Origin of the sequence: Streptomyces sp. NPDC056738, assembly GCF_042790435.1 — a bacterium.
Classification (GTDB): domain Bacteria; phylum Actinomycetota; class Actinomycetes; order Streptomycetales; family Streptomycetaceae; genus Streptomyces.
Window position 1 is genome coordinate 376,110 of the sequence record NZ_JBHTZF010000005.1, and the last position, 224,291, is coordinate 600,400.

Below are 224,291 nucleotides of genomic sequence, written 5' to 3' on the forward strand. Positions count from 1 at the left end.
ACGCGCCCCACCCCCTGGCTTGGCACCGGCGGGGTCCCGGCCCCACGGTCATCGCCACCCGGGTTTGGGGGGGGGGGGGGGGCGGCGCCCCCCTCCCCGGGGGACCCCACCCCGCGACCTGTGGTCAGAGGCCGGCGGGGGAGTGGGCTCAGCGCGCGAACGGACCGCTCAGCCGGTCGTACGAGAGCTTCAGCGACGTCACCGAGTACGACTTCGAGCCCGTCGTCGTGACGCCCGAGGCGGAGCCCTTCAGCAGGTGGACAAGGCCCCAGCGGTCCTCGTGACCGAGCTGTTCGTTGGTGTCGATCACCAGGTCGGCGCGGCCGTCGCGGGTGTAGTCGGTGAGCTTGAGGGAGCCGCCGAACTGATCCTGCGTCTCGGCGGTGCCGGTGATGCCGGAGGTGTCCTGGGTGTACGACTTGGCGCCGGTGCCCGACAGCCCGCCCGCGCGGCCGAAGAGGACGGTGACCGCGCCGGCGTCGCGCTTGGTGCCGAGGTCCTCGCCGCGTGCGCCGACGGCGAGGTCCGCGTAGCCGTCGCCGTTGATGTCGCCGGCGGCGACGGCCGAGCCGAAGTAGTCCTCGTTCTCGGACGAGCCGGGCACACCGGTGGTGTCCTGGGTGAACTTGACCGGCTTGCGCGTGGTGTCGGGGCCGTTCGCGCCGCCGTACTGGACGGTGACGTAGCCGCGCTCGTTGTCACCCGTCTCGTAGCCGCGGCCGATGGCCAGGTCGCCGTAGCCGTCCTTGTCGAAGTCGCCGACGGAGAGGATGTCACCGCCCTGGTGGCCACCGTCGTCGGGTACCCGTATCTCGCCCGCGCGCTGGGTGAACGTGGCGCCACCGCGGTGGAAGTAGGCCCGCAGATCCACGTCGCCGCCCTGGAGGTCGGAGCCGAGGATGTACAGGTCGGTCGCGGCGTCGGCGGTGACCTTCCCGGCGACCAGGTTGGGGGCCCACAGGTAGCCGTAGGAGCCGCCCAGGGAACTCCAGCCGCTCTTGCCGCCGGTACGGGTGAAGGGGCCCTTCAGGAGGACCACGCCCGCCCGGCTGTTGCTGGTGACGGCGAGGTCCTGGTCCCCGTCGCCGTCGAAGTCCCCGGACACGACGTCCTCGCCGAACGCGTCGCCCGAGCCCTCGTACTCCTGCGGGACCGGCGAGTTGAAGGCCGTGCCCGAGCCCAGGCCCTTGGCACCGCCCCAGACGACGGTCAGTCCGCCGCGCATCTGCACGTCGCCGACGTCCTCGCCCGGCGAGGACACGACGAGGTCGGCGTAGCCGTCGCGGTCGAGGTCGGCCGTCGTGGCGGCGGCCCCCCACTCGTCGTCTGTCTCCACCGCGCCCGGGATGCCCGCCGAGTCCTGGTGGATGATCTGGACCCGGGTGCCGGGACCGGACGACGTGCCGTAGACGACCGTGACCCGGCCGTCCTTGCCGTGCGAGCCGCCCAGCATGACCAGGTCGCGGTAGCCGTCGCCGTTGAAGTCGTCGGACAGCTTGGCGGGAGCCCCCGCCGCCGCGGGGGCCGTCAGGAGCGATGTGCCGACCGCTGCCGCGAGGGCCACGGCGGCAGCGAGGGCGGTGTGTCTGGCGTGCATGGGTCTCCGTTGTCGAGAACGTACGGTGGTCGACCGGTGAACTGATCGACTGCGCTCTACGACATCGCCGGCATCCGAATGGTTGTACGCGCGAGGGCGGTCGTTCGGGCAGGTCACGCACCCCAGGGGCGATCACGGCGGGCCTCAGGCGTCCTTGATCGCCGAGATCTCGAACTCGAGCTGGATCTTCTCGCTCACCAGGACGCCGCCGGTCTCCAGCGCCGCGTTCCAGATGACGCCGTAGTCCTTGCGGTTGATGGTGACCGAGCCCTCCAGGCCGACGCGAATGTTGCCGAACGGGTCGGTGGCGGTGCCCTCGTAGGTGAACGGGATGGTCACCGACTTGGTGACGTCCTTGATGGTGAGGTCTCCGGTGACGTCGAAACTGCTGTCGCCGCTGCGGTGGACGGCCGTGGAGACGAACGTGATCTGCGGGTACTCGTCCATGTTGAGGAAGTCGTTGCTGCGCAGGTGCTTGTCGCGATCGGCGTTGCGGGTGTCGATGCTCTTGGCCTGGATCGTCACCTTGCCCCACGACTTGGACGGGTCGGCGCCGTCGAAGTACGCGCTGCCCTCGAACTCGGTGAACGCGCCGCGGACCTTGGTGACCATCGCGTGTCGGGCGACGAAGCCGATCCGGCTGTGCGCGGGATCGATGGTGTAGTGGCCGGTCAGGGGGGACAGATCGGTCGGGAACGCGGTCATCGCGGGACTCCTCGAATCGGTACGCCGTGAAGGTATGGGGCCGGGAAGGCGCATAGCGGACATGTGAAACGTACCGATCATGCTGTGTGCGCGTCCGTCGGCACGGTGCGACGCGCCCGCCCGGACCGAAAACCGGCAGGGAACACCCTTGGGGGCGCCGCTTTCCGGGTGACCCGGCCCCGCAGAGCACGTGGGTGTCCCGGCTCGGCCGAAGTGGCGAAACCCCCTAGGCGCCGAGGGCCGCCTGAAATGATCGAACAGGCGTATGGCGACGTACCTGGCCGTTCGCTATCACCTGCCGGGAGGCTCCGATGGATGTAGTGCTGCGAGAGGTTCGAGACACCGACCTGCCGGTGTTCTTCACTCACACGAACGATGCCGAAGGGATCCGGATGGCGGCCTTCACCGCCAAGGACCCGACGGACCTCGACCATTTCCATTCGCACTGGGCGCGGATCCGCCAGGATCCCGCCGTCGTCCATCGCACCGTCGTCGGTGAGAACGGCGAGGTCGTCGGGCACGTGGCCGCGTACGGCCCACCCGAGGAGCGGGAGGTCACGTACTGGATCGGGCGAGAGTACTGGGGTCGGGGAGCGGCGACCGCCGCGTTGCGGGAGCTGCTCGCCATCGAGCCCACGCGCCCGCTGCACGCCCGCGCGGTCGCGGACAACGCCGGTTCCCTACGCGTGCTGGAGAAGTGCGGGTTCGTGGTCACCGGCCATGACCGGGGCTTCGCGAACGGGCGGGGCGAGGAAGTCGACGAGGTGCTCCTCACGTTGCTCGGCTGATCCCGGCCGGTTCGGGCTGCCAGGGGTGCCGGGACAGCGTCTGGAGCCGGTACTCCCTGGGGGAGAGCTCGTAGGCGGCGCGGAAGGCGCGGGTGAAGTCGGGGGCGCGGGGCAGCCCCCAGCGGGCGGCGACGGCGTGGATCGGCGTGCCGCGCAGTGCCGGTTCCGCCAGATCGCGGCGGGCGCCCTCCAGCCGTTGGCGGCGGATCCGGGCCGCGACCGTGTCGCCCTGGCACCCCTGCCGGAAGATCCGGTGGAGGTAGCTGACGGAGATGTGGTGCGTGGCGGCGATCGTGGGCGGAGTCAGGTCCGGGTCGTGCAGGGTCTGCCGGATGAACGCCCGGACGCGTTCCGCCATCGCCTGCTGCCGGGTCTCCGGTGTCAGGGCGGCCTCGGAGTCGAGCTCCTGGGCCCGCAGGGCCGAGACCAGGTCGAGTACGACCGCGCCCAGACGCGGCGCGTCGGAGGGCCGGAGGGTGTCGGCCTCCCGGCCGACTCCGACGAGGAAGTCCGCGAGGAGCGCGCCGGTGCCTTCCCGGTCGGACAGCGCCACGCCCAGCAACGCCCGCATGCGGTCCGGTGGCACAGGCTGGAGCGCCTTGGGGAAGTCGACCCCCACCCCGCCGACGGCCCGGCTCCGTCCGCCCTCGACCGACCTCAGGTCGTACGGACGTGAGCTGTCGACCACGTGCAGGTCGCCCGGCCCGAACGCGGTGCTCCGCCCGGCGTGCTCCAGTCCCATTCGGCCTTCGAGGAGCAGCGTGAGGTGGTAGGTCTCGGGATCGGACAGGCCGCACCTGCCGGGGGCTGCGCCGGAAGCGGGCGGGCAGGAACGCTGTCCGGCGGGGCAGCCGATGCCCGGACGCCGGGTACCCCCATCGGCCCTTTCCGGCCGACCGGGGCACCCGGGCGGGTTGAATGCTGGAGCGATCCAGCGGTGGAGCCGAGGGGTGGCTCAGCCGCGCGGCAGGACCAGTGACTGCACGTCGGGCAGTCCTCGCCAGTCGTTCGACGCGACTGTGGCGTGTGCCTTGGCCAGCAGGGCGACCCGGGCCGACGCGTCGGACGCCGACGGGTTGACGTCGTCGAGGGCCGGCGACACATTCTGCGAGTCCGTCATGAACAGCAGATAGTGGTTGGTGTCGTACCAACTCGTGTCGATGCCGTTGTTGATGTACGCGGCCGCGTCACCGTCGAAGGACACGAACCAAGGGCGCAGGGTCGTGTCGGAGTAGCGGGTGCGCGGGTCGCCCGAGGCGGCGTTGTGCACCGAGGGGAAGATGTTCGCCTGCGCGGTGGTGCCCGCGGTATGCAGGTTGCGCAGGTACGTCGCGTACTCCTTGTCCGTCCACAGGGTGTCGGTCGGATTGCCCTCCTCGACGGTGCCGGGAATGATTTCCAGCAGCACCTTGCCCGCCAACTGCGCCCGGGTCGGCCAGTTCCCGGCCCTGGCGGCCTCGTCCAGGGTGGCGTACTGGCCACCACCGGGCTTGTTCAGCAGGTCGTTCGGCTTGTAGACCAGGCTGCCCAGGTGCGCGGTGATCGACTGGTCCAGCTTGGCCGGACTCATCCCGAGGTTGGCCTGGAAACCGGCCTTCATCTCCAGCTTGATGATCAGCGGCCCGTGGCCGGGATGCGCGCCCAGCCACACCCGGACGTCGTCCAGGCAGGTCTCCAGGTCCTTGTTGCCGCTGCCGGTGTAGAGGTCGGCGGCCGAGGACGCGTTGACGCAGTTGTTGCCGTTGCTCGTCAGGCTGCTGTGACTGACCTTCCACTCCTGGGTGAAGAAGTCGTCCCAGACGTCCAGTTCGATCATCGAGGTACCGGTGTCGAGACCCTGGGCGAGGTAGGTGAACGAGCCGGGGTCGTACGTGTTGTGGATGCCGGACGTGGTGGTGCCGGACAACTGCAGCGAGTTCGTGTCGGCGGCCGAGGCGTCGGCGCCTCCGACGCCACCGGCTCCGAGCGCAAGGAACAGACTCAGCGTGCCGAGCAGTCCGGTGCGCAGTGCGAGCGGGCGAAGCGCTTGTCTACGGCGGTACTTCGAACCGGTCAAGGTTCCTCCATCGTGGGGGTGACTCTCCGTCTGGACGGTGACGGCCATGTGTGAATCGACGGAGACATGACACGTAACGCGATCGAGAATGCCGCTGTCAGCTACGAATCCGGCCGATCTTGGCTCGGAGCCGACCGGCCACCCACGGCGGGGCGTTCACGGTCCGGAGAGCGCGGCCGGGTACCGTCCGCCTCCCGCTCCGTCATGTCGGCGCAGGACGCCCCTCAGACGTCCGCCACGAGCATGATGTCGTCCCCGCGGATCTCGATCGGGCCGGCGGGCAGCCCAGTCGTGGCCGGGCCGCCGAGCACCGAGCCGTCCGCGATGTCGAAGCTGCTGCCGTGGCACGGACACCCGATCGCTCCGTCGCGGATCGTGGCGACCTGGCAGCCCGCGTGCGGGCAGCGCGCGCTGAACGCCCGGAACAAGCCCCGTTCGGACTGGGTGACCACGACGTTCTCCTGCGCGAAGATCCGGCCGCCGCCGACAGGGATGTCCGCCGTCCTGCCGATCGCCCTCCGGGCGGGGGTCTCCTTGCCGTGCGCCGCGGTGGCGCTCGGGCCGGACGTGAGGGTGCCGGCCGGCGTGGTGCCGTCCGTGCCGGACGTGGGGCTGCCGGCCGGCGTCGAGCCGCCCGTGTCGGCGGGCGGTGAACCGGGTGAAGTCCGGGCACCGGCACGACCGTCGGCCCTGTTCCCGCCCTGGTCCAGGGCGATCCACGTACCGATTCCGCCACCGACCCCGGTCACGGCGACCGCGGCCATGGACGCCAGCGTCCGACGCCGGGAGGACGCGGGCCCCGCGGGCACCTGATGATCTCTCAGACCCTGTGAAGACCCTGGCCTCACGGGGACCTGAGGAACCGTCGAGCCCGAGGCGGCGTTGCGGACCAGGGCCAGCAGGCCCGTGGTCCCACTGCCGCTGGACACGGGGCGTGGAAGCCCGCGTCGCACGGTCGCCTGAAGCAGCCTGCGGTAGATCTCGTCCAGGCTCAGCAACTCGGGCCCGTCGGGCACGCCGTTCCGCAGGAGCTCGATGAGCTTGCCGGTGAACGCGGTGTGCTCCGCTCCCTCGGGTGCGAGGGCGACCTCGTTCGGCGGGACCGAGGCGAGCACGTACGTCCCCTCGATCGCCGTCTGCCCGAGCACGGTCCCGAGGACGGGAGCGGCCCGCCCGCTGAAGCAGCAGTCGAGGATCACGACGCGATTGTGCGCGCCGCAGTCCGACACCACCTCCCGCACCACGTCGTAGTCCAGCCCGCTCACCCGCAGTTCCGCCGGGTCCGTGTCCGCCAACGCCAGGTACAGCTCGCCCCGCGCGCCGATCAGCCCGTGACCGGTGAAGTACACGAGGAGTGTGTCCTCGGCCGTGTCCGCCGCCTTCCGCAACGCGCGGCACGCCGTCCGCGCGTCGGCCGGATCGGGCATCACCGTGCACCGGTCGGCGGGGATCGAACCGAACCGGGGGTCGCTGAGGACCGCTGAGAGGTCGGTCAGGTTGCCCCGGACCGCGGACACGTCTTCGATGTCCGACGACCGGTAGGTGCCGGTATCGATGAGAACGGCGTTCGATCGCGTGGGGTCGGGCAGTCGCACGGTCAGGGGCTCCCGTTGCCGTCCATCGGTGCGGTGGCGGTGCTGTCCGGAGTCTGTGGGGGCTCGCCCAGCGCGGCCCGCAGGAACCGTTCGACGTCCGCGGGCTCCGACGGGGACCGGGCGTCCAGGGTCAGAGTGCGTCCGTCCTGCGTGGTGAGCGTCAGAGTCGCCCTGCGCGACGTCGCACCGCGGGCCCGACGCGACCTCAGCCAGTTCGTCAGCGACGTGGACAGCGTCGTGGCGAGCGACCCGGCGGCCCCCGAGACAAAGGCTCCGACGACCAGTTCGGGAAGGCCCCCCAGGGTGCCGGGCGTCATCGACCGCTCTCTGCGTACCCGCCCACGCAACCCGGTCTCCCGACGCAGCCAGTCGCCCAGCTCCTCCGTCAGGCTCTGGTCCTCGGACGTGATCCTCACGCTTCCCACCGGCACCCCCTAGTGTCGGGGGCCCAGTCTGGTGTCCGGCTCCGGGCGGGCACGGCTGTTGTCCTAAAGCTCTTGCCTTCTGACAGTTCCCGATCACAACGGGTGCGCGCAGGCGCCGATTGACGATGGCGGGGCGGGCGGCCCGGGCGCGTCGCGAGCGCAACGTGCTCACGGTGAACGCGGTGGGACGACCTTGTCCGGGCGAGTGTGTGCCCGGCGACGTCCATCCGGTACCGCGTACGTCCACCGCGCCGATCCAGTGCCGCAGGCCTCCTGTGACCTGGGCTGTTCCGCTGCCTTCGAGGCGGCAGGTGGCAGGTCTTCGACCTGCGAGGCCGTCAGTTGGCGTCAGAATGGGGTCCGATGGGGTTTTCAGGGGCGTCGGTCTTGAACGGGGGACAGAGGTATGGGCGAGGCGGAATGCGACAGTCTGCTGAGGTCGGCGGTTCGGGCGGGGGACGTCGCGGCGGTGCGGGACCTGTTGGAGAGGGGCGCGGATCCCGACGCGGTCGACGCGGACGGGCTGCCGGTGCTCTGCGTGGCCGTCGCGGCTTGCGACGAGCCGGTCGCCGAGGCGTTGGTGGAGGGCAGGGCGGACGTCGACCGGGTGTTGCCGGACGGGACCACGCCGCTGTGGCGCGCCGTCGACGGTGGCTCTTCGGCGGTCTTCTTGGCGGTGCTGGGCAAGGAGCCCCTGCTGCGGTTGTCGGAAACCGCCCGTGAACGGTTGCTCGCCCTGGCCCGGGACTGGTACGAGACGGGCGGGGTCGAGGTGCTGCGGCGCAGGACGGGCGCGTCAGGTCCTGCCACGACGGTCCGTGTTCAGGACGGCGAGTACGACTGGGTCGAGCTGGTCTCACTCGGCGACCTGAACGTACGAGCCGGACATGGAGCCATCCTGACGTCACTGGAGTGGGCCTTTCGCATCCTGAACCCCGTTGACGAACTGATCGCCCGTGCTGTCGACCAGTACGACGAGGACCATGTGAACTGGTCCACCGTCTGCTGGATCCTCAGCCAGCGCCGCAGCTTCGAGACGTGGTCGGCCGTGGTGGCCCATCGCCACCACCGTGACCTGGCGCATCGCCGGTTCGTGGTGGACTACCTGCGGGCGCGAGGGTTCTTCGACTCCAGCCCCTACTACGAGAAGAAGGAGAGCGAACTCCTGGCCGCCTGGGCGGCCGAGGAAACGGACGGTGAGATGCTCGCGAAGGTGCTCGACGCCTTCACCGGTCACGACCATCCGGGCCAGGAAGCCATCGGTCTGCGCTACTGTGACCATCCTGACCCGCGCGTACGCCGCGAAGTGCCCTACGCCCTCTCCACGGAGGACGTTCCCCGAAGCCCGGCGGCCAGGGCAGCCCTGCTGACTCTCATGCGCGATCCGGACGCCGAGGTGCGGCTCAGGGCGTGTACGGCGAGCACGCGCGACGACGACCTCCTCCCGGAGATCACCCGAGCACTGCTCCTGCTGACCGAGGACGCGGATGCCGACCCACGGGCTGCGGCCGCGGCGGCTCTGGCCGGCTCCCGGGACCGTACGCCGGAAGTCGCCGACGCCCTGGCAGTCCTGCTCGACGAGGACGACCAACTCCTGCGTCTGGAAGCCGCCTACGGTCTCGCCCTGCGCGACGACCCGCGCACCGCGGAGGCGATCGAGCGGGTGGGGCCTCTCGGTGAGGGGTTCGAACACGACCACCGATCCGACGCGCTCTGGAGGTGGCGGTGGCGGAAGGAGAAGGCGGCGGCCGAGTGACGGCCGGTCAGCGCGCACCTGCCTTGCCCGGTAGAGCCATCGCCCATGCCGCAGGGCAGCCGTCGCGCCGTTCGCCGATCAGCCTTGTTCGACTGCGGTCCGTAGCCCTCGGGAGCGGATCATTCCCCCCTGGGCGAGTGCGTGGTCCTCGAACGCCGGCTTGTCGCCGCGCGGCCGAACGGCGGCTCCCGACAATTGATCCGAGCGCCGACCGACCGGGCAATCGGACACCTGGTCGTCGGCGCGTACTCGACGGCACGTGGAGGCCTCCGTGAAGCTCGCGACCTCTTCGCCGCGGCCGGGGATGAACCGAACCGACCCGTCTCACGTCTTCCAATTCGTGCGGCGCATGGGGTTGTTGGGCTGAGGCGGGGACGGAGTGCACGGTGCCGGGTCGACCGGCGGCGTCGTATGTCTGACGTTCCCGTGGCCAGAAGTTGCCGTTCAACCGGAGTACACGCCGTTTCAAGATCGTCTGGCCAGAGTTCCCCCTCGTGCCTACCTCACCTTCGCGTGCCGGCGTCGCCTCCGTGGCCGCCGTGTCCCTGACACTCTCAGGACTCCTCGCCACCGGATTGCTGGCCGCTCAGCCCGCGGCCGCCGCCGACCCGGCCGGCTATCAGAACGTTCGGATCAACGAAGTCACCTCGTCGAGCAACGACACGGTGGAGCTGTACAACTCGGGCTCCACCGCGGTGAGCATCAGTGGCTGGAAGATGTCCGACGACAGCTTCTCGCAGCAGTCGTTCAGCCCGTCCGCCACGTCCATCCCGGCGGGTGGCTTCGTCACCTTCAACTCGCCCAAGGGGCTGGGTGATTCGGACAAGGTGGTCATCTACACGTCCGGCGGCACGGTCGTCGACCGCGTCGAGTGGGCGACCGACAAGGCGAAGCCGGCGATGGCGCGTTGCGGCGGCGACGGCACCGGAGCCTGGGTGACCGCGACCTCGGCGGCCACGTTCGGCGCCGCGAACGCCTCGGGCTGCCCCTCGTCGATCCCGGCGGCCGGCCGGGTACGGATCAACGAGGTCACCTCGGACGGCTCCGACACCGTGGAGCTGTACAACGGCGGAACGAGCGCCGTCAGCGTCGGCTCCTGGAAGTACGTCGACGCCGACACCACGCACTCCGCGGCGACGATCTCGTCCTCCGCGCCGAGCGCGAGCAGCATCCCCGCCGGCGGCTACATCACGTTCAACTCCACCCTCGGCCTGGGCGACAACGACTCCGTCTTCCTCGTCGACAGCAGCGGCAACACCATCGACTCGGTCACCTGGACGACCAACGCCGCCAAGCCGTCGGACGAGCGCTGCGCCAATGGCAGCGGCTGGTTCCAGACCGCCGCGACCGCGACGCCCGGCAGCGCGAACTCCTGCTCGGGCACCTCCGGCGGCGGCACCGGCGGCGGTACGGGGACCGGCCAACTGCTGGGCGGCGGCGGCTCGCTGACCAGCGGCTGCGCCCCCGAGGCGCCTTCCGGTTCCGGTTCGACCCCGTCGGGCACCACGGCGTGGCCGGGCGGCCTGGACGTCACGATCGTGGACAACGTCTGCGCGTTCACCACGTCCACCGGTCCGGAGGGCCGGGACGTGAGCGGCCTGGCGTTCGACCCGGCGAACCCGTCGGTCCTGTGGGCCGTGAAGAACAAGAACTGGCTGTACAAGCTGGTGAAGAGCAACGGCAAGTGGATCCCGGACACGACCTGGAGCGCGACCGGCAAGCAGATCCGCTTCGCGAGCGGCTCCGGCGAGCCCGACTCCGAGGGCCTGACCGTCGGCGCCAACGGCCACCTCTACGTGACGTCCGAGCGCGACAACACGAACAACACGGTTCCCAAGGACACGATCCTGGAGTTCGACCCGGCCGCGACCGGATCGACGCTCACGCCGGTCCACCAGTGGGACATGACCTCGCAGTTCCCGCAGCTCAACACCGGTAGCAAGGACGACGCCAACCTCGGCTTCGAGGGCGTCGGCTACGTGCCGGACAGTTGGCTCACCGCGAACGGCTGGATCAACCCGCTCACCGGCGCCGCCTACAACCCGGCGAACTACCCCCTGCACGGTTCGGGCCTGTTCTTCGCCGGCCTTGAGTGGGACGGCTCGCTGCACGTCTACGGTCTGAACTCCGACGGTACGTTCACCACGTTCGGCACGATCGCCACGGGCAAGGCCTCCGTGATGGACGTGACGTACGACGCCGGCACCCAGCGCATCGTCGCGACCTGCGACAACACCTGCGGTGAGACCCACACCTTCATGAAGGTCAACGCCTCCGGCGCGATCGTGCCGGACGTGACCTACACGAACCCGGCCGTCATGCCGGCCGACAACCTGGAGGGCTTCGCGCTCGCCCCGACGTCGACCTGCGTCAGCGGCTTCCGCGAGGCGGTCTGGAGCGACGACGGCATCTACGGCTTCGGCTCGGGAACGTCCTCGTACGGCCACGCCCTGTACAGCGGTACCTTCCCCTGCTGATCGTGCCGAACGCCGGGAGGCGGCTCCTTCACGGGGCCGCCTCCCGCACCCAGGTCCGGCTCCAGTCGGAACGATCGCAGTGGGCGGCCCCCATCGCAGGAGGCGGCCCCAGTGGCTCGTGGGGCCAAGCGACTCGTGCCGGTCCGCTCAGAGCACCTGCGGTTTGGCCGTGGGCTTGGGGGATCCCTGCGCGGGGGCCGCCGGTGGCTGAGTGTGCCCCGACTGCCCCGTGGTGGCGTTCGGAGAGGTGAGGCTCGCGGCACCGGCCACGAACTGCAGCCGGCCGGACTGCAGTTGCCTCGTGCCGTGCACGTTGCCGCCCTTGGCCGCCATTCCCGCTCCGACCAGGGCCGACCCGGCATGCTCCCAGGTGTAGTCCTTCAGCACGTTGTGCAGTTCACGGGCGCCGATCTTGCGGTCCGTCCAGTTGTCCGCGACCTTCTCGATGGCGTCCGCCCAGGCGATGTGCCGCTGCGAGGCATCCTCGGGTGTCATCACCACGCTGTCCTTGCCCAGGTGGGCCGCACCGCGGGCGGGGTCCTGGAGGAACTTGGCCGCGCCACTGTCCCGGTTCACCAGGATTGGGATGCAGTGCGCCGCGGCCTCGGTGGCGACCAGGCCGAACCCCTCGGTCTTGGACGGCATGATCACCACATGGTTGGCGTGCATGTCGTCGACCAGGTCCTGCTTCTCCTTGGTGAAGGGTTTGACGGTGACCCTTCCCGGTCCGCCGGCCCGGCTGTCCGCCTGGGCCTGCGTCTCCTGGAGCTTCTCCGGATTCGCGCCGCGGATGGTGAGATGCACCTTCCTGCCGTTGTCGTTCAGGTGCTTCACCGCTGCCAGGGCGTCGCCGCCGCCCTTCATGGGGTCATCCATGCGCCCCATCAGCAGAACGTTGAACTGTTCCTTCGGCGAGGGCGGACTGAAGGTCTTGACCGTTTCGCCACCGGGCATGAGATCGTGCCAACTCTTGGCCTCCGTGTTCATCGCCTGAATCCGCTGGACGTCCTCGGTCAGTGCTCCGCCGACACCGACACCGACGCGGGCCTTCCTGAGAATGTCCTTCTCGATCTTCACCTTGGCCTGGCCCGCGTCCGTCCGCATCTGAACCATGGCCGCGTCGTTCGGATCGGTGATCTTGGCCTGCTCCAGCTTCTCGGGCGAGGTGTGGAGAAAGTTCATGTGCACGGCGTCCGGATACCAGGCGGACTGCATGGCGGACGCCGCAGGTCCGGAGAACCGGCTGTGTCCGATCACGATGTCGTACTGGCCCTCACCCGCGGCCGGAAGGCCGAAATCCCGCGGATCCTGCTGGGCCGCTTTGAGGATCGTCTCCATCTTGTCCTCGCCCGCCACCGGGGGAACCGTGTGAACGGTCGCGGCTCCGTGGTCCTGCGGGTCGTTCGTCACATAGAGCAGGTCAACTTTGTGGGCCTGGTTTTCCGCGAGCCCCTCGGTGATGAGCTTGTTGAACACGGGCACTCCGCCGAGCCCCATGCCGCTCTCGTTGGAGACAACAAGGATGCGTGCCATGCCGGTTTCTCTTCTCTTCTGTACGCGGAAGGTAGGGGGTGGGGATCGGGACCTGGATCAGCCGTCGTACACGTCGACCCGTGGCGGATCCTTCGGCCGGTGGCTTCCGGGCTTGCAGCCCGAGAACGGTCCCGAGGGATCACGCAGAAACGTCATCGCCGGTACCAGGAAGTCCCGGTGCCACATGGCGGGCCCGTTCATGCCGGCCTTGACGGAGGCCATCTCCTGCCATGCCATCCACAGGCCGTAGAGGTGGGCCACCGCGTCGGGGTGCTCCCACCAGCGCGGGCACCACGGGGCGCGGGACGACTCCTCCCCGGCGTAGACCGGCAGCAGGAGGTTGTGCACCCAGAGGACGAGGCCGCGTTGAGCCGTCGTCAGATCGTCACCCTGCTGGTAGAGGATGAACGGGGGTGTGCCCTGCCCGGCTTCCGCTTCCTCGCCGCCGGTGTTGTCGTCGTTCATCCGGTCGGTTTCGGGCATGGACGTCCCTTCCCTCGGCCCCGTTGTAGTCCTTCGGGGTCGCGTGATGCCCCGCTGGTGCGGGGTGCCCTCGGAGGACTACAACGGGGCCGTGGTGCGGGGAGGTTCAACGCCCGGAGAGGATTTCATCGGCCCTCGCACAACCGGCGACCACCGCTGAGCCCCTCCCCGGGGGACCCGAACGGAGCGACGGGAACGGGAAAGCCTTCACGCGCTGTTCGCCACGGCTGCGAAGCCGGATCGCCCACGGCATTTGGGCCCGGGTGGTGCCCCGTGACGCGCTAACCGACGATCCTCGATTCCGGTCCCTCGCTCAGGCCGAGGCCCCGGCGGCCGGTTTCGTTGAGCTGTCCGAGGTCGAACCGGCCGTCCCAGGAGCGCTCGTAGTGTTCCTCGGGGAAGTCGCTCGGGCTGGAACCGGTGGTGAACGCGGCCCGGACGTCGGCCGCGTACCTCTCGTTGCGGGGGCACCAGGGCGCGGCGGGGATGTACATGACGTTGCCCCAGCCCTGCTGGTTCTCGACGGGCGCGACGCTGTGGATCATGTCGCAGTGCCACCACACGGAGTCGCCGGCCCGGACGTCGGGGATCGGTGTCAGGGCCCGGTGGAGGACCGGATGCCAGCGCTTGGTGACGGGGAAGACCTGGTTGGGCCGTACGCCGCACATGGAGTCCTCCGGGACGTCCGGCAGCAGCGGGCGCAGGAGGAGGTAGGCCATCACCTCCGGGATCGGGACGGTGTGCAGCACGCCCTGGTCGGCGTCCATGTCGGAGAGGGCGGTCCAGCCCTGGAAGGTGCGGAACGCGGAGCACATGGTGGAGCCGGGGTACTGGGGTCCGTCGGTGCGGTGGGCGGCGTCCCAGGGGTCGTACCGCTCGACATCGCCGCTGAAGAGGTGACGGAACGCCTTCTGGTACTCCTGGGTCATCCAGAGGTCCAGGGTGCCCGGGTCGCAATGGGCGCCCAGGCCGGAGGAGTCCGTGCCCGGCGGGCGGCGCCTGATGCGGTCGGGGTAGAGGGCGTCGCGGTCGGGGTCGAACCACTGGGTGCCGTCGTCGGCGGTGTGCTTCCAGAACGAGTTCAGGAAGGACTGGACCGTGGCCATCCGGTCGGACTGGCGGGCCCGCATCTGCGCCTGCGACCAGTAGATCGGGTAGATCTCGGGCTTGGAGCCGACGCTGCCGAAGAAGTCGTCACCGGGGCCGGTGTAGTTCTCGAAGAACTCGTTGCGCTCGACGTAGTCGACGATGTCCCGGTCCCAGGCCAGCGCCTGCTCCTGCGGGAAGAGTCCTCGTACGACGAGGCAGCCGCGCCGTTCGAGCTTGGCCCTCTGTGCGGGGGTGACGGTGCCGGCGGCGATGGCGTCGTAGTCCAGGACGGGCCAGACCTCCTCACCGCGCTCGCGGTCGGCCTCCATCTCCGCGACGCGCGCCTCGACGCGCCGTTCGACCGCGGCGAACACCTCCTCCACGGTGCGGCCGTGGGCTTCTATGCGGGCGCGCAGAGCGGGCTTGAGCTCACGGATGGCCGCGGCGATGTCCTCGGGGGTCTCGTTCCAGTGCGGCAGTGAGGGCACGGGGCGCTGCTCGGTGGTGAGCGTCATCTCAGCTCCTTTGGTCAGGACTCCTTACTAGATCAACGTAGACCCGCGTGCATGTTTAGGCAAGAGTCCTTACTAGAATGCTCGTATGACCGCGCCGAAACCGTCCCTGGAACTGCTGCGTGCCCTGACGGACGAGAACGTGCTGCGCGTCCTGATGGCCCACGACCGGCTCACCCGGGCGGAGATCGCCACCAGGACGGGCCTCTCCAAGCCGACCGTCTCCGAGAGCGTCCAGCGCCTCGAGCAGGCACGACTCCTCGTCGACACGGGGGAGCGCACCACGGGACGCGGCCGGGTCGGCTCGTACTACGCGCTGGCGCCGCACCTCGGCACCGCCCTCGTGGCGAGCATCACCCCGCACGGTGTCGTCGCCGAGGCCGTGGACGCCCTCGGGCGCACCCACGGACAGGTCCGCAGCGAATGGGACGCCGACGCGGGACAGGAGACGGTCGCCGAGGCACTCGGCGAGGCGGCCGCGCGTCTCGCCCGCGAGGCAGGTGGCCCGCTGCGGCTGGCGGTCGTGAGCGCCGCCGACCCCGTCGACCGGGAGACCGGGCGACTGGTCCACCTGCCGGACGCCCCGTTCCTGGTGGGCGCGCTCGATCCGCCCGCCGTCCTGGCCGGCACCGTCACCGGCCCGGTCCTGGTGGACAACGACGTCAACTGGGCCGCCCGCGCCGAGTACGAGCACGGCTGCGTGCGGGGCGTCGACGACTTCGTCTACCTCCACCTCGGCGAAGGCCTCGGCTGCGCCGTGGTCGGCGACGGCGTCGTGCGCCGCGGACATCGCGGACTCGTCGGAGAGATCGCCCACCTGTACACGGCCGGGCCGGACGGACGGGCCATGGCCTTCACCGAGGTGTTCGCCGCACTGGGCCTGCGCCGCGCCTCCTCCACCGCCGTCGACGTCCCGAAACTGCTGGACACCCTGGAAGCCGCCGACGCCGGCGCCGAGCGGGTACGCGTCGCGCTCGCCCACGCCATCGGCGGCGTCCTGTCCGCCGCACTCTCCTTCGCCGACCCCCGGACGGTCGTCGTGGGCGGACCCTGGGGCTCCCACCCCCGCCTGATCGCCGCGATCGAGGACCACCTCACCCGCTCACCTCGGCCCGTACCGGTCAGCGCGGCGGCCCTGACCCTGCCCGAGCTGACCGGAGCGCGCTCCCGCGCCGTCGAGGAGCTCGGTTCCCTGATCGTCCGCAGCGCCCACCCCACCACGCAGTGGTGACCCTCCTCAGCCCCCTTCCGCACCGACCCACCGGAACACGATGACCACGCAATCCGCCCCTGCCCCTGCCTCCGCCCCCGCTTCCTTCCCTGCCCCTGCTTCCCCGTCGACCAGCCGTCCCGACATCCGGCTCGTCGTCACCGACATGGACGGCACCCTGCTCGACACCGACGGGCGCGTCCCGCAGGGCCTGTGGCCCCTGCTCGCCGACCTGCGCCGCCGGGGCGTCGTCTTCAGCCCCGCCAGCGGACGCCAGTACGCCACGCTGGCGCACCTGTTCGCCGGCTCGGACGACGGCATGGTCTACATAGCGGAGAACGGCGCGTTCGTCGTCCGCGACGGTACGGAGGTGTCCTCGGACCCGCTCGACCCGGCCGTCGCCGCACGCCTGGTCAAGTCCGTCCGCCAACTCGTGGACGAGGGCGTGGACGTGGGCGTCGTCGTGTGCGGCAAGCGCGCGGCCTACACCGAACGCGGCGACCAGGCCTTCCTCGACGAAGTGGGCCGCTACTACCACGCCCACCGCCTGGTCGACGACGCCACCGCGGTGGACGACGAGATCGTCAAGGTAGCGATCTTCGACTTCGGACGGATCGAGCGCACCACGGCCCCCGCCCTGGCCTCCTTCGCCGACACCCACCAGGTGGTCGTCTCCAGCGAGCACTGGATCGACGTCATGAACCACAGCGCCGACAAGGGGATCGCCGTACGCCGACTCCAGGAACACCTGAACATCGGTCCGGCCCAGACGATGGTGTTCGGGGACTATCTGAACGACCTCGGCATGCTCGACGCCGCCGAGTGGTCGTACGCGATGGCCAACGCCCACCCCGCCGTCATCGCCCGAGCCCGCCACCTGGCCCCCGCGCACACGGAGGACGGCGTCATACGCACCATCAGAAGCGTCCTGGACATCTGACACCGTCCTCCTCGCCTGGTGCCGGTGCCGGTGCCGGTGCTGGTGCCGGTGCCGGTGCGTCGGCGAAGGCCGGCAGCCCGCGCCCCGAAGCAGCACCGGCAAGCCCGAGGACTGTTGGATCCCTGGCCTAAAGGGCCTTCCTGGCCACCTCGCGCCAGTCCTCTCGGCCGAGCAGCGCCAGACAGCGGTCCCGATGGACCGCCCACCGTTCGACGGGCCCGATCGACCCCGCGTCGCCCTGTTCCCCGAGGCTGTCGGCCAACCAACCGACAGTGGAGTACCTCCCGACGGAAGGCCCCAGCCGCTCGACGTGACGCAGGTACCCGGCCAGCACTGTCTCCGCGTGGCGGTAGCGGGAGAGGGTCATGCCCATGCCCTGGCCGTAGGCCAGTACGAGGAGCAGGGCGCCGGTGTTGTCCGCGATCGCGCCCTCCACGCGGGGTTCGCTCATGACGTCGTGGAGCCTCGTGGTCTCGGCGACCCGGCCGGCGAAGTACGCGTTGAGGCAGTCGCCGTCACATGACCTGCGGAGGAGCCAGAGCCGGACGGCGGCATCGTCGAGCCGACAGAGGGCTTCCACGACGTAGACCCGTCCCCAGCCGGTGACCCGGTCGGCGAGCCAGAGGAGGGCTTCGGTGCCACCTTCGGGGAGTCGCTCCAAGGCGCGCGCCGCCAGTGGACCGAAGTGGTCGGACAGAAGTCCGATCGTTTGGATCAGCGGGATGTCGTCGGGGGTTCCCACGGTCGCGAGGAGGGCGAGCCCCACGGTGACCGCGCACCGGTCGGTGCCGTGCCTGAGGAGCCACCGACCGGTTCGAAGAACGCGGTCTCTGTCAGCCCGTCGGGCCGCCGCCGCGATGTGCTCGTTCTCCTGAATGGGGACGTAGAGCTCGTGGAAGGCCTCGGCGAGGCTGTCGGGGTCGGCCGTCGAGGCGAGGTGGGCATCAAGCACAGACGCCACGTCCAACCCGATACGACGTCGGTCCCTCGGGACCTTGGGGCGGTGCCGTAGGCCATGCGCCCCGTCGTCCGGATAGGGCTCCCCGTCCCGCGGAAGAGGCGCATCCGGAGTCGCCTCGCACAGCGCCAGAACGTGGTCGTACAGGGATACCCGTGCTCCGGGGAACTCCATCCCGGTCGCCTCGCTCATCGGCGGACGGAGGGCTCGTTTCTCTTGATCATGACCAGGAGGATGCCACGGCGACACGGGTGCCACAAGACCCGCTGAGCCGGCCGCTCAGACCCGAACTGCTAGGGCCACGGATATCCCAACCGGCGGGCGAACTCGCGTGATCCGCCGCAGACCTCACCGGCCACCCGGGGGTCGGCTCCGAGGAGATCCCGCAGCATGAGGTCGGCCTGGCGCATGGGAATGTCACCTGTGACCGACAGGACCTGGCGGAACTGCAACCAAGGCTGATTGCCATCGCCGGTCGGCCGACCGGGATGGAAGTAGGACACGATGACGTGGTCGCGGTCCCCGGGCAGGGCGCTGACCCAGGCGAGCTCACACCTCCACCGATCAAGCCATTGAGTCTGCCGCCGAAGGCTCTCTTCCAGCAGCCGGGCGACGGTACGGGCGGGCCATTCCCAACTGTGGTCGGCGGCGGCACGCTCGACCTCGGCTTCGTATTGCCGCGCGTCGAACCGATACGGGGAAAGGTCCACGTCCCCGTCCGGGTTCCGCCAGTCGCGCCACACGACGGTGTCCGCCTCGCGCGTGATCGTCACATGGACGGCCCCGCAGCAGCCCTCCGTGCACTCGGCCTCAGCGAGCCGCACCTCCTTGGGCTCACTCGACGGCATCAGCGGGCGGGAGGGCGCGAGGAGCAGCCGAGGGTCTTCTCCCGGGCCCATGTCGAAGGCGGCGGCCAGGATGTCCTGACCGTCGACGATCGGCCGGACCTCGACCGCGCCCCCGCGCTGAGCCGGATCCGGTGCGACGACGCGGAGAGCAAGGTGATTGATTTCGGACGGCACGCCACGATGGTCGCTGCCCCACCCGTCGCCTGTCACGTCAATTCCTGCGGGTTCTTCCTGCCGCCGGCCTTGGTGCGCCCACTCAGCCCGGTTCAGCCGGAGGGCTGGGCGGCGCCGGCGTCGCTCTGCGACGGCAGGCCACCCCACTGAGGGGAGGGGTTCGGCGCCGGTGTGGTGATGGCCTGCCCCTTGGACCAGTCGCGGTACTCCACGGAGAAGGGGTCGGAGGAGTACCGGGACAGGTAGTCAGATGTGTCGTGCGGGAAAGGGACGGTCAACTCCAGAGACACCGGAAGGTAGTTACTGGTGGCCGCGATCCTGAAGCTGAGTTCCTTGCCGGGACTTGCCTTGGCGTAGGGGCGGTAGAAGAAGGCCCCGGCCGGGTCGGACGCCAGGGTCGCGAGGGGCACTTGACCGGTGAGGAGCCGTCCGGCGCGATCGGTCTCGCGGTAGTGATCGGCATGCGCGAGCAGGGCCGCGAGATGCTCCGGCGACGCCAGCCAGCGGGTCTGCAGGGCGTTGCTGACGTCGAGGTTGTCCGTCGCGGCGCCGGCGTCACCGACGTAGGTGGTCGGCCCGTAGGTGACCATGTCGGTGTTGGGAGAGTTGTCCGGGGTCACCCAGGCGTGGTTTCCGATCACCACGACGTCCGGGGGATACCAAGGGTCTTCGCCCGGCTCGTACAGGACATGGGTCGCGGCGGCCTTCGTTCCGTCGGGGGACATGCCGATACGACCCTGGCCATGGAATTGAGCGGGGTCGCTGAGGTTGCGCGCGTTGATGTCGAAGGCGGTCACGGCACGGCTGACCATGGCCTGCTCGACGGCGCGTGCGACTCGTTCCTGCGGGGTCAGGTTCGACGAGTCGGCTGTTCCACCCGCACTCGGAGCCGAGGCCGCGGCCGAGGAGACGCTCCCCTGTGCATCAGGCGCTCCCGCCGCGCACCCGGTGGCGGCGGTGGAGACAACCACGGCAAGGCCGATCCATAACCCTCGTACACGCACGCACATTCCCCCGTAGCCCCATGCCTCAACTGCCCACCGACGTACCGGACAATGCCGGTGATACGCGGTCGGTTCATGAATCTATAGCCCAGATCGCCGTTTGGCCCAGGTATCGCGAAATAGGCGATGTGACGCAGCCGGAAGTGCAAGAGACGGGCGACGCCCCGGTGCAGGAAAGCGCGGGCCGGCCTCGCGGCAACCCAGGGAACCTCCCCGATATCGTCAGTATGACGATATGATGAAAGCCGATCGGGCAGGCCCCTGCATGCGTCTCTTCGCGCTGCCCGGAAATCGTCCTTCGGAGGATCCTGTGACACTCGGCGAAGACACCCCCGGCACGGTGGACGTGCGCTGCGAACGGCTCGTACCGGGCGACCCCGCTTGGCTCTGGCACTTCCACCGGGCGCGGACGATGCTCCTGGCCCCCCTCGCCGCCGCGGCCGAGGAGGAGCCGGAGCAACTGCCGGACGGGTTCGACCCGGTGGCGGTCCTGGCGGCCTGGGAAGCGGTGTGCGCCACCCTCCCCGAAGCGCTCCGTACCCACGTCCCCGAGCCCGTCGAGTTCACCGAACCCGAAGAGCCCGCCGACCCGGCCGGACCGGTGGTCGACCGCGTGGTCCGGCAAGCCCAGGAGGAACGCGACCGGGTCGCTCGCGGCAGCGGCCTGTGGGGACCCGACGGACGCGAACACATACCCGTACACCTGGTGGAGATCGCCGAGCGCGACCTGGAGACGCTCGCAGCCGCCCTGGACCGCCTGACCCAGGTTGTGACCGGGCGACTGCGCGGGGCCGCGCTGCTGTACCGGATCGCCGCACTCCACCCGTACCCGCTCGGCCCGTCCACCGCCTTGAGCCTGTGCGGCAACCTGCGGATCCTGCTGGACACACTCCGGCCCGAGCCGGCGCCGGAGGACCTGGCACTGCTGCGACCGCTCCTCGGACCGCCCACGAGGGATCCGGCCCCGCGAGTGCTGACCCCCGAGCAGGAGGCCGCCTACCGGAACTTCGCGCACCGGATCGCCGACATCATCTGCCCGGGTGACATCCGCGAGAGCGCCGCCTTCGCCTGGCGGTACTGACGGAACGCCACGGGATGGACCACGCCCCCGCAGTCGGCGACGTACGGAAGGGGACGTGCCGGTACATCAAATGCCCGCAGGCCGGACGGATCAGAATCCACCCCCACTCCACAACCCCGCTGAGATCCGTTCGGATGCGGGCGGATGTACCGGCGCGGCCCCGACCCCCACCGCACCGAAGCCGCTCGGGCGGAGCCCCAGCCGCCGGACGCGCGGCTCAAATTGCGCCCCCGTAGCCGGACGCGCCGCTCAGTAGTGAGCCGCAGTGGTCATCCCCTCGGCTCGGTGGCGCGCCCGGTCGCCCCACGTCAACCGCGCCTGGCGCACCGGTACTGCCGAGCCAGCGCGTGGAAGGCCTCCTTGGGTTCCCAGTGAACGCCGGAAGCCGGGTGCCCCGGACGGTTCTCGATCGTCTTCACGATGCTGTAGCTCGCCATGTCGAGATCGTGGCGCGGATCGCGGGGCCGGTGCGGGGCGTCGCGGGTGACGAAGGTGTACGCCATCGCCGAGTACAGCCCCATCGCCTCGAACGCCGCCAGGACGTCGGTCAGATACGCGGCCTGCGCGCGCTCACTGCGTACCAGACCGGCCTTGATCTCCGGGGGTTCCTTCGTGTAGTCGACGGCGTCCCAGCCCATGCCGCCCCGCTCCGGCGCCCCCTTGTAGGTGCAGCAGCCGAACTCCATGACGGCGACGGGCTTCCCGAAACGGCGGTAGGGGGCGAGATCGCGGAGGTAGTCCGAGGGGCGTCGGAAGGACGAGTAGTAGTCGATGCCCACCAGGTCGAAGAGCGTCCAGTCGACGTCCTCGTCCTGCGCCGAGGCGTACGTCAGGCGCCCGTGGAAGACGGACCGGCCGACCTTCGCGGCCTTGGCGGTGAACCGGCGCAGCCGCCGGGCCATGAGGACCGGGTCGAAGTCGCCCTTGAGCAGGTTCTCGACGCGCTCCTGGACGTTCGCGCCGGGCACGATGCCGGGGACGTACAGCACGAACTCGCAGCCGACGCTCAGGTGCACCCCGGCGCCCTGCCGCCGCAGCCGCTCGGCATGACGCCCGGTCTCCGCCAGATGGTCCAGGATGTCCCGCTCGGGCACGTCTCCGAGGGTCGGTTCGAGCCAGACGTTCAGCCCGCGTTCCGCCGCCTCGGTCGCGGTCGCGGCGAGCCGTTCGACACCGTCCCCGGTGACCTTGACGGAATCGGCGTGCAGATCACGGGCGACGGCCCGCAGGTCCCCGCGCATGTCGCGGAGGTTCCACGCCGTCGCGGGCGTCTCCCCGTCGCCGACCTCGTACACCACACCCCGATAGGTCAGCCCGCGCCGGGATGGCGTCCCCCGCCCGTCCGAGGCCGACGCCCGCCCCGTGGCCCCGACGGGCAGCGCCACCGCTCCACCGGCAGCCGCGGCCATCCCCAGAAACCGCGCCCGACTGATTCCCGGCGTCCCCTGCATCGCGCCTCCCCACTCCCGCTCCGGCGTCCTTCGCCTCGAACCCAGTCTGGGAATCCACCGCCCCTCAAGCAGTCAGCCGAAGGTCTACGAAGCCGGTCCGAAGGTAGAGATCCGGGCGCACTTGGTGACCTGCGCCGGACGGAGCTGGAACGTGTCTCTGCGGTCTGCCAGAACGGCATCCGGTCGGGTCCTCGGTGTGCGGGGACCGCTTCGACGGTGGCCGACCTGGTCGGAGGGCCTGGCAGCGGCCGACGAAGACGACGGCATCGGCTGGTCCGTGTCGGTGGGCCTTCGACGTCGACGCATACAAACAACGCAACACAGTCGAACGATGCGTCAACCGGCTCAAGCAATGGCGTGGCCTGGCCAGGCGAGCGGACAAGCTCGCCATCGGCTACCAGGCCGCACTCCACCTCGCCGCCGTCCTCATCTGGGCCCGGCGATAGCCCACTGCCTCAGCGATCGACTACCCAGCGCGCGTCCGCAGGCCAGGATCCCGCGCTGACAATGTGCTCCACGATCCTGAACGCCTCACCGATGGGCACGGTGTCTTGGTCCGGATACTCGTCGTGCTGCCCGTTGGAAAGGACGAACCCCTCACTCGATCCCACGGCTCCTGGCTCCACGGCATGCTCGCCGGGATCACCGTCTGCTTCGAGCAACATCACCATCGCCCGCTCGGTGTTCGTCACGAAGGCCAGCGATCGCCCCGACGAACTGCTCAGCCATGTCTCCAGCTGACGTCTGTCGACCCTCGCCCGAAGTGTCTCCAGCATCACCTCGGACGACATGGGGACGGTGCTGTCGTCATTGATCACCCATGACTCGGTCACGAGCACGACGATCTCACGGACGGCTCTGAGAGACAGTCCCCAGACGTCCGGAAGTCGGTTCATCCGGAATGCGAACGCGTCTGACCGGATACTGCTCTTGACGCTCAGTCAGTCCCACCTTCACCATCCAGGCACCCCATTCACCGTGGAATCCCCGGACGCCCCACGCCCCCTCGTGGGAACTCCGCCCGGATTCCCTGGAATTCGGAGCCCCCCACATGAAGCTCTCCATTCCTGGGCGTGCCTCGGCGACCGCTGTCGTCACGGCCGCCGCGCTGCTCACCGGCGGTTCCATAGCCGGGGCGGCCCCCGCCCCGGTGGCCGCCGCCGCGCCGGACATCCCCGTGGCCAACGTCAAGGCACACCTCACCCAGCTCCAGTCCATCGCCACCGCCAACGGCGGCAACCGCGCGCACGGCCGCACCGGTTACAAGGCGTCCCTCGACTACGTGAAGGCCAAGCTGGACGCGGCCGGGTTCACCACGACCGTCCAGCAGTTCACCTCGGGCGGCCGCACGGGCTACAACCTGATCGCCGACTGGCCCGGCGGCGACACCGGCCAGGTCGTCATGGCCGGCTCCCACTTGGACAGTGTGACCGCGGGCCCCGGCATCAACGACAACGGATCCGGTTCCGCGGCCTTGCTGGAGACGGCACTCGCCGTGGCCCGTTCCAACTACCAGCCCACGAAGCACCTCCGGTTCGCCTGGTGGGGCGCCGAGGAACTGGGCATGGTGGGCTCGCGCTACTACGTCAACAGCCTCACCACCGCGAACCGTTCGAAGATCAGCGGCTACCTGAACTTCGACATGATCGGCTCGCCGAACCCGGGGTACTTCGTCTACGACGACGACCCCGCCATCGAGAAGACCTTCAAGGCGTACTTCACCGGGATCGGCGTCTCCACGGAGATCGAGACCGAGGGCGACGGACGCTCGGACCACGCGCCCTTCAAGAACGCGGGCATCGCCGTCGGCGGCTTGTTCAGCGGCGCCGACTACATCAAGACGGCCGCTCAGGCCGCCAAATGGGGTGGCACCGCGGGCAAGGCCTTCGACGCCTGCTACCACTCCTCGTGCGACACGTCGTCGAACATCAACGACACGGCGCTGAACCGGAACGCCGACGCGTTGGCGTACGCGGTGTGGGAACTGTCGGCGTAGCGCTCCGACCGCGGGCCATTCGTACGGTGGCCCCTCGGTCTCCGTGATGTGTCCGACGAGCGCGGGCAGGGTCCGACGGGCCGTGCCCGCGCTCTGCCCGCTGCTGGGCACCCCCGTCGTGGCGGCGCAACTGGACGTATATCAAGCGACAGTTGCCCGCCGCGCGCGGCATCATGGCGGCCATGAACGGACACACTTCCGACTGGGTGACCCTCTTCCGCTTCGAGAACATCCCCGGCTGCCCGCGCCCCGGCCGGCTGATGTCGGTTTGACTGCGTGACCGGGGGATCGACTGGTACCCCTTCGCCGAACGCGATGTTCTGATCGACCACATGTGCGGCGTGCGTGCCGACGGGCACTGGCACGGCACGATCGTCGTCCGCGTCCGCGCGGACGTCCTGCGACGGCTCGGACTCCATCCCGATCAGCCGACGTCAGGGCCGGCCGACCCGCTGCCGCCCAAATGGTGGGGCCCGTGGGCGCGTTGATCCACGAGACCGCATTCCGGCAAGGACGCAGTCGATCGCCCACGCCAGGGAACCCCCTCGCTCCGGAACCCGTCTCCCTCTCCGTCAGCTTGTATCGAGTGTTTGACACAAGATCCCGGCTGCGGCATCTTGTACTAGCAGATTGATACAAGATGACCTGAGGGGATCCCCCATGCTCGACGCCGCCCCGCTCCAGCGCCGCTTTCTCGAGCATGCCGACCACTACGCCCGCTGGTCAGGCCTGGCCATCGGCGTCATCGCCGCACAGGCGATGTCCACCCTGGGGCACGTGGAGTTCGAGCAGCGCGTCGTCTTCTGCATCACGGCCTTCGGCCTGTGCGCGGTGGCGGGTGTCCTGCTCGCCGACGCGCTGACACTGGTCCCGCAGGACGTGGTGCGCACCGCGAGTCTCGCCCCACGCCTCGTCAGAGAACACGTACCGCCGCGCATGGGCCCCCTGATCGCCCTTCAGGGGGTCTCGCTCGTCGTCCTGCTGGCCATCACGGCGGCCACCGCCTCGGTCGACCCCGACCACATCCTCAGTACGGGGAAGGTCGTCGCCGTCACCTGCAACGGGATGGGGACGACCCTGGGCCCCTGGCCCGGCCTGTACTACAGCCTCCCGATGTTCGGCGCGCTCGCCATAGCCACTCCCACCTGCGTCTGGGCCCTGCGCCGCATCGCCGACGGACCCGGCGGCGAACAGCAGCGCCGCGACCGCGCGTGGGCGGTCACCGGAGCCTGGGGGCTCCTGGTGTCGAGCCAGCAGTTGTACGCCGTACTGATGGTCTCCGTCTCACTGACGGACACGGGCTGCGCCGGAGCGATGGGCGCGCTCACCTTCTGGGTGTTCTACCCGCTGGCCCTGCTCAACCTGTTCACCCTCGGCTGGTCCCTGGTCACCCTGGTGGCCCCCCGAGCCGTCGACGACGACGCGGCCGAGGAGTCCTCCGACCATGAATGAGCCCGCCGTCCGCGTCGACACCACCAGCCAGGTCCCGCCGTACGCGCAGATCCGCGCCCAGCTCGGCGCGCTGATCCTCACCGGACGGCTGGTCGAGGGCGACCGGCTGCCGACCGTACGCCAGTTGGCCACGGACCTCGGCCTCGCCCCCGGCACCGTGGCCCGCGCCTACCGCGAACTGGAGGCGGCCGAACTGATCCGCACCCGCCGCGGAGCCGGCTCCCGGGTCGCGGCACCCCCGTACGGCCCGACCGGCACCCCCGCCCCCCAACTCGCGACACTCGCACGCGACTTCACCTCAGCCGCCCGCGCCCTGGGCGCCGACACGGAATCCATCCTGGCCGCAGTCCGCACAGCCCTGGACCCGGACCGCTCCTAGGGCTTGTCTGACAATTCCCGTCTGCCCGGCGACGTCGCGCACGTTCCTGGATCATCACGCCCCCGACGGGACGGAGAAATCAGCGTCGGCACTTGTGCCCCATTGTTCCGGTTCGGTGTCAGGCGGGCCAAGGTGCTGGCAGGGGGTGTGCGCAGCGGCGAGGATCATTTGCCATGAGAGACGGGGGTCGGCGGCTCGGGCAAGCCGTGGTTGCTTCGAGTGCGGCCGCCGGGGTGTGGCTGCTGGTGACGGCACTCCGCGGTGGCTGGGATGCCGCCGATCCCGTCGCAAGTGTCCTGGGCGGCGGTGCGGGCATCGTCGCTCTGATGGCGTCCTTGGGGTTCGGCCCTGGTGCCGCGGGGGCGATGGGAGATCCACCGCCCCCGCCGGCGCCCGCCGTTCCCGCCTGGGTCGTCGACCGGGACGAGATGGAGGAGGTCGTTGCCGCAGTCTGCGGACAGACCGGAAGAGGTGGGGCGTTCGGCAGTCGGCACGCGCGCCGGGGTCACAGGGCGCCGGTCGGCATCACGACCGGATTGCACGGCGCGGGCGGCTTCGGCAAGACGACACTGGCGCACATGGTGTGTGCCCATCCGAAGGTCCGCCGAGCCTTCCGCGGCCGCATCTACGTCGTCACGGTCGGACGTGATGTGCGCGGCCGGGCGGCGATCGCCGCGAAGGTCGCCGAGGCGACGCGTTTCATCACCGGCGACACCCTCGAATCCGGTGACGACCCGGGCCGCGCCGACGACCATCTCGGCCGCCTGTTGGCCAAGCGGCCGCGCACCCTCCTGGTGATCGACGACGTCTGGGAGCCGGAGCAGTTGGAGCCGTTCCTGCGCGGAGCTCAGGAGCGCTGTGTACGACTGGTGACGACCCGCAGACCTGCCGTCCTGCCGCCTGACGCGATACGGGCTGTCGTCGACCGGATGTCGTCCGCGCAGGCGAGAGCCGTCCTGACGTATGAACTGGCGCCTGCCCTGCCGGACCCCTTGGCGATCGACCTGGTCAAGGCGACGGGAAGTTGGGCCTTGTTGCTGCGGCTGGTCAACCAGTTGATCGCGGTTCAGGCCGCCACGGGTGTGCAGCCCGCCACGGCCGCGCGCGCGATCCTCGACCGGCTGCGGGCGCTCGGGCCGACCGGCGCCGATCCCGAAATGCCCTTGGACCTGGACGACCCCGTCCGACGCAACACCGCCGTGCGGGCGAGCATTCAAGCGGCCACCGAACTGCTGCCGGGAGACGGCGGCCGCAGATTCGCCGAGCTGGGGATCTTCGCCGAGGACGAGGCCGTTCCGTTGCCGCTGGTCGCCATGTTGTGGCGGGTCACCGCCGGCCTCGGCGAGCCCGCAGCGCGCCGGCTCTGCATGCAGATGGCCGATCTGTCGCTGCTCGCCATCGACCGGTCCGTCAGCGGCGGTGCCATCGCGCTGCACGACGTCGTTCGCGACTACCTGCGTGTCGAACTGGGGGCCGCTGTCTCCCAGGTGAACTCGGCGCTGCTCGACGCGGTTGCGGCGGAACTGCCGCCCAGCAATGGCAGCTCTCAGAGACCGTCGTGGTGGCGGACGACCGACGGCTACCTGCAGGACCACCTGGTCGAGCACCTGCTGGACGCGGGCCGCACGGCGGAAGCCGAGTCGGTGGCCGGCGATGTGCGGTGGATACAGGCCAGGCTTCGCCGACGCGGCCCCACAGCACCTTGGCGCGACCTCGACCGCATCGCCAGTCCGACGGCCCGGGCGCTGGCCGGTGACCTGGCCCGCGCCGCCCATCTCCTCTCGCCCACAGACCCGCCGCACGCCCTGGACTCGGTACTGAGCAGTCGGCTGGCCGCCCTGCGACTCGTCAACTCCCGGCCGCCCGCTGCCGCATACCCCGCCCTCATCAACCGGTGGCTTCCCCCTGACCTGCCCGATCGATCCCTGCTGCGTTCCCTCACCGGAAGCAGTGGCGAGGTCCGGGCGGCTGCCTTCAGCCCGGATGGGACGGCACTGGCCACGGTTGGCGACGACCGGTGCGTACGACTGTGGAACCCGGCGACCGGCGTCGCCCTGCGCACTCTCTCCGGGCACGAAGGCAGGATCAGGGCCGTGGCCTTCAGCCCAGATGGCTTGCTCCTCGCCACCGCCGACGACAGCCGTGTACGGGTGTGGAACTCCGCCACCGGCGCAGCCCTGCAGACACTGAAGGGCCACGAGGGCCACGCGAACGCGGTGGCCTTCAGTCCCGACGGGAGCTTGCTCACGGGCGTTGCCGAGGACGGTTGTGTGCAAGCCTGGGACCCGGCGACAGGACACGCGATGCGTCGTCTGAGCGACCGCGTCGGAGGAATCTGGGCCGTGGCCTTCCACCCGGATGGAACGCTGCTCGCCACCGCCGACGACGACGGGTGGGTCCGGATCTGGGACGCGGCCACCGGGACCTCAGTACGTTCCCTCGGCGACCAGATCGGCGGAAGGGCGGTGGCCTTCAGCCCCGACGGAAGGATCCTGGCGACCGCGGGAGAGGACCGGCGCGTACGGCTCTGGAATCCGTTCACCGGTGAAGCGATGCGGACCCTTCCAGCCCACGGGGGCTACGTGAATGTCGTGGCCTTCAGTCCCGATGGAGCGCTCCTGGCCACGGCGGGCTACGACCGAGCCGTACGGATGTGGAATCCGGTGACCGGTGACGTCCTACGGACCCTGACCGGTCACGAAGGGGGTGTGAACACCCTGGCGTTCAGTCCCGACGGGGCTCTGCTCGCCATCGCCGGTCATGATCGGGCCGTACGGCTCCGGGACCCGGCGACCAGTATTTCCTCGGGCAGTTCGGTGGGCATACGAGAGCTGGCCGTCGCGGCGGGCCCGCGGCTCGCCACGGCCGATGAGGACGGGTGCGTACGGCTCTGGGATTCGTCCACCGGAAGGTCCTCGCGCGTCCTCACCGAATACATCAGAGGTGTTCGAACCGTGGCGTTCAACCCGGACGGGACGCTGCTCGTCACCGTTGGGGAAGACGGTCAGATGTGGGTCTGGGACCCGGAAACGGGCATGACCGTCCGGACATTCGGCAACGACGGCATCCGGGGCGTCCGGGCCGCGGCCTTCAGCGCCGACGGCGGCATGCTCGCCACAGCCGATGACTACGGGAGGCTGCAGGTCTGGGACGTGGCCGAGGGCCGGGTCCGGGACACGATGACGAGTACCGCGTATGGCGTGCGCCTGCTGGCCTTCAACGCGGACCGGAGCGTACTCGCGGCCGTCGGCGATCGAGGTGCCGTCCACCTCTGGGAACCGGGCACGGGCCATGTGGGGCGTGTACTACGTCATGACGGGGCGCAGACCGTACGAGCCGTGGCGTTCAGCGCCGACGGGAACCTGGTCGCGGTCGCGGGTGACGACGGAACCGTACGCCAGTGGAACCCGATGTCCGGGGCCGCACGGCACACACTGAACGGGCACGAAGGCTCCGTCAACGCGTTGGCGTTCAGCGGCCCGCGGTTGGCGTCGGTCGGCGAGGACGGGACGATACAGGTGTGGGACCCCGCCACCGCGACCGTGGTGACCCAGATGCGCGCGGACAGTCCACTGCGGTGCTGCGCGTGGAGCCCGGACGGCCGCACGCTGTTCGCGGGCGGACGGGGTGGTCTGTTCGGTTACGACTTCGACCCCGGATTGAGCGGGTCATGAAACGGGCCGCGGTATCTGCCAAGGGCCGATGACCGGCAGCCGAACGTGGATCGGGGCGTCGGCATAGGACCCACTCCAGGGGCGCGGACGCCGAAGACGGACAGCGGGGTCGGTGACTGCGATGCCGAGAACGGCCGTCCCGCGTCACGACACCGCGGCATCCCGATAGTGCCCCAGGTACCGGAACGCCCCGTCGACGGCCTTGAACTCGAACATCGCGTCGTGGTTGTAGCCGTACCCCGACTCGTACTTGACCGTGCGGGTGATGCCGGCATACGTGATCTGGGGCAGTCGGCGGGCGACCGCGCCCCGATCCGTCAGTGGGGTGCCGTCCTTGTCGCACGCCTCGGCCAGGAACACGTCGCTCGCTGGCCCGATGCCGTCCCCGCCCCGCCCCTCGGCCTGCTCGGGAGACAGGTAGCCGGGTGTGCCGACCACCATCCCGGTCGCCCTGAGCGTGTGGTCCTCTGGTGCGCGGGCGATGCCGAAGTCGATGAGTTGAGGCCCGTCATGGGCGATCAGCAGGTGGACGGGGAGACGGACGTGGTGGCCGTTGGTGAGCCGGATGCGGCTCCGGCGGATGTCGGAGGTGCCGAGGATGAGCCTGGAGCCCCCTCACGACATGAGGTCGAGGGTCGTGGTCGCGCCCGACGCCTAGATCCAGTTCGCCCATCCGAAGGTGAAGTGGTAGGACAGCCGGCAGGCATCCACACCCCGGACGCCTCGGACGAACATGACCGCAAGAGTCGTCAAGAACGGCGCGCAGAAGGCCCCGACCAGGAGGCCTCCGAAAACGGGACCCATGGAGAGGCCCAGGACCACACCGGCGGCGAGATCGACGCCGACCCGAACTGCGCGGCGGGCAAGTGGGCGCGGGTGGCCTCCCTCATCTCCGCACGCATGGCCCTCATGTCGGACTCGCATCGCTCCCGCGCCGCTTCTGGATCGGCCGCGGATCCTTCAGGCCACTGCTGCACCGGGATTCCCCCGTTCGCCGGTCGGAGCTCAACTGTGCCTCGTATGGCCCGTACGAGCCATCAAAGGGGCGCTTGACGAGACGGCGATCCGAGGCTGGCCCGGCACCGCGTCGGGTCGTCGGCGAGGCCTGCCGGGCCCGACTCGGCGCATCCTTCTCCCAAACGACCGTGGGCCATGATCCAAGTCACTCTCGAGCCGCGTTTCACGGCGACTGGTTTGTGGGGTAAAACGTAGGTCGGGTGCCGTCCGGTGACGGTCGGCCCCGTCTCATGGACCAGCCGGGGGTGTTCCTCGGCGATATCGAAGGACAGCAGTATGGCCAGCGGCACCGTGAAGTGGTTCAACTCCGAAAAGGGCTTCGGTTTCATCGAGCAGGACGGTGGCGGCCCCGACGTGTTCGCCCACTACTCGAACATCTCCGGCAACGGCTACCGTGAACTGGTAGAGGGCGAGAAGGTCTCCTTCGACGTCACCCAGGGCCAGAAGGGCCCCCAGGCGGAGAACATCGTCCGCGGCTGACCCAGGTCACAGCGGAAGGCGGGGCCCGGCTTTGGCCGGGTCCCGCTGTTCTCAGAGGGCGGTCTGTTCCCACTCCCAGGGCTTGGCGTGGATCTCCCGCAGCAGTGCGGCGAAGGTGTCGCCGTCGAAGAGCGGGCCGTTGTAGTCCGCCGGGATCCTCTTGTCGTTGATCACGGCGGTGGGTGTCCCCGGCCCTCCGGGGTCCTTCGCACCCCTGCTCGTTCGTACGCCTTCTCCGAGGCGGTGACGAAGGAGCGGTATTTCATGCTCTTGACGGCCGCATTGAACCTCGGACCGCGCAGTCCCTCCACCTGGCCAGCCAATTCCAGCAGGCGGGCATCGGTGAACCCATCGACGCTCTCCTCGGGCTGGTTGGCGTAGAGCACCTCGTGGTACTCCACGAACTTGCCCTCCTCCAGCGCCGCCCGCAGCGCATTCACCGCCCTCTTGGAGCCGCTGCCGCCGAACCGGTCGTCCAGGAAGGACGCCAGGGTGTACTCGGTCGCCGCCCTGCGGGCGAGCATCTCCTCCCGCAGCCTCGGGGAACCGCCGATGGTCTCGAACTCCTCACACACCGGGCACCGCGGGTCCTCGTACAGGCGCACGGTCACCTTCGCGTCCGGATCACCCACCAGGATGCCGGTGCCGTCCTCGCCGAGCTCGTCGGGCAGTTTTCCGCGCTCTCGAACACGGGCTTGGCCTCGGCCTCGACCGCCCGGTGCCCGCACCCCGCCACCGCCAGCACCGTGGCCACGCACAGCACAGCCCACCGCCCCCCCCCCCCCCCACGCACCATGCGTCATCCCCTCCCGAAGAGATCAGCCAGACCTTGGATCATCTGTGCGGCAGGCTCACAGCTCATTTCCGCCAGGGGGCTGCAGGGTGCTCGCGACTTCGACACCGCAGGTCGGCGATACCAGCGAACCGTCGAGCGAGGCGCGGGATCGTCTGCCCATGCCCTTCCGTAACGCGTCCAGGCCCGCTTGCCGCTACCGGGATAAATCGCAGTGCTCCGGCCTTCCGGCCGGGGGTGAACGATCGACAACGGTGCTTCTTCGAGGCGCGTCAGGTGTCGGTCGGTGAATACCTTGTGCCGGTATTTCGTGACGAGGACCAAGCAGGCGTGAAGCGCGAAGGCGCAGCGCCTGCTTGTCAGAATGACTGCATGTCGGCTGTCACTCGGTATTGGTACGGTCTGTGAGATGCAGCTCCGGTACACCTTCCGTATCGAGCCGGGCCCCGGCCAACGCTCAGCGTTGGCAAGGGCGTTCGGCTGTGCGCGGGTGGTCTACAACGACGGCTTGCGGGCGAGGGAGACCGCCCGCTCGCGGGGTCTGCCTTTCCTGAAGACCGGCGACCTGTCCAAAGCGCTGATCACCGACGCCAAGCAGACGCCCGAGCGGGCGTGGCTGGGCGAGGTGTCCGCTGTGGTGTTGCAGCAGTCGCTGCGGGACCTGGACGCCGCGTACCGGAACTTCTTCGACGGGCTGGAGGGCAAGCGTCCGCGCGTGAGCGCACCGCGTTTCAAGTCGAAGCGGGACAACCGGCAGGCCGTCCGTTTCACGGCGAATGCTCGCTGGTCTCTGACGTCCGGCGGGAAACTGCGCCTGCCGAAGATCGGCGACGTCAAGGTCCGCTGGTCCCGTCCGCTGCCCTCGACGCCGTCCTCGGTGACTGTGGTCAAGGACGCAGCGGGCCGGTACTTTGCGTCCTTCGTCATATCGACCGACCCGTCCGAGATGCTGCCCGAGACGACGGGCGCAGTGGGTATCGATCTCGGCCTGACGTACTTCGCGGTCCTGTCCGACGGCCGCAAGATCTCCTCTCCGAAGTTCTTCCGCCGCGCGGAGAAGAAACTCCGTAAGGCCCAGCAGAACCTCGCCCGCAAGACGCGAGGGAGCGGGAACCGGAGGAAGGCGGTCGTGAGGGTCGCGCGGGCTCACGCCCGGGTTGCAGACGCACGACGGGACTTCCACCACAAGCTGTCCACGACGCTGATCCGCGAGAACCAAGCGGTGTACGTCGAGGACTTGCCGGTGAAGGGTCTGGCCCGCACACGTCTGGCTAAGTCCGTGCACGACGCGGGCTGGTCGGCGTTCGTGTCGATGCTGGAGTACAAGGCCGCTCGGTACGGGCGCACCTTCACCCGCGTGGACCGGTTCTTCCCGTCCTCGCAGCTCTGCTCTGCCTGCGGCGTCAAGGACGGTCCCAAACCCCTCGAAGTTCGGGAGTGGACGTGCCGGGCATGCGGGGCCGTCCACGACCGGGACGTGAACGCTGCCCGAAACGTCCGTAGGGAGGGATCCAAGGTCGCCGCCGGACAGGTGGAGACCCAAAACGCCTGTGGAGCGCAGGTAAGACCGGTACTCGTACCGGCGCAGCGCGCAATCCGCACCCGGGTGCGGAAGAAGCAGGAACCCACTCGAAGCTGCCAGCCGACCGGCTGGGTGCAGGCGGGAATACCCGGCCTTTAGGCCGGGGAGGGTGTCAAAGGCCGCGCAGTGCCTCGGGATCGGGACAGGTCGTCATAGGCCGACCAGCATTCGACGCTGCCGTCGTCATCCAAGTTGCCCATGTACCAGTCGTCGTCACTGACCGGCTTCACCAGGCACAGGCTGTGAAACCCGAGAACGATCTGCGGGTGAATCACCTCGTCGGAGGCCCCGGGTTCGGCCAGCCATTTCACCGCCCGGTTCGGATCCAGAGCGACAGCCTCTCGGTCCCCGGACACGTCGCGGATCTGCTGAAGGGACCATCCCGGGGTATCTGTGGGTCTGCCATCCCTCGATGCTCGCACCCATCGGTTGTGGGGCACCAAGTCTGGGATCCGAATGACGGGCCGCGCTGCTGTTGATTACGGCCGCTTCCGGTTGGGCCGACGACGAGCGCGCGGCGCTTAAGGTCATCACCATCGCGGCCAACGTCAACCACGTCACCCAGACCCTCGCCCCCGTCGACGGCCTCCCGCCCGTCGCAGGCCGCCCCGGCCGGCCACGCCGCCGACCCGAGGCACTGCTCGGGGACAAGGGCTACGACTCGAACCCCAACTGCGACGAGCTCCGCAAGCGCCGGATCCTGCCGGTCATCTCCCGCAAGGGCGCGCCCCGAACATCAAGGGCCTGGGCAAACTCCGCTACGTCGTCGAGCAGGCCTTCGCCCTGCTGCACCAGTTCAAGCGGCTCGCCGCGCGGTGGGAACGCCGAACCGATTCCACGACGCGTTCGTCTCCCTCGCCTGCAGCCTCATCTGCTGGAGGCGCCTCAAGAAGGCCGGATCATGATCGTGTCACGAGCTCTAGATGTCATCCCATTTGGTAAGTCTGTGCGACGATTCGTCGGCCAGTGGGACGTCATGAGCGGGGGCGACGGTCGATGGAGTACGTCAATCTCGATGCGCAGCTTGGCGACCTGTCAGGGGTCTTGGACCCGGCTCGCTACCTTAGCCACCTGCCTTCGATCTCCGGTGACCTGCCGCCAGGCGCCCAGTCCTTCGCTACGGACGCGGATCACTACGACTTCCGCAGCAGGCGATGTGTGAAGGACCTGACGCTCCGGGCCGTCCGGGGTGTCGGCGGCGAGGAGATGGAGGTCGAGTTCCAGCACAACTGCTGGAAGCACGACCAGGACTTGCTGATCCGCTACGCGGGGGTGTCCGGCTCCGCCATCCATCCCGTCGACGAGGACCGGGGAACGGACCTCGGGACGGTGATTCTCGACGAGATCTTGCCGCACAGGGATGGCTGCAGCCATGAGATTGCTTGCTGGGAGGGCACTCTCACCATTGTCTGCCGTGACCTCCAAGCGACCTGGACTGAGACCGTCTGCTCGAGCGAGTCGTAGACGCCTCAGGTCGTGGGGATTGTTGAACGGCTGGTGCCGGATGAGCTGTGGGAGCTGTTCCAGCGGGTGGTGCCGGAGGCCCCGTCTCGGCCTCAGGGCGGTGGCCGGCGTCGGCATGGCGACCGGGAGGTCCTGGCGGCGATCGTGTTCGTGGCGACGTCGGGCTGCACGTGGCTGCAGCTGCCGACAGCATCTTTCGGGCTGTCAGGGGCAAGGGCTCATCGGCGGTTCAGTGAGTGGTCGCAGGCCCGGGTGTGGGCCAAGCTCCACCGCGTGGTGCTCGACGAGCTCGGTGCCCGAGGCGAGCTGGACTGGTCGCGCTGTGCGATCGACTCAGTGAACATGCGGGCCCTGAAAAGGGGGACCTGACAGGTCCGAATCCTGTGGACCGGGGCAAGTACGGTTCAAAAATCCACTTGATCACCGAGCGGACGGGTCTGCCTATTTCCGTCGGAATCTCGGGCGCGAACCTGCACGACAGGCAAGCATGATCCCCCTGGTCAACGGCATTCCGCCGACAGCTCCCGCCGTGGACGCAGGCGGTGCAAGCCGGGAAATATCCATGCGGACAAGGGATACGACTACCCTCACCTGCGGCGATGGTTACACGGACGCGACATCACCCACCGCATCGCCCGAAAAGGGATCGACTCCTCGCAGCGGCTGGGCCGCCACCGGTGGACCACCGAACGCACCATGTCCTGGCTCGCCGGCTGCCGACGCCTCCACCGGCGCTACGAACGCAAAGCCGACCACTTCCTCGCCTTCACCAGCATCGCCTGCACCCTCATCTGCTACCGCAGACTCACCAAAAGAGATGACGTCTTATTGCGACTGCTTGAACTACTGGGCCAGCTCTTTGCGCCGGTGGCGGACAAAGCCGCGTGCAACATCGTTGACATCAATTAGCGATGTCAGCCGACCCGCACCCCTCCGCGTCGTCACGCAGTTAGGCACTCGACGCTTTCTGTAGGTTCACGACACGAACCTGTTTCGTGCCACTGGTGCCAGTGCCAGTCAAAATGCGCCTATGCGGTCCCGTTGCGTATCAGGAGAGCCGTATAGGCCGCCTCGGAAATTCGCGCCGCCTCGGTGCCTTGCGGAGCAAGGTCGAGGAATGATCGCGTCGGACCGTGTTGAATGATTCGACCGCCATTTAGAACGGTAACGTGATCTGCCTCTTCAGCAAGGTCCGCAATGTCGTGAGTAGACAGAAGAACTCTCACGCCATCAGCCGCGAGGCCGTTCACGATATCGCGGAATACGCGACGCTGATGTGGATCCATTCCTGCAGTGGGCTCATCAAGAAGCAGGACTCGGGCGTCATGAACAAGCGCTCCAGCCACACCCACACGCCGCATTTGCCCACCTGATAGCGCAGATACCTTTACATCGAGTCTATCCAAGAGATTCACGCGCTGGAGAGCGTGACGTGCCGAATTCCAGGCATCCGACTTTTTCATGCCTTTCAGCCATCCGACATAGGATACCCATTCTCGTGCGGTCAATGAAGCAACAGATGTGATTTCCTGAGGCATCCAGGCCACCGCCCGACGAAAGGCGGCATTTTGAGCCGACATGGAATCGAGATTCACTTTTCCAGAGCTGGGGCGGATAACAGATGCAGCAACTTTGAGGAACGTTGACTTACCAGCCCCGTTAGGCCCCAAAAGGACGGTAAGGCCGTCGGCCAAGGTATAACTCAGGTTCTCAATAACTGGCGAGCGCCGACGCCCGTACGCGTAGGTGCAAGATTCCAGTCTCAGCGTCATATCATTCTCCTTGAAGTGCACAGTTGTAGAAGTAGCCCTGCAACGAATACGCCTACGCAAGCTATTGAAGCAACGGAATTACTTGTCGGCTCAAGCACTACCGTCCAAAATCGCGGTTCCCGATTTTTTGTGTAACCGATAAATACAACCGTAAGCAGCCAAGCAACAGGGATCATCACTGCGTACTGCCTGCAAACGGGACGCGCGCAAAGCGTCAGACCTACCAGAAAGAACGTATTGCGTCCAACGGCGGTGGCTCCATCGACCTCAGCAACAATCTTCAATATGCTGCTCAGCGCCATAGTGCTGAGCAGCACGATGGTTGAGAGGGCGACATCCAGGAAAGCCACGTTTCGCACGCCCGATACCTCAGCGAAACCCAGCCTTGATTCGAGGCAATTGGCGAGAAGAGCGACCACAGGGATTGGCACAAAGAGAGCGATAACTACTTCGCCTGCACCACCAATAGCGGGAAGGATGACGTAGTTATCTTGCACCAAGAGGAGCAGCAAAGCGTAGGAGATCAGAATCGCTGGAAGAATGGTGTGCACCCTGCGCGCTTTAAGCCACAACACTACGACTCCTTACCGCACGCGGCCGCGAGTGTGCCATAATACCAATTGGCTTGTTCCTGGCGCGATTTCTTGAGTACCTGACGAACAGTGCCGTGCACCTGGCGCTCTATGAGCTTTGTCTCCGCCGTCACCTCCTCTTGCGCAACACGTGCTTCGTACGCCCCCTGCTGTCCTGTCACTGACGCGGCCCAGTACCAGGCGGCATGTCCACGCAACAAATCGACGTTTGTGCATGGGAAACGCACTGCAGCGGTGGCGATCTGGAATCTCACCCGGTCTTGTCGGGCGGAGGTGGTCAAATTGAGATGCCAGATGCGGTTGCTGGAAGTTTGCGGAAAGCGCCCCTCGGCATAACTGTCCATGATTCGGGATGGGAGTTCCTCCATCCCGTGATCCTTCAAGGCGTCGAGAACTTCTGAAGCATCACGCTGAACGGTAGAAGCCATTTTGGCCGTCGCTTCGGGCATACAGACCATCGGCTCTTGACCGACGCAGCGCATTGACACCTGTCCAGCCAGCAGAGGTGGGTCGTGAGGCCAGTTGTGCGAGATCCCGTAGGCACCACCCATTCCGCCTACAGCAACAGCAGTAGAAATTACGATTCTCAGGAATGTCGCCCTTATTGGGAGCCAGAGAATAGAAAGAGCGAGAGATATGCCTCCAGCAAACAGTATCGGTGGAGTAATTGCCATCACGCTCGGAACCTCGCCGAAGACAAGGTCACTGAATAGGCCGGAAGTGTGCCTGATCCAGTAAGGCTGGACAGATCTGGAAAACGCAATTACAACCCATAGCGTCACTGCCGTGATTGGAGCTGTAATGATGGGCTTCGTCTTCAATCCGATCGCGAATCCAATCATCGCGTATGCCAAACAGACCACCATAGCCATGGCGGGCAGGCGCAGACTATCCCAGCTGGGAAGGACTTCTGCTCGGATCAAGGAAATGGCTGGCGGCATGAGAATGACAAGCCACCCCGCGGAGATCACAGGTACGAGCACATTGAGGGCAATGGCAAAACGTGAGCGAGCTGGAGCCAGCTCCCAGACGCCTCCCGAGCGCAAACGGCCGCTCTCCCAAATTGCCATGCTGGCAGTCACTGCGTATGCAAGCGGGTAGAGCGTCATCAACGGAGCTGCTACCACGGCGGGTGCGAATCCGTCGAAACTAGATGGAGGAACCGTCTCACCCGTAAAGTAGTAAAACAGCGTGAGCAATATTACGACCGGTGCTGCTTTTATGGCAATCCCGGATCTCAATGCGACGCGAAATTTCATCTGAAACCCACTAACTTTGCGACCACATGGACGAGGGAGGGGCCGGCAGAAGAGCCACCCCCTCCCCATAATTCAAGGGCTAGTCAGCCTTGGTCGTGTCCACGTACACCTTCTCGACGTCGACCGTCGGACCCCCGACGGTCTTGCCGCCAATTGCCATGATCTGGAAGTAGTACTGTGCCGTGCCGGTCGGAATTTCCGACCATTCGCCATTGCTCGTTCCCGCGCCATAGCATGCAGTGAACGTCTTCTTGTCGTACGAGTCGTCAGGCCAGTTGTTGATCACACGCCACACCTGGACGTCGACGCTATCCGCGATGTACGACGTGTAGCCATTGTGGCAACCCGTGAACTGCACCTGGGTGTAGTCGCCATCACTCCAGCGCTGGGATTCGGCGTTGACCCCCTTGTTATCCCAGTTGTAGGCAGTCCAGTTAGCAAAGGCCAAAGGCGCCAAAGCCATGAGCCCCGTAGTTGCTACTGCCACGACGCCGACACGCGCTTTCTTATTCATCAAACCCCCTAGCCGCATCAGGGCACCTCTACAGGCATAGAGGTGCCCTGATTCAGCAATTTGATTGCAGTGTGCACACTTTGTGCAAGCGTGAAGTTGATCTTACAAGGAAGTTACGCCCTGCCTACATCTCCATGGATAACAAGTTGACATCCTGCCAATTTTGCGAGTTTAGAAATGTTTTATCGCCTACGTTGGCTATGCCCCTTTATCGTCACCTTGCATTTGATCTGCTCGGCCCAACTCATTTGCGGGAAACGTATCCGCTTATGTCGGGAATTAGAGAGCTGACCTACGCCGCCCAAATATGCAATCGAAGCATGAGATGCGGCAGCTTCTTACCGGTCGGGCAAATTTGTATGGCCGCGTCCATCTGCGGGCGCAAAGTCACCCGCAGTGGCTCCAAAGAGTCAAAGACCTCTTTGGAGCGAGCTTGGGCGACCGCGTGCCCGAAATGTGGCTTCCCCGGCTGGCGCGCTGGCCGTGTTGCCCGGTCAGCGCCCCAGTTCCCCGTAACAGCGGCTAACGGAATGAGCCTCGCGGGCTGACCTACAGAGATCCCGGCTCACCGTCGGCAATGAACCGCGTTAGGGATCCCTCCAGCAGCTCCAGAAACTGCCGCAGGTCGTCGGCTACCTTGTCGAGCTCGGGTTCGTCCAGTGATGCCGTCCGCGTCCGATGAACCGACCCATCAGAGCCCGCGACGTAGGAGAGGCCATCGCCGTTCGAGCCGATGGCCACCATCCGGTCCGCGGCGGCGACGACAGGCCCGTGCTCCTCGAGCCGCAGAAGGACGTCACTTGCCGCGTCGAGGAAGTATCCGTTGCCGATGTCCGACCAGGTCAAGTCACCAATGCAGTCGTAGAAAGTGACCAGGTCAGCCGGGATAGGGCCTGCTTGAGCGAGCGTGCGAGCCGCCGTTTGATCGTCGCGACCGGCCGGCCGGACCTCGTTGGTACCAGGAGGAAAGCCGTGCCGATGCTCGAACCCGTCCGTCATTGCCGCGAGAGTCCCGGAGACCCTCTCTGTCCACGAGGCCAGCCAGGCGGGTGAAAGTGAACGGTCACTCATGAGGCCGGATCATGGCATGAGTCACGGACATCCATGAGGTGACCAGCGGCCTTGTACCCCAACGTCAGCGCAATGCCGTGAGTTGCCGGTGAGTGATGAGGCAGCAGGCGAGCTTCAGGAACGCTTCGTGGATGTCGGCCCGCCGTTCCCACCGGATCCGCAGGCGTCGGAAGCCGTGCAACCAGGCAAAACTCCTCTCCACGACCCAGCGCTAGGTGCCCAGCCCGGTGCCGTGTCGGGTGCCGCGGCGGGCGATCGCGGGCACGATGCCACGGGCGCGAACCTGGTCGCGGTAGATGTCGTGGTCGTAGCCGCGGTCGGCGAACAGCGAGTCTGGCTTGCGGCGGGGACGGCCGACCCGGCCGCGGACCGGCGGGATCGCGTCGAGTAGGGGCAGCAGTTGGGTGACGTCGTTGCGGTTGCCGCCGGTCAGCAGGACAGCCAGCGAGGTGCCGTGCCCGTCAGTGATCAAGTGATGTTTGGAGCCGGCTCGGCCCCGGTCGACCGGCGAGGCGCCCGTCTGGCTCCCCCTTTTAGACGTCGTTTCTGATGGCTTGCTCTTTGGGCTCGGCAGACACGGCTCAGGGAGGCATGAATCGGTCCAGCTCGTGTGACTTCCCGCGCAGGTTGGCTGACCACGCCTCATGATCAGGCGGTGGATGGCTCGGGAGTTGGATGTCCCTGAGTCCGTCATCCGCGGCGAATCCGGTCGAGTTCCAGTCCACCGCGACGCCAGCCCTCTCCGCGAGGACCAGCACCGTGGCGACGAATCCTTCGGATAGGGCGATCATGACGGCGTGGGTGATCTCGCGGTGCCGCACCAGTAGGGCATCGACGAATGCTTTGAAGTCGGCGGGGTCGATCTGGCACTCGTCGGCTTCCATCGGTCCGAAGCCGGAGGCCAGACCCAGTTCGGCTTCGTAGACGGCCACTTGGCGCAGGAACAGCCGAGAGGCGCCGTTGGACGGGTTCCACAGGGTCTGCTCGGCCATCTCGTAGTACTGGCTCACCGGGCCATCTCTCTCCTGGTCACAGGCACAGCCTAGTCAGCCGGCGATAGCCGCTTCGGGTTCACGAAGGAACGAGGCGGCGATGGCAGATGAGCGTGGCGGCGATACCCGCGAAAGCCAGGAAGTGCTCAGGCTTGCGTTCGTAGCGGCGGTGCAGGCGTCGGCACCCTGCCAGCCAGGACACGGTGCGTTCGACAACCCAGTGGTGTCGGCCCAGTCGGTGCGAGGATTCGACGCCTTTGCGGGCGATGCGGGGTGTGATGCCGCGCTTGCGGAGCCATCGTCGCAGTTGGTCGTAGTCGTAACCCTTGTCGCCGTGGAGCTTGGTCGGCTTGCGGCGACGCGGTCCGCGCCGTGAGCGGACGGGTGGAATGCCACGGACCAGTGGCTCCAGGCCCTGGCTGTCATGGAGGTTGGCGCCCGAGATGCCAATCGACAACGGAAGGGCGTTCCGGTCGGTGATCAGGTGGATCTTCGATCCCAACTAGCCGCGGTCAGTCGGATTCGGTCCGGTCAATAGCCCCCTTTGTCGCCCGCACGCTGACAGAGTCGATCGCGCAACGCGACCAGTCCAGGTCCCCGCGAGCACCCAGCTCATCAAGCACAACACGGTGGAGCCGGGCCCAGACCCGCTCCCGGTTCCACTGGGCGAACCGCCGGTACACCGTCTGCCAGCACGGCCCGAAGACCGGCGGCAACTGCCGCCACGTGCACCCCGACGTAGCCACGAACACGATCGCAGTCAGCACCTCACGATCACCGGCCCGACGCTTGCCGCCGCCCTGCGGACGTATCACCTCCGTCGGCGGCACCACCCGTCGAAACAGCTACCACAGCTCATCCGACACCAGGCGCTCGGCAAGACTCATCACGCAAAATCAACGAGCCGACGCAGCCATCAGAAACGATGTCTTAGCGCCCTGACGTGCGAGGAGTCGACAACGCAGCGGGACCAGTCCAGCCGAGAGGCCGCACTCAGCTCGGCCAGCAGGACCTCGTGCAACCGCTGCCAGACGCTGGCCTGGTTCCAGTCCCGTAAGCGGCGCCAGCACGTCATGCCCGAGCCGAAGCCAAGGTCTTGTGGCAGGTACTCCCACTGGATCCCGGTGTGCAGCACGTACAGGATCCCGCACACCTGCCGGTCCGGCAGCGGCTTGCGTCCCGGGTGCCGAAAGCGTCGCTCGCGCCGCGGCAAGAGCGGCTCCAGGCGGTCCCACAGCTCATCCGACACGATCCACGGCGACTTCCCCACACCGAACCGAACGCTCAACCACCGCCCTGGACACGGCCATCAGGACCGAGCCACCTCATTGTGTTAGCCGCTATTAGCGCAGTTCTCTCTTGACCGCACGGAGCAGGTCTGCCTGAAGGGGTTCCAGGTGTACCCACCAGTCCGGGTACTGCGTCGGGTCGCGGGCTACATCATGCAGTGCCCGGTTGTGTGCGATGAGGGGTCGTTGAAGATCGTCTGAACTAATGATCTCGACCTGCTTCTCGGCCAGCCAAAGTCGTTCAACAAGGCCCTTGATAGCTGATGCGGCTTCCCCGCGCTCCCGGGCATCCAACTCGCCTTGGAGTTTGTGTGCTGCCTCCAGATAGTTGGAGATCGCAGCCTTGACTTCGGCACGGTGTGCGGCGCGCCCCTCCTCGGCGACTCGTGCTCGCGACTCCCGGGCCGCGCTGCGCTGTACGAGCAATGTCGCTGCTGCACCAACACTCACACCGAGGAGGGGTACAAGGCCGACGACCAGGTCAGATGCTATTCCAGAACTCATCCGCTCAGTGTGGCTCTTGCGGGAGGCACCCCGGGGGTAGACCGAACGAAGTGGCCGACGCGCGGCCCGGATCAGGTCGGCTGCTTCGAGATCGGAGGCTTCCTCACACCAGTCACACGCGACCAGGGCACTTCAGCAAGATCCTGTTGTGAGCTATTCGTCGAAACTCAGTGACCCGGCCCAGGCCAGTCCAGGCTCGACGCAATTACCGATTCAGACGCGTGCCCTTGCTGCTGCATCCTCGTGGCGACGATCTGCTGTGCTGAAATGAGCTGACTTTCGCACAGGGCCTTCTTCATTTGCTCCACGCCCGTCCTGTTGGGTAGCGAGCCACAGTAACTGGTGGACTTCTGTACATGCCAGCTCAGGCTGTGGATCGCAGCTGCTGCCGGAGTAGCCGACATAGCAATTATCGCCAGGGTTGCAGCGCCCACCGGGAATCCGGCAGACAGCGCTCTTGCATGTTTCATTGTCAGGTACCTCCACGACTTGCATGCATCTAAGGCAGTTTGTTACGTACGACGCACACAGCATTACATACCTGTCTCATTCGCTTCAGGGTGAATTCGGCCATCCAGGCGGCGAGATTCAGTCATGAAAGCGAGAATTTAGCCACTCTGCTCGATGTGTAGAAACGGAGAGTGTCGCAATTCGCTCACCGTCAATAGGTGGAATCATGGGTTCCGAAAGTCGAAGGAACCTCCAGTCCGCACCGCTAAGAGCAGCAATTAGTTGGAACTTCTTCAGGATTTCCACCCTCCGAAATTTTCCGCTTTACCGGGGCCCTTTCGCGCGACCTCTGCTCTGCGATCTGCTGGGCAGCGGTGGGGTGCGGGAACCGCTCGCCCCAGCGGTGGGTCCGCTGGCTGTCACCGCGGATCCGCGGCTGCCTCCCGCCTAGTCGAACTCCGCGACCGTCTGCCGCTCGCGCTGTGCGTGGCCGGTTCCTGCATAGGGGACCGGCCTGGAAGGATCAGGACCAATGTCGAGGAGCCCGCTTAGCGAGGGCGCTTGGCGCGGCTGCGTGTCGAACGCCTCCTCGACCACTATCTGCAGAGTGTCGTCAACGCGGCCGCCGCATGCTGAATGACGAGTCCGGTGGTGACGAGGCGCCCCAGGGGCTTACGCGCCGAGGCGGTTGATCTCCCTGCTGTCCAGGACGCGCGGGCACTCCACCCCGGGCCGGGTGACCGCCAGCATCGCGCGGCCGAGGTGTTCGGTGGTCGTGGTGTGGGAGGGGGCGATGCGGCGGAGGACGGGGTAGAGCCAGGACACGAGGGTGTACATCACGCGGTAGAGGCGGGTCTTGGAGACGGCGCCGTGCAGAGGCTGGATGTAGCCCGGGCGGAACATGTACGCGTTCATCGGCATCGCCAACAGGGCGTTCTCGGTGCGGCCCTTGACCCGGGCCCACATCGTACGGCCGCGTTCCGTGCTGTCGGTGCCCTCGCCGGACACGTACGTGAAAGTGATGCCGGGGTTCTGCTCGCTGACGGCGCGGGCCGCGGTGAGGGTGAAGTCGTAGGTGATCCGGGTGTATTCGGCCTCGGAGCGGCCCGCGGCGGAGGTGCCGAGGCAGTAGAAGCAGGCGTCCAGGTTGCTGAGGTGCGGGGCGAGGGCGGACAGGTCGGTGAAGTCCTGGTGGATGACCTCGCGGAGCTTGGGATGGCTGACGCCGAGCGGGCTGCGGCTCACCACCAGGACGCCGGTGACCGAGGGGTCCAGGAGGCAGGCGCGCAGGACGCCGTGCCCGACCATGCCGGACGCGCCGAAGATGACGATGTTCAAGTGGGTCTCCGGGGAGGGGAGTCGGGGCATGGAGGTGTCAGTCGCGAAGGATCGCGGTGGCGGTGGCGACGACGGTGGCGCGGCGGCGTTCGCGGTCGGACTCCGGGCCCGGCGCGGGGATGAGAGGTGTGTTGCTCAGTGACAGGAGGATCATGAGGTCGAGCAGTTCCTCGGCGGGCAGCGTCGTGGTCAGGCGTCCGTCCTGCTGGGCCTGGGCGATCTTCGCTCGCTTGGCCAGGTGGCTGTCGACGACCGCCTGGGGCAGGGTGTGCTCGCTCCGTTCGAGCTGGCGCCAGGCGGCCAGGCGTACGACCTTGGGGTGCGCCTCGTAGTAGTCGTAGAGGCGCCCCACGTAACCGGGCAGATCGGACGGATCCAGCGGGACGGCGTCGACGATCTCGGTGACGAGCCGGCTGTAGACGGTGTCGAACAGGTCGACCTTGCTGCCGAAGTAGCGGTACAGCAGGGCGTTGTTGACCCCGGCGTTCTTCGTGATGCGGTCGACCCGCGCGCCGGCGATGCCGTACTGGGCGAACTCCTCGGTGGCGGCGTCGAGGATCTTGCGCCGGGTGTCGTCTGCGTTGCGGGCCATGCCTGGACTCTAAGTAAGTAGGTGCCCACTTGCAAAGCCGGGTGGCCCGTCCTACGGTCGATATGTAGGTAACCACCTACTTTCCTCGTCAGGAGATCCTCATGCCTGCATCCCAGACCTCCCGCACCTTCGGAGCGAGCACCACGGCAGCCGAGGTCATCGACGGCGTCGACCTGCACGGCCGCCGGGCCGTGGTGACCGGAGCCAGTTCCGGCATCGGTGTCGAGACGGCCCGGACCCTCGCCGCCGCGGGCGCCGACGTGACGCTGGCCGTGCGCAACACCGACGCGGGGACCCGTGTCGTGGCGAAGCTGGAAGCCGAACTGTCACCCTCGGCCGGGAAGCTGACCGTCGGACGGCTCGATCTGGCCGACCGATCGACCGTCGGCCAGTTCGTGGCCGGCTGGCGGGGCCCGCTGCACATCCTGGTCAACAACGCCGGGCTGATGGCTCCGCCCGAGCTCACCCGCACGCCCGACGGTCACGAGCTGCAGTTCGCCGTCAACCACCTGGGCCACTTCGCCCTCGCCACCGGCCTGCGCCGGGCGCTCGCGTCGGCCGACGGGGCGAGGGTCGTCTCGGTGAGCTCCATCGGGCACCTCTTCTCCCCGGTCGTCTTCGACGACATCGACTACCGCTTCCGGCCCTACGACCCGTGGACCTCGTACGGCCAGTCGAAGACCGCCAACGCCTTGTTCGCGGTCGGCGCCGCCGAGCGCTGGGCCGACGACGGCATCACCGCCAACGCCGTGATGCCGGGCAACGTCGGCGAGACGAACCTGTCCCGGACCACGGACATGGAGCAGGTGGGCGCCATGCTCGCCGCGGGGGCGTTCGCCCTGCCGCCGGGGAAGACGGTCGCGCAGGGCGCCGCGACCTCGGTACTGCTGGCCGCCTCGCCGACGGTCCAGGGCGTCACGGGCCGCTACTTCGAGGACTGCGCCGAGGCCCAGCCGGTCGCCGAGCGGGGCACCGCGGTCGCCGGCGTGGCCCCGTACGCCCTGAACGCGGACAACGCGGCACGGCTGTGGGCCCTGTCCGAGGAACTCGTGGGATAGCCCCTGCGCCGCGTGCGAGATCGCGTGACACCCGCTGGAGGCGAGACTGCCGGCTGTGCCGTGACCACAGCATCGACCCGCGACAGGACCGGACCTTCAACCGCAGCCCTGAACGGCCGTCAGCGCCACCTCAGTTCTGGGCGGCAGCCGTTGTCAGAGATCGGAGGCCGCGTCGCCCTGGGGACGGCGGTGGAAAGGACGCTGAAAGAACCTGGAAAGCCCGGCCGTGAAGAGTGGGAGCACAGGCCGGGCCGGCAGGGACCGGCAGGCGAATCCCGAACGAGGAGAGTGCCGATGTCCAGGATGCTCAGCGGCATGGTCGGCCGCATGGCCGACAAACTGCTTCCCCAGACGTCCGCGGCCGCGGGCTGCGGGGGCTGCGAGACCTTCAGGAAGTCGAGCGGAGGACAGATCTACTTCATCAAGTGCTGCTGGACTCCCAGCTGCGTGCTGCGGTGTCCGTGAGCCGTGAGGTGTCGCCGCCGTGCTGTGCGCGGCGGCGGTCCCGCCCGCCACGTCGGACCTGACCCGAGGAAGCCGTGGAAGTCCTCGAGGCATTCGGTCGGCTGTGTCTGATCACGGTGTTCGCATGGTCGGGCGGACAGAAGGCGCTCGGATTCCGCGCCTTTCGCGGTCACTTGTCGGCCACGGTTCCACGCCTCGGCCGGCTCTCATCAGGAATGCTGGCGACGGCTGTTCCCCTGATGGAACTGGGTGTTGCCACGTCCCTGGGGCTGCCCCGGCTGGTATCCGCCGGGCTGTCCGCGGCCCTGCTCCTGCTGGCCGCTTTCACCGTCTACCTCCTGAGCCTCGTGCGCACCCGGCCGGACGCGTCCTGCGGCTGTGCGGGAGCGAGCCGCACACCGGTGTCGGGAGCGCACCTGCTGCGCAACGCCCTCCTGCTGGCCCTGACCGCGGGTACCTGGTGGGCCACGGTCTCCACGAGCGCACCGAGCCGGTCCTCCTACGTGCTCGTCGCGGCGCCCGCGGCGGTCACCGGCATCACCCTGCTCTACCTCGCGGAGCTCGTCCCGCTCCTGCGTTCGACGCATGTGAAATGAGAAATGGAGTGCACATGGGCATCGCGCTGTCCGCCCTCGGTCTGCTGCTGGCGTCCGCCGCCTGCTGTCTCTCCCTGGCCGTTGCGCTGCGGGTCAAGAAGCTCCTCGACCCGCTGACCGAGGAGGGACTGCTGAGCGGCCGGCGCGTCGAGGGGCCCGCACCGGGAACCCCGGTTCCCCGGCCTGGCACTCTGGTCGGTGTGGACGGGACGGCCGTGGAACTGCCCGCCGACGGATCGGGGCCCTGGGTCCTGACCTTCCAAGCGGTCGGGTGCTCCGGCTGCAAGGAGCAGCTTCCGGCGTACAAGAAGTTCCTGCGGAACATGGCGCTGGACCGGGGCAGGGTGTTCTCCGTCGTCGTCGGCGACAAGGACGGAGTGTCCCTCTACGACGAGGAACTCCGCCCGTACGCCCATGTCGTCCACGGGGCGGACAACGCGCTGAGGCTCGTGGAGGAGCTCGGTGTCTCGATGTTCCCGACCTACCTCGTCGTGGACGGGAACGGACGGGTGCTGGCCTCGCCCCAGAGCTCGGCCCGGCTGGCCGAGATCGGCGCCGGGCTCCTCACTCCGGCTCCCGTGGGCGCCTAGTCCCCATGTCCCCACACGTCTCGCGGAATCAAGGCGCCGAGTCGGCTCGTACCACGGTCTGCGCGCAGCCCCAGCCGGGTCAGTCCCGACTGAGGGGCGCCCTCTCCCTGGCCTTCGAGTCCGCCGCCCCGAAACTGATCGCCTACGCCGTACTGGACCTGGCCGGCGGTGCCGTGCCGGTCGTCGTCGGCTGGCTCACCAAGATTGCCCTCGACCGGCTCGGCAGTCATGCGCCGGCACACACCTTGATCGCACTGGCCGTCGGGCTCGCCGCCGCCGGCGTGGTCCAGGGCGTCGTCCCGCACATCCTCACCTATCTGCAGGGTGAGGTCGATCGGGCCACGGGGACACTCGCCCAAGGGCGACTCTTCTCCGCCGTGACCCGGTTCGTGGGGCTCGGCCCCTTCGAGGACCCGGCCCTTCTGGACAGGCTGCGCATGGCCAAGGAGTCGGGAAGGAGCGCACCTGGCATGGTGGTCAAGGGGTCGCTGGGAATCGTCCGGGCCGGCATCACCATCTCGGGGTTCCTCGCCTCGCTCGTCGCACTCGCCCCGATGATGGCCGCCTTCGTCCTGGTCTTCGCCCTGCCCGTCCTCGCCGCGGAGATCGTCCTGTCGCGAGGACGCGCGCAGATGCTGTGGCGCATCAGCCCCCGGGAGCGCCGTGAGATGTTCTTCGACCACTTGCTCTCCCATGTCGACGCGGCCAAGGAAGTGCGCCTGTTCGGAACCGGCGGGTTTCTGCTCGGGCGCATGCAGGACGAACGACGGGCCGCAGACGCCGAGCGACGCCACGTCGACCGTCGGGAGCTGGCCACCCAGGCGCTCCTCGCCCTGCTCGCCGCGCTCGTCTCCGGAGCCGGTCTGGTCTGGGCCGTCCACGCGGCGCGGTCCGGAACACTGACCCTGGGCGACATCGCCATCTTCATCGTGGCCGTGGCCGGGGTTCAGACATCGCTCGCCCAGGTGGCGGCGAATCTGGCTCAGACACACCAGGCACTGGTCCTGTTCGGGTACTACCAGGAACTGAGCACGGCGCCGCCGGACCTGGAGTGCGCCAAGGAGCCCCACCCGCTGCCCGCCCTGCGCAAAGGGATCGAACTCCGCGACGTCTGGTTCCGCTACGGGGAGGACCAGCCCTGGATCCTCAAGGGCGTCGACCTGGCGATCCCCCACGGCCGCAGCCTCGCCCTGGTCGGGCTGAACGGGGCCGGCAAGTCGACCCTGGTCAAACTGCTCTGCCGGTTCTACGACCCCACGCACGGGGCGATCCTCTGGGACGGTGTCGACATCAGGGACGCTGACCCGGCCGAACTGCGCCTGAGGACCACCGCGGTGTTCCAGGACTTCATGCACTACGACCTCACGGCGCGGGAGAACATCGCCCTCGGGGACCTGACGGCGCTGCACGACCCCTCCCGCGTCACCGAAGCGGCCCGCGGAGCGGGAGTGCACCGGACGGTCTCGGGCCTCCCACAGGGATACGACACCCTCGTCACGCGCACCTTCTTCGGGGGCACCGAGGAGGACACCGAGACGGCGGGTGTCCTGCTCTCCGGCGGCCAGTTGCAACGGCTGGCCCTGGCACGCGCCTTGGTACGCGAAGGGCGCGACTTCCTGATCCTGGACGAACCCAGCTCCGGCCTGGACGCCGAGGCCGAGTACGAAGTGCACACCCGCATCCGGGAGTTCCAGCGGGGCCGGACCAGCCTGCTCATCTCGCACCGGCTCGGGTCCATACGGGAGGCGGACCGCATCGTGGTCCTGTCCGAGGGACGCATCGCGGAAGAAGGCAGCCATACCACGCTGATGGCGCAGGCGGGAACGTACGCACGCCTCTTCGCCCTCCAGGCGGCCGGCTACACCGAGGCCATGGCCATGCCCTCCGTGGAAGGAGCCGCGCTGTGATCCGCACCGGCCTCCTGGCGGCCGCGATCTGCGCCGGCCTCGCCGTCGTGGCGCTCCTGGTCCTGCGCAGGCGGCTCGTGTCGGTCACGGTCGTGGGGCACAGCATGCTTCCCGCCTACCGGCCCGGTGATCGCGTCCTGGTCCGGCGCGGCGCCGTGCCGGAACGCGGGGGCGTGGTCGTCGTCGAGCAGCCGAGCACGGAACGCAGATCCTGGGACCGGCCCCCGGCCGGACTGGGCAGCACCCGACGACCTGTCACCGAGCGCCGGTGGCTCGTCAAGCGGGTCGTCGCGACGGCGGGGGACACCTGGCCGGCGGAGACCGGCGGGACCGGACGTGTGCCCCCGGGCCATCTGCTGCTGCTCGGGGACAACGCCGCCGTCAGTTTCGACTCGCGCCAGATGGGCCCCTTCCCGGTGGACAGGGTTCTCGGCGCGGTATGGCGACGGCTGTGACGTGCCCGAGCGGCACGCCGGCCGTCCATGGACTCCCGCGTCCGCGGGGGAGGTACCGAAAGAAGGGAGAAGGACCGTGCGGGAAAGCATCCGCGTCACGCAGGACGAGGAACCGGTCGTGTTCGGCGAGGCCGAGGAGACGGGTCGGACCGAACACATCGAGATCCGTCTGCTCGACAAGATCGAAACCATCCAGAACAAGCAGATCGATTCGTAGTCGGCTCGGTGCCGGTGAGCCACGCGCTCACCGGCACCGTCCCCAGGAAGCGAGGCGGTCGTGAGACGACCACGGGTGAAGCCGGAGCACGCAGCCCATCGGTTCGACGACGGAACCATCCGGATCGGCGGCGAACTGTACGGAATCGCAGCGGAGATCACCGACCCCGACGGCCGGGTCTGGGAAGCGCTGACCCTCATGGACGGGGCCACCCCGGTCGAGTGTGTCGAGGCCCGACTGGCCGCGCGACACCCGCGGTTGGGCGCCGACGGCGCACACGAGGTCGTGCAGGCGCTGCTGGACTCCGGATACATCGAGGACGCGGCCGCGGACGGCCGCCCCGCGGGCCTCACCGACGACGAACTCGAGCGCTACAGCCGCAACCACACCTATTTCCGCCGCATCGACCTGCGGCCGGGCAGCGACCCCTGGGCGCTGCAGCTACGGCTCAAGCAGGCGCGCGTGACCATTCTGGGCGTCGGCGGCACCGGCAGCCACGCCGCCTGGGCCCTGGCCGCAACGGGCGTGGGCAACCTGCACCTGGTCGACCCCGACCGCGTCGAGCTGTCCAATCTGACCCGGCAGGTCCTGTACAGCGAGGCCGACCTGGGCCGGCCCAAGGCCCAGGTCGCGGTCGAGCGCCTGCGCGCGGTCAACTCGGCGGGCTCGTTCACCTGCGACATCCGCAGGGTCGACACCGAGGACGCGCTTGCCGAACTCGTCTCGCGATGCGAGGTCTTCGTCCTGTGCGCGGACGAGCCGCGCAACGATCTCATCGCCAAGATGACCAGCCGGGTGTGTGCCGCCCTGGGAGTTCGCTGGGTGGTCGCCGGTTACAACGGCCCGCTGGTGACCGTCGGTGTGTACGGCCCGGACGGCCCGTGCTTCGAATGTGTCGGCGCGGGAGAGGAGGCGAAACTCAAGCCCGGCTGGCACCCGGACCTGGGGAGCCGTGGGGCGCTCGCTCCGGCCGCGGGAATCTCCGGCCAACTCATCGCCTACGAGACGATCTCGCTGCTCACCGGAACGGCCCGGCGCGCACCGGGCTATGTACGGGGCGTCAATCTGATCGCCCCTGATCATGTGGTCGACGTACGGCACCCGGCCCGGCCGGAGTGCTCGCTGTGCAGTCCGTGACGGGGCGACCGAGGTGACGGCACCGCCCGCGAACGACCGCGGGACGCCGGTCGTCCTGCGCACACTGGAATTCCGCCGCGACAGAGGCGAGTGGATCGTCGGCACGCAGGAAGGGGGACAGATCGTCGCCCTGCCCGAGCTGGGTATGGCCGCCGTGCGGCTGCTGGCAGCCGGGAACACGATCGAGGAGACGCGCCGCAGCCTTCGTGTGGACACCGGACGGGACGTCGACGTCCGCGCCTTCGCGGACCAGCTCGCGCAGGCCGGGCTCGTGGCGTCCATCGGTGGCCGGCAGTTCACGGCGAAGGCGTCGGCCGTGTCCTTCCCCCGGATGCGCCCGCATCACGTGCGCTGGGTGATGAGCCCGGTCCTGCAGGGACTCGTCCTGCTCGTCCCGGTCGTCGCCCTGTTGACCGCGCTGTCCCGGCCCCGGGCGCTTCCGGGCTGGGGAGAGCTGTTGTGGAGCGAGTACGGCACGTTCACGGTCCTGGTGCAGAGCGCGACCGCGGTGTGTCTGATCGCTCTGCACGAGATGGCCCACCTCATGACAGCCCGTGCCGCAGGCGTGCCCGGAAGGATCCGCCTCGGGACGCGTCTGCAGTTTTTGGTGGCACAGACGGAGGTGTCCGGGATCTGGCTCAGGAGCCGCAGGAAACGCCTCACGGTCTACCTGTCGGGGATCGCCGTGGACGGAGCGGTGTGGGGCGGCTGCCTACTGGCCCGCTGTCTCGGCGCCGACTGGGAACTGCTGCCCGTGATCATGATGACCCTGCTCACCGCGCTGGCGAGCCAGTGCCTGGTGTTCATGCGCACCGACCTGTACTTCGTCGTCCAGGACCTGACGGGCTGCCGCAACCTGTACGGAGACACGGGGCGCCGACTGCGCCATGCCGTGGCGCGTCTGTGCGGACGTCCCGCCGAGGACCCCCTGAGTTCCTTGCCCGCCGCCGAACGCCGCTGGCTGAACGTGTACGCGCTGGGCGTGGTCGTGGGCACGGCGATCTGCGTGTTCCTCGCCCTCCGCGCCCTCACCGAGGTGACCTGGCCGCTGTTCCACCGCTCCCTCGTTCTCCTATCGGGCCCCGCCGGCTGGGGGGCCCGGATCGACGCGTGCACCACCGTTCTCGTTCTCGCCGGGTTGCAGACCCTGTGGGCGCGCCTCTGGTGGAGGCGGCACGCCGGCCGCGTACGCCGGGCGGGCCGAGCCCTGTGCGCACGGCTCGCCGGCGGCTGACAGGAAGTTCGTTGCCCGCGAGGTACTGGTCGTCTATTTTCTGCTGGTGCCCAGAACCCCGCCCCGGTTTCGCCTGCTCGGCCCGCTGGACGTCCGGCTCGACGGGAAGCTCGTCCCCCTCACCGGCCGGCAACGGGCTCTGTGCGCCGTGCTGTTGCTGCATGCCGGCCGAGTCGTGTCGGTCGAGCGGCTGGCCCAGGGCCTGTGGGGCGACGACCTGCCCGGCGCGGCGGCCGCCCGGGTGCGGGCGCTTGTCGCCGAGGTGCGCCGCGCCATCGGACCGGCGGCCACCGGCCTGCTGGCCACCCGCCGGCCCGGCTATGTGCTGCGGGCGGCCCCGGCCGAGGTCGACGTGTTCGTCTTCGAGGACCTGCTCAGAGAGGGTGCGCGAGCCGCGGAGAGCGGCGCGTGGGCACAGGCCTACCGCTGCCACGACGAAGCCCTCTCGCTGTGGCAGGGCGACCCCCTCCCCGACCTGCCCGCCATGGAAGCGGAACGCCGGCGCCTCAGCGAACTGCGCGTCGCCGCCCTGGAAGGCCGAGCCGAGGCGGATCTGCGGCTGGGCCGGTTCTCGGCCGCCGTCGCGGACCTGGTCCACCTCACCTCGCAGCACCCGCTCCGAGAACGTCCGCACGCGTTGCTGATGCGTGCCCTGCAACGTGACGGCCGGACCTCCGAAGCGCTGTCCGTCTACACCGCGCTGCGCCGCAGGATGGTGGACGAACTCGGTGTCGATCCCTCCGAAGAACTGGAGGCACTGCACCAGCGCTTGCTGACCGGGGAGCCCGCTGCCACCGCGACGGCTGTGCCCGTGACCGTGCGGGAACGGCAGGTGCCTCGCCAACTGCCGCGTGCCCCGCGCCGGTTCGTCGGCCGGAACGCGGAACTGCGCCGGCTCGACGCCTCCCGGTCGGCGCCGGAGGGGCTCGCCCTGATCGTCGGGCCGGCCGGGGCGGGGAAGACGGCCCTCGCGCTGCACTGGGCGCACCGGATCGCGAGCGGCTTCCCCGACGGCCAGCTCTTCCTCGACATGCGGGGGTTCGACGCCGCGGCGGAGCTCATGACCGCGGAGGAGGCCCTCCCACTGCTGCTGCAGGGACTGGGCGCCGCACCACGTGACATCCCGCTCGGCCTCGAGGCGCAAACCGCTCTGTACCGAACGTTCCTGGCTGAGCGTCAGGTGCTCATCGTGCTCGACGACGTCGCCGACGCGTCCGTCGTACGGCGCCTTCTGCCCGGCACCGGCGGATCGCTGACCCTGGTGACGAGTCGGCACAGACTGAGCGGGCTGGTGACCCTGGACGGCGCTCACCGGGTGCTCTGCGATCTGCTGGACAGCGGTGAGGCGCTGGAACTGCTCGGCGCGGCAGTGGGTCCGCAGGCCGTCACCGCGGATCCGCAGGCCGCCGCCCGCCTGGTCGAACTCTGTGACCGTCTGCCGCTCGCGCTGTGCGTGGCCGGTTCCTGGATCGGCGACCGGCCGGGAAGCATCACGACCTATGTCGAGGAGCTCGCCGAGCGAGGGCGCCTGGCGCGGCTGCATGTGGAGGGAGAGGAGAGCGTCGCCGTCAGGGGCGCACTCGACCTGTCCTACGGCACACTGTCCGACGAGGCCAAGCGGGTGTTCCGTTCTCTCGGCCTGGTGCCGGGCACCGGACGTTCGGTGCGCGCCGTCGCCGCCGGCGCGGGACTGGACGGAACCCGGACAGCCGACCTCCTGGGCCTGGCCCAGCGGGTCCACCTCGTGCGCGACAGCGAGGACGGCCGGCCCGCCTGGCACGACCTCGTGCACGAGTACGCCAGGGAGCGAGCGTTTACCGAGGACGGCGAGGACGAGCGGGACAAGGCCGTCGACCGCCTCCTCGACCACTATCTGCAGAGTGTCGTCAACGCGGCCGCCGCATGCGGGATGTACGTCCCGTACAGCCGCCCGGCCGCTGTCGACGGGTCGGCTCCCCGCGTCTTTCGGACCCAGGACGAGGCTGTCGACTGGTTCGACGCCGAGTGGGACGACATCGCGGCAGTGATCGGACACGCGGCGGAGCAAGGCCCCGCGCACTACACGTGGCAGCTCGTGGACGCGCTGCAGGACCTATTCCACCACAGGCGCCCGCTCTCCGACTGGATACGGCTGGCCCGTCTGGCCCGCACGGCGGCCGAACGCGTGAACGACACACTCGGTCAGGCGTCCGCGTGCATCTCGATGGGGAACGCCCGCTGGAGGAACGGTGACCTCCGAGAGGCACTGGGCGAGTACGAGAGAGGTGAACTCCTGGCCCGACGGGCCGACTGGCTGTACGGCGAGGCGAAGTGCCTTCAGGGCAAAGGAGTGACGCTGAAGCTGCTGGGCGAACCGCACAAGGCACCGCCCTACTACCGGCGTACCCTCTCCATCTACCGCACCCTGGGCATGACCGGCGCAGAGAAGACGATGCTGCTCAACACGGCTTCCCTGTACGGCACCCTCGGACAGCTCGCCGAAGCCGAGGAGGCGATCGTCCAGGCACTCGCGCTCACCGATGACGCTGCCGCAGACCACATCCACGCCATGGCCCTCGTGAACTGGGCACTGGTGCTGCAGGAGCAGGCACGATTCGACGAGGCGAAGCACGCCCTGCGCAGGTCCCTGCTCACCTCGCGAGACTCGGGTTCGCTCTACGCGGAGGCGGTCACGCTGGAGACGCTGGCGCGGGTCCGGAGTGACGCCGGGCAGGATGCCCGCGCCGTCCGGGCCTACGAGGACGCTCTCCATCTCGCACGGGAGGTCGGCAACCGCAACTGCCAGGTGGACTCCCTCATCGGCCTCGCCTCGGTGAAACTGCGCACCGGCCAGGTGGGCGAGGCGGCCGAACACCTCGACACGGCCAGGGACATCGCCGAGGAGACGGGCCATCTCACCGGAGTCGTCGAAATCCTCTTCCTGCGCGGCGCGCTGAGCTGTGTCGTCGAGCGATACGGCGACGCGCTGGACCACCTGGACAGATCCGCCGGCATGGCGGTGGAGGGCAACGTCCTCACACTCCCGCGTATTCGTACGGTCGCCGCCGTGGCCCTGCTGGAGACGGGTGCCTTCGTCGAGGCTGGTAACTCCGCTGACCAGGCGGCCGAGTTCGCCGAACAATCGGGCCAACGACTGCTGAGGGCGCGGGCGTTGACCGTCAGGGCGGACGTCCACGAGGCAGTGGGCGAGGCCTGTCGCGCGCGAGCGTCGCGGGAAGAGGCCCAGACCCTGTTCGCCGCCATAGGCACCCCGGTCCACCTGCGGACGTCCGCGTTCTGGCGTACCGAGCCGGGCGCGCGGCACTCGGACCCGGTACCGCGTCGGCCCCGTCTGGAACTGCCGGCCGATGCGGGATCCCGCATCGAGATGTATCTGACCCGCCACTTCGGCGACGTCGCCGCCGAGCCGCTCGCCGGATCATGACACCAGGGCGTGCGGTGCCGGGCGGCCGGTACGGATCCCGTCATCCCGGCGCAGGATCCGCTCGTGCAGGTCGCGCAGGTCGGGCCCGGGTTCGTCACCGAGTCCGTCCACCAGTTCGGAACGGATCCGATGGAAGCACCCCAGCGCCTCATCCTGACGCCCGCTGCGGTGCAGGGCCAGCATCAGCAGGCCGGCGACCTTCTCGTCGAGGGGGTGTAGGGAGGCCAGCTCGTGCAACTGGGGCAGGTAGTCGTCGTGGCGGTTCAAGCGCAGCCCCACCTCGGCGCTGTTCAGCACCGCGGCCCGCCATTCATGGCGCAGTGTGACGCGGATGCCTTCCGCCCACCCGGTGCGGACGCCGGACAGCGGATCGCCGTGCCATAGGGAGAGCGCCTCTTCATACTGGCTCAGCGCCCGCTCGTCCTCGCCCTGGCAGACGGCGCTCCTGGCCTGTCGGACGAGCGTACGAAAGCGGCAGGCGTCGACGGATGCCGCGTCGATCACCAGGACGTACCCTCCCCGCCGCCGGGTCACCTCGCCCGTGCCCTCAGCGGTATGGGCGCCGTCAAGCACCTTCCGTAGCCGGGTCGCCAGCGTGTAGAGCGCGTTGCGCGGGTGAACCGGCGCCGCGTCCTGCCAGATCCGGTCGATGATGTCCTCGTCGGACACGAAGGTGTTGCAGGACGACGCCAGCGCGGCCAGCAGGGCCCCGACCGAGGGAGAGGCCGGAAGCCGGTCCCCGCGGTCGGTGCGCAGCTCGATGCAGCCCAGGAGTTGAACGTTCATACAGGTCCCCCGATGGTGTGTGCCGGTCGTGCGGCCACTGTGCGCGACCGGCGTTCGGGTGCTGCATGGATCGTGCATGGCTGCCGGTGCGGGCGTGCGGGCGTGCGGGCGTGCGGGCGTGCGGGCGTGTGGGCGTGCGGGCGTGGGGGTGTGCGGTCCCGCCGACGCCCGGTGGGGTGGCGGAGCTCCTGCCGTTTCGGGCATTTCAGAGCAAAACCCGATCGCCCATTGCGCTTCCGGTTCGCCGACCACGGACGCGCCGGGAACAGCCGACCCGGCCCGCGCGGTTGCATCAAGCGAGGGGCCGGCGCCACCAGGCGGGGCGCGAAGGCCGTGAGGTCGACGACGCTGCCAGGATCCGGCCCCAGGATCGCGGTACGCCTGCCGCGCACCCGGACTCAGACGTTTTTCCGCAGGAGGAACCGTTTTATGACCACCGACCGGCCCTTGACGCTCATGGCAGTGCACGCCCACCCCGACGACGAGGCCACCGGAACCGGAGGGGTCCTCGCGCAGTATGCGGCGGAAGGCATCCGCACGGTTCTCGTGACGTGTACCGACGGCCGTTGCGGTGACGGACCGGGGGGTGTGAAGCCGGGGGAACCCGGACATGATCCGGAGGCGGTCGCCACGATGCGCCGGAAGGAACTTGAAGCGAGCTGCGACGTTCTGAAGATCAGCGATCTGGAGACGCTGGACTACGCCGACTCCGGGATGATGGGCTGGGCGAGCAACGACGCCCCCGGTTCCTTCTGGCAGACCCCTGTCCAGGAAGGCGCGGCCCGGCTCGCGGAGCTCATGCGGCACTACCAGCCCGATGTGGTCGTCACCTATGACGAGAACGGCTTCTACGGGCATCCCGACCACATCCAGGCCCACCGCATCACCATGGCGGCGCTGGAGATGACCGAGCTGACGCCGAAGGTGTACTGGACCACGATGCCCCGCTCGATGATGCAGCGGTTCGGCGAGATCATGCGCGAGTTCCACGAGGACATGCCGGAGCCGGATCCCGCCGAGGCCGCCGAGATGGCCAAGATCGGCCTGCCCGACGACGAGATCACCACGTGGGTGGACGCCACCGCGTTCAGCGGGCAGAAGTTCGACTCGCTGGCCGCACACGCCAGTCAGGGCGAGAACATCTTCTTCCTCAAGATGGGCAAGGAGCGGTTCGGCGAGCTGATGGGCATGGAGACCTTCGTGCGAGTCCAGGACGCCACCGGCGCGGCCGTGCCCGAGAACGATCTCTTCGCCGGACTGCGTTGATCCGCCCGGGCGGCGAGCGCATCGACCGCACGGCTTGAGCCGGAAGCGGAGGCGGGAGCGGAGGTGGAAGCGGAAGGGTTGGGCGACCGGCTGCCCGATGCCCTCGCCCGCCACCCGACCGTCCAATCTGCTCGCCCCCCGCCCGCCCGTCCGCCGCGCCGCAGCCCGACCGCCCCGACTCCCAGACTTTCCTGGTCTTCGGGGCGGCCGGGTGGTCTTCGGGGCGGCCGGGCGGCACCTGTGCGGCCGCGGCCCGTGGCCCGCGGGCTCACGCGAGGGCGGCGGCCAGCAGGGTGAAGGCGGCGATGATGACGGCGACGCGGACGTAGTGGAAGCGGTCCCAGCGGTTCATCTGCTGCTTCCAGTCCTCGGGCAGGCCGTCGGCGGTCCATGCCTTGACCCGGTTGTTGATCGGGACGAGCAGCAGGATCGACATGACCACGCTGAGGACCAGCAGTCCGGCGGCGGTGACGACCAGGCCGGAGCCGTGGTGGTGCCGTGCGGCGACGGCCCAGATCACGCTGAGGACGAGCGAGCCGATGTACCAGAACGGCATCACGGCGCCGAGCAACCGTGCTCCGTGGGTGCGGCCGCGCAGCCCGTTGTCGCCCGGAAGGCCGTTGAGGATCGGGTTGACGAAGAAGGCGACGGAGAACTCCACCCCCACCATCACGCCGACGACCACGGTGGTGAAGACCTCGAGCGCGTTGAGCATGATGACGACCCTTCCTGGAATCTAGCGTTGCTAGCTGATGAGGCAACGCTAGCCCTACTGCCGCTCGATTGTCTAGCAGTGCTAGGATCGAATCATGTCGGTACAGGAACGCAAGGAGCGTGAGCGGGCGGGCCGCGAGCGCCTCATCGTGGCGACGGCCCGCGAACTCGCGGAGCAGCAGGGCTGGGACGCGGTCACCACGCGTCGGCTCGCCGAGCGCATCGAGTACAGCCAGCCCGTTCTCTACAGTCACTTCCGCGGCAAGCGCGAGATCATCGGCGCCGTCGCCCTGGAGGGCGCGGCGGAGATGGCCGCGGCGCTGCGGGCCGCGGCCCGTGCCGCGGACGGCCCGCGCGCTCGCGTCACCGCCCTGGCCCTCGCCTATCTCGACTTCGCCGAACACAACCCGGCGGTCTACGACGCCATCTTCCAGCTCGACGGCGGCCTGGCGTTCGCGCACGAGGACACCCCGGAACCGCTGAAGGACGCCTTCGCCGCCCTGTTGGAGAGCCTTGGTGAGGTCGCCGGGGACGGCGTCCATCCGGCGCTGTTCACCGAGGTGTTCTGGGCGGCCCTGCACGGGCTGGCGACCTTGACCCGCGCGGGACGGCTGCCGCCGGGCGACGCCGAACGGAGGGTGGCGCTGCTGGTGGACCGGCTCGCCAAGGTCTGAGGTCCGTCGGTGCGCGGCCGGACCGGAACGGAGAAGCCCCCGCCCGTCGGGCAGGGGCTTCCAAAGCCCTTTCTCGGGCTTCTCTCCCGAGCCTGGCTCTCGGGCCTCGCTGTCGGGTCCTTTCTCGGGCCCTTCTTACGGCCTTCGAGAGGCCCTCTCTGGGGCACGCCCCTGGCCGCGACGATGGTGCGAGCGTGCCAGGGGGAGTCGCGAGCGTGCCGGGGGAGTGGGGCGGCAGTCACCCGCGGACCGGGTCAGTGCCAGTTGCTGATCCGCACGTCGTGCGGGTGCGGTGCGCCGGCGCCCGTCTCCGCGAAGGATTTCAGGCTCATCAGGAACAGTGCCCACTTGGTGGTGCAGTGGTTCATGAACTCCACCTGCTCGCGCCACCCTTCGTGCGCGAACAGGATGATCGTCCACTCGCCTTCCTGCTTGAGGTCGAAGGTCACCGTGGTGCCGATCCACTCCTCGGGACCGTCGACGACCTCCCACCGCACCAGGGTGCCCGGCTGCAGTTCGAGGACCTTCATGTCGAAGCCGCCGACGTCGCCGAAGCGGAACTGCAGTACGTCGTCGCCGCTGCCCTTGGTGTCGGTCGTCCACCACGCGGCCAGACCGTCGACCGTGGTGAGCGCCTGATAGACCGTGTCTCGGGCCGCCGTGGTACCGACCCGGTGCAGGATGTCAGCCATCTCGATCTCCTCGCTTCATCGCGTTCTCGGCTCGTTGCTTCTTCTCGCTACTTCACTCGTTACGTCTTCTCGTTCTTGGCTCGCTGGATCGCCTCGGCGATGTTCTTGATGCGGTTCAGTCGGGCGTCCCACAGCGCCCCCACCGACTGCAACTGGGCCACGGCGCGCGCCAGTTGCGCCTCGTCGACGTGGTAGCGCCGCTCCCGGCCGGCCGACGTGGAACGGACGAGTCCCGCCCGGTCGAGGACCGTCAGATGCTTGGTCACGGCCTGCCGGGTGACGGGCAGACGGGCGCTGAGGGTCGTCGCGGTGCCCTGCCCCTCGGCCAGCAGCAGGTCGATCATGCGGCGGCGGGTCGGGTCGCCGATCGCCGACCACAGACCGTCGTCGACACCGGTGTTCATGGCGTGCCCGCCACCTGCTTGGCGGTCGCCGCCAGGCGGGGCAGGTAGAAGTCCCAGCCCTGCCGGTGGTCGTTGTAGTGCGCCTCGAGCACCGCGGCCTCCCAACCGCGTTCGCGGTACCCGCTCTCGCGGAAGCGGAGCGTGGTCCCCTCGCCCGCCGGGGCGAGTTCGAAGGTCACCAGCAGCGAGTTGTCCGGGGCCGCGGTCTCCCCCTCGTCGTAGGTCCACCGGAACGACAGGGTGTGCGGCGGATCGGACTTGACGACCGTGAACGGGGCGGACGTGCGGGTCCCGCTGCCCTCGTCCGTCCACGTGAGACTGCCCTGCCTGCCGGGGGTCGCCTGGAAGTCGTTCTCCGCGCTCCACCAGTCCCGGATGTGCTCGGGGTCGGTGAGTACGTCGAACACCACCTGAGGCGGGGCGTCGACGTACAACTCGCGCTCGATGCTTCCGTACTCCATGACCGCAGCCACCTTTCGCAACCTTAGGTTGCACATCACGATAGGCGACTCCGGCGCCTATCGCAACCGAAGGTTGCTCATTGGTTCCGGGCCTGGGCCTTCCGGTCAGCGTGAAGCGGCCGCGCGCAACGCCCACTCGTGTGCCGCCGCGGTGCGCAGGGCGGCCTCCAGATGGAAGACCTCGTCCGACAGGTGATCGTCACCGCCGAAGACCTGGTCGGCGACCTCGGTGAGCGTGTCACCGTCGTCGACCGCAGAGGTGAACAGCGCGCTGTACAGGGCGTCGCAGCTCTCGGGTTGGACCTCGGCCGCCCTCACTCCGGTCCAGACGTCCGCGCACCGAAGCCGCGCCAGCGTGATGAGCGACCGCAGAGCTTCCCACTGGCCGTTCCGGTCCGCGGAGGCTTGCAACCGGGCCTGCAGGTCCGCATACAGTTCCGGCAGGCCCAGGCCGAGCACGCGCGTACCCGCGTACGTCCACAGCGCTGATCCGGTGCCGGTTCCGCAGGCCTCCCAGCGGGTGTCCCACAACAGGCGGGTGAAAGCGGCGCGTGCAGGGTCGCCGTACAACGAGACCCCCAGGATCAGACCGCCGTTGCAGTCGACCGAGGCGGCGTCCTCACCCCACGCGACGAGCCGCTCCAGCCAGGCCGGGTCCTCGGTCTTCGGGGCGAGGACGGGCAGGAACTCCGGGAACAGCGCGGATCCCTCGTGCTTCTCCAGCGCTTCGGCGATCGGGCCCCGCAGTTCCTCGCACGGCAGGTGCAGCAGGCCGAGGCACGCGTCCTTCGAGACGTCGTACGAGCTGTCGACGTGCTCCCAGAGCAGGGGTGTGGCCGGGGTGTACCCCAGGCGCCCTACGGCGTGGAGTACGCCGGACGGTACGTCCTCGCGCAGCCGGCCTCCCTCGACCGTCGCCTCCAGCAGGCGCACGGCCAGCGGCCGGTCGCCGTGACGGGCGAGAACCGGTATCAGCGCCTCGTGCGCGGCGGGCGCCGAGAGGAACAGCGGCAGCAGGGCTTCCGCATCGGTCGGCCCCCCGTGCCGGAGCACGGCCTCGGCGGCCAGGGACTCCCACTGCCGCGCCGCCTCCGGGGCGTCACCGTCGGCGCATCGGTCGAGTATGGCCTGCGTGGCCGGGGACAGCGTCAACGTGGCAACCGCCTTCGTATGGACAACATCGCCGCACATCATGGCGGAGGCCGCTCACGCGGTGCCACGCGGTTTCCGCCTCCTGCCAACTCCGTTGTCCTGAAAGCCTGTTGCCTGGCTCCTGGGCGAGTCGTCGTGCTCGACGGAGGGGAGTACCGGTCACGGGCCGACCGGGAGCAGGAGCCCGCCGGTGAGCCGGAGCAGTTCATCGACGGTCGTGGGGAACACGGTGCGAGGAGTTCCGGCCGCGGCCCAGAGTTGCGGGTAGTCGGTCAGGGCCGCATCGACAACGGTAGGGAGCACCCCGGGGTGGCCGACCGGAGCCACTCCGCCGATGGCCTGTCCGGTGGCCTGTCGTACCTGGTCCGGGGTGGCGCGTCGGAGCGGACCGCGGTTCCAGCGGGTGGCCAGTGCCGCGGTGTCCACCTTGTGGCGGCCGCTGGTCAGAACCAGGACCGGTTCGTCGTCGGAGATGAAGACGAGGCTGTTGGCGATCGCGCCCACGTCGCAGTTCAGGGCGGCAGCGGCTTCGGCGGCCGTGCGCGTCGAATCCGTCAGTTCGCGCACCTGGCCTGTCACGCCGACCGCGGTGAGGATGCGTGCCACCTCCCTGCTGCGGGCGGGCAGGGACGTGTCTTCCCGGGACTCCATGCGATTCTTCCTCACATCAAAGGGGCGTTCCGTATACGGAACGTTCTGTATGTGGAACGATAGATCTCGCAAGCCATCGGAATCAACCGGCTCTCGCGCAACGGACAGGGGCACCATGGATCTGGCAGCCGACGTCGGTCTGCGCCTGAAGAGGCTGCGTGAGGAGCAGCGGGTGTCGCTGTCCGAGCTGGCGCGCAGGTCCAGGATCGGCAAAGCGACGCTCTCCGAACTGGAGGGCGGACGCCGCAATCCCACCCTGGAAACGCTCTACGCCCTGACCACCGCACTCAAGGTGCCGCTGAGCAGCGTTCTCCACGATCTCGAGTCTCCTGCCACGATCTCCGGGGACGCCGTCGATGCCGTACTGCTCGAGAGGTACGAGACCGACGCCGCCGTCACGGAGACCTACCGGATCCGCATCCGCTCCGGAGCGACGCAGGATTCCGCGGCCCACGCCCCGGGCGCCACGGAGCACATCATCGTTCTCACCGGCACCGCCCTCGTCGGTGACGCCGAGGATCCTCTCCTGGTCGGCCCCGGGATGCACGGGACTTGGGCCGCCGATGTCCCTCACCTGTATCGGGCTCCCGCCGGAGACGTCGAGGCCGTGCTGCTCGTGCGCCACCCGCGATGACCACCCGCGATCGGTGCCGCCGTCGGGCAGACATGACGTGACGCGGGGCGCTGCCTCCGTCGGCTGCGCCTGCTGCGCGTGCTGCGTCTGCTGTGCTGCTGCGCGCGACGGTGGCCGACCTTGTTCGGGGCGGGCGCCCGTCGCATCCGGGGGTGACGCGCGTCACGGGAACTGAGTGCGGGGCACGGAGAGTACCGAGTGTGAGTCAAAACGAACCAGCGGAATCCATGCGTGCGCGCATACGGGCGGGGGACCGGGCGGCATTCGCCGAGCTCTACGACCAGTACGCGCGGGCGGTCTACAACCATGCCCTGCGGCTGACCGGCAACTGGTCACAGGCCGAGGAGGTCATGTCCGAGACGTTCCTCGCCGCCTGGCGCGGCCGGGAGCGGGTCGAGCCGGAGGGCGGGGTGCTGGGGCCCTGGCTGCTCGGCATCGCCACGCACAAGGCGCGCAACGCCAACCGGAGCCTGCGCCGGCGGCTCGCCTTCCTCGCGCGCAGCCCGCAGCCGCGTCCCGTCGAGGACTTCGCGGAGGAGACCGCGGGGCGGATCGACGACGCCCGCCGCCTCGCGCTGGTCCATCAGGCACTGGGCCGGCTGCGCCGCCAGGAGCGTGAGGTGTTCGCGCTGTGCGTGTCGGCCGGACTCGACTACCGGCAGGCCGCGGAGACGCTCGGGATCCCCGTCGGCACCGTACGGTCGCGGCTCTCGCGTGCCCGGGCCCGGCTCGCCCGGCTCAGCTCCGAACAGGCCGGCGCGAGGACGGAACCTCCCGGTCCCCGAGGAGAGGTGGAGAGTGAGGCCGCGTTCGCGGCCCTGTTCCTGAAGGAGGAGACCCGATGAACGCCGACCGCCGATCGACCGAGGACGCGCTGGAGTTGCTGTCCGCGCCGGCCGAATGGGACCTCCCGCCGGAGCGACACCTCCACCACAAGGACGTCCTGATGCAGCAGATCGACCACGACCTCGGCCATGCTCCCGCCCCAGTCCGAGTCCAGGGACCGCGCCGCAGGCTGACGCGCCGTCCGGCCATCCTGGTGCCCCTCGCCTCCATGGCGCTGGCCGCAGCACTGGCCGTCACCCTAACCGTCACCGGCCACGACCCCGCGCCGACGGACCGGGCGGCTGCCGGCGGCACCCGCGCCCAGAGCGCCTCCGTCACCCTGAACCGGATCGCGGTCGCCGCCATGGCCAGTGACGTCACGCCGGTCAGGGACGACCAGTTCGTGTACGTCAGGAGCCTGACGGTGTCGAACAAGGGGACGTTCGAAGGACCCGTGGAACTCGGCGCCCCGCACACCGTGGAGACATGGACCTCGCAGGACCCGAGGCCCCGCAAGACTCTCGGCTGGATGCGCGAGTCCGGCAAGGACGCCGTGATGCCCGACGAGACGATCCCCATCCAGTCCACCGACGCGGTCCCGGCAGGCATCGACCACCCCACGTACACCTGGCTGGCCTCACTGCCGACCGATCCCGACGCCCTGCTCACCCGGCTGCGCCATGACGTCCGCGTGTTCGACGGGGAGTCCAGGGAACAGGCCGTCTTCTCCCTGATCGGCGACCTGCTGAGCGAGACGCTCATGCCACCGCGGAACACGGCCGCCCTGTACAAGGCGGCCGCGAAGATACCGGGCGTCAAGGAGATCCCGGACGCCGTCGACGTGGCCGGCCGGCACGGGATCGCCATCACACGCGAGGACCCCTCCTCCGCCACACGCGACGAATGGATCTTCGACAAGCACAGCCTGGCATTCCTCGGCGCGCGCGGCTTCATCACCCACGACCGGCAGAAGGGCATCACGTCCGACACCCTGATGGGCAGCACGGCCGTACTGCAGCGCGCCGTGGTCGACCGGCCCGGCGAGACGGCCGCTGCGGGAGCCGAGAGCTGAGCCGCAGGGGGTGACGCACGGGGGCTGGGCCGGCCCACTCGGTCCACCCCGATCCATCCGGGTCCGCCCCCTGCCTCCGACATCGCGCGAGGCGCCCGGTCTTCGGGCCGGGGTGTAGTCGGGCCGGGGCGAATCCCCTCCATGGCCTGCGCCGACGTCAGCGGTGGACTTCGGGAACGGTGGGATGATCGTGTCCTGTCCAGTCCGGTACGCGGGGCGATGCCCCGTGTACCGGATCGCCGGATGACCGACGAGGAAGACGAAGGATCGATGACGCTGAACGTGGGCCGACGGGTGCGGCTGGCGACGGATCTCCGGCTGGCCGGGTCCGTGACCCCGGCCGGGGAGGAGCCCCTGGAGGAGACGGGCGCCTTCGCCGCCTCCCTGGCCCTGGCCGCGGGCATCGAGGGAACCGTCGAGCGTGTGGACGAGCACCACCGTCAGGAGAGCCACGAGGTCCGCGAGTACCAGCGCCTCAAGTCGCTCCTCGACGACTTCGGCCACCAGATGCCGCCGGCGAGCAGAACGCAACTGGAGGAGCAGGTGGGGGCCTTGGAAGAGCAGTGGGCCGCCTACCAACGGCAGAAGCTCCGCGTCACGGTCCGCGTCCGCCTCGACAACGGATTCGTCCTCGACGACGCCCCCGAGGCGTTTTTCACCTCGGCCTGACCGGCCGGAGGCGCCCGCTTCCCAGGTGCCGTCCTGTCAGCCGGGCGGGACGCGCCACCTCATCGAGCTCGGCGCGCCGCCGGCGTACTTCTCCTGTCTGCCGCTGGCCTCGCAGATGGTTAGGCGTGACTGCAGTTGGGCCGACACGTGATGGGCCGAGGATCTCGTCGACCGTGGAATGTCCAGCCTGGTCGAGTCCTTGATCCGGCTCCACCGATGAGTTCTTGCGGGCTGCCGGGTCTGTACGGACATGACTGCTGAGAACATGCCGCCGGTCGTCTCCCGCCGGGAGTGGCTGGCCGCCGTCGACACCCTGCGTGTCCGGGAGAAGGCACACACCCGGGAGGGCGACGCGATCGCTGCCACACGGCGGCGGCTGCCCATGACCGAGGTGGACCCCTCGACTCCGCTCGCAGGAAGCAACGGAACCGTCCCCCTGATCGACGTCTTCGAGGGCCGCGCCCAGTTGTTCGTGTCGTATCACATGTGGCACGACGGCCACACCGCCGCAAACCAGTGCGAGGGTTGTACCTTCTTCACCGGCCAGGTCCGCGAACTGGCCTATCTGCATCAGCGTGACGTCACCTTCGCCGTCTTCTGTCAAGGCCCCTACGAGGAATCCGACCGCTACCGCCGCTTCATGGGCTGGAGCATGCCCTGGTACTCCGTCCCCGCCGAGTCACACGAACGGCTCCTCGCCGGCCGCCACTTCGGGATGAAGGCGAGTTACCTCCGCGACGGGGACCGCGTCTACGAGACGTACTGGACCACCGGCCGCGGCGTCGAACCCATGGCCCCGTCCTACGGCATCCTCGACATGACCGTCTACGGACGGCAGGAGAACTGGGAGGACTCCCCGTCGGGCTGGCCGCAGCCGTACGCGACCCTCGGTCAGCAGTTCCGCAAGGACGGACGGCCGACCGCGCAATGGGCACGGATTGCCGCCGGTCACGACGACGGCCTCGACGGCGGACGGCCCGACACAGGCGCCTCAGGCTGTTGCTCGTGAACCGGTGCCGACGGCCATCGCTGCGGCGGCGTGGTCACATGCCTTGGGAGGACTCCCGCTACCGCCCTCGCGTGTAGCGCGGAGCCGGGCGGGCTACGTCGCGCAGCTACCGGCAGAGCCCCAGCGCAGGAACGTGCTGGATCCCGCATCGTCGACGACCGTGACCGCGTACTGCGCGTACCGCCATTCCTTGCGGGCCCGGGATTCCGCGAGGACCGTCTGGCAGGCCGTGTCGGCTGCGAGCGCGGCCCACCGGTCTCGGGTCGCCTCGTCCCAGGCGGGCTTGTCGGCCCAGACGTACATCACGGCCTCGTCGCGGGCGAAGCCGATGGACATGTTGTCGTCGTCGAGCCAGTTGGGATCGCTGATGATGCGGGAGTTGCCCTGCCACTCGGAGATGATGCTGTCGACCGTCTGCCCGGCGACGCGGATCTCCTCCTTGTCCGTGCTGGGGATCCGCGCCTGCTCCAGTCCGGCCTCGGTGGGCTGCCAATCCGCGTCCTGGCCCGCGGCGGAGGGAGCGCTCCGGTTCTGGACGGATGTGTCGCACGAGGTGTTGGTGCGGAAGTCGTCCTCCCACACGATGCCCGGGCCTTCCGTACGGGCGGTGTCCACGACGATGTAGTCGTCGTAGGGGAAGTCGGGGTAGGACTTGACGAGGTCCCGCAGGCCCAGGCACACGGTCGAGGCGACTTCCTGCACCGCCACCGGGGTCAACTCCTGGCCGCTCGTCGCGACGTACACCTCCCCCCTTCGTCGGTGGAAGGTGATGGCACGGTCGAAGTGGGGATAGGCGACGGGATCCAGCCAGGCCCCCGTCCCCATCGCCCCGAAGGCGTCGTTCTCGGCAGGAGTCCTGGCCTGCCGCGATTCCCTCCACGCCGTGAGGGAGGCCTCGCCCGGATCGCCTGTTGCCGTAGCGGCGGGGCTGTGGCTTCGGGCCGCGCTCTGTACGCCGTTCGTCGCGTCCGCGGTCGGGCTGGACAGCGACGAGGGGCCGCCTGCGGAACTCTGCGTCCCGGGGTTGCCGCTTGCCTGGAACGTCTGGAAGAGGAGAGTGCCCGCAAGTGCCCCGCTCAGGGCGGCGGCTCCGACGACAACGGCGATCGTACGGACCCTGCGCCGTCCGGCGGGAGCCCGCCAGGCCGGGTCGTCCAGGGCGGGCAGGTCCCACTGGGCTGTCACCAGGTCGTTCACGGCGGTCGGGATGTTGGTGGCCGGGTGCAGGGCCCGGGTCGTCTGGGTGGCGAGCAGCGCTGTGCACTCCTCGGCGAGTGCCGCGGCGGAGGGACGGTCGTCGGGTGCTTTGGCCAGTGCCGACGTCACGAGCGCCAAGAGGTCGTCGGGCATGCCGACGGTGTCGGGCTCGCCGGATATCACGCGGTAGGCGACCGCGTCGGGAGCTCCGGTGCCGAAGGGCAGACGTCCGGTGGCCGCGTAGGCGATCAGGGCTCCCCAGGCGAAGATGTCGCCGGCGGGGCCCGTGATCCCGGTGCGGTAGGCCTCGGGGCTGATCCAGCCGGTGGTGCCGGTCATGACGCCGGTGCGGGTCACCGAGGTGCCGTCCAGGGCATGGGCGATGCCGAAGTCCAGCACGCGGGGTCCGGAGGGGGCGAGGATGACATTGGCCGGCTTGACGTCGCGGTGGGCCACCCCGGCCGCGTGAACGGCTGCCAGCGCGGCCGCGGTTCCGGCCGCGAGGGCGTACAGTTCGGCTCCGCCGAGCGGGCCGTTGACGGTGACGTACTGGCCGAGGGTGGGGCCCGGGATGTACTCGGTGGCAAGCCACGGGGCGGCGGCATCGGTGTCCGCCGCGAGCAGCGGCACCAGACAGGGACCGGCGACCCGCCGGGTCACCTCGACCTCCCGCCGGAACCGGGCGCGGAACTCGTCGTCGTCGGCCTGTGCGGGATGGATGAGCTTGACAGCCACCCGGAGTCCTTGGGGATCCAGGGCCGCGTGGACCGTGCCCATGCCACCCGAGCCGAGTCGCCCGATGATCCGGTAAGGGCCGATACGGGCCGGGTCACCTGGCCGTGCTGGGTGGACACGCGTGGGCAACGAGGACTCCCGGAAACAAGTTGGAACAGACCGTGCTGGCAGGTCCGTAACCTTCCCATGCCGCGATTCCGGGCGACAGCCCTGTCTCGGGTCAGGAAACGCCGGAGCGCCGACTGCCCGGGCCCGCGCAAACCCTGCCTTCACCCGGCAGGGTCGATCACCACGCCCCAAGCGTCGCCGGGCGGCGGCGGTCTCGCGAGCGTGGTGGTGATTTAACATGATCGGGACGTATGTGCGTACGAGTGCCGGGGGGTACGGCGTGGCCGTCTACGAACTCGAGAACCGCTTGGTCGTCGGTATCGCCTCCAGCGCCCTGTTCGACCTGGCGGAGTCGGACGCCGTCTTCCGTGAACAGGGAGAGGAGGCCTTCCGCGCCTACCAGGAGGAGCACCTGGACGAGACGCTGGACAAAGGGGTGGCCTTCCCCTTCATCCGCAGGCTGCTGTCCCTGAACGACCTCTCGCCCGATGACCCTCTGGTCGAGGTCATCATCCTGTCCCGCAACGATCCCGACACCGGGTTGCGGGTCATGCGGTCCATCCAGTCCCACGAACTGTCCATCAGCCGGGCCATCTTCATGCAGGGCCGGTCGCCGTACCACTTCATGCCCGCCCTGAACATGTCCCTGTTCCTGTCAGCGAACGAGGACGACGTCCGCGAGGCCGTCGGGCTCGGGCTGCCCGCCGGCCGCGTGCTCGGCCCGGCCGTGGCCGACGAGGGCGATGACCAGGATCTGCGGATCGCCTTCGACTTCGACGGAGTTCTCGCCGACGACGCCTCCGAGCAGGTCTACCAGGCCCGCGGCATCGACGACTTCCGCTTCCACGAGTCGGCGAACGCCGCCACCCCGCACGACCCGGGTCCCCTGCGTGACTTCCTCGCGGGCGTCAACCGGCTCCAGCGGCGTGAGGAAGAACGACGGGCGCAGGACGCCGACTACAAGATCCGCGTCCACGTCTCCCTCGTCACCGCCCGTAGCGCACCAACTCACGAACGCCCGGTGCGCAGCCTGAAGGACTGGGGCGTGGCCGTCAACGACGCCTTCTTCCTCGGCGGCATAGACAAGAGCACGATCATGGAGGTCCTCAAGCCTCACATCTTCTTCGACGACCAGGTCGGCCACCTGACCGGCACCTCCCGCAGCACGCCCAGCGTCCACATCCCCTTCGGGAAGCTGAACGAACCGGACCACCCGGAGACGGGCCAAGCGCGGCGATGATGCAAGCTCGGCGTCTCGACGTCGACGCGGGGGAGTGGCACGGCGGCCCGGGAGGCGTGCCCTACCCCCGGCGACAGAGGGAAGCCGACACGGGAGTCTCAGTCACCCAGGCCGGTGTGTCCGGTGTTCGGCTTCAGTGACGTGATCAAGAGCGAAAGGACGCCTGTAACGGCCAGGCTCCCTATCACGACCAGGCCCACGCCGACGGCGAAGAGCCCGCTGCTGTCGTCCGACCAGTCGAGCCAGGCCGCGACGGCCAGTCCGGCAGTGGTGCCGACCACCGCGGCCGACACGTACGCGCGGGAAGCGGCCCAGTACACGGGCACCAGGAGGGTCAGCACCAGCCCGATGACCTGCCACGCCTCGTAGGGGCCGGTCGTCGAGCCGTCGGCGTGCACGTCGCGCTGCTGGTCCCAGCCCAGCCAGCCGGCCCATGCCGCCGTCGCCAGCCCGGCCAGCACGAGCGCCGCCAGGGTCCCGGGGATACGATTCCGCGCTTCTCTGTTCATGGCCCCAGCCTTGTCGATCCACCTGAACACGCATCAGGGTCCGGATACTCATCTCCACCCGAGTAGAAACGCCGACCGGTACTTACGAGGAGCGCGGGATCACAGGGCTGACGGCCCCGGCGCCTCGACGGCAGGCCCCTCGACGAGATCCGGCAGCAGCCCGCGCAGCGCCTCGCGCTGGGCGGGCCCCATGAAGCGACCGAGCGCGTCGGTGACCGTCTCGGCGAGCGAACCGGAAGCTTCCTGCAGGAGGCTGCGCGCCTGCTCGGTGAGCGCGACCTGGACCCCGCGCTTGTCGCCGCACACCGACTGACGGGTGATCAGGCCGGAATGCTGGAGACAGGCGATCTGGTACGTGAGCCGGGTCTTGGGCCGGCCCAGGAGCTCCGCGACCTGGGTCATGCGCAGACCCTCCTCGGGCTGCGCGGCGAGCAGGCACAGGATCAGGAACTCGTCGTGAGAGACGCCGAGCCTCTCCTTCACGACGGCGCGCAGCCGCTGCTCTACGGCGCCCGTGGCCGCCAGCAGCAGCATCCAGGCGTGCAGCTCGGCGGGCAGCAGGCCGCCCCCCTGAGCGGACGGGCAGCCGGGCGGGCCCGCAGGGTCCTTGTCGAGGTCGGCCATGGGATCGAGTGTACCTGTTGTCCAATTTTGAAGGACGAAGGTTGTCCAAATTTGAATGATGGGCTAGCGTCGCTCATACAAATTTGGACAACTGATTCGAGAGGGGCAGTCATGACCGCCGTCGTGAAAACCGGACTCTGGCAGCTCGACACCACCGCCTCCACCGTCGCCATACGCCACAAGACGATGTGGGGCCTGGTCACCGTCAAGGGCACCTTCGGCGTGGTCGGCGGCCAGGGCGAGGTCCGGCCCGACGGGTCCGCCGTCGGCACCCTGACCCTCGACGCCGCCTCGCTGGACACCGCGAGCGCCAAGCGCGACGAACACCTGCGGTCCGCCGACTTCTTCGATGTCGAACACCACCCCGAGATCACCATCGCGGTCCGCAGCGACGAACCCCGCGACGGCGACACGGCGCGGTTCGAGGGGGAGTTGACCGTTCGAGGCATCAGCAGGCCGCAGTCCTTCACCGCCCGCGTGGCCGAGGCGAGCGCCGGAGAGGTCACGCTGGAAACCGAGTTCACCGTGGACCGGGAGTCGTTCGGCATCGGATGGAACCAGTTGGGCATGATGCGGGGCCTGGCCACGGCCACGGCGAGCCTGCGTTTCGTCCGCGTCGACGCCTGACGCTGAACGCCTGATGCTGAACGCGTGACGCTTGACGTGATGCCTGATGGCTGACGGCCCGGCAGGGCTGCTTCTCGCGCGCGCACGCTGATCGCGTCGGGTGAGGGCCGCTCAGGCCGAGCCGTGGACCGGGCTTCGGTGTGAACCGGACGCCGGGCCGAGGGGCAAGGTCGCGTGCACGGTCTTCCCGCCGAGCGCGGGGACTGTCTTGATTCTTCCTCCGAGGCCCTCGATGAGGAGGAGCCCGAAGCCGCCGCGCTCTCCCGGGGTACCGGATCGGTCCAGAAGCATCTCGCCGTGGTCGGCGACGGCGACGTCCAGACGGCCTCCGTGCCAGGTGAGCTGGAGGGTGCAGGGCTCGTGCGTGTGCCGGACGGCGTTGGTGACCAGTTCGGACACGACGAGCACCGCATTGCCCATGCGGGAGGCCGGAACCCCTCGCGCGGCCAGCCATCGGGCGGTGATCTGCCGCGCCACCCGCGGGGTGTGCAGTCCGTAGGGCAGGGCGACGGTCAGCTGATGGCCCGTAACAAGGCTGTGGTTGACGTCGGTTGGGGGTGCCGGAGCCGGCGTGGTGACGGTCATGGCCGGTGCCTCCTCTCTGGAGGGGCGTGTTGTGGCTCTGTCGGTGATCCGGAGCCGTGGCCCTCCTGGATGGCGAGAAAAACGTGTGAAAAGTAAACATTGCTGTCTAATCATCTTTCTTCCTCCTCAAGTCATCCGGCGGTGCTGTCGCTTCGAATGCCCTGTGACACACGAGGCGATGGATCATCGCCTTTCCTTCGGAGGAGGATTCTCGATGAGAGCACTCACTCACGTTCAGCGCCTGATGGCCGGAGCCGCGGCGACCGGTCTGCTGGCGGGCGGTGCGGCACTGGGCATGGCGGGAACCGCGTCGGCGGCACCCGTTTCCGCGCCGGCCGTCACGGCCGGACAGCACAGTGATCATGGCGGACACCAGTGGCACAAGGGCCACTGGGAGAAGAAGTGGGTCAAGGGCCACTGGGAGAAGAAGTGGACCAACCACATGTCGTGGCACAACGGCTACCGCGACCACCACGGCACCTGGCACCACAGCTACTGGGACCACGGCTACAAGTGGGTCTACGTTCCCGGCCACTGGGACTGGTTCTGGAGTGATGGCTACTGGGACTGACCTCTGTCCTTGAGCTTCCCCTGTCACCCGCCGGATTTCGCTGACGGCGGGTGACAGGCTTGAGGTCGTCGCCGCCGAACAAGCCGGCCTCGGGCGGACGGGGCTTCTCTCCCGTCTGGACACCACGTTCGACTCCTGACGCGGTGTCGGCCACCGCCCGAACCTCTCCTGGTGTCACGTGGTGATGAGGAGCAGTTCGGCGTTGCGGTCGCCTGGTGTGCCCGCCCACCCCGCGTGGACTCCGCCCGCCATGCCTTCGGCGAGCCCGGGGGCGTTGTACGCGAGTTCCCGGTAGAGGGAGGCCAGACCGGTCGCCGAGAGGTCGGAGAAGTCGGGGGAGGTGCGGTGCGGGGCGGCGGACTCGATGAGCGTGGTGAACAGGGAGACTGTGCCGTCGCCGTTGTCGGTGAGTTCCAGTACGCGTGCGTGGTGCGGGTAGTCCACGTGGGAGGCCGTGTTGACCTCCCAGAAGGAACGGGCAGGCACGGGATGCGCGTGCGGAGTGACGCGGTTGACGTGGCTGTGACCGTTGATCCACGCCAGGACGTTCGGGAAGCGGGAGAGCAGGGCGATGACCTCGGCGCCGTCGTGCCGGGGTTCGTCGCTGCGGGCGGCGTCCGGGCGGCGGGTCATGCTCGGACTGTGGTGGTGGCTGAACACCAGGATGTGGGCGTCGTCGGCACCGGGACGGCGGACGAGGCGACCGTCGGTGTCGTAGGAGCGTGAACTGTGTGCGGCCAGGGTCCGCTCCAGCCAGCGCAGTTGCCGGGTGCCGAGCGATCCCTCGTAATGGCCGCTTCGGTACGTGGTGTCGATGCTCATGCCGACGACGTTCTCGGCGATCCGGAACGTGTAGTAGAGGCGGTCGTCGTCCAGATGGTCCGGTGTGAAGCCGTGGCCGAGGGGGCCTGGGCCGGTGTGCGACGGGTCGAGGTGGGCGGTCAGGTAGTCGCGCGGTGTGCACAGCCGACGCCGCTCGTCAGGCGTGACCTGCCGTGCGTCCGCCGCGTGCCGGCGCAGGATCGCGGTGAGTACCTCGCTCTTCGGGTCGTCGCCCGACCGCAGCGCCTTCGCGTAGGCCGCGGCGTCCGTGTCGGACACCGAGAGCAGCTTGCGGGAGCCGGTCGCGATGTCTCCGAAGGCCGGTGAGAGGCATCCGCCGGGCAGCGCGTCGTGATTGCCGGCCGTCGAGTACCAGGGGATAGGCAGCCCGGGGCTGGTCACCGGCCGGGTCGCCGCGGTGAGGAAGCCGGGGATCGACGGCAGTCCGCGCCGCTTGTCCAGGTCACGCAGAGAGGCGTCCTCCGGGTGCCAGTAGAGGGGCAGGCCGGAGTTCTGGACGCCTTCGTACGCTGTCGGGTCACCGGTCGTGGGCGTGATCCGGCCGCCGTTCATCAGCGTGAGGAACCACTCCAGCTCGATCGCCGCGTTGTTGTCGAGGTTGTCCCCGGTCGTCATCACGAACGCGGGCGGCAGTCCGGAGTGAGGGCCAGCGTGCAGAGCGTTCACCTGCCGTACGAGCGCCACCGCGCCCGCCGACGTCAGCGCCTCCTGCGGGCGCCAGGCGCTGTCGGACCTCGCCCGCAGGAACTCGGTCCGCAGCGGGTTCTGCACGTCGGTGAGGTGCAGGTCGGTGAACTGGACGAAGCAGGCCAGCGGAGTACGCCGGTCGGCCCGCCCGGGACGGGCGGGGGTCAGTTCCTCGCGTACGACGAGCGGCCAGCCGGGACCGGACACCAGCCGCCGGTAGCCGCCCGTGCGGGCAGGTCCGGCCAGGCGGGCCGTCGTCTCCAGCGTGGTGAACGCGGCGGGCTGTGGAGCCTGCGTCGGCAGGGCGGCATGGGCGGGCCGAGGAGCGGACGGCTGGACCCGCTGCCGGGGCAGCACGACACCCGCCACCGCGGCCGCGCCCACCGCGAGAGCGGCGCCCGACCCCAGAAGCAGACGGCGGCGGTCGATCGTGGACGCGGGTTCGGTCCCGGCCATGGGAAGCCCTCCGGAGTCGCCGAGTGACACTGAACGGAACCACTCATTCAGGTCCTGCGAGCCCGGCGCATGGCGCGACCGTGAACGGCACGTGATGGCTGGACGAAGCCGACGCCTAGGGCGATGACGGCGGTGACGCGCTCGTTATCGTGCGGGCAGGTCGGGCGAGCCGAACACGGTGGTCCACCGGCGGGCGAGGACCGCGTTCTCCTGGGGTGTCAGGAACTCGGGCGCTCCGAGTGCCAGCGCGGCCGCGTACGCCGCGCCGAAGGCCCGCAGCCAGGCCGGGTCGCTGAGCACCTCGACGTCGTCTTCCTCGTCCCGGCCGAACAAGTGCGGGCCCACCCGGTGGGCGGCCTCCATGACTGCGTCGTCGAGAGCCGTGAGGGCACATCCGACCGGAGAGCCGGTGCGGCTGTCCCGCGACCAGCGAGCCCACAGCGTTCGTGTCAGAGGCCCCTCGTCTTCGTCCGGCAGCGCGGCAAGGGCATCGACCTGGGCTCCGGTGAGCGCTCGCGTCCGAGTGATCACCCACTCCACGACGTCCCCGTGAGGACCGGCGACCAGCCAAGAGGGCACCTGCTCCACCACCGTGAAGGCCCGGCAGCGCACCCACCTGTGGAGCGGTGTCGGCCGCACCGGTTCGAGATCGGCCACGCGCCACAGGCTGGACGGCCACACCAGGACATCAGTGGCGATCTCGTCCACCACCAGCCCGTCGTCGCCGACCGACTGCCGGTCCACCCGTCGCCCCGTACGGCGCGCACGAGCAGCCGACAGTTTGTCGGGAGCGAAAGCTACGCGCGCCCCGGGAGCCGGCTCCGGCTCACCGTAGAAGGACTCGGCGTCGTACAGGGCGAAGAACGGCACGCGGCCACAGTAGGCACCCCGACACAGCGGCCGCCTCCGATTTACCAAGCGTCGAGCCGGAGCCGCCGGGCATGCTCCGCCCCGGACCAGGATCGCGCTCCTGCACCGGTACCGCTAAGGGCGGAAGGAAGCGGCGTTGCGTCGCGTCTCCGTGAGGTGCACGTCGATGCACCGCGTGAGAGCGAGCGCGTCCTGCGGCTCATCGGCCTGGAACGTGAGGCGGCGCAGCAGGCTGACCTCGTCGAGCGCTACGCCCTCGCGGGCCAGGACGAAGAGGAGGGCGAGGAAGGCGGACCGGGCGTTGCCGTCGTCGAAGGGATGGAAGAAGCACACGTCGAGATAGGCGCGTGCGGCGCGGGCGGTGAGGGGGATGGGCCGCTCGGCGGTGTGCGCGCTCTCGGCCAGACACGCGTCGAGGCGGGCTCGGGTGTCCGGGCCGATGCCGTACCGTTCCCGGCCCCTCTTGGCGAAGGCGGGCAGGTCGCGGAACGCCGGCGGCTGACGTGTGCCCAGGACGTGCTGCTGCCAGTGGCGGAGCCGCTCGAAGTCGAGGCCGGCGCCGCGCGCCGCGTCGGCCCGCACCAGTTCCAGGGCGGTCAGCAGGCCTTGTGCGCGGGCGGGATCCAAGGCGCCGTCGAAGGCGCGTATGTCCTCCGCCGCGCCGTCGCGCGACGGGACCACCGGTTCCTCCCGGCCGTCTTCGGGAACCTCCGGCCAGGGAACGCTCTCGCGCACCGTGAGCCAGCGCTCGAGGTGGTCCGGCGCCGGCCCGGTGGATCGTGCGGCGTCGTCCGGCCGCACGGACAGAGCGAGGCGCTCCGCGACATCCTCGACCAGCTCCGGGGCAGGGCCCGTCCAGCTCGCGAACCGTCCGCCGATCGCCTCGTCGACCAGATCCTGTGCCGGGCCGGGAGCGACACCCCCCCGGCTGAGGAACCAGGTGAGCACTTGACCGCAGTGTCCGTGCCAGCCGCTGCCGCAGCCGGTCCGGTCGGTCACCTGCAGGATCAGGTTCCGGGCGGCACGTTCCCACAAGATCCGCTGATCCTCGACCTCGGCCAGGTCCAACGGGTACGCGTCGAACCACCCGGCGAGGCTCTCCAGCCACTCGCGCCACTCGCACAGCGCGGCGACGACACGGGCGACCGTCTCCTCGGGTGTGGTGATCGAGTCCCTCGGGCAGCACCAGTTCCCGATCGGTCCTCCGTCGAAGTCGCCTTCGTCGTGCGCCCAGCGCCAGCCCGCGGTCCAGCGGCCGTAGTGTTCGGCGAGGGCGTGTGACATGGCGTCTGCCCAGGGCCCTCCCTCGTCCGAGCTCCAGGCATGCATCGCCGGATCGCCCAAAGGGATGTCGGGACGGCTGGGTACCCTCCGCGCAGGTCCGAGGGACCGCACCACGTGCGGCGCCGCCTCCCTGTCGAAGGGATGGCGAACGGGATCCACATCGCCCCAGGTCAGAAGACGGGGGGCCGGCTCGACAATCACCGGGCAAGCCTGTCACGTCCACCCGGCTGTGGTTCAAGGGGATGACCGGGGCGGTTGACCGCTCGGTCGACGGTGGCGCGTTTCCTACGAATCGGTTTCGATTTCGGCCGGTGATGGGGCACTGTACGCAGTCGGGCAATCATGTGAACATGCGCCGGCCGCTCCACCCCCGCACCCCCGAGTGGTTCACGGCCGACGATTCGACCCTGAACGTCGCGCTCGTGTACCCGATGCAAGGTCCTGCCGGCATCTTCGGTCCCGGAGCACGGGTTGCTTCCTGGAATCCGTGTCCATCGGTATCTCGCCGAGGCGCTGGTGGCAGTGTCCGGCACCGCCCCCGCGCCACGGCTCTGTACCGGTTCGGCGAAGGACGAGGCCGATGCGGCCGACGCCCTGCGCGCGGAGGTCTTCGGGCTGCCGGCCCAGGTCCGTCACCGAGACGTTGATGGAAGCCGTTTGCATCGGCGCCGACGGAGCAATCGATGAGCCTGACTTCGAAGGCTGGACTGCGAATAGGGTGACGCGCGTGCGTCCCGCTCCACTCCCTTGCAACAGGCTTCCCCACGAAAGGGGACAAGCGCCGACCCGGCGAAAAAGTCGCTGTCGTTCACGGCGTCCAGCTCTTGTCCGCCCACGTTTCGCGGGTTGTGCACCAACGCGAACAGGTGGACACCTGGCGGGATCGCCCCGTGCACCCGCACAATTGGGAGCGGCCTCGGTGTCCGCGCACGCCGTCCGTAAACTCGCCGAATCAGGGCAGCGTCACCTGGCCAGGTTCTTGCATCGTGTGAACAGGCGCGCCAACTCTCATACCTACGAGGGCATTTCAAACGGATCGCGAGGCTGGGAAACGGTACCGCATCACGGACGTGATGGCGGGTACTCGTGCATGAGCCCTTACCGGGCATCCATAGGAGGCTGAAGCAGCCATGGTGACCCACTCCCTGGAGCGCGGCGTGCTGGTCCTGACCCTGGACGACGCCCCAGGCTCGCAGGATGAGGACGACATCCCCGGGCGCATAAGCGATCTCGTCCATGCTCATGACCCGAGGCCTGTCGTCATCGTTCTCGGCGGCAACCCGCCCGCCGCGGCGACCAGTGCGGTGCTGCGTGCTCACCGCATGTGCGGCGACCTCGGCGTGCCGATGTCCGTGGCCACCCACAGCGCACCCGTTCGGCGCAGGCTTCAGACCCAGGCCCCGGTCCTGGGTGCGCGTCTGGTCGTCCATGCCCGCACGGATACCGCCATCGCCACAGCCGTCACCATCGCCTGACCGGGGAACGCCCAGTCATGGTCACGGCTCCCAGCCGTCTCGCCGCTAGAGCGCAGGACAAGAGCACCTGCCCTCCCGTCCTGGCTCGCTCGAACACGGGGCGAGGGATGGGGGCATGGGCGAGGGCCCGCGCCCGGGCACCAGGTGCCAGGGTGACGTTTGGACCCAGGGCTGTTCATCGGCGTGTCCTTGGTGCGGGTTTTGTCAGGTCTGCTCTGTTGTGGAACCCCCCGTGACGTGGAGGTGGCAGGTCAGGCCGAGTGGGTGGAGCGGTCCCAGACGCGGTGCCGGTCCAGTAGGGCGATGAGCTGTTCCAGCGCGGCGGCGGCCGTGTCAGTGGTCACCGCGCCGGGCGCCTTTCCGTGGCGGTGGACCTCCATGACCATGAGCAGCAGGCGCGGGTCACGGCCCCCGTGGCCACTGCGACGTCGTCACTGCCTTGGCTTCCCGGGCTCTGTAGGCGTCCGCACCGAACCGGGGGCGGCCTGCTGCAGCAGGATCGCGCAGGCCTCGTCCACCGCGATGCGCAGATCCTCGATCTCGTCGAGGGTGAAGTCCAACCGGGCCGCCGGCCCGGCCGTGGCCGTGCGCAGTACCGATAGGTAGGCGTCCGCGGGCGGCAGCCGAACTTCCGTCAAGGAGCGCGACGAGGAGCGGCCGGTGACCGGAACGGTGAGCAGTAAAGGCGAAAGCCCCCCGATTGCGGAGATCGGGGGACTTCACTCCAAGCGGGTCGGTCCGGTGGACGGGGGTGGGCCGGCCGGCTCCTTGGTGCCCGGTGTCCGCTTTACGCGGCCGGGTCCAGTTCGGCTCGGCCGAACAGCAGGGCGTAGCCGGTGGGGAGCTGGTGGAGCATGCGGGTGATGAGACTGGGGCCGGCGTGGGCGGTCACGGCGGCGAAGACGGATCCGGTGTCCCAGCGAGTGGTGGCCAGCGAGGTGCCGGAGCGGGCGGCGAGGTCCTTGACGAAGGCCCAGCCGGTCAGCGGTCGGGGACCTGGGCGGTCAGGACACGTGCGGCCTCCAGGGGCAGGCAGGCGGCCAGGTCGACGCGTTCCTCGCCGGTCAGCTGGCGTCCCAGCCCCGCAAGGACTTGGCGGACGGCTTCGTCTGCGCGCTCGCGGGTCGGGTAGGCGCCTTCGTAGCGGACCTTCTCCAGCATCTGCTCATACGCCGTCCCGTACGGCTGCTGGTGCTCAAGCGGTACGCGCACGTCGGTGATCACTGCGGTGCATGCCTCTCGTCAAGTCAGGGTTGGGTGGTGCCGGTGCGCGGCACCGGTGGTCAGATGGGTAGAGGGTGGCCGAAGAGCAGGTCGTAGCCTGCGGGGAGCTGGAGCAGGATCTCGTTGAGAAGGTCGTCGCCGGCGGTGTCGGCCACCGTGGACAGCACGGCACTGACGTCCCAGGTCGCGGTCTGCTCGGTGGCGCCCTCGATCCATGCCGCGGTCGCCCGCACGAACCGCTCCGTCGGCAGTGGTTCGGCGCTTTGCAGCGGGTTGAGCAGGATAAGGGCGAATTCCTCAGGAAGGCGTGCCGCGAGCCTGGCGCGGACTTCACCGACCAGATGCGCGCCGAGCAGGGCGAGTACCACGCGGGACGCGCGTTCGGCTTCCTCTACAGTGCCGTACCCGCCGCGTTCTTTGACGTGGTCGAGGAAGGCTTCGCGTCGCAGAGTCATCTCGGTCGCCATCCCTTCTTGTTCTCAACCTGTCCGCGAGGTGCGGAGGGCGGGACGAAGGGGAGATCAGGTGCCCGCTCCCCGCACCCGTTCGTGTCAGCCGGAGATCTCCTTGCGGCCGGCCCCGACGCCGATGGAGATCTTGCGGGGTTTGGCGCGCTCGGCGATCGGGATGCGCAGGGTGAGCACGCCGGCGTCGTAGTCGGCCTTGATGTGATCGGTGTCGAGGGTGTCGGCGAGCACGATCTGGCGGGAGAAGGCGCCCAGCGGCCGTTCGGACAGTTCCATCTGCACGTCGTCGGCCTTTGTCATCGGCCGCCGCTCGGCCTTGACGGTCAGCATGTTCCGCTCGACGTCGATGTCGATCGTGTCCGCGGTGACACCGGGGAGATCGAAGGCCACCACGTACTCGTCGCCGTCGCGGTAGGCGTCCATCGGCATCGCCGACGGCTTCGACCAGGGGCCCGGGCCCATCATCTGCTGCGTCAGCCGGTCCAGCTCACGGAAGGGGTCAGTGCGCATCAACATCGTGAAAACACCTCCAGCAGGTTCAGGCAGTTACTGCCAATGCGCCTCACTGACACCGTTGTAACATGTCATCCAATGGATGACAAACGCATTGTCATCGGCTCGATGACAATCTCCGGCAGGTGTCCCGGGACCCGGCCGACCAGCCGTCCACGACCGGCACCGGTGAACTCCACCCGGCCCTCGTCCACGACAGATCCCGCCGACCTCATCGCACCCTCGACCGCTGCCCGTCCCACTACTGCCTCTCCGGTCCCCATCGCCGTTTCCAGCAGCGGCAGGATGACGTGAGCCGGCCCGCCCCCCCCGGTCAGGGAGAGTGATGCGGACCGGCCCACGCGTCTCGCCGTGCCGCGCAGCGAGTACATCCTGGGCCCGCCGCCCAGGATCTTCTTCCACGGCCCCCACAGCCGCAGCGCATGAGTAGCCACCTTCCTGTTGCCGAAACCCTGCTGTGCGGCGCTGTCTCGCGACCGGCAGCATCCGGGGCAGGTGAGGCACTCACAACAGCGGCTTCCGGCCGGGCCCGATCGCTTCGCGGCCCGCGAAGGAGCGCACCGGGGAGCGCGGATCACGATTCAACCCTGGCCCGGATCGGTGGCAAGTGAACCGATTGCGCGGGCGTGACGGCGGCGCGCAGAGGGTCCGCTCCCTTCGTGGCTCAAACCGTCGCACGTGGTGATGGTTGGGAAGCGGGAGTAAGGGGCGTCCGTCCCCGACATTCTTCGGAGTGCGCCCGGAGCATTCATCGCGGCTTGCCCTGAACCTGCCCGTTCAGGAGTGGCCGCACGTGCCGAACGAAACCACCGCCAGTCGACGGCCCGCTCAGGCCGACCCCCGCCCACTTCGCGCAGGCTTCCGCCCTGGTCACGGAGGAGATGCTGGCCGACGCGGTCGTCTGCGGCGACGGCAGGGGCGCACATCTGGACGCTGTCACGGACTTCGCCGACGCCGGCTTCGATGAGGTCCATGTCCACCAGATCGGGCCCGACCAGGAAGGCTTCTTCGACTTCTACCGCGCGCAGATCCCCCTTCGGCTGCAGTGATCCGGCCGCCTGGGCCGGCACTGGTGTATGCCGCCCCACCGATCAAGTGGCATGGCGAGCAGGGCCTGGGGCTCCGGAGTCGGTGTAGAGGACTCGGGGACCATCGCTATCAGGGTGACTAGCGATGCTCCTGGCACACCCTGTGGTACTGACGCGCTTGATCGAGCGGTGCGAAACGCTGCGGATTCTGCGTGCCGAAAACGGCGGCAGCCCCGAGGTGCGTCGGCGTATGGACGGCATCGCCTACACGCTGTGCGTGTCGACCGGCCCCCGTGACATCGACACGGCTCTCATCGCCGCCCGCCGCCGGCTGCCCGGCGCACGCCCATATGAAGTCTCCCTCGTCACACTCTGACTCTTCCCGCGTTTGAATTGCCGGATTCACGCGCTCGACGCCGGGCTCCCTCTGCGTCCCATCACCAAGCCAGCAGGATTGAACGGGCTGCCCTGAGAGAACCCTCCCCAGATGGGAGCGAGCCTCTAGTCCATCAGGGCGCCACCATGCCGACGTACCTCACCCCTGCCCAGGCGCCGCTCACCAGACGCGGGAACGGCGTTCGGAACTGGGGACGCAGTCACCGAGTCAGGCCGGGTGCTATGCCGTGTTAAGCATGACCGTGGCGATGATGCGTTTGCCGGGCGGGGTCGCATCGACAGTGACGGTCTTGGCGAGGGCGGTGACGATCTCCAACCCGTGCTGTCCAATTCGCCTGGGGTCGGGGGCTTTCACGGCGGGCGGCTGGGGGTTGCTGTCCCACAGTTCGATGCGCAGGGCATTGCTGGCGACTTGCATCTCCAGGAGGGCCGGGCCGGGAGCGTACTTGCGAGCGTTGGTGACCAGTTCGCTCACGATCAACTGGACGATCTCCACCGTCGAGTCTGCCACCGGAATGCTGTGCACTTCACGCACGGTGGAGAGGAAGGACACGGCGAGGTGGCGAGCCTGCGCAATGCGGGTGCCGTCTACATCCAGGGGCAGTGAGGCCCTCATCGGCGAAGGCGCCGCCACCTGGTCGCCCTCGGTGTCCTCGGATGAATGCCCCATCTTGGCCCGCTTCCCTGTTTTCGTCGCCTAACCCGCCCGGAATCGCCCTTCACTGTCCGGCACGTTACCTGTGACACAGTCACGGAGACGCATCGTCCCTATGATGTGGTTCTTGAGGGGCCTTCACATCGAGGGCGATGACTGGGCGACGACATTCGTTGAGGGCACGTGGCAGACATCCACCATCCGGCAGGGCAGACTGCTCGCCCGTCGATCACACAGACCACCGTCGGTGAGGTCCGCGTCTTGGCCGTGGCCGGCGAACTCGATGCCGACAACGTCGGCGCACTGCGCCAAGCGCTGCGCATCGAGGAGGACAGCACGTTCGCCCTGACGGTGCTGGACATGGGCGCCGTCACTTTCATGGACTCCAGTGCCATCAACGTCCTGGTCGCGGCGAAGCGTGACGCCGATGCGGCGGGTGGTCAGCTTCGCATGGCGGCTTTGAGTGAGCCGGCCCGAAGAGTCGTCGAAATCGTCGGCCTCGACACGATCATCGCCTGTCATCCCACCCTCGCAGAGGCTTTCACGATCTGACAGGCCCCCGAGCGTCGGGCACCGTCGAGCCGGCCCTGACCGTGAGCACTCGCCCGGCACCGGCCGGAACCGTCTCGCGACGGGCCGCTGCGTCTCATCTCGGCAAGGTGAACTGGTGCACAGAGGGCTGTCATCGACGAGCTTCCGCAGTCCGGGACTGCTGCATATCCGCGCTCGCGCTCGATAGCGGCTGGGCTTGTGGAGTCGGCCTCTATGAGGGACGGAGCGCGGGCCGCCGCCTCGGACTGGAGGACAGGCGATCTATGCGGCGCGACTTCAGGGCGCTGTTCGCGGCATGCCAACTCTCACGGCCGTCGAGTCGTACAACTCCGTCTGCCGCGTCGCGCTTCGCCGCGTGCCCGTCAGGGGAGAGGGGTTCCGCCGGTGGCGCGATCTCCCCGGTGATGTAGCCGGCTTGGGGGGGAGGCGAGGAAGACGTAGGCGGGAGCCATCTCGGCCGGCTGGGCCGGCCGGCCCAGCGGTGACTGCTCGCCGCACGTGGTGGTGTCGGGCATCGTGGCGGGGATCAGCGGTGTCCAGACCGGGCCGGGAGCGACGGCGTTGGCGTGGCCACGCGACCGAAGCGTCGGGGGTACGCAGGGCACTCGTCACGCTCGACTGCCTTCTCGTGACTTGGGGATTCGGACGGTCGACGGAGCCACCGTTTCGCGCCGGGTACCCGTCTGCGCGGGCGGCAAAGGTGAGTCTTTGCGCCGTGTCGCATCGTGGGCAGTCTCGAGATGCTGCCGCGGACCCGCGCGGAGTCGAGGCCGAGGCGGCAGCGCTCGGGGATCTCAGCCGTGGCGGGCGCTTCAGCGTCTCCCGGCCCTCCGTGCCCGGTTTGGACGGCGACCCCGAGATTCCGCTGCCGGTACGCGCACCGGCTGAGGAAGCCGCCGCCGTGCAGGTAGTAGAGCACCGGCCGCGACGCGGGCCGGACGTGACAAGGGTGGCCCGCGTCTGCTCGGTCAACTGCTGATGTACCCCCTGCTCGGCCGCCGCGACAACAGTGCCTCGGCCGTGCAGATGGACGGGATCGAATTCTGGGAACCGCGGCTACAACGGGTTCGGCTGGGCCTCACTGTTGGGCGGTGCCTGCGGCGGAGCGGACCGCAGTACCCTGCACCTGTCGGATCAGCTCTCGCGTTCGCGTTCGCCGCTGCGGACGCTGATCTTCCGGGGCTTGGCCCGTTCCGCGATCGGGATGCGCAGGGTCAGGACGCCGGCTTCGTAGTCCGCGGAGATGTTCTCGGTGTCGAGGGTGTCGGCCAGGACGAGCTGCCGGGAAGACGCCCAAAGGCCGTTCGGACAGCTCGGTCTGGGCGTTCTCGGAACGTGGCAGCGGGCGGCGCTCCGCATTGACGGTGAGCATGTTCCCTTCGACGTGGATGTCGAGCGCGTCAGGGGCGATGCCCGGCAGGTCGAAGGCGATGACGTACTGGTCGCCGTCGCGGTAGGCGTCCATCGGCGTCGCGGAGGGGCGGGACCATGTTCCGGACCCATCAAGTGCTGGGCCAGGCTGTCGAGTTCGGGGAACGGGTCGGTGCGCATCAATACGGTGGACACCTCCAGATGAGTTCAGGCAGTTGCTGGCAATGCGTTTCACTTGATTCCGTCGTACTATGTCATCCAAACGACGACAAGCGTACATGTCATCCAGTAGACGACATGTACGTCAAGGGTAGCGGAGAAGCGCAATGAGCGACGGCGAAGTCCCGGCACCGACCTCCTTCGAAGCGACAGCTCTCGCACTCGAAGCCATCGCACAGGCCATGCGGACCGCACGGGCCGCCGAGGACGCCTCCACCGACGACCCTGAAAAGGCCATAGCGGCCCTCCTGCTCCTGCGTCAGGTACGCGAGCAACTCGTCCTGTGGGAACCCGCACTCATCGAGACGGCCCGGCAGTCGGGGGCCAGTTGGGCCGACCTGGCGCACCCGCTCGGTGTCGCCAGCCGGCAAGCCGCCGAGCGACGCTACCTGCGGCTACGCCCCGGAACAGACGGCACTACCAAGGAACAGCGTGTGCAGGCCACTCGCGACCAGCGCGCGGCCGACCGCTCCGTCGTGACCTGGGCCCACGACCGTGCCGCCGCGCTGCGCCAGCTCGCGGGAACCATCACCGCCCTGCCGGACCTTCCGCCCGCGGCCGCCGGCGCCCTCACCGCCCTGCAGGCCGCGCTCGGCGACAGCGATCCCTCCCAACTCCTGGGCCCCCTCTCGGACGCGGGCCCTCATCTGCGCCCGGCTCATCCCGAACTCGCCGACCGCGTCACCGACATCGGCCGCCAGGCCCGCGAAATGCGCGAGAACGAACACCGCCAACGCTCCTCGAACCGGCAGTGACAGCGATCGGAGGCCTGGTCGTCCAGGAGAAGCCCCCGCGGACGTGGGAGAGCATGAAGGAACGCCGGGCTAGCGGCGGCGCCGCATGGTTGGGGCCGGCCTGCGGTTGGGCCGCGGTGGCGGTCGCGCCAGGGGTAGCTGGCGGTTACGGGCCGGGCGGCGGCCACGGCGTCGGGGTAGCCGCTCCAGCGGTTCAGCGAACCCTCCGGGACCGCAGCGGGCCGCCAGACAGCGACGGTGGAGTCGTCCGGCGAAGAGGTCAGGTTCGGGTCGATCTCGAACCTGATGCTGGGCAGGTTGGTTCCGCCGAGGCTGCCGTCGTTCGGATCGCCGTATCCGAGGTTCTCGGTGGTCTGGAAGACGTGGAAGCCGACCCTGTCGACCTGGAGCAGGTTCTGCCCGGCGAAGTCGACCGCGTTGCCGAAGTCCGCCTTCTCGGCGTCGTTGGTGTCTGGGGCGGACCTGCCGCCACCTCGATGCCGAGGCAGCCGTTGCCGCAGGGGGGTCTGCCGTTGTTTCCGGGGACGACCGGGCGGTGTCTGAGATCGGCGACGGGGGAGCCGATGGTGTTTCTGGGGATCTCTCCCCAGTTCTACGACCGTGCCACCCGATTGCCGTCCGCGGCGGCGGACATTGTTCCCGGGACGGTCGAGGCGATGATCGTGGTGAGCGCCGTGGCGGCGAGCACCTTCCAACGGCTGGCGCCGAGACGAACTTTGACACCTGCTCCTTGGTTGGGCCAAGGGCCCGCCACGCACGTGTGCCGGTCGGCGGCGTGGCATGGGCCTTCGGCGTTTTCGTCCGGGAGCCCTACGTCGGTCTCCTCCGTACCGGGACCATGCCCTGGTCCACAGCCTCCCGAACGGCATGCAGCTCTCACGGGAACGGCTATGGACGAGGGTTGCGCGAGGTGATCGGTCCGACCCTCGGTGAAGGCCGGGATCGTCCCGCGGTACGGAGGATCCTGGCCGGGCCCGGGACTCTCGTGATCACCGTGGCATGCGGTGATCATCACCGCATCCGGGATGACCCGCGTCCGTGCCGGGCCTGTGCCGAGGGGCGCGAGCGCTCCCGCCAGGACCCAAGCGCACCTCTGCTTTGACGACCGCCGGCGTGTGACCGCCCTGCCGCCCCGGCTCACCGCCCCGTACTCGCGCTGACGGGGCTGACCGGCCATGCTGGTGCCGGCGCCGAAAAGTCGTTGGTCTGGGACCTTTCGGGGCTGATAGACACTGGTATGGAAGACAAGGTCAAGCTCTCGGTCGAGCGAATGCTCGCGGAACGCGCCTGCGAGCGCATCATCGTGGATTTCGTCCACCGCCTCGATCTCGGCGATCCGAGTTCGGTGGCCGAGCTGTTCACCCCCGACGGTGTCTGGCACTGGCCGTTCGGGGACCGGCGCATCGAGGGGCGCGAGGCGCTGCGCGCCTACTTCGCCTCTCGCCCGGAGGACAGGCTTTCGCTCCGTCTGATGACGAGCATCCTGGTCACAGTGGAGTCCGAAGTGACAGCGCGTGCGGTCTCGTATCTGACGACATACCGGGTCGATGGCTACTCGGGTGGAATGATCGGGCCCAGACTCCCGGCGAACATCGGCCACTACGAGGACACTTTCCGGAAGATCGACGGCGCTTGGTTGCTCGCGGGCCGCACGGTGTTCCTCCCCTTCGCTGGTGGAACGGAACGGCTTCCTGTCAATGATGCATCGCCCGCCTGACGGCACCACGTCGCCGCCGGTGACCATCGGCCGGCCGGGCCCGGGTGATCGGTGAGGGGCAGCTGGAGTCCGGCTTCCCGAGCGCCCGGCCGACGCGCCGACCGCGGTTTCCGACCCCTCATCCGTGCCACGGTCCGGTGCCGGCTTGTGCTGGACGCTGACTGCGCCGCTCATCAACCCCCGGCCTCGGACGTGGACTTCGGGCCGCTGGGCCGCAGTGAAGGGATTGAGGCGGCCGAGCGGTTCGTGCCGGACGCCCGGAGCCGTCCGGCGGGGACCACGACGACGGGGAGGGCCCGGCGGTGGACACGCCCGACGAGTGGCCACACCGAGCGGAGGCCCCCTCTGGCAGGATTGGACGTCGTCCATCCACGCCAGTGCATCATCGATCAGATCACTGCTCCCCGTGGCCGACTTCGTCACCCACCCAGGCGCGCGGGTCCTGATCCGTCACCCTGCGCCGCCGCGGCGGCCCGCACCCGCTGGTCCTCGCGAGCAGAGCCCACGTCCCGTTCCAGGGGTGTACGGCTCACGGCCGTCGCGAGGTCTTCCAAGGCCCGCTTCTGCAGTTCGGCCTCGCGCCGCCCGACCGGGCTCCCGTCGCCGGCGCCGTCCTCCCATGCGAGGAGCGCCTCCTCCACGCGACCCCAGTCCGGATTCCTGTGCTCACGCACGTCGACTGCTGCCTTCGCGGTGTCCGCCTCCAGGGCCTCGGCGAACCGCCCCGCCTGGGGGACGAAACGACTGCCGGCCGGCGGGACGTGGCTCTCCATGAGCATCGCAGCCCGGCCGAACCCCTTCAGCGCCTCCTGCGCCTCCTCCGCCTCGCGCGAGGTCAGACCTCTGGGGCGGACCGGTTCCCGCCTCGCCCGGTCGTATGCCTCCTGCCAGGCTGCCCGTGCCTCCCTGCTCGCCAGCAGTGCCCGGCGCATGTCGGAGTGATGCTCCCGGGTCGGTTCGGCGTAGTTGCGGAGCACCGCGGCCGCGTAGCGGCCGTTGGCGGCGAGCCAGTCCGCGAGCCGGCCCGGCAGCCGGGGAGTCTCCCACGCCGGCAACACCACATAGGCCAGCATTGCCAGGGCCCCGCCGAGCAGGGTGAGCACCACCCGCTCCGGGACCGTCTGCTCCCATGCCTGGCCGCCCATGCCGAGCAGGAAGACGACGTACGCGGCGGTGAAGCACTGCGAGTAGGCGTAGCCGGTACGGATCAGCGTGTACGACAAGCCTGCCGAGAGCACCGCCAGCGCGCCGAACACATGGGCGTCCGGGCCCAGGGCCCGGACCATCCCGGTGGCGAGCGCGACCCCCGCCAGGGTCCCGGCGAAACGGGCCACCGCACGCGCGTACGTCTGGTGGAAGTCCGGGCGCATCACCATTACCGAGGCGATGGGCGCCCAGTAGCTGTGGCCCAGGGGCAGCCGGGCGGCGATCAGATAGCCGAGCGTGGCCACCGCTGCCAGGCGGACGGCGTGCCGGCACACGGGTGAGTCCCACCGGAGCTCACGGCGGACCGCCCGGACGACGACCGGCACCAGCCGGTGCAGTGTCGGGCGCAGCAGAAGATCGGCGTCGGCGGGGCCGGGCGGCGTGGGCGTCCTTCCGGGCGCGCAGCCGCTCCCGGCGATCTCCAATGCCTCGCCGAGCAGTTCCACGAGCCGTTCGGCGGCCTGTCGCGCCGGGCCCTCCAGCACCTCGTGCTCCTCGTCGACGCACAGGATGTCCGTGCTCTGGGGCCGCACCTCGGCGGGAGTGCCGCGTCGGATCGAACGGGCGGCCGCATCCAAGGCGTCGGCGGCCGCGTCGAGCAACTCTCGTGCGCGGTCCCGCCCGGGTCCCTCCGCGGGGGCACCCACGTCCGGGTCGGCCAGCGCGGCGACCACCGGCCGAATGCGCTCGGCGAGTCCCCGGGGGCCGTGCAGGACGGGGGGACGGGTGCGGGCCTGTGACGGCGTCACCGCGGCCGCGTCCCGGGCCGTCATCAACGGCTCCGGGTCGAACGGGGCGGTCGGGTCGTGCCGCAGCCGCCGGGCGTAGTCCGCCACGGCGGCCAGGGCGTCGGCGAGCGCGTCACGATGTGCCCCCCAACGGCGGATCGGGAACAGCAGGATCAGCACGGCTTGCACCACGCCCCCGAGCGCGATGACCCCGGCGTGCTCCAGGGCCCGCCCGACGCTCGTGGGGAGCGTGACGGTCACCAGCATGCTGCCGACGGTCGTCGCTGCGATGATCCCAGCGGTCGGTCCGGCGGCCCAGGCCATCCCCGCGGCGAAGGCCCATACGGCCAGCAGCGGGAGGAACGTCACGAGTCGCCCCGCGGCCAGGTAGCCCACGAAGGTGCTGAGCGCCAGACCCCCGCCGGCGCCGAGCGCGATCACCTTGCGTGGACGCCAGGTTCGCTGGAAGGTGGCCCCACCCGAGGAGTAGGCACCGAGGGCGGCGGACGCGGCGTACGCGGGGGAGACGAGCCACAGCATCGGCGCGACCACGATCGCCACCCCGGCGGCCGTGCGCAGCGCGGGGAGAAGCTCCAGCCGCGTCTCCTCGATCCTGAGCCCGGATCGCACGACCTCCCCGAAGGCCCGCAGCCACGTCATGGATGTCCGCCTGACCGGAATGCCGGGCCGGGATGCGTCGGCCTGGTCGAGGTGTCGCAGCCGTCGCGCAAGGAAGCCCTCACACACGGTCCGCCGACCGGCCGACGGCGGCAGCCGCTGGGCGGGGTGCCGTCACTGTGGACACTGCTGGGTGTCCACCTCTGTCCGTGGGGCCGAAGTGCGGGCAATCGCCGTTGGTTCACGTCCGCACCGGACGTGGCCGACCGTCCCAGCCCTGGTCGGGGGACGGGCAGATCGCCACCCGTCCCCGGGACCGGTCCAGGGCAATCAGGGGCCATGGTGGCTCCGAGTCTCTTACCGCTTGTGGCCGTTGCCAAGTCCGTTGGGATGCAGGACCACCTTGGTCCAGCCCTCGTCACGGGCGTCGAAGTGCTCGTAGGCGGTGGGGGCCTCGTCCAGGCTGAGTTCGTGGGAGACGACGAAGCTCGGCTTCGCCTTCTCGCCGGCGATCACATCCCGCAGCGCCCGGTTGTACCTCTTCACCGGCGCCTGCCCGGTGCCCATGCGCTGGCCCTTGAACCACATCAGGCCGAAGTCGATCGGAACCTTGCCCTGCGCCTCCAGCTCGCCCTGGGCCTCCTCACCTCCGGGGTCCTGGGGCAGGAACACGCCCACCACACCGATCTCGCCCGTGAACCTGACCGAGTCGATCAGCCCGTTGAGCGTGAGGCTGGCGTCCTCGTGTCCGTCGGGGTCGTGCGCCTGGTAGCCGACGCACTCGCAGCCGTTGTCGGCGCCCAGGCCGAGGGCGGCTGCCTTGACGACCTCCGCAGGGTTCTGCGCGGCGGTGTTGATCGGGATGGCCCCGATCTCCTCCGCCTTGCGCAGCCGGTCGGGCTGGTGGTCGGCCACCCAGACGCGGCCGGCGCCCTTGATGAGGGCGGAGTAGGCCGCCATCAGCCCGACGGGACCGGCCCCGAAGACGATGGTCTGGTCGCCCGGTTTGACGTGGGCCATCTCGGCGGCGTGATACCCGGTGGGGAAGATGTCGGCGAGCATCACGTAGTCGGTCCGCCGCTCGGCGGCGTCCTCGCCCAGACGCAGCGCGTTGAAGTCGCCGTAGGGCACGCGCAGCAGTTCTGCCTGGCCACCCTGGTAGGGGCCCATGTCGGGGAATCTGTAGGCTGCTCCGGCGAGGGCCGGTTCCGGCTGCATGGTCAGGCAGTAGTCGGTCAGGCCCCGCTCGCAATGCTTGCGGAAGCCGCAGGCCATGTCGAAGGGCAGGACCACGTACTCGCCGACCTGCACCTTGCGCACGGCCGAGCCCACCTCCACCACTTGGCCCATGTTCTCGTGACCCAGGGTGCGGCCGGACTCGAACGACGTGCGGCCCTCGTACATGTGCAGGTCCGAGCCGCAGATGTTGGTAGTGGTGATCTTGACGACGATGTCGCAGGGGTGCTCGATCCTCGCGTCCGGTACGTCCTTCACCGTGATGGTTCGCGGACCTTCATAGATTGCTGCTTTCACGAGGATTCCCTCAGTGCCGCGGCATGACTGCGCACGGCGGTGATGGAGACGGCGCGAAGAGCCTGACTCCCCGGGAGTCGGTGTGACGGGGTCCGTGGCTCAGGCGTGCCTCTGCGGGCCGCTCACCTGGTCCAGGTGCAACGGTAATGCCGCCGTCGGCTTGCCGGGCGGGAGCCTCGGCGGTCCGGTGGCGTGCTGTCCGAGTCCCCGTCGGCCTCGATGTGAAACGGCCACGCACCGATCCATCAACGGCACCTTCCGACGCGGACGAAGACCGATCGCCGGTGAACCTCCGACTCAGGTCACCGGCTGGTCGCCGCCGTCGTCCTGGAGCATGCGGCGGCGTTCCTGTTCGCGCTTGGAGTAGGCGGCTGCCCGGATCGCCTCGTCGCTCTCCAAACCGGATCCGAGCGCACCGCCCACCGTGGCGACCGAAGCGACGAACCAGGACAGGGTCCAGTATTCCGTGGCGTCAAGCGGGGTTCGTGTCGTGGAGGCGAATACTTCGCCGTTGAGGATGAACAGCGCCCACAGCAAGTTGATGACGATCAAACCCGCGTAGCAGACGAGCACCCCGATACCCACGGTCATGACCGTCGACGCGTTGTAGAGCCTCGCCCTCCGCCTCGCATCCTGTGAGACCTCCGCTGATCGATGCCAGAGCTGCGCGTCCACGATCAGCCAGCCGATCATGAGCGCGACGGACCCGACCGCGGCGATGACCAGGCGTGGCGTGCTCAGGGACTCGGCCAGGTTCCAGATGGTGGCGTTCACGGTGGCGGCTGCTCCCGTGGCGAGTGCGGCCGCGAGGGCTTTCGACAAGCCCGGCACCAAGCGCCACGGTCGGTTGGCGCGCACCATACCGAGGAGCACCCGGAGGTAACCGCGCGGCCCGCTGATGATGTAGCGGAGATCAGCGGGCTCCTCCTCACCGACCTCGCCCGGGTGGATCGGCGCGAGACGACCGACGAAGGGCGCCGGATACGGCTGACTCCGCGGAGTTCCCTCAGCCCCGGCGCCCCGCGGGCCGGCCAGGTTGAGCACGACTTCTTCCACGGCCCGCCGGGCCCTCGTCTGCAGACGCAAGCCTCCCAGCGGAGGAAGCGACAGCAGCGCCAAGCCGTGCGCGTGACTCAGATCCACCACCAGCTTGCGCCCGTGTGAGTGCAGCGGAAGATCGGTGAGGGCCACGACGATGTCCCAACTCTCCTCACTTCCACGGCTCATGATCCGGCGCATGAGCGCGGCCGGGTCCTCGGTCCCCGCGGAGAAGGGCTCACTGACCACCTCGACGTCGAACCGTCGCCCCTGGCCCGCCCTGTCGGCGAGCCGAGCAGGAAGTATCCGGGCCATGCGCTGTGCGATCTCGGTGGGCGCGTCCGGATCCGCCAGAAGAGCCACGACCGTAACGCCCTGAAACGACACCCGCGGGACTCCTCCTCATCGGCTGCCCCCGCGCGCACGTGCCCACAGGATGCCCCCCAGGTCACGCCGGCGCAGCTTGACACGCTGGGCCTCGCCGACGGGTGCGGTGCCCGGTGACGGCGCCCGTCGCGCGGTTCGCGGCGCGATCAGGTAGTCAGGAACGGTGAACAAGGACGCGACCGACCCCTTCGTGCATGTCCGGGGCGCCGGGGAGAACAACCTGCGCAACATCGATGTCGACGTTCCGCGGGACGCGATGGTCGCCTTCACCGGCGTCTCCGGTTCGGGCAAGTCCTCGCTCGCGTTCGGCACGCTCTACGCGGAGGCCCAGCGGCGCTACTTCGAGTCCGTGGCACCGTACGCCCGAAGACTGTTGCAACAGGTGGGCGCACCGCACGTGCAGGAGATCACCGGACTGCCGCCGGCCGTGGCCCTGCAGCAGCGACGCGGTTCGCCCAGCTCGCGCTCGACGGTCGGCACCATCACCACGCTGTCCAATCTGCTGCGCATGCTGTACTCCCGCGCAGGCACCTATCCGCCCGGGGCCGCACGGCTGGACGCCGAGTGGTTCTCACCCAACACCGCGGCCGGCGCCTGCCCCGAGTGCCACGGACTGGGTGTCGTGCATGACGTCGCCGAGGACCTGCTCGTCCCGGACCCCTCGCTGAGCATCCGCGAGGGGGCGATCGCCGCCTGGCCGGGCGCCTGGCAGGGCGCCAACCTCCGCAGTGTCGTCAACGGCCTGGGGATCGACATCGACCGACCGTGGCGCAGGCTCAGGAAGAAGGACCGGGACTGGCTGCTGTACACGGACGAACAGCCCTCCGTGTACATCGAGCCGGAGGAGGACCGCGTCGACTACGGCTACCAGGGCAAGTTCTGGAGCGCCCGCAAGCACGTCATGCACGTCCTCGCCGATTCCAAGAGCGAGAAGATGCGCGAACGGGCGCTCCGGTTCGTCAGAGGTGTGCCCTGCCCCGCCTGCCACGGAAGCGGACTGAGGCCCGAGGCGCTCGCCGTGACCTTCGCCGGACGCAGCATCGCCGAGATCAACGCGCTGCCATTCACCGAGGTCGTGGCGCTGTTGCGGCCCGTCGCCGGGCGGTCCGAGGCCGACGCCGCCACGTCGACCGCCCGGTCCGGGGAGACGACCGAGGTCGCGGTCCGGATCTGCGGCGATCTGGTCGCGCGGATCGACGTACTGCTCGACCTGGGCCTCGGATACCTCAGCCTCGGGCGCCGCTCGACGACCCTGTCACCCGGGGAGGCGCAGCGCCTGCGCATCGCCACCCAGCTGCGCTCGGGGCTGTTCGGCGTCGTCTACGTCCTCGACGAACCCTCCGCGGGCCTGCACCCGGCTGACGCGGAACCGCTGTTGGACGTGCTGGACCGCCTCAAGGCGGCGGGCAACTCGCTGTTCGTCGTGGAGCACGACATGGACGTCGTACGGCGGGCGGACTGGGTGGTCGACATCGGCCCCGGTGCGGGCGAGGGCGGCGGACGCGTGCTGTACAGCGGCCCGGTCGCCGGTCTCGAGCTGGTCGGGGAGTCGGCCACGAGCCAGTACCTGTTCGGGCGGGCCCAGCCCCTCGATCACCGCCGGCGCACCCCGCACGGTTGGCTGCACCTGCGCGGCGTCTCCCGCCACAATCTGCGCGACGTGTCCGTCGACGTACCGCTCTGCGTCCTGACGGCGGTGACGGGCGTGTCCGGTTCCGGGAAGTCGACGCTGGTGACGCAGGTGCTCGCCGAGGTCGTCCGTGGCCACCTCGGACTCGCACCCGAGGAGCCCGACGAGGCGCGGCTGGAAGTCGACGTCCAGGACGCGTCGGGGGTCGAGTCCTTCGACCGGCTGGTCCTGGTCGACCAACGGCCCATCGGCCGAACTCCCCGGTCCAACCTGGCCACGTACACAGGGATGTTCGACGCCGTGCGCAAGCTGTACGCGGCGACGGACGAGTCGAGGGCGCGCGGCTACTCGGCCGGGCGGTTCTCCTTCAACGTGCCCGAAGGGCGCTGCGAGACCTGCCAGGGCGAAGGATTCGTCGCGGTGGAACTGCTGTTCCTGCCCGGCACCTACGCGCCGTGCCCGACCTGCGAAGGTGCCCGGTACAACGCGGAAACGCTGGAAGTCACCTACCAGGGCAAGAACATCGCGGAAGTGCTGGCGCTGTCCGTCGACGCCGCCGCCGAGTTCCTGTCCGCCTTCCCGGCCGCCTCCCGCAGTCTGGAGACGTTGCGCGAGGTGGGACTGGGGTACCTGCGGCTGGGCCAGCCCGCGACGGAACTCAGCGGTGGTGAGGCGCAACGCATCAAACTGGCCACCGAATTGCAGCGAGCCCGCCGCGGACACGCGCTCTACCTCCTCGACGAGCCGACGGCGGGGCTGCATCCCGCGGACATCACGCTGCTGCTGCGACAGCTGCACCGGCTCGTCGACGCGGGCAACACGGTCGTCCTCGTCGAGCACGACCTGGACACGATCGCCACCGCCGACTGGGTCATCGACCTCGGTCCGGGCGGCGGCGACGCGGGCGGGCGGGTGGTCGCGGCGGGACCGCCGGCCAAGGTGGCGAAGGCCCGCCGCAGCGCCACCGCGCCCTACCTCGCGGCCCGGCTCACGCGCTCCTGACGACGGCGCGCGGAGCCCGCCGGTCAGCCGGCTTCGGGGCGCGGAGTCGCCATGCCGCGTCCCGGCTTGTGGCGGAAACGGCCCTCGATCTGTCACGTCGGGGCCCGCTCCACGAGGACTCCGGCGCGACGTGGAGCACCCTGATGTGGACGTGGGCGTGCCGGCATTCGGCGGCGGCGCGGTGCTACGGACGGCAGCCGTACGGAGGCGGCCGTCCAGGCCGACCGGCCCGTGGGGTGGAGAGCGGGGCCGGCGGGCCCACCCGCTCCGTGCACCGACTGCGACCAGGCCGCCGGGTCAGCCGGGCAGGGGGTGGTATGCCCGGGCGAACTGTTCCACGACGGCGGCGCAGAAGGCGGGCAGGTCAGCCGGGCTGCGGCTGGTGACCAGCTGCCCGTCGACGACCACCTCCTGGTCGAGGACCTCCGCTCCCGCGTTTCTCAGGTCGGTGCGGATGCTGGGCCAGGACGTCAGACGGCGGCCGCGCACCGCGTCGGCCTCCACCAGGGTCCACGGGCCGTGGCAGATCGATGCGACCGGTTTCCCGCTGGCCATGAAGTCCTTGACGAATTGCACCGCGTCGCGGTCCATGCGGAGCTGGTCGGGGTTCATGGTGCCGCCGGGCAGGAGCAGGGCGTGGTAGTCGTCGACGGACGCATCGGCGACCAGGCGGTCCACCGGGAAGGTTCCGGCAGCGTTGAGGTCGAACTGGCGGGCCTGGATCTCGCCGGGGTGCAGCGAGACGATCTCGGTCTTCGCCCCTGCGCCCTGCAGCGCACCGCGCGGTTGATCGAGTTCCACGCGCTCGACGCCGTCGGTGGCCAGAATCCCCACCCGCATCCCCCTGAGTTCCTGTGTCATGGTGCGGCTCCTTTCACGGGCTCGCTGTTGCTGGGCCGGGAGCGGTCGGAACACCCGGCAGGTCTACCGCCTTGTCGACTACGAGTTCGTGGGAGACGATCCGCAGCGGCCCGGCCTTCCGGGGCCGAGACGAGTCCGGCGATACGTACCGGGACGCGAGTGCTACAGCAGATGGTCGAACACCGCGGTCACGCCCTCCCAGTGACGGGTCTGCGGGTTCTTGACATCCGGATAGATGATTTTGAACGTCTCGGCCAGGGCGACGCTGAGACCACCGATGATCTCGGGGTAGCGCTCTTCGGTCTCCTCAGTGGGTGTCCTGTCGAGGGGAGGGTGGGTGGCGAGCTGCTCCAGGACGGGTTTCAGATCGACCTCCTCGTCGAGCTGCCGGAACCGGTGGATGCTCTCCTGGAGACCCTTGGTGATCGGTAGATCCCACGGCTCGACGGTATCCCTGCCGTTGGCCTTGGCCGACGCCTGGCCGACGACCATGAGGTCGTAGAGCTTGGCGTCGACGAAATCGCCGTACCGCTTCAGGTCGTTCTTGTCCACGTCGAGGCTCGCGGCGGCGCGGAAGAACCTCTCGAACTTCGACACACCCATCACGGTCATGCCTCTCGCCTCCTCACCAGTAACGGACGGCGCCGTGCGTTTTCGCCCGCGCCGCCGTCGGCTGTTACCCGTTCGAGATTCGCAGAGCCCCCTGCTGAGCGCTTCCGCTCTCCAGGCCGAAAAACGGCGCCCCCTCCTCCCCTGGCAGAGCAGCATGGGGCGCTCAGACATCCCCCGGCCAGTCGTGCGGCCCTCCGCAGGAGGCTGCACGGCGTTGCGATGCCTCGTAGGACAACTACCGACCGGACGACACGATCAGCGTGCCCGCTCGGCGTCGGCACACGCGACGGGGTGCGCGGCGCCCCCTCGTTCCGCGACGAGCGGGCCGTGCCACCTTGGCAACCCCTTCAGAGCATCTCCAGGGGCCCGGGCCTGTCGGGCGGCGGGAACGCCTCGTCGAGGGCGTCGAGCGCCTCGGTGGGAAGGCGGAGGTCCACCGCGCCGCGGTTCTCCCGGACGTGGTCGGGTGATCTGGAACGCGGGATCCCGGCCACCCCCTGCTCCAGCACCCAGGCGAGTGCCACCTGGGCCGGCGTCGCTCCGAGGGCCCGGGCCACGGCGCCCAGTGCGTCGGCCCTCAGGAGCCGCCCCTGCTCGATCGGGGAGTAGGCCACGGCCGTCACCCCGGCCTCGCGGCACCAGGGGAGAAGATCCCACTCGATGCCGCGCCGGGAGAGGTTGTACAGCACCTGGTCGACGGCCGCGGCGTCGCCACCGGGGAGGGTGGTCAGCTCGGCCATGTCGGCGACGTCCAGATTGCTCACGCCCCAGTGACGGATCTTCCCCGCCTCCATCAGGTCGGTGAATCCCGCGAGGGTCTCCTCCAGCGGCCACCGCCCCCGCCAGTGCAGCAGGTACAGGTCCAGCCGTTCCGTGCACAGCCGCCGCAGGCTGCCCTCGCACGCGGCGACGGTGCCCTTCCGGTCGGCGTGGCCGGGCAGCACCTTGCTGACGAGGAAGACCTCTTCCCGGCGTCCCCTGAGGGCCTCTCCCACGAGTTCCTCGGCTGCGCCGTCGCCGTACATCTCGGCCGTGTCGACGACGGTCATACCCAGGTCCACGCCCAGCCGCAGGGCGGCGATCTCCTGTTCACGCCGGCCCGGGTCCTCGCCCAGGTACCAGGTGCCCTGCCCGAGCGCCGCGATCTCCTCACCGGAGGGGAGCACAACTGTTCTGGCCGATTCCACAGACATCTCGGGGCCTCCCGTCCGCCGCGGATCCGTGTCGCGCGACCTCCACCGGGTGCCCAGGTCCGCGCCTCCCAGACAGTGGTGGCGCATGGGCCACGCGGAGGTCAGAGCGGCGGGTGGACCGCGCCTGGAGCTCGCCGGGACCGGGTGCGCGATCGCGCAACGCGACGACCACCGACACGACGGCGCCGCAGGAGAGGAGCGTCGCGGAGCCGGTCAGCGCGGTCTGCACGGCGAAGTTTTGCGGGGCGATGCCGAACAGGACGAAGGGCAGCCCCGTTCCCAGGTACGCGACGACGAAGAACACGGCGAGGACCTCCGCGGGTGAGGCGGGCTCGGCCAGTGAACCGGCATTTTCTCGATTGCTCGAATGAGACGAGTATGCATGTGTGAGCAGGCCCGGCGTGGAAACCCGGGGTGCCCCACCACAGGGAGGCATCATGGATGCCCATGTCACTGCCCAGGGAAGCCCCATCGCCACGGTCAACCCGTACACGGGTGAGAGGATTCGTGAGTTCCCGGCGCTGAGCGCGGAGGAAGTGGGGCGCGCGATCGACGCGGCCCACCGTAGCTTTCCGAACTGGCGTGCCCGGTCGACGGCGGGGCGGGCGGCCGTCGTGCAACGCGCCGGCCGGCTCATGGGGGAGCGCAAGGAGGAACTGGCGCACCTGCTGACGCTTGAGGTCGGCAAGCTGATCAGCTCGAGCCGTGCGGAGGTCGACCTCGCGTCCGACATCCTCACCTACTACGGCGAGCACGGCCTCGAGCTGCTGGAAGAACGGCCTCTGCCGGTGCCCGAGGGCACGGCTGTGCTGGTGAACGAACCGCTCGGCGTCCTCCTCGGCGTGATGCCGTGGAACTTCCCGCTGTACCAGGTGGTCCGGTTCGCGGCTCCCAACCTCGTCCTCGGCAACACGATCCTGCTCAAGCACGCGAGTAGCTGCCCCCAGTCCGCACTGGCACTCGAGCAACTGTTCAGGGACGCGGGTGTGCCGAGCGGGGTCTACACGAATCTTTTCGTGCGGGGCAGAGACGTCGGGAAGATCATCGACGACCCTCGAGTGCAGGGAGCGTCACTGACCGGAAGCGAGCGAGCGGGCGTGAGCCTGGGCGAGATCGCCGGCCGCAATGTCAAAAAGTCCGTCCTCGAGCTGGGTGGCAGTGATCCATTCGTCGTGCTGGACGGTCACCACCTCGAGCGCACCGTGTACGCCGCGTTCCTCGGCCGGATGGGCAACACCGGGCAGTGCTGCGTGGCGGCCAAGCGCTTCATCGCCCTGGGCGAAGTCTACGAGGCCTTCCTCACCGGGTTGCGTGACCGGATGAGCGAACTGCAACCAGGAGATCCGGTCGATCCCGCCACCACGCTCGGCCCGCTGTCCTCCGAGGCGGCGGCCGAACTGCTGATGGAGCAGGTTCGTGACGCGGTGGACAAGGGAGCCACGGTGGTGCTGGGCGGCGGGCGGCCCGACCTGCCGGGTGCCTTCGTCGAGCCGACCCTGCTCACCGATGTCACACCGGACATGCGGGCCTACCGGGAAGAGCTCTTCGGCCCCGTCGGCACGGTCTACCGGGTCGCCGACGAGGATGAGGCCGTGGCACTGGCCAACACCTCCCCCTATGGCCTGGGAGGCGCGGTCTTCGCCGCCGACCCGGAGCGTGCTCGCGGGGTCGCGGACCGGCTCGAGGCGGGCATGGTGTGGATCAACCACCCGACCGCGTCCCGACCGGAGTTGCCCTTCGGCGGCATCAAGCGCTCCGGCTACGGGCGCGAACTCGGCGACGTGGGCATCATGGAATTCGCGAACCGCAAGCTCGTGCGCTACGTCGACGCCGACGCCCCGATCGGAGAGGTGCTGGGCTGAACCATGAGCCGGCCCACGGCTCCCTCGCGGCGGGCTTCCGGAGCGGGACATGGTGGCGTTCCGGCCGGCCCACCGAGGCCGCGTCCGGACCGACTGGCCGTACGCCCGGCGTCGGGCGGATGAAGGCGCCTCTGTCGGTGGGCCGGTCACCGTGGCCGGTATCCAGGACTCCCCAGCCGGCCCCCGGCCGCTCGACCAAGTCGCAGCCGGCCCTCCCGGCATCGGCGGAGCGGCCCAGACGCTCCACCGCCGTCCGGCCCACCCACTCCAGCGCTGCTGACACCACACCCCCATGAGTTCGAGCGACGCGTCAGCCGCGTCCGCCCAGAACGATCCTCCACACTCGGGTCGCCACCTGGAGGTTCAGCCGGTCCTCGACGTTCGCGAGGTCGTGGCCGCTGATGTCGCGGATGCGCTGGAGCCGATAGCGCAGTGTGCTGCGATGGATCGTGAGGGAGTCGGCGGTCTCGTCGTAATTGCCGCCGCAGTCGAAGTACCGGGACAGGGTCTCCACCATCGCCCCGTGGTGCCGGGCGTCGTAGTCGATGAGCTGCCCGAGCCACTCGTGGACGAACGTCTCCAGTTCTCGGTGATCGCTGCCGGGTCCCAGGATGCGGTAGAGGCCGAGCTTGTCGAAGAACGTCGCGCCGTAGCGCTCGCGGGAGTGGCGGCGCACGTCCAGGGCGCGCCGTGCCTCCTCGTAATGGCGGGGGATGTCGTCCACGGCGTCGCAAGGGGCGCTCACCCCGATCGTCCCGGACCGTGTTCCGGTCTCCCGGGCGAGCGCCTCGTACAACGCGCGGGCGTGCGGCCTGTGGCCGGTGATGAGGATGACGTGATCGGCGCGGTGCGTGAGCAGCGAGCGCATGCCCAGCGCAACGGCCGCCCGACTCACGGTCTGCGCGAAGGAATCGTCCGCCGCCCGGTTCGACCACTGCACCACCACGACGTAGTGGCTGCCGTGCAGGTCGTGTCCGACTGCCGCCGACCGGGCGTAGGCGCTCGGCTCGTCCGTCCCTGCCAGGAGGTCGTCGGCCAGCTCGCGGTGCAGCCTCAATTCCACTTCGGCCAGATCGCGCAGGTGCGTCAGCTCCAGGGAGAGCGACGCGGCGGCGTGTCCAAGCGCGAGTACGGTGTGCTCGTCGGCCTCGTCCCGGGCATCGACCAGCGCCAGCACGCCCAGGATCTCGCCGTGCGGGCGGATCAGGGTGATCAGCCGGTCCTTTATCCGCACCGGGCCGGCCTGTTTGGCGATGGCGTGCAGCATCTCGTCCTGGCGCAGGGGGTCCGGTTCGGGATAGGGGACGGGACGGTCGGGACCGGTCCAGGACCTCAGCCGGCCGAAGCGGTCCTCGATCAGCGCGGGAAGTCCGGTGAGCCCGTGCAGTGCGCGGGTGACGGCTTCCTCGCCGCCACCCGAGGCGGCGACGTCGGCCATGAGGGTGTGAACGGCTCGCTCGTAGCCCAGCTCAGCCACCACAGAGATCAACTGCCGCTGGAGGGCCGTGTGTTCCTCCCCCAGCCGGCGCAGCTCCAGCGCGTCCTCCCGTAGGCGGCGGTGTGCGAAGACCACTGACAGTGCAGCAGCGGTGTGCCGGACGAGTAGGGCGAGCAGGGATCGCTCGGCCCGGGTGGGTTGAGAGCGGGACGTGACCACGAGGTAGCCGTGGAGTCCCCCAGGTCCGCGTAGCCCCAGGGCCCGGCTCCAGGGCCTGCCGGGCAGGGTCACGTCGCCGTCCTGTCCGGCCAGCTCCCGCACCCTCCGGCCCACGGTCAAGGCATGCGTCTGCCCGTTCCTCGGGCTAGGGACCAGGTCACCGCCCACCTCGAGGTATCCGGCCTCGGCGCTGTACGGCCCCGCGGCGCCTATGTGGTCCATGGTCAGGCGCAGGATCGCACCTTCGTCCGGAGCGCTGGTCAGGGCGCGGAAGAGCGCGACCAATTCGTGGAGGTCGTGGTCGGCTGGGATGCGAGTGGGCAGACGGGGCCCCCTGCGCTTGGCCGTGGGGTGCCGCCCGGCGCTGCCCCGGGGAAGGCTGCCCTTCCGGTCGGCGTGGCGGTGGTACAGGCCGTACGCCCGGCTGCCGACCATGGGATCACTCCGTTCGAGGCGGTCGGCTTTCGCGTACCCGCTTCCAGGCCGGCGTACCCGAGACGTGTGGTTTCTTTCTCTCGTGCTCGTGGGGCGACTGGACCCGCGCATTCCTGGCTTGCCAGGCGCAGGCGTGGAGCCACTCGGTTCGTCACCCTGGGGAGTGCTCGAGATTCTCCGTGCGCACCGGTGGGAAACCGGCTGAGATCCCCCCGCCACCTGAACGTATGCGATCCGGAGAGTCGACGCAGGCGCCGCAGCGGGAGGAGTTCCTCATGGCCAAGGCAGTGGGCATCGACCTGGGCACCACCAACTCGGTGATCGCCGTGTGGGAGGGCGGTGAGCCGTCCGTCGTGCCCAACAGCGAGGGCAACCGCACGACACCATCCGTCGTGGGCTTCACCGACACCGGGGAACGTCTGGTGGGCCAGCTGGCCCGGCGCCAGGCGATCCTCAACCCGAAGGGCACCATCTACTCGGCCAAGCGGTTCATCGGCCGGCACTTCGACGAGATCTCCGACGAGGCGAGGGCGGTGGCGTACGACGTCGTCGAGGGCGACGGCGGGGCGGCCCGCTTCAAGGTGCGCGACAAGCTGTACGCGCCTGAGGAGATCAGCGCACAGGTGCTGCGCAAACTCGCCGACGACGCGTCGAAGCAACTGGGGGAGAAGGTCACGGAGGCGGTCATCACGGTGCCCGCCTACTTCAACGACGCTCAGCGCACCGCCACCAAGGACGCCGGACGGATCGCCGGACTGGAGGTGCTGCGGATCATCAACGAGCCGACGGCGGCCGCCCTCGCGTACGGCATGGACAAGAAGGAGCACGAGACCGTCCTCGTCTTCGACCTGGGCGGCGGCACCTTCGACGTGAGCATCCTCGACGTCGGCGACGGCGTGGTGGAGGTCCGCTCCACCGCCGGTGACAGCCACCTGGGCGGCGACGACTTCGACCGGCGTCTGGTGGACTACCTCGCGGACGACTTCCAGAAGGAGAACGGCATCGACCTGCGCAAGGACCCGCAGGCGCTGCAACGACTGTTCGAGGCGGCGGAGAAGGCCAAGACCGAGCTCAGTTCGGTGACGCAGACCCAGGTCAGTCTGCCGTTCATCACCGCCGACGCCTCGGGTCCCAAGCACCTCACCGACTCGATCATGCGGTCCACCTTCGAGCAGATCACCGGCGACCTGGTCGAGCGTTGCCTGGGACCGGTGCAGCAGGCGATGGCCGACGCGAAGGTCGGCGAGAGCGACATCGACGAGGTCATCCTCGTCGGCGGTTCCACCCGCATCCCCGCCGTCCAGACTCTGGTCCGCCGGCTGACCGGCGGCAAGGACCCGAACATGAGCGTCAACCCCGACGAGGTCGTGGCCCTGGGCGCCGCGATCCAGGCCGGGGTACTCAAGGGCGAGGTCAAGGACGTCCTGCTCCTCGACGTCACACCCTTGTCGCTGGGCCTGGAGACGCGCGGCGGAGTGATGACGAAGATCATCGAGCGGAATACCACCATCCCCGTGCGCCGCAGCGAGACCTTCTCCACCGCCGAGGACAACCAGCCGGCCGTCGACATCGTCGTCCTCCAGGGCGAACGCGAGCTGGCCGCCGACAACCGGGTGCTGGGCCGGTTCCAGCTCACCGACATCCGGCCGGCGCCGCGAGGCGAACCGCAGATCGAGGTCACTTTCGACATCGACGCCAACGGCATCCTCAATGTCAAGGCCCGTGACCGGGACACCGGCAAGGAACAGGGCATCACCATCAGCGAGAGCTCCAACCTGGACCGCAGTGAGGTCGAACGCATGGTCCAGGAGGCCGAAAGCAACCGGGGCCAGGACCAGGCACTCCGCGAGGCCGTCGACGCCCGCAACGAACTCGACGCCGTCGCGTACCAGGTCGAGAAGCGCCTCGCCGAACTGGGTGACGCAGCGCTCGCGCACGAGAAGGCACGCGCCGAGATGCTCGTGTCCGACGCCCGGGCGGCGGTCAAGGAAGAGGCGGGCGTGGAGCGCGTGCGGCCCCTGGCCTCCGAACTCCAGCAGGTGCTCGCCGGGCTGGCGGCACATCAGGGCGCCGCCGCCTCGGACGGCGGTCCCGGCCAGGACGCCGCCGACAGCGGTCCCACGAGTGGCGGCGGCGGTGACGATGATGTCATCGACGCCGAGTTCGACAAGGGCTGAGGCGCGCCATGCCCACCCACCCCCAGCAACCCGACAGGGCCGCGCCGGATCAGGGCGTACGGGTCCCGGAAGGCGCCGGACCCGCTCCTCGCGGGGATCTGCCCCAACCGGGCCCGTCCCGGCCCCGAGCGGCGGACGGCGAACCGGGACCCGATGCCGCCGGCCCCGCGCCTGCCGAGGACGAGTACACGACCGCGATCCAGGAACTGGAGGACCGCTGGCGGCGCGCACTGGCCGACCTCGACAACCTTCGCAAGCGTCACGCCAGGGAACTGGAGCGAGAACGGGCGGTCGAGCGGTCACGCACGGCGGCCGCCTTCCTGCCCGTCCTCGACAACCTGGAACTCGCGCTGACCCACGCCGGCGCCGATCCGGGCGCGATCGTGGAGGGTATCCGAGCCGTACGCGACCAGGCGGTGAACGTCCTCGAACTGCTCGGCTACCCGCGGCATGCGGAGACCGGCGTCGCCTTCGACCCGGCCCGGCACGAGGTGGTCGGTGTCGTCCAGGACCCCGACGCCCCACCGGGCACCGTCGTCGAGGTGCTGCGCCCCGGCTACGGGGACGGTGAGAGGCAGCTCAGGCCCGCCGCCGTGACGGTCGCGAAGCGGGAGTGACCGGTCATGGCACGGGACTTCTACGAGGTGCTGGGCGTATCGCGGAGCGCGAGCCAGGACGAGATCCAGCAGGCGTATCGCAAACTCGCCCGCCGGTACCACCCGGACGTCAACAAGGACCCCGGGGCGGAGGAGCGGTTCAAGGACCTCAACGAGGCATACAGCGTCCTGTCCGATCCCAAGACCCGGGCCCGGTACGACCGCTTCGGCGAGGACTTCCGCAAGATACCCGAGGACTTCGACGAACGGGTCGCGGCCGGAGCGGGCGGCGGCTTCCGCGGCCGGACGACCGCGGGCGGTGGCGGTCCCCACGTCCGATACGCCACCGGCTTCGGCGACGACTTCGGCGCGGAGGGCATCGACATCGAGGACCTGCTCGGCTCCATGTTCGGAGCCGGAGCCACCCGAGGCGGCGTCCCCGGAGCGGACCAGGAGGCGGAAATGCCGCTCACCGTCGAGGAGGCGTACCGCGGCGGCCGTCGCACCGTCACACTCGCCGGCCCCACCGGGCAGCCGCGGCGCTACGAGGTCGACGTGCCACCGGGCGTCACCGACGGGCAGCGCATCAGGCTTGCCGGTGAGGGTGGCCAGGGCAGTGGTGCCGCCACCGCGGGCGACCTGTACCTGAGGGTACGCATCCAGCCCCACCCCCGGTTCCGGCTGGACGGCCGTGACGTGCACGTCCAGGTCCCGGTCACCCCGTGGGAGGCGGCCCTGGGTGCGACCGTGCCGGTACCCACGCCCGGCGGCGGCACGGCAAAGGTCACGGTGCCCGCGGGCTCGTCCAGCGGCCGACGACTGCGACTGCGCGGCGAGGGCATGCCGAACCCGCGAGGCGCGAACGGCGACCTGTACGCCGAACTCCGCATCATGGTGCCTCCCACCCTCGGCGACCGGGAGCGCGAACTGTTCGAGGAGCTCGCCGCCACTTCCTCGTTCGACCCCAGGAGGACGCGATGAACGACCGACCCCCGGGAGCGGGAGGCATAGGCTGGGCCGGCGCGGGCGCCCGTCCGGTACGAACGGGCGCCGACATCACTGCTTCGACGGCCGTCCGGTACGCGCTCGTGCCCATCCCCAGGCTCTCCCTGGCTACTGTGGCCCTTCGCTCCGGGCTCCACCCCGATCTGATCCGCCGGTTCGTCGCCCTCGGCCTGGTCGACGCCGAACGCGACTCCGGGGGGCGACTGGTGTTCGACGCCACGGCCCCGGCGGTTCTCGCCCGGATCCAGCGGCTGCGCACCGGACTCTGCCTCAACTACGCATCCATCGGCCTGGTGCTCGACCTGCTCGACCGCATCAGTCTGCTCGAAGCCGCCTTGCGCGGCCGCGGCACGAGGAGTGAAACACCCCCATGGACATGAACCGTCTCACCCAGAAGTCCCAGGAAACCCTCCAGCAAGCCCAGAGCGCGGCCGTCGGCATGGGGCAGACCGAGGTCGACGGGGAACACCTGCTGCTCGCGCTTCTCGATCAGGAGGACGGTCTGATCCCGCGGTTGCTGCAACAGGCCGGCGCCGAGCCGAAGGAACTGCGCGCGGCCGTGCGCGAGGAACTCTCCCGCCGCCCGAAGGTCACCGGTCCCGGCGCGGCACCCGGCCAGGTCTTCGTCACCCAGCGCCTGTCCCGCCTGCTCGATGCCGCCGAGCGGGAGGCCAAGCGCCTCAAGGACGAGTACGTGTCTGTGGAACACCTCCTGCTCGCCCTCGCCGAGGAGGGCTCGGCGACCGCCGCCGGACGCCTGCTCAAGGAGCACGGTGTGACCCGGGATTCGTTCCTGGGTGCGCTCACCCAGGTCCGCGGCAACCAGCGTGTCACCTCCGCCAATCCTGAAGTGGCCTATGAGGCTCTGGAGAAGTACGGCCGCGACCTGGTCCTCGATGCCCGATCCGGGCGGCTGGACCCGGTCATCGGCCGGGACGCCGAGATCCGCCGCGTCACCCAGATCCTGAGCCGCAAGACCAAGAACAACCCCGTCCTCATCGGCGATCCCGGCGTCGGCAAGACCGCCATCGTCGAGGGCCTGGCCCAGCGCATCGTTCGCGGCGACGTCCCCGAGGGCCTGCGCGACAAGACGGTGTTCGCTCTCGACATGGGCTCCCTGGTGGCCGGCGCCAAGTACCGCGGCGAGTTCGAGGAACGGCTCAAGGCCGTCCTGTCCGAGGTGAAGGCCGCCCAGGGGCGCATCCTGCTCTTCGTCGACGAACTGCACACCGTCGTCGGTGCGGGCGCCGCCGAGGGGGCCATGGACGCGGGCAACATGCTCAAGCCGATGCTCGCCCGCGGCGAACTCCACATGATCGGCGCCACCACCCTCGACGAGTACCGCAAGCACATCGAGAAGGACGCCGCCCTCGAACGCCGCTTCCAGCAGGTGCTGGTCGAGGAGCCGGGCGTGGAGGACACCATCTCCATCCTGCGCGGACTGCGCGAACGCCTGGAGGTCTTCCACGGCGTGAAGATCCAGGACACCGCGCTGGTCTCCGCGGCCACCCTCAGCCACCGCTACATCACCGACCGGTTCCTCCCCGACAAGGCCATCGACCTCGTCGACGAGGCGTGCGCCCGGTTGCGCACCGAGATCGACTCGATGCCCGCCGAACTCGACGAGATCACCCGCCGCGTCACCCGCCTGGAGATCGAGGAGGCGGCCCTGTCCAAGGAGACCGACGCCGCCAGCAAGACCCGCCTGGAGGAACTGCGCAAGGAACTGGCCGACCTGCGTGGCGAGGCGGACGCCAAACACGCCCAGTGGGAGGCCGAACGGCAGGCCATCCGCCGCGTCCAGGAGCTGCGCCAGGAACTGGAGCAGGTCCGCCACGAGGCGGAAGAGGCCGAACGCACCTACGACCTCAACCGCGCCGCCGAACTGCGCTACGGCCGCCTTCGGGACCTGGAGCGCCGGCTGGCCGCGGAGGAGGAGCAACTGGCCTCGAAACAGGGACAGAACCGGCTGCTGCGGGAGGTCGTCACCGAGGAGGAGATCGCCGAGATCGTCGCCGCCTGGACCGGAATCCCCGTCGCCCGTCTCCAGGAAGGCGAACGCGAGAAGCTGCTGCGCCTCGACGAGATCCTGCGCGAGCGGGTCATCGGCCAGGACGAGGCCGTCAAGCTCGTCGCCGACGCCATCATCCGCGCCCGCTCCGGCATCCGAGACCCGCGCCGCCCCATCGGCTCGTTCATCTTCCTCGGCCCGACCGGCGTCGGGAAGACCGAGCTGGCCAAGACCCTCGCGGCGGCCTTGTTCGACTCCGAGGAGAACATGGTCCGCCTCGACATGAGCGAGTACCAGGAGCGGCACACCGTCAGCCGGCTCATGGGCGCACCGCCCGGATACATCGGCTACGAGGAAGGCGGCCAGCTCACCGAGGCCGTGCGCCGCAAGCCGTACTCGGTCGTGCTGTTCGACGAGGTCGAGAAGGCGCACACCGATGTCTTCAACACCCTCCTGCAGGTCCTCGACGACGGCCGCATCACAGACTCCCAGGGCCGCACCGTCGACTTCCGCAACACCGTGATCATCATGACGTCGAACATCGGCTCCGAGCACCTCCTCGACGGCGCCACCGCCGAGGGCGAGATCAAGCCGGACGCCCGCGCCCTGGTGATGGGCGAGCTGCGCGGGCACTTCCGCCCGGAGTTCCTCAACCGCGTCGACGACATCGTGCTGTTCAAACCGCTCGGCGAGCGGCAGATCGAGCGGATCGTGGAGCTGCAGTTCGACGAACTGCGCCGCAGGCTTGCCGAACGCCGCATCACTGTCGAACTCACCGAATCGGCAAAGGAGTTGATCGCCCATCAGGGCTACGATCCGGTGTACGGGGCCCGGCCGCTGCGCCGCTACATCTCCCACGAGGTCGAGACGATGGTGGGGCGCGCCCTGCTGCGCGGTGACGTCCAGGACGGCGGGACGGTCCGCGTCGACGCCGAACACGGGGAGCTGGTCGTCACCTACGACCAGGCCGAGGACGTGAAGGGGGCGCGGGCGGCATGAGCACGATCCAGGCGACGACCATCAAGTGTCCCCACTGCGGGCGCAGGAACCGGGTCCCCGCGGCAGCGGAGGGCCGTCCCAAGTGCGGCCACTGCAAGCAGCCCCTGCCGTGGATGGTGGACGCGGGCGACGACGACTTCACCGAGGTCGCCGAGCGGGCCGACGTCCCCGTCGTGGTCGACCTGTGGGCCACCTGGTGCGGCCCCTGCCGCATGGTCAGCCCCGCACTGGAGAAGGTCGCCACCGATCTGGCCGGCCGAATCAAACTCGTCAAGGTCGACATCGACAAGAACCCGCGACTCTCGCAGCGTTTCGAGGTCCAGGCCGTACCGACACTGCTGATCCTCAATCAGGGCGAGACGGTGGCCCGGCAGGCGGGGGCGGCGCCCGCCCCTGTTCTGCGCCAGTGGGTGGAAGAGTCGATCACCACCCGGAAAGGGTGATCCAGATGACTTTGCATGCAGATCCCCACCTCGCGCTTGTCCGGCCGGTCCAGCCGCTGACCCCGGAAGGGTGTCAGGAGTGTCTGATGCTCGGCTCCCCGTGGGTCCACCTGAGGCTCTGCCTGACCTGCGGGCACGTCGGCTGCTGCGACTCCTCGCCGAACAAGCACGCGCGCAGGCACGCCGGTGCCGTCGCCCACCCGATCGTGCAGTCGTTCCAGCCCGGCGAGGACTGGCGCTGGTGCTACGTTCACGAGGCGTTCGTCTGATGTCCGGCGACCAGCCGCTGCCGGGCGGCGAACCGGCACCGGAGGAAGCGAACGAGGCTGTCTCCTGGGAGACTCCGGACATCCACGGCGCGTATCCGCGGCTCACGGAGGACCAGACAGCACGTCTGGCGGAGCGTGGGCAACGCCGGAGCATGGCTCCGAACGACGTGCTGATCCGTGAGGGGGAGCGCTGTGAGACGTTCTTCGTCGTCCTCAGCGGTACCGTCGCCGTCGTCGAAGACTACGGCACTGCCGAGGAGCACGTGCTGCGCGTGCACGGCCCCGGTCGTTTCATCGGCGAACTCGGCCTGTTGTACGGACAGGTGGCCTTCTACACCGCTGTCGCCAGGGAGCCCGGCGAGGTCCTTGTCGTCCCCTTGGACGAGCTGCGTCACCTGGTGTCCCAGGACGCCACCATCGGGGACATCGTGCTGCGCGCCTGTCTGTGCCGTCGCGCGCTGCTCGTCGGACAGGGCGCCGGCTTCCGCATCATCGGCTCGCGCTACTCGCCCGACACCAGACGGCTCCGCGAGTTCGCCGTCCGCAACCGGCTGCCGCACCGCTGGATCGACCTGGAGACCGACGAGGAGGCCGAGGAGCTGCTGCGCCGCTTCGGCGTCGGCCCGGAGGAGACACCACTTGTCATCTGGCGCGACACCACCCTGTTGCGCAACCCCAGCAACGCGGAACTGGCCCGGCTCATCGGCCTTCCGTCACTACCCGCCGGAAACCATCACGGCGACGTCCTCATCGTCGGCTCCGGACCCGCCGGCCTCGCTGCCGCTGTGTACGCCGCCTCCGAGGGACTGAGCACCACGGTGGTGGAGGCGATGGCCACCGGCGGCCAGGCCGGCACGTCGTCCCGCATCGAGAATCTCCTCGGCTTCCCATCCGGCATCTCCGGCGCCGAACTCACCGAACGCGCCGTGCTCCAGGCCGACAAATTCGGCGCCGGGATCAGCCTCCCGCTGGAGGCGACCGGTCTCCATCCCAAGGACGAGGACCACTACGTGGTGGCGTTCGCCGACGGCAGCGAGATCGCCGCCCGCGCCGTCGTCCTGGCCATGGGTGCCCGCTACCGTCGGCTCAAGGTGCCCGGCATCGAACGCCTGGAGGGAACGAGCGTGCACTATTCGGCGACCCTCTACGAGGCACAGCAGTGCCGCACCGACCCGGTGGCCGTCGTCGGCGGAGGCAACTCGGCCGGCCAGGCGGTGCTGTTCCTCGCCAGGCACGCGCCGAAGGTGCACCTGCTGGTCCGAGGAGCCGGCCTTGAGGCCCACATGTCCCGTTACCTGATCGACCAGGTCGAGCGCCATCCGCGGGTGGAGGTCATGCTGCACACCGAGGTCACCGAGGTCATCGGCCAGGAAGTGCTGGAGGAACTCGACGTGGTCGACAACCGCACGGGCGGGCATCGCCGGCTCGCGGTACGGGGCCTGTTCGTCTTCACCGGCGCCGCCCCCCACACCGAGTGGCTCGCCGGCATGATCGCCCTCGACTCCCGCGGCTTCGTCCTCACCGGGTCGGAGGCCCGGGAAGCCTGCGCCTACCCCGAGGTGTGGCGCGGCCGCGGGCGATCGAGCATGACCCTGGAGGCCAGCCTGCCCGGGGTCTTCGCGGTGGGGGACGTCCGCAGCGGTTCGGTGAAACGGGTGGCCTCCGCGGCCGGTGAGGGCGCGATGGCCATCCACTTCGTGCACCGGCACCTGGGGCACTCGGCCGTACCGGGTACCGCGGGCACGTCGGCCGTCGCGGGCCTCTCGGACGTCTCCTCACGCGTACGTCCCAAGGAGTCCGCATGGCTCGCATGACGAACGGCGCCCGGCCGGGGGCCTGCCTCGTCTGGCGAGGTGACCGGCAGCGGCGGCGCCGGCCTCCTCGTTCGAGGCGCCGTCGGCGCGCCCCTAAGCAGCTTCTCCGGCTGTGACCACGCTGTGACCACGCATCAACCGGCCGCACCGATGCCCCGCGCGGCGAGGCGGGACACCAGGCCTGGTTGTCTCCTGGGCGTTCCAGCGGGGCGGTCAGTCCCGCCATGTACTCCAATGCCCGCCCGCGCGGCTCCTATCTGGTGAAGCGCGACGCGAAGCGGGCGTGGAATCCCGCCGGCACCGCCTTCCACTCCTCGACCTGCCCCACCCCAAGATCAATGATTCGCCAAGTCAACCATGATCAAGTGCGGGTGCAGTACCAGACGCCACCGTCACGTCGTGGGCGCACCGGCAGCGCCCGGGGTGGGCTCGTCGTGCTTGACGATGGCGGGGTCGCTGGGGTGCCTGGTGAGAGGCACAGTCTCCGAAGTCAGCCAGTCGGCCGCCGTCATCGGCAGCGAACCCAAGGCCTTTTGGAGCACGTCGGCCGCTGGCGCTCGCCAGAGACTGAGGTTGCGGCCATGCCCTGGCAGTGTCCAAAGGCGGACAAGGCGGCCTTCCGCGGCCAACTCCCGCGCGCGCCGGGCCTCACTTGACTCCATCTCCTCAACGGCCTGCGAGTCCGTGCCTTCCGGTATGGCGACGTTGAACGTGATCAGGTATTCCCCTTCGTCCGCCGCTGGCGGCACGGTGCCGCTCCCGGGGTCGTTGGCGTGCGCGCCGAGTGGAGTGGGCTCATCCGTTCGCCAAATCCGCAGGGGCATGGATGCCAGCGTCCGTTCGAGATCATCAGGTCCGTCCGCCGCGAACAGCCCGATCGTGCGCCACTCTCGCGGCCCCAGAGGTGGACGCCACAGACGCAGGACCCGCCCCTGAGCTGCGAGCTCGCGGGTGTGCGCGGCTTCACGGGCCCGGATTTCGTCAACCTCGGGCTCTGAAGTTCCGTCGGGAACTCGGGTGGTCATCGTCACGAGGTATTCCATGGGACGTTTCCTTGGAAGGTCGGTACCGATCAGTTGCCTGTCGTTTTAGGTCAGCCGACTTGTGTGCTCAGTCGAGTTTGGAGACCTGGTAGAGCGCGACCCCGTTTCCGTCGGGCGTGGCGACCGCGAGCACGGCGAGGAACACCGGCAGTGGCGGCCTGTCGGTCACCGCGGACTTCCAGCGCTCCAGGACGTCACGCAGCACCGCTTCGTCATCGGCCTTGCTGCTCGTCGTGTCGCTGGTCGGCCTCTCCATCGATCCTCCGTGTGCGTATGTCACGCATCGCGTCCGGAAAGTTTCAGAAGCCGGCGCTCTGACCGCCGTCGACGTGCAGGATCTCGCCGGTGACGAACGAGGCCTGCTCCAAATACATGATCGCCTCCACGACGTCCTCGACCTCGCCCATGCGTCCCATTGGGTGCAGCGCGGCCAGTACGCCGCCCGGGTCGTCAGGGTGCATCGGGGTGCGGATGACGCCGAGCGACAGGGCGTTGGCGCGGATGCCGCGGGCCGCGTACTCGATGGCCAGCTCCTTGGTGACGGCGACGAGGCCACCCTTGGTCAGCGAGGCGAGTGCCGCAGGGTTGCGCGCGTCGGCGCGGTCGACCAGGGACGTGGACACACACAGCACGTGCCCGCCGTCGCCGCCCGCGAGCATCGCGGGGATGGCGCTGCGGGTGACGTCGAAGAAGCCGCGCAGATTGACGCCGGCCACCAGGTCGTAGTCGGCATCGGTGTAGTCGGTGAACGGCTTCTCGATGTACACGCCGGCGTTGTTCACCAGCGTGTCGATCCGGCCGAAGCGAGCCATCGCCTGGTCAACGATCTTGGCGCCGGTACCCGGCTGCGACAGGTCGCCGGAGACAGCGAGGACGTCCGGATCCTCCGACGCCGGGATGGACCGCGCGACCGCGACGAGCGCGTATCCTCGGTTGCGATATGCCTCGGCGACACCTGCACCAATGCCTTGGGATGCGCCGGTGACGATAACAACCTTCTTCGTCGAGCTCATGTCGTCATCCAAACTGCGGAGCAAGCCGACTGGTCCGGGCCGATAGTCCGGTGTCTCCGGCCAGCTCCCAATTACGTTACGTCCCGACCGACTCCGGCGCCGCCCGAACCATTTCCGGACGCGGTCGGCGCCGGACCGCGCCAGGCTGGATTCGGGAGCCCACGAGATGGACATGAAGCTCGAAGTCGTCGTGGTACCGGTCGCGGACGTGGACCGCGCCAAGGACTTCTGTTCGGGACCGGGCTGATGGCTGGACGCCGACGTCCCCGTCGGCGAGGACTTCCGGGTGGTGCAGGTGACCCCGCCCGGGTCGCCGGCGGCGGTCACCTTCGGCAGGTCCGTCACCGCGCAGGCGCCGGGCACGGCCCAGGGTCTGCACCTGATCGTCGACGACATCCAAGCGGCGCATGACGAGGTCAAACGGGCCACACCGGCACCGTCCGCACGCTGAGCGAGATCCAGGGCCGGGACCCGTTGATCCTGATGCTTGCACGTGGCAACTACTGCCCGAAAGAGCATCGGCAGCGCCTTGAGCCGGACACCCCCGACGCGTTCCTTTTCGAGGAGTCCTGCGAGAAGTTCGCCAAGCCGATCGAGACGGCGCTGGAGAACCGCACCGGCACCGGCTGGGACGTCAGGCTCGCGCCGATCCACTAAACGTCGGCACGAGCGGCGGTGCGGCGGTTCTCGCGCAGCAGGAGTGCGCCGACGCCGCCGGGTACGGCGACCTCGGCGCCTACGGCGTCAGCGTCGCTCTCCTGGAGGAGAACACCTGGCACCGGGCCCACATCCTGAAGTCCCCGTCCAGGACCACGGATTCCCAGGGAAGGGCGTACCCCGTAGAACAGCCGGCCGCCCTGAGCGCGGCCATCACCTCCGGGGCCGTGATGTACTGCGGCGCGCACTTCAGCACCGGCGGCGCGCACTTCAGCAGCGGCGGCGCGCACTTTGACGACCCCGCCTGGCAGTACCACGGATAACAGCGGGACGAACTGGCGGCGGACGAGCAGAAGGCCAAGGACAACGGCTACCGCGAGGTGTTCGGCGGCGACCTGAACGTCAACCCGCCGCTCGGGGCTGGGACGGCCACCAGGTCCTGAATTCCGTCCACGAGACCTACCGCGAGTGCGCCCAGCTCCAGGACGCGACCAGCGCCCGTGACGGCCAGAACACCGTCAACAACTCGAAGATCGACTACCTCTCCGGCGCCGGCCGCACCTTCTGCGCCGTCTCCGCCATGAGTTGGGGCTCCGGCCACCACGTCCTGCGCTCGACCACGCTGCTTCCCTGCCCGACCGGTCCGGCCGTCTGGTACCGTTCACGACGCTGGTCTGGGAGCTGTTCGAGGCATGAGGAGGTGGGTTGATGACCGTCGGGTTCGGCGCTGCCGTGTGCAGTGCTTCCGCCATCCCCGCCTTCCGGGCCCGGGGCTGACGCCGCGACCCTTCGTCCGTCCAGTTCTCCGGGTCCTTGATCTCTCGACAAGGAACCCTTCTCTCGCCATGAGCGACTCTTCGTTCTACCTGACAAAGCTTCAGGACCTTATCGCCGTCGAGGGTGCGCCTCGCGCCGCGACCTACCCGGCCGACTGGGTACTCGAGAACCAGATGGGGCCCAACGCCCTCTGGCTCGTCGAGGAGCTGACCGCCGCGATGGATCTCCGGCCGGGCATGCGCGTCCTCGACCTCGGCTGCGGGCGCGCCCTCACGTCCGTCTTCCTCGCCCGCGAGTACGGCGTCCACGTCACCGCGGCAGACCTGTGGATCGACCCGTCCGAGAACTGGGAACGGATCCGCGCGGCCGGCGCCGAGGACTCGGTCGTCCCGCTGCGCGTCGACGCGCACGACCTGAAGTTCGCCGAGGAGTACTTCGACGCGGTGGTCTGCGTCGACGCCTACGAGTACTTCGGCACGGACCACTGGTTCCTGCAGTCCCTGCTGCGGTTCGTCCGGCCCGGCGGGCAGATCGGCGTCGTCACCCCGGGCACCACACAGGAGCTGGACGGACGCGCGCCCGACCATCTCGCGCCGTGGTGGGACTGGGAGTACAACGGCTGGCACACCGCGCAATGGTGGCGGCAGCTCTGGGAGTCCTCGGGGAAGGTGGATGTCGACCGTGCGGACCTCCTCCCGGACGGCGCGGCGAACTGGCTCGCCTGGGAGGAGGCGGTGCTCGCGGCCGACCCCGAGCGAGGCTCGGCCGGCGTCGCCGCGATGCTGCGCGCGGACGCGGGACAGACGCTGGGATTCGCCCGGATCGTCGCTCGGAAGCCGGAAACGGAAGCAACCGGGGACGGCGGCGAGCGGACCTCGCTCTGGAAGCCACCCGTCGCCGAACCCGGCGTGCTGGCCGAGCGGTTGACGCTGCCGCAGTATCCGCGGAGCGCGGCGTACGACCCGGCGTGGGTCATGGCCAACGTGATGGGCCCGCACCCGCTGTGGCTGATGGAGTGGCTCACCGGCGCGATGCGGCTGGAGCCCGGCATGCGGATACTCGACCTCGGTTGCGGGACGGCTCTCACCTCGGTGTTCCTGGCCCGCGAGTTCGGGGTGCACGTCACGGCCGCGGATCTCTGGATCGGGCCGGGGGAGAACTGGCGGCGCGTGCGGGAGGCCGGCGCGGGCGCGGGATCGGTGACGCCGATGCGCGTCGAGGCGCATGAACTGCCATTCGCCGACGGGTACTTCGACGCGGTCGTGAGCGTGGACGCCTACCACTACTTCGGGACGGACGTCCGCTACCTGCCGACGCTGGCACGGTGTGTGCGGCCCGGCGGGCAGATCGCCATGGCGGCACCGGGCACGCTGGTCGACCTCGACGCCGAGCCGGTGCCAGAGCATTTGTCGCCGTGGGCGGCCGACGCGGACTTCTGGACGTTCCGGACCGCCCAGTGGTGGCGGCGGACCTGGGAACGCAGTGGGGTGGTCACGGTGGAGACCGCGGACGCCCTGGAGGACGGTTGGCGGGAGTGGTGGTTGTGGAACCGCACCTGCGCGGAGTTCGCCGATCCGGAGTGGACATCCGGCCCGGCCCAGGAGGACCCGATCGTCGCTGACACGGGGCGTTTGCTGACCCTCACCAGGGTGGTGGCATCCCGGGACTGAGCCCTCCGACGTCGCGCGCCGCACGACATGGCCGGGCCCCGGACCCGCGGGAGCCCGGGGGCCCGGCCGGTGTCGTGTCCGCCGCGCGCCTTGCAGGAGGGTGTGGATTTTCTCTGCTTTCGCGCGCAAGGGTCAGCTTGGGTACCCGGTTCCGGCGCGTGTTCGGGCACGTGTCCTCCAATCACCGGGCAAGCCTGTCCCGTCCACCCGGCTGTGGTTCAAGGGGATTACCGGGGCGGTTGACCACTCCTTGGACGGTGGCGCGTTTCCTACGAATCGGTTTCGATTCCGGCCGGTGATGGGGCGCCGTACGCAGTCGGGCCATCATGTGAACATGCGCCGGCCGCTCCACCCCTGCACCCCCGAGTGGTTCACGGCCGACGATTCGACCCTGAACGTCGCGCTCGTGTACCCGATGCAAGGCCCTGCCGGCATCTTCGGTCCCGCCTGTGAAGCGTGCGCGCGGCTGGCCGCCGAAGAGATCAACAAGAGCGGCGGCGTACTCGGCAGAGAGCTCCGGCTGCTGGAGGTCGACGGCGGAGCCGAACCGGAGAAGGTCGCCGAGGAGGTCGAGGCCCTGGTGGCGACCGGCGCGGTCCACGGGGTGACCGGCTGGCACATCTCCTCGGTCCGGCAGGCGCTGGCGCCACGCGTCGCACACCGGGTGCCGTATGTGTACACCGCCCTGTACGAAGGCGGGGAGCGCACGGACGGTGTCTTCATGACCAGCGAGACGCCGGACTGGCAACTGCAGCCCGCCATGCGGCTGCTCGCCGAGACGCGGCGGTTACGCCGGTGGTTCGTCGTCGGCAACAACTACGTCTGGCCCCGGCGCACCGCCCGCGCCGCCCGCCGCTACGCCCGCGCGCTGCGGGGTGGACGGGTCTGCGGCGAGGCGTATCTGCCACTGGGGACCGAGGACTTCGCCGATGTGCTGCGGCGCATCGAGCACGCGGACGCGGACGGGGTGCTGATGCTGCTCGTCGGCAGCGACGCGGTCCGCTTCAACCGGGCCTTCGCCGCCTCGGGCCTCGACCAGCGCTGTCTGCGGCTGAGCACGCTGATGGACGAGAACATGCTGATGGCCAGTGGCCCGGAGGCGACCGGCGGCCTGTTCAGCACGGCCGGTTACTTCGCCTCGCTGGCCAATCAGGACACCTTGGACTTCCACGGTCGGTATGCCGCCCGCTTCGGCTTCGAGGCGCCGGCCCCCGGCAGTCTCGGCGAGTCGTGCTACGAGGGGGTGCTGCTGCTCGCCTCGCTCGTCGAGCGGGCCCGCACCCTGGACGTCTCGGCGATCTCGGCCGCCGCCGAGACCGTCTCCTACGAGGGTCCGCGCGGCCTGCTCCACCTTCACGACCGGCACGTACGCCAGCGCATCTACCTGGCGGAGGCGGCCGGGCCCGACTTCAACGTGCTGGCCCAACTGCCTTCCCCGTACGATCTGCCGTGACGCGTGCCGGGTCTGCGGTGAGCCGTCCTTCCAGGGCCTCGGCAAGACGTGCGAGCAGGTCGTCCAGCTCCTCGCCCGCGAGCAGAGGCTCCAAGTCCCGCCAGTCGGCGCGCACTTCACGCGCCAGCAACTGCCATCGCTGCTTGCCCCGTGGGGTGAGCTGGGCCAGGACGCGGCGCCGGTCGGCCGGGTCGACACGACGGTAGACCAGGTTCTGGTCGACGAGTTGGTCCATCAGTTTGGTGAGGCTCGGAGCCGGCAGGAAGGCGTGGTCGGCGAGGGCCGTCATGTTGTGGCCCTGCCCGTCGGAGAGCAGGTCGAGCACCCGCCACGCCTCCACGGAGCACTCGAACTCGTCGAGGACGGCCTGCACTCGGCGCACGGCGAGACGTTCGGCCCGCGTGAGCAGGTGGAGCAGGTCCTGGGGTCGTCTCGCCATCATGCTCCTCCACTCGTGCTCGCCGACCGGTGCCTGAGCCTACCGCCGATCACCGGGCCCTTGAAAAGGGGAATCAGAATAACTGACCCTTTCCATGGGAAGCATTGATCGCCGTTTCTGTGAAGTCCTCGACCGGACGTATTCGGAAGCTGCTTCTTCGATTTTGGCCGGCCACGTTACTTTCACTGGAAACTGTTCTTCAATTGCTCCGAAACGTGGTTGAAACAGTTTCCCAACAGGCTGTGGTCGCACTTCAGCGACCAGCCCGGACACCACCCCGGAACGGCTGGGGAACCCGTGCGTCGACACCGCCGCCTCTGAAGCGCTTTCCCCTCATCCCCTCCCCAGAGCCTTTCCGCTCTCTTCGTATCGCCCTTCGGGGCAAGGAGGTTGTGCATGTCCGGGTTCAGCATCAGCCGACGCGGTCTCCTCGCCGGAATGTCGGCCGCCGGCGCATCCGCCGCCCTCAGCGCGTGCGGCGCCAAGACGGGCGACACCACGTCCACCGGCTCCGGCGCCAAGGCCGACACCTCCGGTGACACAGTCAAGGTAGGTCTGCTGAACTCGCTCTCGGGCACGATGGCGATCAGTGAAGTCACCGTCCACAACGCGTTGTTGCTCGCGGTGAAGGAGATCAACGCCGCCGGTGGCGTGCTGGGCAAGAAGCTCGAGCCCGTCAGCCAGGACGGCGCCTCAGACTGGCCCACCTTCGCCGAGAAGGCGGAGACCCTCATCAAGGACGACAAGGTCGTCGCCACCTTCGGCTGTTGGACCTCGGCCAGCCGAAAGGCCGTCAAGCCGGTCTTCGAGCGGTACAAGTCGCTGCTGTTCTACCCGGTGCAGTACGAAGGCCTGGAGCAGTCGCCGTACATCTTCTACATCGGCGCGACCACCAACCAGCAGATCGTGCCCGCTCTGGACTACCTCAAGAAGCAGGGGCTGACCAAGCTCTACCTGGTCGGCAGCGACTACGTCTTCCCGCGCACCGCCAACAAGATCATCAAGGCGTACGCGAAGGCCAACGGCATGGAGGTCGTCGGCGAGGACTACGCCCCCCTCGGCTCCACGGAGTTCGGCACCATCGTCAACAAGGTCAAGGACGCCGGCGCGGACGCCGTGTTCAACACCCTCAACGGTGACTCCAACGTGGCCTTCTTCAAGGAGTACAAGTCCGCGGGCCTGACCGCGAAGAGCCTGCCGGTGCTCTCGGTCTCCATCGCCGAGGAGGAGGTCAAGAGCATCGGCACCCAGTACCTGGACGGTCAGTTCACGGCCTGGAACTACTACGAGACCACCCCGGGCGCGGCCAACACGAAGTTCGTGGCCGCGTACCAGGCGGCGTACGGCAAGGGCAAGCCGACCTCCGACCCGATGGAGGCCGCCTACATCTCCGTGTACCTGTGGAAGGAGATGGTCGAGAAGGCCGGGTCCTTCGACGTGGAGAAGGTGAAGGCGGCCTCCGACGGCATCGAACTCGACGCCCCCGAGGGCAAGGTGACCGTGGACGGCGCCACCCAGCACGTCTACAAGACCGCCCGGATCGGCAAGGTCGGCTCCGACGGTCTGATCACCGAGGTGTGGAACTCCGGCAAGCCGGTCAAGCCGGACCCGTACCTCAAGGGCTACTCCTGGGCCTCCGGACTCTCCTGACCACCACCCCCCGCCCGGCACCGGACCCGGCCCACTCCCAGGGCCGGGCCACGCCCATGGCACACGCGTACACCCGCACCCCTGCCCCCGACCCGGAGCCGACCCATGACGGTCATCCTCAACCAGTCCCTCACCGGCATCAGCATCGGTGCCGTCCTGTTGCTCATCGCCCTCGGTCTGACCCTGACCTTCGGCCAGATGGGCGTGATCAACATGGCGCACGGCGAGTTCATCATGGCCGGCGCCTACACCACGTACGTGCTGCAGAAGTCGATCAGCAGCGCGGGCGTCTCGCTGCTCGTCGCCCTGCCGATCGCCTTCCTGGTCGCCGGCGCCATGGGCGCCCTGCTGGAATGGCTGCTCATCCGCCGCCTCTACACCCGCCCCCTGGACACGCTCCTCGTGACCTGGGGCGTCTCGCTGATGCTCCAGCAGCTCGCCCGCGACATCTTCGGCGCCCCCAACGTGCAGACCGCCGCGCCCGACGTCCTCACCGGCAACATCGCATTGGGCGGCGGCATCACCTTCGCCAACAACCGCCTGTTCATCCTCGGCCTGGCCCTGCTGAGCGTCCTCGCCCTCACCCTCATCCTGAAACTCACGCCACTGGGCCGCCGTATCCGCGCCGTCGTCCAGAACCGCGACCTCGCCGAGGTCTCCGGGATCGCCACCGGACAGGTCGACCGCATCACCTTCTTCATCGGCTCGGGCCTCGCGGGCGTCGCCGGCGTCGCCCTCACCCTCGTCGGCCCGATCGGCCCGACCATGGGCACCAACTACATCGTCGACGCCTTCCTGGTCGTCGTCGTGGGCGGCATCGGACAGCTCAAGGGCAGCGTCATCACCGCCTTCGCGCTGGGCATCCTCCAATCGGTCCTCGAATACTCGACGACGGTCAGCGTCGCCAAGGTCGTCGTGCTCGTCGCGATCGTCGCCTTCCTCCAGTGGCGACCCCAGGGCCTGTACACCCTGCGCACCCGGAGCCTGGCATGACGACGACGACCACTCCCACGTCCGCCGTGTCGACGCCGTCGCCGACGCCCCTGCTGCAGCGGTTCCGGGTCCCCGCCGGATTCGTTCTCGGCGCCGCGCTCCTCCTCGGCGTCGCCCCCGTCGTCCTCTCCGACTTCCGCCTCAACCTCCTCGCCAAATACCTGTGTTACGCGATCGTCGCGGTCGGCGTCAGCCTCGCCTGGGGCCGCGGCGGGCTCATGGTGCTCGGCCAGGGCGTCTTCTTCGGCCTCGGCGGCTACGCCATGGCCATGCACCTCAAGCTCACCGACGCGGCCGCCACCGGCGAGACCCTGCCCGACTTCATGCAGCTCTACGGAACCGGCGACACCCTGCCCTGGTGGTGGAAGCCGTTCGCCGATCCGCCGTTCGCGCTCGCCATGACGGTGCTGCTGCCGATGGCGGTGGCCGCGCTGCTCGGCTTCTTCGTCTTCCGCCGCCGGGTGAAAGGCGCCTACTTCGCGATCCTCAGCCAGGCGCTGGCCGCCGCCCTGTCCATCTGGCTGATCGGCCAGCAGGCCACCACCGGCGGCACCAACGGCCTCACCGACATCCACGGCTTCCTCGGCTACTCCCTCGACGACCCCGTCAACCAGCGGATGGTGTACTTCATCATCGCCGCCGTGCTGCTGCTCCTGATGGTCGGCGCCCGACAGTTGTTCGTCAGCCGGTTCGGTGAACTCCTCGTCGCCGCACGGGACTCCGAGGAGCGGGTGCGCTTCCTCGGCTACAACCCGGCCAACGTCAAGCTCGTCGCGTACGTCCTCGCGGCCGGCATGGCGGGCCTGGCCGGCGCCCTCTTCGTCCCGGCGGTCGGGATCATCTCCCCGGCGCTGATCGGGATCGTGCCCTCCATCGGCTTCGTCATCGGCGCGGCGGTCGGCGGCCGGGCCTCGCTGGTGGGCGCGGTGCTCGGCGCGATCGCGGTGGCATGGGCACAGAGCACGCTGTCCGACGCCTTCCCCGCCGCGTGGACGTACCTCCAAGGCCTGCTGTTCGTGGTGGCGGTCGGCTTCCTGCCCGGCGGCCTGGCCTCGCTCGGCGTCGTCCTGCGCAGGCGCCGCAACGCTTCCGCCACCGCCACCGCCACCGCAACCGCTACTCGTACGACGGGAGAGACGGCATGAGCGGCGAGGGACTGACCGTCCGCGACCTGCGCGTCACCTTCGACGGCTTCACGGCCGTCGACGGCGTCGACCTGGACATCCACCCCGGCGACCTGCGCTTCCTCATCGGCCCCAACGGCGCCGGCAAGACCACCCTGGTCGACGCCGTCACCGGCCTGGTGAAGGCGACGGGCTCGGTGCGCTTCGGCGACCAGGACCTGCTGGGCAGGCCCGTCCACAAGATCGCCCGCATGGGGATCGGGCGTACGTTCCAGACGGCCACGGTCTTCGAGGAACTGACCGTCCTGCAGAACCTCGACATCGCGTCGGGCGCCGGACGGGGCCCGTGGACGATGCTCCGACGCCGCAAGGACATCCCCGAGCCGGTCGCCAACGCCCTGGAGACCACCGGACTGACCCACCTGCGCGACCGCCCCGCCGGCGTCCTGGCCCACGGGCAGAAGCAGTGGCTGGAGATCGGCATGCTCCTCGTCCAGGACGTGAGACTGCTGCTGCTCGACGAGCCGGTCGCCGGCATGAGCCACGACGAGCGCGAGGCCACCGGCGCGCTGCTCCGGCGCATCAGCGCGGACCGCACGGTCGTCGTCATCGAGCACGACATGGACTTCATGCGCTCCTTCGCCCGCAGCGTCAGCGTCCTGCACGCCGGCAAGGTCCTCAGCGAGGGCACCGTCGCCGAGGTCCAGGCCGACACCAAGGTCCAGGAGGTCTACCTCGGCCGCACCGCCGAACGCGAACCCGAGCCCGCTCCCGCCACTCCCGTGGCCGTCGCCGAGGAGGCATGAGTCAGATGCTGGAGATCAGCTCCGTCCGGGCCGGCTACGACCGCACCACGGTCCTGCACGGCGTCACGGTCACGGTCCCGAAAGACGGTGTCGCCACCGTCCTCGGCCACAACGGCGCCGGCAAGAGCACCCTGCTGCGCGCCGCCATGGGCCTGATCAAGCCCAAGAGCGGCAGCGTCCGGCTGGACGGTGAGGACATCACCCACCTCGCCCCGCACCAACGGGTCGCCCGCAGGACGGCGTACGTCCCCCAGGGCCAGCAGTGCTTCCCCCACCTCACCACCGCCGAGAACCTCCAACTCGTCGCCGACGGACGCCCCGACGGCAGAGCGGCGACCGCCGAGGCACTGGACCTCTTCCCGGTCCTGCGCGAGCTGTCCGGCCGCCGCGCCGGACTGCTCTCCGGCGGCCAGCGCCAGCAACTCGCCATCGCCCGCGCGCTGATCACCCGCCCCAGGCTGCTGCTGCTCGACGAGCCGACGGAGGGCATCCAGCCGTCGGTCGTCGCCGAGATCGAGGAGACGATCCTCGCCCTCACCCGGCGCGGCGGCCTCTCCGTCCTCCTGGTCGAACAGCACGTCGGGTTCGCCATGCGCGCCGCCCAGCGGTACTACGTACTGGAGGCCGGGCGGGTGACGTCCTCGGGCGAGGGCGGAACGGCCGCCGAACAGACCGTACGAACGGCGCTCAGCGTGTGAGCCCCGGCGGTTGAACGCGCCCTCGACCGAGCGACCGGGAGGTCGGGCGAGGGCGCGTTCGGCTGTTCAGCGAGTACGACATGACGCGGTCGTCACCCTCGTCCCGCTCGTGTCGGGGGGACGGCCACACGGGATGGACGGATCTCGGCCGTGTCTCCTCGTGCTGCTCGGGTCGGAGGGAAGACCAGAGGGGACGGATGGGCCCCGGCCGTGGCGACTGCGCCTTGCTCGGGCCTTGCCGACGCGGTGAGGAAACCGATCCGGGTCACCCTGTCTTCCGCGGTGCGCACCCCTTGCCCTATCTGTCATGGACCCGCCATGCTTTCCGTGAATCTACTCGCATAGATTCGCGTTTCGACGTTCCACCTGCCAGCGTGCCCGTCCGCACTCTCCCGGAGGATCGCCCAGTGAGACCTCGTGAAACGCGCCGCCGTGGCGCCGTCGCCGTCGTGGTGTCCTTAGTCGCCCTGTCCGTCGGCCAGACCGCTGCCGCCCTGCCGGCAGCCGCCGCTCCCGCAGCCCCTGCCGCTTCGGCAGCCCCCACCGCGCCGGCTGCCGCCTCCAGGGTCGCCTCGGCGCAGGACCAGGCGGCGCGTGCCATAGCCCGTTCCCTCTCCGACCCCGCCTGGCGCGCCCGCGTTCAGCATGCCGCCCTGACCACCGACGAGGTCTCCGTCACCTCTCTGGCCGGCCGCGCCGAAGGCGACCTGAAGTCCACGCTGGCCACGGCGGACCGCCGGATCGCCGCCGCCAAGGGCCTCGACGCCGGGATCGGTTCGCTGCTCCGGCTGCGCCTCGGGGACCGCGCGATGCGCGGCGGCCTGTCCGCCGGAAAGGTGCCCTGGGTGGCCCCCGCCACCGCCGACGATCACGCCGCCACGATCGTCGCCTACGACGTCCAAGGCCGCGCTCACGTACTCGACGCCCGCCACGCACCCGCCCGTCCCGTGTACGTCGTGGACATCGACGGCTCCAAGGCGCTGGCCGCCGGCCTGGGTGTCCTGAACAGGCAACTGCGCCACTACGGCGTGGACTCCGCCGCACCGGAGGTGGCAGCGGCAGCGGGGCCGAGGACGGGCGCCACCCGGAAGCCGCAGGCACAGACGGCAGCCGGCGGTTTCTGGACCACCCGCATCAGCGCGGTGGAGCTCTCGGACGACGAAGAGCCGTGGATCAAGGGCGACGCCGAGATCTACACGCTGGTCACCGGCTTCGGGCAGGACGGCGCCGTACGTGTCGACCCCGTCGACATGCCCTACCTCGACAATGACGGCACGGTCTACCGGCCCGGCCAGATCCTGGTCAACTGGTCGAACTACAAGTACGACCTGGCCGATGCCGTGATGATGGAAGAGGACGGCAGCACCAACTACCGCGACCTCGCCAAGGCCATCGCCACCGCCCTGCTCACCATCACCGACCAGGGCACGTACATCCCCCTGGTGAACGCCATCCTGGACGCCATCCCGAACGACTGGTGGACGGACGATCCCGACTACGTCGACTCCTGGTACACCCTGGCCAGCAGCGACAACGGCACCCGCTACGGCGCTCGTGGCAACGGCTGGATGACCGTCGAACCGTACTTCGTACAGCAGTTGTCAACTTGACCCGGCGCTGATCCACCGGGCTTGGAGGTAGTGTCCAGCTGGCTGCTGGGGTGGACTCCTCCGTCCAGACACCCCTATGGGGTGGTAGGGACGCGTGACTCACGCCCCGCATTCCACACGCTCTCGCCACGGGTGGCGATGTTGTGGGAAGCATTCCGGTCGGCGTGGGCAACGACCCCGCACCCCCGGCAGATGAAAAGCCCCTGGTCGACACGGTTGCGCTTGTCGACGTGGCCGCACTCGGCGCACGTCTGCGATGTGTACGCGGGATCGACGAAGACCAGGGGCACTCCGGCCCGCTTGGCCTTGTAGACGATGAAGTCTCCGAGCTGGACGAAGGCCCAGGAGTGGAGTGCGACCCGTTGGGGCTTGCGGAGCCGTACCCGGTTGCGGATGCCCTTGAGTTCTTCGAGGGACAGGCCGCGCCCGGTGCGTTCAGCCTCAGTCACGATCGTCTTGGAGATGATGTGGTTCTGGTTGGCGGCGTGCCGCGTCTCTTTGCGGGCACGGGCCTTGAGCCGCCGCTTGGCGCTCTTGGTCCGCTTCTTCTGGAGCTTGGCTCGCAGGGCAAGCTGTCGCTTGCGGTACCGGTTGAGTCCCCGCCCGGCGGCTAGGTAGCCGGTGGAGGCGGTGGCGATGTTCTCGATACCGAGGTCCACGCCGATGAAGCCGTCCGGCTCGTACTGCTCGGCCTCGGGCACGTCGCAGGTGGCGACGAGGTAGAACACGCCGTCGCGCGCGATCAGGTCGGATTCGCCCTGCCGGTGCGTCTGGAGCATCTTGAGCGCGTCGGCGGAGCAGGCGAAGCGGATGTTCTTGACCCGGCCGTCCACGGTCCAGATGGACACGGTCCGCTGGTCGTACTGCCAGCTCAAACACCGGTCGTCATACGGCTGCGCGGCCCGGGGCCGGAACGTGATCGGCTTGGACTCGGCCTTGCGGCGACGCCTGGAGCCGTCCTTGCCGAGGTTGCCGGCCCGGATGTTGGCCTTGAGCGAGGTGTACGAGTCGCGGACCTTCTTGATGACGTGTTGCGCGGCCTGCGCTCCCAGCCCACGGGATTTGAGTTCGGCGTAGGTGTGCCTGCGCAGCTCGTACTCACGCGGCACGCCGTGCTCGAACGCCACCTCTGACACCCAGTTCGCGGCGTCGTTGACCGTGCCTAGGGTGCGCTCAAGCGCGGATGCCTGCGCGGCGTCCGGCATGAGTTTGACCTGTGTCACGATCTTCACGGGCGTGATCGTAGCGTTGATCTATGTTATTACGCTGGGAGTAAAGCCCGGTATCCGTAGGGGCCGTAGTGTCGGCCCTGCACCCTCCACCCTGCACGCGCACTTGGTCTTCACCCTCCGAGTATCGGCGCGGACCGTTCACCGACGAGATCCTCCGGCGCTGGGAAGAGGTCATGCGCGACGTGTGTGGCGACTTCGGCGCGGAGCTGCTGGAGTTCAACGACGAACGCGATCACGTCCACCTGCTCGTGCACCACCCGCCCACGGTCGCCATTTCCCGGCTCGTTGGCTCCGGCGACGGAGGGTGGGTCTGGCGAACGACATCACCGGCCCCACCCGCGGCCCCCGACCCGTGGCCGCTGCTCCCCGCCCCGATCTCAGCTTCGAGCAGCAGGTAGGGCCGAAGTGCCCTGTGTCGCGTTGCGTGCCTCAGTGAGGGCTCGCTGCCTGAGGTCGCCGCCGAACAACTGAATCGCGGTGGCGGCCAGGATGTCGTCCCTGCCGATGGTCCGCGGGTTCCCCCTGCGGGTGGACAGGAGGCGGAGGGAATCATCGAGAAGGGGCGGTGGGGTCGGTTCACCCGACACCACCGGGGTGACCGTACCGAAACGTTTGACCCAGCGCTCGCGGGCGACCATGGCCGCGTCCCGGGCGAGGTCCGTCAGGAACACGCTCGCGATTCCGTCCAGGTCGCGGACCATCGCCGGGACGGCCGTCACCCCCTGACTCCACAGCAGCTTCTTGACCCCGGCCTCGAACCTGTGGGCGCCGACCACGGCACTCGGTTTGCGCGACCTGCTGCGTTTAGGAGAAGACACGATGACACCGTCGGCGTCGTACAGGACACCGGTCAGGCCTCGGAAGGTCGGGCTGTGGTTGAACCACCGGGTCCCCACCTCGAGTTCGACGTTCCGGTCGATCGCCGAGAGAAGGTCCCTCGGCATCAGCTTCCTCCGGGCCTCCTCCGCCGCCGCTCTCCTCGCGCCGGCGATGATCTCCGTGAGCACCGTCCGCGTCACCGATGCGGCGGCCCACGTGGCGGACCGAGAGACGGGCATCGAGGTCACGTCACTGAACACCGCCTTGACGAGCGAAGGCTTGAACGGCGAGACACCCATGACCGAGGCGGCCTCGGGACCGATGTGCTCAGGGCGGGCGGGCTGCGGGGTCATCGGAAGACGTGTTCCCTGCTGTCGGAGTCGTCAGAGGCCCACACTCCACCACACGGACACGCTCGCTTTCCGCCTTCCTCCGTCGAGGAAGCACCCGGTCAAGCTCCTGACGGGACGGGCACACCATAGGCGCGCATGTATGACTATTTGCGCAGAATGAGAAATTGCTTGGCATTTCTTAAGAGGGGGTTTTCCGTGGCGATTTGCCCGTGCCCGACGGTGAGGATCAGTGCGTGCCTGGCCGAATGGTCCGGGCAGTGCCGGGGCGTCGGCCCCGGTCCGTACGGAAAGGTCTGAACATGATCAACGGGTTGAAGAGGGCCGCGGCCCTGGGCGCGGCGACGGTGGCCCTGGCCGCGGGCGCGGTCGTCGGTACGGTCGGTACCGCGTCGGCCGCCCCGCAGGACCACCGGCCGTCGCGGGCGTCGCAGGACCACCGGCCGTCGGCGGGGTCGCGCCACTGCGTGAAGGTGGCGGGTCACTGGGTGCGGCAGTGGCAGCCGGCCTTCCGGGACCGTCACCACCACTGGCACCCCGGCCACTGGACCCGCGTGTGGAGCCCCGCCCACAAGGAGTGCCACCACGCACCTCGTGGCTGACGCCGACATCTGCTCCTAGGCGGCGCCGACGACACCAACCGGAACCGGCCCCGGCACGCCCTTCGCGGGCGCGCCGGGGCCGGTTCGTCGTGTCGCACCCGCAGTTCGGGCCGTACGGCAACACCAGGAGCCCCTGTGACACACGGATGCCGCTGATCCTCAAGTACGGCCGGTACGACGTTCCCCAGCGCCCGGAACCGTCACCGAAGGGCGTACTCCAGAGACGGTTCCGCCGGCGCCCGACAGCCCTTGTCGGCCCCAGCAGCAGACGTCTGCCTGGGCAAGGGATGATCCGACCGCCGCCGAACCCTGGAGGTCCTTGCGTGGAACGAGGTGCTTGGCGACGATCCGGCGGGCGTGCCTGTATGAGATGGAGTGTCGGCTCCCAAGTCCTCGATCGACCTGGTCGTTTCAGGGCGAGCTGCCGCGCGGTGGCTGTCACCCCCGGACGATGACGCCCCTCCTGCACGCCGCCACCGCCGGGCTTGTGGCCACGAGGCCCGCGTCGGAGCCCCGTGGGCCGGGACGGGACAAGGGTCGGCTCGTACGCCTCGTACCCTGTGATCATGCTGAACGCTGATCACATTCACCTGCGCCCCGTCACCGAGAAGGACCTGGACCAGCTCGAACGCCTTCACGAAGATCCCGCCGAAGCCGGAGACCACGGCTTCTTCGGATTCCGCAATCCAGGGCAACTTCGACGGCAGTGGGCTGACGGATTCCTGTCCGCTCAGGGCGGCAGGCTCGTGATCGCCGGCGAAGACGACCGGTTCGTCGGCGAGGTGCAGTGGCACGAGGTGATGCAAGGCCCGGCGTCTCCATGCTGGAACATCGGCATCTCCCTGCTCACCGTCGGACGCGGCAAGGGCTACGGGACGCAGGCGCAGCGCCGGCTCGCCGCCTACCTGTTCGACCACACCAAGGCCAACAGGGTCGAGGCGAGCACCGAACTGTCGAACATCGCCGAGCAGCGTGCCCTTGAGGGAGCGGGCTTCACGCGCGAAGGCGTCCTGCGCGGGGCCTGCTTCCGGGCCGGTGCATGGCGCGACATGGTCCTGTACTCGATGCTGCGCTCGGACCAGGCGGCCTGAGTCCGCCGCTGTCCGCCGCAGCCGCGCATACGTGATCGAACCCGACCACCGCATCGACCGGGCTCCGGTCGGTGCTGGTGGCGATGGTGCACGCACCATCCTTCGAACAGTCTGAGCTCACAACACGGCCGGCTCGATGAGGAGGCCGCTGGGGCGCCTGGGAACGACGTCGGCGGCCGCACTCAGAGGATCGAATCGGCTCGTCACTTCCGGAACACCAGAGAAGGTCCGGCCCAAGGTGGTCGCGGTCCGGAGCCGCACGTTCATTTGGCGGGCCTGATTGGCGTATCCGCCGTGCTGGGCGACGATCTGCTGGAAACGTAGTACTGCGTCGTCGAGCATCCCACGGTCTCTCGAAGCCGTCGCGTACAGAACGGCCAAATCGCAAGCCGCCAGCTCTCGGTTGGCTTTGCCGATCCGAAGCGACAGATCGATGAACCGCTCGAACGCCCTGTCGACGCGGCGGAGTACCTCGGGCCGAGACGGATCCAGGGACACATCGGAACGGCGGACACTGAACCCCAGTTCGACTTCCAGTTGAGTGCGTGCCAGCGTGTAGTGGATCTCCGGATCTTCCTGAGTCGCGGCGATGCGTTCCATTCGGGCGACGGCTCGATGGGCACGTTCCCGGTTTCCACCGCGCAGCGCCTCGTGATGCGCGATCCGTCCGTACGCGTCGCTGAGATCGGGAAGGTACCTCCCCTCGTACGGACGATGGCGCTCCAAGTGGCGGGTGGCGGCGAGGTAGCCCTGCACAGCGGCACCATGGTGGCCGAGCGCGCCCAGCATGAAGGCACGGCCGGTCATGCCCTTGAAGACGCTCCAATCCTGGACTCCTCTGGGGCTGTACCGAAGTGCTTCGTCCTGCCGCGCTCGGGCGAAGCGCAGAGCGTGGACATTCTGCGGCTCGAACGTGGCGAAGTAGGCGAGACCGAGGTAGCGCAAGCGGGTGTCCACTCCGGCCGCGGCAACGTCGGGAATCAAACGTCCTGCATGGTGGAGCAGCAGTGGCAGCACCTCACGCTGATTGCTGTGGATGGACCTCTCCAACTGGTCGAGTGACTCGTGCGGGTCGTCAGCCAGTTCGACGGCGTCGGCCGTCACGAGACTGCCGGTCAGCTCCGCCGGATTCCGAAATGGCGCCAGCGGTGGCCGGTGCGCGGTCGTCGCAAGCCAGTTGACGGCCCGTCCCGCATCTCGATATCGCGCATCCTTGTTCCCTGCTCGATACACGGGAGCGTCGTCATCTCTCCGTGACGACGGTGTGCGACGGCTGCCTGAACGATTTCGCGACAAGGCCAGCAGGGCGTCCGCTGCCCGGTCCGGATTCCGCGACATCAGGCACTCGGCCCGTACGGCCTCCCAGAGTTCTTGCGTATCGAGTCTGTCAGGTGCAAGCGTTCCCTCGACAACCGATGCCGTATCGGTACTCGTGAGCAACTGTGCTATCGATGCGTCGACGGCGAGGATCCGGCGATGAACCTGGCGCGTCGACAGCCCCATTTCTCGCGCGAGACTCCGCACATCCGTTCGCTCGCCACGCAATCCGGCCGCATCGATCCAGAGCGCGGCGTCCAAAGCGGTGACGCCGGCAACGGCTCTCTCGCTCACCAGCAGGTGCGCCAGGTGCGCCCGCACGGCAGGCGGCTCAGCCGAGCCGAACACCCTCCTGGCCAGTTCGGGCTTGGGCACGTCGGTCAAGTCGATTACCTCAGCCCCGTTCAGGGCACGCACCTGGCGCAAGTCCAGCAGGAGCCACTCACGAATGGCCCTGACGTCAGCAGCCACCAGCGCAATCACCTCGGGTTCGGTCATGCGTGCCTCCGGGCTCACCAGGCTCGTGTACGGACGATCTCCGAGTGACTTGCTGTCCGTCATCGCATCAGCAGGGTCAGTATCGTTCCGGCCGCGGTGACGACCGCAGCAACGGCCGTGAGGTACGCAGCGACTACGTGATGGTGTGCAAGGTTCCTACCAGCATCTGGCCGAGTGGGATCCGAAGCGGGAGCGCAGTCTGCCTGGTCGCCGGGTGCCGGGACGCGCACACCACCCCTCGTTCCAGCCGCGTTTCGACCCTGAGCGTTCGATGACTCCATCGTGATCCACCCCATCTGTCCGGCGGGAAAGGTGCCTAGGACAGAGCGAATCAGGGCCGCATGAGCAGTAGTTGACAGTTCGCGATTGTGCGACATGGCGGGGACAGTGAGACGAGGGTCGTAGAAACGGAAGCCCTCCGGGAGCCCCGCAGCCGAGCGTGCCCGGCTTTACTTCCGACCGAACGAGGTACGGCGGAAAGTCGCCCCCCTTCCCTTCCACGAAGACCAAGCCGTCCGGTCCCTTCTCGGCGGACCAGGCGAGGTACTGCCCCACCTCCTTGTGAGGGAAGGCCAGAAGGGCGACGGCGCGGACACCGGCGTCCGACTTGCGGAGCGGTGAGACCCTCTCGCGACGCGGGAGGCTGTGGTCGCCGACGTACCCGACGGGATCCTGCCGGTCCGGCCGACGTCGGAGTGACCGGCGGGAGCCTCCTGTAGTCGTCCGCACCCGTGGAGTGGCACATTCCCGGTCCCCGACCAACGGGCGGAGTTGAGCACGCCTGCTCGGTCTGTTTCGCAAGGCTCCGATCCGGCCGGTGATCCGTGCCCGATCGGGGTACACGGCCCCGCATGGCACAGAAGACCGAGCGCGTCATGTTCCTGCGGGCCGTGCGGCAACTGCACCGCGTCCGAACCTTCTACGGGATGGGCATCCTGGTGTGGAGCGCGTCCACCCTCTGGACGGCCTGGCAGTCCGCCGGGAGTCGGCAGATGTGGGTGTCCGCCCTCCTCCTGACCGTCTTCGCCGGCCTCCTCCTCACCGCCACCCTGTCCCTGCGGAGCCTTCAGCCCCCGGAGACGGGCGGCCCGGCTCACCACGCCCCGTCACGCAAGGTCCGCGCCGGGTCCGTCAAACGAGCGACGTGACTGGGTGGTCGGCGGCGGATTCCCGCTCCCGTCAGCGGGCGATCGATAGGGCGAAGGGAGCGAATCCGCTGGACCGGATCACGTGGGGTACGAACAGGACCGCGGCCTCGGCGGCCTGCGCGGTGCCGATCCCGCCGAGGTCCGTGATCCACTCCTGGTGCCAGCCGAGGTCCTCGAGGAGCCCGCGGACGGCCTGCTTGGCTCCCGGGTCCTCACCCGAGAGGAACGCGGTGGGCGGCTGGGCGAGTGAGGTGGGCGCTGTCATCACCGTGTAGAGCATGGTGTTGAGCGTCTTGACGACGCGCGTTTCGGGGATTGCTTCCTGGAGTTGCCCGGCCAGGCTGGAGCCGGGGTAGATCAGGTCGGCGGGAAGTCCGTCCGGGCCGTCGACGGTGGCGTTGGAGACGTCGACGAGGATCTTGCCGCGCAGTTCCTCGCGCAGTGCGGCGAGCCGTTCGAGCGAGCCTGCGCCCGGGGTGGCGTTGATGACGATCTGGGCCGTTCGGGCGGCGTCGGCGGCGGCGCCCGGAGCGCGGTCCACCGCGGTCACCTCATGCCCTGCCCGGGTGAGGGCGGTGGCGAGGCTGCCGCCGACGCGGCCGTTTCCGAGAACTGCAATCGTGGTCATGGTGATCTGGTCCTTTCGTACGTACAGGTAGTGGTGCTGGTGGTGCGCGGTCAGCGCGAGAGCGTGGCGACGGCCTCGGCGTGGATACCGGGCGCGGCGGCCAGAAAGCTCTCGCTCTGCGGGGTCCAGGGGCGGCCCTCGGCGTCGGAGATCCGCCCGCCGGCCTCGGTGACGAGCAGGGCTCCGGGCAGCAGGTCCGCGCGGGCGCCGGAGTACTGCCAGAAGGCGTCGATCCGGCCCGCGGCCACGTTGGTCAGGTGCAGGGTCGCGGGTACGGCGGTGCGGACGACGAGCGCGTCGAAGAGCATCGCGGTGATCGAGGAGCCGACGCGCCGTACGACCTTCTCGTCCTCGTCCGGCCGGGCCTGGCTGGTGGCCACGATGCTCAGGCCGAGGTCCGCGGTCTCGGCGACGCGCAGCGGCCGGCCGTCGAGGTGGGCGCCCGCGCCGCTGAGCGCGGTGTAGGTCTCGCCGGTCAGCGGCAGGTGGACCACGGTGAGCACCGGCTTGTTCTCGCGAACGAGGGTGGCGGTGACCGCCCACTCCGGCAGGGCGTGCAGGTGGTTGACGTTGCCTTCTGCCGGATCCACGACCCACCATTCGCCGGCCGGCAGCGCCCCGCCGTCCAGCTCGTCCTCCACCCAGCCTGCGTCCGGACGGAGGCTGGTGAGGCCGGGGCGCAGGATGTCGAGGGCCGCGTCGTCGTTGGCGGCGAGCGCGTCCATCAGCTCTTCGCGGGTCTCGTAGCGGACCACCTCGCCGAAGCGCTCGCGCAGCGCCGATCCGGCGGCTCGCACGACGGCGGTGGTCCGGCTGAGCAAGTCGGCGTCGGAGGCGATGACGTCAGCGGCCTGAAGCGTTGCGGACATGGTGGTACTCCCTTGTCGATGGGGGGTGTTGAGGCTGGTCGGGCCGCGCTGTGCGTTCCGTCCTGCGCTCTTGATTCGAAGGTATAGAGCCCCATCGTTAACTTCAAATGCATGTCAAGCACGGCTAGGATTACTCACATGCAATTGGACTTGAATCTGCTCACGGCCCTCGACGCGCTGCTGGAGGAGGGGAGTGTGGCCGGGGCGGCCGCGCGCCTGCACGTGACCGCCCCGGCGATGAGCCGCAGCCTGGGCCGGATCCGGCACACGACCGGGGACCAGATCCTGGTGCGCACGGGGCGCACGATGACCCCGACACCGTACGCGATCGCCGTACGGGAACAGGTGCACGAGCTGTTGCAGCAGGTCCAGGGAGTGCTGGCGCCGAGCCGTGAACTCGATCTGGCGACGCTGGAGCGCACGTTCACCCTCCGCTGGCACGATTCCCTGGTCGCCTTGAGCGGCCCCGCGCTGCTCACGGCCGTTCGCGCACAGGCGCCGGGCGTGCGGTTGCGCTTCGTCGCGGAGTCGAGCATCGACACACCCGAGTTGCGACGCGGCGAGGTCGACCTCGAGGCGAACGCCAACCGTCCGAGCGCACCGGACATCCGTGCCGAGAACGTGGGCGAGACCCGTCTCGTGGTCGTCGTGAGGCGAGATCACCCCCTCACACGCGTCGAGTCCCTCACGGCCGAGCAGTACGCCGCCGCTGAGCACGTCACCGTCTCGCGCCGTGGAAACCTCACCAACGCCCTCGACGACGCCCTCGTACAGTTCGGCCTCACCCGCCGAGTGGTGGCCACCGCGCCCACGGAAGCGGCCGCGCTGGAGTTCGCGCGCGGATCCGATCTCCTGATCAGCGTCCCCGAAGCCACCACGCGGTCAGCGGTCGCCGACCTCGGCCTGGTCGTGCTTCCCCTCCCGCTCGAACTACCCCTGGCACTGATATACCTGTCGTGGCATCAGCGCTACGACACCGACCACGCCCACGCCTGGCTGCGGGGTCTGGCACGAACCGCGCTGGCCACGTGCGGAGAGTCGTAGCCGGCGCCCTCGGCCCGCCGATCGGGAGCACCGGCTCAGGGGATGTCCCCACGCTCTGGGTCGCGTACAGGCCGATGGCGATGCCTGCCTCGCGCGCTCTTGCGCAGGGCCCGGAGCGTGGCCCGCCGTGCACAACGGTCCCGGATGCGAGGCTTCGGCGCGGTCGTCCGGGCGTCGGATCAAGCCTGCGCCAGGACGACTTGGGCCAAGTCGAGGGTCTTCGTATCGCGCATGCCGCTGAAGGGGGGCGATGGCGCGCCCCGGCCTGCCGAGTGAAGTCGCTGCCCACGGCTTGCCGCGCCGTTGCTTCATGTATCGATATTCGATAGATTTCCATCGTAGATCGATGGAAGGATGAAGCATGGGGAAACTCACCGTGCGTGCGCTGCGTGCCGTGCTCGTGGTGGTGCTCACCGGCAGCGTGTTCGTACAGGCGTTGATGCTGTGGGCGTTGATCAGCGGGAAGGACCCGGAGGACGGGTCGCTCCCGCTCACCCCGCTGCGGGTGATCACGATCCTGGGCATCGGGACGGCTCAGGTCGCCCTGGTCTGCGTATGGCGGCTGGTGACGATGGTGCGACGTGGAACCGTGTTCTCCCACGCCGCCTTCCGGTACGTGGACATCATCATCGGCGCGATCGTCGCGGCCGCTCTCGTGTGGTTCACGGTCACGGCCCTGAACGCGCCCGGCCAGCGGGACGACCCCGGGGTCACCCTCATCATGGGCGGGATCGGCGTGGCCATTCTGGGAATCGCGCTCATCGTGCTCGTGCTGAGGATGCTGCTCGCCCAAGCCGTCGCCCGTGACGTCGAGGCGGCACAGATGCAGGCCGACTTGGACGAGGTGATCTGATGCCGATCGCCGTCGACATCGACGTGATGTTGGCCAGGCGGAAAATGTCGGTGGGTGAACTCGCGGAACGCGTGGGGATTACCCCCGCCAACTTGGCGGTACTGAAGAACGGCCGCGCCAAAGCAGTGCGCTTCACGACGCTCGCCGCGCTCTGCGAGGCGCTGGAGTGTCAGCCGGGCGACCTGCTTCGCTGGGAAGCCGAGGAGGTAGAGGGTGCCGAGGACGAGTCAGAGGAGATCCCGAACACCGCCGAAGTGTCAGGCCGAGGTGCCCGACCCTTGTGATCGGCGCGGTCTCGTTGACGGCGCCACCACGGACACCGTCCTCGCTCAGATCTCCGCCTTGCTCGCGGACGTCGGCCTCGACCACAGCGCCCGGCGCCTCACCCGCACACCCACCCTGGACTCACGGCCTCAGCTCGACGGCTACTTTACTGATCCCTACGCCAGGCTCGGCGGCCTGGAGGGCTTCGGACACCCCTTCACCCCCCGATCCACCACCGCTGAGACACCGTTCAGCTGTGCCAACTCGGCGCCCTGCGCCGCGATCACTCCGGCAGCACTCGCCTGTGGGACCCGCTCGCCGACCTTGAGTGGAGGGCCGCCAGATGCCGCACACCCCCTGCGTCGTCGGTATCAACCTCGGCCACGACGGCGGCGCCGCCCTGATCACCTACACCACGATGGTCGCGATCGGCGAAGAACGCCTCAACCGCACCCGCTACAGTCCCGGATGGCAGCCCTCCCTTCTCTACTGCCTGCGCGCGGCGGGCCTGACGCTCTCCGACGTCGACCTGGTCGCGGTCAGCGGCATCGGCCGCACCCCGCCCACCCGGGCCGAAACCGGTCTCACCCACCTCGGCATCGACCCGGCCAGGATCATCCCCGTCGACCACCACCTCAGCCACGCCTATACCGCCTGCTTCCTCAGCCCGTACGACGAAGCGACCGTGCTGGTCGTCGACGGAGGAGGCAACAACAACGACATCGAGACCTACTACCGGACCACCCTCGCCGGCATCGAACGCCTCGGCGACAACCTCACCACCCGCGCTAGTTCCGCCGGGATCGGCGCAACCTACGAGGCACCCGCACCCACGCCCCCGGCGTCGCCGACCTCGCCGCCCGCACCGGATTCGACTTCGGCCCGCACGGCAGCCGCGGCAAGGACGAACTGGGCATCAACGCCGCCGCCTACGTCCAGAGCCAGACCGAGCGTGCCCTGTGCACGTTCGCCGAACAGACGATCGCCGCAACCGGTCTCGGCAACCTGTGCCTCGCGGGTGGCGTAGCCCTCAACTGCGTCGCCGCCGACAAGATCCGCCGCCTGGACACGGTCGCCGGCTACTTCGGCCCACCCGCCTCATCCGACCGCGGCCAGGCCCTCGGCTGCGCCCTGTACGCCTGGCACCGTCTGGCCGGCGACCTGCCCCGCAGGCCGCTGTCCCACGACTACTTCGGCCGCGACTACACCCCTCAGGAGATCGAACAGGCCCTGCGCCGCGATCCCCGCTCGGGGCTCGTCGAACGCCGCAGGACTGCGTTCACGTGGCGCCGCGAGAGTGACATCGCCCGGACAGCCGCCCAGATGATCGCCGCCGGAAAGATCATCGGATGGTTCCAGGGCGGCAGCGAGCTCGGCCCCCGTGCCCTCGGAGCCCGCAGCATCCTCGCCGACCCCCGCACCACCGCCAGCTCCGACGCCCTCAACCAGAGGATCAAGCACCGCGAACCGTTCCGGCCCTTCGCGCCGGCCGTCCTCGCCGACCACGCCTCCGCCTGGTTCGACCTCGATGTGGCCAGCCCCTTCATGCTGCTGGCCCCGCCCGTCCGCCCCGTTCGCGCCGACGAGATCGCCGGAGTCGTGCACGTCGACGGCACCGCACGCGTCCAGACCGTCGACCCGGCCACCACGCCCGCCTACGGAGCGCTGATTCAGTACTTCCACCAGCTCACCGGAGTGCCCGTCGTCCTGAACACCTCCTTCAACGACCGCGAACCCATCGTCGAAACCCCCGCTCACGCCCTCGCCACACTCCAGGACTGCGATCTGGACGCCGCATGCATCGGTTGGCTTTGTTCATGAGAAGCGACAGCAGATGTTCACCACTTCGGGAGGCACGTCAGCCGGTGGTTGTTCGATTCGGTTGAGCCGGAACTCGCCCGTTGAGCGGGCTGTCCTACCGGACGGTACGGACAGCAGCGTGGCTCCAGCTCAGCACGAGCTGGAGCCACCAGGGCGCGTGTGGGACTACTCCGCTCGCTTCGGCGGGCGGGCAGTTCAGTATGGCGTTACTCGACAGGCACGGTGGGGTCGCTCACGGCGATGAGCTCGTTGTCGCAGATGACGCGGACACGCAAGCCGATGAAGTCGTCGATGGTCGTGTCCTCGAAGTCGTGTTGGAAGGCTGAGGTCCCCGGGGGGTTGATCGTCGCGCCGATGCCGCTGAAGTCCACCGGCGCCAGATCGCCGATATAGAGAGCGCAGGACGCGTTCGGGTCGGCAAAACCGTCGTTGAACTGGCCGTTCATGCGGACCGCGCTGGTCTCGGTCTGGGTGAACGTGACCCGGCCGCCCAGGAAGTCGGTGTAGCTGACGTCACCGATGTCTCTGTGCTGGACCGCGCGGGCGGCCGACGCGCCCGCAATCGCGGTTGTCCCAGCTGCGGATGCAGCCGGCGAGGCCACCACCGAGACGAACCCCGCCAGCACGGCCGCGGTCACCGCGGACCGCCAGGCAATCCTTCCGAACCTCATGAGCTGCTCCTTCTACGTCGAGACGGAACGCCCCGGACGCGGCTGCTGCCGCAGGAGGTCCGCCTCCCGACGGTGACAGAGAGTAAGAGCGAGATCGCGCAGTGACATCAGGTGATCACTCGCACCGGCTATTCCTCGCATCAGAAACGGATACAACGCGCGCGCTGCGCCGGACAGACGCGCGCGAGCCCATCCCGTTCGATTCCACAGACGCCGCAAGTGCCTCCGGGAGTCGTTCACATCTGCTGCTCGTTCTCGTGAACAAAGCCAATGGGTTAGCCTGCGCGCATGCGCGGACAGTTCACCGGCTGGCCGGAGCAGGCCATGGACGTGTTGTGGCAGCTCCAGGGCGAACCGACCCACGCGACCCGCGAGCGCTACCGCGCGGACCGCGAACGCCTGGTCCGGCAGCCGATGATCGCCCTGCTCAACGAGGTCGCGGACACCGACTCCCGGTACGAGGACTTCTCCGTCTGGCACTACCGCACCAACTCCTGGTGGTGGCAGCACCAGGGCGCGGTGATCCGGCTCGGCCGCAAGATCGAGATCGGTCTCCGGTTCTCCCTGGATGGTCTGCGGATCCAGGGCGCCTGGTGGTACCCCGATCCCGGCCAGGTGGACATGTTCCGCAAAGCCGTGGCCTCCGAGGGGAGCGGACGCGAACTGTCCGCCATCGTCGAGGACGTACGGAAGAAGGGCTACGACATCTCCGGGGACGTGATGAAACGCCCCCCGCGCGGCTATCCGACAGACCACTCCCGTACGAACCTGCTGCGCCACCGTTCTCTGATCGCCGCCCGTCCCCTCGGCTGCGAGGAGTGGCTGCACACCCCCGAGGCGGTCGACCGAGTCCTCCTGGCCGCCGCTGACCTGGACGCCCTGCTGATGTGGCTGGTCCGCTACGTGAAGCTCGCCGTCTGACGTCACGAGGGCCCCGCGCGGCACGGGAGGAACCGCCATCGGCCCCCGCACTCAGAAGGTGACGCGCACCTTCAGCGCCGACCGGTGGTCCATCGCCCGAGGGCCGTCAGGCACCTCGGCCAGGGAGACGGCATAGTCGAAGACGGGCCCCGGATCGAAGACCTCGGAGAGCACGTCCGGCAGGAGTTTGGGCATGTAGGCGCGGATTGGGGCGATGCCCCCGCGCAGCGCGATGATGTGGTCGAACATCCGGCGCAGAACGCCCCCGCGTTTTCCGCCATACGGCGCCACCGCACTACCGACCGCACCGCCGTCCTGGGTGATAGCGGGCCGTGAGACACCGCAGGTTAGCGGTCTGCCCGTCCGGAGCGGCCTCAGTAAACCCGGCGGGGATGCACCGAGAGCTGAGACAACCGCAGATGAAGCAGTGGCCCGCAGGTCTGTGTTGTGGTGGGCGGCGTGCAGCTACAGCATGCAGAATTCTGGCCATATTCTTCGGGAGCTATGCGAGGCGGAGCCCGAGGGGGCACACTCGTCGTGTAGCGCCCGGAGAACCGGGTGAGAATTCACCGGAAGACTGAATGAAGATCACCATTGAAGGCGCGTCGGAAGAATTCGAGCGCAGACTGCTCGCACTGATCGCGGACCACCGCCACGAGCTGACCCTCGCGGTCGGCACCGAGTGGGACGTCGAGCGGGCGGTGCGCTACCTCACGACGCTGTCGGACAACGCGCTCCGCTTCGCCCGCCTCATCGTCGACGCCGACGGCCACAAGGCCGCCGAAGAACTGCGCACGGCATTCCACGGCGAACTGCGGGGCCCAACCATCGCACTGTCCCGAGCAGTGCCGCGCGGCGTGCGCATGGGCTGGTGGCCCGAGGGCACCGCGGCGCCCATCACACCGCTCTACGACCCCGCGCACCCCTCCTGGCAGAAGGTCCTCGCGTACACGATGACCGCCGAGAACACGGAGGTCTTCCGCGCCGCCTTCGCGCAGCTGCTCGACGGCAGCGCGCGCCAGCACCTGTCGGCCGAGGCCTTCGGCGGACACACCGTTCCTCGCGCCGATCTCGACGCTGCTGATGGCGGCCAGGGGGAACGGTCGTGAGCCTGCATCTGATCGTGGGAGCCCATGAGCCCACGGACCCGTCCCTCGGATTCACCCACACCAACAAACAGGAGACATCGTGACGTTACCTGCTGCCGCCCGCCTTGCCGCCGCCAAGGAGACCCTCTGTATCCCCGTCGTCGTCGCCATCTGCGGGTCTACCCGCTTCATGGCAGAGATGGCGGAGGCCGAGGTGACGGAATCCGTCGCCGGGCGCATCGTCGTCAAGCCGGGCTGCGACATGAAGGAGCCCCACCCGCTGTGGGCCGACCCCGCCGAGGCGGAGGCCCTGAAGACCCGGTTCGGCGAACTGCACCGGGCGAGGATCCAGCTCGCGGACGAGGTCCTCGTTGTGAATGTGCGCCCGAGTTCCCCATTGCCCCGCTCCCCGCGGGCGGTGCGCCCGGTCCTGCGGAGTGCGTCGACGGCCCTGTGTCACCCTCAAGGGTGAACAGCGAGGAAGTCTCAGAATTCATGAGCTTCCATCCGGCACTCTGAGGTTTCGCTGGGTATGGCGAAGTTGAGGGGGCGGGATGTCGCTCGCTGTCGTTGCACCAATCCGATCTCGACCGCTGCTGGAGTCGCCGCAGGACATCGCGGACTTCGAGCAGGACCTGCTGTCTGAGTTCGTGCTCGCCCGGGCTGCGGCCGGGATCGCCGACGAGACGATCTCCGGCGACGTGGATGCGCTGATGGAGGTGCGCGGCTGGTGCGGCCGCCCTCTCTGGGAGCTGGTCCCGACTGACCTCGACCGGTTCTTCGGTGAGGACCAGCGACGGCTGGCCACGCTGACGAAGGTCCGCAAGGCGCAGTCCCTGGCAACGTACTTCGAGTTCCTGGAGGTGCGGCATCAGGCCGATATCCACGCGGCGACTGGCGTGCTGGTGCAGTGCCCGGTTGATGAGATCAACCGCCCACGAGGCAAGACCAACCTGCGCGTGCGGATCCCGCCGCCGGCCGCGGATGTCGATCGGCTCTTCGCCGGATGGCGCGACGATCTACATTCGGCTCGGAAGTACGCGCCGTGTGTCCGTAATTACACCGCATGCCGCCTGGCCAGCCTCATCGGCCCGCGGGTCTCGGAACTGTGCCTGCTCGAAGTCCACGACATCCGCTGGGACCTGGGCACCTTCGGCAAGGTGCTGCTACGCGGCAAGGGCAGCCGCGGTCAGAAGAAGGAGCGCCTGGTCCCGCTCATCAACGGTTCTCGTGAACTCCTCGAATGGTGGCTCCAGGGCCCGCGGTGGGAGTTCGACGGGCACCTCGATGAGCCCGGTGCACCGCTGTTCCCTTCCGAGCGCCGCGATCCCGCTGGCCGCTGCAAGCGCGTGAGCACCAGCGCGATCCGGGGCGCGATGGCGGAGGCAGTGCAGCGCCACCTGCCTCGCTGGTCCGGCCGTGCTACTCCGCACGCGCTCCGGCACTTCGCCGCGTCCGATCTGTACGCACAGGGCATGAACGTCGTCGCTATCCAGGAGCTGCTCGGTCATCGCTGGATCAACACCACGATGATCTACGTGCACGTCAACAAGACCCACATCGAGGATGCCTGGACTTCCGCCGGTCAGCGGGCCGCGTCTCGGTTCACCGGATAGCCCAGGACAGGAGCCGGAATGAAGTGGAACCTGCGGCTGGCCGCCGCGCAGCGTGACATCTGGAAGTCCTCGCAGCTGCAGTCGATGCTCGCCGACGCGGGCCTGACGATCAGCGCGGGGAAGATGTCCAATCTGTGGTCCGGGCAGCCGGTCACCATCCGTCTGGACGACCTCGACATCATTTGCGAGGTCCTGGGTTGCCAACCCAACGACCTTCTGGCCCCGGAGCCCGAGAAGGCCCGCGCTCGTCGTCCCGCAAGCACGTCCGCCCCGGCGGCGGTCGCGGGCGAGCACCCCAGGATCGAACGTCGGGTCGGTCGGACGGAGCCACCGCTGTGAACCTGAGGCCCAGGCCGTGCAAGCAGTGCGGCGACAAGGTCGCGGAGTACGGCCGGCTCCGCTGCTTCAGCTGTCTGCATCCCGAACTTCCGCCGCCGACCTGCAAAGCATGCGGCAGCGACGCCCACTACGTCGGCGGCTACTGCCGTCGCTGTCATCCCCGCGTGCCGTACGCGGACAGCTGCAGCGACTGCTTCGCCTGGGGCACCTGGCACCGCCACGGCCGCTGTGCCGCCTGCACCTCCTTGCGTAACCGCGGCCACGAGATCGGCACTTGTGCGACCTGCCGCCGCACCGTGCCGCTACTCAAGCACGGGGTGTGCCGACTTTGCCGCTGCCAGGCCCAAGCCGTTCCTCGGACGTGGCAGCGACCGGACCTCACCACCGCGGCTACCACCGGGCAGCAGCTGTTCATCGCCGATCTGGTCCGGCGGGTCCACCTTGCCACTGGACCGCAGGAACGCGGCTCACCCGAAGCGCACCAGCACACTGGCCTCTCATCCTGGGTGATGCCTCGGTGGCGGCAGGATCCGCTGTTCGTCGCCGAGCGGGACATGTCGCGCGTCACCGTGCCCGATGTCGAGCCCATCGATCCCGCCTTTACCGCCTACGTCTCCGCGCAGGCCGAGGTGAGCGCCGAGGCCCAAGGCTGGTCACCGGCCTTGCGCGAGCGGGTGCTGCGAAGCCTGTACCTGCTGACCGCCGTGCACGGCCGGCACGAACGCATCAAGGCCAGCACTGTCGCCACTCTGCCGCGCCAGCGAGCCACACGTGCCGTCACCCGGGTCACTGAGGTGCTCGCTCACCTCGACCTTCTCGACGACGACCGCATCGACCCTCTCGACGCGTGGATCCAACGCCGACTCAGCAGCGTGCACCCGGAGATCCGTGCAGAAGCCCTCGTGTGGATCCGCATCGTCCGGCATGGTGGGCCTCGCCGCCGTCCCCGCTCGACGGCCACCGTCCGTAACCAGGTCGACGCCTCGATCCCATTCCTCCTCGAATGCTCGAAGCGCTACCGCACCCTTCGCCAGGTCACCCGCGCCGACCTCACGGAGTGGCTGTCCCAGTGCGCGGCACCGCACCATGAAGCAGTCGCGCTGCGCAACATGTTCAAGACCCTCAAGAGCCAACGGCTGCTGTTCGCCAACCCCGCACGCGGCGTGAGCTTGGGGGCGAAGCCCAGCTCGGTGTCCACGCCGCTGAGTCCCGAGGCGATCCAGGCATTGGCCGCGGCCGCCGAGGGCGACCCCGCCCTAAAGCTGCTGGTCGCCCTCATCGGCATTCACGCGCTCTACCCCCACCAGGCAAGAGCACTGCCTTTGGCTGCCGTCGACTTCACCGGCGGCCGGCTCGTGCACGGCGATATCGACCACCCCCTCGACGCCTTCACCCGTCAGGCCGCCGCCGACTACATCCAACTCCGCCACTCACGCTGGCCACACACCCGCAACCCCCACCTGTTCCTCAGCTCGCAGACCGCGCACTCTCGCACGCCGGTCACCATCGGCTGGATGCAGCCCTTGGTCAAGGATCTTCCGGTCACCGCCCAACGACTCCGCGAGGACCGGATCCTCGAAGAGGCCGCCGTAACCGGCGCTGACCCGCAACACCTTTGCGCGGTATTCAACATCACGCCCGACACCGGACTGCGCTACACCCGGACGTTCCACCCTGACCCCTTGTCCGGCCGAGATCAGGAGGGCACGCCGTAACCGGCAACCGCCCCGACTGCGCCCGACTACGAACGCCTCGTCCAGCACTCCGAACCGCTGATTACCTGGGCCGCGATCACCCTGATGAAAAGGCGCACCACCGTCGGCGGTCCCGCCGGGCCAGCCAGCCGGCCTCCCGCGAATACACACGCGACTGAACGCGGTCACCACCGCGACCGCCAACCGCACTTCCCGCCAAACCCGCCCTCACGCCGAGCCCAAGGACCGTCAGCCACTCACTCGCACATCCCTGAACCGGATGGCGAGAGGTCCAACTCAGGGCATACCTCCTCACCAAGAGTCCCACCCGACCACGGTTCTCACGAATGGATCAGGATCAGGTCCTCAGGAAGACCTGGCCGCCTTGGTTCAGGTCGCCGTTCGGGGAGTCTGCTCGTTCACGCGGCCCTCCCACGCCCCGACACAGCGGGCGAGGTCCTCCGAGAGATAGACGTGAAACCGGCGTGGCGGGTCGATGACCGTGGCCATGTACACCCGCATGTCTCCTGCATCGTGGAGCCCGTCCACAGCCTGAGCCAGGCTCTCCAGCCGACCCGGATCAAATTCTCCGGTCTCCACCAGCATGTCCAGCCGGTCGCACCAGATCGCCCACAACGTGCGGGCCGAGGCCGTATTCGCAGGGACCTCCCACCGCGCGCCCGACAGCAGAGCGGCCAAGGCCGCGGGCCCGCTCATGGAGCCATCCCGGGCCAGAGCGGACCTCAACGCCTCGAACGTCAAATTTCTCCCCTCGGTTTTGATCTTGGCGCTCAGAACCCGTCGCCCCATCCGAAAGTGACGTTGTACGCGCGCTGGAGCGCGTGTCGTCCGTGGTCCCCGTCGGCGTAGGCCCATGCGAGAGCTGTGGAGAACCAGAGCAGAAAGACTCCGCCGACGATGCCCAGAGCGACCAGCTTCCCGTTCTAGCTGAGGAGGACCAAGGCGATGGTCACGATTGCCGCGCCAAGGTGGGCTCCCCGCGAGTCGAGCGACGCAGCCTTGCGTGCCTCTCAGCGCTCGGCCCGTTCTGCGGCGAAGCGTTCCTCTCGAACAGACTGCGGTTCGTTCTCGTCGAAGTTCAACTCATCCCCCTGGCCCTGACGCTACATGGCCCCGGACCACGTCGGCAGACGAGCACCGATAGGGATACGAATCAGGTACTGACGGCTGGGTCGGCGCCATCGATGTACTGGCGGCGAGGACTGACTGTGGCGCGGAAACCCCATGGGGCAGTCGCGATGGTTGCCGGGGAGGTCAGTCCCAGCGCGCGATTGTCTTTGCCGTCCCGCATATGGTTGAGCCACCGTTCGTACCACCTGAGGAAGTCCTGTGCGGAGGAGACGTTCGGGGGCCAGAAGCCGTCCGCGTTGCCCGTGACCACACGGCCGGTGAGGGGGCCAGTCACTGCGATCAGGCACAGATCGCTGCAGCCCATCTCGATGATGTGGAGAAACAGGTCACCCTGCAGCGCGTCCGGTTGGTCGACATGAGTGAATCCCCGCGGGCTGCCGTCCGCCGGTTTCCGGTTCAACGTGAACAGCCTGCACTCCGCCAGCGGAAGGAGACCGTAGAAGGGACCGGCACCGCTGCCCCCGAGTTCGATGAGAAACGCTCGGTAGGCCGCAGGAAGGACGATGCGGTGCTCCGCCTCGAAGGCGTCGGCTTCCGAAGCGCTGATGCACGGGCCGAGGCGGAACTGGTGGCGCTCCGCGCACACCGAGTGGCTTCGTTGCGCCTGGTAGGGGATTTTCGCCAGCTTGGAGCGTATGCGGGTGATGCGGGAGTCCATCGGAGGATCTCTTCTCTCGTCTCCGAGACTCTACCGATCGTTCTGGCAGAGACACATCCAAGCTCTGGAGAGCTCCTGCATACGGGTACGGGCGCAGCCAGCGACCTGGTCGCGGCTGGCGGCGATTCTGGTAGCGCGGTGCGCAGAGCGTGACGCCTGGGGTTCGGAGTACATGTCCGCACCAGGTCAGCGGCACGCCTCCCGAACTCGTGAACATCGACTTGGCCGCCTTCGGGGTGCCTCCCGCGCTCATCGGCAAACGACTCGCGTTCTCTTGGAAGCACTCACTGACCTGAACACCGAATCAGTCCGAACCGAGCCGTACACAGCCGAGGATCCCGGGAGGCAGGGCCAAGTTCGTGGTGCCAGCGCCTCAGAAATCTCGAACTCAGGCGCTTTCGTGGGCAACTACATCGGCGACTCCACCCGCGCCGAAATCCGCTGTGCCCGAAGCCTGGGCAAGCCGGTCCGCTTCACGCACCCCGCGGTCGACCCGGATCCCGTCTCGCTGCCGCTTGTCCCGTACAAGCTCGTCATCCCCGGTTTCGACCGCGCAGTCACGCTGCCGGCCATCGAGCCGGCGCCCGGGCTGTTCGTCTACGAACTGCCGCTGGAGCACCGCGAGGGTGACAGTGTCGCCAACCCGTGGCGGCTCGGCCATCACTCCGGCAAGGCGCTCGCGGCCTTCCCTTCCGAGGACGACGCGCTCCGGGCCGCCCGCGAGGTGGCCAACCTGGCCGACTGGACCCGTCCGGCCGATGATCTCCGCGCGGACGCGGACTTCGACTTGGAGCGGTACTTCCTCCGCATGGAGGTCCGCACGAACGGCCTGTTCATCCTCGGGACCCGGGAGGGGACGCGATGACTCTGCACGATCCCATCCAGACCGCGCTGGAAGCAGCTCATGGAACATCAGTCCGCCGTCGCGGTCGCGCTCGCGATGCACATGCGCGGCCCGCCTGAGGACTGGTCTCGGTGCCTCCTCGGCACCGCGCGGCCGCAGGACAGGGATGACGACGACCAGCACCCCGCCGTGCCCGGAGTGCTCCACCGCGACCGTCCCGGCGACGGTCGTGGCGAGGACATCTGGCGCTGCCCCGACCCCGAGTGCGGGCGCCGTACCTACGGCACCGGCAACGACGACGCGCTGCCCTCGTATATCGAGACCGGCACCGAGGAGCCGTGTTCAGCGCCAGCCACCTCGACCTGGCGGCGCCCGCCGAACTTGCCGCGCACGACGGGCCGGACGAGGACGACGAGGAGCCCGCGAACTTCCTGATCGGCCCAGCCGACCGCCCAGGGACCGCAACTCCACTACGTGCCGGTGCGGGAACCCCCGGCAGGGCGCTGCCGGGGTGCTTGCGCAGCTTGGCGATGTCCCGCTGGCGGTGACGTGCCGATCGCCAGGGCGGCGGGGTAGAGCACGTTGTGCCCGTACCGGGCGCGGGCGCGGTCGGTGACGGCTTCGATCACGAGCGGCTTGTCGTCGCTGTTGTCGAGGGTGAGCTGTCGGCTGGCCCGGTCGTCGGGGCGCAGGGCATCGGCGCGCAGGGCGATGCTCCGGACCCTCGCTCGCTGGAGGCCGAGGGATGTGTACAGCGCGTAGGCGGTGCGGGCCAGGAGCACGGTGTGCTGTGTGGCTTCGGGCAGGGTGCGGCTGCGGCGGGTGGAGCTCGCGTCGGCGTAGCGGACGGTGCAGGTCACGCCGGTGGCGATCTGCCCGGAGGTGCGCAGGCGGGCGCCGAGGTCGTCGGCGAGGGCGAGCAGGGCGCGCCGGTGCTGGGCCGCATCGAGTTCGTCGCGTTCGAAGCGGTGCTCGCTGCTCATGCTGGCTGGCGTGGGGGTCGGGTCGACGGTGGTGGTGTCGTGTCCGTGGGCGCGTTCGTGCAGGGTGCGGCCCGGGCGGGCGCCGAGGAGGCGTTGCAGGGTCACCTGGGGGATGTCGGCGACGTCGCCGACGGTGTGCAGGCCGTAGTCCGCGAGTGTCGTGGCCGCTTTCGCGCCCACGCCGGGCAGTTCTCTCACCGGGCGGGTCCGCAGGAAGTTGGTGATGGCTTCGGGGGTGTCGTCGATGACGGTCCGCCGGCTGGGCCCGGTGAGCGCGCAGGCCATGGCGGCGAGCATTCGGCTCGGCGCAGTGCCCGCTGCGCTGCGTACGCCGAAGTGGGCAAGGACGCGGAGCTGGATGACTTCGGTGAGGCTGCGGGCGTCGCGCTGGAAGTAGGGGAGGGAGCCGGTCATGTCGAGAGCGGCACCGTCCGGTTCGATCAACTGCACGCGCGGTGTGATGGTCTCCAGCAGGCGGCGCAGCTGCTCCATCAGCTCGACGTCTTTGCCGGGCGGCAGCTCGAACCGCAGGTGGACGATGGTGCGGCCGTTCCCGATTCCGTTCATGGCGTTCACCCTGCGCTTCCTTGGCTGCGGTGGCCGAGCCGGCGCAGGTCTGCTGCGCGGGTTCCGGCGGGCTGGAGATCGGCGTACGGATGAAGCCGGGCGCCCGCGGTGCCGTCGGTGAGGGTGCGCTGGGGCGCCGGCGTGGCCGGCTGGGCGGGGGTGGGGGCGGGGGAGTGGCGGCCGAGGAGGTCGAGGGCGGCCTGGGGTCCGTGGTCGCGGCGGGTGGCTGCCACCTCTTCCAGGTCCCAGACCATCGTGCCGACGACGGTGCGCCGGGGGCCTCGCGCTTCGACGGTGCCCCGGACCAGCAGGAGTCCGCTGTGGAAGACGGTGTGGGCGCAGGCCTCGTGGGAGTCCTCGAAGAATGCGATGTCCACGAGGCCCGAGCCGTCCTCGAGCGTCACGAAGATCACTCGCTTGCCCGAGGGGATCGGCGGGGTCTGGGTGGAGGCGCGTACACCGGCGACGAGAACGCTCTGGCCGGGGACCATCGCGCGCAGGTGGGCGGCGTCGGTCGCGCCGAGCTCGCGCAGGAGACGGTGATGGTGGTCCATGAGGTGGTGGGTGACGTCGATCGACAGGGTCTCCAGTTCCGCGCCGAGCTTGTCCCGGCCCGTCATCTCCGGCAGGCCGCTGGGTTCCGCGGTCACCAGCTCCCCGCCGAGCGGGAGCTGCCCGTCGGTTGCCGCCCGGTTGCGGGACTGCCGGTGCAGCTCGGTGGCCTGCAACAGCAGGTCGCGCCGTGTCAGGTCACCGGCGAGCGGTCCGAGCGCACCGATGCGGATCAGGCGCTGCGCGAGCGGCAGGGAGGGCCGGGCCCGCTGCCACAGATCCTGCAGGCCCGTATACGGCTGCCCGGCGACCAGTCGGTTGGTCTCGGCGTCGCTGATGCCTTTCACCGTCGAGAAGGCGAGCCGTACGCCCCAGTTCTCGTTGGTCTTCTCCACGCGGTGCTGTGCTGAGGAGTGGTTGATGTCGACGGGCAGGACCGGGACGCCGTGGCGGCGGGCGTCGGCGACGATGACGCGCATCGGCCACATGCCGGGGTCGTGCTCGAGGAGCCCGGCGTACAGGAACGCTGGGTAGTGGGCTTTGAGGTAGGCGGACTGCAGGGCGGGGACGGCGAAGGCCACGGCGTGCGCGCGGCAGAAGCCGTAGGCGCCGAACTGGGAGACGGTTTCCCACACCTCGTCCAGGACGTCCTTGGTGTAGCCGCGTTCGCCGGCGGTGCGGCGGAACCAGTCTTCGACCTTCGCCAGCCGGTCGGGGTCGGCCAGGGCCCGGCGGGCGACGTCGCCGGCGGCCCGGTCGCAGCCGGTCAGGGTGGTGAGGATGGCGATGATCTGTTCGTGCCAGATGACGACGCCGTAGGTGTCGTTGAGGACCGGCTCCAGATCCGGGTGTGGATACCGAGGGGCGGCTCCGTGCCGGGCGGCGATGAAGAGCGCCGGCATTCCGCCCTTGACCGGGCCGGGCCGGAAGAGCGAGATGTCCGCGACCACGTCCTGCATGTGCTGGGGCTGCAGACGCCCGACCAGGTCCTGCTGGCCGGGGCTTTCGAGCTGGAACAGGCCGACGGTGTCGGAAGCCTGGATGATTTTGAACGCCAGCGGATCGTCGAGGTCGACGTGATCGGGGTTGTCCAGATCCAGGGCCCGTCCCGTCGTCCGGTGGATCTCGGCGACCGCGTGGGCCATCGAGCTCTGCATCCGTACGCCCAGCACGTCGAGTTTCAGCAGGCCCAGCGCCTCGACGTCCTCTTTGTCGGCCTGAAGCATGGGGTAGCCGGCCGGGGTCGGCTGCACCGGGACCCGGTCCAGCAACGACGCGTTCGAGATGATGACGCCGCAGGGGTGCATGGCGTACCCGCGGGGCAGCGCGTCCAGGCCTTCGGCGAGTTCCCACAGCGGAGCGAACCGGTCCGCCTGGGCGGCGAGCTGCCGCAGCTCCGGCAGTTCGGCCAGGGCACTACGGATGTCCCGGGCCCGGATGTGCGGGAAGCTCTTGGCGATCTCACCGACCACCTGCGGGGGCAGCCCGAGCGCCAGGCCGGCATCGCGCAGTGCGTGCCGGGCCCGGTAGGTCTCGGGCATGCCGGTGACCGCGGTCCGCTCCCGCCCGAACCGGCTGATGATCGCGTCGTACACCTCCAGGCGCCGCTCGGACTCCACGTCCAGGTCGATGTCGGGCAGCGAGGTACGCCGCTCGCTCAGGAAGCGTTCGAACAGCAGCCGGTGCTCCAGCGGGTTCGCCGTGGCGATGAACAGCGAGTGATTGACCATCGAGCCGGCGCCCGACCCGCGCGCGGCGACTCGGATCCCCAGGCTGCGGGTGTCCGCGACGACTTGGGCGACGGCCAGGAAGTAGCCCTGGAACCCCAGCCGGCCGATGACGTCCAGCTCGTACTCCAGCTGCCGGACGGCGGGCTCATCGCGGTCCAGGCCGCGGGCGGCCATCCCCGTCTCGCAGCGCTGCCGCAGCAGCCCCATCGCCGAGCCCGGCTCGGGTCCGGCGCCCACCACGGACGGTTCGGGAAAGTGCGGCCGCCCCAGACCGAGTTCGGCCGGGGTGAGGGTGCACGACTGGCCGGTGGCCTCGGTCTCGGCCAGCAGGCGCGCCGCCCGGGCCCGCTCACCCCCGACAGCCTGGGCGATCCGCGCGGCGGCCGCGGCCATCATCTCGGGGCCCTTCAGCCACCGCTCGCCGCCGTCCACCTGGCGGCGGTCGATGGGCCGCAGCAGACGGGCAGCGTCGAGGACATCGGTCAGCGGGCGTTGCCCAGGATCGGCGTAGCGGACCGCGTTGGACAGGACTGTCCGGACACCGAGCTGGTCTCCCAGGCCCACGGTGCGCGCCGCCAGCCGCAGCGAGCCGGCCCCGGTTCCTTCCCGACCCAGGTACACGCTCTCCAGCCGCAGCCGGTCACCCGCCAGCTCCCGCCACGGCGCCAGTAGCTGTTCGGCCACGTCGAGACGGCCGGCGGACAGGGCCCGCACCGGTTCGGAGGCCGGGCCGAGCAGTACCACCAGGTCCTGATCGGCGTACGCGCGCAGCGTGGGCCAGGACACGACAGGCGCCGCGCCGTCGGCCTCGGCGTGCGCGGCGGACACCAGGCGGCACAGCCGCCCCCACCCGGCCGCGGTCTGCGCGAGCAGGGTGATCCGCAGGGGCGGTTCGATGACGTGCGCGCCGCCGCGCACAGGCGTACGCGGCCGTCCGGCGCCGGGGCCGGGAAGGGTGAGCGGGGCGACAGCGACGTCGACTCCGAAGACGGGCCGGATGCCGGCGGCCGCGGCGAAGCGGACCGTCCCCGCGACAGTGTCGCGGTCGGTGAGAGCGAGCGCCGTCATCCCTCGCTCGGCGGCGCGCTGGACCAGGGCCCCGGGGAGGGCTGCCCCGTATCGGGCCGCATAGCCGGAAGCGACGTGCAGATGAGTAAATCCACCACCGCGCACCTCCTGACTCTCGTGTGTCCTCCCCGTTACCGGTGTCCCTTCAGACGTCTCACCATAACCGAAAGTTTGTTCGAAGTCGTGATGCGGTGCTGCCCGCGTGCCGCCACATCCGTTCGCCAGCCCGAGGGGGCCGGGCCTGTCGGGTCTGCGGGATGGAGCCTGCAGACCTGGGAAAACGGCAGTGCTGCGGTAGCCCACCCGGCAGAATCGGGTGATCAGCACGCCTTTTCTGGGGGAGCTATGCAGGAACTCCGCTTCGACGACGACATCCGGTTCACCGCAGCGGTCAGCAACGACCAGACGCGGCTACAGCGCGCTCTGGGCGCCCACGAGCTGAGCCTCCAGGTGGCCGTCGGAGTGTCGCCCTTCGTTCAGGCCGGGAAGATCCTCGCCCTGGAGGCGGACCTGTTCGGCTTCGACACGAGGGGGCAGCGCTCCCGGCTCGCCCGGACCACGGCAAACCTGGCGTACACACCGAAGGTGACTGTCCACCGTGTGAACCTGTCGTTCCCGCTGACGTCGTTGCAGGTCCACGCGATCGAAGAGGGCCGCACTGGCGACGTCCGGTTCGAGATCGACCTCAATGCGACCCTGCCGCAGGCTCCCGGTTACCCGGGGAGCGCCCAGGTCACGGAGTACGTCACCATCGCCAAGAGCCGGTGGGAGCAGCAGCTTGTGCAGTTGGGGCCGTCCGCGGCGTTCGAGATGGCCGTGCCGTACCCGCTCGGTGATCCGGAGCGGGATGAGGTCGGACGGACGCTGCGGGAGGCACAGCGGCTGCTGACCGTGGGTGAGGTGCGGGGGGCGATTTTGGAGGTCAGGCGGGCGCTGGAGTGGGTCCGGGAGAATGCTGGCTGGGAAAACCCCGGGTCGAAGAAGCTGGGCAGCCAGTGCAATCAGGCCGAACGCTGGTGGCGGATCCAGGACGCCCTGTACAGCCAGACCTGCGGCGCCCTGCACAACGACGCGGTCACCAAGACCTTCACGTACGACCGGGCCGAGGCGGAGACGCTGCTGGCGATGACCGGCGCACTGCTGCGGAACGTGCGCAGCACCAGCGCGTGAGGGGGTGGCCCGGCCAAGAGCCACGCCGCCGGAACGAGGACCACGACGGACTGCCCGCCCTGCACGCAGTGCCGACGCCCCCACCGTCCTGACGACCGCCGAGAAGCAGCGCACCCTGTTCGGCACGGGGCTCGACGAGGAACTGCGCAACGTCGAGGACCAGGCGGCCGGGCCCGGGCGACCGTCCAGCGGGTGCTTGAGCAGGTCCCGCACGGCCCGACCGGCCGGGAAGGGATGCTCGACATCATCTACGAGCCGCGCGACGACCCGCGGGCCACCGCCGGGGTCATCGCGCTCACCACTGCGGCGCCGCGCGAAGTGGCCCCACAGCAGGGCCCGGCCCGGCTCTGACAGTCGGGGGCGTCATGCTGTTGAACAACGCGCCGAGGACGACGAACTGCCGTGGGAGGGCGCACCTATGGCTGTACAGCCCCGTCCCTGGGCCGCCGACGGGGTCGGTCTCGCGGCCACGGCGCTGACCACGGACGGCAGCTAGGAACGGTTCTGGGTGTCTTCGGCCATCGGGTCCCGGGCCCGGACGCAGGGCGGTAGGGTGCGGGGCAGTGGCCGGCGCATAGGCCCAAGCCAGTGGCCCGGCCCATGACCGGGGCGCATGGCGGCAGAGGTGCCCGCGGGTCCCGTACGACGGGTCCGGACTGTGCGCATCAGTGCGAGACGAACACCAACTCCCAACGGTTGCCAAGCTGTTGAAGCCTTCCGCATGCTGCTCTTCGTCGCGCGCATCGGGTCATGGGGCCGGGGCGCGGGAAACGAGAGCCGTATGACCAAGAGCCACGGCCGCAAAAGCCGGGCGCGCAACAAGAGCCGGGCCAGGGGAGCGGCGTTCGCCTCCGCCAACGCCGGCACCCTCCATCAGCACGACAGCGGTCCGTCCGGCAAGAACCTCCAGCCGGCCGACCCCACCCGATGGGGAGTGGCGAGTGCGCCGGACATGAGGACCGCGGCCGCGCTGATCGGCGCGTGCATCGAGCGGTGCACACCGTGCCGGGAATCCCTCATCGCGAAGCTCCTCGACGAGGACCCGGTCGTGCTCGCGATGACAGCAGCGGCCATCTACAACCTGCGCGTGATCCAGGAGCCGAACGCGGACAGCCCTGCCGCCAGGCCCGTCCGGATCTTTTACTTCCTCGTCAAACACGTCCGCCTGCACGCGGGCGACGCCCGGCTGTTGACAGAGACGGTCGAGCGGATGACGCCGGCTGACCGTGCACTGCTCCTCGATGAGGCGCTGGACTTGTGGGCCTCCTACGGCCGGCTGTATCCCGACCTCATCCGCCGCGAGAACCTCGCGCGCGCTCTTCCCTGGGCCGACACTCCTGTCACCGCCGCCGTGAACGGAAGCGGCGCCGCCCCCGGCCGCACCGGACACCCTCAACCGGACAGTTCCCTTGCAGCCCTTCGCCGCACCCATGACCGTCTCGAGTACGGCGACGCTCCCACGGCCCGTCCCGCCGAGCCGCGTGGTCTTCAACCGTCTGCGCCCCGCCACCCCAGCAAGGAGAACCTGGTCCCCATGAGCGAGCGCACCGGCGACATCACCGAGAACGCGGAGAATGCTGCCCGCGCCTTCGTCGAGCTCGTCGCCAGCCTCCAGCATCAGGGGATCGAGCACCCGGCTCAAGCGCACCGCGTTTACGCTCTCCTCACCCGCAGCGCAGGGGAGTTGAAGACGGTCCTCACTCTCCTGAGGAACTCCTTGAAGGAGCTCCAGGAGCAGGGGCTCCTGATGACCGACTACCGCGGTGAGCCTCTCGACCGCGTGCTCCAGCGCCACACCGACGCCTCCATTGCCGCCGAGCAACTCGCCGGAGAACTCGGCCAAGCCGGTGACGTCACGATCGAGCAGCCGACACACGACGAGGGGCCGGGCGCCGACTACCTCCTGGCCGTCCTCGCTGCCGACCTCCAGCAGCAGGGAATCGAATACCCGTTGGAGGCCTACCGGATCTACAGCTTCCTCACCCGCTGCGCGGGGGAGATGCGGGCGGCTTTGGCTCTGCTCAAGGTCTCGGCGCAGGAGGAGCGGAACGAGGTCGATGCCCGGCGGTACACCGGCTCGTCCGTCACGGCAGTGCAGCTCGCGGGAGTTCTGGGCACGGCGTACTCCGCTTCCGGGCACCTGGCCTACAACGAGGAACCGAGCCGAGGAGCGTAGTCACCCCGATGGGGCCTGACCGGTCCTCGGGCGCATGCGTGATCGCCCGTCTGCGGGCGGTGTGAGGCGGAGGCCGGGGCCAGGAGGTGGCCTCGGCCTCCGCCGTGTCGCACGGCTGGCGGCCTGAGAGTAGTCGGACCGTCAACCCACTCCGAGAAGTCACATAAACGAGTGAGATTGATTCGAAGAATGTGTGACTTTGGCCCAGCGGGTGAGTGGATTCGGGTATTCTTGAAGGGAGTTGACTATCGGGAGGGTGAGTGAGCCAGCCACCGCAGGCAGAGAACGCGATGAACGTCAGTGACGCCCGCAGAGATCTGTACAGCCTGGTCAAGAGCGCCGAGGACGACGGGATCACGACGCTGATCCACAAGCGGGACGAGCGCGTCCTGCTGGCCCCGCTGGACCGGTTCCCTGCCGCCCGGAAGGCAGGCGCCTTCCCCACCTGGACGCTGAGCGCGGCGCAGAAGGACCTCGGCACCCTCATCAGCCGGGCGGCCGTCGGCGAGCCTCAAGTCCTCCGCCGGAACAGCACGCCTGTCGCGGTCCTGCTCCCCGCCGACGCCAACGCAATTGCCCTCTCATCCGACCCGGCCGTGCCTTCGGGCGTGGCGCCCGCAGGAGGTGCGGTGACCAGCCAGCCCACTCCCACCCGTGAGCGCGGCCGCCGCCTCGCCACCCTCGGCGACGCCATTGGCGACGTCCTCTCCTCCGGCTCTGCCCCCGGCCTCTCCTTCGGCCTCGCCAGCCTGGATGAGGCGACCGGCGGCCTGCACCCGGGCCGGCTGGTCCTGGTCGCGGCCGAACCTCAAGTGGGCGGCAGCCTGATCGGTCTCGCTGCCGCCCGTACCGCGCTCGCTCGAGGCGCCCGCGTCCTGTACGCGGCGTCGGGCCCGAGCAGCGCGGACATCACGCGCCGCATCATCGCCGCGGAGGCCGGTGGCGACTACGCCCGTCTCAAGACCGGCGTCCTCACCGAGGACGAGAAGCAGGTCGTTGAGCGGCTGCGCCACGCGCCGCTGCTCATCGACGACGGCAGCGACCTGACCGCCGAGGCCATCGCCGATACCGCTGCGGACACGGCGCCGCTTGACGGCGGTCTGGCGCTCGTGGTCGTGGACCGGTTGCAGCGGGCCCGCAATCCGCGCCTGCCGCTGTCTGGGGAACACCTTCCCGAAGCCAGCCAGATCCTGCGCGAACTGGCCCGCACCCAGCACGTACCGGTCATCGCGGTCCTGGACACCGACGACCCGGCCATCGTGAACCTCCTGGACGCGGACGTCATCCTCACCCTCACCACCGCGCCCGGCCAGCAGGTGACGACCGTGACCGTCGCCGAACGCGACCTGGGCATCATCGCCAGCACCAGCCTGCGCCCCGACCTCGCCCACGCCCGTTTCCTCGACACCACGCCCGCGCCCCCCGGGACCACCACTGCCAAGGCCGACAGTGGTCTGCCGGACAGCGTGGGCACTGCGGCCGACCGCGAACTGGCCGACGCCGCCCTGCCCTTCACCTCCGGGGCAATCAAGGGACTGGCCGCAGAGGCGGCCCACCTGCTCGCAGCCCTGCGCACGGCGCTCGCAGGCGGCCAGGTGAAAGACCTGGACGAACTCCACACCCAGCTCAAGGCGATGGCTGCGGCCGGAGTGCGGACACCCGACAGTGCCGAGGGACGGCGTCTCACCGCAGCACTGCACGCCTACAACGCCGCTGTCCCTGCCGTTGCAACCACCCAGCCGCCGGCCGAAGCCGCGGCCAGTGGCGCCCCGTTGGCCGTGGTCGACGCCACCGCCGGAGGCGAAGGCGACGAGGAGGCGGCGCGGGACGACGATGACGGCCTGGCACCCGGAGATGAGGAAGACGAGCCGGAGGGCGCCGTCTTCCCCGGTCTGAAGATCCTCAAGGACGCGGTGAAGCGTTCGAAGATGCACCCGATCCCGGTCATCCGTACCGAGGACCGGGAGAGCGGGCCGTGGCCGCTGATCAGTGAGGACATGTCCGGCGAACCGAAGTGGGTCCACCCGGATGTCACCAGCACCCGCGTCGCCCACATCCGGGACAACGGCAAGCGGGTACGCCGCGACCAGCTCGACGTACCCCCCTCCTTCGGAGACGGGCTGATGTGCCTGATCGACCGCAACGGCTCCTACCCCTCCGCCTGCTCAGCCGTTCCGCTGGCCCCAAACAAGCTCCTGCACACCGGCCCCCTGAACGCCTTCGACAAGGGCCAGGCCGGCATCTACCTCATCGACATCCCGGAGTGGAACGTCCCGGGCATGCCGCACCCGCTCGGACAGCTCATCGACCGGACCGACGAGCAGGGCCGGGTGTGGGTGAGCACCCCGCACATCAAGCAGCTGGAACGCCTGCACCGCGACGGCCACCTCACCCAGCGGGTGAGGATCCACGACTCCTGGACCGGCAGGGCCAACGAGTCGCTGTTCAAGCCCTTCTACACCGCGGCGCGCGAGGCCCGCGCCGACCTCGTCCAGGTCGGCGGGGAACCGTACAAGAACTACAAGACCCGCCTGTCCATCGCCTTGCGCCTCCTGTGGCCCAAGCGGGCAGAGCAGCGCTCCCCGTTCTGGCGGCCGGACTGGCGCATGAGCATGGTCGCCGAAGCCTCCGTCCGCCACTGGATGGCGGCCTTCAAGGCCGTCCAGGAAGGCCACACCCTGATCGCCCTGCGCAACGTCGATGCCGCCGTTTTCTGGACCCCCGACCAGATTCCGCCCGACACCTACCGCATCGGCACCGGCTTCGGCGAAGTCAAAGCCAAATTCATCCAGCGCGGCGAGTTCATCCCCGAAGGTGACGACTGATGGCCGGGCCCACCGGGCGCGGCACCTCCCTCGGCGCCGCCCTCAACGACCTCCTGCGTGCCCAAGTCACCCCACGCCACCGGCTGTCCACCTACAGCGCCAAACACTGGCACGCCCAGCTCAGCCAGCTCACCGGAACCCGCCGCGGCTACGAGGCCCTGGAGAGCGCCGGCCTCGATGTCCGGCCCGACACCTTGTTCAAGTGGCTGTCGGATCCGGAGTACAACGTCCGTCGCAGCTACCGCGATCTCATCCACACCGCCTACGAGAACGTCGCCATCGTCCCTGCCGACCCCATCCCCGACCACGTCAAGAACGGCCAGTTCGAGATCAGCGGCCTGGTCAAGACCGGCAACGACGAACGCGAACGCGGCACCCGCCGCGCCGCCCCGCTGCGCATCGACGGCCGCCGCGGCGACTGGAGCGACATCGAGAGGCTCTGGGTGGCCGGCGACCTGCGCGACGATGACTTCGAAGACCGCTTCATCGACGACATCATCGTCGCCGACATCGGCGAAGGCACCGACGGCTGGGAGTTCAGCGGCGACTCCTACGCCGTCGAGCTCAGGTAGCGCATCAGCCGACAGGATCCGCGTAGGAGATCAGGGCAGCTGGACCTGACCTACCGCAGATCCGGAACTTGATCATTGTCACGGGCATACTCGCCGACATGAAAATGACGCGCCGTACCGGCCTGTACGCGGCGTTGGCGCTGCTCATCGGCTGCACGACGGGCGGTGGCGGCTACGCGGGCTTCTGCGTTGGCGGTGTCTGGGGTGCAACGGCGGGCGCCTTCGCGGCCGCCTGCACGCTTCTGTTGAGCGTGCGCATCTCGATCTTGCTGTGTGACCTCTCCATGCAGGAGATCATGAGCTCTCTCCAGGATGACGACGTGCGCATGGAGCTGACGGCGGAGGCCATGCTGCGGGCAGTCACTCTGTACGAGGCCGCCGTGTTTCCGCTGACATCGGCGGGCGTGAGCCCTGAGGAGCGCCAGGCCCGACGTACGGCCGCCTACCTGATGGCCGCCGACGACAGGCTGCCGCGCGCCACACAAGTCGCGGCAGCCGAGGCTCTGGAAGCCATCGACCTTGGCCAGGACCGCAAGCGCGTCTCGGCCGACGTGTTGGTCCTGCGCCATACCGTCCGCGAATGCCGTGTCGGCAACGCCCGCCTTCGCCGCGATCAGCGCTCATGAGACCTTGCCCTCACCGCGTCCCCGGGGTGGTGCCGCGGGCAGCGCGTAGCCCAGTACGCCCCGGGGTGCGCGCCGCAGAGGGCCCCGATGGAGCCAGTGACGGCTTCGGGCCTTCCTGCTTGCGGTACAGGTTCTGGAAACGAGGCTGTCCGCCGGACTCGAAGTGGTCCCCTGCTTTGGGAAAGTGTCGTACCGTGCCCGGACTGTGCCTGTCCCAGGGGGTGGGGAGGCCGGATCGGGGGGGGCAGCACCACGATGGTCGAAGACGACGGTGACTGGGGCGAGCGGGCCCTGTGCCGGACCGCTGATCCGGACGAGCTGTTCGTCGAGGGTGCGGCTCAGCACCGGGCGAAAGCGCTGTGTGCTGGCTGCCTGGTGCGGCTGGAATGCCTGTCCTTCGCGCTCGACAACCGAATCGAGCACGGCATCTGGGGTGGAGCGACGGAGCGGGACCGGCGAGCCCTGCTGCGGCGCCGCCCCGCGGTGGCGTCCTGGCGAAGCCTGCTGGAGGTGGCGCGGGCCGAGCACGACCAGCGGGCTGCTGGGTGAACCTGCGCGGCACCCGCGCCGACGGCCCGTACCGCAAGAACGTCGACTACGACTCCACCCTGTGGCGCAAAGCCCTCCACAAGGCGTTTCCGAACAGCGCTGGCAAGCGGACCACCGTGTTCACCACCGCCAGCCACGTCCGCTCCCTGCGCAACCGCGCCGCCCAGCACGAACCGCTGTTCGACGGTGTCCCCTCCCGGGCCAGAACGACCGCTGCGGCAACACCCGCCAGCTCACCCTGCCCTACGCCCACACAGAGGTCCTGCGCCTATGAGTACATCGACCAGGACGATGCCACCTGGCTCGGACAGACCAGCCGTGTCCCCGAACTGCCGTGCACCCGGCCATGATCCAGGCGCAACAAGCGGCGCACCGGCACCGGCAGCTGACGAACGAAGTGAGGGCCGCCCGGTAATCCGGCCGATCTCCCGTGGCGCTGGAGAGCTTCAGCGTGGCCGTGATAACCGTTGACGGCATCCGTGTCCTGGCCGTGGCCGGCGAACTCAATGCCGACAACGTCGGCACACTGGGCCAGGCCTTGCGCGTCGGGGAGGACCTCGCGTCAGCACTGACGGTACTGGACCTGGGCGCCGTCACTTTCATGGACTCCAGTGCCATCAACGTCCTGGTGGCAGCGAACCGGGACGCCGCTGCGGCGGCAGGTCAGCTTCGGATGGCGGCCCTGAGCGAGCCGGTCCGCCGGGTCGTCGAAATCGTCGGCCTGGACACGATCATCGCCTGCTATCCCACCCTCGCCCAAGCCCTCACTACCTGAGCAGGCCCACAACCGCCAGGCGGCGACACGATCCTTCATGGCAAGCACTCGGCTGTCGTGCCTGTCCTCGTCTCCTTCGCCCTCTCCCACGCTTGACCCCATGGCCCCGACCGCACGGCGAGCACCTCGTCCGACCGCAGTTCCGTGAATGGCCGGAGACGGCGTGGTGTGACGCAGTGGGACAGGCCGGCTTTGCTTCGGCGTTGCCGCATCGGTGGCGTCTTGGCGAAGCATGCCGGAGGCGGCACGGGCCGAGCATGAGCAGTGGGTCGCATCCGTGCACGGCTACCTGGACGCTTTGGCTGTCGTGGGCTGGCTGCCCGCAACGAGTGCCGGAATTGCGTGACCTTTGCTGCCCCAGGGCGGGACGCCCCGACCGTTGACCTGACGGTGGCTTCCATGGGCGAGCTGGAGTCGTTACTCACTTTCGGGTGACGGCGGGCAGCCCGGTGGGGTGGCGCTACCTGGCGGACTGTGCCTGATGGCCAACTGCCGCAAGCCTCCAGAGGCTCAGGGCTCGTCAACTCCGCACACCGGCAAACAGGATGGCTACTACATCCAAGTGTCTCGGCAGTGCGGTTGATCGGTAACGCCCCCCGGATCGCGTTCACACTCAGACGAGTTTGGATGCAAAGTGTGAATGCGCGGCCGGTCGGCCGCCACCCGCACACCGCACAACCCGGCACCCACCAGGGCGTTTTGAGGCTGTGCCCGCACATTGCAGGGGGATTCCTGATGACCGTATCCACGTCTGCCCGCCGCCTGACCGCCGCCGCGCTGACCGCTGCCGCCATCACCGCGGCGCTCGCGGTTCCGGCATCGGCTGCCGACCCGCGCCCGCAGCGCCAGGCGGTGGAGATCAGCGACGTGCAGTACGACTCGCCCGGCCGTGACGACCGCTCCAACCGTTCCTTGAACGCGGAGTGGGTGGAGATCACCAACAACAGCCGCCGTGGCGTGAACCTGGATGGCTGGACCCTCTCCGACCGGGACGGCCACACCTACACCTTCGACCACTACCGCCTGGCCGGCCGTGCAACGGTCCGCGTCCACACCGGCATCGGCCGCGACAGCCGCACCGACCTGTTCCAGGATCGCCGCGCCTACGTGTGGAACAACGACCGTGACACCGCGACCCTGCGCAACGACCACGGCCGCTTCATCGACGATGCTTCCTGGGGCCGCCGCCACTTCCACCACTGACCAGCCCTGAACCACCAGTGTTCCCCCGGCCCGCTCCTCGCCGGGGGAACACTGGTGGGCGGGAGAGAGTTTCAATGGGCCCCCTACAGCGCCTGTTCGAAGGTGACGGTGGTGGCCGGGCAGGCTTCGGCGAGATGAGTTCCAGCGGTCAGCGGCGCATGTGCTACCACCCTGCTACCATTCGAGTGTGACTACCGGAAAGAAGCAGACGCAGGTCAGGCTGGAACCGGATGTGCTGGAGGCCGGCCAGGCCGCCGCGCGAGCCCGACAGCTGGACTTCAACCGCTACGTGGAGCGACTCATCATCGAGGACACCACCGGCGCCCGCGCTGCCGGCATGGCAGCCGCCCAACGGCTCATCGATACTCACGGCAGCTTCCTCGACGATCTGGAGCAGCAGCTCGACGCCCCGTACGCCGATCCGCAGCCGGGCGCCGCCGCGTGATCTTGCACGTCGACGAATCCTGGATTCTCGAAGTGGCGGAACGAGCCGGGCACCGCGACCCGGCCCCCGACGACTACGGCGTGCCCATCGCCGCCGTTGCCCGCCACCGCGGAGAACTCCTCGACACCGCCGTCTACGACGGCCCCTACGCCCGTGCCGCCGCTCTGGTGCACACTCTGGGCCGCTGCCGCTGGCTGGAGCGCTCCAACCTCACCGTTGCCTGCGCCGTTGCCGTCATGTACCTCGAGGCCAGCAACATCCCCGTCAGCCCCACCCGCGAACAGCTCACCGCACTTGCCCACGAATTGAACAACCCGCGCTGCACCACCGACCGGATCTCTTCCTTCCTGCGCACCTGGAAGCCCTGACTGACATACCGTTGGTGAGCCAGCCTCAAGACGCGCCGGATCAGTGACTGGCGAAACGACGGCGCGCGGGGCTCCAGAATCCGCTGCATACCGGTGTGAAGTAAGCGCCGGGATTTCGCCGTCAACTACGGCGCAATGACGAGCAGTCCGTGTTGCCAGTTCGCGCAGCACCGGACGTTGCGCAGGACCGCGACGGCACCCGGCGACCACTCGGTGGGCACTGACGCGACCGCCGCAGATCCAAGTGGTCCCCGTGGGTGTGTCGACGCCCCCACAGCTGTCAGGCATCCGCCTCGGACGGGTTTTGAGAATTGTGCAGTCGCACCTGCCGTGCCCCCACAGCCGCAGCGGCCAGGGCAGCGGCGACAGCGAACGTCGCCGGGACCATCCACGGACGGGCCAGACGGTACCCGATTGCATGGTCCAGGGAGAGCGTCCCTGGCCCGGTCAACGCAATGCCGGCGGCAGCTACGCCGTAAATGATGTTGAGTTCGTAGCCCCCCGCGTAGCCGAAGAAGCCGTGAGGCACGAGCACTGCGGCCGCACCCGCCATGCCGGCCGATACCGCCGCACCGCCTGCAGGCGTGGCAAGACCGAGCCCCAGGAGGGCTCCACCGCCAGCTTCCGCGACGCCAGCGGCGACAGCGCTCAACGTGCCGGGCCTGTAGCCGTGATCCTCCATGAATTTCGACGTGCCCTTGATGCCGGGCCCGCCGAACCAACCGAAGAGCTTCTGTGTTCCATGGGCGATCAGCGGGCTGCCCACTCCGAGACGCAGAACCAGCAGGCCAAGGTCTCGACGAGTCGCACACCTCACGGCGGTACCTCCAGCGGGGTCGCGGATGTACTGGCGCTGCTTCAACCATCGCACGGCAAGAACTTCGGCGCCGTACGGCCGAAGGTCTCAACCACAGTGCCGGTCCGGTGCTGGCGCCGCGTTTTCAGCCAGGCGAGACCAGCAGCACTCGGTCCTCAAGGTGAGAGCAAGCTGGGTTCGGGCACGCCGAACCGACCGGGTTCTTCCGTCAGCGGCACGGCGGCACGGCGGCTCGGCCCGCGGAGGGCTCGCAGCTGCCTTGGGGCAGGTGGCGCCTTCGTGCGTTGCGTGCCCGGCGGCCCGAATCAGGGAGCGGCTCCCTGGGAGCTGTCCCCCAGCGTGCGCCGGTCACCCGCCGAACGCGATGAGGGCCGGCCTCGCCCGCCTCCAAGCCAGTCAGTTGAGCCACTCGTTCGCTGCCGCTGTCCGGTTGACTGGCGCCCTCTTCCGGCCGCCCGACTCATCGTCGGGCTGGTCTTAAGCCTGTCGCCGTGGTGCGGAGCACGGTGCTCTTCGACCCTTCTCCCGCGATTTCGGCAGGATCAGTCGATAGGCGGTTCTCTTGCGATCACGCCCGATCACTGGATGTCAGCCTCGGAGATACTCCGTTGGCGACTTGGGCGCGAGCATACGGTGCGGTTGCGCGGGTGGAACGGCCTTGCCGTTCCACCCGCGCATCCGACAACCAAGGAGAGACGCTATGGCGAGTGTGGAAGTGTCGCTGAAGGAAATGATGACCGAGGCCGACGGCGCAGTGGGGGCGGCCGTTGTCGACTACACCAGCGGCATGGCACTGGGGACACTGGGAGGGGGTAAGGACCTCGACATGGCGATCGCCGCCGCTGGCAATACGGACGTCGTCCGCGCGAAGGTGCGCGCCATGGAGCAACTGGGCCTCAAGAGCCAGATCGAGGACATCCTGATCACCCTCGAAGATCAGTACCACCTCATCCGGCCGGTCGCCGGACGCAGCGGCAACGGGCTGTTCCTCTACCTCGTGCTCGACAGGGCGCGATCGAACCTGGCGATGGCCCGCCACCACCTCAAGCGTGTCGAGGGGCAACTGGAAATCTAGGCCAACCGGAACCCCGGAGCTCACGCATGCCCACAATATGAAGACTTCTTCAAGTCGCCATATCAGCATGATCTCAAACAGTGAATGCGCGTGGCCGTGAGCGAGGAGGGCCGGGGTGGACACACTCCGCGGCGGCGCCCTCCCGGGCGTCGCCGCTCGGAGGCGGGCAACTGGCCACCGGGCAGAGCGACTCCCGCAGGACGCCGACCCGGATCAATCCGCGGTGGAAGTGGCAGGACCCCGCGCTGCCGCCCGGCGTATACCCGGCCCTGGAAGACGTCCTGGACGGCCAGCACCACCCGTCTCCGACCTGTATCTCCGAGGGGCAGGCATCCGGGCGTGCTGTCCGCGGAGGCTGCGGCTGTGCGAGTGCTCGGCGGGCATGCTCACGTGATCGCCGCGGCCTCTGGTCGGAATCTGGCCGTGGCGGACTCAGCCGAGGCCGGGCGCGGAGACACGTCGGCCGGACAGCACGTGCACCCGCAGCCTGCTGGGAACGGAGTGGCGGCGTCGTCTAGACTTGAAGAATTCTTCAATTCACTAGTTGCCTTAACAGGCAGGTTGGATGGGGTGGTCCGGGGTGGGCGGGTTCGTCGAGGCCGTGCTGGAGCGGGTTCGCAAGGCGCGGGCCAGCCTCGCGGCCGCTCTCGATGCCGAGAGCCCCTACGAGGTGGCCGTGGCGCAGGACGAGCTGGATGACGCCCTGCGCCTGGCCCGGATGCATGACGTTGATCCCGGCGAAGAGGCCCTGAAAGGGTGATCGTGGTACCGGTTCCGCTGTATGAAGCGAAGGCCGAGTTCTTCCGGATGCTCGGGCATCCCGTACGTATACGGGTCCTGGAGCTGCTGCAGGACGGCCCGAAGCCAGTGCGCGACTTGTTGGCCGCGATGGACGTCGAGCCCTCGAACCTGTCCCAACAGCTTGCGGTGTTGCGCCGCTCCGGGATTGTCACCGCCACCCGTACTGGCTCGACGGTGGTCTACGAGCTGGCGGGCGGCGATGTGGCGGAGTTGCTCGCAGCGGCGCGACGGGTCCTGTCCGTGCTGCTGGCCGGCCGGCAGGACCTGCTGAATGAGCTGCACGGCTCCGGGCCGGTGCGGTGAGGGGCACCGGCAGGTCCCGGCCCCCCTGGCATCGGGGCAGGCCCGCGGCGGTCGTCGAGCAGGTGCCGTCACCGGCACAGCGGCACATCATCGCGGTGCGTGTGGGACCCGGGGCGGTGACCCGGGCCCGCGAGGCAGTGACCGGACACTTCGCCGATGCCGGGGTCGCTCCCGGCTCGGCGTTCGCGGACGCGGTGCTGCTCGTGGTCAGCGAGCTGGTCACCAACGTGCTGCGGCATGCGGCCCGCTCGCCGGTCACGGACGTGGGGATCACGGTCGATGCCGGGCATCTGATCGTCAGCGTGACCGATGCCGAGCCACGTCTGCCTGACCTCACCCCCGCTGGCATGGGGGCCGGCCTGCTCACGGTGGCCGAGCTCGCCGCCTCGCTCGGCGGCACGGTCAGCGCGGAGGCGGCCGCAGGTCACGACGGCAAGACCGTCCTCGTCCGGTTCCCCATGACCTCATGAGCACCGGACTTCGTGAGCACGTACCGACTACAGGGAGACGACACGTTGGATGACAGGACGGCCGACCGGACCGCGAAGAGGAAGCGCCAAGGCAAGGCAGCCAAGGACCGGGAAAGCTGGATCGAGCGCGGCGTCGCGATCCGGGCGGGCTTCTACATCTTCGGTACCCATCTGTTCGCCGGGTTTGTGTGGCTGCTCTTCTACCTGGGCGACCACACGCACAAATAGCCGACAGCGCTTCGGCCACTGGCCAGTCGACGGGGCGCCGGAGCCATCCACGCCCAGCGGCCAAACGCCTGGAGGGCCCGGTCCGGGCACGGCGGACCGCAAGGCCGCGGGAGATTGCTGCTGCTGTCGCAGCAGTCCGGTTGCTGGAGTGCGAGCCTGGCCGCGGGAGTTCGTGCGGGGGCGCGGGCGAAGACTAGTTGCGGGGCTGCATCCGGGTCCTCGAGGCCAGCGAATCGGCGTGGCCTCTGTGCTCTCCGACCCTCTGGCGGAATTGCGTGTCGTAGACCGCCAGTGGTGATTACCGCTCCCGCGCCCGCGACCGCAGCCATCGCCAGATGCGGCCCGGCCCGCGGCATGGGGTTCGGGAATCCGGCGGCCCGCCGTTGCCCGCCCAGTGCAGCCATACCCTTCGCACAGCCTGCCACCCTCGCTCTCGTCGCGCACAACCCGCTCGTCGGGGCAGCGCATCTGTATCGAACCGCCGAACCCTCGGGCCGGGATACCGCTCTTGGGCGACAGGGAGGCACCAGCTTCACCGTCCGTCCGGTCTGGCTGGTCATGCGCAGCAGGCGCATGAGCGCTCGCTGTTGCGGTGGGAATTGTCCAACAGGCCTTTCCGCGGATGATGTTGCGACATCCTTCCGGGACTCAGTTGCCGGATTGGCTGAGGAGAGCGGCCGCCTCCCCGGCACCCAGAGTGCTGTCCACCTTCCCGGGAGGCGGCCGCCGACTGAGAGCCGTCGTTACGACGGCGGTTCTGCCTCCTGCTGAGCGGCCTGCAGGTCGGCGAGCAGCTCGGCCTGCCCGGTCAGTACCCCGGACAGGATGATCCGTGCGACCTTGAGCAGTTCCGCCACGTAGGGGCTGGTCAGGGAGTAGTACACCGTCGAGCCCTCTTTGCGCGTCACCACCAGGTTCGCCCGGCGCAGCACGGCCAGTTGCTGGGACAGATGCGCTGGTTCGATGCCCACCTCGGGCAGCATTTCCGCGACGGCGTGTTCACGCTGGCTGAGCAGTTCCAGGACGCGGATGCGGGCGGGGTGTCCGAGTGTTTTGAAGAACTCGGCCTTCAGCTGGTAGAGCGGCGTGCTCATCGCGCCGTCGCCTCCCCGGAACAGCAGTCCGACAGGGCCGGTCGGCCCTTGGTGCATCGCATCCACCCACTCATCAACAACATGGCGCCATCTTCGCCCGTGAAGGCGGCCGGGCCGAATCCGGGGGCGAGGACTCGTCCCCTGAATCAAGCAGTGGCGACCTCACGACTTGCTAATATTAGCAAGTCCATAGGTTGCGTGAGGAGGCTTGAGTGCGAATCACCCCTCTGCACGGTCTGGGCGTCGTCTGGCTCACGTGCCCCGCGTGCCGCCTCAAGTGCCGCCCCGGCGCCGTCGGCCAGGACGGACAGTGTCCCCGCTGTGGCGAGACTCGCATGCTGAAGCTGTCCTTCGGCGGCCGGGCCAAAGCCCCTGCCGCGAACGTGAACCGGGGCTGACGTTTCTCGAAATGGCAGGGGAGAAGGGGCGGGGATGATCGACTGGGCGGCGCAGTCAGGCAGCGGGATCCGTTTCGAGTGGGGGCATGCCGGGGCGAGATGTCTGGCTGCCGAGGCTGCCTGTCTGGTGATGGTGGACGTGCTGTCGTTCACGACGGCGGTGAGCGTCGCTGTCCAGGCGGGCAGCAGAGTTCTGCCGTTCTGGCTGCCGCCCGCCAATGCCACCGCTGCCGAGCGAGCCGGCGCCGAAATGGCTGCCGCCATCTACGCCCGCCAGTCGGGGGCACGGCTGGCCGGCGCCCGCAGCGCTATCACACTCGACGAGTCGTGGTCCCTGTCCGTGGCTCAGATGCGCAGGGCGCCCTTCGCCTCCCGCCTGGTGCTGCCCTCCCCGGTCTCCAGCACCATCACCGCTGCCGCGCGGCCCGGCGCACCGGTCATCGCGGCCTGTCTTCGCAACATCACCGCGGTCGGCAGCTGGATCACCTCGCACGGCTACGGCACCCCCGAGCGGCCGGTCGCCGTGATCGCCGCGGGTGAACAGTGGCCAGACGGCAGCCTGCGCCCGGCCCTGGAGGACCTCCTCGGTGCCGGCGCGCTCATTTCCGACCTGCACGCCCAGGGGGCAGGCCCGCTCTCTGCAGAGGCCGCGGCCGCCCGCGCATGCGGTGAATGCACCGCCGACATCCCCCACGCGATCACCGTCAGCGTCTCGGGCCGTGAGCTGGCCCTGGCGGGTTCCGCCGAGGACGTGGCGATCGCCATCGAGGAAGACACCTGCCCGGTTGTACCAGTCCTGGACGGCGACCACGGTTTCACCGCCAACGCACCGTGACACCCACGAGCCGGGATAGTGGCTGCCGGGTCGTTGCGCCGCGGGGTCAGGAGCTGGTCCGGATCTCCGGTTCCAATTGGCGGACGCCGCTCAAGAAGCAGACGGCCCCAGGCCGTCACGGGGATGAGACGACCGGGGACCGGCGTGCAGAGCACGCCAAAACAGTCTCCCAGGGGTGCTGCCGTCCACACCAGACCGTTCCCGCTCAAGTCCGCTGTCCGACCGGCGTGTTGAAGCGCGTGGGGCGCTCACTCTCCGGGCCGGGCGAGTAGTCCCGTGGCGGTCCCGCCCCGATCCGCCTCCACGGCTCGGTATGGGTGGCCGGGGCAGGCGGTCACATGCCGGTCTGAGTGGCCGGGATTCAGAGCCAGCCGCTGGTGCGCCACTGCCGTTGATCGTCACTGCCCTGGCCGTGGACGTCATGTTCCGCGACGGCCGCCGCTAGGTCGGTGTGGATGGTGATGGGCGGGCAGTTGCCGTCAGGGACGAGGGAGCCGTCGGCGGGGATCGCGGCCAGTTCCAGGCAGCGTCCGCTTGCGCCGAGCCGACGCGCCGCCTCGATCACGGCGAGCTGGCCGCTGACCGACCAGCTGCGCAGCCCGCTCATGTCGACGACGACCGGGCCGGTGCCGCGGGCCAGGACCCAGCCGATGGCACCGGTGAAGCGATGCGCGCCCTCGGGTCCGAGGTGCCCGGAGAGGGAGAGGACACTGAAATCCTCTCCGGCGGTGTAGTGCCATTCGATCGTCATGGTGCTGAACCTTCTTGTGGGTGGTGCCTGTTCGGCTCGCCCTCCTGGATCGGCGCTGATCACAGGGGCAGGGTGATCCAGATGCTTTTGCCGTTTCCGTCGGCGTCGCCGCGGACGACGGCGGTGCCGCCCAGGCCGAGGGTGAGTTCCATGACGGTGCTCAGACCACCGGCCCCCGTGCCGATCGCGGCGCCGTACAGCGCCGGCTGGTGGGGGTGGCGGTCGTGGACGGCGAAGGCCAGGCAGTCGGAGCCGGCCGCGTAGATGACGGTGAGCTGGGGGGAGAGCGTCACAGCGTGCCGGACGCTGTTGGTGACCAGTTCGCTGAGGATCAGCAGCGCCGGGTCGATGGCGGGGTGGCGCAGGCTGATCCCCCATTCGGTCAGGGCCTGTTCAGCGGTCTGGCGGGACAGGCGGACAGCGGACGGCTCGTTGGGCAGGGTGAGAACGTGACGGTAGGTCAGGTCGTACAGCCCAGGCATCAGTTCTCCGTCTCTGGGGCCAGCCGGAAGCCGGATACCGTCTGGGGGTGGATGCGGATGACCGCATCGTGGGGGCCGTGGCTCCAGCCGGCGAGGGTTCGGCGGTAGTGGGCGGCCTCGTTCGGGTCGGTGATCACCTCGGCGGGCCCGGCGACGGTCACCGTCCAGCCGGTGCCGGTCGCGGCCCGGACCTCGTCCACGTGGTACGTCGCGGACAGCCGGCCCGCTGCAGCCTGCACGGGGGCGCGCACCACCAGCCGCCCGAACTCCCATACGTGCCGGGCCGGGCGGACAATGGTCAGATCCCGCTGCACGATGATCAGACGGCCCAACGCGGCTCCCTCCAGCAGCCACAGTGCCTCCGCGCCGGAGACCTCGACCAGGCGCACGGTGGGGGGAGCGGTGCTCATCGGGGTCCTTCCTTTCTCGTCTCTGTGCCGTTGCGGGCGGACTGCCGGGCAGTGTGAAGGAGCCCGGTCCTCTCCAGGTGGCCGCGAGCCCCGCGGATCGCTTCAGGGGTGGTGGCGTACTCGGCGCCCTCCCTCTGCAGAAGGTCCAACACGCCGACGGAGTCGAGGACTTGGCGCTGCCCCGGCCTGATCCCGGAGATCAGCACGACGATGCCGCGCCGGTTCAGCTTGTGGACCGCGTCCTTGAGCACCAGTGCCCCGGTCGCGTCCATGGTCGACACCCGCGACATGCGAAGGATCACCACGCGTACGTCGGCGACTTCGGTCATCTCCAGCAGGAAGCGGTGCGCGGCGGCGAAGAACAAAGGCCCGTCGATGCGGTAGGCAATGATGTGCTCGGCGAGCAGAGCATGTTCCTCGGCGGTGTGGTCGCCGTGGTCGAGCGGGACCCTCTGCAGGGCAACGGCACGCAATGCGAGAGCGCCCGCGACGACCAGGCCGATGATGACGGCGTACACGAGATCAAGAGCCAGCGTCGCGGCGGCGGTCAGGAAGAGGATCAGCGCGTCCGAGCGGGTGGCCTTCGCCATCGCCCGCAGCGAACCGACCTCGACCATACGGATCGCGGTGGCCAGCAGGACACCGGCCAGGGCCGCCAGCGGGATCTTCGAGACGAGAGGCGCGGCCGCGAAGACGATCACCGCCAGGATCGCGGCGTGAGTCAGGGCGGCGAGCCGGGAGCCCGCACCGGTGCGCACGTTGACCGCGGTGCGCGCGATCGCCCCGGTCGCCGGCACGCCACCGAACAACGGGGCTGCGATGTTGGCAAGGCCCTGGCCGAACAGCTCCCGATCGGGGTCGTGCTGCTGGCCGACGGTCATGCCGTCGGCGACCGAGGCGGACAGCAGCGACTCCAGCGCGGCCAGCGCCGCGACCGCCACTGCGGGGGCCAGCAAGGAGCCCAGCGAGCCCAGGTCGAGGAAGGACAGCGAGGGCGCGGGCAGCCCCGAGGGCAGTTCACCGATCGGCTTCGCCCCGCTCAGCCCGGCGGCCTGCACCACGACCGTGGCGGCGATCACCGCGACGATGGAGAACGGCACGGTCGGACGCCACCGGGCGCCTGCGAGCATGACCACAGCCACCGCGACAGCGACGGCGACGGCCGTCCAGTTCGGGCGCCGCACGAACTCCTCGAGGGCCCGCCAGGTCACCACCAGTACCCGGTCGCCCGCCGGTTTGGGCACACCGAGCGCGGCCGGAATCTGCTGCAGCCCGATCACGCACGCGATGCCCAGTGTGAAACCCTCGACGACCGGCGCGGGCACAAACTGCATGTACCGCCCGGCCTTCAGCACAGCGAGACCGACGAGCATCACGCCCGCCATCACACCGACCGTGAGAACGCCTGTCGGACCGTACCGGCCCACGATCGGCACCAGCACCACCGTCATGGCGCCCGTCGGCCCCGACACCTGCAGATTCGATCCGCCGAACAACGCGGCGACGGCGCCCGCGACAACGGCGGTGGCCAGGCCCGCCTCGGCGCCCAGCCCGGAGGAGACACCGAAGCCGAGGGCAAGCGGCAGCGCAACGATCGCCACCGTCAGCCCGGCGAGCAGGTCCCGACGGGGACTGCGCCCCATCTCCGCTAGGTCGCCGCGGGCAGGCAGCAGCGCGGCGATCCGGGCCAGGACCCGGCTGATCCCCGAGGTCATCGCGCCGCGACCTCGGGGATCAGCAGCTCAGCCAGCAGTTCGTTGCGCCCGGACAGCATCTGGGTCAGGATCCGGCGCGCGGCCTTCATCAGATCCGCCACGTCCCCGCCGGCCAGCGCGTAGACCACCGTCGAGCCGTCCCGCGCGGCGGCGACAATCCCGGACCGGCGCAGCACCGCCAACTGCTGCGACAGGCTGGACGGCCCCACCTCGATCTCCCCGAGCAGCTCCCGCACCGACCGCGGACCGTCCTGAAGCAGCTCCAGAACCCGTATCCGCACGGGATGCCCGAGCATCCGGAAGAACTCGGCCTTGGCCTGGTACAGCGGAACCGACACGACCCCTCGACTTCCCCGGACGACGCCCCACCCGGGGCAGACACAAAGGGCTGCGCCTGCAACCACCTGCAAGTACAGCAAACACAGCATCTAACCAATTGCTAAATTTGGCAATTCCGCATGACACTGCCGCCCCGGTCACCCGCGAGTCACGGGTCAGGCCTTCTTGACCACGCTGGACTTGAGCTGCATCGCCCCGAAACCATCAACCTTGCAGTCGATGTCATGGCCGTCGACGCCGTCGACCAACCGGATACTGCGCACTTTGGTGCCGGCCTTGATCCCCGAGGGGCTCCCCTTGACCTTGAGCGCCTTGACGACCACCACGCTGTCCCCGTCCTGCAGCACATTGCCTACAGCGTCCTTGACGACCCGCTCCCCGGCGGTGGCTCCACTCTCGGCACCGTTCTCGGCGGGAACCCATTCGTGGCCGCACTCCGGGCACACCACAAGGGCGTTCATCTCGTAGGTGTACTCACACGAGCACGTCGGACAGGGAGGAAGATTTTCGATCATTCCATCAGGGTATCCGGCCCCCGTCGCCGCCAGGCCCGTCGCTCCGGCCCGCTGGTTTCCGGGCGCATCGACGGAAACCGAGTGCCCCGCCCCACTCAGCGCAGTGCCTACTTCTGCCGCCGACGGCCCCGTCGCGGGAGAGGAGAGAATGGCGAAATGCCTCGGCCACCAGCACCGCACGATGTGATCAGTCCGGTCCACGTTCTGGCCGTGGTCCGGGGCCTGATCGAAGAAGCCCGCGACCCCCTGCACGCGGACAGATATCGATACCTCAAGTCACTCTTCGGGGCCGACCTCCATGAAGCAGCCGCCCTCCACTGCGGTCTGGTGGAGCAGTCGGACGGCGACCTGCGGGCCACGTCTGCAGGTGCTGATCTATACGAACGCCACCTGCGCTGGCTCCCCAACATGCCAGCGAACTACTGGCACGAGAAGCCCAACCCCCACCTCCCCGAGGCGGTCGCGGAGATCGAGCGGCTCTACGACCAGGCCGCAGACACAACCACCCCGTGATCGACAACACGCCTTACGAGGCTGTGGGGGTGGTGGTGGCGGGTGCGGCGGCGACCGTGAGTTCGACGGTCAGGGTCGCCCCGCCCGTGGTGGTGACGCGGAGCAGGAAGGTGCCGGTGGTGTCGTCGGCGTACAGCTTCGGCAGCTTGAGCAGGCCGTCCGCGTCGGTGGTCAGGGCGCCGAGGGTGCGTACGGGCTTGCCGTCCGCGTCCTTGAAGTAGGGGCCCTTGTCGTTCTCGGTGGCGTCGTCGGCGGACTTGACCAGGGTGGCGGTCGCGGCGACCTTGCCCGCCACCGCGCCCTTGTAGGTGGCCTTCACCTCGACCTGGTCGGCGAACTCGCCGCCCGGGACGCAGGTCAGCGCGGTGTCGGCGGTGCGGGCCAGGGCGTCGGCCTGGCGCGCGGTGACGCTCGCCGTGTAGTCGAGGCCGGCCAGGACGCGGCCCACGACGGTGACGCGGACGGTGAAGTCGCCGGTCTTCTCTCCCGCCACGAGCGCGGGCGCGGTGGCCATGCCGAGTATGTTGGTGACCAGTGTGGCGACGCTCTCGCCGCCGGTGAAGGTGGCGTCGGTGTCGCCGACGATGGTGAACCGCACCCGGACCTTCGCGACGGCCTTGTCGGCCTTGTCGTCGGTGCGCACGGCGATCTTCTGCGCGAAGGTGTCCCCGGCGGTCGCCGTGAGCTTGCCGGCGCCCATGTTCGTCAGGTGGTCCACCGTCTCGGTGGGCGTCGGCGTCGACGTGGGCGGGGTCGTCGGGGGCGGTGTGGCCGGCGGGGTCGAGGGGGCGGGCGGGGTCGGCTTCGGAGCGGGGCTCGACGGGCCGCCACCCGGGCCGGGAGTACTCGGTGAGGACGGCGGGGTGGGGCTGGGGCTCGGCGAGGTGGGCTCGTCGCTGTTGTCGGCGTGCTCGCGCTGGCTGTGCATCGCATCGCTGGTCACGACGACGCCCGCCAGGTCGGCGACGGCCGTCAGCAGCGGCCGGAAGCAGGTGATTTCGTTGGTCTTCTCACCCACGTCGAGCTGTGCCAGGACCAGGCCGGTGGTGTGCTCACAGGCGGCGAGCAGGTGGATCTTGCGTCCGGTCGCCCTGGCGGCGCCGCGCAGGCTCTTGCCGTCGACCGCCAGTCCGCGCAGCCGGCCCTCGGTACTGCCGCGCCGGTCGGCCAGCCAGCGGCCCACCGACTGGTCCAGCGCGTCGCCGTCGATGCGGCCCAGCAGCCGCCGCACCGTTGTTTCCGCAGGCAGACACCGCTTCGGGCATAGCGGATCGGGTCGTACGCCAAGGTGTTCCAGGAGATACGGCGGGGCATCAGCGATCCACTCGCCGACCGCGAGCAGGGAAGTCGCTCCGGCCAGCACCGCGCACGCGGTCAGCGCGAGCACGACGACCAGAGCGTGCCGCACGCCGCGCGGATCTCGCGGATCGGGCACCTCGCTCAGCCGCTCCAGCAGGCCCGGGATCTCCTCGGGCACGGCCCCGGGATGACGGCGGAGTTGGTCAAAGGCAGGCGGGATCGGGGATGATGCGTCGGCAGGCACGGTCTTCCACTCGGATCACGGGGCGTCGAGAACTCCATGATCTTGGAAGCCGTGCCTGTCACGTTCCCGGAACCCCACCGAGCCAGCAGACCATCACGAACCGGACGTCAAGCAACTACGCCGGAGCCCTGGGTTCGCTATCGGTGCGAAGGGTCGGCCCAGTCCGCCCCCCCCATCGCTGCCCTGCGGCACGCCCAGACGCAGGTGATGGATGCCATCACGGGCGGCGTACTGGGCGGCCTTCGTACTGCAGGGCTGGTCGACTGGATGAGTGACCGGTCCCGGCATTGCGCCTCATGTGGCGGCGAGGATGTCGAGGACCGAGATCACAGTGGCGCCGGGCTCCAGACCCTTCGGGGGATGCGGACCGTACGCCAGCTTCGCGGGGATGACCACGAGGATCCGACTGCCGACCCGCTGGCCGACAAGGGCGCGGTCCCAGCCCGCGATGACGTTCCCCCGGCCGATCACAACCGGCAGCGGGCCTCCGTCCGCCCGGGAGCTGAGGAAGAGGTCGGCCTCGTCCTTGCCGCGGGCGGCCTCCCAAGCAGCCGTGGAATGCTGGAGGACCAGGGTCTGCCCGGCCTTCACCACCAGGCCAGTACCGTCCACCAGACGCTTCACGACCAGGCCCTTGGGGGCCGCCTGGTCGGGGACGGACAGGGCCGCGGTGCCGTCGCCCTTGTTCATGTGCACCTCGGGCAGCGCATCGGAGACCGAGTGCTGCTCGCCGGGGACGGTGGCGTGGGCGCCGATGACGTTCAGGATGTCGACGGCGAACACGATGGTGTCCTTGCCGGTGACATGGAGCTGAGCGCTACCGGTCGTCCCGTACGCGGCCGCGGGGGGTGCGACGACCAGGACCCGGCTCCCAGCTCGCTGACCCTGCACGGCCCGGTCGAGGGCGGGCAGCGTCGCGTCCCGCCCTACGGCGAACACCCGCGGCCGCGTGCCCTTGCGGTATGAGCCGGGAAGCGTCTTGTTGGTGCGCCACACCTTGGCGGTGTAGCGGACGACCACCACATCGCCGGTACGCGCCGAACGCCCCCGCCCCCGCGTCTGCGGCGCCACGACGAACTTGCCGCTCGGCGCGGACTTCGGGATCGAGATGGTGGCGGGACTGCCGACCTTCCCCGAAACGGTGGGCAGTACGGCATCCGTGCGCACCACGGCGGGCACGGCCTTCGCGTGAGTCGGCACCGAAGGGGCCGCAAACGGCCGGTGCCAGCCGTCCGGCCTGGGCTTGTCGGATGAATGATTGCTGCTGCACGCCACGAGCACGAGAGCGGGTGCTATCAGCAGTGCTGCGAATCTACGCATTTCTTTCCTAGGGTTCGGGCGAGTACGACCGCCGAGTATTCGGATCGCTCGCCGCACGTGAATTTTCTTCCGATCAACACCGTGTCCCATGACCCTTTTCGCATTCCGATCTAAGCCCAGGCGAGTGAGCGTCGTTTCCGGCGGATGACGAAGTTCCGCGCACCAACTCGGTGATCACGGTGAGTGTTCTTCCTCATCTCGTTGACTCCGTTCAGCCGTGCCGGCATGCGTTCGTCGCTGTGGTTTGCGGCGTCCACGTGCGACCGCGTATGCCATGGTCGCCAAGGCGCCGAGCGTCAGCAGGCGGAATATCAGGAGCGTTGTTTCGCCCCAGTGGTCAATAATGTATTGGTGAGACTCTAGGTCGACGATTCCTAGCAGGAGGGCGATCCATCGGAGCGGGTTCTTTTCTCCCTTAGTGCACGAGATTACGTATACCGAGGCCCCCAGACATGCGAGGCCGACCGCGAGGTTTGCGTAGTGAGCGACATTCATGTTTGTAAGGAAACCATTCTTCGACTAGCTCGCTGCTGCATGTGGCATGCGACGCGGAGAGATCCCGTAAGAAGGAAGGGTGTGGCCGGCGGGGCGGAATTCCGCCCCGCCCCGCCGACCAATGGCGACAGGAGCCGTCATCGACCCGTCGGTTCAGTTGTATAGCTCGTTGCCATCTCTCCATGAGGTGGTGAAGACGTAGTCTCCGATGAAGTAGACGGAATACTCGAAGCGGCCCCGCTCTTCCCAGTATCCGGTATAAACATCCTTGTAGTATTTATGGTCGTTGTACCACTTGTAGTACTTTTTGTGATGGTACCGCTGCTGCCATGCGGATCCAGTCACCGAGAAAGCGCCCAACGTGGCGGCGTCCATGAAGTAAATGAACGCCTGTCGCAGAAGCTTCGGCATCTGGCTATAGAGGGAGGGGTGCCAGCTGGAGTTCTTCCAGTAGGTCTTGTACCAGATCCAACTGGTGTTGTAGTGGTGCTGGCAGCGGGTGCCATACCAGCCGCGGGCGCAGGCGATGGAGTTGCCGTCCAGGTCGTAGGACATGACCGGGTCGGCCGCATACGTGTAGGCGTTGGGGGTGCCCCCGTAGATGGGGTCGGTGGACAGGAAACGACCAGTGCTCGGGGTGTACAGGCGCACACCCATGAGCGTCGCATTGCCCAGACCGTCCCCGGAACGCAGGTACTTGCCGAGCCAGCCGTAGCCGGTGGTGGCGCCGTCGACAGGGACGCCGAACTCGTCGTAGTGCTGCACGCTGGCGGTGCCCGGGGAGCCCAACGGGAGCTGCACGATGTTGTCGCCGTGCAGGTTGGACAGCTGCAGCACCGCGGCACCACCATCAACGGTGCTCGCAGCCAGGCCGCCGGTGAGATCGATGGCCGTGCGGGTGACGGACCCGGTGGCCGTCTTGGACCACGTGGGGGTGTCGCAGTCGCAGCCGTAGTGGCTGGTGGTGGAATTGGTGGTGCTCCAAGCGCCGTCGGTGCCTTGGGTCTTGGAGGTGGCGGTGGCCAGCCGCTGCGCGGCGTCCAAGGTCCACTCCGTGCGGTTGGTGCCGCTGGTCTCGCTGTGGGCGAGGTCGTTGGCGTAGTAGGTGAACGTCTGCGTGCCGTTCGTGGTGGTGCGGCCGAACGCGTCGTAGGCGTATCCGCTGTCGGTCAGGCGATCGGCGCTGTCGTAGGTGTGACTGGCCGAGGTCGTCTGGGCGTCGTTGGTGGCGGGATCGCAGTCGTCCGCGCTGGCCGTTTGGCCGGTGCGGTTGCTGTTGGCGTCCAGGGTGTAGGAGCGCGTCAGGCAGCCACCGGTGGCGGTGTCGCTTCCGGCCGTCAAGCGGCCGTCGTGGTCGTAGGTGAACGCCGTGTCGGTGGAGGTGCCGTCGGTTATGGTGTGGCCGGCCTGCTGGCCGTGGATGGTGTACGTGGCGTGGTCGGACAGCACGATCGTGCCGTCCTGCGCCGTGTACTCCTTACTCGTCTGCTCACCAACTGGGTCGGTGGTCAGGTTCAAGGTGTAGTTGCCGGGCAGGACCTCCTTGGTGAGCTGACCGTCGGCGTCGTAGGTGCCGGTGAAGGCGCCGGCGGACGAGTGGGTCTGCGTGTCGCGCTGGCCGGCGGCGTTGTAGGTGTAGGTGACGGTGGACGGCGCCGAATCGGTGGTCTTGGTCAGCCGGTCCAGCGTGTCGTAGGCGGCGGACGTGGTGTTGCCGGCGCCGTCGTTGTAGGTCAGCGGCCGCCCGAGAGTGTCGTAGGAGTAGGCGATCGTCTGCCCGTCGGCCGCCTGCGTGGCGATCTTTCCGGTCGCCGGGTCGTAGGTGAAGGTGTCGGTGGCGACGCCGGTGCCGACGCCTCCGGTGATGGCGGACTGGGTCGGGCGCCCGGCCTCGTCAATGGTGAGGGTGGTGGTGCGGGTGACGCCGTTGGCGGTCTCGGTCAGCTTGGCGATGCTGCCCCACCGGCCGTATTCGGTCGTCTTGGTGGGCAGCTGGGTGGGGTTGGTGCCGCCGAGGGTGATGTCACCGGCCGGTCCCACCGAGCAGACCAGGTCCGCCCACTCGGGGCGCCCGTTGCACGCACCCGTGCCTGTTGCCGAGTAGTAGGTGGTCACCTTCGCACCGGCGTCGTTGCCGTTCGACTTGGGCAGGGTGGTCTTGATGACCCGGCCCTGGGCGTCGTACGTCGTCTTCTTGACCAGGTTCAGGCCGCCCGGGTCGTCCGTGGTGGACGTCGCAAGGCCCTTGGCCCAGTCGTACGCCGTTTTCGTGGTGCGGGTGTCGCCGTCGGACGGGTAGCCGTCCACATAGGCGCCGACGGTGACGGTGGTCGGCTGGTTGGTCACCGTGGCCGTACCGTCAGTCGGCCGGCCCTCGTCGTATGCCGTGACGGTGTGCTGGCGTGCCGCCACTTCGCTGCCCGCGGGCAGGTCGGTGCCACCCGTGCCGGCGTGCAGCGCGCCGGTCAGTGTGGTCGTGTGCAGCGGGCCGAAGCTCTCCAGCTCGCGCTGGCCGTCGCTGGAGTACACATGCGTGGTGGACAACTGCTGCGCACGGTCCGCCGCGGACAGGCCGCTGATCCCGAGCAGAATCTGCTCGGACTGTCCCGCACCGCTGGTGGCGAGCGCCAGCTCCCGGTTGCCCGCGGTCAGTTCACGGACCGCGTTGCCGAAGTGGTCGTACTCGGTCGTGGTCAGGTGGCCACCCGGTGTCGCGCTGTTGACCTCACGGCCGGACGCGTCCGCGTACGAGATCGAGGCGCGGGTGTAGCTCGTCGACGTCAGGGCCGAGCCGTCGTGCGAGGCGGGCACGGCATCGGCCGGGAAGACCGCGGTCACGTCGGACGGAATGTCCGTCTGCCCCCAGGCCGCGACGCCGGTGGCGCCCATCGAGTACGGGGCATTGGAGCCGGTCAGCGGTACGTCGTAGACCATGCTGGTGGTGGCCGTGCCGCCGTCGGTCTGCGTCTTCGAGCCCGCCGCCAGGGTGGGACGGGAGGCGGCCAGCAGCATGCCGGGGCCCGCGGTGGCCGCGTTGCCGGCCGTGCCGTAGGTGAAGGTCCACGGCAGCTCACCGGGCGGTGTGAGGGTGGCGACCCGGCCGGCGCTGTCGTAGGTGTAGGCGGACTTCAGCGCCGGCGAGGTCCGGGGGTCCCAGCTCTCGCGGAGCCGACCGGAGTCGTCGTACGCGTACTGGGCGATCACGGTCGCGGTCGCGGAGGCCGCGCCCGGGTCGGTGGTCCACAGCTTGATCTGCTTGACCTGGCCGTTGTAGTCCGCGAACACGGAGGACGTGGCGGTGGTGGAGGTGGCGTACACGTACTCCAGGACCCGGCAGCCCTTGGTGGACGGCGTCGTCTCGCACGTCGAGGACGACACCGCCGAGGTCGGGGCGATGACGTACTTCGGACGGGCTAGCGTGCTGCTGGGGGAGGACTTCTCCGAGACCACCTTGGTGGTGGAATTGTCCGTCGGCAGATACGTGGTGGACACCTGCCAGGTGGTCGCAGCGGGGTCGACCTTCGCGAACGTGGTCGTCATACCCTGGGTGTCCTTCAGGGTGAACGAACCGGTCAAGGAACCGGTCAGAGTCAGGTCCTCCGAACCCGGCTCGCTCTTCCAGCCACCACCGTTGGTGGCGGTGAACCCGGTCTCGTCGCCGTCCACGTCCACGACCGCCACCGAGGTGGAGGAGGTCTGGCGGAGGTAGGCGTAGTCGGAGTCGGTGATCTCCGGGGTGATGCCGGAGGTCCACTGCGGGCCGAAGATCGCCACCTGGCCCTGGGCGTCCGCGCCCGCGGTCGGCTTCCGCGACGAGGCCGTACGCGAGACGTTCATGTCGAACGCGGACGCGTCCGTCGCCGACAGCGTGTAGTCACCGGTCAGGTCGTTGACCGAACCCGGGCCGACCTCGTCCGACGGCGCGGTGCCCGCGTTGCGGTCCACGGTGACCGTCGATATCGGCGAGTACCCCGTGGTCGTGCCGTCGGTGAACGCGACCCGGATGTCGACCGGGCCGTCCTCGGACAGCGACGTGGTGATATTCCACGTCAGCGCGGGCGGCGCACCGTTGGGGGCGGCCAGCGGCCAGGCGGTGACGGCCGAGCCATCGCTGTTCTTCGTGACGTCCGCGAGCGGCACGTTGTGCCAGGGGGTATCCGCCTCACCACGGCGGTACTGGTAGGTGACGCCGGTGTAGGTGGGCTTGCCGGTGGCGGCCAGGGCCACCCTGCGGGCGGGCCGGTCGCCGTCGCCGGGGCTGAGCAGCGCGGCGCCGTCCGCGCCCACGCCGAAGGAGTACTTGGTGTTGGTGGCCGACAGGTTGCCGCCCGAGTCGATGGTCTGGGCGTACAGGGTGTGCCAGCCGTCGGCGGGCGTGATGGAGATGGTCAGCGGGTCACCGCCGGTGCCGTCCACGGTGTCATAGACGCTTTTCGCCATCGACGGGTCGTCCAGGCCCCACTTGAAGGCCTGCCCGTCCGTCGAGGTCGTGTCCAGGGTGCAGGTCACCGCGCCGGGCGCCTTCGCCGACCAGGTGTCCTGCGGATACGAGGGACAGCTGATGGTCGGGGCCGCGGGCAGCCCCGTGTTCAGCACGAAGGTGGTGTAGCCGGTCCAGGAGCCGTAGTCGGTGGAGTCGTACCCCCGCACCCGGAACCGCAGATGCGAGCCCGCCGAGAAAGCGTTGGCCGAGGGGACGGCCAGGGTGGCCGTGGAACCGGACGCCACGCCCGCGCTGGTCGCGGTGTAGGTGTAGGTGGTGTCGTTGTACGCGGGGTCCGGGGTCACCTCGAACTGGGCCTTGACCGTGCCGCCGTCCGCGTCCGTCGCCTTCGCCGACAGGGTCGGCGTCAGCGAGGTCACGTACCGCTTGCCGTTGTAGGCGTTCACCACGCTCGGGGCGATCGCCTGCGAGGCAGTGGCGGCGTAGGAGTTGTAGGTGACCGTCAGGTGCGGCTCGACCGAGTTGTCGCCCGATATGTAGTTCGCCGAGCGGAACCGTCGCCAGGTCAGCGAGTCGGTCTCGCTCGCACCGCGGACCTGCAGCCCGTAGTTGGCCGAGCCGTCGGCCCACGCCTGCACGATGGCGTCGATGTCGAAGTTCATCGTGCCGGCCGGGCAGGACGAGTCGTAGCCCAGCGCCGCCGTGTTCGTGATCGCACCGGTGGTGGTGGTCGACGGCTGGCTGCCCCACGTGATCGAGGACGAGTCCCAGGAAGAGGTGATCCGCCTCACCTGGGTGCCCGCCCCGGAGGTCGAGCAGGTCGAGGAGTAGTACGAGTACAGCGCCAGGTTCGTGTCGATGATGTGCTTGCCCTTGAAGGGCGACACGTCGAACTTGAGATAGGAGCGGGCCACGTCGGTGCCAGCGTCGTAGGTGCCCGACTTCAGCTCGGGCGAGGAGACCTGGGAGTCGGGGTAGTCGGGGTTCTGGACCCAGGTGTCGGTGGTGACCGCCAGCGTGGAGGTCGGGTCGATGGTCACCGGATAGGTCGCGGTGGCCAGGAAGTCCTTGTCCGGGCTGAGGACCAGGGTCTGCGCCCCGTCCTCGGAAGTTTCGATCTTCGTGTCGACCCGCTGCTGATGGGCGGACTCACCCGAATCGGGATCCTTGGAGTCGTCCCACATCATCGGGGCCGGCGCCTCGGCGACCAGGTCCCCGTCCGCGTTCTTCAGCAGCAGGTGCCCGGAGTCGGCCTGGGACAGCTTCAGCCCGTCCAGGTTGAGCGGGATCCGGTAGGTGGGCGTGCTGTCATCCAGCTGCTGGGACAGCTTGATGTCCTCGGAGAAGCCCTGCGCCAGGGCGGTCACCGACAGCTTCTGCCCGTCGCCCAGGTTGTAGGAGGCGGTGCCGTCCTTCACCGACGGGGTGGGCAGCTTGTCCTGCCAGCCCAGCCCGAACGACTCCTCGCCCTTGCCCACCGACGCCAGCTGCGTGTCCCCGCCGTCGGAGACTGCGATGTCCGCAGCGGCCGCGTTCGGCTCCAGGGCGTCACCGGTGTCGGACAGGGAAGTGTCGATGTCCTTCCAGTGCCCGTCCCGCTTCACCCGGATCGGTCCGCCGTAGGACTCGGTCTGCAAGGCCCCGCTGGGGAGCGCATACGTCGTCGACTTCGACGTCCGCGCCGAGAGCACCTCGATCTTGCGGTCCTGCAGGCGGGCCATCAGTACCGCCGAAGCCTCATCCTGGGCCTCGGCGGGTCCCGTCGGAGCGTCGGAGGCCGAGGCTGACAACGTCTCAGTTGCCCCGCTTTCGGGGGTGGTCGCGAAGGCCATGCCGCTTTCCGCGACCAGGGCCCCCTCGGCAACCATGGCCATCACCAGGCCGATGGCTATCTGCCGCAATCTTCGCCGGCGCGCTGGCGTCGGCCGCGACCCGATGAGGGTCGCGCGTCTTTGACGCATAGTCGGGTGTCCTTCCAGGTCAGCTCTCCAGCCGGGTCACCCCGGCCGGGAAGCTGATCCTCTTCAGTTGGAACACCCGTGCCATCACACCACCACAGCAAGGTCAAGCCGATGTAATGCTTCGCAAAGACTTGCAAAACTTACGTGGACCTTACATAGGCCCGATATGAGCAGAAGATGCCGCTTTGATCTCTTACTTGCGAGGCCTGTCAGGACGTCAGATCTCGAAATGGTTCCGAAGCGCCGGTGAAGACTTTGTAAATCACTGAAGGAATATGCAGCAACACTCTCCGGAATCGCACCAAAACGATCGCCGAGATCCCGGTCAAGTGGCATCCTCGCTGCTCACGGGCCCGGAGCTAGAGATTCCGGTCATGGTCCAGGGGAGACCTGCGGTGAACAGCGAGTAGCGCATGCAACTACCGCGCCAATCTTTCGAGTTACCCCTTGACAGCGCGGCAGCAGGCCAGCGCATGTAACCAGCATTCCAGTTTCCGATACGCCCGACGGGCTGGATACAGCCGTTGAGACGGGACGGCTCACGGCGCCGCCCGGACGGCACTGCGAGAGTTGCGGAGCACGCCAGACTCTGGCAAGGGGTCAACGATCAGCGTTTCCGAGCGAGGCAATGCCCCCCACTGGTTCATACGGTCGTTGACCGCGGCTGAACGGGAGGTGACAATCCGCCTGATGAAAGGGGGGACGATGGATCTCAAGGACGCCAAGGACCACATCGAGCGCGAGTATCCCGAGCTCACCGGGACCGAGAAGATCAAAGCGATCAAAGCGCTGAGAAGTCAGACAGTACGGGCCGGGGGAACGGGTCAGTGGCCATCGGTCGCCGAGTCCTGGGGACTCGTCGCCACTGCCTTCATCTGCATGCGCGCCCTAGCCTGGGCTGAGTGGGGCGTCCCCTTCGACGCTCGGCACTGGTACGACGTGCTCTACGTCGTGCAGTTGGTCTTCGGCGTCGTGCTGCTCACCCGCGCCTACAAGCGCCGCCGAGACGCCTCGCCTCCTAATTGAAGCTTGCCCAAACAGAGTCAGCTACGAAGTCTGCGGCTACTTTGGGCCCTCCCCGCCCGCGCCGCAGCTTCCGGGAACGAGGCTGCCCGCCAAATCCCGAGTAGCGTGCGTTCATCCCTGTCGGCCGCCGGGCGTCGGCGGACGGCGACAGCGGAGCCACTTCGCCGCGCGACTCTCCCTGATCGCGGCCGCATGGAAGCGCCGACCGCACTGCGGTCGGGGCTTCCATGCGCCGCAGGTCGTGCCTACGTGTCTGACCGCTCGGTCTCGGCTTGGGCGGCCTCGGCCTCGCGACGTTGTTTCCGCCGCGCGCTCGTGCCAGTGCCCGGGGTTGGTCGCCGCCGTGGTTCCGGGGCGGCTCGTCACCGATTCCCGCGTTGCTGGGGAGTTTGGTGACCTTGAGGCCCGCGATGCGGCCGCGGGTGGCTTGGCTGGTGTCGCAGGTCAGGAGTCGCAGGTCGCGGCCTGCGATGCGCTGGATCGTTGCGGCTCGGTCGATGATCTCGTCGTCGGCGATGGGTAGGCGCACGTGGCCGGGTTGGTCGAGGACGATCTCGACGGTGACCCGGCCGCGCATGGCTTGGCCTTCGCCTGGCGCCTGGGGGTGGAGGGTGCCTCGGGTGCCTGAGGTGATCACTTCGTCGAGTCGGCCGAGGGTATGGCCGGCCCGCCACCTTGGGTGGGTGGGGCCGGTCTCTTTGAGGCGGTCGAGTTCGTCGACGACGGCGATCGGGAAGATGAGGTGAATCTCTTCGTCGGGCGGCAGGCCCATGGTCTTGTGGAGATCGGTGTCCTTGAGGGGCTGGGGGCTGTGGAGGTAGAAGCTCGGGTCTGCAACGGCGAGCCAGGCCGGGCCGTCCCAGCGGGTCATGTGCTCCTTGAGCGCCGTGACCGCCGCTTCGAGATCGGTTCCTCGGTCGTTGAGTTCCTGGTCGACCAGGCCGTTTACAAGGAGTTGCTGGGCAGTGCCGGCCATGGTTCCGCAGGCTTCCAGCAAGGCGTAATAGCGGCGCGTCTGGAGGAGACGGTCGACGTCTTTCGCGCTGACCTGGGTTTGCAGACGTCGAGTGGCGCCCGTGACCCACTCCAGGTACGCCAAGAGCCGTGAATATGCGGTGTTTTGACCGGCCGCGCGCAGGTTGGTGGCTTCCAGGTGGAGCTTCTGGAGCGTCTGGAGGATGTTGCCCCGGTCGGCTCCGGGCCGTGGAGTGATGCACATGGGCTGGATCGTGCCAGGGCGCGACTCGGGACGTGGTGGGCATGGCGAAAGACCCCGGCGGTCGCGGTGCGGCGAAGAGGGCGACGGGGCCCACGGCTGGTGGTGCGGTCGTGGCCGCCGACACGGCGGGCAGCCAGCCTGGCGTCTCGCCTCAAGGTGAGCAATCCGGCTGATTCGCCGCCGGTACGCACGGCAAGATTTCCCCATGGACCCAGGCGTGATAGCTGCACTCATCGGCGCTCCGACCGCCGTTCTGGCCTCCGCGGCCGGCTACGCCGCTGGCCAGGCCCAGGCGCGAAGTGCGCATCATGGGCCGATTGATGCTGTGCGTCGGCAGCACCAACGGGACGCCTATGCCGATCTCATCCGGGCAGCGTGGTCGTATCTCGAGAGTGCGGGCTCCGTCTCGCACCTAGTAGGCGCAATGGCTAGGGCCGAACTGCCCCGGGAGAGCTTCCCTCTGGGATACCACCTGCGAGTTAGGGGCGCGCTGACTCGCCCGATTCGCAGGGCTGACCTGGTCGACGCCTTCGCTCCGGCACCTGTCCCTCGCGCGGTCGACGACGTCCTGGACGAGCTCGAAGCGGCGTCACCGAGCTGGCAGCGGGACATCTACGACTCCTGTCAGCCCGGCGACCTGCGCCGCGCCGAAGTCGTGGTCTCGCTCGAAGGTCCCGACCACATCGCAATGCTGGCAGAGCAAGTCCGTCTGGCCGCCAATCCCATCCGGGACTGCTGGGCCAGGGTTGCCCTGAAGCCCTTCTTCGCGCCCCAGGAGGGCGAGCCTCAGACATTACCCAGCACCCTTTTGATGAGCCTCATGAGGTCCGTTCAGGGGTTCACGGAGGTCGCGCGGGACCATCTCAACGATCACTAGCAGGAGCCTCGTTAGGCGTCCCGTCCCTCGATGATCGAGCGTTGGCACCGGTTCGCTTGTCTACGACCGCACCCTGGCGGTCACCGCAGCCAGAGTTCAAGGAAGCCCAACCCGCGCGTCAGGTTCTTTCTGTACAGCACCGAGACGCCCAGCATGCCCACGCTGAAGATCAGGACGACCGTCACTGGATCGGACAGCGCGAGGAGGCCTACAGCAGCGGCCCCGATTGCGATCACGACGGCAAGGCCTGCGAGGCGCAGCGCTCCCCAGTCTCCGGCCTCGGGAAACATCGGTACAGCGGTTGGCGCTGAGATTGATCATGGTCAGGGCGTGAGCGCCGTGACCCGGTTCCCGTACTCGCGGCGGGCCTTGCGCTGGGCCGGGACCGCGGGGAGGCCCTGGCCGCCGTCGAGCGGCTGGCAGCGGGCGAGGAGCCCTCGGTGTACGGCGGGGATGGCGCTGACGCGCAGGGTGTAGCCCTGGCCGCGCCGTACGGTCATCCCCTGGTCGAGCGCGCCGCGCTCGGCGGGCTCCAGCTCGGTGGTGCGGAGGTAGTCGGCGACCTTACTGGGCATGTCGAGGGTGACCGCCAGCGGGGCGGGCGCGTCCGCCCCGCTGGCGGTGTGCTCGGGCAGGAGGTCAGCGACGCCGGTCCGGATCGCGCCGCGGCTGACGCCGTGGTCGCGGGCGAGGGCGGCGATGGAGCGGCCTTCGAGGTACGCGGTGCGCACGTCGGCGGCCGTCGCGGCCGCGACGGCGCCCGCCCTTGCTGCCCTTGGCCTCGGCGGCGCGCAGCCCGTCGTAGGTCAGCTCGCGCTGGAGTTCGCCGGTGCGCGGGTGGCGGGCGGTGAGGTCCATAGCGGAGAACATGAGGACCTGGAACGTCCAGGTCCTCATCGATGGCCTTCGCCTCCAGGTGCGTTCAAGACGGGTGTCGAGGCCGAGGACGATGACTCCGCCGCCCCCGTTGGCGAACCCTGCGACGTCCTTGGTCAGTTCCTCGACCGCCTTGGGGTCGGCCAGCTGATACGGGTCCCGCTTCACATCGATCCACTGCGTCTCGCGCAGTCCGAGCAACGAGGCCGGCTCATGTGTATCCAGCGCGGCCAGCGTGCTCTTCAGATCCGTCGGCACTTCGGCAGTATCCACCAGCGCCCCAGCGCCCCGCCGCCAGGTTTCACAAGCCCACTGACTCCAGGACGACATGGGCGCGCGCTGGTCCGAGACCCCCTGCAAGGAGTCTGCCGCTCCGCGCGGCGATGCCGACCATCTGCAGCGGGATTGATCCACCCGGGTGAGGCGGCCCCTTGAGGGTGAAGGGGGTTGCTCCAGACGCAGTACGCCCTGTCAGTTTCCAAACCTACGGTCCGAGCATGTCCTCTCAGTCCACTCCGCCCGCTGCCCTGACCGGTTTCACGGCTGGCCGCTGCACCGCGGAAGTACACCCCACCGCATCGGCCGCGTCCATCGCCGAGCTCTGCCTCCCTCAGCCCCAGCTCCCTGTGCTCGCCGCGTACCTGCGCACCGCCGAGGAGCAATGCTCCGGGCTCCGCCGAGAGCGGTGGGGGTATGCCGCGGCCAACGCTGAGGCGGCAGCCAACGCGCACGACCCGGTCACCCGACGCTGGCTGTGCGCGACGGCCTGCGACTACGCACGGCTCGCCAACTCATCCGCTTGCGAATTCACCGCTGAAGGTGATCTGTCCGCACGTCGAGTTGATGGCTGGCACGCCGGGAGCCGCGCTCGTCCCAGACCCAGCACGATCATCACTTTGCGCCAGGACAGCGACGGTACGGCTACTCTCCGTGCCCGGTTGTCCGATGTGGACAGCCTCCCCACTCGGAGGGCACGAGGATGACCACGCCGTCCACGTCGTACTGGACCGAACCCCAAACCGCGGATGAAGCCGGCTGCACGCCCTCGGAGTTCGAGGAGATCGAGCGCATCGTCACCCGCGGAACAACGACCGGACGCGCATTCCGGGCCACCCGCTTCGCGGTAGGGGACTGGCTTCTGGCGAAGTTCGGCCCGCCGGCCAAGGCCGGGTCCCGCTACGCCACCGAGGCGCAGCTCGATGCGCTTACCGCTCGACTCAAGCTGTCACCGCAAACGCTGCGTAAATGCCGCCTGCTGGCTCATCGGTGGACGCCGCAGCACCGTGGTCCCGTCCTTGACTCCAAGGTGTACGTCTCGTTCACCACCCTGCACCAGGTCGCTCTCAGCACCGAACCGGGTGTATTCGACCCGGAGCAGTTCGAGGAGAAGGTCAGCATCCTGCAGGGCCTGATGGCCCTCGCCGAGGAGCACGACATCCTCGAAGTCACCGAGAGTGACTACCTCAAGGCCGTCCGCAAGGCCATTCCGCCCAGCAGGCGCCCCGGAATCCAGGCCGGCCGCAATGCGGTCGTCGCGGCAGTCAACCAGTTCGAGGCCAACCAGCCAGAGGTCCGCGAGGCGATCCTCGGCGCCGTGAAGGCCGATGCGGACGCCACCCGCACCATCACCGCCGCATACCTCGTGCAGCGCCCCGAGCTGGCCCGCGCCGTACTGCGGGAAGACCCGGACCTGATCCCGGCCGCTGCGCAGGAAGCCGCCCACCAAGCCGCTGGAGGTGACGCACTAGAGGCTGAACCGGGAGAGGCCGTTTTCCGCGAACTCGTTCAGGTCCTCGGCGGCAACCGGCCAAGTGAGGAACTGCTCCTGGCCGAGTGGCGCCAGGACTTCGCCAGAGCCGTCGGCCGCTTCAACGCCTTCGTCACCGACTGGTACCCCGCCGACAGAGTCATCGCCAGCGCTGACGACGACCTCCTTCGGCTCGTCGCCTTCCTCGCCGACGACGTGGCCCAGTGGGCCGCCGCCATCACCAACGCGCGCAAGCCCGGGGGCCTGCGCCTCGTAGAGAGCACCACCGCATGAACAACGACGTCCCCGCCGACGACCACAACGACGTCCCCGCCGACAACGCGCCGTTCTACTTCGACCGCTACCCTCCTGAGACCGCTCACTGGCTCGCCGAGATCTGCGACGACGCCACCGTCAAAGCCGGAGACAGTCCCACCGAGTTCCGCAAGGTCATGTGCGAGCGCATCAAGATGGGAATCCGTGACGGCGTCATCCACGCGTTCCGCGCAGCGGATCAGATCATCGCGGCGAACGCTCCCGGAGCGAAGCACATCGAGCAGCAGTACCTGAAGTACGACCAAGCCCGCGCCGCAGTGATCGAGACGGGACCGCAAGCCAAGCCGGGCCCCACCACCACGGCCGGACCCAAGACTGACGACCCGGGCCAGCCGGCATCCGGCACTGAAGGCCAACACGGACGCGACGGCAAGACACCGAGCGGCCCCGGCTGCGGAGCAGGAACGATGGCCGGCGCTGGAACTGCCGTGACCTTCATCGAGGGCTCCGGCCGCAAGACGACAGAGAACGGCAAGGGCACCGGCACCGGCACCGGCACCGGTCACCAGGGAACCCTCTTCATCGTCCAGTACGCCGATTATCGGGCGAGCATCCCCGCGCGCCGCAAGAAGGCCCAGACCGAACAGCGACGCCTGTATGACGTTCAGTCGGACGCGGCCCGGCAGATGCGCGTCCATGAAGACGAGTTGGCCTTCCTCGACCGCCTGGAGGCGGCGGACCCGGTCCTGGAAGATCTGATCAACACCCATCGCGCGGAGACGAGCATCGCCGGGGTCCTGTCTGCCGCCGGCCGGACGCCCGAAGACCTCGGCCTCACCAAGGAGACGGTGGCCTGGCTGGACCGTCAGCTCAAGGCTGCCTAGTGCCCTCCCTCACACGGTGCCCAGAATGCGGGGCACACCTTGGCCCCTCCCGCGTACGCGGCGAGGGGCCCTGGAACCAACGCTGGCGCACCGGACTGAGCAAAGACCAGCAGTTCGTGCGGCGTGGCGAGTTGGAAGCCGACGTGCTCGCTCCATGCGGGACCATCGTCGAGCTGCAGTACGGGCCTCTGTCCCGCATCGAAATCGATCTCCGCGAACGCGTCTACGGCGACATGGTCTGGCTCTTCCACGCCCGCGACGCACACCTCCAGAACCGCCTCCGCATCGGTCCGGTCCCTGGACGTCCTCACGTCAACTTCGTCTGGAGCCGGCCCCGGGAGACCCTGCAAGCCTGCCGCCGCCCAGTCCACCTCGACCTCGGAGAGTCGATCCAGGCAGACGGCCTGCACGTGGTGCTGCGGATCAACCGGAGCCACCCCAGACAGCCAGGCCGTCATTCAGGCAGCGGCCTCCTCTACACCGCGGAGGCGTTCCACAACTGGATGGCGCACGGCCTTCCACTCACCCCACTCATCCTCAAGGCCCCTGCCCATGATGTCGCCTGACCTGCTGAAGCTGGACCACCTCTTCACCCACCACGTAGACACCAGAGCCGTCGACTTCGTTCGGCCTGCCGACACCGATCGCCCGACCTGGGCGGTCTACGAAGAAGCGCGCTACCTCGGCACCGTCCACGCCCAGCACAGCGGCTCCGACTGTCACTGGCACGTGCAGCGGCTTCGCGAGCAGCACTGCGACCTCGACGACGCCATCCGCGTCCTGCGCCGCCCGCCAACCTGGCAAGCCGATCAGTCACGCGTCCACCGATGGGCCTGCGGCATCCTCAACGATCCACACATGATCGTTCTCGATACACAGACCACCTCCCTCACCGACCCATGGGCCGTGCAGATCGCACTGACAGACCACCGCGGCCGTGTGCTCTTCAACGAACGCCTCAACCCCTTCGCTGAGATCACCCCGGCAGCAACCGCACTGCATGGCATCACTCCGGAGAAGGCCACGGCCGCAGCGCCCTTCTCCGCATTCGTGCCGCGCCTCACCCGACTCCTGCACGGCCGACGTTGCCTTACCTACAACGCGCCCTTCGACTGCAAGGTCCTCGAGCGCGAGCTCCACAGGCACTTCGGCAGCGCCGCGCGGGCTCGGCACTGGATGACGAAGTGCACGTGGATTGACGCCATGCGGCCCTACGCCATCTGGAAGGGCCTGTGGTCAGCCCACCGCGGCGGCTACCGATATCAGCGGCTGGGCAGCAGCTACGACGCAGCCACAAACTGCCGACTTCTCCTGACCACACTTGAACAAATCAGATGACAGCCGATCGACCGACACAGCTCACCTCGCTGGCCTCCGCTCCCGACCGTGTGCCGGCGCCGCGACTGGCCGGCCGCGTGCGTCGTCATCGAAATCAACGCTAGGCAAGTCCTCGCATGCCTTGCGTGAGAGAGTTGCGGATCCGGCCGAGACGGCCGGGGGTGTTCTTGCCTGTGGGGGCGTTGTTGTCTGCGCGTGTTCATCCATCACGGCCTGGTGATCCGGGCCGGATCGGCCCGTACCGGGTCATCGGCCGGCTGGGTTCGGGCGGTATGGGGACGGTTCATGCGGCCCTGGATGCAGGCGGGCAGCGGGTGGCGGTCAAGGTCGTCCATCCGGCGCAGGCCGGCGACGAGGAGTTCCGGTCCCGGTTCAAGCGGGAAGTCGAGCTGTCCCGGCGGGTCACGGGGCCCTGCCTGGTGCCGCTGCTGGCCGCGGACCCCGGTGCGGATGTTCCCTGGCTGGCCACCCCGTACGTGCCCGGCCTCACGCTCGGCGAGCACATCGCCGCGCACGGGCCGCTGTCCGGGGCCCGGTTGTACGTGCTGGCGGTCGGGACCGCGGCCGCGCTGGCCGTCGTTCATGCGGCCGGGGTGGTGCACCGTGATGTGAAGCCGGGGAACGTCATCCTCGCGCCGGACGGGCCGCGGGTGCTGGACTTCGGCATCGCCCACGCGCTGGACGGCACGTCGGTGACCCGGACCGGCGTGATGACTGGCACTGCGGGGTGGATCAGTCCCGAGGGCTACCGAACCGGAGTCGCGGGACCGGCCGGCGACATCTTCGCCTGGGGCGCACTGATCGCCTACGCCACCACCGGACGCCTCCCCTTCGGCACCGGCGCACCAGACGCGGTCGCAGCCCGGGTGATGTCCGCCGAACCCGACCTCGCCGGGATACCCGACGACCTCCTGCCGGTAGTGACCTCTGCACTGGCCAAATCCTCGGAGGAGCGGCCCACGGCCGCCGTGTTGGCCGGACAGTGCACGGCGCTGCTGGCCGCCCAGGCCACGCAGGTCCTGCGGCCGGGGGGCGAGGCGCCGACGCTGGCGGGTGATCTGGTGGCGGCCGGATGGGAGGGTTGGCCGGTCGCCGAGGGTGACCCGGCCTGGACGCTGGCCCGACGCCGGATCGCCCGCCGCCGCATTGGGCTCGTGGCTGCGGCCGCCGTCACCGGGTTCGCTGTGGCCGCTGCCGGCACGATCCTGATCGCCGATCAGATCCGTGATGGGCAGCGGGGCAACACGCTGGCCGGGGACGGCACGACGCCGTCCGCCACCATCACGCCCGGCAGCCGATCCAGCGCCGTGGCTGCCTCCCCAGCAGCAGGCGCTCCGGAAGCAAGGCCAGGGACGAAGCCCCCGGCGTCCGGGTCCGCCACGTGCCTGCCGGTCACCTACAAGGCGCCCAGGGGCTCGGCGTTGTGCAAGTCCAAGAAGGACATCTGCGCCGTCGGAGCCGGGTACTACATCAAGGACATCAACCGTCTGTGCGGCGGCCCGCCCACCCTGCAGAGGGTCAACATCATCTCCGAGCCGTCCACCGGCGGCGATCCAGGAGTCTTCTACTGCGTGGCCTGGACCGGCAGCGCCAACGACACCTCCCGCGACGCTGTGCTTTTGATGAACGCCCCCGGCTACCAGTGCGGCGCCGACCTGGTGAGCCCGTCCGGCACTCGCGATGCACAGGGGCAGGCGATCGTCTTCTACGACACCGAGCAGGACTGCACACCTCTGTACGCGGGAACACGCCAGACTTACCCAGCCGTCCTGGACTACAGCAGCCTCGGCGACCAGGAAGCTCCCACGTATGTCTGCCTCAGCGAACATCTCGGTGCCTGACACTCCAACACCTGTCACCCGGTTGGGCCTTCCCCGGCGGGTGATCGTCTCAGCGAAGCCGTAACAGCCGATCGCGGCAGCGGTTGTCCGGGCATGACGCGACGAAGATCCCTGTCTGCACTGGCTGCCGCTGCCGCGACCGTGCTCGTCCTCACTGGCGTGCTGGCGTCACCGGCAGCTTCGCGGGCTTCGTCCCGGCACGCCTCGGCCGGGGACGTGTGTGCGACGCAGTACCGGGTGACGGGACGGGTGGTCGCGGTGCGGCGGCCGGCGTGGAACGACGGTCCGGTGGCCAAGCCGAACAGCCCGGTCGACCGCTACGTCCACCGCGGCGACGTCCTGTTGTCGTGCGTCGAGGCGATCGCGCGGACCCGGGGAGGCCCGGCGTACCGCAAGTGCGGCCGCTCCGGCTCGGTCTGGCGCGTGGTCCACGGCGGGCAGATCCCCGCGACCTGCGTGAAACGAGCCTGAAGCGCGGCCGCCGACGGGCGACCTGAGTCTCTGCGCGCTCAGGTCTGCTGATGCGGACCGCCTCGATGGCGGCTGCACCGCCGAAGCCGCCGGTCCAGCCGCGGCTCCGACTTCCGTGACGGTCTAGGGTCTGACGGGCAGCCCGGCCCCCGTAACGCTCTGGCGGGGTCGGGCTCGCTCTGCTCCTGATGCCTCCCGAAAGGCACTGGAGGACACCGTCGGCAGTCGGCTCCGTGCACGAGAACCGATCCCTGCTGGAGGTCACGGTGCCCCCGTTTGCCCTGCCTGCCCCGCTTGCCCTGGCACGCGCGGTCGAGGCCGTCCCCGAGTCATCGGACTGGATGCTGGAACCGAAGTGGGATGGATGGCGCTGCCAGATCCACACCGCGACCGGGCGGGTGTGGAGCCGCCACGGCACTGATCTGTCCCGCCCGTTCAGCGACATCGCGCGCGCTGCGTCGAACCTGCCGGACGCCGTCCTGGACGGCGAGCTCGTCGCGGTCCTCAACGACGGATCCGGGCTGGCTTTCGACCGGCTGCAGAGTCGGACCGGCAGCCGCGGCCCTCGAAGCGGCGCCGACTTCACTGTCCACGTCGCGCTCTTCGACGTCCTCGCGGTCGGCGAGCAGGACTGGCGCCAGCGCCCGTACACCGAACGGCGTCCCGGACTGCTGTACCTCCTCGAGCAAGGACCGCCCACGCTGCGCGCGGTACCGGCCACCGAGGACCGCGCGCAGGCTCTGGAGTGGGTCGGTGCGCTGGGCGGGGTGGAGGGCCTGGTGTGCAAGCGGGCCGACGGGCGGTATGCGGCGGGCCTGGCTTCGGGGTGGGTGAAGTGGCGTCGGCGTCACACCACCGAGGCGGTGGTCATCGGGGTGACCGGCCGGACCCCGGCGGCCCAGGCCCTCGTCCTGGGCCGGCCTCACGGCGGGAGGATGCGTGCCGTGGCTGTGAGCCTGCCGCTTCCTCCGCACGTCCGAGCCGCCGTGGCGCCGCTCCTGCACGCGGCGGGCGGGGAGATGCGCGAGCTGCCGGGCACGGTGGGTGGCCTGCCCGGCGCCGACCCGGTGCGCTACCTGCCTGTGGAGCCCGAAGTGGTGGTCGAGATCGAGGTCGACCAGGACCGGCTGGAGTTCGGCCGCTACCGGCACAGGCCGCGCGTGCGGCGCGTACGCGGCGACCTCACGCCGAACCTCATCGACGACGGAACGTAGCCAGAGCCCGGAATTGGGTAACGGGTATTCGCAAAGGTACCCGTGGGTGCATACTCGGTGTATGGCTGACACCACCGTGAAGGTTGACTCAGAAACCAGAGACCGGTTCGCCGCGGTCGCCGCAGCCCGCGGGCAGAGCGTGCGCGCCTACCTGGCCGACCTGGCCAGAGTCGAAGAGAACCAGATCGCGCTGAGCCGGGCGACGGCCGAGTTCCGCGGCATCATCGCCCGCCCTGGCCTGGCCGAGGCGTTCGACGACGCCTTCCCCGACGACGCACCCGCCCAGCACACCAGCACGGGGCGGGCGGCCTGACCCTTGGACCTGCACATCGACATCCGGTGGCTCCTCGACCGGCAAGAGGAACTGCTCGGCAAAGAGCTCGGGGTCCGGGACTACTCCGGCCTGGTGGCAGCCGTCGCCCGCCATCGGGTCAACACACCTCAGCTGGACTCCGGAGAGCCCGACGCATACTGGCGGGCCGCCGCCCTGCTGGAACAACTGGTCCTGCTGCGCCCGCTGCCGGCCCGCAATGCGTACTTCGCATACGGCGTGGCGGTGGCATACATCAGAGCCTCCGGCCAGGAGGTCGACGACTCCTTCGAGCCGTGGCGCGACCTGATCACCGACATCCGCGCGCTGCGACTGACCGTCTACGACATCGCCGACCGGCTGCGCTCCTGGCAAAGCACCGGTTGACCCTGGACTTGGCCTGCCGTACTACTTGGCGCTCTTTCCGAGGCCCGGCGGTCTGTACAGGACCTGCCCGGTGGCGCGGTCGGTGACCGTCCACAGTCGCGCGCCGATGGTCAACGCGCGGCCAGTGTCAGCCGCCAAGGTCAACTTCAGAGCGGGCGTCGTCGTCGCAGCGGTGATCACGCCGCGGTGAACCATCGGACGCTCCAAGTCGTCGTCGGGATCCACGGTCATCCAGGCATCGCTGACGACGACTTCACGGCCCAGCAGCATCCCGGTCACGGCCTGTTCCAGGATGTCGACCAGAGCCCTGCATGCGGCGGCCGCGGCATCCGTGTCAACGTCCGCAGGCTGCTGGCACTCCCACTCCGCCGCAGCAGCGAGGTCCGCCAGTTCCAGCGCCTGAGCGCAGGTCAGATCGTGTTCAGGCGGGTTGGCAATGGACGAGCTGAGCCAGTTCGGGCGGCGGCTCGTGCATTCGACAATCGCCGCCATGGCTTGCGGCGAGATGAGAACGGCAGCCGTCATCGGTTCGCCCCTCCTGCTGGAGGCTGCGATTTCATGGCTACCGGTGGTCAAGCCACTTCTCCCATTGCTCGCGTGGAGCGCTTTGGAGCACTGTCCGTGCTCGGCGCGAACGCCGTCATGACGGTTCTCCGGCGAGCGCGGTCAGACGCTCCATCTCGTCCAAGCCGTCGTTGCAGCACTTCCCGCACACCAGCCGGCGCCGCTTGGGCTGCTCGGGCAGCCGGACGTCGTACGGCGCGCGGTCCTCGGCAAGGTCGCGCAGGTCGTAGTCGCATTCCGCACAGACCAGCCGGGCGGCGCGGGCCTGCTTCTTTGACCAGGTGGGCCATTCTGCCGACAGTTGCAGGAAGGCGATGGCCATGCAGTCGGCGCGGGGCTGGAACACCACGAATTCCCAGTGCGGGGCGTCCTCGGGGATGTCGGCGATCACTTGCTCCAGTGACGGCATCCACTGCACCAGGTGGCTGAGGTCCTTACGCAGGATGCGGACCTCCTCGCCCTTGCGCATGGCCTTGGTGTAGGAGGTGGCGAGCGGGAAGCGGAAAGCGGTCACGATGGTGTTCGGGACCTGGAGCAGGTCCAGGTCAGCGCTGATCTCGGCGGCGGTGGCCTTCCATTCGCCGCAGTTGACTTCCCGCCACATTGCCAGGCCGTCGGCGTTCAGCCTCCCGGAAGCATTGATCGTGCCGACGATCCGCCTCTGCGCGGCCCGGACCTCCGGGGTGACCGCTCCTGCCATCTCCCACTCCCTGCTCTCGTCGGCACTCCGCTCCCGGCGCCGTCCGTCTGGCCAACGAGCAAGCCCGCGAGAAGATCCGGTGGCGGCCGCAGACGGCAGGAGGAGGTCGATCAGCAGCACCATCTGCAGCGCACGGTGATGCCGATGGCATGGCACCCGCGGCCGAGCCTGGCCGTCAGCTGTGGAGTTGCCGACGCCAGGCGGCACTGGCAAGCGCGAGCCCAACCACTGTCTGCTAGCGGTCCTGAACGAGTAGGCATGCCGCCGCGCGTCGGGGCGGGAACCGTCGGATCCGTTCGGCTCTGCGAGGGGGCAGGCGACGTACGCGGCTCTGCACATAGACAAGTACGCCGACACTGGTCCCAGGTGTGACTGGATCAGCCGGAGTGGTAGCCCCACCGGGCCCGGCCGTCGCTGCCCATGAAGCACTTCGCGGGGCGCCCGTCGACGGTGGTCGCGGTGGCGCCCACGGGAGAGCAGTACCTCCCGAACTGGATGCCGGGCTGACTTCCCGTGCCACCGGTGGTTCCACCCGAGGCCCCGGAAGAGCCTCCACTGGACCCACTGCTGCTGGAGCCGCCGCCTGACGTGCCACCTCCCGTGGTGGAGCCGCTCGTGCCCCCGGTGCGAGGCTTCGGCTCGGGTCTGGGCTTCGGTTTGGGCTTCGGAGTGGGCTTCGGACTGGGTTTGGTGCAGGAGTTACCCTGACCGATCAACCAGAGGTCGGCCGAGGTCGACAGCAACACCTCGTCGCCGGCTTCCGGCTCCTGGCGGCACACCTGCCAGTCGTCCACGTCCTGAGAGTCATCGTCCAGGCGCTCACCTGTGTGAGCGTGCAAGGCGGTTGTGTGCGCAAGCCCGAGGTCGTCCAGAGCGCGTGAGGCATCGTCGAACCGCTCGCCGACTACGTCCGGCATGATCACCCGTGGTGGGGCGAGCAGTCGCGACGGGCACGCTTCCTTCTCGGGGACCGCGTAGAGCTTCAGCGCGCTCGCGGACGGGCGAACCGTCTCGTCGTGGGAGGGCGTCTGGAAGCACACTCGCCAGCCGGGCGCCCCGTCGGCCACCGGACGCAGGGACGATGAGGCATCGGCGGACGACACGGTTATCCAGGACTGGCGTCGTGCGTCCGCGACGGCCGTGGTAAGAGCAGTTCCCGCGAAGTCCGGCACCACCACGGAGCGGTCTTCAATACCTGCGCGAGCGGGTGTCTCGTGTCCCGCTCCCCAGGCGGCGAAGACCAGCGTCGCCGCGGCCACGGAAGCGAGGACGGGGCGTCTGCGGACCCATGCGGACAGACGGGCTCTGCCGTGGGGGTGTGCGGAGGAGTCGGTGGGCAGGACTTCCCCAGCTGCCGCGGCCAGGCGCGGATCACCGGCAGGGGAGCCGGATCTCGCCTTTCGGGTCCCCTGCAAGAGTGTGCAGGAAGCGTCGATCCGCGATCCCCACAGGGTGATCCGTCGTCCGTCCACGGACACGTCCAAGCGTGAGGCGTCCACGCGTGAAGCGTCCTCGTACGGGGGGCGCATGATCACCAGAGGCCTCGCGACCCGCGACGGCGCCACCCCGCCGATGCTCAGGAGAATGAGTGCCTTCTTGGTGAGCGCCGCGTACCCCAGCCCGTGGTAATAGAGGGCCAGCACCCGCTCCATGGGCCGAAGCGTACGGTGCAGATCCTGTGCCATGTGGAACGGAGGGAGGACGACCTCGCGTTCGGCCACAACGGCGGTGCGCCAGTCACTACGCAGCAGCCACTGCGCATCGTATGGGGACATACGGGGAGAATAGCGGCTGTCGATCTTCGGCACGGATCCGCTCCCCGAACCGGTGTACGGCCGTGACCTGCGCAGATAATGTCTCCCTGGGGTCGTTGGCGCAACCGTCGCAGCGAGCGCTGATCCTGCGGAGGGAGTAACCGGCGCGCTGCCCGCAGACCGGGCGCCCGGTCACGGCGGGCCTGCTGACCGCGGCGAAGGGTCTGCTGGCCGCGGTGGACTCCTTCGCCGCCCCCGCCGTTCCAGCTTCTCGCGCACCCGCCGACGCGGCCCGCCTGCGGAAGCCGGGTTGGCCGACGCCGAGGTGGATGTGGGGCCAGCAGACGTGCAGAGTGGTGAGGACACCGGTGAGCCGGTGAGTGAGGGCCGGATCGGCGGTGCCCCGCGAAGCCCCTCGCTGCGTCGCCGTCCGGGCCTACGGCTGTGCGTCGTCCGGTGCGCGAGACGCACAGCCGGTCTCGGCCGGGGAGCAGGTTGTGGAGGCTGCCGGGGTGCTGCGTACCGAGTTCGGCAGCCCGGGCCGGTACCACCGGGCAGCCGCGCAGGGCATTGTCGAGCAGCGGCTGGGTGTCCGGCTCGGCGCTGCGCAGGGACAGGCCATGAATGTGTGGGGCATGGTGTGCTCGGTGGCCTCTGCGCCGCTCCGGCTGCTGGGTCCGTGCCGGGGCTGCCGGCCGACTGCCCAGGCCGCTCGCGCCGGGGTGCGCCTGCTCCGTGCGTGCTGGCCCCGCTGTCCGGTCCCGCGCCGCTTTCGGCCCCGGCCGCGTTGCCGTGTCCGCGCTTCGTCGTCTTCCGCCCGGGCGTCGGTGCCTGGGCCGGGGCCCGCACCGCTCCTGCGGGCTGGCTGCCTGGCTGGCCGTGTCTGCCGCGCCTGTCCGTCCGGCCCCGAGCCCGCGTCGGGCTTCCTAGTGCCGGTGTTCCGTTGCCCTTCGCCCGGCCGTCGCGGTGCCCGCGCTTGCGCTGCCGTTCGATCGTGTGGGTGTTCGCGAGGGGCAGTCGTTCTTTCTGGGGGCAGACAGTTCGTATGACGTGCAGTTGAACCGGCTGCCATCATCGGCCGATGGAGTATTTCACCCTCACCGCAAAACCAACGGGCCAGGATGTTCGCACTGTTGACGTCGCCCTGCGTCGGGCCTGGAACGCGTGCGCCGCGGTGGCATGCCCCAAGTGCGACGTCCCGCCCTGGCAGTACTGCCGCAACTGGATCCAAGGCGACTGGTCTGTGACCCGATTCCACCGGCCACGACAAGATGCAGCAGGTGCGCCCGAGATTCTGGCTCCGCTGGGAATCCACGGGCTCAGCTGGGCAAAGGGTACGGGCGCCTTCAGGTGGGACAACCGGCGCGTTCCGGAGGCGTGACGGTGCAGTTGTCCCTGAGCTGGCTGTCAGCGCCGACGGCTGCAGCGATCACGATTCACGGTATGGCCGGCCCAACTGGGTGAGAGACCGGAAGGCTGAGACCGCCCGGCAGGTGACCACGGTGACAGGCACCCTGGCCGCCGCGGCGCCCGGACAACTGCGGCACGCCTCGCGGCGTTGTTCAGCAACCCGTGCAAGGGTGATCACCGGCCATACACTCGTCCGCATGCGCTATGGGCTCGAAGGCATCGCACAGTGGGACGGGCGTATAACCCGGGCCGTTGGCAACCCACACGAAGTGGCACTGCGAGATGAGCTGGCCGACGCCACCCGCGACGGCAACTGGCAACGCGTCTTGACCATTCTGAATCCCAGGGACCAACGCATCTGGGTCAACGCCGTGCGCCTGGACGGAAAGAAACGGTACGCGCCGCTCCACCAGGCTGCGTGGCATGGAGCTCCCACCGACGTCGTGCAAGACCTCCTCGAGTTCGGGGCGTGGCGCACTTTGCGCAACAGCGCGGGAGAACGGCCTGCCGATATCGCGGCCGCACGCGGGCACCAGCACCTCGCGCGCATCCTGGAGCCCGAGGTCAAGCACCATCTTCCCGGCGACGTCCTCACCGACCTGCAGCGCAACCTGTACGCCCTGATCACCCGGTACGACAAGACCGCCCCGTACTGTGTGCGCCTGCCTCAGCTCGAGGTTCTCACCGAGCTCGCCCTACCCGCGTACTGGATCCGGGTAACTGGCGGAGTCTTCATCATTGCGTTCCGCGGTTCTGAACTGAACGTCGAGGCCAGAGGCAAGATGGACCACGATTCGTCGCCGGTATTTCGCATTACTGCCGACTGCGTCTACGAACCGTCGGGCGAACCGTGGACAGCCCCCACCTCAGTGGCCGTGACCATCGCTGACCTCTTCGATCCCGAGCCTGAACGCTGGGGCCTGCGTGGCGACCCCTACCTCTGGGAGGCCCTTCGTGACCACTTGTCCGATGCTGACGCTCCAACATCGGTCGATGAAGTCGTCAGCCGTCTGCACACGGCGTTCGGAGAGCTTGTGGGCCTTGACCTCGTCAGGGATCGACGGTCTTCCGTGTACCGGGTGCAATACGCCCATGGCGGCATGTCCAGCGGAATGATCTCTCTGGACACGTGGCGAGAGCGTTTGATGCCTTTGCTCGCGGAGCGTGCGAGGACTCTGCTGGAGGCTTGATCGCAGGGGCGTATGGCACCCGCACCGTCCCGCACCTCGGCCTGTCATCGCCCTCGGTGACGGCTCGAAGTGCTGACCTGGCGCGTCTGGTGGCCGCCGGGCCCGCCGAGGCTGGTCGCTCCCCCGGTCCAGATGGGAGGCTAGAACAGGGTCAGCGGCTCGGGAGAGGACAGCGTGGTCTGGTGTTCTCGGATCGCGTCCCGAAGCTGGGCGGCGGTCACGCGGGCTGCGTCGAACGTCTCGGTCCATCCGTTGGGCAGCTGGATGGCGGTGAGGAAGACGCCGTGCCCGGCGGCGCGCAGGCGCCGCAGAATCGTCTGCTCGACGGACAGTGCGTCGTCGCCGGTGGGCACGTGGTGTTCGTAGAACAGGGTCCATCCGAGGCGGCGGTGCTGGGCGATGCGGTCGTTGCGCTGAAGGGCGCCGGCGACGCCGATCTTGACGGCGCCGTGCTGTGCGTGGGTGACGACGTAGACGCGGGCGGGCGCGGCGCGGTCGAAGCCGAAGCGGGCGCAGTACTTGCATCCGCGGCCGCTGCGGATCTTGGACAGGGTGGGTGTCGAGGTTCGGCCGCAGGTGGTGCAGCGGCAGCGCCAGGGTGTCATGGTCGTGGTGTAGGGCTCCAGGGGCTCGAGGCCGGCCTCGCGCATGGAGGCGGCGGCGCGCTCGGGGTCTTCCCGTCGTGCGGCGCCAGCGCGGAGGTCGGCGCAGCGTCGGCATCCGCTCTGGCCGGCGAGGATGGATCCGAAGGTCGGCGAGGTGATGGTGCCGCAGCCGTGGCACAGACACCGCCAGGGGTACTTGACCCCGCGGTACGGTTCCTGGGGTTCGAATCCGTGCTCGCGCATCTCGGCGACGGCCAGGTCCTCGTCGTGGCGCTGTGCCTCACCGGTGGCCCGGTCTGCGCACCGCTTGCAGCCCGGACGGCGGCTGCGGCCGGTCAGGGAGCCCAGGCGCGGGGAGACGATGGCCGCGCACTTGGTGCAGCGGCTCTTCCACGGGAACGCGGTTCCGGGGTACGGCTCCAGCGGCTCCAGGCCCGCTGCCCGCACCACCGCGGCCGCGGTCTCGGCGTCGTGGCGCATCGACTCGTTGGCCTTGCGTCGGCCGCAGGGGTAGCAGCCGCCCTGGCCCTGCCGGATGGAGCCGAGCGTGGGGGTCCCGGGCTCTCCGCACGTCGTGCAGCGGACGGGCCAGGGCGTGTCCACTCCCGGGTACGGGCCGAAGGGTTCCAGGCCCGCGGCCCGCATGTCGGCTGCGGCGACGTCCGGGTCGACCGGCGCGTTCGGCGCGCACCACCGGCAGGGCCCGGCACCGGAGTTGATCCGGACGTAGGTGGGGGTGACCTCGCTCCCGCAGGCGACGTGGCGGCACCGCCACTTGCGGTCGCTGCCGGGATAGGGCTCCAGGGGCTCCAGGCCAGCTGCCCGCATCACGCCGGCCGCGGCCTCGGGGTCGAGCCGGGCCCGCCCAGAGCAGTACAGGCAGCCGCGCTGTCCCTTGGTGACGTTGCTCAGGCGGGGGGTGACCTCCCGCCCGCACTCCGTATGACGGCACCGCCACGGGGCGGAGCTGCCGGGGTAGGGGTCCAGCGGCTCCAGGCCCACCGCCTGCATGATCTCTTCCGGCTCGCGGGGGTCCTTCCGCGGTCGGCCGATGCGCGCCATGGGTCCAACTCCCCGCTCTTGAGGGTGAGCGGGGTCGTGCCTCGCTGTGCGGCGCAGCATAGGGGTGACCACTGACATCGACGTCGGCGTTCGCATTGCCGCGGGTGGGAGCCGGTGCCCACTCCCCGGGGCTCAGTCCGCCTGTGCTTGGCGGCTTGACCCGGCCGGGGGAGGGGCACACCGCACGGCGCCGAGGACCGCGATGACCGGTCCGCCGGCGCGATCGAGCCGAGTCCGTTACCACGGGGTGGGTTTGACCGACCGTGTGTCCGGCAGGGCATCGGCGGGGAGGCTATCTCCTCAGACCGATGCCGGAGATCTGAGGGAAGCCTCGCGGGGCACCGTCCCCGAAGGGCCCGCGATACCGCAGGCCGCACCTGGGAGGTTGCCGAGCAAGATTTCCGTGCCGATCACGGCACACCGGGGTATGCAGGTGATGTTCGCTTGTATGGTGTGTGACCGATGATCAGCAATCAGTGAGGGCCCGCTTTTTTCGGCAGGTCCAAGGGGGTGGTCGCGGTCAGTCTTTCACCGACGCCAGGCCAAACAGCGGTGCGAGTCCTGTTCATCCTCGACCGGCTGGGTGATCCGTGCACCGGCTGGCCGCAGGTGCCGGGCACGGCGGTTCGGGTGATTCAATCCCAGCGCAAGCTGCAGAAGCTGGACTTCCTCGTACGCAACCCCGACTACCTCGCGGACCTGATCATCTCCAGGTGGCAGGACGGCAGCCTGCCGGCGGAACGGCTGCTCGACGCCCGAGCAGTTTTCAAGGAACGCGAGCCGGAACTGCACACCTACCGGATGCTCCGCAACAGCCACGGGGCCTACGAAGCGTTCGACAACGCCCTGAGCGTGCTGCGTCACCTTGGACTCATCGCGGTACGGCGTGCAGGGCGCACCTCCGACGAACACGTGCGCCGCCGGGACTACTTCCTCCTCCAGGCCGGCGCGGACCAAGCCCAGCGGCTCCGCGAGAGCGAAGCGGTCCTCGCCTGGTACGACCAGCAGACCGCCTACGTGGCGGCTGCGGTCGAAGGGATGACCGGCGCCCAGCTGAAGGAACAGCAGTACGGGCAGCCCGAGTACGCCGCCACGCCCGTGCACCAGATGATCGGCGGCATCACCGAGCGGGTCCGCGAACGCCTGGATGAGGCACTGGCCCAGGAGGAACTGGCATGAGCACACAGGGCGAAGCCCGGGGCCCGGTCGAGGCGTGGCTGGAGGAGATCGCCAAAGCCTCCGGCCAGGAGCTGGACGTGGTCAAGGCGGTCCTCGCCGAGCATGGCGTGCGCCCGCAGACCGCACTGCCCAGGCCGCACTCGTTGCAGGTGACCGCGGTGGAGTTCGAGGGTGTGCGCCCCGCGCCGGCCGGTGAACACGATGGCAACACAGGCGAGAACGGTGGTCCCTTCTACTTCCAGTGGGAACCAGGGCCGGGGGTGTGGTGTCTGGCCTCATCGGGCAAGAACGAGGCCGGTAAGTCGAGCGTGCTGGAGATCGTCCTGTGGTGCCTGCGCGGCCGCAGCGCACTCCAGCGCGACGTGCAGAGCTGGCTGCGCCGGGTGAGGACCGAGTTCGTCCTAGACGACGAGACTCTGGTCGTCGAAATGACCATCAGCAACAGCAAGCCGGCAGGGACTGTGGTCTCCAAGGCCACCGGAGGGGCGCTGTTCTCCTTCGACAACGCCGCCACTTTCGAAGAGCAGATGGACGCCTTCATGCTGGAGCGTCTGGGACTGGAGCCGCTGCGCACCCAGCAGAAGCGGCCCGAAGGAGTCGACGGACCGCCACTGACCGGTGAATTGTCCTGGCCCGCGTACGCCAGTGCCCTCCACATCAACCGCTCCGGTCTGGGCCATCTGCTGGGCAACGAAGCCCGCAACGCCCTGCCGACCCGGCTCCTCGAACTGTTCCTGGGAGCGCCCTGGGCCGCCACGATGGTCTCCGCTGCGGTCGCACAGAAACTCGTCACAGCGCAGCTGTCCGCCGCCAAGGCCCGCGCCCAGGCTGAGGCAGACGAACGCCAGAGCAAGATCGACGAACTCGAAGGCAGCCTCCACCGCGCCCAGGAGCGACTGGATGCCCTGCCCGATCTCGGCCAGAACGCCGCCGACCTGAACGCCTCCTACCGGGCTCTCGCCGAGGCGACCCAAGCGGCTGGCACCGCGCAGCGCGAGCTCGCCGAGGCCCGCACGCAGCACGACGAACTCGAACAGCAGCGCCATTCCCTGGCTGCGCTGGTTCACGCCGCGCACGAAGCCGCCCTGGCCAAGGCCTTCTTCCACACCCTGAAGCCGACGGTGTGCCCGCGCTGTGACACCCAGGTCACCCAGGCCCAGTGGGCCAGGGAGGACGAAGGGCACTGCTCCCTGTGCACATCTGAGCTCCGCCCAGCCACCACGCAGTACGAAGGCGCCTCGGCGGACGAAGAAGACGGTCTCGACGACGTCGACGACGACTTGGAACTGCGCCAGACACTGGCCCAGGTCCAACAGGCCGTCGCGACGGCGGCCACGGCGCTGGCGGACAAGCAGGCCAAGGCCACCGACGCCACGGCCACGCTCGGCCAGGCCCAGAGCAACCTCCAGGAAGCGCTGGCCCGCCCGGCAGCGGGTGACCGCCGAACAGCCGAGATCGAGGTTGCCCGGCTCAGGGGCGCCCTCGACGAACGCCGAGGCCGCTTCGACGACCTGGGCGACCCGGCCGGCCTCGCGCCCCTGCAACGTGACCAGGCCATCCTCAAGGCTGCGGAGAAAGCAGCCCACACCCGCCGCACGCGAGCCCTCAAGGAAGTCCTCCAAGCCGTGCAGGCCGACATCGTCACGATGGGTCGCCAGCTCGGACTGGAGATGCTCGAAGCCGTCGAACTCGGCACCAGCGCAACGCTGAAGGTCTCCAAAGGTGGTCAGACCCAGCCCTATGGGAGTCTCACCGAGGGCGAGCAGCTCCGCCTGAAGATCGTCACCACCACCGCGCTCCTGCGGCACGGCATCCGCACCGGCGTCGGCCGGCACCCGGGCCTGCTCATCGTCGACTCGCCCGGAGCCGAAGAGGTCGACCGCGGAGACCTGGAACTGATGCTGCAAGGACTCGTCCAGCTCACCGAGACGGCGCCACAGCTCCAGGTCGTCATCGCCACCGCCCGCGGCCAGGAAGTGGCCTCGGTCATCCCGGCGGACCAGCTCCGCCTGGCCCCTGCTGGGGAACGCCTGTGGTGACCGGCCCGGGCCGACGATACGTGGCGCTCACCCGGCCCTCTATGATCCACAGGCCGCCGAGCGCAGTGAGGAGATGGTGACCTATGCCTGGCGCTTCCGATCCGCTGCAACCCCTGGTGGACGCCCACCGCGCCGGCGCCCCCATGCCGTCCCTCTCCGACCTCGGCGGACTCGACCACATCCTGCAGGACACCGCCGCCCTGCTCGATCACGACGAGCTGCCGCTGCTCGTGGCACTGATGTGCACCGACCAGGCAGCCATCCAGGACGTCCAGGCCCGCGCCTTCCTCCTCACCGCCGCCGAGGCCCCCCAGGACCCGTTGCGGCTGGAGGGCGTCATCACCAGCCTCCTCGGATGCCCCGAAGCCGTCCACGAACTCGGCGACGACCTGGCCGACATCTGGCTGGACGCCAGCCGAAGCCACACCGACCTCATAGGCGGCATCGCCCTGGAAGGCACCGCCCGCCTGGTCCTGTCCGGCGCCGCCGCCGAATACGGGCTCCTGGACCGACTGCGCCGCTTGAACCGGAGACAAGAACTCGTCCGGATCGACGACGATTACGCTCTGCGCACCGTGAGAGTCGCCGGCGCCGTCGCCGAGCACTTCGACTCTCCTGACCCTGCTGGTCTTCTGAACCAGCTGGTCGAACGCGACGACGTCGCCGAGGACGCCGCCTTCGAGCTCGGTATGCTCGCGCTGCGTCAAGCGCTGCACACCGATGACCCCGACCGCGCCCGCCCTCTTCTGCTGGACGCCCGCAACCACCTCAGCGGCGCCCACCAGGACGAAGAACGCCCCGACGCTGCCGCCTTCGGTGCCGCCATCGACGCGATCCTCGCCTACGCCGCTGGCGCCCCTCTCTCCGACGCCGCCAGAACCCAGCTCGACGAAGCCGTCCTGGAACTGCGCCTTAACCTCCTGGGTCTGCCGCCGGGGTGGCGCACCCCACGCCTGGACACCCTCGCCGCATGGCAGCACCTTCTCGACACCCTCACTCGCGCCACAGACGCGGACCGCCCCGGGGCCTGGCTCCACGCCGCCGCCGTGATCAGCGACCTCGTGGACGTCTACACCGCCCACCGCACGCTCGATCTGTTCGCCTTTTCCCAGGACTCCCCGAGCGCCACCCAACCGGGATCCGCGACAGCAGGGGCCCCGCATGGCCTGCACGCTGTCCTCGCTCCCCGCGTCGAGGCCACCCTCCTCGCACACGAGGGCGGACTGGCCCTTTTGGAGGAATGGCTCGAGGAACTCGCCGAAGACCCCGGCGGAGACCAGGACCCGACCACGCCTCTCGTCCGGGAGCAGGCCGCACGGCTCCGTCAGGTGCTGGACACCGGGGGTGGTTCCCCGTCCCCAAAACCTGACCGCCCGGCGGCCTCCCTCGCCGGGCTCGGGCTCTCCCCGGCAGACACCGAGCACCTGCAAAACCTTCTGGCCGGCACCCCAGAGCTGAGAGACCGGATCGACGCGATGCTCGCCGCCAAGAAGGCCGCTCAGCCGGTCGACGAGGTGCCCATCATCGCCGCAGTGTTCCGCAGCACCCACGACCAGCTGAAGGAACAATGCCCGGACGGGTACGTCGGTCAGTTCGCCGCCGACGTGGACCGCATGGTCCTGCACCTGCTCCGCTTCGTCGACCTGCGAAGAGGGACGAAGACAGACCGAGGGAAGCCGAACTCGGCCGCGATCTGCGCGACTTCCTCCGCGGTCAGGGCCTGCGCGTACGCATGGAGGAAACCAATATTGGCGGCGGTCGCGTCGACATTGCCTGGCAGCCGCACACCGAACTCATCACCCTTGAGCTCAAACGGGACTGGGCCGACCCCTCATGGGACGCGTACGCCACTGCCTACGGACCCCAGGCGATCTCGTACCAGGTGGCCGGACCGCCCGTGAACTTCCTCGTGGTCCTGGACCTCACCCCGAAGCCACAGGGCCTCGCCGCCATTCCAGCGTGTATCGAAGTCCGGACCCTGCCCGGCCCTGCTGGCGACCCCCGCCCCCGCACCCTCATCATGGTGCGCGTTCAGGGCAACAAACGAGACCCCAGCGACGTGTAAGCCTGGCGATGGCGGACTCAAGGGGCGCGATTGTCCACGCCCCGCTGCCCACCACGGCCCCGCAGCCGACCACGGTTCCGCAGGCTACCGGCGCGGCAGCTGCGTACGGGAGGCCTATCGCGAAGTAGACGTGGGAAAAGGCGACTTGTGCCAGCGTGAGCGGCGTGAACGAAGTCGAGGAGGCCCATTTGACCGAGCGACCGGCGCGGAGAGTCCGGCTGCGGCTGGCTCGCCGCCGGCCAGCGCCGTTGGTAGTGCGGGCCCGGGTGCCGGAACCGCGGGTGCCCGAGCCCACCCTCGCTCCCGAGCCGGAACCTGACCCAGGGCCTGGACCCGACCCCGACCCCGAGCCCGCAGCGCCGACTCTCCGGGAACGCATGCGGAGGGCCCGGTGGGCCCACATCATCACGGTCAGTGGGGCAGGTCTTGCCGCTGTCGCCGCGATCGGCGGTCTCTGGGCTCAGGCGGTCGCTACGTATTGGACGCAGCAGACGGCCATGGACCAGCTCAGTCAGTCGAGGGAAGACAGCCAGCGGGAGGTGCGGGCCCAGGCGTCACAGGTCACGTTCTGGACGGAAAACGTTAAGTCGGGCCAGGTGATGAGGCCCGACCTGCACATCCTCAACCGCTCCCTCGACCCGGTGACGAACGCCGACTTCGCAGTTGCAGACCGCTACCACCAGCCTTACGTCTCATCGAGGGTCGAACTGCCTCCCTGCACTGAAACGGTCTACGAAGGTTGGGACCTGTCCCTGTTCCACTATGGCAGCCAAATCTCAACGCCTATGCAGGCTCTCCCGGGGGGCCCTTACGTCTACCTGGCGTTCACTGACAGCCACGGTATGAGCTGGACGCGCTCGAAGACCGATCTGGTTGAAGGGCGGAAGGCCGTGATGGATGCAGATGGCGTCGGACACGTCCGGGTCAACAAGGGGCATGTGAAGGAGGCCGACGCCTGCGGCGACGACCACGGATGAGCCCGGCGGCGGGGGCTGTCGCTGGTGACCGGCGCGGCAGCCGCGTACGGGAGGCGTATCAGCAGGTGGGGGAACGCCAGAGGCCCGCCCGTGTGACTCGGCGGCTCGTCCACTATGCGGGTCTCCAGGTGGCAATCCCTAGTCGGGCTCACGCTCTGGCGGAAGCGGCTGGCGGTCGGCCGCGCCCCGGGGATCTCCGAGTCACCCCAGCACCCCCTGTCGGCGGGATGAACACACCATGACTCCTCCCCCGCCTGGAGCGCGCAGCATCTATTGCGAGGCTTCCGGGAGGTACGCACCGTCCTCGTGACCATCGTGGCGCTGGCCTTGGTCGATCGCCTGTCAGGCCATTTCGTCCTGAGGGTGCATGCCCGTCAGCGTTTGATGCGTCCGCGGATGGCGAGGACGGCGAGAGCCAGGAGTGCAGGTTCCATGAGGCGGGAGGTCATTTCGATGTAGGTGCCGGCGGTGGTGAGGTCCTGGCCGCTGGAGCGGAAGATGACGGAGTTGAGTGTGGCCGTGAGGGCTTTGTCGAAGCGTTCGCTAGTGAATCGGTTGCCGGTGGGGTTCTGTGGGTCGTCTTTGTCGATGGTGAAGGTGGTCTGGCCACCGCCAGCTGGGACAACGCCTGTGGCCTCCTGTGCGGGGGTGTTCTGGGGGAGGCCGAAGCCCATCAGGAGCAGGATGGTGGTGAACATGGCCAGGAAGAGCCAGGTGAAGGCTCGGGAGGCGCGCAGGCCGTAGCCGGACAGCAGCCAGTAGGCATGGAGCAGGGCTCGCTCGCCGCGGGAAGTGCCGGATCGCTCGTGCCGGCGCATCTCCATCTCGCCGTAGTAGAAGTCGGCGGCTCCGGGCTCGTTTTTTCCGTCTTCAAAGGCTTTGCGGAGTTGCCGATAGACGGAAGCGACGTCGTCAGGGTCCGGCGTCTTTATCGGATCGTCATGGTGCGGCCCCGGACGCCACAGGGTCAGGTCCGGCTCACCGCGTGGCGTGGAGGGACGCCGGGCAGTTCGCTGAGCGCGCCAGTGATGTTCTTCGGCCAGGGTCCGGCGCTGCGACCAACGGTCCGGCCAGATATGCCCTCTTCTGCGGAGTCCCCGAGGGACCGAAGCGAAGGTGGTGCTGCCTTCCAGGCGAATCTGGTCGAGGTGGAACGCCCCAGTAAACCGACACCAACTGAGGTCTATGTCTGTGAGGACCAAATGTGCGGAGTCAACTCCACTGACCGAGACGACATGGGCCCTTGCTGTGGAACGGGTTGATAGTGCCGACTCAGTCACTATGACTCCCATGCGGTCGAACTGGGAGGGGTGGCTCGTGACTGCAACAGGGGCGGACAACACAGCATCAGTGAGATCTATCGCCGCGTAGCGGATGCGGAGGGTTGCTGTCGAGTCCCACTGTGTCCGGCGACAGCTGAGGCTGCGGGCCGCGGCCTCGAGGGTCAGAGGAAGAGCGAAACGGGCATAGGACAAATTCAACCCCCGCGCACACACGATTGGCCCGAGGAAGGAAGTCTTGTTGAATACAGCACCACGGAAGGATATTCCTACGCGGGATGAGACGTTGTAAAATCTGGCGGAGCCTTCGAAACACGTCGAGTCAAAATTTGCACCCAATCCACCGAACTGGGCGTTGATGAAGACGGCTTCGTCCGAGAACCTGACGTCTCTGAAATTCGCCTGCGCGGCAATTTGAGCATCACTGAAATCGGCGAATCCTTCAAAGTGGGATTCGGTAAACCAGGCGAATGACTCGAACTTTGCCGACACGAAATGACTGACATCGAGAAACCGAGCATTTTTAAACCATGCTGTTCATACGAATGATGTGCTGGAGAAGTGAATCGGGCACTCGAATGATGCGCGGCTAAACTGCGACTCTTTTGCGAAGGTAGCGCCGAAAAACGAGGCATCTCGAGCGAAGCGCGCTCCCTCAAACCAAGCGTCTTCTCTGAAGGCAGCTCCGTCGAAGCTGACAACGCCAAAGGAGGCACCATCGAAGACTGCCTTTTGCCCGAAGAGAGCGTCCTCAAATGAAGCACCGTCAGGAAACTGCGTGCCGCGGAACGAGCACGTTCCAAACGAAGCCCTCCCGCTTGTGTCCTGCAAGCTGCGGAGGAGAGCGGTAAGCAACGGGTCGTCGAAGACCGTGCCGTCGTGGTTAACATCTGCGCCTGGAACAAGAGCATCCAGGTAGCGGCTTCGTGTGGCTTCGCGTGCGTGAGCCAAACATGACAGCTCTCCAGGAAGGTTTTTCCCCTTGCAATCGGGGTCTCCGTGGCAACGCTGCATAAATCCGTCCACGCGAGTTTGAGGAAAACTCAAGGCTGACTCTGCCCCTATCCGACGGCGTGAAGAGTTCCTCGGCGCGCGGCTACAGTCTTCTTTTGTTGCTCTCGTGCTTCCCGCTTCTGGGCGAGCTGGTCTTGGTACATCTGCACGGCTTCGTGGTACCGCTCGACGAAGTCCGCGGCATTGAGTCGCTCGGTCGGGTCCATGTCGGCGATGGCAGCGGCGCAGTCTGCGGGCGTGAGGTAGCCGGCGAGCATGGCGTTGAGCTGATGGACGCCGTTGCGCTGCTTCTTGACCAGCTGCGCAAGGTCGAGGTGGCGGAGGGCCGCGGTGACGGCGGGCCGGCTGATGTCGAGCTTGCGGGCGAGGTCGGCCTGGTCAATCTCGATACGGCCGCCGGCCTCACTGAGAGCCCGCAGTTTCAGGAGCGCCCTGGTGGCGGTCGCCGGCAGGTCCAGGTCCGCGACGACTCCGTCGGCGTTGACCAACGCGAAGCGCTTCGAGCTGACAGTCACTGCGCCATCCCCTCCTCTGCTGCGCCAGGCAGCTCCCACAGGCCGTCAACAGGCTGTTCGACAGCCTGCCGTGCCCTCTTCCGCTCGGTCCGTCGTTCAGCCCGCTCGGCACGCATCTCCTCGACCGCTCGCCGCAGGTGGTCCAGCGACGGGAACCTCACCAGGTCAGGCAGCGAGGTGTCCTTGCGGACCTCATTGAGGACCTCGTCCTGTTCTACCCGCACATACTTCTTGCCACCGTCCATCGTGCGGACGAGCTCGCCGATCCGGTACGAGTATGGCGGGTTGAACTGGTAGACGCCTCGGGAGCGTTTGTACACGATCCCGTGAGTCATGATCTCCTGCAGGGCCTCATTAACGGCCTGCCGACTGACGTCGAGTACCCTGGCCATCTCGTCCTGCGTCAGCTCGATGCGCCCGCCCGTTGACAGGCGATCAGAAGGAAGATCAGCCGCAGGGGGAGAGCCTCGCGGAAGTACTGGCTGATGACGAGAGAGCACTCCAGGGGGTCCAACGCGAAAGCGTTGGGGTTTTCCTGGCCCACGCCCGCGGCGACTATGCGGCCGCCGAGGAACCGGCCCGCCGGGCGGTCGCCCTCCGCGAGCACGCACGGGGACCCTCGCATCCGGAGACGGCCGCCGACCGGGCCGCGCTCGCGCCCATCCTGCTCGGACTCGGCCGTCTGAAGGAAGCCGAAGCCCTCCTCCAGGACGCGCAGGCCGTCTTCGAGCGCGCCTACGGCACCAGGCACGTCGACTACGTGATCGCGCTCGGAAACCTCGCCGCCGTCACCCACCGGCTCGGCCGCCACCAGGCCGCCGGGACCCTCTACCGGCAGACGCTGCACACGATGGAGGAGGAACTCGGCCCGGACCACCCCGACCTCGCCCCCGTCCTGGCCAACCTCGCCGACCTCCACCGCGCCCTCGGCCGCATGGACGACGCCCACACCCTGGAGGCGCGCGCCCGGGCCGTCCTCGCCGCCTCGGTCCGGCCCGACCACCCCACCCTCACGATCCTGCAGCCACCGTCTTCAGAACTTTTCCCTTCCAACTGGAATAGTCATGAACCATGAGCATGTTGTACGGGGTGACTCACCCGAACCAGCCCGTACAAGGAGCACACCGTGAGCGACATCAAGAAGGTTCTCTTCCTCGCCTTCCCCGACGCCGGCGAGCAGGACCTCCTCGCCCCCTGGGAACTGTTCAAGGCCCTCGCCTACGACCTCAGCCGGCAGGGGGAGACCCTGGAGGTCACCCTCGGCAGCTTCGAGGGAGGCACCGTGACCACCCACATGGGCGCCCAGCTGCAGACCGAGAAGGTCTCGCCCCAGGACCGCTACGACCTCCTCTACATCCCCGGCGGCATCGGCGGCGGCGCCGCCTCCCGCGACCCGCGGATCCTCGACTTCATCCGCGCCCACCACGACGAGGACCGCTGGGTCGCCGCCAACTGCGCCGGAGTCGGCGTCGTCTTCCGCTCCGGCATCCTCGACGGCACCCGCTTCCAGGCCGCGGCCGTCCTCGGCCGCCGCCTGAGGGAACTCGGCGCCGACGTCGCCGAGCCCCGCCGCGCCTGGTCCCTCCTGCCCGACGAGAAGATCTTCACCGCCGGCGGCGCCGCCACCGTCCACCCCAGCACCATCGCCCTGGTCACCCACCTGTTCGGCGAGGACCGGGCCCGCGCCCTCGCCGCCACCTGGGACACCCTCCCGCTCCACGGCGAAGCCCTGTTCAGCCCCGAGGGCCCCGTCTCGCACGACGACGAGACCTTCGTCAAGGGACTCCAGGACGGCATGGAGAAGGTCTTCCTCCCCGAGAACTGACCCCTCCCGCACCAGGGGGCGGGGCGCGGACCGGGACACCCGGCCCCCGCCCCGCCTTGCCCCGCCTTGCTTCCTCCGCCACCGGCATCCCGGCCCAAGGCCACCACCACCCCGGCAACCCGCCCGGACGAGACCCCTACGGAGACACCGTGAGCCAGACAGACCAGCCCCTCGCCGCAGGCGCGTGCGATCTCGAGTCGGGTGTCTGCGCCCTGCCCGGCGACGGCGCCGCCCTCCCCGGCGCGGCCGCCGATCACCCCGGCCCCGGGACGGGCCTCACCCGCATCACCTATGTGACCGACCCGATCTGCTCGGCCTGCTGGATCCTCGAACCCGCCTGGCGCTCCCTCACGGAGCGCTACCGCGACCTCATCGACGTGCGCCACGTCTACGGAGGACTCCTGCGCGGCTGGCAGGGCTTCCACGACGCCGGCAACGGCATCCGCCGCCCCGAGGACGTCGCCCACCACTGGGACGAGTTCGCGGAGATCTCCGGCCAGCCCATCGACTCCTCCGTCTGGCACAGCGACCCCATCGACTCCTCGTACCCGCCGAGCATCGCGCTCGCCGCCGTGCGCCTGCTGGCCCCCGAGCACGAGGAGACCTACCTGCGCCGCCTCCGTGAGGAACTCTTCCTGGACGGCCGCAACATCGCCGCCCCCCGGCTCCTGGAGGCGCTGGCCGTGGAGCTCGGCCTGGACGTGACGTCGTACCGCCGTCTGATCGAGAACGGCGAGGCCGCGTCCGAGTTCGAACGCGACCTGGTCCGCACCCACGAACTCGGCGCCCGCGGCTTCCCGACCCTGATCCTCGAAGGCCCCGACGGCCGTGTCGTCCTGCACGGCTGGATCCGGCCGGAGCGCCTGGAGAACACCTTCCTCACCGTGTCGGGCGCGGCCCGCCGGCCCGCCGTCTCCTCGCTCGACGAAGCCATCGACCGGCTCGGGACCGGAACCTCACTGGAGTACGCCGCGCTCACCGGCCGCTCCGTCACCGAGGTGGAAGGGCTCCTCACCCGGGCCGGCGCCACCTCACGCCCCGCAGGCAAGGGCAAGGCCTGGTCGCCCGAGCCGCGGAACCGGCACTGAGGGGGGACACGGTCGGGACCAAGGATTTCGGAGGAGATTGACGATGCGCAAAGTGATGCAGAGAAGGCTCGGCGGCCCGGACGTCCTGGAGGTCGTCGAGGTGGAAGTGCCGGAACCGGGCCCCACGGAGGTGCTGGTCGAGGTGAAGGCCGCCGGGGTGAACCCCGTCGACTGGAAGATGCGTACCGCCGGAGGTCTGGGGGAGCCGCCCTTCTCGGTCGGCTGGGACGTCTCGGGGGTGGTGGCGGCCGTGGGGCCGGGCGTGACCCGCTTCAGGGCGGGGGACGAGGTGTTCGGCATGCCCCGCTTCCCCGCGGAGGCGGGAGCGTACGCGGACTACGTGACCGCTCCCTCGAGACACCTCGCCCTCAAGCCCGCCCGCCTGAGCCACGTACAGGCCGCAGGACTGCCCCTCGCCGGCCTCACCGGCCGGCAGGCCCTTGTCACCGTGGCCCGGATCGCCGCCGGCGAGCGCGTCCTCATTCCCGCCGCGGCCGGCGGCGTGGGGCACCTGGCCGTCCAGATCGCCAAGACCCGCGGCGCGTACGTGATCGGCACCGCGAGCGCGGCCAAACACGACTTCGTCAGGGCACTGGGCGCCGACGAGGTCATCGACCACCGGACCGCGGACGTGGGCGCCCAGGTCGCGGACGTGGACGTCCTCCTCGCCACGGTCGCGGGGCAGATCGAGGAGCTGGCGGGCACCCTGGTGCCCGGGGGCCGGATCGTGGCGCTCAACGGCGCCGACGCGGACGCGGTCCGGTGGGCCGTGGAGAACGGCCTGCGGGCCGACTTCATGCTCGTGGAACCCGACCGCGCCGATCTGGAGGCCCTCGCCTCCCTCGCCGGGGACGGACTGCTCGACGTCCACATCGACACGGTCCTGCCGCTGGAACGGGTCGCCGACGCCCACCGCCTGGGCGAGCGGGGACGAACCACCGGAAAGATCGTCCTGTCCATGTAGAGCGGCGGAAGTTTCTGTCCGTGCAGAGCGCCGGAAGCCTCCGTCCGTGTAGAGCGGCGGAAGCCTCCGTCCGTGCAGACCGGAAGTCCCGATCAGGCCGCCGCCAGATCGGCCCAGTGGTCGACGAGGTCCCCGGGAGCGCCGTGGCTGCCACCGGCGTCGACCAGCGCGGAGATGATCGTGCCACCCCGGCCGTGCTCGTCCTCGGGGCGTGTCGCGGCCCAGGTGGCGGGATCGGGCTGAGGACCGCCGTCGCTGACGTGGACCCGGATGCGGCGGGCGTCGTTCCCGGCCACCCGCAGATGAAGGACCACCGGGGGCAGCGCGTGGGTCACCGCGTTGGTGACCAGCTCGGAGACCACCAGGAGCGTGTCGTAGATCCGGTCCTCGTCCACACCATGGGCGGCCAGCACACGGCCGGCCTCACGGCGGGCGGCGGCCGGCGCGAGCGGACCGTGCTCCAGCTCCAGGTCGACGACCCACCGGGCGGCCCCGGCCTCGTCGTGGTGCCGGCTGCCGGCGCTCGGGGTGGGGAACATGAGGATCACTGCCTGAGGAGAGGAAAGCGGACAATTGGCGATCTGTCTCCCAGCACACCGCGAACCCTCACCCGACACCTGAGAACCCCGTACTCAAGAAGACCGCGCGCGGGTCCCGCGATCCCGCGTCGTCCGCCGCTTCCGGAACCGTGAACACCGAGATCGAAAAAGGGAGGCCTTCCATGGCCGCCGAGGACAAGTCCGACGGCACGCACGTCCGCGAGGACGGTGCGGGGGACCAGGACGGGACCGTGGCCAACCGGGCCCTGTGGGACGACCTCGCCGAGTTCCACGGAACGCGGCCCGGCGACCGGTCGTACGACGTGGAGGCCTTCCTCGCCGGCGGGCAGACACTGCGCGGGATCGAGCGGGAACTCGCGGGCGACGTGGCCGGCAAGGACCTCCTCCACCTCCAGTGCCACTTCGGGATGGACACCCTGAACTGGGCACGCCTGGGCGCGCGCGTGACCGGCGTGGACTTCTCGCCCAGGGCGATCGCGCGGGCGCGGGAACTGGCCCGGCGCGCCGGTCTGTCCGCTGAGTTCGTCGAAGCGGACTCCCAGCGCCTGCCGGACGCCCTGACGGGCAGGTTCGACCTGGTCGTCTCGACCTACGGGGTCCTGTCCTGGATCGGAGACCTGGACGCGTGGATGGGCGGCGCGGCGAGAGCGCTGCGGCCGGGCGGCCGGCTCGTGCTCGTGGACCTCCACCCCGTCTTCCAGACGGTGCTCACCTTCGACCCCTTCGTGGCCGACTGGCCCTACGGCGGCGGCGCACCGCAGCACGACGCGATGACGGGCACGTACGCCCACGGCGACGCCCCGCTCGAGCCGCGGGCCTCGACGCAGTACCCGTACTCGGTCGGTGAGATCGTGACGGCGGCCGCCTCGGCGGGGCTGGTCGTGGAACGGCTCGGCGAGCACACCGAGACCGAGACCGACGGGCGCCACATCCTGCCCCAGGGACCGGACGGCCTGTACCGGTTCCCCTTCAGCGACACCCACCTGCCCATCCTGTACTCGCTCGGCGCGCTCCGGCCGGCCGCGGCGGCCGGCTGACGCCCCGCACGTCCGGTGCGCCGGTCGCAGGCGCACCGGAGCGTGCTCATGCGCCCGGACGGCGGTGCACCTCGCGCGCGTGCGCGGGGGCGGCCCCCTCGGGGGCGTGCGGCCCGGCCAGCCGGTCCAGGACGACCTCGGCGGCCGCCAGGTCCTGGACACCGAGGCCGACGAGCTTGCAGACGGTGATCTCGTCGTCGCCCTCGCGTCCGGGCGCCGTGCCCGCGAGGACCTCGCCGAGCTCCGCGTGGTGTCGGCGGTCCGCCGCCGCGAGCCGCGACAAGTCGCCGTGCGTCGCGGTGAGTTCACGGCTGTCGACCACGATCCGGTCCGCCCGCGTCAGGGCCTGGGGGCTCAGTTCCGCCTTCGTCGGATCGTCGGCGCCCACGGCGTTGACGTGTGTCCCGGGCGTCAACCAGGCCGCGTGGACCAGGGGTTCGGTGCTGGAGGTCGCCGTCACCAGGACGTCGGCGCCCTCGCACGCGGCCCGCGGACCGTCCACGGCGACCACCCGCAGGTCGGGGCGCCTGGCGTGCAGCGCCCGGGCGAGGTCCTCCACCCCGGACGGGCGCCGGCCCCACACGCGTACGTCACGCAGCGGGAGTTCGTCGGCGACGGCGAGGGTCTGGAGGTAGGCCTGGGTGCCGCTGCCGACGACCCCGAGGACGTGGGAGTCGCGCCGTGCCAGGGTCCGGGCGGCGAGAGCACCGGCCGCGGCCGTCCGTACGTCGGAGAGGTGGTGTTCGTCCTCGAGGAGAGCCCGGAGGTCTCCCGTCTCGGCGTCGAACACCGCGACGACGCCGCTGCCCGGCGTCCCGCCGCGGCGGGCGCGCTCCAGGAACCAGGAGGCGACCTTGACGGTGAAGATCCGCCGCCCCGGCAGCCACGCCGACTTCACGTGCACATCGCCCTCAGGGCCGGCCGGCGCGAACACCGCGGCGGGGGAGTCGCCGAGACCGCGGCTGTAGTCGCGCAGTGCGGCGGCGACGGGTTCCAGGACGTCGGGGTAGCCGACCGCGGCGCGGATCTCCCGCGGGCCGAAGTAGGCGGGCCCGCCCGTCACCGCGGGAGCCCTTCGAGGCGCCCGCGGGCGACGACGGCGACCTCTCCGCCGACCCGTACCGACGTGATGTGCTCCGGGCCGCCGTGGGCGCTGACCGTCATCTCGCTGGGGCGGCCGCAGTACTGCCCCTGGCGCAGCGTGCGCGGTTCGCCGTCCTCGAGGCGTCCGTGCCGGCGCAGGTAGGCGGCCACGCATCCGGCGGCACTGCCGGTGGCCACGTCCTCGACGACGCCGTCGTTGTTCCAGTGCCGCCCCTCCAGGTCGTCGGCGTCCAGGAGATAGGCGAACTGCGCTCCGAGTTCCGCCAGTCGGCGCCCGATGTCGGAGGCGATCCGGGCCCGCGCGAGCGCTCCGGGACGCACCGGCACGATCAGGTACCGCAGCCCGGTCGAGACGATCTCGGGCCGCAGTTCCGGGTGCAGGTCCGCCTCGTCCAGGGAGAACCAGGAGGCCACGCCGTCCGGTTCGGGCCGGCCGAGGAACTGCGGGGCGCCTTGGTCGAGGACGCTCGCGTACCGGCCGGGACCGCGGTGCTCGGTGACCACCTCGACGGTGCGTGCCTTCAGTTCCAGCGACCAGGTCCGGCTGCCGTCGCCGCCCGCCATGGCGTGCAGGACGCTCGCCGCTCCGATGACGGGGTGCCCGGCGAAGTCCAGTTCCTCGGCGAGGTCGAAGACCCGGGCCCGCCACGCGTCGTCCCGGCCGTCCCTCTGTTCCAGGAAGATGGATTCGAAGTGCCGCATTTCCTCGGTGATCCGCTGCATTTGGGAGCCGCTCAGATCCGCCGCGTCGGGAAATACGGTGAGGCTGTTCCCGCTGAACGGCGTTCCGCTGAAGACGTCGACATGAAAGTAGTGCATACGGCGACGCTACCCAGGGGCCGAAACGAAAGGAACCCTCGCCGTGAACAGAGGGGGCATAGCATGTCGTTATGGCCCCCGATCTCGAAACCGCGCTGCTGCGTGCTTTTGTGAGTTCCGTACGGTCCGGAAGCATCAGCCGGGCGGCCGCGGCCCTGGGCCACAGCCAGCCCGCGCTCAGCGGCCAGTTGCGCCGGCTCGAACGTACGGTGGGCCGACGGCTGCTGGACCGCGGCACGACGGGCGTGTCGCTGACCAAGGCCGGAGAGGTGTTCCTGCCCTACGCCGAACGCATTCTGTCCCTCTCCGCCCAGGCCGTCGCGGCGGCCGGCCCGGACGTGGCCGGGCACTGCGGCGTCGGGCTGATGGAGGACTTCGTCACGCCGTCCCTGGTCGAGGCGCTCGGCGACTTCAGCGTCCTGCACCCGGACGCGACACTGGAACTGGTCACCGGTCCCGGCCCGCTGATGAAGCAGGCCCTCGCCGAGGGGCGCGTCCAACTGGCCCTGTGCGACCCCTTCCACCTGGCCGAGCCGCCCCGCTGGACGGTCCGCCTGCCTCTGACCTGGTCCGCGGCACCCGGTCTCGACAGGGACCAGGACCCGCTGCCGCTCGTCCTCTTCTCCCAGCCGTGCCGCTGGCGGGCACCGGTCCTCGACGCCCTGCAGGGCGCGGGCCGCCGGTGGCGGATCGTCTTCGAGAGCACCGCGATGAGCGGGGTGCAGGCCGCCGTGCGGGCGGGCCTCGGCGCCACCGCGCTGCTCCCCGCGAACGTGGAGCCGGGCACCGCGGTCGAGGGACTGCCCGCGCTGCCCGACGTCGAGGTCGCCCTCGTCCGCTCCGCCGGGCGGGACGGCGACCCGCTCCTCCAGGCGGTGGAAGACCTGCTGCGGGACCTGACCATGCCGCGGGCGGACACGGGACCGCGGTAAGGACCCGGCAGGGACCGCGGTGGGGGAATTCCGGCTGAGACCACGTCAGGCCAGGGGCGCTGCCGGCACCGAAGCCGCCTGACGTCCGGCATACCGGACCCCGGCCCCGCCCGGCTATAGGCAGAAATTACTCACGCCCGCCCGGCCGCCTCACGCTTCAATGAATTCCACCCGGCGCGGGCAGCGAAAAAGACGCTCCGCGCCGGGCAATTCACGTCCGGCGAAATTTTTGCGTCCGGAAAAAGGTGAGAAGGAGCCCCGTGTGAGAAGGAGTCCTGTGCGGATGAAGAGTCTGACAGCTCCGCTGTTCACGGTGTCGGCCAGGAACGAGGCCGCGTTCAACACGGTCGCCGACCGGCCGATGGTGTTCGTGGACGTCACCCGCTGACAGAGCCGCCGGCGACGGGCACCGTCCTCGGTATGAAGATCTCCGACCCGAAGGAACAGCCGTGATGCGTTTCCTGACCGCCCTCGCGGCACGCACGGATCGCCGAGCCGCGCGCGCCGTCGACCGCAGCATCCTCCTCCGCGAACTGGACGTCACGGACACACCCACGGCACTCGGGGTGCACCGGGTCGCCCGGCGCTCGTACGCGGTGGAGGCCGAGCTGATCGGCTTCGACGGCATACCGGCCTTCACCGAGACCCTGGAGGAGATGCGGGCGCAGCCGTTGCGCTGGCTCGGGATGGTCACTCATGACGGCCGGATCGCCGCCTTCGTGGCCTGGCAGCCCCTGGCCGGGGCCGACGGTATCGACATCGACCGCGTCTGCGTCGATCCGGAATGGTTCCGCCGCGGTCTGCGGCTCGGCTTCACCCGGGTCGGCACCGTCCAACCGGTCCCCGGCCTGCTCCTGGCCGAGTTCCGGCTCGTACGCGAGCGCGTTCACCCCTCCCGGGCCGTGGTCCGGTCCGGCGCGGGGCCGTCCAGGGTGGCCTGAACGGCGGGGGCGAGGGTGGCGACGATCTGTTCGGGGGAGAGGTGGGCGACGGCGGGGATGCGCAGGATGTAGCGGGTCAGGGCGAGACCGAGGAGCTGGGCCGAGACCAGCCCGGCTCGTGCGGCCTGCTCGGGCCCCGCGGCCTCGGCTCGTGCGGTCTGTTCGGGTCCCGCGGGCTCGGCTTGTGCGGTCTGTTCGGGGCCCGTGGCCTCGGCTTGTGCGGCTTGCTCGGGTCCCGCGGGCTCGGCTTGTGCGGCCTGCTCAGGTCCCGTGGCCTCGGCCCGTGCGGCCTGTTCGGGTCCCGCGGCTCCGGCGAGTGCCGGGGCGACCTGGGTCGCGAAGATCGCGTGCATGCGCCCGGCGGCGTGCTCGTTGGTGACGGCCGAGCGCAGGAGCAGCAGCAGGGCGTCGCCGGCCTCGTCGCGCTCCCAGCGCCGGAGGAAGTGCCGGACCAGCGCTTCGGCGCGCTCGCCCGCCGGCACGGCGGACAGGTCCGGGAGGTCCAGGTCGATGTCGAGCGCGGCGTCGAAGAGCCGGTCCTTGCTGCCGTAGTAGCGCATGACCATCGAGGGGTCGATGCCGGCGTCGGCCGCGACGGCGCGGATGGTGGTGCGCTCGAAGCCGTGAGCGGCGAAGCGGCGGCGGGCGGCGTCCAGGATCACCGCCCGGGTGCGGTCGGATCGTCGGGCGCCCGAGGCGCTGTGGTCGATGTCCTGCGTCATGCCCACAACTGTAGGCCAACGCCTGTTGACTCTCCAGGGCCGGTGCGTGCACTCTGTCAACAAGCGTTTGCCAACACGTGTTGGCATCCTGACGCACGCCACCCGGAGGCCCGCCGTGAACAGCCCCGCCCCCGCACTGCCCGACCGCACCGAGATCGTGATCGTAGGCGCAGGCCCCACGGGCCTCGCCCTCGCGGTGACCCTGGCACTCGCCGGCATCGACTTCGTCCTGCTGGACCAGCAGGACGAAGGAGCCAACACCTCGCGCGCCGCGGTGGTGCACGCCCGGACCCTCGAGGTCCTCGACGAACTCGGCGCCTCCGCCGAGCTGATCGGCCGGGGCGTCAAGCTCGACCGGTTCGCCGTCCGCGACGGCGCCCGGCGGCTGCTCACCGTCCCCTTCGACCAGCTCCCCACCCCGCACCCCTACACGCTGATGGTCCCGCAGTACGAGACCGAGGCGGTCCTGCTCGCCCGGCTGCGCGCCCTGGGCGGCGACGTCCACCGCCCCCACCAGGTCACCTCCGTCGTCCAGGACACCGAAGGCGTCACCCTCACCACCGGCACCGGACAGACCCTGCGCGCCTCCTACGCGGTCGGCGCGGACGGCATGCACAGCACCGTGCGGGAAGCCTCCGGCATCGGCTTCACCGGAAGCTCCTACGCCGAGTCGTTCGTCCTCGCCGACGTCGTCATGGACTGGGCCCCCGGCCCGGCCGAGGTCTCCCTGACCTTCGGAGCCGCCGGCCTCCTGGTCGTCGCCCCGCTGCCCGGCGGCCACTACCGCATCGTCGCCACCACCGACCAGGCCCCCGAACACCCCGACCTCGCCCTCGTGCAGCGGCTCCTGGACCAGCGCACCCCCGGCCAGGCCGCGGTCACCGACGTCGCCTGGTCCTCCCGCTTCCGCGTCCACCACCGCGTCGCCGACCACTACCGCGCCCGGCGGCTCTTCCTCGCCGGAGACGCGGCCCACGTCCACAGCCCCGCCGGCGGCCAGGGCATGAACACCGGCATCCAGGACGGCCACGCCCTCGGCACCGCCTTCGCCACCGACACCCTCGACGCATACGAGGCCCGCCGGCGCCCGGTCGCCGAACGCGTCGTCGCCTTCACCGACCGCATGACCCGCATCGCCAC

The 224,291-nt window shown here is 69.1% G+C and carries 211 protein-coding genes and 12 pseudogenes (1 of these 223 only partly in view); 122 read left to right on the forward strand and 101 right to left on the reverse strand.

The annotated features are described in order from the left end of the window. Positions 1-148 precede the first annotated feature (148 nt). Positions 149-1,597, reverse strand: coding sequence for an FG-GAP and VCBS repeat-containing protein (locus ACFRIC_RS15860; protein ID WP_382785235.1), 1,449 nt, complete (start codon positions 1,595-1,597; stop codon positions 149-151). Positions 1,598-1,741: 144 nt separating this feature from the next. Next, positions 1,742-2,302 (reverse strand): YceI family protein, encoded by a 561-nt coding sequence (locus tag ACFRIC_RS15865; RefSeq protein WP_382785239.1) that lies wholly within the window; start codon positions 2,300-2,302, stop codon positions 1,742-1,744. Positions 2,303-2,613: 311 nt separating this feature from the next. On the opposite strand from ACFRIC_RS15865, the gene ACFRIC_RS15870 reads away from it, so the two are divergent. Then, on the forward strand, positions 2,614-3,090 hold the full coding sequence (locus ACFRIC_RS15870; RefSeq protein WP_382785242.1) for a GNAT family N-acetyltransferase: 477 nt from the start codon (positions 2,614-2,616) through the stop codon (positions 3,088-3,090). Here ACFRIC_RS15870 and ACFRIC_RS15875 read toward each other — a convergent pair. The 4 genes and pseudogenes from ACFRIC_RS15875 to ACFRIC_RS15890 form a co-directional block, all read right to left on the reverse strand. Continuing rightward, positions 3,074-3,926, reverse strand: a pseudogene (locus tag ACFRIC_RS15875) (helix-turn-helix domain-containing protein); the annotation flags it as partial. The gene ACFRIC_RS15870 and the pseudogene ACFRIC_RS15875 overlap by 17 nt on opposite strands. A 119-nt stretch (positions 3,927-4,045) precedes the next feature. Next, positions 4,046-5,146 (reverse strand): phosphatidylinositol-specific phospholipase C domain-containing protein, encoded by a 1,101-nt coding sequence (locus tag ACFRIC_RS15880; RefSeq protein ID WP_382785245.1) that lies wholly within the window; start codon positions 5,144-5,146, stop codon positions 4,046-4,048. 224 nt (positions 5,147-5,370) lie between these two features. Beyond that, entirely contained in the window at positions 5,371-6,741 is a 1,371-nt protein-coding gene (locus tag ACFRIC_RS15885; RefSeq protein WP_382785249.1) for a Rieske 2Fe-2S domain-containing protein, read from the reverse strand. A gap of 2 nt (positions 6,742-6,743) precedes the next feature. Next, positions 6,744-7,157, reverse strand: a complete 414-nt coding sequence (locus tag ACFRIC_RS15890; protein WP_382785252.1) for a hypothetical protein — start codon at positions 7,155-7,157, stop codon at positions 6,744-6,746. Between the two features lie 415 nt (positions 7,158-7,572). Here ACFRIC_RS15890 and ACFRIC_RS15895 point away from each other — a divergent pair, with 415 nt between their 5' ends. Further along, entirely contained in the window at positions 7,573-8,922 is a 1,350-nt protein-coding gene (locus ACFRIC_RS15895; protein ID WP_382785254.1) for a HEAT repeat domain-containing protein, read from the forward strand. Positions 8,923-9,416: 494 nt separating this feature from the next. After that, entirely contained in the window at positions 9,417-11,399 is a 1,983-nt protein-coding gene (locus ACFRIC_RS15900; protein WP_382785258.1) for a lamin tail domain-containing protein, read from the forward strand. 147 nt (positions 11,400-11,546) lie between these two features. Here ACFRIC_RS15900 and ACFRIC_RS15905 read toward each other — a convergent pair whose 3' ends face one another. The 3 genes from ACFRIC_RS15905 to ACFRIC_RS15915 all read right to left on the reverse strand — a co-directional run bounded on the left by ACFRIC_RS15905 (position 11,547) and on the right by ACFRIC_RS15915 (position 15,019). After that, the gene (locus ACFRIC_RS15905) at positions 11,547-12,932 is read right to left on the reverse strand and encodes a glycosyltransferase family 4 protein (RefSeq protein WP_382785260.1); all 1,386 of its coding nucleotides are present in this window, start codon (positions 12,930-12,932) and stop codon (positions 11,547-11,549) included. Between the two features lie 57 nt (positions 12,933-12,989). Next, on the reverse strand, positions 12,990-13,415 hold the full coding sequence (locus ACFRIC_RS15910) for a DUF4913 domain-containing protein (protein WP_382785263.1): 426 nt from the start codon (positions 13,413-13,415) through the stop codon (positions 12,990-12,992). A 281-nt stretch (positions 13,416-13,696) separates the two neighbouring features. After that, positions 13,697-15,019, reverse strand: a complete 1,323-nt coding sequence (locus tag ACFRIC_RS15915) for a DUF1479 domain-containing protein (RefSeq protein WP_382785266.1) — start codon at positions 15,017-15,019, stop codon at positions 13,697-13,699. 85 nt (positions 15,020-15,104) lie between these two features. Between ACFRIC_RS15915 and ACFRIC_RS15920 the strand changes: the two genes are divergently transcribed. Then, the gene (locus ACFRIC_RS15920) at positions 15,105-16,247 is read left to right on the forward strand and encodes an ROK family protein (protein WP_382785269.1); all 1,143 of its coding nucleotides are present in this window, start codon (positions 15,105-15,107) and stop codon (positions 16,245-16,247) included. Positions 16,248-16,287: 40 nt separating this feature from the next. Then, complete coding sequence (locus ACFRIC_RS15925; protein WP_382785271.1) at positions 16,288-17,166, forward strand: Cof-type HAD-IIB family hydrolase; 879 nt, start codon at positions 16,288-16,290, stop codon at positions 17,164-17,166. A 127-nt stretch (positions 17,167-17,293) separates the two neighbouring features. Here ACFRIC_RS15925 and ACFRIC_RS15930 read toward each other — a convergent pair whose 3' ends face one another. The 3 genes from ACFRIC_RS15930 to ACFRIC_RS15940 all read right to left on the reverse strand — a co-directional run bounded on the left by ACFRIC_RS15930 (position 17,294) and on the right by ACFRIC_RS15940 (position 20,117). Further along, entirely contained in the window at positions 17,294-18,316 is a 1,023-nt protein-coding gene (locus tag ACFRIC_RS15930) for a hypothetical protein (protein WP_382785275.1), read from the reverse strand. 101 nt (positions 18,317-18,417) lie between these two features. After that, complete coding sequence (locus ACFRIC_RS15935) at positions 18,418-19,146, reverse strand: hypothetical protein (protein WP_382785278.1); 729 nt, start codon at positions 19,144-19,146, stop codon at positions 18,418-18,420. A 92-nt stretch (positions 19,147-19,238) separates the two neighbouring features. Next, positions 19,239-20,117: a hypothetical protein gene (locus ACFRIC_RS15940; protein WP_382785281.1), complete on the reverse strand. Its 879-nt coding sequence runs from the start codon at positions 20,115-20,117 to the stop codon at positions 19,239-19,241. 343 nt (positions 20,118-20,460) lie between these two features. On the opposite strand from ACFRIC_RS15940, the gene ACFRIC_RS15945 reads away from it, so the two are divergent. Beyond that, on the forward strand, positions 20,461-21,231 hold the full coding sequence (locus ACFRIC_RS15945) for a hypothetical protein (protein ID WP_382785284.1): 771 nt from the start codon (positions 20,461-20,463) through the stop codon (positions 21,229-21,231). 308 nt (positions 21,232-21,539) lie between these two features. On the opposite strand, the gene ACFRIC_RS15950 is transcribed toward ACFRIC_RS15945, so the two are convergent. Then, positions 21,540-22,682, reverse strand: a complete 1,143-nt coding sequence (locus ACFRIC_RS15950) for an abortive phage infection protein (RefSeq protein WP_382785287.1) — start codon at positions 22,680-22,682, stop codon at positions 21,540-21,542. Between the two features lie 287 nt (positions 22,683-22,969). Here ACFRIC_RS15950 and ACFRIC_RS15955 point away from each other — a divergent pair. Beyond that, a pseudogene (locus tag ACFRIC_RS15955) lies at positions 22,970-23,128 on the forward strand (IS5/IS1182 family transposase); the annotation flags it as partial. 9 nt (positions 23,129-23,137) lie between these two features. Here the strand turns inward: ACFRIC_RS15955 and ACFRIC_RS15960 are convergent. After that, a complete protein-coding gene (locus tag ACFRIC_RS15960) occupies positions 23,138-23,515 on the reverse strand; it encodes a hypothetical protein (RefSeq protein WP_382785290.1) in 378 nt (125 codons plus the stop codon). A gap of 218 nt (positions 23,516-23,733) precedes the next feature. Between ACFRIC_RS15960 and ACFRIC_RS15965 the strand changes: the two genes are divergently transcribed. The 5 genes from ACFRIC_RS15965 (at position 23,734) to ACFRIC_RS15985 (ending at position 30,183) form a co-directional block, all read left to right on the forward strand. Beyond that, entirely contained in the window at positions 23,734-24,678 is a 945-nt protein-coding gene (locus tag ACFRIC_RS15965) for a M28 family metallopeptidase (RefSeq protein WP_382785293.1), read from the forward strand. Between the two features lie 332 nt (positions 24,679-25,010). Further along, positions 25,011-25,166 carry a hypothetical protein gene (locus ACFRIC_RS15970; protein ID WP_382785296.1) on the forward strand — a complete coding sequence of 52 codons (156 nt, stop codon included), beginning with the start codon at positions 25,011-25,013 and terminating at the stop codon, positions 25,164-25,166. Between the two features lie 172 nt (positions 25,167-25,338). Beyond that, complete coding sequence (locus tag ACFRIC_RS15975; RefSeq protein ID WP_382785299.1) at positions 25,339-26,130, forward strand: hypothetical protein; 792 nt, start codon at positions 25,339-25,341, stop codon at positions 26,128-26,130. After that, complete coding sequence (locus ACFRIC_RS15980; protein WP_382785302.1) at positions 26,123-26,509, forward strand: GntR family transcriptional regulator; 387 nt, start codon at positions 26,123-26,125, stop codon at positions 26,507-26,509. Before ACFRIC_RS15975 ends, ACFRIC_RS15980 begins: the two co-directional genes overlap by 8 nt. A gap of 245 nt (positions 26,510-26,754) precedes the next feature. Then, positions 26,755-30,183: an NB-ARC domain-containing protein gene (locus ACFRIC_RS15985; RefSeq protein ID WP_382785305.1), complete on the forward strand. Its 3,429-nt coding sequence runs from the start codon at positions 26,755-26,757 to the stop codon at positions 30,181-30,183. A 144-nt stretch (positions 30,184-30,327) separates the two neighbouring features. Here ACFRIC_RS15985 and ACFRIC_RS15990 read toward each other — a convergent pair whose 3' ends face one another. Next, positions 30,328-30,624: a hypothetical protein gene (locus ACFRIC_RS15990; RefSeq protein WP_382785308.1), complete on the reverse strand. Its 297-nt coding sequence runs from the start codon at positions 30,622-30,624 to the stop codon at positions 30,328-30,330. 852 nt (positions 30,625-31,476) lie between these two features. On the opposite strand from ACFRIC_RS15990, the gene ACFRIC_RS15995 reads away from it, so the two are divergent. Next, positions 31,477-31,680 (forward strand): cold-shock protein, encoded by a 204-nt coding sequence (locus ACFRIC_RS15995; RefSeq protein WP_382785311.1) that lies wholly within the window; start codon positions 31,477-31,479, stop codon positions 31,678-31,680. Positions 31,681-31,731: 51 nt separating this feature from the next. On the opposite strand, the gene ACFRIC_RS16000 is transcribed toward ACFRIC_RS15995, so the two are convergent. Both ACFRIC_RS16000 and ACFRIC_RS16005 read right to left on the reverse strand, forming a co-directional pair. Next, positions 31,732-31,854, reverse strand: coding sequence for a hypothetical protein (locus tag ACFRIC_RS16000; RefSeq protein ID WP_382785314.1), 123 nt, complete (start codon positions 31,852-31,854; stop codon positions 31,732-31,734). Next, a complete protein-coding gene (locus ACFRIC_RS16005; protein ID WP_382785317.1) occupies positions 31,851-32,312 on the reverse strand; it encodes a DsbA family protein in 462 nt (153 codons plus the stop codon). The genes ACFRIC_RS16000 and ACFRIC_RS16005 overlap by 4 nt, the downstream gene beginning before the upstream one ends. 570 nt (positions 32,313-32,882) lie before the next feature. On the opposite strand from ACFRIC_RS16005, the gene ACFRIC_RS16010 reads away from it, so the two are divergent. After that, on the forward strand, positions 32,883-34,154 hold the full coding sequence (locus ACFRIC_RS16010; protein ID WP_382785321.1) for an RNA-guided endonuclease InsQ/TnpB family protein: 1,272 nt from the start codon (positions 32,883-32,885) through the stop codon (positions 34,152-34,154). Here ACFRIC_RS16010 and ACFRIC_RS16015 read toward each other — a convergent pair. Further along, positions 34,151-34,366 carry a hypothetical protein gene (locus ACFRIC_RS16015; protein ID WP_382785324.1) on the reverse strand — a complete coding sequence of 72 codons (216 nt, stop codon included), beginning with the start codon at positions 34,364-34,366 and terminating at the stop codon, positions 34,151-34,153. The genes ACFRIC_RS16010 and ACFRIC_RS16015 overlap by 4 nt on opposite strands. A 685-nt stretch (positions 34,367-35,051) precedes the next feature. Here ACFRIC_RS16015 and ACFRIC_RS16020 point away from each other — a divergent pair. Both ACFRIC_RS16020 and ACFRIC_RS16025 read left to right on the forward strand, forming a co-directional pair. Then, on the forward strand, positions 35,052-35,519 hold the full coding sequence (locus tag ACFRIC_RS16020) for a hypothetical protein (RefSeq protein WP_382785327.1): 468 nt from the start codon (positions 35,052-35,054) through the stop codon (positions 35,517-35,519). An 18-nt stretch (positions 35,520-35,537) separates the two neighbouring features. Further along, positions 35,538-36,314, forward strand: a pseudogene (locus tag ACFRIC_RS16025) (IS5 family transposase); the annotation flags it as partial. 233 nt (positions 36,315-36,547) lie between these two features. Here ACFRIC_RS16025 and ACFRIC_RS16030 read toward each other — a convergent pair. From ACFRIC_RS16030 to ACFRIC_RS16085, 12 genes and pseudogenes are all read right to left on the reverse strand, one after another. Beyond that, positions 36,548-37,291, reverse strand: coding sequence for an ABC transporter ATP-binding protein (locus tag ACFRIC_RS16030; protein ID WP_382785329.1), 744 nt, complete (start codon positions 37,289-37,291; stop codon positions 36,548-36,550). After that, positions 37,288-37,842 (reverse strand): hypothetical protein, encoded by a 555-nt coding sequence (locus ACFRIC_RS16035; protein ID WP_382785332.1) that lies wholly within the window; start codon positions 37,840-37,842, stop codon positions 37,288-37,290. Before ACFRIC_RS16035 ends, ACFRIC_RS16030 begins: the two co-directional genes overlap by 4 nt. A gap of 23 nt (positions 37,843-37,865) precedes the next feature. Then, positions 37,866-39,143, reverse strand: a complete 1,278-nt coding sequence (locus tag ACFRIC_RS16040; protein ID WP_382785335.1) for a hypothetical protein — start codon at positions 39,141-39,143, stop codon at positions 37,866-37,868. A gap of 79 nt (positions 39,144-39,222) precedes the next feature. Continuing rightward, positions 39,223-39,657 (reverse strand): hypothetical protein, encoded by a 435-nt coding sequence (locus ACFRIC_RS16045; RefSeq protein ID WP_382785338.1) that lies wholly within the window; start codon positions 39,655-39,657, stop codon positions 39,223-39,225. Between the two features lie 549 nt (positions 39,658-40,206). Beyond that, positions 40,207-40,656 carry an SMI1/KNR4 family protein gene (locus ACFRIC_RS16050; protein ID WP_382785341.1) on the reverse strand — a complete coding sequence of 150 codons (450 nt, stop codon included), beginning with the start codon at positions 40,654-40,656 and terminating at the stop codon, positions 40,207-40,209. Positions 40,657-40,792: 136 nt separating this feature from the next. After that, positions 40,793-41,257 (reverse strand): annotated as a pseudogene (locus ACFRIC_RS16055) (IS5 family transposase); the annotation flags it as partial. Between the two features lie 52 nt (positions 41,258-41,309). Further along, positions 41,310-41,738 carry a DUF6086 family protein gene (locus ACFRIC_RS16060; RefSeq protein ID WP_382785344.1) on the reverse strand — a complete coding sequence of 143 codons (429 nt, stop codon included), beginning with the start codon at positions 41,736-41,738 and terminating at the stop codon, positions 41,310-41,312. Positions 41,739-41,799: 61 nt separating this feature from the next. Continuing rightward, a pseudogene (locus ACFRIC_RS16065) lies at positions 41,800-42,565 on the reverse strand (IS5 family transposase). An 86-nt stretch (positions 42,566-42,651) separates the two neighbouring features. Then, positions 42,652-42,990: pseudogene (locus ACFRIC_RS16070) on the reverse strand (transposase); the annotation flags it as partial. A gap of 73 nt (positions 42,991-43,063) precedes the next feature. Continuing rightward, positions 43,064-43,513 carry a hypothetical protein gene (locus tag ACFRIC_RS16075; protein WP_382785346.1) on the reverse strand — a complete coding sequence of 150 codons (450 nt, stop codon included), beginning with the start codon at positions 43,511-43,513 and terminating at the stop codon, positions 43,064-43,066. Between the two features lie 1,122 nt (positions 43,514-44,635). Next, the gene (locus ACFRIC_RS16080; RefSeq protein ID WP_382785349.1) at positions 44,636-45,301 is read right to left on the reverse strand and encodes an NAD-dependent epimerase/dehydratase family protein; all 666 of its coding nucleotides are present in this window, start codon (positions 45,299-45,301) and stop codon (positions 44,636-44,638) included. A gap of 37 nt (positions 45,302-45,338) precedes the next feature. Then, positions 45,339-45,893, reverse strand: a complete 555-nt coding sequence (locus ACFRIC_RS16085; protein WP_382785352.1) for a TetR family transcriptional regulator — start codon at positions 45,891-45,893, stop codon at positions 45,339-45,341. Between the two features lie 101 nt (positions 45,894-45,994). Between ACFRIC_RS16085 and ACFRIC_RS16090 the strand changes: the two genes are divergently transcribed. From ACFRIC_RS16090 to ACFRIC_RS16135, 10 genes are all read left to right on the forward strand, one after another. Then, a complete protein-coding gene (locus ACFRIC_RS16090; RefSeq protein ID WP_382785355.1) occupies positions 45,995-46,951 on the forward strand; it encodes an SDR family NAD(P)-dependent oxidoreductase in 957 nt (318 codons plus the stop codon). Between the two features lie 294 nt (positions 46,952-47,245). Continuing rightward, the gene (locus ACFRIC_RS16095; RefSeq protein ID WP_382785358.1) at positions 47,246-47,416 is read left to right on the forward strand and encodes a hypothetical protein; all 171 of its coding nucleotides are present in this window, start codon (positions 47,246-47,248) and stop codon (positions 47,414-47,416) included. A gap of 74 nt (positions 47,417-47,490) precedes the next feature. Continuing rightward, a complete protein-coding gene (locus ACFRIC_RS16100) occupies positions 47,491-48,012 on the forward strand; it encodes a MauE/DoxX family redox-associated membrane protein (RefSeq protein WP_382785361.1) in 522 nt (173 codons plus the stop codon). 14 nt (positions 48,013-48,026) lie between these two features. Next, positions 48,027-48,602, forward strand: coding sequence for a TlpA family protein disulfide reductase (locus tag ACFRIC_RS16105; RefSeq protein ID WP_382785364.1), 576 nt, complete (start codon positions 48,027-48,029; stop codon positions 48,600-48,602). Positions 48,603-48,607: 5 nt separating this feature from the next. Continuing rightward, positions 48,608-50,509 carry an ABC transporter ATP-binding protein gene (locus tag ACFRIC_RS16110; RefSeq protein ID WP_382785367.1) on the forward strand — a complete coding sequence of 634 codons (1,902 nt, stop codon included), beginning with the start codon at positions 48,608-48,610 and terminating at the stop codon, positions 50,507-50,509. Beyond that, positions 50,506-50,964 (forward strand): S26 family signal peptidase, encoded by a 459-nt coding sequence (locus tag ACFRIC_RS16115; protein WP_382785370.1) that lies wholly within the window; start codon positions 50,506-50,508, stop codon positions 50,962-50,964. The genes ACFRIC_RS16110 and ACFRIC_RS16115 overlap by 4 nt, the downstream gene beginning before the upstream one ends. Positions 50,965-51,040: 76 nt before the next feature. Then, positions 51,041-51,181 carry a hypothetical protein gene (locus ACFRIC_RS16120; RefSeq protein WP_382785373.1) on the forward strand — a complete coding sequence of 47 codons (141 nt, stop codon included), beginning with the start codon at positions 51,041-51,043 and terminating at the stop codon, positions 51,179-51,181. A 60-nt stretch (positions 51,182-51,241) separates the two neighbouring features. Next, positions 51,242-52,318, forward strand: coding sequence for a HesA/MoeB/ThiF family protein (locus tag ACFRIC_RS16125; RefSeq protein WP_382785376.1), 1,077 nt, complete (start codon positions 51,242-51,244; stop codon positions 52,316-52,318). A 13-nt stretch (positions 52,319-52,331) separates the two neighbouring features. Beyond that, on the forward strand, positions 52,332-53,552 hold the full coding sequence (locus tag ACFRIC_RS16130; RefSeq protein WP_382785379.1) for a hypothetical protein: 1,221 nt from the start codon (positions 52,332-52,334) through the stop codon (positions 53,550-53,552). Positions 53,553-53,598: 46 nt separating this feature from the next. Continuing rightward, entirely contained in the window at positions 53,599-56,976 is a 3,378-nt protein-coding gene (locus ACFRIC_RS16135; protein ID WP_382785382.1) for a BTAD domain-containing putative transcriptional regulator, read from the forward strand. Here the strand turns inward: ACFRIC_RS16135 and ACFRIC_RS16140 are convergent. Further along, positions 56,971-57,762, reverse strand: a complete 792-nt coding sequence (locus tag ACFRIC_RS16140) for a BTAD domain-containing putative transcriptional regulator (RefSeq protein WP_382785385.1) — start codon at positions 57,760-57,762, stop codon at positions 56,971-56,973. The two genes, ACFRIC_RS16135 and ACFRIC_RS16140, sit on opposite strands and share 6 nt — an antisense overlap. A gap of 456 nt (positions 57,763-58,218) precedes the next feature. Here ACFRIC_RS16140 and ACFRIC_RS16145 point away from each other — a divergent pair, with 456 nt between their 5' ends. Then, positions 58,219-59,028 (forward strand): PIG-L family deacetylase, encoded by an 810-nt coding sequence (locus ACFRIC_RS16145; protein WP_382785930.1) that lies wholly within the window; start codon positions 58,219-58,221, stop codon positions 59,026-59,028. 268 nt (positions 59,029-59,296) lie between these two features. Here the strand turns inward: ACFRIC_RS16145 and ACFRIC_RS16150 are convergent, their stop codons facing one another. Beyond that, complete coding sequence (locus ACFRIC_RS16150; protein WP_382785388.1) at positions 59,297-59,743, reverse strand: anthrone oxygenase family protein; 447 nt, start codon at positions 59,741-59,743, stop codon at positions 59,297-59,299. Between the two features lie 94 nt (positions 59,744-59,837). On the opposite strand from ACFRIC_RS16150, the gene ACFRIC_RS16155 reads away from it, so the two are divergent. After that, positions 59,838-60,416 (forward strand): TetR/AcrR family transcriptional regulator, encoded by a 579-nt coding sequence (locus ACFRIC_RS16155; RefSeq protein ID WP_382785391.1) that lies wholly within the window; start codon positions 59,838-59,840, stop codon positions 60,414-60,416. Positions 60,417-60,670: 254 nt separating this feature from the next. Here the strand turns inward: ACFRIC_RS16155 and ACFRIC_RS16160 are convergent, their stop codons facing one another. The 5 genes from ACFRIC_RS16160 to ACFRIC_RS16180 all read right to left on the reverse strand — a co-directional run bounded on the left by ACFRIC_RS16160 (position 60,671) and on the right by ACFRIC_RS16180 (position 63,776). Continuing rightward, positions 60,671-61,108: an SRPBCC domain-containing protein gene (locus ACFRIC_RS16160; protein WP_382785394.1), complete on the reverse strand. Its 438-nt coding sequence runs from the start codon at positions 61,106-61,108 to the stop codon at positions 60,671-60,673. A gap of 59 nt (positions 61,109-61,167) precedes the next feature. After that, positions 61,168-61,512, reverse strand: coding sequence for an ArsR/SmtB family transcription factor (locus ACFRIC_RS16165; RefSeq protein WP_382785396.1), 345 nt, complete (start codon positions 61,510-61,512; stop codon positions 61,168-61,170). Beyond that, entirely contained in the window at positions 61,509-61,973 is a 465-nt protein-coding gene (locus ACFRIC_RS16170; protein ID WP_382785399.1) for an SRPBCC domain-containing protein, read from the reverse strand. Before ACFRIC_RS16170 ends, ACFRIC_RS16165 begins: the two co-directional genes overlap by 4 nt. A 105-nt stretch (positions 61,974-62,078) precedes the next feature. Then, positions 62,079-63,125 carry a hypothetical protein gene (locus ACFRIC_RS16175; protein WP_382785402.1) on the reverse strand — a complete coding sequence of 349 codons (1,047 nt, stop codon included), beginning with the start codon at positions 63,123-63,125 and terminating at the stop codon, positions 62,079-62,081. 159 nt (positions 63,126-63,284) lie between these two features. Then, entirely contained in the window at positions 63,285-63,776 is a 492-nt protein-coding gene (locus tag ACFRIC_RS16180) for a YbaK/EbsC family protein (protein WP_382785405.1), read from the reverse strand. A gap of 115 nt (positions 63,777-63,891) precedes the next feature. Between ACFRIC_RS16180 and ACFRIC_RS16185 the strand changes: the two genes are divergently transcribed. From ACFRIC_RS16185 to ACFRIC_RS16205, 5 genes are all read left to right on the forward strand, one after another. Continuing rightward, positions 63,892-64,410 (forward strand): helix-turn-helix domain-containing protein, encoded by a 519-nt coding sequence (locus ACFRIC_RS16185; RefSeq protein WP_382785408.1) that lies wholly within the window; start codon positions 63,892-63,894, stop codon positions 64,408-64,410. 227 nt (positions 64,411-64,637) lie between these two features. Continuing rightward, positions 64,638-65,255 (forward strand): RNA polymerase sigma factor, encoded by a 618-nt coding sequence (locus ACFRIC_RS16190; protein WP_382785412.1) that lies wholly within the window; start codon positions 64,638-64,640, stop codon positions 65,253-65,255. Then, positions 65,252-66,307, forward strand: a complete 1,056-nt coding sequence (locus ACFRIC_RS16195) for a CU044_5270 family protein (protein ID WP_382785417.1) — start codon at positions 65,252-65,254, stop codon at positions 66,305-66,307. The genes ACFRIC_RS16190 and ACFRIC_RS16195 overlap by 4 nt, the downstream gene beginning before the upstream one ends. Positions 66,308-66,550: 243 nt before the next feature. Beyond that, a complete protein-coding gene (locus ACFRIC_RS16200) occupies positions 66,551-66,976 on the forward strand; it encodes a hypothetical protein (protein ID WP_382785423.1) in 426 nt (141 codons plus the stop codon). A gap of 250 nt (positions 66,977-67,226) precedes the next feature. Then, positions 67,227-67,985 (forward strand): DUF899 family protein, encoded by a 759-nt coding sequence (locus tag ACFRIC_RS16205; protein WP_382785426.1) that lies wholly within the window; start codon positions 67,227-67,229, stop codon positions 67,983-67,985. A gap of 93 nt (positions 67,986-68,078) precedes the next feature. Here ACFRIC_RS16205 and ACFRIC_RS16210 read toward each other — a convergent pair whose 3' ends face one another. Further along, positions 68,079-70,046 carry a serine/threonine protein kinase gene (locus ACFRIC_RS16210; RefSeq protein WP_382785429.1) on the reverse strand — a complete coding sequence of 656 codons (1,968 nt, stop codon included), beginning with the start codon at positions 70,044-70,046 and terminating at the stop codon, positions 68,079-68,081. A 217-nt stretch (positions 70,047-70,263) separates the two neighbouring features. Between ACFRIC_RS16210 and ACFRIC_RS16215 the strand changes: the two genes are divergently transcribed. Continuing rightward, a complete protein-coding gene (locus ACFRIC_RS16215) occupies positions 70,264-71,265 on the forward strand; it encodes a 5'-nucleotidase (RefSeq protein WP_382785431.1) in 1,002 nt (333 codons plus the stop codon). Positions 71,266-71,363: 98 nt separating this feature from the next. Here the strand turns inward: ACFRIC_RS16215 and ACFRIC_RS16220 are convergent, their stop codons facing one another. Together ACFRIC_RS16220 and ACFRIC_RS16225 are read right to left on the reverse strand one after the other, a co-directional pair. After that, a complete protein-coding gene (locus ACFRIC_RS16220; protein WP_382785434.1) occupies positions 71,364-71,774 on the reverse strand; it encodes a hypothetical protein in 411 nt (136 codons plus the stop codon). Between the two features lie 99 nt (positions 71,775-71,873). Further along, positions 71,874-72,398: a MarR family winged helix-turn-helix transcriptional regulator gene (locus ACFRIC_RS16225; protein WP_382785437.1), complete on the reverse strand. Its 525-nt coding sequence runs from the start codon at positions 72,396-72,398 to the stop codon at positions 71,874-71,876. A 111-nt stretch (positions 72,399-72,509) separates the two neighbouring features. On the opposite strand from ACFRIC_RS16225, the gene ACFRIC_RS16230 reads away from it, so the two are divergent. Further along, complete coding sequence (locus ACFRIC_RS16230; RefSeq protein ID WP_382785440.1) at positions 72,510-73,025, forward strand: YceI family protein; 516 nt, start codon at positions 72,510-72,512, stop codon at positions 73,023-73,025. 111 nt (positions 73,026-73,136) lie between these two features. On the opposite strand, the gene ACFRIC_RS16235 is transcribed toward ACFRIC_RS16230, so the two are convergent. Then, complete coding sequence (locus ACFRIC_RS16235) at positions 73,137-73,610, reverse strand: ATP-binding protein (RefSeq protein WP_382785446.1); 474 nt, start codon at positions 73,608-73,610, stop codon at positions 73,137-73,139. Positions 73,611-73,824: 214 nt separating this feature from the next. Here ACFRIC_RS16235 and ACFRIC_RS16240 point away from each other — a divergent pair, with 214 nt between their 5' ends. Continuing rightward, on the forward strand, positions 73,825-74,181 hold the full coding sequence (locus ACFRIC_RS16240; protein ID WP_382785449.1) for a hypothetical protein: 357 nt from the start codon (positions 73,825-73,827) through the stop codon (positions 74,179-74,181). A gap of 174 nt (positions 74,182-74,355) precedes the next feature. Here the strand turns inward: ACFRIC_RS16240 and ACFRIC_RS16245 are convergent, their stop codons facing one another. The 3 genes from ACFRIC_RS16245 to ACFRIC_RS16255 all read right to left on the reverse strand — a co-directional run bounded on the left by ACFRIC_RS16245 (position 74,356) and on the right by ACFRIC_RS16255 (position 78,480). Further along, entirely contained in the window at positions 74,356-76,167 is a 1,812-nt protein-coding gene (locus ACFRIC_RS16245; RefSeq protein WP_382785452.1) for a TIGR03767 family metallophosphoesterase, read from the reverse strand. Between the two features lie 144 nt (positions 76,168-76,311). Next, the gene (locus ACFRIC_RS16250) at positions 76,312-77,037 is read right to left on the reverse strand and encodes a hypothetical protein (RefSeq protein ID WP_382785455.1); all 726 of its coding nucleotides are present in this window, start codon (positions 77,035-77,037) and stop codon (positions 76,312-76,314) included. A gap of 114 nt (positions 77,038-77,151) precedes the next feature. Then, positions 77,152-78,480 carry a Fic family protein gene (locus ACFRIC_RS16255; protein ID WP_382785933.1) on the reverse strand — a complete coding sequence of 443 codons (1,329 nt, stop codon included), beginning with the start codon at positions 78,478-78,480 and terminating at the stop codon, positions 77,152-77,154. Positions 78,481-79,451: 971 nt separating this feature from the next. Here ACFRIC_RS16255 and ACFRIC_RS16260 point away from each other — a divergent pair. After that, positions 79,452-79,796 carry a hypothetical protein gene (locus ACFRIC_RS16260; protein WP_382785458.1) on the forward strand — a complete coding sequence of 115 codons (345 nt, stop codon included), beginning with the start codon at positions 79,452-79,454 and terminating at the stop codon, positions 79,794-79,796. Positions 79,797-80,263: 467 nt separating this feature from the next. Here the strand turns inward: ACFRIC_RS16260 and ACFRIC_RS16265 are convergent. The 4 genes and pseudogenes from ACFRIC_RS16265 to ACFRIC_RS16280 form a co-directional block, all read right to left on the reverse strand. Further along, positions 80,264-80,434, reverse strand: a pseudogene (locus tag ACFRIC_RS16265) (anti-sigma regulatory factor); the annotation flags it as partial. A 149-nt stretch (positions 80,435-80,583) separates the two neighbouring features. Next, positions 80,584-81,020: pseudogene (locus ACFRIC_RS16270) on the reverse strand (DUF2267 domain-containing protein). A 59-nt stretch (positions 81,021-81,079) separates the two neighbouring features. Further along, positions 81,080-81,475, reverse strand: a complete 396-nt coding sequence (locus ACFRIC_RS16275; protein ID WP_382785461.1) for a DUF2267 domain-containing protein — start codon at positions 81,473-81,475, stop codon at positions 81,080-81,082. A 96-nt stretch (positions 81,476-81,571) separates the two neighbouring features. Then, positions 81,572-82,003: an Hsp20/alpha crystallin family protein gene (locus ACFRIC_RS16280; protein WP_382785464.1), complete on the reverse strand. Its 432-nt coding sequence runs from the start codon at positions 82,001-82,003 to the stop codon at positions 81,572-81,574. 878 nt (positions 82,004-82,881) lie between these two features. On the opposite strand from ACFRIC_RS16280, the gene ACFRIC_RS16285 reads away from it, so the two are divergent. Both ACFRIC_RS16285 and ACFRIC_RS16290 read left to right on the forward strand, forming a co-directional pair. Beyond that, the gene (locus tag ACFRIC_RS16285; RefSeq protein WP_382785467.1) at positions 82,882-83,049 is read left to right on the forward strand and encodes a hypothetical protein; all 168 of its coding nucleotides are present in this window, start codon (positions 82,882-82,884) and stop codon (positions 83,047-83,049) included. A 124-nt stretch (positions 83,050-83,173) separates the two neighbouring features. Beyond that, on the forward strand, positions 83,174-83,404 hold the full coding sequence (locus ACFRIC_RS16290) for a DUF5133 domain-containing protein (protein ID WP_382785470.1): 231 nt from the start codon (positions 83,174-83,176) through the stop codon (positions 83,402-83,404). A 240-nt stretch (positions 83,405-83,644) separates the two neighbouring features. Here the strand turns inward: ACFRIC_RS16290 and ACFRIC_RS16295 are convergent, their stop codons facing one another. Next, positions 83,645-84,094: an ATP-binding protein gene (locus tag ACFRIC_RS16295; protein ID WP_382785473.1), complete on the reverse strand. Its 450-nt coding sequence runs from the start codon at positions 84,092-84,094 to the stop codon at positions 83,645-83,647. 168 nt (positions 84,095-84,262) lie between these two features. Between ACFRIC_RS16295 and ACFRIC_RS16300 the strand changes: the two genes are divergently transcribed. Continuing rightward, a complete protein-coding gene (locus tag ACFRIC_RS16300) occupies positions 84,263-84,631 on the forward strand; it encodes an STAS domain-containing protein (protein WP_382785476.1) in 369 nt (122 codons plus the stop codon). 362 nt (positions 84,632-84,993) lie between these two features. Here the strand turns inward: ACFRIC_RS16300 and ACFRIC_RS16305 are convergent. Further along, a pseudogene (locus tag ACFRIC_RS16305) lies at positions 84,994-85,194 on the reverse strand (SDR family oxidoreductase); the annotation flags it as partial. 571 nt (positions 85,195-85,765) lie between these two features. Further along, positions 85,766-86,182: pseudogene (locus tag ACFRIC_RS16310) on the reverse strand (Hsp20/alpha crystallin family protein). A gap of 146 nt (positions 86,183-86,328) precedes the next feature. On the opposite strand from ACFRIC_RS16310, the gene ACFRIC_RS16315 reads away from it, so the two are divergent. Both ACFRIC_RS16315 and ACFRIC_RS16320 read left to right on the forward strand, forming a co-directional pair. Further along, positions 86,329-86,976: a type III effector protein gene (locus tag ACFRIC_RS16315; protein ID WP_382785478.1), complete on the forward strand. Its 648-nt coding sequence runs from the start codon at positions 86,329-86,331 to the stop codon at positions 86,974-86,976. Between the two features lie 1,237 nt (positions 86,977-88,213). Further along, positions 88,214-88,693, forward strand: coding sequence for a nuclear transport factor 2 family protein (locus ACFRIC_RS16320; protein WP_382785481.1), 480 nt, complete (start codon positions 88,214-88,216; stop codon positions 88,691-88,693). 419 nt (positions 88,694-89,112) lie between these two features. On the opposite strand, the gene ACFRIC_RS16325 is transcribed toward ACFRIC_RS16320, so the two are convergent. The 3 genes from ACFRIC_RS16325 to ACFRIC_RS16335 form a co-directional block, all read right to left on the reverse strand. Continuing rightward, the gene (locus ACFRIC_RS16325; RefSeq protein ID WP_382785483.1) at positions 89,113-91,287 is read right to left on the reverse strand and encodes an FUSC family protein; all 2,175 of its coding nucleotides are present in this window, start codon (positions 91,285-91,287) and stop codon (positions 89,113-89,115) included. 315 nt (positions 91,288-91,602) lie between these two features. Next, positions 91,603-92,778: a glutathione-independent formaldehyde dehydrogenase gene (locus ACFRIC_RS16330; protein ID WP_382785486.1), complete on the reverse strand. Its 1,176-nt coding sequence runs from the start codon at positions 92,776-92,778 to the stop codon at positions 91,603-91,605. A gap of 297 nt (positions 92,779-93,075) precedes the next feature. Continuing rightward, positions 93,076-94,203, reverse strand: a complete 1,128-nt coding sequence (locus ACFRIC_RS16335) for a hypothetical protein (RefSeq protein WP_382785489.1) — start codon at positions 94,201-94,203, stop codon at positions 93,076-93,078. A 163-nt stretch (positions 94,204-94,366) separates the two neighbouring features. On the opposite strand from ACFRIC_RS16335, the gene uvrA reads away from it, so the two are divergent. Continuing rightward, positions 94,367-96,835, forward strand: a complete 2,469-nt coding sequence (uvrA, locus tag ACFRIC_RS16340; RefSeq protein WP_382785491.1) for an excinuclease ABC subunit UvrA — start codon at positions 94,367-94,369, stop codon at positions 96,833-96,835. A 297-nt stretch (positions 96,836-97,132) separates the two neighbouring features. Here uvrA and ACFRIC_RS16345 read toward each other — a convergent pair whose 3' ends face one another. The 3 genes from ACFRIC_RS16345 to ACFRIC_RS16355 form a co-directional block, all read right to left on the reverse strand. Further along, on the reverse strand, positions 97,133-97,696 hold the full coding sequence (locus ACFRIC_RS16345; protein ID WP_382785494.1) for a type 1 glutamine amidotransferase domain-containing protein: 564 nt from the start codon (positions 97,694-97,696) through the stop codon (positions 97,133-97,135). A 162-nt stretch (positions 97,697-97,858) separates the two neighbouring features. Continuing rightward, on the reverse strand, positions 97,859-98,308 hold the full coding sequence (locus ACFRIC_RS16350) for a DUF1931 family protein (RefSeq protein ID WP_382785497.1): 450 nt from the start codon (positions 98,306-98,308) through the stop codon (positions 97,859-97,861). A gap of 347 nt (positions 98,309-98,655) precedes the next feature. Further along, entirely contained in the window at positions 98,656-99,501 is an 846-nt protein-coding gene (locus ACFRIC_RS16355; protein ID WP_382785500.1) for an aldo/keto reductase, read from the reverse strand. Between the two features lie 437 nt (positions 99,502-99,938). On the opposite strand from ACFRIC_RS16355, the gene ACFRIC_RS16360 reads away from it, so the two are divergent. Beyond that, positions 99,939-101,363, forward strand: coding sequence for an NAD-dependent succinate-semialdehyde dehydrogenase (locus ACFRIC_RS16360; protein ID WP_382785936.1), 1,425 nt, complete (start codon positions 99,939-99,941; stop codon positions 101,361-101,363). A 310-nt stretch (positions 101,364-101,673) separates the two neighbouring features. Here the strand turns inward: ACFRIC_RS16360 and ACFRIC_RS16365 are convergent, their stop codons facing one another. Next, the gene (locus ACFRIC_RS16365) at positions 101,674-103,455 is read right to left on the reverse strand and encodes a PucR family transcriptional regulator (RefSeq protein WP_382785503.1); all 1,782 of its coding nucleotides are present in this window, start codon (positions 103,453-103,455) and stop codon (positions 101,674-101,676) included. 275 nt (positions 103,456-103,730) lie between these two features. Between ACFRIC_RS16365 and dnaK the strand changes: the two genes are divergently transcribed. From dnaK to ACFRIC_RS16405, 8 genes are read left to right on the forward strand one after another with little or no spacing between them, the layout of a single operon-like run. Then, entirely contained in the window at positions 103,731-105,632 is a 1,902-nt protein-coding gene (dnaK, locus tag ACFRIC_RS16370) for a molecular chaperone DnaK (RefSeq protein ID WP_382785505.1), read from the forward strand. 8 nt (positions 105,633-105,640) lie between these two features. Then, positions 105,641-106,249 (forward strand): nucleotide exchange factor GrpE, encoded by a 609-nt coding sequence (locus tag ACFRIC_RS16375; RefSeq protein ID WP_382785509.1) that lies wholly within the window; start codon positions 105,641-105,643, stop codon positions 106,247-106,249. Between the two features lie 6 nt (positions 106,250-106,255). Beyond that, entirely contained in the window at positions 106,256-107,209 is a 954-nt protein-coding gene (locus tag ACFRIC_RS16380; protein ID WP_382785512.1) for a DnaJ C-terminal domain-containing protein, read from the forward strand. Continuing rightward, positions 107,206-107,613: a chaperone modulator CbpM gene (locus ACFRIC_RS16385; protein ID WP_382785515.1), complete on the forward strand. Its 408-nt coding sequence runs from the start codon at positions 107,206-107,208 to the stop codon at positions 107,611-107,613. The genes ACFRIC_RS16380 and ACFRIC_RS16385 overlap by 4 nt, the downstream gene beginning before the upstream one ends. Further along, positions 107,604-110,243 carry an ATP-dependent chaperone ClpB gene (gene clpB, locus ACFRIC_RS16390; RefSeq protein ID WP_382785519.1) on the forward strand — a complete coding sequence of 880 codons (2,640 nt, stop codon included), beginning with the start codon at positions 107,604-107,606 and terminating at the stop codon, positions 110,241-110,243. Before ACFRIC_RS16385 ends, clpB begins: the two co-directional genes overlap by 10 nt. Beyond that, positions 110,240-110,686, forward strand: a complete 447-nt coding sequence (gene trxA, locus ACFRIC_RS16395; RefSeq protein WP_382785522.1) for a thioredoxin — start codon at positions 110,240-110,242, stop codon at positions 110,684-110,686. Before clpB ends, trxA begins: the two co-directional genes overlap by 4 nt. Before the next feature lie 5 nt (positions 110,687-110,691). Continuing rightward, positions 110,692-110,955: a UBP-type zinc finger domain-containing protein gene (locus ACFRIC_RS16400; RefSeq protein WP_382785525.1), complete on the forward strand. Its 264-nt coding sequence runs from the start codon at positions 110,692-110,694 to the stop codon at positions 110,953-110,955. Then, complete coding sequence (locus ACFRIC_RS16405) at positions 110,955-112,769, forward strand: FAD-dependent oxidoreductase (RefSeq protein ID WP_382785528.1); 1,815 nt, start codon at positions 110,955-110,957, stop codon at positions 112,767-112,769. Before ACFRIC_RS16400 ends, ACFRIC_RS16405 begins: the two co-directional genes overlap by 1 nt. A 392-nt stretch (positions 112,770-113,161) precedes the next feature. Here ACFRIC_RS16405 and ACFRIC_RS16410 read toward each other — a convergent pair whose 3' ends face one another. From ACFRIC_RS16410 to ACFRIC_RS16420, 3 genes are all read right to left on the reverse strand, one after another. Further along, a complete protein-coding gene (locus ACFRIC_RS16410; protein ID WP_382785532.1) occupies positions 113,162-113,812 on the reverse strand; it encodes a muconolactone Delta-isomerase family protein in 651 nt (216 codons plus the stop codon). Positions 113,813-113,879: 67 nt separating this feature from the next. Further along, on the reverse strand, positions 113,880-114,068 hold the full coding sequence (locus ACFRIC_RS16415) for a hypothetical protein (RefSeq protein WP_382785535.1): 189 nt from the start codon (positions 114,066-114,068) through the stop codon (positions 113,880-113,882). Positions 114,069-114,111: 43 nt separating this feature from the next. Then, positions 114,112-114,825, reverse strand: coding sequence for an SDR family NAD(P)-dependent oxidoreductase (locus tag ACFRIC_RS16420; RefSeq protein WP_382785939.1), 714 nt, complete (start codon positions 114,823-114,825; stop codon positions 114,112-114,114). Between the two features lie 286 nt (positions 114,826-115,111). Between ACFRIC_RS16420 and ACFRIC_RS16425 the strand changes: the two genes are divergently transcribed. Next, a complete protein-coding gene (locus ACFRIC_RS16425) occupies positions 115,112-115,276 on the forward strand; it encodes a hypothetical protein (RefSeq protein ID WP_382785538.1) in 165 nt (54 codons plus the stop codon). Between the two features lie 32 nt (positions 115,277-115,308). After that, positions 115,309-115,482, forward strand: coding sequence for a hypothetical protein (locus tag ACFRIC_RS16430; RefSeq protein WP_382785541.1), 174 nt, complete (start codon positions 115,309-115,311; stop codon positions 115,480-115,482). Here the strand turns inward: ACFRIC_RS16430 and ACFRIC_RS16435 are convergent. Then, positions 115,479-115,604 carry a hypothetical protein gene (locus tag ACFRIC_RS16435; protein ID WP_382785544.1) on the reverse strand — a complete coding sequence of 42 codons (126 nt, stop codon included), beginning with the start codon at positions 115,602-115,604 and terminating at the stop codon, positions 115,479-115,481. The genes ACFRIC_RS16430 and ACFRIC_RS16435 overlap by 4 nt on opposite strands. Positions 115,605-116,327: 723 nt before the next feature. On the opposite strand from ACFRIC_RS16435, the gene ACFRIC_RS16440 reads away from it, so the two are divergent. Next, the gene (locus ACFRIC_RS16440) at positions 116,328-117,929 is read left to right on the forward strand and encodes an SAM-dependent methyltransferase (protein ID WP_382785546.1); all 1,602 of its coding nucleotides are present in this window, start codon (positions 116,328-116,330) and stop codon (positions 117,927-117,929) included. 334 nt (positions 117,930-118,263) lie between these two features. After that, positions 118,264-119,382: a substrate-binding domain-containing protein gene (locus tag ACFRIC_RS16445; protein WP_382785549.1), complete on the forward strand. Its 1,119-nt coding sequence runs from the start codon at positions 118,264-118,266 to the stop codon at positions 119,380-119,382. On the opposite strand, the gene ACFRIC_RS16450 is transcribed toward ACFRIC_RS16445, so the two are convergent. Further along, a complete protein-coding gene (locus ACFRIC_RS16450) occupies positions 119,339-119,821 on the reverse strand; it encodes a MarR family winged helix-turn-helix transcriptional regulator (RefSeq protein ID WP_382785551.1) in 483 nt (160 codons plus the stop codon). The two genes, ACFRIC_RS16445 and ACFRIC_RS16450, sit on opposite strands and share 44 nt — an antisense overlap. A 396-nt stretch (positions 119,822-120,217) precedes the next feature. Here ACFRIC_RS16450 and urtA point away from each other — a divergent pair, with 396 nt between their 5' ends. The 6 genes from urtA (at position 120,218) to ACFRIC_RS16480 (ending at position 126,702) form a co-directional block, all read left to right on the forward strand. Then, positions 120,218-121,471, forward strand: a complete 1,254-nt coding sequence (urtA, locus tag ACFRIC_RS16455; protein ID WP_382785554.1) for an urea ABC transporter substrate-binding protein — start codon at positions 120,218-120,220, stop codon at positions 121,469-121,471. A 105-nt stretch (positions 121,472-121,576) separates the two neighbouring features. Next, positions 121,577-122,464, forward strand: a complete 888-nt coding sequence (gene urtB / locus ACFRIC_RS16460) for an urea ABC transporter permease subunit UrtB (RefSeq protein WP_382785557.1) — start codon at positions 121,577-121,579, stop codon at positions 122,462-122,464. Beyond that, entirely contained in the window at positions 122,461-123,609 is a 1,149-nt protein-coding gene (gene urtC / locus ACFRIC_RS16465) for an urea ABC transporter permease subunit UrtC (RefSeq protein WP_382785560.1), read from the forward strand. Before urtB ends, urtC begins: the two co-directional genes overlap by 4 nt. Continuing rightward, positions 123,606-124,394: an urea ABC transporter ATP-binding protein UrtD gene (gene urtD, locus ACFRIC_RS16470; protein WP_382785564.1), complete on the forward strand. Its 789-nt coding sequence runs from the start codon at positions 123,606-123,608 to the stop codon at positions 124,392-124,394. Before urtC ends, urtD begins: the two co-directional genes overlap by 4 nt. Before the next feature lie 5 nt (positions 124,395-124,399). Then, positions 124,400-125,092, forward strand: coding sequence for an urea ABC transporter ATP-binding subunit UrtE (gene urtE, locus ACFRIC_RS16475; protein WP_382785942.1), 693 nt, complete (start codon positions 124,400-124,402; stop codon positions 125,090-125,092). Positions 125,093-125,541: 449 nt separating this feature from the next. Continuing rightward, positions 125,542-126,702, forward strand: a complete 1,161-nt coding sequence (locus ACFRIC_RS16480) for a DUF3103 family protein (protein WP_382785569.1) — start codon at positions 125,542-125,544, stop codon at positions 126,700-126,702. A 74-nt stretch (positions 126,703-126,776) separates the two neighbouring features. On the opposite strand, the gene ACFRIC_RS16485 is transcribed toward ACFRIC_RS16480, so the two are convergent. Further along, positions 126,777-127,907 carry an RNA-guided endonuclease InsQ/TnpB family protein gene (locus ACFRIC_RS16485; RefSeq protein WP_382785945.1) on the reverse strand — a complete coding sequence of 377 codons (1,131 nt, stop codon included), beginning with the start codon at positions 127,905-127,907 and terminating at the stop codon, positions 126,777-126,779. A gap of 61 nt (positions 127,908-127,968) precedes the next feature. On the opposite strand from ACFRIC_RS16485, the pseudogene tnpA reads away from it, so the two are divergent. Beyond that, positions 127,969-128,236 (forward strand): annotated as a pseudogene (gene tnpA / locus ACFRIC_RS16490) (IS200/IS605 family transposase); the annotation flags it as partial. 75 nt (positions 128,237-128,311) lie between these two features. Here tnpA and ACFRIC_RS16495 read toward each other — a convergent pair. Beyond that, the gene (locus ACFRIC_RS16495) at positions 128,312-129,106 is read right to left on the reverse strand and encodes a hypothetical protein (RefSeq protein ID WP_382785575.1); all 795 of its coding nucleotides are present in this window, start codon (positions 129,104-129,106) and stop codon (positions 128,312-128,314) included. A gap of 299 nt (positions 129,107-129,405) precedes the next feature. On the opposite strand from ACFRIC_RS16495, the gene ACFRIC_RS16500 reads away from it, so the two are divergent. Both ACFRIC_RS16500 and ACFRIC_RS16505 read left to right on the forward strand, forming a co-directional pair. After that, positions 129,406-129,705 carry a hypothetical protein gene (locus ACFRIC_RS16500; RefSeq protein WP_382785577.1) on the forward strand — a complete coding sequence of 100 codons (300 nt, stop codon included), beginning with the start codon at positions 129,406-129,408 and terminating at the stop codon, positions 129,703-129,705. A gap of 566 nt (positions 129,706-130,271) precedes the next feature. Further along, the gene (locus ACFRIC_RS16505; protein WP_382785579.1) at positions 130,272-130,796 is read left to right on the forward strand and encodes a GNAT family N-acetyltransferase; all 525 of its coding nucleotides are present in this window, start codon (positions 130,272-130,274) and stop codon (positions 130,794-130,796) included. Between the two features lie 117 nt (positions 130,797-130,913). Here the strand turns inward: ACFRIC_RS16505 and ACFRIC_RS16510 are convergent, their stop codons facing one another. After that, positions 130,914-132,611 (reverse strand): hypothetical protein, encoded by a 1,698-nt coding sequence (locus ACFRIC_RS16510; protein WP_382785582.1) that lies wholly within the window; start codon positions 132,609-132,611, stop codon positions 130,914-130,916. Positions 132,612-133,462: 851 nt separating this feature from the next. Here ACFRIC_RS16510 and ACFRIC_RS16515 point away from each other — a divergent pair. Beyond that, positions 133,463-133,759 (forward strand): hypothetical protein, encoded by a 297-nt coding sequence (locus ACFRIC_RS16515; RefSeq protein WP_382785585.1) that lies wholly within the window; start codon positions 133,463-133,465, stop codon positions 133,757-133,759. Positions 133,760-133,790: 31 nt separating this feature from the next. On the opposite strand, the gene ACFRIC_RS16520 is transcribed toward ACFRIC_RS16515, so the two are convergent. Together ACFRIC_RS16520 and ACFRIC_RS16525 are read right to left on the reverse strand one after the other, a co-directional pair. Continuing rightward, positions 133,791-134,387, reverse strand: a complete 597-nt coding sequence (locus ACFRIC_RS16520) for an NADPH-dependent F420 reductase (protein WP_382785588.1) — start codon at positions 134,385-134,387, stop codon at positions 133,791-133,793. A gap of 50 nt (positions 134,388-134,437) precedes the next feature. Continuing rightward, entirely contained in the window at positions 134,438-135,256 is an 819-nt protein-coding gene (locus tag ACFRIC_RS16525) for an inositol monophosphatase family protein (protein WP_382785591.1), read from the reverse strand. Positions 135,257-135,394: 138 nt separating this feature from the next. On the opposite strand from ACFRIC_RS16525, the gene ACFRIC_RS16530 reads away from it, so the two are divergent. From ACFRIC_RS16530 to ACFRIC_RS16550, 5 genes are all read left to right on the forward strand, one after another. Continuing rightward, positions 135,395-136,300 carry a LysR family transcriptional regulator gene (locus tag ACFRIC_RS16530; protein WP_382785594.1) on the forward strand — a complete coding sequence of 302 codons (906 nt, stop codon included), beginning with the start codon at positions 135,395-135,397 and terminating at the stop codon, positions 136,298-136,300. Positions 136,301-136,661: 361 nt separating this feature from the next. Further along, a complete protein-coding gene (locus tag ACFRIC_RS16535; RefSeq protein ID WP_382785597.1) occupies positions 136,662-137,153 on the forward strand; it encodes a DUF2975 domain-containing protein in 492 nt (163 codons plus the stop codon). Continuing rightward, positions 137,153-137,437 (forward strand): helix-turn-helix domain-containing protein, encoded by a 285-nt coding sequence (locus ACFRIC_RS16540; protein WP_382785600.1) that lies wholly within the window; start codon positions 137,153-137,155, stop codon positions 137,435-137,437. Before ACFRIC_RS16535 ends, ACFRIC_RS16540 begins: the two co-directional genes overlap by 1 nt. Before the next feature lie 323 nt (positions 137,438-137,760). Then, the gene (locus tag ACFRIC_RS16545) at positions 137,761-138,444 is read left to right on the forward strand and encodes a hypothetical protein (protein WP_382785602.1); all 684 of its coding nucleotides are present in this window, start codon (positions 137,761-137,763) and stop codon (positions 138,442-138,444) included. Then, a complete protein-coding gene (locus tag ACFRIC_RS16550) occupies positions 138,375-139,238 on the forward strand; it encodes a carbamoyltransferase C-terminal domain-containing protein (RefSeq protein WP_382785947.1) in 864 nt (287 codons plus the stop codon). The genes ACFRIC_RS16545 and ACFRIC_RS16550 overlap by 70 nt, the downstream gene beginning before the upstream one ends. Before the next feature lie 206 nt (positions 139,239-139,444). Here ACFRIC_RS16550 and ACFRIC_RS16555 read toward each other — a convergent pair whose 3' ends face one another. Then, positions 139,445-139,909, reverse strand: a complete 465-nt coding sequence (locus ACFRIC_RS16555) for a hypothetical protein (protein ID WP_382785604.1) — start codon at positions 139,907-139,909, stop codon at positions 139,445-139,447. Between the two features lie 288 nt (positions 139,910-140,197). On the opposite strand from ACFRIC_RS16555, the gene ACFRIC_RS16560 reads away from it, so the two are divergent. Continuing rightward, the gene (locus tag ACFRIC_RS16560) at positions 140,198-140,830 is read left to right on the forward strand and encodes a DUF2461 family protein (RefSeq protein ID WP_382785607.1); all 633 of its coding nucleotides are present in this window, start codon (positions 140,198-140,200) and stop codon (positions 140,828-140,830) included. Positions 140,831-140,881: 51 nt separating this feature from the next. On the opposite strand, the gene ACFRIC_RS16565 is transcribed toward ACFRIC_RS16560, so the two are convergent. Further along, positions 140,882-141,079, reverse strand: coding sequence for a hypothetical protein (locus tag ACFRIC_RS16565; protein WP_382785609.1), 198 nt, complete (start codon positions 141,077-141,079; stop codon positions 140,882-140,884). Between the two features lie 332 nt (positions 141,080-141,411). On the opposite strand from ACFRIC_RS16565, the gene ACFRIC_RS16570 reads away from it, so the two are divergent. The 5 genes from ACFRIC_RS16570 to ACFRIC_RS16590 all read left to right on the forward strand — a co-directional run bounded on the left by ACFRIC_RS16570 (position 141,412) and on the right by ACFRIC_RS16590 (position 145,588). Further along, a complete protein-coding gene (locus ACFRIC_RS16570; RefSeq protein ID WP_382785612.1) occupies positions 141,412-141,939 on the forward strand; it encodes a hypothetical protein in 528 nt (175 codons plus the stop codon). Between the two features lie 79 nt (positions 141,940-142,018). Beyond that, a complete protein-coding gene (locus ACFRIC_RS16575) occupies positions 142,019-142,390 on the forward strand; it encodes a hypothetical protein (RefSeq protein WP_382785615.1) in 372 nt (123 codons plus the stop codon). 82 nt (positions 142,391-142,472) lie between these two features. Then, positions 142,473-143,534, forward strand: coding sequence for a tyrosine-type recombinase/integrase (locus ACFRIC_RS16580; protein ID WP_382785618.1), 1,062 nt, complete (start codon positions 142,473-142,475; stop codon positions 143,532-143,534). An 18-nt stretch (positions 143,535-143,552) separates the two neighbouring features. Next, entirely contained in the window at positions 143,553-143,873 is a 321-nt protein-coding gene (locus tag ACFRIC_RS16585; protein WP_067344253.1) for a helix-turn-helix transcriptional regulator, read from the forward strand. A 164-nt stretch (positions 143,874-144,037) separates the two neighbouring features. Next, positions 144,038-145,588: a hypothetical protein gene (locus ACFRIC_RS16590; RefSeq protein WP_382785622.1), complete on the forward strand. Its 1,551-nt coding sequence runs from the start codon at positions 144,038-144,040 to the stop codon at positions 145,586-145,588. A 369-nt stretch (positions 145,589-145,957) separates the two neighbouring features. Here ACFRIC_RS16590 and ACFRIC_RS16595 read toward each other — a convergent pair whose 3' ends face one another. Next, the gene (locus ACFRIC_RS16595; protein ID WP_376458375.1) at positions 145,958-146,284 is read right to left on the reverse strand and encodes a hypothetical protein; all 327 of its coding nucleotides are present in this window, start codon (positions 146,282-146,284) and stop codon (positions 145,958-145,960) included. Between the two features lie 457 nt (positions 146,285-146,741). After that, positions 146,742-147,377: an SMI1/KNR4 family protein gene (locus ACFRIC_RS16600; protein ID WP_382785625.1), complete on the reverse strand. Its 636-nt coding sequence runs from the start codon at positions 147,375-147,377 to the stop codon at positions 146,742-146,744. 400 nt (positions 147,378-147,777) lie between these two features. Between ACFRIC_RS16600 and ACFRIC_RS16605 the strand changes: the two genes are divergently transcribed. Then, the gene (locus ACFRIC_RS16605) at positions 147,778-148,242 is read left to right on the forward strand and encodes a hypothetical protein (RefSeq protein WP_382785963.1); all 465 of its coding nucleotides are present in this window, start codon (positions 147,778-147,780) and stop codon (positions 148,240-148,242) included. Between the two features lie 39 nt (positions 148,243-148,281). Continuing rightward, a complete protein-coding gene (locus ACFRIC_RS16610) occupies positions 148,282-148,656 on the forward strand; it encodes a hypothetical protein (protein ID WP_382785627.1) in 375 nt (124 codons plus the stop codon). Between the two features lie 35 nt (positions 148,657-148,691). Here ACFRIC_RS16610 and ACFRIC_RS16615 read toward each other — a convergent pair whose 3' ends face one another. Together ACFRIC_RS16615 and ACFRIC_RS16620 are read right to left on the reverse strand one after the other, a co-directional pair. Continuing rightward, the gene (locus tag ACFRIC_RS16615; protein ID WP_382785629.1) at positions 148,692-149,771 is read right to left on the reverse strand and encodes a hypothetical protein; all 1,080 of its coding nucleotides are present in this window, start codon (positions 149,769-149,771) and stop codon (positions 148,692-148,694) included. A gap of 5 nt (positions 149,772-149,776) precedes the next feature. Continuing rightward, positions 149,777-153,226: a DNA polymerase III subunit alpha gene (locus ACFRIC_RS16620; RefSeq protein WP_382785632.1), complete on the reverse strand. Its 3,450-nt coding sequence runs from the start codon at positions 153,224-153,226 to the stop codon at positions 149,777-149,779. 240 nt (positions 153,227-153,466) lie between these two features. Between ACFRIC_RS16620 and ACFRIC_RS16625 the strand changes: the two genes are divergently transcribed. From ACFRIC_RS16625 to ACFRIC_RS16680, 12 genes are all read left to right on the forward strand, one after another. Further along, the gene (locus ACFRIC_RS16625; RefSeq protein ID WP_382785635.1) at positions 153,467-154,291 is read left to right on the forward strand and encodes a hypothetical protein; all 825 of its coding nucleotides are present in this window, start codon (positions 153,467-153,469) and stop codon (positions 154,289-154,291) included. 192 nt (positions 154,292-154,483) lie between these two features. Continuing rightward, on the forward strand, positions 154,484-154,642 hold the full coding sequence (locus tag ACFRIC_RS16630; protein ID WP_382785637.1) for a hypothetical protein: 159 nt from the start codon (positions 154,484-154,486) through the stop codon (positions 154,640-154,642). Positions 154,643-155,072: 430 nt separating this feature from the next. Then, positions 155,073-156,467, forward strand: a complete 1,395-nt coding sequence (locus tag ACFRIC_RS16635) for a hypothetical protein (protein ID WP_382785640.1) — start codon at positions 155,073-155,075, stop codon at positions 156,465-156,467. A gap of 260 nt (positions 156,468-156,727) precedes the next feature. Beyond that, positions 156,728-159,292, forward strand: a complete 2,565-nt coding sequence (locus ACFRIC_RS16640) for a type II toxin-antitoxin system prevent-host-death family antitoxin (protein WP_382785643.1) — start codon at positions 156,728-156,730, stop codon at positions 159,290-159,292. Next, positions 159,292-159,864 carry a hypothetical protein gene (locus ACFRIC_RS16645; RefSeq protein WP_382785645.1) on the forward strand — a complete coding sequence of 191 codons (573 nt, stop codon included), beginning with the start codon at positions 159,292-159,294 and terminating at the stop codon, positions 159,862-159,864. The genes ACFRIC_RS16640 and ACFRIC_RS16645 overlap by 1 nt, the downstream gene beginning before the upstream one ends. A gap of 98 nt (positions 159,865-159,962) precedes the next feature. Further along, positions 159,963-160,490, forward strand: coding sequence for a hypothetical protein (locus tag ACFRIC_RS16650; protein WP_382785648.1), 528 nt, complete (start codon positions 159,963-159,965; stop codon positions 160,488-160,490). 255 nt (positions 160,491-160,745) lie between these two features. Next, the gene (locus tag ACFRIC_RS16655; protein WP_382785650.1) at positions 160,746-161,039 is read left to right on the forward strand and encodes a WhiB family transcriptional regulator; all 294 of its coding nucleotides are present in this window, start codon (positions 160,746-160,748) and stop codon (positions 161,037-161,039) included. Further along, entirely contained in the window at positions 161,036-161,389 is a 354-nt protein-coding gene (locus ACFRIC_RS16660) for a hypothetical protein (protein WP_382785653.1), read from the forward strand. The genes ACFRIC_RS16655 and ACFRIC_RS16660 overlap by 4 nt, the downstream gene beginning before the upstream one ends. Before the next feature lie 101 nt (positions 161,390-161,490). Next, on the forward strand, positions 161,491-161,814 hold the full coding sequence (locus ACFRIC_RS16665) for an STAS domain-containing protein (protein ID WP_382785656.1): 324 nt from the start codon (positions 161,491-161,493) through the stop codon (positions 161,812-161,814). 735 nt (positions 161,815-162,549) lie between these two features. After that, positions 162,550-163,017, forward strand: a complete 468-nt coding sequence (locus ACFRIC_RS16670) for a lamin tail domain-containing protein (protein ID WP_382785659.1) — start codon at positions 162,550-162,552, stop codon at positions 163,015-163,017. A gap of 187 nt (positions 163,018-163,204) precedes the next feature. Continuing rightward, the gene (locus tag ACFRIC_RS16675; protein WP_382785662.1) at positions 163,205-163,462 is read left to right on the forward strand and encodes a hypothetical protein; all 258 of its coding nucleotides are present in this window, start codon (positions 163,205-163,207) and stop codon (positions 163,460-163,462) included. Next, complete coding sequence (locus tag ACFRIC_RS16680) at positions 163,459-163,830, forward strand: fic family toxin-antitoxin system, toxin component (protein ID WP_382785664.1); 372 nt, start codon at positions 163,459-163,461, stop codon at positions 163,828-163,830. Before ACFRIC_RS16675 ends, ACFRIC_RS16680 begins: the two co-directional genes overlap by 4 nt. Before the next feature lie 280 nt (positions 163,831-164,110). On the opposite strand, the gene ACFRIC_RS16685 is transcribed toward ACFRIC_RS16680, so the two are convergent. Continuing rightward, positions 164,111-164,647 carry a DoxX family protein gene (locus ACFRIC_RS16685; RefSeq protein WP_382785950.1) on the reverse strand — a complete coding sequence of 179 codons (537 nt, stop codon included), beginning with the start codon at positions 164,645-164,647 and terminating at the stop codon, positions 164,111-164,113. A 700-nt stretch (positions 164,648-165,347) separates the two neighbouring features. Here ACFRIC_RS16685 and ACFRIC_RS16690 point away from each other — a divergent pair. The 5 genes from ACFRIC_RS16690 to ACFRIC_RS16710 all read left to right on the forward strand — a co-directional run bounded on the left by ACFRIC_RS16690 (position 165,348) and on the right by ACFRIC_RS16710 (position 167,524). After that, entirely contained in the window at positions 165,348-165,722 is a 375-nt protein-coding gene (locus tag ACFRIC_RS16690) for a hypothetical protein (RefSeq protein WP_382785667.1), read from the forward strand. Between the two features lie 580 nt (positions 165,723-166,302). Next, a complete protein-coding gene (locus tag ACFRIC_RS16695; RefSeq protein WP_382785671.1) occupies positions 166,303-166,482 on the forward strand; it encodes a hypothetical protein in 180 nt (59 codons plus the stop codon). Further along, positions 166,479-166,826, forward strand: a complete 348-nt coding sequence (locus ACFRIC_RS16700; RefSeq protein WP_382785674.1) for an ArsR/SmtB family transcription factor — start codon at positions 166,479-166,481, stop codon at positions 166,824-166,826. The genes ACFRIC_RS16695 and ACFRIC_RS16700 overlap by 4 nt, the downstream gene beginning before the upstream one ends. A gap of 95 nt (positions 166,827-166,921) precedes the next feature. Continuing rightward, a complete protein-coding gene (locus tag ACFRIC_RS16705; protein WP_382785677.1) occupies positions 166,922-167,296 on the forward strand; it encodes an ATP-binding protein in 375 nt (124 codons plus the stop codon). Positions 167,297-167,341: 45 nt separating this feature from the next. Further along, positions 167,342-167,524 (forward strand): DUF6126 family protein, encoded by a 183-nt coding sequence (locus tag ACFRIC_RS16710; protein WP_382785680.1) that lies wholly within the window; start codon positions 167,342-167,344, stop codon positions 167,522-167,524. A 743-nt stretch (positions 167,525-168,267) separates the two neighbouring features. Here ACFRIC_RS16710 and ACFRIC_RS16715 read toward each other — a convergent pair. Continuing rightward, positions 168,268-168,618 carry an ArsR/SmtB family transcription factor gene (locus ACFRIC_RS16715; RefSeq protein ID WP_382785682.1) on the reverse strand — a complete coding sequence of 117 codons (351 nt, stop codon included), beginning with the start codon at positions 168,616-168,618 and terminating at the stop codon, positions 168,268-168,270. A gap of 432 nt (positions 168,619-169,050) precedes the next feature. On the opposite strand from ACFRIC_RS16715, the gene ACFRIC_RS16720 reads away from it, so the two are divergent. Next, positions 169,051-169,851, forward strand: a complete 801-nt coding sequence (locus ACFRIC_RS16720) for a 2-phosphosulfolactate phosphatase (RefSeq protein ID WP_382785684.1) — start codon at positions 169,051-169,053, stop codon at positions 169,849-169,851. A gap of 361 nt (positions 169,852-170,212) precedes the next feature. Here ACFRIC_RS16720 and ACFRIC_RS16725 read toward each other — a convergent pair whose 3' ends face one another. The 6 genes from ACFRIC_RS16725 to ACFRIC_RS16750 form a co-directional block, all read right to left on the reverse strand. After that, positions 170,213-170,602, reverse strand: coding sequence for an STAS domain-containing protein (locus ACFRIC_RS16725; RefSeq protein ID WP_382785687.1), 390 nt, complete (start codon positions 170,600-170,602; stop codon positions 170,213-170,215). Positions 170,603-170,661: 59 nt separating this feature from the next. Beyond that, positions 170,662-171,084, reverse strand: a complete 423-nt coding sequence (locus ACFRIC_RS16730) for an ATP-binding protein (RefSeq protein WP_382785691.1) — start codon at positions 171,082-171,084, stop codon at positions 170,662-170,664. Beyond that, on the reverse strand, positions 171,084-171,494 hold the full coding sequence (locus ACFRIC_RS16735; protein ID WP_382785696.1) for a pyridoxamine 5'-phosphate oxidase family protein: 411 nt from the start codon (positions 171,492-171,494) through the stop codon (positions 171,084-171,086). Before ACFRIC_RS16735 ends, ACFRIC_RS16730 begins: the two co-directional genes overlap by 1 nt. After that, the gene (locus tag ACFRIC_RS16740; RefSeq protein WP_382785700.1) at positions 171,491-173,209 is read right to left on the reverse strand and encodes a SulP family inorganic anion transporter; all 1,719 of its coding nucleotides are present in this window, start codon (positions 173,207-173,209) and stop codon (positions 171,491-171,493) included. Before ACFRIC_RS16740 ends, ACFRIC_RS16735 begins: the two co-directional genes overlap by 4 nt. Then, positions 173,206-173,547, reverse strand: coding sequence for an ArsR/SmtB family transcription factor (locus tag ACFRIC_RS16745; RefSeq protein ID WP_382785702.1), 342 nt, complete (start codon positions 173,545-173,547; stop codon positions 173,206-173,208). The genes ACFRIC_RS16740 and ACFRIC_RS16745 overlap by 4 nt, the downstream gene beginning before the upstream one ends. 156 nt (positions 173,548-173,703) lie before the next feature. After that, positions 173,704-174,063, reverse strand: coding sequence for a zinc ribbon domain-containing protein YjdM (locus tag ACFRIC_RS16750; protein WP_382785705.1), 360 nt, complete (start codon positions 174,061-174,063; stop codon positions 173,704-173,706). A 156-nt stretch (positions 174,064-174,219) separates the two neighbouring features. On the opposite strand from ACFRIC_RS16750, the gene ACFRIC_RS16755 reads away from it, so the two are divergent. After that, positions 174,220-174,576, forward strand: coding sequence for a hypothetical protein (locus ACFRIC_RS16755; protein WP_382785707.1), 357 nt, complete (start codon positions 174,220-174,222; stop codon positions 174,574-174,576). Positions 174,577-174,589: 13 nt separating this feature from the next. Here the strand turns inward: ACFRIC_RS16755 and ACFRIC_RS16760 are convergent, their stop codons facing one another. From ACFRIC_RS16760 to ACFRIC_RS16770, 3 genes are all read right to left on the reverse strand, one after another. After that, on the reverse strand, positions 174,590-176,053 hold the full coding sequence (locus ACFRIC_RS16760; protein WP_382785709.1) for an ISAs1 family transposase: 1,464 nt from the start codon (positions 176,051-176,053) through the stop codon (positions 174,590-174,592). 360 nt (positions 176,054-176,413) lie between these two features. Then, a complete protein-coding gene (locus ACFRIC_RS16765; RefSeq protein WP_382785712.1) occupies positions 176,414-177,319 on the reverse strand; it encodes an FKBP-type peptidyl-prolyl cis-trans isomerase in 906 nt (301 codons plus the stop codon). A gap of 768 nt (positions 177,320-178,087) precedes the next feature. Next, complete coding sequence (locus ACFRIC_RS16770; RefSeq protein WP_382785715.1) at positions 178,088-184,099, reverse strand: DNRLRE domain-containing protein; 6,012 nt, start codon at positions 184,097-184,099, stop codon at positions 178,088-178,090. Between the two features lie 945 nt (positions 184,100-185,044). Here ACFRIC_RS16770 and ACFRIC_RS16775 point away from each other — a divergent pair. Continuing rightward, complete coding sequence (locus ACFRIC_RS16775; RefSeq protein WP_382785718.1) at positions 185,045-185,365, forward strand: hypothetical protein; 321 nt, start codon at positions 185,045-185,047, stop codon at positions 185,363-185,365. On the opposite strand, the gene ACFRIC_RS16780 is transcribed toward ACFRIC_RS16775, so the two are convergent. Further along, positions 185,358-186,584: a PIN domain-containing protein gene (locus ACFRIC_RS16780; protein ID WP_382785721.1), complete on the reverse strand. Its 1,227-nt coding sequence runs from the start codon at positions 186,582-186,584 to the stop codon at positions 185,358-185,360. The two genes, ACFRIC_RS16775 and ACFRIC_RS16780, sit on opposite strands and share 8 nt — an antisense overlap. Before the next feature lie 424 nt (positions 186,585-187,008). On the opposite strand from ACFRIC_RS16780, the gene ACFRIC_RS16785 reads away from it, so the two are divergent. Then, positions 187,009-187,461 (forward strand): hypothetical protein, encoded by a 453-nt coding sequence (locus ACFRIC_RS16785; protein WP_382785724.1) that lies wholly within the window; start codon positions 187,009-187,011, stop codon positions 187,459-187,461. Positions 187,462-187,541: 80 nt separating this feature from the next. On the opposite strand, the gene ACFRIC_RS16790 is transcribed toward ACFRIC_RS16785, so the two are convergent. Genes ACFRIC_RS16790 through ACFRIC_RS16800 form a run of 3 tightly spaced genes read right to left on the reverse strand, consistent with a single transcriptional unit; the run spans position 187,542 to position 188,595 of the window. Next, a complete protein-coding gene (locus ACFRIC_RS16790) occupies positions 187,542-187,751 on the reverse strand; it encodes a hypothetical protein (RefSeq protein WP_382785727.1) in 210 nt (69 codons plus the stop codon). A 33-nt stretch (positions 187,752-187,784) separates the two neighbouring features. After that, on the reverse strand, positions 187,785-188,192 hold the full coding sequence (locus tag ACFRIC_RS16795) for a resolvase (protein WP_382785730.1): 408 nt from the start codon (positions 188,190-188,192) through the stop codon (positions 187,785-187,787). Beyond that, positions 188,101-188,595 (reverse strand): hypothetical protein, encoded by a 495-nt coding sequence (locus ACFRIC_RS16800; RefSeq protein WP_382785732.1) that lies wholly within the window; start codon positions 188,593-188,595, stop codon positions 188,101-188,103. Before ACFRIC_RS16800 ends, ACFRIC_RS16795 begins: the two co-directional genes overlap by 92 nt. Positions 188,596-189,316: 721 nt before the next feature. On the opposite strand from ACFRIC_RS16800, the gene ACFRIC_RS16805 reads away from it, so the two are divergent. The 9 genes from ACFRIC_RS16805 (at position 189,317) to ACFRIC_RS16845 (ending at position 196,805) form a co-directional block, all read left to right on the forward strand. Further along, positions 189,317-190,378, forward strand: a complete 1,062-nt coding sequence (locus ACFRIC_RS16805) for a hypothetical protein (protein WP_382785735.1) — start codon at positions 189,317-189,319, stop codon at positions 190,376-190,378. Next, positions 190,375-191,244 (forward strand): hypothetical protein, encoded by an 870-nt coding sequence (locus tag ACFRIC_RS16810; RefSeq protein ID WP_382785738.1) that lies wholly within the window; start codon positions 190,375-190,377, stop codon positions 191,242-191,244. The genes ACFRIC_RS16805 and ACFRIC_RS16810 overlap by 4 nt, the downstream gene beginning before the upstream one ends. Positions 191,245-191,375: 131 nt before the next feature. Next, positions 191,376-191,810: a hypothetical protein gene (locus ACFRIC_RS16815; protein ID WP_382785741.1), complete on the forward strand. Its 435-nt coding sequence runs from the start codon at positions 191,376-191,378 to the stop codon at positions 191,808-191,810. After that, a complete protein-coding gene (locus tag ACFRIC_RS16820) occupies positions 191,797-192,582 on the forward strand; it encodes an exonuclease domain-containing protein (RefSeq protein ID WP_382785743.1) in 786 nt (261 codons plus the stop codon). Before ACFRIC_RS16815 ends, ACFRIC_RS16820 begins: the two co-directional genes overlap by 14 nt. A 272-nt stretch (positions 192,583-192,854) precedes the next feature. Beyond that, on the forward strand, positions 192,855-194,423 hold the full coding sequence (locus ACFRIC_RS16825; RefSeq protein ID WP_382785746.1) for a serine/threonine protein kinase: 1,569 nt from the start codon (positions 192,855-192,857) through the stop codon (positions 194,421-194,423). Positions 194,424-194,660: 237 nt separating this feature from the next. Next, the gene (locus ACFRIC_RS16830; protein ID WP_382785749.1) at positions 194,661-194,894 is read left to right on the forward strand and encodes a hypothetical protein; all 234 of its coding nucleotides are present in this window, start codon (positions 194,661-194,663) and stop codon (positions 194,892-194,894) included. A gap of 233 nt (positions 194,895-195,127) precedes the next feature. Next, the gene (locus tag ACFRIC_RS16835; protein ID WP_382785751.1) at positions 195,128-196,108 is read left to right on the forward strand and encodes a hypothetical protein; all 981 of its coding nucleotides are present in this window, start codon (positions 195,128-195,130) and stop codon (positions 196,106-196,108) included. A 61-nt stretch (positions 196,109-196,169) separates the two neighbouring features. Then, positions 196,170-196,421, forward strand: a complete 252-nt coding sequence (locus tag ACFRIC_RS16840) for an antitoxin MazE7 (protein WP_382785753.1) — start codon at positions 196,170-196,172, stop codon at positions 196,419-196,421. Positions 196,422-196,424: 3 nt separating this feature from the next. Further along, entirely contained in the window at positions 196,425-196,805 is a 381-nt protein-coding gene (locus ACFRIC_RS16845; protein WP_382785755.1) for a toxin Doc, read from the forward strand. Positions 196,806-196,826: 21 nt separating this feature from the next. On the opposite strand, the gene ACFRIC_RS16850 is transcribed toward ACFRIC_RS16845, so the two are convergent. From ACFRIC_RS16850 to ACFRIC_RS16860, 3 genes are all read right to left on the reverse strand, one after another. After that, complete coding sequence (locus ACFRIC_RS16850) at positions 196,827-197,381, reverse strand: hypothetical protein (protein ID WP_382785758.1); 555 nt, start codon at positions 197,379-197,381, stop codon at positions 196,827-196,829. 64 nt (positions 197,382-197,445) lie between these two features. After that, entirely contained in the window at positions 197,446-198,069 is a 624-nt protein-coding gene (locus ACFRIC_RS16855) for a hypothetical protein (protein ID WP_382785760.1), read from the reverse strand. Positions 198,070-198,446: 377 nt separating this feature from the next. Then, positions 198,447-199,877: a PASTA domain-containing protein gene (locus ACFRIC_RS16860; protein WP_382785762.1), complete on the reverse strand. Its 1,431-nt coding sequence runs from the start codon at positions 199,875-199,877 to the stop codon at positions 198,447-198,449. Between the two features lie 1,448 nt (positions 199,878-201,325). Here ACFRIC_RS16860 and ACFRIC_RS16865 point away from each other — a divergent pair. Further along, positions 201,326-202,423, forward strand: a complete 1,098-nt coding sequence (locus tag ACFRIC_RS16865; RefSeq protein ID WP_382785765.1) for a hypothetical protein — start codon at positions 201,326-201,328, stop codon at positions 202,421-202,423. 140 nt (positions 202,424-202,563) lie between these two features. Here ACFRIC_RS16865 and ACFRIC_RS16870 read toward each other — a convergent pair whose 3' ends face one another. Then, positions 202,564-204,090: a hypothetical protein gene (locus ACFRIC_RS16870; protein WP_382785768.1), complete on the reverse strand. Its 1,527-nt coding sequence runs from the start codon at positions 204,088-204,090 to the stop codon at positions 202,564-202,566. A gap of 630 nt (positions 204,091-204,720) precedes the next feature. Here ACFRIC_RS16870 and ACFRIC_RS16875 point away from each other — a divergent pair. The 4 genes from ACFRIC_RS16875 to ACFRIC_RS16890 all read left to right on the forward strand — a co-directional run bounded on the left by ACFRIC_RS16875 (position 204,721) and on the right by ACFRIC_RS16890 (position 210,350). Beyond that, positions 204,721-205,269 carry a hypothetical protein gene (locus ACFRIC_RS16875; protein WP_382785770.1) on the forward strand — a complete coding sequence of 183 codons (549 nt, stop codon included), beginning with the start codon at positions 204,721-204,723 and terminating at the stop codon, positions 205,267-205,269. Then, on the forward strand, positions 205,266-207,308 hold the full coding sequence (locus ACFRIC_RS16880; RefSeq protein WP_382785773.1) for a hypothetical protein: 2,043 nt from the start codon (positions 205,266-205,268) through the stop codon (positions 207,306-207,308). The genes ACFRIC_RS16875 and ACFRIC_RS16880 overlap by 4 nt, the downstream gene beginning before the upstream one ends. An 83-nt stretch (positions 207,309-207,391) precedes the next feature. Continuing rightward, entirely contained in the window at positions 207,392-209,209 is a 1,818-nt protein-coding gene (locus ACFRIC_RS16885) for a hypothetical protein (protein WP_382785776.1), read from the forward strand. Positions 209,210-209,870: 661 nt separating this feature from the next. After that, positions 209,871-210,350, forward strand: coding sequence for a hypothetical protein (locus ACFRIC_RS16890; RefSeq protein WP_382785779.1), 480 nt, complete (start codon positions 209,871-209,873; stop codon positions 210,348-210,350). A gap of 374 nt (positions 210,351-210,724) precedes the next feature. Here the strand turns inward: ACFRIC_RS16890 and ACFRIC_RS16895 are convergent. From ACFRIC_RS16895 to ACFRIC_RS16910, 4 genes and pseudogenes are all read right to left on the reverse strand, one after another. Continuing rightward, a pseudogene (locus ACFRIC_RS16895) lies at positions 210,725-212,146 on the reverse strand (pentapeptide repeat-containing protein); the annotation flags it as partial. A 21-nt stretch (positions 212,147-212,167) separates the two neighbouring features. Then, positions 212,168-212,644 carry a pentapeptide repeat-containing protein gene (locus ACFRIC_RS16900; protein ID WP_382785953.1) on the reverse strand — a complete coding sequence of 159 codons (477 nt, stop codon included), beginning with the start codon at positions 212,642-212,644 and terminating at the stop codon, positions 212,168-212,170. Between the two features lie 47 nt (positions 212,645-212,691). Then, the gene (locus tag ACFRIC_RS16905; protein WP_382785781.1) at positions 212,692-213,159 is read right to left on the reverse strand and encodes a MarR family transcriptional regulator; all 468 of its coding nucleotides are present in this window, start codon (positions 213,157-213,159) and stop codon (positions 212,692-212,694) included. After that, the gene (locus tag ACFRIC_RS16910) at positions 213,156-213,551 is read right to left on the reverse strand and encodes a hypothetical protein (RefSeq protein ID WP_382785784.1); all 396 of its coding nucleotides are present in this window, start codon (positions 213,549-213,551) and stop codon (positions 213,156-213,158) included. Before ACFRIC_RS16910 ends, ACFRIC_RS16905 begins: the two co-directional genes overlap by 4 nt. A 32-nt stretch (positions 213,552-213,583) precedes the next feature. On the opposite strand from ACFRIC_RS16910, the gene ACFRIC_RS16915 reads away from it, so the two are divergent. From ACFRIC_RS16915 to ACFRIC_RS16930, 4 genes are all read left to right on the forward strand, one after another. Next, positions 213,584-214,234, forward strand: coding sequence for a tetratricopeptide repeat protein (locus ACFRIC_RS16915; protein ID WP_382785787.1), 651 nt, complete (start codon positions 213,584-213,586; stop codon positions 214,232-214,234). 51 nt (positions 214,235-214,285) lie between these two features. Next, entirely contained in the window at positions 214,286-214,984 is a 699-nt protein-coding gene (locus ACFRIC_RS16920; protein ID WP_382785790.1) for a DJ-1/PfpI family protein, read from the forward strand. A gap of 149 nt (positions 214,985-215,133) precedes the next feature. Further along, entirely contained in the window at positions 215,134-216,072 is a 939-nt protein-coding gene (locus ACFRIC_RS16925; RefSeq protein ID WP_382785793.1) for a DsbA family protein, read from the forward strand. A gap of 43 nt (positions 216,073-216,115) precedes the next feature. Beyond that, positions 216,116-217,036, forward strand: coding sequence for an NADP-dependent oxidoreductase (locus ACFRIC_RS16930; protein WP_382785796.1), 921 nt, complete (start codon positions 216,116-216,118; stop codon positions 217,034-217,036). A 92-nt stretch (positions 217,037-217,128) separates the two neighbouring features. On the opposite strand, the gene ACFRIC_RS16935 is transcribed toward ACFRIC_RS16930, so the two are convergent. After that, complete coding sequence (locus ACFRIC_RS16935; RefSeq protein WP_382785799.1) at positions 217,129-217,575, reverse strand: ATP-binding protein; 447 nt, start codon at positions 217,573-217,575, stop codon at positions 217,129-217,131. Positions 217,576-217,757: 182 nt separating this feature from the next. On the opposite strand from ACFRIC_RS16935, the gene ACFRIC_RS16940 reads away from it, so the two are divergent. Beyond that, complete coding sequence (locus ACFRIC_RS16940; RefSeq protein ID WP_382785803.1) at positions 217,758-218,633, forward strand: class I SAM-dependent methyltransferase; 876 nt, start codon at positions 217,758-217,760, stop codon at positions 218,631-218,633. A gap of 46 nt (positions 218,634-218,679) precedes the next feature. Here ACFRIC_RS16940 and ACFRIC_RS16945 read toward each other — a convergent pair whose 3' ends face one another. Both ACFRIC_RS16945 and ACFRIC_RS16950 read right to left on the reverse strand, forming a co-directional pair. Beyond that, positions 218,680-219,696 (reverse strand): ornithine cyclodeaminase family protein, encoded by a 1,017-nt coding sequence (locus ACFRIC_RS16945; RefSeq protein ID WP_382785806.1) that lies wholly within the window; start codon positions 219,694-219,696, stop codon positions 218,680-218,682. Continuing rightward, positions 219,693-220,556, reverse strand: a complete 864-nt coding sequence (locus ACFRIC_RS16950) for a PhzF family phenazine biosynthesis protein (RefSeq protein WP_382785813.1) — start codon at positions 220,554-220,556, stop codon at positions 219,693-219,695. Before ACFRIC_RS16950 ends, ACFRIC_RS16945 begins: the two co-directional genes overlap by 4 nt. A gap of 71 nt (positions 220,557-220,627) precedes the next feature. Between ACFRIC_RS16950 and ACFRIC_RS16955 the strand changes: the two genes are divergently transcribed. Both ACFRIC_RS16955 and ACFRIC_RS16960 read left to right on the forward strand, forming a co-directional pair. Further along, the gene (locus ACFRIC_RS16955; protein ID WP_382785820.1) at positions 220,628-221,488 is read left to right on the forward strand and encodes a LysR family transcriptional regulator; all 861 of its coding nucleotides are present in this window, start codon (positions 220,628-220,630) and stop codon (positions 221,486-221,488) included. Positions 221,489-221,940: 452 nt separating this feature from the next. After that, positions 221,941-222,429 (forward strand): GNAT family N-acetyltransferase, encoded by a 489-nt coding sequence (locus ACFRIC_RS16960; RefSeq protein ID WP_382785823.1) that lies wholly within the window; start codon positions 221,941-221,943, stop codon positions 222,427-222,429. Here ACFRIC_RS16960 and ACFRIC_RS16965 read toward each other — a convergent pair. Further along, the gene (locus tag ACFRIC_RS16965; RefSeq protein ID WP_382785826.1) at positions 222,375-223,151 is read right to left on the reverse strand and encodes a TetR family transcriptional regulator; all 777 of its coding nucleotides are present in this window, start codon (positions 223,149-223,151) and stop codon (positions 222,375-222,377) included. The genes ACFRIC_RS16960 and ACFRIC_RS16965 overlap by 55 nt on opposite strands. 115 nt (positions 223,152-223,266) lie before the next feature. Here ACFRIC_RS16965 and ACFRIC_RS16970 point away from each other — a divergent pair, with 115 nt between their 5' ends. Continuing rightward, positions 223,267-224,291, forward strand: partial view of an FAD-dependent oxidoreductase gene (locus ACFRIC_RS16970; RefSeq protein ID WP_382785830.1) — the 5' portion only. The gene runs 112 nt beyond the window's last position; only the first 1,025 of its 1,137 coding nucleotides appear in the window; its start codon is at positions 223,267-223,269; the stop codon falls past the right edge of the window.

What these genes read in the sequence shown, in the direction of transcription:
- ACFRIC_RS15860 (WP_382785235.1), bottom strand. Translation starts at nt 1,597, where the DNA reads ATGCACGCCAGACACACCGCCCTCGCTGCCGCCGTGGCCCTCGCGGCA.
- ACFRIC_RS15865 (WP_382785239.1), bottom strand. Translation starts at nt 2,302, where the DNA reads ATGACCGCGTTCCCGACCGATCTGTCCCCCCTGACCGGCCACTACACC.
- ACFRIC_RS15870 (WP_382785242.1), top strand. Translation starts at nt 2,614, where the DNA reads ATGGATGTAGTGCTGCGAGAGGTTCGAGACACCGACCTGCCGGTGTTC.
- ACFRIC_RS15895 (WP_382785254.1), top strand. Translation starts at nt 7,573, where the DNA reads ATGGGCGAGGCGGAATGCGACAGTCTGCTGAGGTCGGCGGTTCGGGCG.
- ACFRIC_RS15905 (WP_382785260.1), bottom strand. Translation starts at nt 12,932, where the DNA reads ATGGCACGCATCCTTGTTGTCTCCAACGAGAGCGGCATGGGGCTCGGC.
- ACFRIC_RS15910 (WP_382785263.1), bottom strand. Translation starts at nt 13,415, where the DNA reads ATGCCCGAAACCGACCGGATGAACGACGACAACACCGGCGGCGAGGAA.
- ACFRIC_RS15915 (WP_382785266.1), bottom strand. Translation starts at nt 15,019, where the DNA reads ATGACGCTCACCACCGAGCAGCGCCCCGTGCCCTCACTGCCGCACTGG.
- ACFRIC_RS15920 (WP_382785269.1), top strand. Translation starts at nt 15,105, where the DNA reads ATGACCGCGCCGAAACCGTCCCTGGAACTGCTGCGTGCCCTGACGGAC.
- ACFRIC_RS15925 (WP_382785271.1), top strand. Translation starts at nt 16,288, where the DNA reads ATGACCACGCAATCCGCCCCTGCCCCTGCCTCCGCCCCCGCTTCCTTC.
- ACFRIC_RS15930 (WP_382785275.1), bottom strand. Translation starts at nt 18,316, where the DNA reads ATGAGCGAGGCGACCGGGATGGAGTTCCCCGGAGCACGGGTATCCCTG.
- ACFRIC_RS15950 (WP_382785287.1), bottom strand. Translation starts at nt 22,682, where the DNA reads ATGCAGGGGACGCCGGGAATCAGTCGGGCGCGGTTTCTGGGGATGGCC.
- ACFRIC_RS15965 (WP_382785293.1), top strand. Translation starts at nt 23,734, where the DNA reads ATGAAGCTCTCCATTCCTGGGCGTGCCTCGGCGACCGCTGTCGTCACG.
- ACFRIC_RS15970 (WP_382785296.1), top strand. Translation starts at nt 25,011, where the DNA reads ATGTGCGGCGTGCGTGCCGACGGGCACTGGCACGGCACGATCGTCGTC.
- ACFRIC_RS15975 (WP_382785299.1), top strand. Translation starts at nt 25,339, where the DNA reads ATGCTCGACGCCGCCCCGCTCCAGCGCCGCTTTCTCGAGCATGCCGAC.
- ACFRIC_RS15980 (WP_382785302.1), top strand. Translation starts at nt 26,123, where the DNA reads ATGAATGAGCCCGCCGTCCGCGTCGACACCACCAGCCAGGTCCCGCCG.
- ACFRIC_RS15990 (WP_382785308.1), bottom strand. Translation starts at nt 30,624, where the DNA reads ATGGTGGTCGGCACACCCGGCTACCTGTCTCCCGAGCAGGCCGAGGGG.
- ACFRIC_RS15995 (WP_382785311.1), top strand. Translation starts at nt 31,477, where the DNA reads ATGGCCAGCGGCACCGTGAAGTGGTTCAACTCCGAAAAGGGCTTCGGT.
- ACFRIC_RS16010 (WP_382785321.1), top strand. Translation starts at nt 32,883, where the DNA reads ATGCAGCTCCGGTACACCTTCCGTATCGAGCCGGGCCCCGGCCAACGC.
- ACFRIC_RS16020 (WP_382785327.1), top strand. Translation starts at nt 35,052, where the DNA reads ATGGAGTACGTCAATCTCGATGCGCAGCTTGGCGACCTGTCAGGGGTC.
- ACFRIC_RS16030 (WP_382785329.1), bottom strand. Translation starts at nt 37,291, where the DNA reads ATGACGCTGAGACTGGAATCTTGCACCTACGCGTACGGGCGTCGGCGC.
- ACFRIC_RS16040 (WP_382785335.1), bottom strand. Translation starts at nt 39,143, where the DNA reads ATGAAATTTCGCGTCGCATTGAGATCCGGGATTGCCATAAAAGCAGCA.
- ACFRIC_RS16045 (WP_382785338.1), bottom strand. Translation starts at nt 39,657, where the DNA reads ATGAATAAGAAAGCGCGTGTCGGCGTCGTGGCAGTAGCAACTACGGGG.
- ACFRIC_RS16050 (WP_382785341.1), bottom strand. Translation starts at nt 40,656, where the DNA reads ATGACGGACGGGTTCGAGCATCGGCACGGCTTTCCTCCTGGTACCAAC.
- ACFRIC_RS16075 (WP_382785346.1), bottom strand. Translation starts at nt 43,513, where the DNA reads ATGAGTTCTGGAATAGCATCTGACCTGGTCGTCGGCCTTGTACCCCTC.
- ACFRIC_RS16085 (WP_382785352.1), bottom strand. Translation starts at nt 45,893, where the DNA reads ATGGCCCGCAACGCAGACGACACCCGGCGCAAGATCCTCGACGCCGCC.
- ACFRIC_RS16090 (WP_382785355.1), top strand. Translation starts at nt 45,995, where the DNA reads ATGCCTGCATCCCAGACCTCCCGCACCTTCGGAGCGAGCACCACGGCA.
- ACFRIC_RS16095 (WP_382785358.1), top strand. Translation starts at nt 47,246, where the DNA reads ATGTCCAGGATGCTCAGCGGCATGGTCGGCCGCATGGCCGACAAACTG.
- ACFRIC_RS16105 (WP_382785364.1), top strand. Translation starts at nt 48,027, where the DNA reads ATGGGCATCGCGCTGTCCGCCCTCGGTCTGCTGCTGGCGTCCGCCGCC.
- ACFRIC_RS16110 (WP_382785367.1), top strand. Translation starts at nt 48,608, where the DNA reads ATGTCCCCACACGTCTCGCGGAATCAAGGCGCCGAGTCGGCTCGTACC.
- ACFRIC_RS16140 (WP_382785385.1), bottom strand. Translation starts at nt 57,762, where the DNA reads ATGAACGTTCAACTCCTGGGCTGCATCGAGCTGCGCACCGACCGCGGG.
- ACFRIC_RS16145 (WP_382785930.1), top strand. Translation starts at nt 58,219, where the DNA reads ATGGCAGTGCACGCCCACCCCGACGACGAGGCCACCGGAACCGGAGGG.
- ACFRIC_RS16150 (WP_382785388.1), bottom strand. Translation starts at nt 59,743, where the DNA reads ATGCTCAACGCGCTCGAGGTCTTCACCACCGTGGTCGTCGGCGTGATG.
- ACFRIC_RS16155 (WP_382785391.1), top strand. Translation starts at nt 59,838, where the DNA reads ATGTCGGTACAGGAACGCAAGGAGCGTGAGCGGGCGGGCCGCGAGCGC.
- ACFRIC_RS16160 (WP_382785394.1), bottom strand. Translation starts at nt 61,108, where the DNA reads ATGGCTGACATCCTGCACCGGGTCGGTACCACGGCGGCCCGAGACACG.
- ACFRIC_RS16165 (WP_382785396.1), bottom strand. Translation starts at nt 61,512, where the DNA reads ATGAACACCGGTGTCGACGACGGTCTGTGGTCGGCGATCGGCGACCCG.
- ACFRIC_RS16170 (WP_382785399.1), bottom strand. Translation starts at nt 61,973, where the DNA reads ATGGAGTACGGAAGCATCGAGCGCGAGTTGTACGTCGACGCCCCGCCT.
- ACFRIC_RS16180 (WP_382785405.1), bottom strand. Translation starts at nt 63,776, where the DNA reads ATGGAGTCCCGGGAAGACACGTCCCTGCCCGCCCGCAGCAGGGAGGTG.
- ACFRIC_RS16185 (WP_382785408.1), top strand. Translation starts at nt 63,892, where the DNA reads ATGGATCTGGCAGCCGACGTCGGTCTGCGCCTGAAGAGGCTGCGTGAG.
- ACFRIC_RS16190 (WP_382785412.1), top strand. Translation starts at nt 64,638, where the DNA reads ATGCGTGCGCGCATACGGGCGGGGGACCGGGCGGCATTCGCCGAGCTC.
- ACFRIC_RS16195 (WP_382785417.1), top strand. Translation starts at nt 65,252, where the DNA reads ATGAACGCCGACCGCCGATCGACCGAGGACGCGCTGGAGTTGCTGTCC.
- ACFRIC_RS16200 (WP_382785423.1), top strand. Translation starts at nt 66,551, where the DNA reads ATGACCGACGAGGAAGACGAAGGATCGATGACGCTGAACGTGGGCCGA.
- ACFRIC_RS16205 (WP_382785426.1), top strand. Translation starts at nt 67,227, where the DNA reads ATGACTGCTGAGAACATGCCGCCGGTCGTCTCCCGCCGGGAGTGGCTG.
- ACFRIC_RS16215 (WP_382785431.1), top strand. Translation starts at nt 70,264, where the DNA reads ATGATCGGGACGTATGTGCGTACGAGTGCCGGGGGGTACGGCGTGGCC.
- ACFRIC_RS16220 (WP_382785434.1), bottom strand. Translation starts at nt 71,774, where the DNA reads ATGAACAGAGAAGCGCGGAATCGTATCCCCGGGACCCTGGCGGCGCTC.
- ACFRIC_RS16225 (WP_382785437.1), bottom strand. Translation starts at nt 72,398, where the DNA reads ATGGCCGACCTCGACAAGGACCCTGCGGGCCCGCCCGGCTGCCCGTCC.
- ACFRIC_RS16230 (WP_382785440.1), top strand. Translation starts at nt 72,510, where the DNA reads ATGACCGCCGTCGTGAAAACCGGACTCTGGCAGCTCGACACCACCGCC.
- ACFRIC_RS16235 (WP_382785446.1), bottom strand. Translation starts at nt 73,610, where the DNA reads ATGACCGTCACCACGCCGGCTCCGGCACCCCCAACCGACGTCAACCAC.
- ACFRIC_RS16240 (WP_382785449.1), top strand. Translation starts at nt 73,825, where the DNA reads ATGAGAGCACTCACTCACGTTCAGCGCCTGATGGCCGGAGCCGCGGCG.
- ACFRIC_RS16245 (WP_382785452.1), bottom strand. Translation starts at nt 76,167, where the DNA reads ATGGCCGGGACCGAACCCGCGTCCACGATCGACCGCCGCCGTCTGCTT.
- ACFRIC_RS16260 (WP_382785458.1), top strand. Translation starts at nt 79,452, where the DNA reads ATGGTGACCCACTCCCTGGAGCGCGGCGTGCTGGTCCTGACCCTGGAC.
- ACFRIC_RS16275 (WP_382785461.1), bottom strand. Translation starts at nt 81,475, where the DNA reads ATGACTCTGCGACGCGAAGCCTTCCTCGACCACGTCAAAGAACGCGGC.
- ACFRIC_RS16280 (WP_382785464.1), bottom strand. Translation starts at nt 82,003, where the DNA reads ATGTTGATGCGCACTGACCCCTTCCGTGAGCTGGACCGGCTGACGCAG.
- ACFRIC_RS16285 (WP_382785467.1), top strand. Translation starts at nt 82,882, where the DNA reads ATGCTGGCCGACGCGGTCGTCTGCGGCGACGGCAGGGGCGCACATCTG.
- ACFRIC_RS16290 (WP_382785470.1), top strand. Translation starts at nt 83,174, where the DNA reads ATGCTCCTGGCACACCCTGTGGTACTGACGCGCTTGATCGAGCGGTGC.
- ACFRIC_RS16295 (WP_382785473.1), bottom strand. Translation starts at nt 84,094, where the DNA reads ATGGGGCATTCATCCGAGGACACCGAGGGCGACCAGGTGGCGGCGCCT.
- ACFRIC_RS16315 (WP_382785478.1), top strand. Translation starts at nt 86,329, where the DNA reads ATGAGCGACGGCGAAGTCCCGGCACCGACCTCCTTCGAAGCGACAGCT.
- ACFRIC_RS16320 (WP_382785481.1), top strand. Translation starts at nt 88,214, where the DNA reads ATGGAAGACAAGGTCAAGCTCTCGGTCGAGCGAATGCTCGCGGAACGC.
- ACFRIC_RS16325 (WP_382785483.1), bottom strand. Translation starts at nt 91,287, where the DNA reads ATGACGTGGCTGCGGGCCTTCGGGGAGGTCGTGCGATCCGGGCTCAGG.
- ACFRIC_RS16345 (WP_382785494.1), bottom strand. Translation starts at nt 97,696, where the DNA reads ATGACACAGGAACTCAGGGGGATGCGGGTGGGGATTCTGGCCACCGAC.
- ACFRIC_RS16350 (WP_382785497.1), bottom strand. Translation starts at nt 98,308, where the DNA reads ATGACCGTGATGGGTGTGTCGAAGTTCGAGAGGTTCTTCCGCGCCGCC.
- ACFRIC_RS16355 (WP_382785500.1), bottom strand. Translation starts at nt 99,501, where the DNA reads ATGTCTGTGGAATCGGCCAGAACAGTTGTGCTCCCCTCCGGTGAGGAG.
- ACFRIC_RS16360 (WP_382785936.1), top strand. Translation starts at nt 99,939, where the DNA reads ATGGATGCCCATGTCACTGCCCAGGGAAGCCCCATCGCCACGGTCAAC.
- ACFRIC_RS16365 (WP_382785503.1), bottom strand. Translation starts at nt 103,455, where the DNA reads ATGGTCGGCAGCCGGGCGTACGGCCTGTACCACCGCCACGCCGACCGG.
- dnaK (WP_382785505.1), top strand. Translation starts at nt 103,731, where the DNA reads ATGGCCAAGGCAGTGGGCATCGACCTGGGCACCACCAACTCGGTGATC.
- ACFRIC_RS16375 (WP_382785509.1), top strand. Translation starts at nt 105,641, where the DNA reads ATGCCCACCCACCCCCAGCAACCCGACAGGGCCGCGCCGGATCAGGGC.
- ACFRIC_RS16380 (WP_382785512.1), top strand. Translation starts at nt 106,256, where the DNA reads ATGGCACGGGACTTCTACGAGGTGCTGGGCGTATCGCGGAGCGCGAGC.
- ACFRIC_RS16385 (WP_382785515.1), top strand. Translation starts at nt 107,206, where the DNA reads ATGAACGACCGACCCCCGGGAGCGGGAGGCATAGGCTGGGCCGGCGCG.
- clpB (WP_382785519.1), top strand. Translation starts at nt 107,604, where the DNA reads ATGGACATGAACCGTCTCACCCAGAAGTCCCAGGAAACCCTCCAGCAA.
- trxA (WP_382785522.1), top strand. Translation starts at nt 110,240, where the DNA reads ATGAGCACGATCCAGGCGACGACCATCAAGTGTCCCCACTGCGGGCGC.
- ACFRIC_RS16400 (WP_382785525.1), top strand. Translation starts at nt 110,692, where the DNA reads ATGACTTTGCATGCAGATCCCCACCTCGCGCTTGTCCGGCCGGTCCAG.
- ACFRIC_RS16405 (WP_382785528.1), top strand. Translation starts at nt 110,955, where the DNA reads ATGTCCGGCGACCAGCCGCTGCCGGGCGGCGAACCGGCACCGGAGGAA.
- ACFRIC_RS16410 (WP_382785532.1), bottom strand. Translation starts at nt 113,812, where the DNA reads ATGGAATACCTCGTGACGATGACCACCCGAGTTCCCGACGGAACTTCA.
- ACFRIC_RS16415 (WP_382785535.1), bottom strand. Translation starts at nt 114,068, where the DNA reads ATGGAGAGGCCGACCAGCGACACGACGAGCAGCAAGGCCGATGACGAA.
- ACFRIC_RS16420 (WP_382785939.1), bottom strand. Translation starts at nt 114,825, where the DNA reads ATGAGCTCGACGAAGAAGGTTGTTATCGTCACCGGCGCATCCCAAGGC.
- ACFRIC_RS16430 (WP_382785541.1), top strand. Translation starts at nt 115,309, where the DNA reads ATGCTTGCACGTGGCAACTACTGCCCGAAAGAGCATCGGCAGCGCCTT.
- ACFRIC_RS16440 (WP_382785546.1), top strand. Translation starts at nt 116,328, where the DNA reads ATGAGCGACTCTTCGTTCTACCTGACAAAGCTTCAGGACCTTATCGCC.
- ACFRIC_RS16445 (WP_382785549.1), top strand. Translation starts at nt 118,264, where the DNA reads ATGCGCCGGCCGCTCCACCCCTGCACCCCCGAGTGGTTCACGGCCGAC.
- ACFRIC_RS16450 (WP_382785551.1), bottom strand. Translation starts at nt 119,821, where the DNA reads ATGGCGAGACGACCCCAGGACCTGCTCCACCTGCTCACGCGGGCCGAA.
- urtA (WP_382785554.1), top strand. Translation starts at nt 120,218, where the DNA reads ATGTCCGGGTTCAGCATCAGCCGACGCGGTCTCCTCGCCGGAATGTCG.
- urtB (WP_382785557.1), top strand. Translation starts at nt 121,577, where the DNA reads ATGACGGTCATCCTCAACCAGTCCCTCACCGGCATCAGCATCGGTGCC.
- urtC (WP_382785560.1), top strand. Translation starts at nt 122,461, where the DNA reads ATGACGACGACGACCACTCCCACGTCCGCCGTGTCGACGCCGTCGCCG.
- urtD (WP_382785564.1), top strand. Translation starts at nt 123,606, where the DNA reads ATGAGCGGCGAGGGACTGACCGTCCGCGACCTGCGCGTCACCTTCGAC.
- urtE (WP_382785942.1), top strand. Translation starts at nt 124,400, where the DNA reads ATGCTGGAGATCAGCTCCGTCCGGGCCGGCTACGACCGCACCACGGTC.
- ACFRIC_RS16485 (WP_382785945.1), bottom strand. Translation starts at nt 127,907, where the DNA reads ATGCCGGACGCCGCGCAGGCATCCGCGCTTGAGCGCACCCTAGGCACG.
- ACFRIC_RS16495 (WP_382785575.1), bottom strand. Translation starts at nt 129,106, where the DNA reads ATGACCCCGCAGCCCGCCCGCCCTGAGCACATCGGTCCCGAGGCCGCC.
- ACFRIC_RS16500 (WP_382785577.1), top strand. Translation starts at nt 129,406, where the DNA reads ATGATCAACGGGTTGAAGAGGGCCGCGGCCCTGGGCGCGGCGACGGTG.
- ACFRIC_RS16505 (WP_382785579.1), top strand. Translation starts at nt 130,272, where the DNA reads ATGCTGAACGCTGATCACATTCACCTGCGCCCCGTCACCGAGAAGGAC.
- ACFRIC_RS16510 (WP_382785582.1), bottom strand. Translation starts at nt 132,611, where the DNA reads ATGACCGAACCCGAGGTGATTGCGCTGGTGGCTGCTGACGTCAGGGCC.
- ACFRIC_RS16515 (WP_382785585.1), top strand. Translation starts at nt 133,463, where the DNA reads ATGGCACAGAAGACCGAGCGCGTCATGTTCCTGCGGGCCGTGCGGCAA.
- ACFRIC_RS16520 (WP_382785588.1), bottom strand. Translation starts at nt 134,387, where the DNA reads ATGACCACGATTGCAGTTCTCGGAAACGGCCGCGTCGGCGGCAGCCTC.
- ACFRIC_RS16525 (WP_382785591.1), bottom strand. Translation starts at nt 135,256, where the DNA reads ATGTCCGCAACGCTTCAGGCCGCTGACGTCATCGCCTCCGACGCCGAC.
- ACFRIC_RS16530 (WP_382785594.1), top strand. Translation starts at nt 135,395, where the DNA reads ATGCAATTGGACTTGAATCTGCTCACGGCCCTCGACGCGCTGCTGGAG.
- ACFRIC_RS16535 (WP_382785597.1), top strand. Translation starts at nt 136,662, where the DNA reads ATGGGGAAACTCACCGTGCGTGCGCTGCGTGCCGTGCTCGTGGTGGTG.
- ACFRIC_RS16540 (WP_382785600.1), top strand. Translation starts at nt 137,153, where the DNA reads ATGCCGATCGCCGTCGACATCGACGTGATGTTGGCCAGGCGGAAAATG.
- ACFRIC_RS16545 (WP_382785602.1), top strand. Translation starts at nt 137,761, where the DNA reads ATGCCGCACACCCCCTGCGTCGTCGGTATCAACCTCGGCCACGACGGC.
- ACFRIC_RS16555 (WP_382785604.1), bottom strand. Translation starts at nt 139,909, where the DNA reads ATGAGGTTCGGAAGGATTGCCTGGCGGTCCGCGGTGACCGCGGCCGTG.
- ACFRIC_RS16560 (WP_382785607.1), top strand. Translation starts at nt 140,198, where the DNA reads ATGCGCGGACAGTTCACCGGCTGGCCGGAGCAGGCCATGGACGTGTTG.
- ACFRIC_RS16565 (WP_382785609.1), bottom strand. Translation starts at nt 141,079, where the DNA reads ATGTTCGACCACATCATCGCGCTGCGCGGGGGCATCGCCCCAATCCGC.
- ACFRIC_RS16570 (WP_382785612.1), top strand. Translation starts at nt 141,412, where the DNA reads ATGAAGATCACCATTGAAGGCGCGTCGGAAGAATTCGAGCGCAGACTG.
- ACFRIC_RS16580 (WP_382785618.1), top strand. Translation starts at nt 142,473, where the DNA reads ATGTCGCTCGCTGTCGTTGCACCAATCCGATCTCGACCGCTGCTGGAG.
- ACFRIC_RS16585 (WP_067344253.1), top strand. Translation starts at nt 143,553, where the DNA reads ATGAAGTGGAACCTGCGGCTGGCCGCCGCGCAGCGTGACATCTGGAAG.
- ACFRIC_RS16595 (WP_376458375.1), bottom strand. Translation starts at nt 146,284, where the DNA reads ATGAGCGGGCCCGCGGCCTTGGCCGCTCTGCTGTCGGGCGCGCGGTGG.
- ACFRIC_RS16600 (WP_382785625.1), bottom strand. Translation starts at nt 147,377, where the DNA reads ATGGACTCCCGCATCACCCGCATACGCTCCAAGCTGGCGAAAATCCCC.
- ACFRIC_RS16610 (WP_382785627.1), top strand. Translation starts at nt 148,282, where the DNA reads ATGGAACATCAGTCCGCCGTCGCGGTCGCGCTCGCGATGCACATGCGC.
- ACFRIC_RS16615 (WP_382785629.1), bottom strand. Translation starts at nt 149,771, where the DNA reads ATGAACGGAATCGGGAACGGCCGCACCATCGTCCACCTGCGGTTCGAG.
- ACFRIC_RS16625 (WP_382785635.1), top strand. Translation starts at nt 153,467, where the DNA reads ATGCAGGAACTCCGCTTCGACGACGACATCCGGTTCACCGCAGCGGTC.
- ACFRIC_RS16635 (WP_382785640.1), top strand. Translation starts at nt 155,073, where the DNA reads ATGACCAAGAGCCACGGCCGCAAAAGCCGGGCGCGCAACAAGAGCCGG.
- ACFRIC_RS16645 (WP_382785645.1), top strand. Translation starts at nt 159,292, where the DNA reads ATGGCCGGGCCCACCGGGCGCGGCACCTCCCTCGGCGCCGCCCTCAAC.
- ACFRIC_RS16650 (WP_382785648.1), top strand. Translation starts at nt 159,963, where the DNA reads ATGAAAATGACGCGCCGTACCGGCCTGTACGCGGCGTTGGCGCTGCTC.
- ACFRIC_RS16655 (WP_382785650.1), top strand. Translation starts at nt 160,746, where the DNA reads ATGGTCGAAGACGACGGTGACTGGGGCGAGCGGGCCCTGTGCCGGACC.
- ACFRIC_RS16670 (WP_382785659.1), top strand. Translation starts at nt 162,550, where the DNA reads ATGACCGTATCCACGTCTGCCCGCCGCCTGACCGCCGCCGCGCTGACC.
- ACFRIC_RS16690 (WP_382785667.1), top strand. Translation starts at nt 165,348, where the DNA reads ATGGCGAGTGTGGAAGTGTCGCTGAAGGAAATGATGACCGAGGCCGAC.
- ACFRIC_RS16715 (WP_382785682.1), bottom strand. Translation starts at nt 168,618, where the DNA reads ATGAGCACGCCGCTCTACCAGCTGAAGGCCGAGTTCTTCAAAACACTC.
- ACFRIC_RS16720 (WP_382785684.1), top strand. Translation starts at nt 169,051, where the DNA reads ATGATCGACTGGGCGGCGCAGTCAGGCAGCGGGATCCGTTTCGAGTGG.
- ACFRIC_RS16725 (WP_382785687.1), bottom strand. Translation starts at nt 170,602, where the DNA reads ATGACGATCGAATGGCACTACACCGCCGGAGAGGATTTCAGTGTCCTC.
- ACFRIC_RS16730 (WP_382785691.1), bottom strand. Translation starts at nt 171,084, where the DNA reads ATGCCTGGGCTGTACGACCTGACCTACCGTCACGTTCTCACCCTGCCC.
- ACFRIC_RS16735 (WP_382785696.1), bottom strand. Translation starts at nt 171,494, where the DNA reads ATGAGCACCGCTCCCCCCACCGTGCGCCTGGTCGAGGTCTCCGGCGCG.
- ACFRIC_RS16740 (WP_382785700.1), bottom strand. Translation starts at nt 173,209, where the DNA reads ATGACCTCGGGGATCAGCCGGGTCCTGGCCCGGATCGCCGCGCTGCTG.
- ACFRIC_RS16750 (WP_382785705.1), bottom strand. Translation starts at nt 174,063, where the DNA reads ATGATCGAAAATCTTCCTCCCTGTCCGACGTGCTCGTGTGAGTACACC.
- ACFRIC_RS16755 (WP_382785707.1), top strand. Translation starts at nt 174,220, where the DNA reads ATGCCTCGGCCACCAGCACCGCACGATGTGATCAGTCCGGTCCACGTT.
- ACFRIC_RS16770 (WP_382785715.1), bottom strand. Translation starts at nt 184,099, where the DNA reads ATGGCCCGCCTGCAGGACCGCAAGATCGAGGTGCTCTCGGCGCGGACG.
- ACFRIC_RS16775 (WP_382785718.1), top strand. Translation starts at nt 185,045, where the DNA reads ATGGATCTCAAGGACGCCAAGGACCACATCGAGCGCGAGTATCCCGAG.
- ACFRIC_RS16780 (WP_382785721.1), bottom strand. Translation starts at nt 186,584, where the DNA reads ATGTGCATCACTCCACGGCCCGGAGCCGACCGGGGCAACATCCTCCAG.
- ACFRIC_RS16785 (WP_382785724.1), top strand. Translation starts at nt 187,009, where the DNA reads ATGGCTAGGGCCGAACTGCCCCGGGAGAGCTTCCCTCTGGGATACCAC.
- ACFRIC_RS16790 (WP_382785727.1), bottom strand. Translation starts at nt 187,751, where the DNA reads ATGTTTCCCGAGGCCGGAGACTGGGGAGCGCTGCGCCTCGCAGGCCTT.
- ACFRIC_RS16805 (WP_382785735.1), top strand. Translation starts at nt 189,317, where the DNA reads ATGACCACGCCGTCCACGTCGTACTGGACCGAACCCCAAACCGCGGAT.
- ACFRIC_RS16810 (WP_382785738.1), top strand. Translation starts at nt 190,375, where the DNA reads ATGAACAACGACGTCCCCGCCGACGACCACAACGACGTCCCCGCCGAC.
- ACFRIC_RS16820 (WP_382785743.1), top strand. Translation starts at nt 191,797, where the DNA reads ATGATGTCGCCTGACCTGCTGAAGCTGGACCACCTCTTCACCCACCAC.
- ACFRIC_RS16825 (WP_382785746.1), top strand. Translation starts at nt 192,855, where the DNA reads ATGGGGACGGTTCATGCGGCCCTGGATGCAGGCGGGCAGCGGGTGGCG.
- ACFRIC_RS16840 (WP_382785753.1), top strand. Translation starts at nt 196,170, where the DNA reads ATGGCTGACACCACCGTGAAGGTTGACTCAGAAACCAGAGACCGGTTC.
- ACFRIC_RS16855 (WP_382785760.1), bottom strand. Translation starts at nt 198,069, where the DNA reads ATGGCAGGAGCGGTCACCCCGGAGGTCCGGGCCGCGCAGAGGCGGATC.
- ACFRIC_RS16870 (WP_382785768.1), bottom strand. Translation starts at nt 204,090, where the DNA reads ATGGCGCGCATCGGCCGACCGCGGAAGGACCCCCGCGAGCCGGAAGAG.
- ACFRIC_RS16880 (WP_382785773.1), top strand. Translation starts at nt 205,266, where the DNA reads ATGAGCACACAGGGCGAAGCCCGGGGCCCGGTCGAGGCGTGGCTGGAG.
- ACFRIC_RS16885 (WP_382785776.1), top strand. Translation starts at nt 207,392, where the DNA reads ATGCCTGGCGCTTCCGATCCGCTGCAACCCCTGGTGGACGCCCACCGC.
- ACFRIC_RS16890 (WP_382785779.1), top strand. Translation starts at nt 209,871, where the DNA reads ATGGACCAGCTCAGTCAGTCGAGGGAAGACAGCCAGCGGGAGGTGCGG.
- ACFRIC_RS16900 (WP_382785953.1), bottom strand. Translation starts at nt 212,644, where the DNA reads ATGCAGCGTTGCCACGGAGACCCCGATTGCAAGGGGAAAAACCTTCCT.
- ACFRIC_RS16910 (WP_382785784.1), bottom strand. Translation starts at nt 213,551, where the DNA reads ATGGCCAGGGTACTCGACGTCAGTCGGCAGGCCGTTAATGAGGCCCTG.
- ACFRIC_RS16930 (WP_382785796.1), top strand. Translation starts at nt 216,116, where the DNA reads ATGCGCAAAGTGATGCAGAGAAGGCTCGGCGGCCCGGACGTCCTGGAG.
- ACFRIC_RS16935 (WP_382785799.1), bottom strand. Translation starts at nt 217,575, where the DNA reads ATGTTCCCCACCCCGAGCGCCGGCAGCCGGCACCACGACGAGGCCGGG.
- ACFRIC_RS16940 (WP_382785803.1), top strand. Translation starts at nt 217,758, where the DNA reads ATGGCCGCCGAGGACAAGTCCGACGGCACGCACGTCCGCGAGGACGGT.
- ACFRIC_RS16950 (WP_382785813.1), bottom strand. Translation starts at nt 220,556, where the DNA reads ATGCACTACTTTCATGTCGACGTCTTCAGCGGAACGCCGTTCAGCGGG.
- ACFRIC_RS16955 (WP_382785820.1), top strand. Translation starts at nt 220,628, where the DNA reads ATGGCCCCCGATCTCGAAACCGCGCTGCTGCGTGCTTTTGTGAGTTCC.
- ACFRIC_RS16960 (WP_382785823.1), top strand. Translation starts at nt 221,941, where the DNA reads ATGCGTTTCCTGACCGCCCTCGCGGCACGCACGGATCGCCGAGCCGCG.
- ACFRIC_RS16965 (WP_382785826.1), bottom strand. Translation starts at nt 223,151, where the DNA reads ATGACGCAGGACATCGACCACAGCGCCTCGGGCGCCCGACGATCCGAC.